Origin of the sequence: Mycobacterium sp. 852002-51613_SCH5001154 (genome assembly GCF_001667425.1) — a bacterium.
Lineage (GTDB): Bacteria > Actinomycetota > Actinomycetes > Mycobacteriales > Mycobacteriaceae > Mycobacterium.
In genome coordinates this window covers 1-171,468 of record NZ_LZII01000056.1, presented here as the reverse complement: position 1 = coordinate 171,468, position 171,468 = coordinate 1, and the positions used below count along the sequence as shown (strand labels likewise).

Here is a 171,468-nt window from a genome sequence, read left to right as displayed (position 1 = left end):
GCCACCTTTCGTCACGCCGGTCAGCTCGACTTAGTGTCTACCCGCCGGCCACCGTCCATCCACCGGGGTCCTGCGATCACAGGGTGTGGCGCCGGCCCGCCACCGATGCATTGTCGAGCAGCCGGCGCAATACCTTGACCGCGTCCGTCAGCACCTGGCGGTCCACCGGCTCGAGCAATGCCAGTTGCGGTTCGATCGCGGCGGCACGGTCGGCGCGAACGGCGTTGAGCGTGCGCTTCCCCTGGGGGGTGATGCGGATCCGGACCGCGCGGGCGTCGCCCGGGTCCACGGTTCGGGTGACCAGGCCGGCGTCCTCGAGCCTGCGCACCTGCGTGGTCATGGTCGGTTGCGAGCAGTGATCGACTGCGGCGAGGTCGCCGATCCGGGCCTCTCCATGCGCTTCGATCGTGGCAAGCAGCCTGGCCTGCGCCGCAGGCAGGGGCATCTGGATCCGCTGGGTGGCCAGCCGGTTGAGCCGCGCCACTACGGCGAGCAAATCCGCGCCCAGCTGTTGGGCCTCGATGTTTGCGGTCTCGACAACTCTGTCCATGTCTCCATAGTTCCATAGCTTTGCTAAGTGAGACGAATGGCGGCCGGCCGAACCGGGTCGGAAGTTACTCAGTGTGATGAAGCGACTTGGCGCCGCGCCCTGGCACAATCAGTGAAGTGAATGCCCGTCGCCCCGTCCGTTCGCGCCGTCGGGGTGGACCGTTACAACCGGCCGAATTGGCACAGGCATCGGTTATGGGGGCGCTCTGCGCGGTCATCGCGATCATCGCCGGAGTAATTCCGTTCGCCCAGGGACTGGCGCTGCTGGGCACGGTGCCGATGGGGCTGCTGGCCTACCGTTACCGGCTGCGAGTGCTGCTCGCCGCCACCTTTGCTGCCGGAATGATCGCCTTCCTCATCTCCGGGCTGGGCAGTTTCCTCACCGTCGTCAACTGCGCATACATCGGCGGGTTGACCGGATTCGTGAAACGCAGGGGCAGGGGCACCCCGACGGTGCTCGCCTCGTCCCTCGTCGTCGGGCTCGCCGTCGCCACCGCAACGGTCGGCATGTTGATGGTGCTGAATCGGCTGCGGCATCTGATTTTTCAGGTGATGACGGCCAACGTGGATGGTGTTGTCGCATTCCTCAAACGGGTGGACCTGCAATGGCTCGGCGCCGACGTGAAGCGGTGCTTCGAATTCGGGCTGCATTACTGGCCGTGGCTGATGCTCGGCTATGTCACCTACGGGGTGATGTTCTCGTCGTTGATCGGGTGGTGGGCGCTTTCGCGCCTGCTCGAACGGATGGGCAACGTTCCGGACGTGCACAAACTCGACGCCCCTGACGAGTCGCCCGGCGCCACGATCGGGCCGGTGCCGGTGCGGTTGGAGAAGGTGCGGTTCCGCTACCCGCACGCGAAGCAAGACGCCCTGCGCGAAATCAGCCTGGAACTCCAAGTCGGAGAACACGTTGCCGTCATCGGCGCCAACGGTTCCGGAAAGACGACGTTGACCCTGATTTTGGCCGGTCGGCAACCGACGTCGGGTACCGTGCAGCGCCCGGGCGCGGTGGGGTTGGGCATGTTGGGCGGCACGGCGCTTGTTCTGCAGCACCCGAAGAGCCAGGTCTTGGGAACCCGGGTCGCCGACGATGTGGTCTGGGGGTTGCCGCCGGGCACCGAGGTCGATGTCGACCACTTGCTCCGCGAAGTAGGTCTCGAGGGTTTTGCCGAGCGTGATACCGGCAGCCTGTCCGGTGGGGAACTGCAGCGCTTGGCCCTGGCCGCGGCGCTCGCCCGGGAGCCGGCGCTATTGATCGCTGACGAGTTCACCAGCATGGTCGATCAACAGGGCCGTAACGTCCTGTTGAACGTGCTGTCAGGCCTTCCCCAACGGCATCGGACTGCGCTGGTGCACATCACGCATTTCGACAACGAGGCCGCGTCGGCGGACCGGACCATCAACCTCAGCGATTCCCCCGGCAACGCCGGCATGGTCGAGACGGCTCCGCCCCCGGCGCCGGCCATCGCAGTCAAGCGGGGTTTCAGCAAGCCGGTACTCGAAATCGTCGACGTCCGACACGAATACAACAGTGGCACGCCCTGGCAGAAAACCGCGCTGCGCGGGATCAGCTTCGTAGTCGAACAGGGCGACGGGATTTTGATCCACGGCGGCAATGGGTCGGGCAAGTCGACGCTGGCGTGGATCATGGCCGGGCTGACCGTTCCCACCAGCGGTGCCTGTCTGCTTGACGGTCAACCCATCCGTGAGCACGTCGGCGCGGTGGGGTTGTCGTTTCAGACGTCGAGGCTGCAATTGATGCGCAGCCACGTTGGCCTGGAAATCGCTTCCGTGGCCGGGTTTTCGGAGCGTGACGTGAACCGCGTGGCCGCTGCTCTGCGCGCGGTCGGTCTGGAGCCCGCCATGGGCAATCGCCGCATCGACCAGCTCAGCGGTGGCGAGATGCGGCGGGTGGTGCTGGCCGGACTGCTGGCGTGCTCGCCACGCGTGTTGATCCTCGACGAGCCGTTAGCCGGGTTGGACATCGGTAGCCAGCGGGGCCTGCTGCGCCTGCTGGCCGATCTGCGCCGTCACCGAGGCCTCACCGTGGTGGTTATCTCGCACGACTTCGTGGGTTTGGAAGAGGTGTGCCCAAGGGTCCTGCATCTGCAGAATGGCGCGCTGCAGTCTCTGTCGGCCACCGCCGCGGCCGGGGGTGTGGCGTGACCACAACCTCATCCTCCGCATCGGGGAGAAAACAGCGCAGTTCTCGTCCGGTGGTGCTGCTGGTTCCGGTGCCCGGAAGGTCGGCCATTCACAACTTGTGGGCCGGCACCAAACTGCTGGTGGTATTCGGTGTTTCGGTGTTGCTGACCCTCTATCCGGGCTGGGTGACCATCGGGGCGGTGGCCGTGCTCGTGGTGGCGGCGATCTGGATCGCACATATCCCCCGGGGTGCGGTTCCGTCGATTCCGCGGTGGCTATGGGTCCTCCTGGCATTGGGTTTTGTGACCGCGGCGTTGGCCGGCGGTAGCCCCGTGATCTCGATTCACGGCGTCAACATCTGGCTCGGCGGAGCGTTGAACTTCCTGCGGATCACCGCGCTGTCGATCGTTCTGCTCGGGCTGGGGGCCATGGTGTCCTGGACCACCAACGTCGCCGAAATCGCCCCGGCGCTGGCCATTTTGGGCCGCCCGTTCAAATGGCTGCGGATTCCGGTCGACGAGTGGGCGGTGGCCCTGGCCCTGGCGCTACGCGCCTTCCCGTTGTTGATCGAGGAATTCCAGGTGCTCTACGCCGCTCGTCGATTGCGGCCCAACCACATGCCGCAGGGTCGCAAGGCTCGGGTTCGCCAGACGACGGGCAACTCGATCGACTTGGTTGCCGCCGCCATCGTGGTGACCCTGCGGCGTGCCGACGAGATGGGCGACGCGATCACCGCTCGCGGCGGCATCGGTCAACTCTCCGCCGATCCGGCGCGGCCGAGATTGGGTGATTGGGCGACGCTCGCGGTCACCCTGGCGATCAGCGGTGCCGCGGTGGCGATCGAGACGATATTCCATCTGACTCGATGATCATTCGCGTAGCGTGAGCGCGTGGCCGACATCCACCGGACTCGCACGATCGCGGCTCGCATCGGTGACGTCTGGGAGACGCTCGCGGACTTCGCGGCGATCAGTTCGTGGGCCGGCAATGTCGACCACTCGTGCATCTTGTTTTCCGGACCGGACGGAGCTCCCGTCGGGACCGCCCGGCGGGTGCAGGTCAACCGCGACGCACTCGTCGAGCGCATCACCGAGTTCGACCCGCCCCGCGCCCTCGGCTACGACATCGAAGGCCTGCCCAGGCGCCTGCGCAGGGTGTCCAACCGCTGGACGCTGGCACCCGCCACCGCCGATTCGGCCGCCGCGACGGCGGTGACCCTCACCAGCACCGTCGAAATCGGTCCGCACGCAATGCAAAAGCTGGCCGAACTGGCCCTGTGCCGCGTCCTCGCGCGACAGTCCGAATCAATGCTCGCCGGGCTTGCGAATCGATTGGAGCATGCTGGTGTCTGATCGCCCCGACGTCATCGTCATCATGGCGGACGAGGAACGCGCGGTGCCGCCGTACGAGGCTCCCGACGTGCTCGCCTGGCGCGACCGGAGGCTGACCGGGCGCAAGTGGTTCGACGACCACGGCGTCAGCTTCGCTCGGCACTACACCGGCTCGCTGGCCTGCGTGCCAAGCCGCCCAACCATTTTCACCGGACACTATCCCGACTTGCACGGCGTCACCCAGACCGACGGCATCGGAAAGACCGCCGGCGATTCGCGCATGCGCTGGCTACGCCAGGCTGAAGTGCCCACGCTGGGCAATTGGCTGCGGGCCGCCGGCTACGACACTCACTACGACGGCAAGTGGCACATCTCGCACGCCGACCTCACCGACCCGAGGACCGGTGGGCCGCTGGCGACCAACGATGAGAACGGTGTCGTCGACGCCGCCGCGGTGCGGCGCTACCTGGAGGCGGATCCGTTGGGGCCGTTCGGATTCTCGGGATGGGTCGGCCCGGAGCCGCACGGGGCGGCACTGGCCGATGCCGGTATCCGCCGCGACCCCCTGATCGCCGATCGGGTGGTCGCATGGCTCACCGACCGCTACGCCCGCCGCCGCGCCGGCGACCCCGCCGCGCTGCGCCCGTTCCTACTGGTCGCCAGCTTCGTCAATCCCCACGACATCGTGCTGTTCCCGACCTGGTCGCGGCGGAGCCCGGTCAAGCCGTCGCCACTCGACCCGCCCGCGGTGCCCGCCGCGCCCACCGCGGACGAAGACCTGTCCACGAAACCGGCGGCGCAGATCGCCTTTCGCGAGGCCTACTACTCCGGCTACGGCCCCGCGCCCGCGATCGAGCGCACCTATGGGCGCAACGCGCAGCGCTACCGCGACCTGTATTACCGGCTGCACGCCGAGGTGGACGGACCGATCGACCGCGTCAGGCGTGCCGTCACCGAATGCGGCTCGCGCAACGCCGTTTTGGTGCGCACGGCCGATCACGGCGACCTGCTGGGCGCCCACGGCGGTCTGCACCAGAAATGGTTCAACCTCTACGACGAGGCCACCCGCGTCCCATTCGTCGTCGCCCGCATCGGTGCGCACTCGACGCGGCCACGGCTGGTCACCGCACCCACCTCACACGTCGACCTGGTCCCCACGCTGCTGGCGGCGGCGGGCGTCGATGTCGCGGCGGCGACCGCCACACTGGCCCAGTCGTTCTCGGAAGTGCATCAGCTGCCCGGCCGGAACCTCATGCCCATCGTGGATGGTGCCCCGGCCGACGAGACCCGCGCCGTCTACCTGATAACCCGCGACAACATGCTCGAAGGGGACAGCGGCGCTTCGGGATTGGCTCGCCGCCTGAAACGGACCGTCGATCCGCCTGCGCCGCTGCGCATCCGGGTCCCCGCCTACACCGCCTCCAACTTCGAGGGGCTGGTGGTCCGCGTCGACGAGGCGACGGCCACCGGTGGCGCAGGCCATCTCTGGAAGCTGGTGCGCACTTTCGACGACCCGAGCACCTGGACGGAACCAGGAGTGCGGCACTTGGCGGCCAACGGGCTCGGGGGAGAGGCTTACCGGACGTCCCCGCTCGACGATCAGTGGGAGCTATACGACCTCACCGCGGACCCGATCGAAGCGATCAACCGTTGGCCCGATCCGGATCTGCACGGCGTGCGTCAACACCTGCGGACCGAGCTCAAGCAGGCCAGGGCCAGTTCCGTCCCGGAGCGAAACCGTCCGTGGCCCTATGCATCTCGCCGACCGCCGACGGCGGGGCCGTCGAGGCTGAGGCGCCTGGTGGCGGCCGTGTTCGATCGCTGAATCACGTGTGCCACAAGAGCCCCATCCTGGGGGCATTACATGGTCGGCGAATTCGATATCGCCTGTGATAGCACATATGAAAGTCGCCATATGGTCGGAAGCGCAATGCCGCTAAGTCCGCATCCGGTCGATGAGATTCGACAGCACGACGATGCTTTCGCTGCGTTCGATGTCCGCGCTCGAGCGGATGCGTTCGAGCGCCGCCTCCAGATGACGCATGTCGCGGGCCAGCACATGCAGGATCGCATCCGACGTGCCGGTGACCGTCGCCGCGCTGACCACCTCGGGCATGTCCACCCACGCCGCCCGCAGTCGCTCGGGCTCGATGGTGCCGTGGCAGAACACCTGCACGTAGGCCTCTGTCTTCCAGCCGAGCGAGCTAGGGTCGACAACCGTCGTGAAGCCCCTGATCACACCGTCATCGAGCATCCGATCGACGCGGCGCTTGACCGCCGGCGCCGAGAGGTTCACCGTCTGGCCGATTTCCGCAAAGGTGGCCCGGGCGTTTCTGGTCAGCTCGGCCAGGATGCGCTCGTCCGTCTCATCCAGGCGGTCCATCCGTGACTCCTTAATAAATCGCCGTTACACGCGCAATGGCGCAATAGATCGACTATAGACGCGCAAGAAACGTCGTTTGCTTGTTTTAGGAGGCGCAAATACCGTTGATCTATGACGGATTCGTACGTGGCGGCACCCGCGACTGCCAAGCTCGTGCGCACGCCGCGGGCCCGCCGGTACGCGATGACGCCGCCGGAGTTTTTCGCGGTGGAGTACGCGATCAACCCCTGGATGGACATCGCCACGCCCGTCGACGTCGGCGTCGCGAAGGCCCAATGGGACGCCCTGCGCACGAGCTACCTACGGCTGGGGCACCGGGTGGAAGTGATCGAGCCCGTGCCCGGGCTCCCGGACATGGTGTACGCCGCCAACGGCGGATTCATCGCGCGCGACGTCGCGATCGTCGCGCGGTTTCGATTCGCCGAGCGGACGGGCGAATCACGCGCCTATGCCGAATGGATGTCCTCACTCGGGTACCGGCCGGTGTCCACCCGTCATATCAACGAGGGGCAGGGCGACTTGCTGATGGTCGGGGAAACCGTGTTGGCGGGTTACGGCTTTCGCACCGACCGGCGCGCGCACCCAGAAATCTCCGCGGCGCTGCGGGTGCCGGTCGTCTCGCTCGAGCTGGTGGATCCGCGCTTCTATCACCTCGACACCGCGCTGGCGGTTCTCGACGACCGCACCATCGCGTTCTACCCGCCGGCGTTCAGCGCGGCCGCACAGGACCAGCTGCAGGCGCTGTTTCCCGACGCGATCGTGGTCGGAAGCGCCGACGCGTTCGTGCTCGGCCTCAATGTCGTCTCCGACGGCCTGCACGTCGTCCTCCCCGCCGCGGCAACGGGTTTCGCCGCGCAACTGCGTGCGGCCGGTTTCGAGCCGGTCGGCGTCGACCTGTCCGAGCTCCTCAAGGGCGGCGGTTCGGTCAAGTGCTGCACATTGGAGGTGTTTCCGTGACGATCCTCGACGCCCGGACTTCGACCCAAACCGAGGCGGCGATCGGCCTGGTCGAACGCTATGCGGCGCATAACTATTCGCCGCTGCCCGTGGTGGCGGCCAGCGCGGAGGGTGCGTGGATCACCGACGTCGAGGGCCGGCGTTATCTGGATTGCCTGGCCGCCTATTCGGCGGTCAACTTCGGCCACCGCAACCCCGAGATCACCGCGGCGGCCCATGCCCAGCTCGACGCCGTCACGTTGGTGAGCCGCGCGTTCCATTCCGATACGCTCGGCCCGTTCTGCGCCGCCCTTGCCCAGCTGTGCGGCAAAGACCTGGTGTTGCCGATGAACTCGGGCGCCGAAGCCGTGGAGAGCGGTCTCAAAGTCGCCCGCAAGTGGGGTGCCGAGGTCAAGGGTGTGCCCGACGGCCGCGCCAATATCATCGTGGCGGACAACAACTTCCACGGCCGCACGATCAGCATCGTCAGCTTCTCCTCGGATCCCGTGGCCCGGGACGGATTCGGACCGTTCACCCCGGGATTCCGCTCCGTGCCCTTCGGGGACGCCGCCGCTCTGGCCCGCGCGATCGACGACGACACCGTCGCGGTCCTGCTCGAGCCGATCCAGGGCGAGGCTGGCATCGTCGTTCCGCCCGACGACTACCTGCCTACCGTGCGCGCCTTGTGCAGCGAGCACGACGTGCTGATGATCGCCGACGAGATTCAGTCCGGCCTGGCGCGCACGGGGCACACCTTCGCGTGCGATCACTGGGGCGTGGCGCCGGATGTCTACCTGCTCGGCAAGGCGCTGGGCGGCGGCGTCGTTCCCCTGTCGGCGGTGGTCGCCGACGACGAGGTCCTGGGCGTGTTGCATCCCGGCGAACACGGGTCCACCTTCGGCGGCAACCCGCTGGCGGCCGCCGTCGGCACCACCGTGGTTTCCATGCTGGGTCGCGGAGAGTTCCAAGCCCGCGCGGCGCAGTTGGGCGCGCACCTGCACGCGCGCCTGCGCGAACTGGTGGGTCACGGCGTGCTGGCGGTGCGCGGCCTGGGACTGTGGGCCGGCGTCGACGTCGACCCCGCGCTCGGGACTGGCAAGCAGCTGAGTCTTCGGCTGGCCGACCGTGGTGTGTTGGTGAAGGACACCCACGGGTCGACGTTGCGATTCGCGCCACCGCTGGTGATCGGCGAGCAGGAGATCGACTGGGCGATTGAGCAGTTCGCTATGGCGTTGCGGGAGGCTGGCCCATAATCAGCTGATCGAGCAAGGAGGGGCCATTGCCACCCACGTCGATCAGCTTGAAAGAGCAGATGCTGCGGCGCCGCCCGGTTGTCGGCACGCCCGTCGCGTACGGGGCCGCGGACCACCTCAAGCGAACCATCGGCACCTTCCAGTTGACCATGTTCGGGGTCGGCTCGACGGTCGGGACGGGCATCTTCTTCGTCATGTCTCAAGCCGTGCCGGAAGCCGGCCCCGGAGTGATTCTCTCGTTCCTCATCGCCGGGCTCGCGGCCGGGCTGGCGGCCATCTGCTACGCCGAATTGGCCTCCGCCGTACCCGTTTCCGGATCTTCCTATTCGTATGCGTACACCACTCTGGGCGAGGTCGTCGCGATGGGGGTGGCGGCCTGCCTGCTGCTCGAATACGGGGTGTCGACCGCCGCGGTCGCGGTGAACTGGAGCGGTTACCTCAACAAGCTGCTCAGCAATGTCTTCGGTTTCCAATTGCCGCATGTCTTGTCGGCCGCGCCGTGGGATGCGCGGCCCGGCTGGCTGAATCTCCCGGCGATCATCTTGATCGGGATGTGCGCGCTGCTGCTCATCCGCGGCGCCAGCGAATCAGCCAGGGTCAACACGATCATGGTGCTGATCAAGCTGGGAGTTCTGGTCATCTTCGCGATCGTCGCGTTCACCGCCTTCGATGCGAGCCATCTCCGCAATTTCGCGCCATTCGGCGCTGCGGGCATCGGCTCGGCCGCCGGCACCATCTTCTTCTCTTATATCGGCCTCGACGCCGTGTCCACCGCCGGTGACGAGGTGAAGAACCCGCAGAAGACCATGCCGCGCGCGCTGATTGCGGCGCTGGTGACGGTCACGAGCGTCTACGTGTTCGTCGCGCTCGCCGCACTGGGCACCCAGCCGTGGCAGGACTTCGCCGGGCAGCAGGAGGCCGGCCTGGCCACCATCCTCGACAAGGTCACCCGCGGCAGTTGGGCCAGCACGATTCTGGCCGCGGGCGCCGTCATCTCGATCTTCTCCGTCACCCTGGTCAGCATGTACGGGCAGACCCGCATCCTGTTCGCGATGGGACGCGACGGGCTGCTGCCAACGCGCTTCGCGCGCGTGAACACGAACACCATGACGCCGGTGGGCAACACGGTGATCGTGGCCATCGCAGCCTCTGCGCTGGCCGCCTTCATACCGCTGGAAAAGTTGGCGGACATGGTGTCCATCGGGACGCTCACCGCGTTCGTCGTCGTATCCGCCGGAGTGATCATCTTGCGGGTGCGCGAGCCCGACTTGCCGCGCGGCTTCAAGGTTCCCGGTTATCCCGTCACGCCCGTCCTTTCGGTGCTGGCGTGCGGTTACATCCTCGCCAGTTTGCACTGGTACACCTGGATCGCGTTCAGCGGCTGGGTCGCGCTCGCATTAGCCTTCTACTTCGTGTGGGGCCGCCATCACAGCGCGCTCAACAGCGAAGCGCTCGAGCGGGACGCGCTGTGACCGTCGTCGTCGGTTACCGTGCCGGCAAGGTGGGACTCTCGGGTTTGCACCTGGGCGTGCGCATCGCGCGCACCCGCGGAACCTCGCTCACCGTGGTGACGATTGTGCCCAAACCGTGGCTGACGCCGTCGCTCGCCCGCGTCGACGCCGAATACGAGCTGTGGGCCGATGCCATGGCCGACGAGTCGGCGAAGGAGGCCGGCGGCGTCCTGAACACGGTGGCCGACGGAATCGAGGTCACGTACCTGCACCGCGCGCACGGCTCCGTGTCGGGGGGACTCCTCGAGGTCATCCACGAGATTGACGCCGACGTGCTGGTGCTGGGTTCGTTGCCCAGCGGCGGGCACGGCCAAGTGCTGATCGGCTCCACCGCCGACTGGCTGCTGCATGCGTCGCCCGTTCCGGTGGCCATCAGCCCCCGCAATTACCGTGCACACCAAGGCAAGTTGACCCGCCTCACCTGTGCCTACTCGGCCACCCCCGATGCGATCGACGTGGTGAGACGCTGCTTCGAGTTCGGTCAGCGATTCGGCGTGCCGATGCGGGTGATCACGTTTGCGGTCCGTGGCAAGACGATGTATCCGCCGGAGGTCGGGCTCGAGGTCGAGGATCAGGTATTGCAGGCCTGGGCGTCGCAAGCGCGTGGCATCCTCGAGGAGCTGAAGACGAGCGGGATCGTCAGCGAAGATGTTGCGCTGCAGGTGGTTACCGGCCGCAGTTGGAAAGATGCGCTGGCGGAGGCGGATTGGCAGGAGGGCGAGATCCTGGCATTGGGCACCCGGCCGCGCGGCGACATCCGGCGGGTCTTCCTCGGTTCCCGCAGCGCGAAGATCATCCGGGAAAGCCCCGTGCCGGTGCTGGTGCTGCCGGGCTAATGCTGCGCCGCGGCGTTCGCGGCCGCCTGCGCCCGCTTCAGGGTTGCCGCGACATCGCCGCGGCCCAAGAACATCTCGTCGAAATAGGGCCGCAGGGCATCGTTGCCGGCGGCGAAGCCGGCGCCGCCGGGAGCCGCGATGCGCGGGCCGTTGAGCACGGCGAAGAAGGGTGTGACGTCGACGCCCCTGGTGGACCAGTAATGGAAGTAGACCGGCTGAGCCGACAGGACCGCCGGGATGGCCGCGCCCTCGCGACCCAGGAACTCGTTGCCCTCCTTGCTGCCCATCCAGGCCAGGACCTGACGCACCGCGTCGGGATGTTTCGTCGCGGCATTGCCCGCCGCCGCAATGCCGTTCGTGACGCTCACCCGTCCGACCGGGCCCACCGGCATCATCGCCACCCCCCAGCGGAAGCGGGCATCGCGGGCCACCGGCGCCAAGTTGTAGGTGCCGGACTGGAACAGCGCCATCCTGCCGGCCAGGAACTGGTTGCGGGAGAAGTCGCCGTTGTCGTTGGTGTCGGACGCCGGCGGCGCGACGTGGTCGTCATTGATCAGGCCGACCAGATAGCGGAAGGCTTGCACGGCACCGGGATTGTCGAACGCGAACGTGTCGCCGCGCTGGAAAACACCGCCGGCCGAGCCGATGTAGTTGAGGTAGATACCCTGCGGGTCGTTGGCGGCGTTGTAGCCCCACTGCCGGACCCGTCCGGCGTCGAAACCCGCCGTGTTTCCGGGACGTCCGTCGGCGTCCACGGTGAGCCGGGTGAGCATAGGCCGCAGCGTGTCCTCGTCAGCGGCGCCCCACCGCAACCCGTTCAGCTGGGCGGGGTCGACGCCGGCCGCGGCGAGCAGGTCTGCGTTGTAATACAGCGCGATCCCGGCATCGGTCAGCTGCGGCACCCCCCACAGCGTGTCTCCACGGGTGAACTGGCCGACGACCGCCGAATCCCACGCCGGGGCGGCCCTGTCGATCTTCATCAGCCGACCACTGTCGGCGTAGGCGGCCAGATAGGCGTTGGACAGCCAGAAGATATCGTCGGCACTGCCGCCGGCGATATCGGTGCGAAGCGTGTCGAAGTACGTCGAATACGCGACCACGCTGGTGTGCACCGCGATATCGGGATGCGCGCGATTGAACGCCTCGAACGACTGCCGATAGGCCGCGGCGATCTGCTCGGCCCAGACCCGCACCGTCACGACGATTTTGCCGCCGGGGGGCTGGCCGGAGTAGTCCAGCAGTACCGCGGTCGCACCCAACAGCACTGCGACCAGCGCGAGCGCCCCGGCCATCAGCGTCGAAAAGCGGGGCCGGCTCATGTCGCGCACCGAGATTGCCGTGGTGGTCGTGGATCGCCCGGAATCGCAGCCGTTACGGCAATCTCGGCGCGCGAACGGCTCACTTGAGCCCCGAGACGACGATCGATGCGACGATGTGACGCTGGAAGACGACGAACAGCGCGATCAGCGGGACGATCGCGACCGTCGTCGCCGCCATGACCAACGTCCACTGCGAGTTGAACCGCGACTGCAGATCGGCCGTCGCCACCGTAAGCACCCGCCACTTGTGGCCACTGGTGATCACCAAGGGCCACATGAAGTTATTCCACTGCGAGACAACCGTGATCAGCGTCAAGGCGGCCAACACCGGTCGGCTGGACGGAATCACCACGTGCACGATCACGTCCAAGGTGTTGGCTCCGTCCAGGTGGGCGGCGTTGACCAAGTCGTTCGGGATGATCCGAAAGTGCTCCCGCAACAGGAAGATCGTGTACGGCGAGCCGAACATGAAGGGCAGCACCAGCGCCCAGAACGTGTTACGCAGGCCGAGCTGGGCCATCATCAGATACAGCGGCACCACCGTGACCGTCCCCGGCACCATCAACGTCGCGATGTAGACCCAGAACAGAGCGTCGCGCCCCGGAAACTGCAAGCGGGCGAACGCGTATGCGGCCAATACCGAAAAGGTCAACTGGCCCACCAGGATCACCGCGGTCATCAACGCGGTCACCGCCGCCGCGCGGCCGAATCCGGCTCCACCGAGGTCGGCGTAGTTGGACAGAGTGAATGGTCGTGGCAGCTGCAGCGGCGTACCGGTGGCGAACTGGTGCGCCGAGGTGAACGAGGTCAACAAACCAAGGAGAAAGGGGACCAACGTGATCAGCGCACCGAGGATGAGCCCGCCGTAAATGGCGAGCCGGCTAAGTGAGGTCATAGCTGATCCGCCGCCGGAAGTAGAGGTGCTGCACCATCGTGGCGCCGATCAAGATGACGAACAGCACCACCGCCATCACCGACGCCCGCCCGATGGCCGCCGCGCCAAAAGCCTCGGCGTAGATGCGGTGGGCTACCAGATCGGTGCTGCCCCCCGGTCCGCCGCCGGTCAACGCGTAGACCATGTCGAAAACCTGTGCCGTGCTGACAATTCCGGTCACCAACACGAAGAACGTGGTCGGCCGCAGCATGGGCAGGGTGATGCGCCAGAACCGTTGCCAAGCGGTGGCGCCGTCGGTGCGCGCGGCGGCGTGAATGTCGTCGGGGATCGCCAGCAGGCCCGCCAGGAACGACAGGGAGACGTAGCCGACGTTGGTCCACACGACGACGGCCGACACGAGCGGCAGGGCAAAGCTGGGGTCCGAAAGCCATTCGATGCTGTGTCCCAGCAGGGTGCTCACGGCCCCGTCGGTCGGGGCCAAAATCCAGCGCCACAGCACGGCGATCGCCAGCGGCGCGCAGATCCAGGGCAGCACGTAGAGGGTGCGGAACAGGCCGGTGCCGGGAAGCTGGCGGGCCAGCATGGACGCGGCCAGCAGGCCCAGCACCGTCTGCGCCGGCACCACGATCGCCACGAAGAGAGCCGTGACGATCAGCGAGTTGGCGAAGTTGCGATCCGTCAACACCGACCGCCAGTTGGCCACGCCCACATAGTGCAGCGGGCCCAGCAGGTCCCAGCGGTAGAGGCTCAGCCAAATCACCACGAGGATGGGCAACAGCAAGAAGGCCACGACGCCGAACAAGCTGGGCGCCAGCAGGGCATAGCCCAGCGCGGTGGAACGAGGCTGTGTCCTCAGGGCGCCGCTGGCCATGGAGGTAATTAAAGCGGGCGGGGCCGGGGTTTGGGGTGAACGGCCGTTACGGTGGATCCGTGACACCGAACCGGGGGATCGATGCCGACTTCCTGAACCTGCCCCGCCACCAGTTGGCCGAGGCTGCGCTTTCGGCGGCCGGCGCGGCCGGCGCCAGCTATGCCGACCTGCGGGTTCACCGCATCGTCACCGAGATCATCCAGCTGCGTGACGGCGAGCTCGAGACGGCGGTCGTCAACCGCGAGGTCGGTCTGGCGGTGCGGGTGATCGTCGATGGCACGTGGGGATTCGCCTCGCACGCCGAGCTCGCGCCCTCGGTCGCGGCCGAGACGGCGCGTCGCGCCGTGCAGGTGGCCACCACCCTGGCGACGCTGAACAGCGAGCACGTCGAGTTGGCGCCCGAGCCGGTGTACGCCGACGCCACCTGGGTTTCCGATTACCGGATCGACCCGTTCAGCGTCCCGGCGAGCGACAAGATCGGTGTGCTGGAGGAATACTCCGGCCGGCTGCTCAGTGCCGACGGCGTCGATCACGTGTCGGCCGTTCTCACCGCCGTCAAGGAGCAGACGTTCTACGCCGATACCTTCGGATCGTCGATCACCCAACAGCGGGTGCGGGTGCAGCCGTCGCTGGAGGCGGTGACCGTCGACGCGGAGGCGGGCAGCTTCGACTCGATGCGCACGCTGGCCCCGCCGACGGGGCGCGGCTGGGAAGTGCTCGCCGGCGACGAGGTGTGGAACTGGACCGACGAGCTGGCGCAGTTGCCGTCGCTGCTCGCCGAAAAGGTCAAGGCGCCCAGCGTGACGGCGGGGCGCAAGGACCTGGTGATCGATCCCACCAACCTGTGGTTGACCATTCACGAATCCATCGGGCACGCAACAGAATACGACCGGGCCATCGGCTATGAGGCCGCTTACGCGGGAACGTCTTTCGCCACGCCGGACAAGCTCGGCACCATGCGGTACGGCTCCCCGGTGATGAACGTGACCGCCGACCGCACCGTCCAGCACGGGTTGGCCACCATCGGTTACGACGACGAGGGGGTGGCGGCGCAAAGCTGGGATCTGGTGCGCGACGGGGTGTTCGTCGGCTATCAGCTCGACCGGGTGTTCGCTCCGCGTCTCGGGCAGCCGCGGTCCAACGGGTGCTCGTATGCCGACTCGCCGCATCACGTGCCGATTCAGCGGATGGCCAACGTGTCGCTGCAGCCGGCGCGCGAGGACGTCAGCACCGCCGACCTGATCGGCCGCGTCGAGGACGGCATCTACATCATCGGCGACAAGTCATGGTCAATCGACATGCAGCGCTACAACTTTCAGTTCACCGGCCAGCGGTTCTTCCGCATCCGCGACGGTCGGCTGGATGGTCAATTGCGAGACGTCGCCTACCAGGCCACCACGACCGATTTCTGGAATTCCATGGAGGCCGTGGGCGGCCCGTCGACCTGGCGGTTGGGCGGCGCGTTCAACTGCGGCAAGGCGCAGCCCGGCCAGATCGCCCCGGTCAGCCACGGCTGCCCGTCGGCCTTGTTCCGCGGCGTCAACGTGCTCAACACCCGGACCGAGGGCGGCCGATGATCACCCCGCAGCATGTCGTCAACCTTGTGTTGGAGGAGGCCGCCAAGCTCGGCGGTGCCAGCGAGACCATGGTGCTCGTCACCGACAAAGTCGAGGCAACGTTGCGCTGGGCGGGCAATTCGATGACCACCAACGGTGTTTCGGTCAACCGCAGCATCACGGTGATCTCCGTCGTCCGCGCAGGGTCCAGCGCACGGGTCGGCACGATGGTTTCCGCCGAGGTGGATCCGCGGGTGATCCCCGAACTGGTGGCGGCGTCCCAGGAGGCGGCCCGCTCGGCGCCCGAGGCCGGTGACGCCGCGCCGCTGTTGACCGATACCGGGGCGCCGGTCGATTGGGACGCGCCGGTGCCCGGAACCGGGCCGTTGGTGTTCGCCGATGTCGCCGACTCCTTGAGTCGTGGGTTCCGTGGCGCCGATCGGTTGTATGGCTTTGCGCACCACAGCGTTTCGACGACGTTCCTGGCATCGTCGACCGGAGTGCGCCGCCGCTACACCCAACCCGCCGGGGCGGTGGAGATCAACGGCAAGCGCGGCGACGCAAGCGCATGGGCCGGTATCGGCACGCCCGACTTCGTCGACGTGCCAATGGATTCGCTGCTCGAGGAGCTGTCGATGCGGCTCGGCTGGGCCGAGCGCCGCGTGGAACTTCCCGCGGGGCGCTACGAGACGATCATGCCGCCGTCCACGGTGGCCGACATGATGCTTTACCTGGCCTGGTCGATGGCCGGCCGGGGCGCACAGGAAGGCCGCACTGCCTTCTCGGCGCCGGGCGGTGGGACGCGGGTGGGGGAGCGGCTCACCGAACTGCCTCTGACGCTGTTCTCCGATCCGATGGCGCCGGGGCTGGCGTGCACGCCGTTCGTCGCGGTGAGCAGCTCGTCGGAGACGGCGTCGGTCTTCGACAACGGCATGGAGATCGGTCAAGTGGACTGGATCCGCAACGGGGTGATCAACGCGCTGGCGTACCCGCGCGCGACCGCGGCCAAATACGATGCCCACGTCGCGGTGGCCGCCGACAACCTGGTGATGACCGGCGGATCGGCCGAGCTTGCCGACATGATCGCGGCCACCGAACGCGGCCTGCTGCTGACCACGCTGTGGTACATCCGCGAGGTCGACCCCACCACGCTGTTGCTCACCGGGCTGACTCGCGACGGCGTCTACCTCATTGAAGATGGCGAGGTGACCGCCGCCGTCAACAACTTCCGGTTCAACGAAAGTCCGCTGGACCTGCTGCGGCGGGTCACCGAGGCCGGGGCGAGCGAGAAGACCCTGCCCCGGGAGTGGGCGGACTGGGCCACCCGCGCTGCCATGCCGTCCCTGCGGATACCGGACTTCTATATGTCTTCGGTGAGCCAGGCGCAATAGGCGATTGCCGCCGGGCCGGCCGCGTTCTAGCGTGTGACGAATGGTGGCTCCGGTTTCGGTCCAAGAAGATCAGCTCTCCCGGTTGGTGGCCCTGGCTCCGGGCTCGCCGGCGGACGCGCGCATTGCGGCCCTAATTCGGCGGACGTGCGCCCAGACGCTGTCGCTACCGCCACTGCCCAGTCCCGTCGATGTCGTCGCGCCCGAGTCGGAGGCCGAAGCCGTCGCCACCGAGTTCGCCGAGCAGTTCAGCGCCGACGTCTCCGCGATCACCGAAGGGCAGCGGTCCCGGTTGATCAAGCACCTGGGCGATAAAGCATTTGGCGTAGTGGTCCTGATGTATATCGCCGACTTCGTGCCGCGGGTGCGGGCCGGGCTGGAAGCGCTCGGAGTCGGATCGGGGTACTTGGGCTGGGTCGACGGCACCATCGAGTGGGACAGCACCACCGACCCGCAGGGGCCGGTGTTCAACGACTTCTTGCCCGCGGTGGCCCGGATGCGTGCGCTGGACCCGGTCACCTCCGAGCTGGTCCGGCTGCGCGGGGCGGCTCAGCACAATTGCCGGTTGTGCAAGTCGCTGCGCGAGGGCACGGCACTCGATGCCGGCGGTTCGGAGACGCTCTACGACGAGATCGATCGCTTCGAGTCGTCGGCGCTGCTCGATGACCGCGCGAAAGCGGCCCTGCGCTACGCCGATGCGTTAATTTGGGCCCCTGCGCACCTCGCCGCCGACGATGTCGCCGAGGTGCGCCCCCGGTTCTCCGACGCCGAGGCCGTCGAGCTCACCTTTGACATCATGCGGAATGCAAGCAACAAAGTTGCCGTCGCTTTGGGCGCCGACGCCCCCAGGGTGGAGCAGGGTACCGAGCGATACCTGCTCGGAGCCGACGGCAAGACCGTCTTCAACTGAGCCGTTCGGCGGCCGAAGCGGCCCCGGTGCGGGGCGATTAGCCAATGGTCAAGAGGCTTTCGACCCTGCCTAGGAGGCCTCAGCGGGCGTGGATCGGACGACGGCCCGAGGCCCGGGGCGAAGTAGCGAATGTTAACCATCCGTACACGGTCACGCAAACTAAAGTTCGCCGCTCAGGCCGCAGGTACTGGCTAAATTTATGTCGCGACACCAAAACTCATATGTGAACTCATATGTGCCGGTGATCTCAGATGGCAGCGCCGCCTGAGTTTACGACCATAGACCGCGTGACTGTTAGCCGTTGCCCGGATCGCTGTCGGTTAGCAGTTATCACACAAGGCTTGGCTTGCGTCGGAGAGCAACTTCGCTTCCCACGCAGAGGGAGGACCGGAGATGACAACCACCCGTTCGCGCCCGCGCATGCGCGGGTCATCGGTCTGGGTTGCAGGCGTCGCGCTGGGGGCCTCGATGCTCGGTGGCGCGGTGCTGTCGGCGCCGCAAGCCTCGGCGTCTTGCCAATTGAGTCCGAAAGACGACCAGTACATCCAGCTGCTCGCGCAGAACAAGATGGTCCACAACGCCGACTTCAGCGATTGCACCGAGGCCGCCGAGGGACGGTGGTTCGCCGACCAGGTCCGCAACCATCCGAATCCGTTCGGAGAGGCCCAGGAGCTGGTCAACATGATCACGAACACGACGTCGATGAACCAGGCCCAGGCCGAGTGGGAGGTCGAGTCGGCGATCTACGTCTACGCGCCGGACGTGATCCCCAAGATCAAGGATCAGGCCGCGCACGCAGACTGGCCGACGGCGTAACGACTCGGCTCGCCAGCTAACTCAAGTAAGGCACCGGCACCGCCGGCATCGGCGATCAAAGCGAAGCGCGTGATTGCCCGTCGGCGGCGGCCGTCGATCGCCTGCGGGTCACTTGGCGGTCGGAAGCTTCTGAATCGCAACGATTTTGGCTAACCACTGTTCATTCATTGTTTGACGAACCGGTCGTTTGCGACGCTCGTCGACGGTGGTACTAGAGCGTTAGCGCGAAAGGAAAATCAGCAAATTTCCACGATGAGGGGGTCTGGAGAAGTGACGACTACACGATCGCGCGCGCAGATGCTGGCGGTGGGGGCCGCCGGCGTTGTGGGAGCCGCAATGTTCGGTGGTGCCGTGCTCACAGCGCCGCATGCCTCGGCGTCGTGCAACATGAGCCCCGCCGACGATCAGTACATCAAGCTGCTGGCGCAGAACAAGATGGTTCACAACGCGGATTTCAATGATTGCAGCGAGGCCGCCGAGGGACGGTGGTTCGCGTCTCAGATCCGGTCCAACCCAAACCCGTTCGGAGAGGGTCAGGAGCTGATCAACATGATCACCAGGACCACGCCGATGAGCCAAGCCCAGGCCGAGTGGGAAGTTGAGTCGGCGGTCTATGTCTATGCACCGGACGTGATTCCCAAGATGAAGGACGAGGCCGCGCGGCAAGTGCCCGGGCAGCCCGCGCCCGTGTGACGCCCCGATGCCGCCCCCGGCGGCGTACTTCGCGGGCGTGAGCTGGCCTGTGCGTAAGGAATGTTGAAGCGCCGAAAGGGCTTTGGCTCTTTGCGTTCGCTATGCAGTGAAACTGCACGAAGGTCAGGGATGCGCCTCAACCCGTACTGCGCGTGATTTCGAGGACGCTGGTCGGCGATGCGCCCGCCGGTACTTGTCCAGCGCGTCGACGCCAAACAGGAGCGGCACCGCGGCCAGGGCGACGGCCCAGCCCCACAGGGGTGGATTCCATTGACCGAGCAACCGTGCGATGGGTGGCACCCACAGTTCGACAAGGGAAAAGGCCAGCCCGATGAACGCCGCGGGCACCAGGAGCCGGTTGGTGACCCAACCCAACGCTCCCGGCCAGCGCGAGGAGGACCTGCACGCGAAGACGTTGGCGGTCTGGGCGAATACGACGGTGATGAATGCCGCGCCGGATGCCGCTGCCAGGTTGTGCCCGGTCGGGAACGGGTTTGCGGGACGCCAGCCGAGCGCTATCAGGGACACCACGAAGGCGGTGAGCGAGACGACGGCCTCGAGCGGCCCCAGCACCCCGAAGGCCCGGCGTAGCACCGTGCGGTTCATGAGCCGGCCGTGAACCGGGGGGCCCTCGAGCAGGTGCTTCGCGGGCGGCTCGGCGCCGAGTGCGACCGCCGACAGGGTGTCGGTGCCGATGTCGAGCGCAATGATCTGCAGAACACCGAGCGCGAGAGGGAACAGGCCGCCCGAAAGCGCCCAGACGAGGAAAGGTGCCAGCTCGGCAACGTTGTCGGTCAGGTGGTACGTCAGGAACCGGCGGATGTTGACGAAGGTGGCGCGCCCTTGCTCGATGCCGGCCACAATGCCGGCGAAGGAGTCGTCGAGCAGAACCAGGTCGGCAGCCTCGCGTGCGACGTCGGTGCCGGAGCGGCCCATCGCCACACCGATGTCCGACTCGTGCAGTGCCGGAGCGTCGTTGACTCCGTCGCCGGTCATCGCGACCACGTGGCCCCGGGAGCGAAGGGCACGGGCGATGCGGAGTTTGTCCTCGGGAGACACCCGAGCGATTACCACCCCGTCGTGGTCGAGGACAGCGGCGAGATGCTGGTCGTCCTCCGGTAAATCCGCTCCTAACAGCACCGCAGAGTCGGCGGATCGTAGCCGCACCTCGTTGCCGATGGCCGTGGCGGTGGCGGGATGATCACCGGTCACCATCGCCACCTTGACCCCCGCCTTGCGGCACGCGTCGAGGGATGTGGAGATGTCTTCACGCGGCGGATCCTCGAGCGCCACCAAGCCGAGCATGCGCAACCCCTGTTCGCATTCCTGCTGGTCCCGGGGTGTACGGCCGTTCCTCGGGCCCGCGGCGACGGCGAGTACTCGGAGCCCCCGGGCGGTAAGGGTGTCCACGGCTTGGTGCGCCGCCGGGTCGTCACCGCAGAGCGGGAGCACGGCGTCCGGCGCCCCCTTTACGACGATCTCGTCGGCCAGCGCGACAGCCATGCGGCGCAGCCGGGGGTCGAAGGGGAACCGCAGCTCAGCGTGGGCGGTGCGACGGTCCTCGACGGTGTCGATGCCCAGTCGTCGGGCGAAGGTATCGAGGGCAGCCTCCATCGGGTCGCCGTGGGCCCGCCACTGCCCGTCGACTTCTTCGGCGTATCCAGTGGAGCAGCGTTCCCCGGCCAGGGCGAGCCGGCGAATGGACTCCTCTGCGATTGGTGAGGACCACGTGAGTCGCGCTGTGGGCCCGTAGCCGGCGCCGTCGATGGCCAACGAGCCGGCCGGCGACCAGGCTTCGACCACCGTCATCTGGTTGCGAGTGAGCGTTCCCGTCTTGTCGGTGCAGATGAACGTCGTGGACCCGAGCGTCTCGACGGCCTCGAGGTTGCGGACCAGGATCTGCCGCTTCGCCATCTGCTCCGAGCCCCAGGCGAGAGACAACGTCACGGTGGGCAGCAGCGCCTCCGGGACCAGGGCGACCGTGACCCCGATCGCGAACACGAAGGCCTGCTGGATCGGGTTGCCCACGAGCACAGAGACGAGCAGGAACAGCACACCCACACCGATTGCGATCGCTGCGATGAGGCGGACGACACCACGCAAACCGCGGGTCAGTGGCGTGTCCGGTTTCCTGGTCGAGGTTGTCAGCCGGGTGATGCCGGCCAGGCGGGTCTGTTGGCCGATCGCAGTGACCAGGGCGCGCGAATCTCCTTCCACCACAAAAGTGCCCGCGAACAGGGGCTCGCTTGCTGCGACTGCGCCGGCCTCGCTCTCGCCGGTGAGCATGGAGGAGTCGACGAGCAACCGGTTCTGGCTGAGCACCACGGCGTCGGCGGGAACGCGGTCGCCGCTTTCGAGTAGCAGCACATCGCCTACGACTACGTCCTCGGCCTCGATCACCCGCCGAGCACCGTCACGCAAGACTGTGACGCGCGTCGGCAACATCTCTTGGAGCCGGTCGGCGGCCCGGTCTGCCCGCGCTTGTTGGATCAAGGAGAAGACCCCGTTCAGCACGATTACCGCGATGATGGCGACGCTGAGTTGGGGCAGCTTGGCCAGGAAGGCGAGCACTGCGGCCGCCCAGAGCAGCAGGGCGAAAAAGTGCGTCAGCTCCGCGAGCAGCCGGCGAGCGATCGACGGCCGCCTCGCCGCGGGGAGCTTGTTGGCACCGCCCTGCGCGCGCCGCTCGGTCGCCTCGGCGGTCGTCAGGCCGAGCGTCCTGACGTCGGCCATGACTCTCCTCTCCGCTGAGCGCGACGGTGATCTCTCGGCGGCGATGGCAAGCGCTCTTGCGGGGGCCCTCACGATTCGTCGCCAGCAACCGACGAAATGCTATAACCGGCGCGGCCGAATGGCCGAAGACCTGATCTGCCCGGGATCCCGCCCGACGGACATTGATGTTGGCGTTCGGCTACCGTTTCCTACGGAACATCGCTAGGGGCGGTAGCTCAGTTGGTTAGAGCCGCGGACTCATAATCCGTTGGTCGCGGGTTCGAGCCCCGCCCGCCCCACCTTGAACAGCCCCACCGCAAACAGCCCCACCGGGTGTTTACCCGCCACAGTTCGGCGGTGGGGCGACGGTCCTGCGGCCGCCGCAACTGAACGCGGCTGAAAAGACGGCACCGACCAGGCGTCAGCTGCTTCTCATGAGTTTTCCGCGTCCCGCAGCGCGGGTACTCGTCTGAGCACCATGACAGCAATGTCCGACCGGCGCACGGACGACATCGACTCTTGTGTGCGCGTTTACGGGACGCGGGTCCACAATCTGCGGGGTGTCGACGTCGCAGCGCCCCGCGACGCGCTGGTCGCGTTCACCGGGATCTCCGGATCCGGCAAATCGTCGTTGGCCTTCGGGACCATCTATGCCGAGGCCCAGCGCCGCTACTTCGAGTCGGTCGCCCCATACGCGCGTCGCCTGCTCCTGCCAGCCGGCGCGCCAAAGGTAGATGACATCACCGGTCTGCCGCCCGCTGTCGCATTGCAGCAGCGGCGCGGTTCTTCGACGTCGCGGTCGACGGTCGGCACGGTCACCACTCTGTCGAACCTGCTCCGGATGCTGTTCTCGCGCGCCGGAACCTATCCGTCTGGGGCCACGGAACGACTCGACTCCGACGCATTCTCCCCGAACACCGCGGTTGGGGCATGCCCCGAATGCCACGGGCTGGGACGAATCCATCGGGTGACCGAGGAGACACTGGTGCCGGACCCTTCGCTGAGCATCCGCGAGGGTGCCGTCGCCGCGTGGCCGGGCGCGTGGCAGGGCCAAAACCTACGCGACATCCTGGTCACGCTGGGGTACGACATCGACAAGCCATGGCGGAAACTTCCCAAACGCCAACGCGATTGGATCCTGTTCACCGATGAGCAGCCAACAGTCGAAATCGATCCGCGTCAGCACCCCGTGCAGGCCGATTACTACTACAACGGGACGTTCTCCAGTGCCGAACGACACGTCCGCCACACGCTGGCCAACTCGCACAGCGCGATGATGCGCCGCCGCGTGCTGCAATTCGTCGACACCGTCGAATGCCCGGTATGCGGCGGTTCCGGGCTACGACCGGAAGCGCTGAAGGTGACATTCGCGGGGCGCACCATCGCCGACTACGCGGGGATGCCGTTGGCCGACCTTGCCAACACGTTGCGCCCAACGGCTTCTCGGACCGATGCCGCGGCGGCGTACGAGTCCACGGAATCCGGGGAGTTGACGGAAGTGGCGACGATGATCGCCGCCGACCTGGTCGCGCGCCTGCAGGTACTCATCGACCTCGGCCTCGGGTATCTGACGCTTAGTCGCCGCACTCCGACTGTGTCACCCGGCGAATTGCAGCGGTTGCGGTTGGCCACCCAATTGCGCGCCGGCTTGTTCGGCGTGCTTTACGTGCTCGACGAGCCGTCGGCCGGACTGCACCCTGCGGACGCCGAACCGCTACTCGACGTGCTCGATCGCCTACGGCGCGCGGGCAATTCGTTATTCGTGGTCGAGCACGACATGGATGTGGTACGCCGTGCAGATTGGATCGTCGACGTCGGACCCGGGGCGGGGGAGCTTGGCGGGGATGTGCTCTACAGCGGGCCGGTGCCCGGTCTGGCCGACATCGAGGAATCAGTGACTCGCAAGTACCTCTTCGAAAGGGCCAGCACGACGCCTCGTCAACCTCGCACGCAGTCCGGGCAGCTGCGGCTGCGCGGGATCTGCTTCCACAATCTGCGAGACCTCGACGTTGACCTGCCACTTGGCGTGTACACCGCGGTCACCGGAGTGTCCGGCTCAGGCAAGTCGACGCTCGTCGTCAAGGTCCTCGGCGACGTCGTGAACAGCCACCTCGGCACCGGACGCGCAGCCGAGCCGGCCGCATCCGATGACGACGAAACCGACACCGAAGTCGTCGATCTCGATCGCGATGCGAGCGTCGGCGTGACGGTAGATGGTGTCGAGGAGATCAATCGGTTGGTATCCGTCGACCAGCGCCCGATCGGACGCACTCCGCGCTCCACACTGGCGACCTACACCGGCATGTTCGACGCCGTGCGCCACGAATTCGCCGCGACTCCGAAGGCCCGTCGCCGCGGTTGGACGGCGGGCAGGTTTTCGTTCAACGTGTCCGAAGGTCGTTGCCCCACCTGTCAGGGGGAGGGGTTCGTCTCGGTCGAATTGCTGTTTCTGCCAGGGACATACGCTACATGCCCCGCGTGTCAGGGAGCGCGTTACTCCGACGAGACACTCGAGGTGCGATATCGCGACCGCACGATCGCAGACGTGCTCGCGATGACCGTCGACGAGGCCTCACACTTTCTTGCCGACGTCACGAAGGCGGCGCGGAGTCTGAACACGTTGCGAGAGGTCGGACTGGGATATCTCCGCCTCGGACAGCCCGCGACCGAGCTGTCCGGCGGTGAGGCGCAGCGGATCAAGCTCGCCTCCGAACTGCAGCGGCCTCGGCGAGGACACACCCTCTACGTCCTCGACGAGCCGACGACCGGGCTGCATCCCGCCGACGTGGATGTGCTGGATGGTCAATTGCATCGCCTGGTCGACGCGGGCAATACCGTAGTGGTGGCCGAACACGACATGCGGATGGTTGCCGGCGCCGACTGGGTGATCGACCTGGGACCGGGAGCAGGCAGCGACGGCGGTCGGGTCGTTGCGGCCGGCCCGCCCAGGAAGGTGGCACATGCGAAACACAGCCGCACGGCGCCGTATCTCGCAAAGCGGTTGGCGCCGTCCGCTCCTCGATGAACAAGTTGTGTTGTTGATGAACCACTCGGCGCTCTTCGTCGGACGTGCGCCCAGCTGCGCCATCCACCAGACCTGCTCAGGTATCTGAGTTGCTTTGCGACTGTGCCAGTGGCGGCCGATCGAGCTCGTCGCCGAACTGGAGCTCCAGTTAAAGCGTTGCGCTCGCGCTGGGGCGAGGCCAGGCCCCGGCGTGTTCGTTACAAATCACAAGAAGCGACAGGGGAAGCTCATGGCAACGTTACGGAAGCGCTAGCTACTAAGACCCAAAAACGGTTCGCTCGGATGCGGGTGGCCGACGGACCGGCAACCGTCAGGCGGGGCATGAAGCCAACGGCAAACTTGAGTTGGAACCGACTCGCCACATGGGGACGTGTGTCAGTCCGATTTGCCGAATCGCTCGCGTTGCCGGACCCCGTATGCAGCGGCCTTAACGGCCTCGTCGTCCTCCATCCCGGATCCCAGGGCACCGCCCAATGTTGCTACCGCCGACACCAGCCAGGCCATCAGCAATAAGGATGAGAGGCCGACTGGGTGGCCGATGTTGTGGGCGACCAGTTGCGGCGGAAGCGTCCACCAGGCCGTGAGCAGTAGCAGGATGAACAGCCCGATGTGGAGAATGGCGACGCCAATTGTCAGGGTGACGACGGTCGCTGCGTTGTACAACACCGCGCGTTCACGTTCGCCGGCCGACGGCGGCCGTTCCCATAATTTGTGGTCGAGGATGAGCCACCCGATCATCGCAGCGCTCGCCAAGATCGTCGCAACGCTCAACCGCCACGGGCCCATCGTGTCGGACAACTGCCACATTGTCGGATATGCCAGGCTCACGGCCCCAGCGGCGAACGCCGCCATCAGCACCTTGGACAAACCAGCAGCCAATCGCCACGGACGGTTGGCGTAAACCATTCCCATCAGAAGGTGCAGACGTGACAGGGCGGTCGACGCGACATAGCGGACAACACCGTCGTCCTGTGTCCGCGTCAGCCGCTTCATGGATCCGTGTTGCCTCCCCGACTGGCACGTCAGCTCGGTCACGACTGTCTGTGCCAGGTTCCTCACCCGGCGATCGATGAACACACCGCCCACTCCAGGGATGGAAATCAGTCCGAACCGGTTATTCAAGCTGATATCAACAATCACCGGCGTCGTCCCGACGCGTCGCGGTAGATCGGTCAGGTAGATAACGATGTCCTCGGGCTTGCCAGCCGGGTCAATGATGCGTATCACCTCTAAGACCTCGGCATGCTCGTCGACCGGATAGGACTCGCGTCGCACGGACACGTCCCACTTGCCATCTGCGGCAGCACAGTCCATCAGCTGACTCGGGAGCGAATCCGAAAGGCGTTCGGCGATCGCCGCCGGAACACCGGGATCGGCGACTAGCAAGATCGATGACGGGGCGCCTGGCATTGGTCCCCCGCATACCCGTACCCCACACGGCCAAACGTCCCTGGTGACCGTACTGAGTCCGGCACGACATTGGCAGGCTGCACGTCTGACCCGATTCACTGTCCTCGGCCCGTCATCCCGGTTGGCTGGTGGCTGGTCACCCCGGGGCGACCGCCGCCGATCAGGTCCCGAAGTACTCGTGGATTTGGCGTATTGCCATGGCTCCTTCGCCGACCGCGGATGCCACTCGCTTCACCGACCCGCTGCGCACGTCTCCAGCGGCGAAGACACCGGGCACGCTGGTTTCCAAGAAGACCGGGCGGCGGACCGTGGTGAGACCGTCCGCGCCTGCAATGTGATTCGCTGCGGCCTGCCCGGTTTCGACGAAACCGTGGTGGTCGAGCGCGACTGTGCCGACCAACCACTCGGTGTTCGGGTCCGCCCCAATGAACACGAAAAGTGCGCGCGCCTTGATAGATTCCCGCTCAGCGGTTTGATTATTCTCGGCCACAACGCTTTTCAACGCTTCGTCGCCCTGGACTTCGCGGACTTCGGTGTTGAGACGGACCATTACCCGCGGCTGCTGAGCTATCTGGTCGACGAGGTAGCGCGACATGCTTTTGCCGAGGTCGTTTCCCCGTACCAGCAGATATACCCGCGACACGTGAGTTGCCAGGAACACGCTCGCCTGTCCGGCGGAGTTACCGGCCCCGACGATAACAACCGGGCCGTCACCGCACAGCAGCGCTTCCTGATAGGTAGCGGCGTAATACACGCCGTTGCCCTGGAATGCATCGATCCCCGGCACCGCCAGGCGGCGATAACGTGCTCCGGTGGCCAGCACCGCGGATCGGCTTACGGCCACGGTGTCGTCGGCAAACGTGATCTGGAGCTGCCCGCCGTCAGATTCCAGCCGGGTGGCCTCCGCGGATACCGAGACTCGCGCGCGGAACTTATCGGCCTGCAAGAACGCACGTTCGGCGAGGTCAGACCCAGAGATTCCGGCCGGGAAACCCAGATAATTCTCAATGCGGGACGACGTCCCGGCCTGGCCGCCGACGGCGATCCGCTCTATCGCCGAAGTCCGCAATCCGTCGGAAGCGCCGTACACCGCAGCCCCCAGACCGGCCGGACCGGCGCCGACCACTATCACGTCGCGTTCGTCGCTGATTACGTCTGGGACGGTGAGGCCCACCACCCGGGCAAGCTCGACATTGCTGGGATTGCGCAGCACCCGGGTTCCCCAGATCACCACCGGCGTGTCCTCGGGCGGAATACCGAAACGGTGCAGCAGCCGCTCGGCGTTGCGGTCACGTTCCAGATCCAGCCATCGGTGTGGTAATCGGTTGCGGGCGGCGAACTCTCGTAAACGCGCAGTGTCGGGCGAGAAGCACGACCCGATAATCCGGAACCCGACGCGCTGCCCGATCAATAGGGAACGACGCACCAGATACGCACGCAAAACCAGGTCGCTAAGAACTTGGTCATGGGCGACCAGAGCGCGCACGCGACTGGTGGGAACCGCCAACACCTCGCCCTCGACCACAACGATCGCCGTGTAGAACGCTGGCTGGCCTTCCAGATCGCCGAGCTCCCCCAGGAACCTACCGGCTCCGTGCACGCGCAGCACCCGCCTCTCACCCGACTCGTCATCGGTCACGATTGCGACTTTGCCCGACAAAATTACAAACAACTCGTCGGATCGCATGCCCTCGCGAATCAGGACTTCGTCAACCCCAACCCGCCGCCTGCTGCCGCCGGGGAGCAGTGTCGCGATCCGGTCCTCGGTCAACCGTGGGTATGCACCGAACAGGTCCGGGGTCTCCTCCCACTCCTGGGTTGCCGGGACTGACGATTCCACGGACGTTACGTCAGACATCAGCCACCTCAGACATAGATTTCGTGGACATAGCACCAACGCCACGATTCGCCGGGCTCGAACGATTGGACGATGGGATGGCCCACCGTGTGGGCGTGTTTACGGGCGTGGCGCATCGGAGACGAATCGCAACACCCGACGTGCCCGCAGCTCAGGCACAGCCGAAGATGCAGCCACGGGGTATGCAGACGCAAACATTCCTCGCAGCCATCGGGAGTTCTGGGCGTGACCCTGCGGATGGCCGCCAAGTCGGGGTCGACGAATATCGACGTCATGATTGCGCCTCCTTGGTTGTCGTTGACAGTGCTTGGTCCAGCCAATTGCGCAGCGCCGCAACAGGAGCGGCACCCGATTGCCGACCCAGTACTTGCCCGTGGTCAAGGAGCAACAGTGTCGGCACCGCCTGAACCGCGAACCGCTGCGAAATCGCCGGCGCTTTGTCCACATCGACCTTGACAAGCTTGAGTTGTCCGGCGCGTTCGCTGGCGAGCTGCTCCAGCGCTGGGCTCACCATGCGGCACGGTCCACACCAGGTCGCCCACAGGTCGACAAGTACTGGAACCGAGGATTTTTCGGCAACCTCGGCGAAGTCCAGGTCACCGGCCGCAGCGATCCACGGCAGCCACTGGTGGCAGTTGGCGCACCGGGGCTTCCCCGCGGCCACCGTGGGTACGCGGTTGCGTTTACCGCAGTGCGGGCATGTCACGATGTCTGTTTCCATGGTCCTCCGTTAGGCCGCAAGGGCCGGTTCCGAATAGCCCACGGCAAGTTCGCCATTGCTCACGGTGACGCGGATCTTGCCCCCGCCCGCGATGTCGCCGCGTAGCAGCGCCCGGCCGATCTTGGTCTCCACCTCGTGGGCGATGTAGCGGCGCAGCGGCCGCGCGCCGTACACAGGATCGTAGCCATGCCCGGCGATCATCCGGCGAGCGTCCGGGGTAATATCGAGCTCGATTTGCCTTTCCGCCAACCGATCCCGCAACTCGGCCAGCTGCAGCTCGACGATCCGTTCGAGCTGCGGCATCGACAGTGGGGTGAACAACACCGTGTCGTCGACGCGGTTGAGAAACTCGGGCCGGAAGTGTCCGCGCAGCTCGGCCATCACCCGGTCGCGGGCATCGGGCTTGATCTCGCCGTCTGCGGTGACACCGTCGAGCAAGTACTGCGATCCGATGTTGGAGGTCATGATGACCACCGTGTTGCGGAAATCGACCTGGCGTCCCTGTGCATCGGTGAGCCGGCCATCGTCGAGCACTTGCAGCAGGGTGTTGAACACATCGGCGTGCGCCTTCTCGATCTCGTCGAGCAGCACCACCGAGTAGGGCTTGCGACGCACGGCTTCGGTGAGCTGGCCACCCTCCTCGTAGCCGACGTATCCCGGTGGCGCACCGACCAACCGGCTCACGGTGTGCCGTTCCTGGTACTCGCTCATGTCCAGCCGGACCATGTTGTCCTCGCTGTCGAACAACGCGGCGGCCAGCGTCTTCGCGAGCTCAGTCTTACCGACCCCGGTGGGTCCCAGGAAGATGAACGAGCCGATCGGGCGGCGCGGATCCCGGATTCCGGAGCGGGCGCGAATCACCGCATCGGCTACCAGCTGGACCGCCTCGTCCTGACCGATCACCCGCTCGTGCAGTATTTCGTCGAGCCGCAGCAGCTTTTCCCGTTCGCCCTCCTGCAACCGCGCGACCGGTATTCCGGTCCATGCGGCCACGATTTCGGCGATCTCGTCCTCGGTGACGACCTCGCGCAGCAACCGCTTTTCGCCCTGCTTGGACTTCAGCTGCTCCTCGGCCGCTTGCAGTTTGCGTTCCACATCGGTGATCTGGCCGTAGCGCAACTCGGCCGCCCGGTTGAGGTCATAGTTGCGTTCGGCTTCCTCGGCCTCGTGCCGGAGCTGCTCGAGTTGCCCGCGCAGTTCCTGTACCCGCCGGATCGCCTGCCGCTCGGCATCCCATTGCGCGTGCCGGGCGTCGGCCTCCGCCCGCAGGTCGGCCAGTTCTTTGCGGAGTTCCTCCAGACGGGACTTGCTGGCCGGGTCGGTCTCCTTGGCCAGCGCCGCCTCCTCGATCTCGAGCCGGGTGACTCGACGGGTGATCTCGTCCAACTCCGCTGGCATCGAGTCGATTTCGGTACGCAGCCGCGCACACGCCTCGTCCACCAGGTCGATCGCCTTGTCCGGAAGGAACCGGTCGGTGATGTAGCGGTGCGACAGGGTTGCCGCCGCCACCAGGGCCCCATCCTGAATCCGCACGCCGTGGAACACCTCGAGGCGTTCGCGCAGGCCGCGCAGGATCGAAATGGTGTCCTCCACATCGGGTTCGTCGACCAGCACCGTCTGGAACCGGCGCTCCAACGCGGCATCCTTTTCAATGTGCTTACGGTATTCGTCCAGTGTGGTGGCGCCGATCATGTGCAGCTCACCGCGGGCCAGCATCGGCTTGAGCATGTTGCCGGCGTCCAGGGACCCCTCCGTCGCCCCCGCTCCGACCACGGTATGCAACTCGTCGACGAACAGCAGGATTCGACCCTCGCCCGCCTTCACCTCCGACAGCACCGCCTGCAGCCGTTCCTCGAATTCGCCCCGATACTTCGCACCTGCCACCAACGAACCCATGTCGAGCGAGAAAATTGTCTTGTCCCGCAGGCCTTCCGGGACGTCGCCGCGCACGATCCGCTGGGCCAGCCCCTCCACGATCGCCGTCTTGCCGACTCCGGGGTCGCCGATGAGCACCGGATTGTTCTTCGTCTTGCGGCTGAGGATCTGGATCACCCTGCGGATCTCAGCGTCTCGGCCGATCACCGGGTCCAGCTTGCCGGCGCGGCCTTCGGCAACCAGGTCGCGGCCGTACTTTTCCAGCGCCTCGTAGGCCCCCTCCGGCGACGCTGACGTGACCCGCTGGTTGCCGCGGACCTTGGCCAGCGCGGCGAGAAACGATTCGCGGGTGATGCCATGGGAGGCCAGCATCCGTCCGGCGGCACTCGCCGATCCCTCTTCGGCGAGGGCGATGACGAGGTGCTCCACCGACACGTATTCGTCCTTGAGCCGCTTGGCTTCCCGCTCGGCAGCCTCCAGCAGATTCGCCAGGCGCCTGGTGACAGAGACCTGGCCTGGCGCAGCGCCGGGGCCGGTCACCCGCGGGCGCCGATTCAGCTCGCGTTCCAGGTCCGCACGCAGTGCCGCGGTCTCGGCGCCCGCCTGATCAAGCAGCCGGGGGACGAGACCCTCGGGCTGGTCGATCAGCGCCAACAGCAGATGTTCGCCGTCGACCTCGTTCTGACCCATCCGGGTCGCGACGCTCTGTGCTTCGGCCAACGCCTCCTGTGACTTCTGCGTCAGCTTGTTGATGTCCACCGCGATGTCCTCCTTCGGTGAGAAGCGGATTCCAGCTCTTCGATGTGGTCCAGCAGGTCGAGCACCAGCCCGATCGCCGCGTAGTTCAGTCCCAGGCCGGCCCTCAACCGCTGGACGCGGGCGACTGTCACCAGCGCAGATGGCTCGAACCAGAGATCGCCGCGGGCATCCTGCTGGCAAGCCACGAGGCCGAGCGCCACCAGCCGGCGCACCATGTCGGGATGCAACGCGCAGCGTGTTGCGAAGACGTCGAGCTCCATTCGGGGCCGCCGCGCCAGGACATTGCGTGCTGCGGTCATCGTCCCCTCCTCGGGTCGAACGTGGACACCGTCGCCAATTGCTCGAACAGCTCGCGTTCCCGCGCAGTGGGTTTCGGTGGCACCATCACCTTGATTTCTGCGTAGAGGTCGCCTGCGGCGCCGCGCGGGTTGGGCATGCCTTCGCCGCGCAGCCGCAACCGACGACCGGTCGACGACCCTTGCGGCACCTTAACTTTCGCTTCGCCGCCGGGAGTTCGAATAGCGACAGTGGTCCCCAGCACCGCCTCCCACGGCGACACCGGCAGGTCGACGGTGACGTCGCGTCCGTCGAGCCGGAATCGGGGATGCGGCTTGATACGCACCCGCAGGTACAGATCTCCGGCCGGTCCATCGCCGCTACCTCGGCCGCCTTCTCCCGCCAGCCGTATCCGCTGACCGTCGATGACCCCGGCGGGGATGTTGACCCCGTAGTTGCGGCCATCGAGTGAGAGCTGCCGTTTGCCGCCCCGGTAGGCCTCCTCGACGGTCAGCTCCAGCACCGCTTCCTGGTCGGCGCCCGGAATCGGCCCGAATCCGCCACTGCCACCGAACATGTCGCCGAAAAGGTCTTCGATGTTGATGCCGCCGGCGCCGCCGAAGCCCTGGCCGTAGCGCACCCGAGCGCCGGAGGGTCCGCTTCCGCGGAAGCCACCCGCGCCGGCGCCCACCCGCTCCTCCCAGTCCTCGGGAACCTTGCGAAAGTCTTCGCCGAATCGGTCGTAGCGCTTGCGGGTTTCGGGGTCCGACAGCACGTGATAGGCCTCGTTGACCTCCTTGAACCGATCTTCGGCCGCTGGATCTTTATTAACGTCGGGGTGATACTTGCGGGCCAGAGTGCGGAACGCCCGCTGGATCTGATCGGCGGTCGCGTCCCGCGACACCCCGAGCACGTCGTAGTAGTCGCCGGCCACGAAGCGTCACTCCCCGCGTCGGCTGACCACCACGGCCGCCGGCCGCAGTTGCCTCGAACCTTCGCCGTAGCCCGGTCGTAACACTTCGAGAACCGTCCCGGCCGCGCTGTCCGGCTGGTCCACCACACCGACCACCTCGTGACGCTCCGGGTCGAAAGGAATTCCTGCCTCCGTATCGCGTGGATAGCCGAGCTGCTCGAGAACTTGTAGCGCTTGTTCGAGAACGCTCCGCACGCCGTCGAGGACCGCGTCGGACCGGTCACCGGCATGACTGATCGCCCGCTCCAAATTGTCCACGACGGGCAGCCACGCGCCGGCCACCCTGGATCGTTCCTTTGCTCGTTCGCGGTCCAGTTCGCGGACATGCCGCTTGCGCGCATTGTCGAGATCGGCGACGGCGCGCCGCCAGCGGTCTTCGAGTTGGGCGCGGTCCTTGCCTGAATCGGATTGCGAGGCAACCGTTTCTGGCGGGTGATCGTCGACCCGTCCACCGTCCTCTTCGGTCTTGGAATGTTCTGCGGGGCTGACCATTGCGGCTCAGCCCCGGTCGAACTCGGCGTCGACCACGTCGTCGTCACGCACTCGAGAGCCCTCGCGCTGGCCGGTCGGATGCCCGTTGCCGCCACCGGACGGCATCGGCTGCAGCCCGTAAAGCACTTGCTGCAGTTCGGACGTCAGGGACTGCACCCGGTCCATCGGTGCGTCTTCCTTCACGGCTTGGCGCGCGTCGGCGACCAGCATCTCGGCGCGTGCGCGATCGTGCGGCGCCGCCGAGTCGCCCAGTTCGGCAAGTCGGCGCTCCACCTGGTATGCCGCCGAGTCGAGCGCGTTGCGCGCCTCGACGGCGGCACGCAGTTGCTCGTCCTCGCGGCGGTTGGCCTCCGCCTCGGCGAGCATCCGCTCCACCTCGGACTTATCGAGGTTCGACTGCTCGCTGATGGTGATGCCCTGCTCGGCACCGGTGTCCTTGTCGCGCGCTGTGACGTGCAGGATGCCGTTCGCGTCGATGTCGAAGATGACCTCGATCTGTGGCTCACCCCTGGGTGCCGGGCGGATGTTCTCCAGCTTGAACCGACCGAGTACCCGGTTGTCCCCGGCCATCTCCCGTTCACCCTGCAGCACAACGATATCCACGGCCGGCTGGTTGTCCGCCGCGGTGGTGAACACCTCGCTGCGCCGTGCCGGGATGGTGGTGTTGCGCTCGATGATTTTGGTCATCAGCCCCCCGGCGGTCTCCACGCCCAGCGACAATGGGGTGACGTCGAGCAGCAATACGTCGGAGACCTCGCCCTTGAGCACACCGGCCTGGATCGCTGCGCCGAGCGCGACGACCTCGTCGGGGTTAACGCTCATGTTGGGGTCGTTGCCGCCGGTGAGACGGCGGACCAAAGCCTGGACTGCGGGGATCCGGGTGGAACCGCCCACCAGGATCACCTCGTCGATGTCGTTCGCGCTCACCTTGGCGTCGCTCATCGCCTGCTTGACCGGGCCCATCGTTCGCTCGATCAAGTCCGCGGTGAGGTCCTCGAACTTCGATCGCATGATCGTGGTGGTCAGATGCTTCGGCCCACTGGCGTCGGCGGTGATGAACGGCAGATTGACCTGGGTCTGCGCCACCGACGACAATTCGACCTTCGCCTTTTCGCCCGCCTCGAACAGTCGCTGTAACGCCTGGGGGTCTTTCCGCAAGTCGATGTTGTTCTCGCGCTCGAACTCATCGGCGAGGTAGTCGACCAGCCGGCGGTCGAAGTCGTCGCCACCCAGGTGCGAATCACCGGCCGTGGCGCGGACCTCGACCACCCCATCACCCACGTCGAGGAGGCTGACATCGAACGTACCGCCGCCGAGGTCGAAGACGAGCACCGTCTCGTGCCCCTTCTTGTCCAGCCCGTAGGCCAAAGCCGCGGCCGTGGGCTCGTTGATGATGCGCAGCACGTCAAGGCCGGCGATCCGGCCGGCATCCTTGGTGGCGTTGCGTTGGGCGTCGTTGAAATAGGCCGGAACGGTGATCACCGCTTCCTTGACCCGCTCACCGAGGAACTTGCTGGCGTCGTCGACGAGTTTGCGCAGCACCTGGGCGCTGATCTCCTCGGGCGAATACTTCTTGCCGCGTACTTCGAATCGGGCGGCACCGCCGTCGCCCTCGACAACGTCGAAGCTGACTGCCTTGGCCTCTTCGGATATCTCGTCGAATCGGCGGCCGATGAATCGCTTCGCCGAATAGATGGTGCCCTTCGGATTCATGATCGACTGGCGCCTGGCTAGTTGCCCGACCAGGCGCTCACCGCTTTCTGTGAACGCCACCACCGAGGGCGTGGTCCGCGCCCCTTCGGCATTTGGGATCACGATCGGTTCCCCGCCCTGCCAGGCGGCGATCACCGAGTTAGTTGTCCCGAGATCGATGCCTACCGCTGTTGCCATTGTCTATTCCCTTCGGTTGGCGCTGGTCAGGATTTGCAGCGCACAGTCGGCCACCTCAACGTCGGCCACGACACACGTCAAAGCCACGGATTCTCCTAGGCTGGAACGCGTTTCACCGCGGCGCCGACATCGGCTGGCCGTAATTCACGCACCGAGACGCCTGTCGTAATTCGCTCCCAAACAAGGAGTGTGGCAACCCGCAGCGACGGTCGCGTGCGCCTGCAAAGCCCAAATTTTCGGCTCTGATTCGTCCTGGCAGCACTGCAATGGGAGTAGGCTGTCGGTACCAGGCGCGGGGCGGACACTTCCGGACGGGTAACACGGGTTCGGATCGCTAACGGTGGGTACGCGATCGCTAGTAGTGCATCAGCAGACACTCCGCCTTGGCCCGAGAGCGGAGTAGGAGTAGTAGCTCAGCACGGCCATTTCCAAACATGAACGGCGAATCACTGAGCCCACGAGATCGCCGCTGGCAGGCCGGACAGGTTTCGCCAGGGAGTTTGGCTGTGCTCTCGCGCGCCGCCTTCAGTGACTGCGACGCCGGAGAGATCTTCCGGGTCGTCACAGCCACGGTCGGCGAACTCGCGCCGTGGCAAGTCGAGGCCAGTTACCGGTCCGTGGACGGTGGGTTCGTTCGCTTTCCACCCTCGCAACCTGCAAATCCCGAAATCGAACGGCAACTTCGGGAGTCGGGCTGCGACGGACATATCGATGTGGAAGGCGGACGGTGGGGGTGGGCGGTTCCGCTTAGTCACCGCAGCACCGTTCAGGGTTGCCTGGTGCTTAGTGCCACCAGTGCACCGCCGAAAAATCAAACCCTGCTGCTGACAATCCTTGCTCAGCAAGCCGGCGCCGCCTTGGCGTACGTGGCAATGCACGAGCGCGACGTCGGCTACGCCGGCCAGCTGACACAGGCGAACAGCGATCTGGAGGAAACGAATCGCGAACTCGCCCTCACGGTTTCGCGGTTGCAATCGCAAACGAAGACGCATGAGATTCTGAGCGCGGCGGTGGCGGCGGGACTGGGCGAGCAGGGCATCGTTGACGCGCTTTATGACCTGACGGCATTGCCGGTGGGGCTCGAAGACAGGTTTGGCAACCTGCGCTGCTGGGCCGGCCCCGGACAACTCCACCCCTACCCCAAACAGACAACCCAAGACCGCGGGCTATTGCTGCACGAGCTCGCGGCACAGAACGGTCCTGCGCGGATCGGGGGCCGGGTGCTGTCGCTCGTCCAGCCCCGGGCTGAGATCCTTGGGATCCTGGCGTTGCAGGACCCGGATAACACGGTGACTGAGGACAGCCTGTTCGCCCTGCGCTACGGCACCACGGCACTAGCGTTGGAGCTTTCCCACCAGCGAAGTCTCGCCGAGATCGAGCTCAATCTGCGCCGCGAGTTGGTCGACGATCTGTTGGCCGGCACCGACCGGGACGGGGCCTACGCTCGTGCCGATGCCCTGGGCCATGACCTGCGGCGCCCGCACTATGCGGTGGTGGTGCAAGCCGGCGGTGGCGCAGAGAACGGACTGGCAACCGCCGCCGGGCGCGCTATGACCGCGTTGCACCTGAACTACCTGCAAGGGCGCCACGGGGGCCTGATTGTTCTGCTCACCGACGGACGCCCGGACCCCCGGGCGTTGCACAACGCAATCAGCGAGCGTCTCGACCGGACGGCCAACGTGATCGGCATCGGCACTCGCTGCGAACTGCCCGATGACTTGCCGCAGTCCTTCACCGAGGCGCGTCGCGCCCTGAACATCCGGCTGCGCTCGGCCAATCCGGAAGGCGCAGCGGCGTTCGACGAACTTGGCTTCTACCGCCTGATCGACGCCGCCCACGACGGCGGCACCGTCGAGGAATTCGTGCGCGAATGGCTGGGCGCACTCCTCGACTACGACGAGAGCAAGAACTCCGAACTGGTCCTGACCCTGAGCGATTATCTGGAATGCGGCGGAAACTATGATGAGTCGGCGGCCGCATTACACATTCATCGCAGCACGCTGCGCTACCGGCTAGCGCGCGTCGCTGAACTCACCGGCCACGACCTCCGCAAAGTCGATACCCGGTTCAACCTCCATGCCGCGACACGGGCGTGGCGATTCCTCAACCCGATGGCCGACCGGCGGCCGGGCGCAGCGGGCGTCTAGGGTGAGCCGTCGCTCGACTCGTTCAATGTGATCTTCCCGGGAGCTCGATAGAGATTCCCGAATTCGCGTTAGGGCAAAATCTTTCGGACCGGCTGACGGGACGTTGCAGTGGCAATCCCCTCGAGGTCCATCAGCGGCTGTCGCCACAGAATGCCTCATTGCTGTGGCCGAAGGCCTCGGACTGTCGAGACGGTTTCAGCCCGCGATTTCACTCGCCTTGGTCAGTCACGACGGGTGAGTGACCTCGGATATCAGAACACCAGCTTGAATAACGTGAACACCCGATTCCAATGCTCAGTCGACGGGTTGGACATCGTCGCGTCCACCACGCGGAACGAGCGGGCAAGCGCGATACTCAACCCGCCGAACAACTCTGGAAGCAGCCGCTCAGCGTCCTCAGCGAACGCAACCTCCCCGGAAGGTTGTCGAACCACCTGGCGCAGGAGCTCACGGATCTCCTCGGCCTCCTCCAGCTTGTCGAATTCACGCATTCGCTCCTGGACGCCCTTGGTGATCGGAAGGTCCTGCGCCACAATCACGTCACGCCCGTTCCACTTGGCCGAGTTGCGCCCTGCGATAGCAATGTCTTCGATCTGTTCGTCGACAAATTCTCGGAAGCGGCGTACGTCGTTCCTGTCGATCTTGATGCTTGCGACCGACCGGAAGAACCGTTCGAACACCGGAATACCCAACGGATGGGTCACTCGATACCTCCGCTCCAAGATTCCAGACCGGCCCGAGCGGGCCAACGCTCAACGTTGGCACTGTCGTCGGTGACACCGAATCGGACCCGCAGGCGCAATTTCGCCGGGCCTGTTCGGCCTAGGAGGTCAAGAGGTACCAGGGAACGCACGTCGGACGATGGAGCGGCGGACAGCCGCTTGCGGCGCATGCCGTCCAGGCGTGCCTAGCCCCAGGCGTGTGTTTCGATCCGCCGGGGCCGGTCTGGCCCCGAGCCCGCATTTCCCAACAGAAGCGTGTGCCTATCGGGCCTTGGTGGCTGATCCATTGCCATCATGGCTTCTTCTGACGCCGCAAGAACACCCACCCGGAGGGTGAATTGAACAATCAAGCGGAAGGACGGCAAACACAAACCTGCTCCGTCAACGTCGACGTCAATTGGTCCCCAACGGACACCTGGCGGGGGAGACGGTAGTGTTGCCGCCTGGCCGACAGCTCGTCTTCCGTTGGCCGCGGGGGACCCCACTGGCGCAACTTTTTGCCCAAAGTCACTGCGTGGAATTGACTTTGGTCAACACCAACGCCGCCTCGTTGTACGGAAATACTCGGTAGAACACACCAGATGGCCCTCGAACGAGCGTTGCGGCCTCAGCCTTACTCAGGAGGCGGGGATTGGCTAGCGCGATACTCTTGCCGCGCTTGTGCAGCACCGCCTGTCCACCGGCGAATACATTCTTCAACCAGTCCGATTTCAGTCCATACCCGACAAGAACGACGAAGCCGTCGCGGATGCGAAAAACCAACAGCGGCGTTCGATAATGCTTGCCTGATTTGCGTCCGACATGCTCGAGCGTCCCTAGGCCCGGAAGCCATGGTGTGATCAACCGCGCCGCTGGATTGGTGACTCGACGATTGAAGTTTGCGACGGCCCTTGGCACCCGCATGGGCCCCCTCGTTCACAACCAAGCTCGAAAATGACCAGTATCCGTTGGAACGCTACGGCCCGTCGCGGATCGCTGTTACCAGGGAGCTAGCTGGCGCGATGTCGCGGAGGTCCGGTGGGATTGGCCTGCCGAGGCGCGACATCTTTTCGCGGCTGTCGAGGGAATCCACCCTCCATCCGTGCTGGGACAGCCATGATGCCGTATCGCTCGCATCGTGGTTTTTGATGAAGGCCGTGACATCCACGTCTACGCCCAGCGCGTCGTCTATCTCGGCTGCTCCGTCGCGCCAAGTGCTCAGCCGTTTGTCACCGAAATGCAGTGTCGAGTGGTGATAGACCTCGGCGGCCAGCCGGCTACCCGGTGCGCTTAGCGCAGTGAGCGTGTCGAAGAGTGCGTTGTGCTCGGTTGACGATAGGTAGGGCAGTAGTCCCTCGACGAGCCAGGCGGTCGGCAGCGACCTGTCCCATCCCGCCTCCATCAGCATCAGTGGCCAACGCTCATCGTGCAGATCAGCAGGAATCGCGTAAAGGTCGGCTAGCGGAGTAGCGCCATGCGCTGTGAGGGCGGTGTCTTTGAACGCCTGCACTGCGGGCTGGTCGATTTCGTACAAACGCTTGCCGGTGAGAGGGAGTAAGCGATAGGCACGGGCGTCGAGGCCGGCAGCGAGGATGACGAATTGGCCGACTCCTAAACTCGCTGCGTCAGCACAGAACTCGTCGAAGAAGACCGTCCGGGTGGCGACGTACTCCCGGCCCGTTCGCGCAACTCGCCGCCCCACATCATCCTCTGCACCCATCCACGAAAGGTCCCCGCACGCAATCCGTTGCCAACCCGGTTCATTGGCCGCCGCCACCAACACCGCCGCAAACTCGTCGTGGATCAACGGGTCATCTTGTGCTGTTTCTGCTGCCCGTTGAGCAGCGACAGCAAGCGCCGTTGATCCCAGATCGGTGGTGATGTCCCAACTCATGCGGTGGCTGGCACCAGGGCGCTAATGTCCTCGCCTTGAAGGAGCTTCATCGTCAGATTCAGGTCGAAATAGTCGGTCCAGCGAGTGATTTTTCCATCGTCATCGACGACGAAGGTCCCCATTACCGGGATGGCCGGCGTGCTTCCGTCCGGAGCCTGGATGTAGTCCAGGCGTTCGGTGAGCACCACGGAGCCCTCGCTGGCGAGGTTGACGATTTCGAAGGCGTAGGCGTCCGGGAACATCGCGAACTGGGCGGCCATGTTCTCCACGATGGCGTCTGGCCCAGTGAAGGCGGGCATTCCCACGTTCTGATAAACGGCCCCTTCGGCGAGCAGGGGACGCAACGCTTCGGCGTCCCGCTGCTCCATCAAGGCGCAGAAGTTGCGGACTACATCGGCTGGCGAAGACATGAGTGAAATCCGTTCATGGCGAGTAGGTGAATTAACTTGAGCATCAGCTACAGCTGGTATGTGACATTCAGCGCCTTCTCTCCCGGTTGCGCGGGCTGCATACGATACGGATCCGCCTTTCCCCAAAGACTCAGTGCTCGTGGACAATTACCCCGCGGATGTTGCGGCCGGCGAGCATGTCGTCGTAGGCCTCATTGATGTCGTTGAGCTTGTATTCGGTGGTGACGGTTTCGTCGAGCAACAGCTTGCCGCTTCGATAGAGGCTGATGAGTCGAGGGATGTCGGCCCGCGGGTTGGCTTCGCCGTACAGGCTGCCCAGGAGGCGCTTTTGGAACAGCGTGAACAACGTCAGCGGCAGCGTCGGCGTCACGTCGGACATCGATGCCAGGGCGGTGGCCACCACGGCACCGCCCTTCCGCACCGTATTGAGCGCGTCGTTGATCATCGCGCCTTCGAGCACGCCTGGCGTGAGGATGGCCGAGTCGGCCATGACTCCACGCGTAATCTCGCCGACTAACTGGTTTGCTTCCTCTATCGAGGTGGCGAAGTGAGTGGCTCCGAACTGAAACGCTTTGTCGCGCTTGCTAGGCTCTATATCGACGACGACGATCTGCTCCGCTCCCGCCAGCCGAGCGCCCTGAATGGCACCGCTGCCGATCCCCCCGCAGCCGACCACGAGCACCACGTCGCCGGGACTGACGTTCGCGGTATTGACGGCCGAGCCCCAGCCGGTGGTGACGCCGCAGCCGAGAAGGCATGCGCGCGATAGCGACACATCGTCGTCGATCTTGACGACGGAGGCTTCCGACAACACGCCCCATTGAGCGAAACTGCCGACGCCTGAGAGGGCTCCGATGCCCCGTCCTCTGGCGCGGCGCCGGAAGGTGCCGTCGGCCTGGACTCCCGCGAGGATGGTCGCCCCGAAGTCACAAAGGTTTTGACGCCCCGTAGCGCACCAGCGGCAGCGACCGCAGGCCGGCAGAAATGATGTCACTACGTGGTCTCCCACCGCCACATCGCGCACTCCCGGACCGACCTCTTGAACGATGCCCGCCCCTTCGTGTCCACCTATTAAGGGAAAGCTCACCCCGAACATGTCGCCGGTGCGGATGTGGTGGTCGGAATGGCACAATCCGGTGGCTTCGAATTCGACCAGAAGTTCACCGGATTGCGGCGGATCGAGTTCGATCTCTTCCACCGACCACTTCTCGTTCAGCCCCCACAGAACTGCTCCGTTGGTCTTCATGGCGACTCCTTAACGATATTTATGGCACGTTCAGGACAGTTCGCGATCGCATGGTGCGCCCGACCCTCCCATTCCGGCGGTATATCTCTGACGGTGACGAAGGCGATCCCGGCGTCGTCGATATCGAACATCTCCGGATATGTTGCGTAACAACGGCTGTGGCCCTGGCACATTTCTGCGTCGACACGAAGCTTCACCGTTCAGTCCAATCCGCCCGGTCGGGTCCCGATGACGCCCTGCTCTGTCAGTGCCGCTATCAAAGAGGCGTCGAGCCCGAGCAGCTCACCGAGGATGCTCGCATTGTGCTGCCCCAACGTCGGCGCCGGTGACCGATACCACTTGTCAACGCTGCGGTACTTGAAGGGAAGTGCCGCCACGTGATGCTGTGCCACAACGGGATGGTCGAGACTTTCGAAGAAGCCGCGGGCAGCCAGTTGTGGGTGCATCGAACCGACCCTGGCATCTGCCAAATCCGCTGCGGGGACGCCGTATTCGATAAGCAATTCGGCAGCGGCCGAGGACTCTCGCCGGCCAGCCCATTGCTCGAGATGCTTGTCGATCACATCATGTGCCTCGACACGCCCTTCATGGGTATCCAACGCGGGGTCGTCTGCCCAATCCGGGTTGCCCAGAGCCGACTTGAGTTGGTGCCATTGCTCCTCGTTCGCGACCGAAATGGCCAGCCATCGCTCAGTTCCCGCGCACTCATAGAGCCCTTGTGGTGCGGCGTCACGGCTGCGGTTCCCCCGGCGCGATATCAGATTTCCGTAGGCGGTGAACTCGACGACCTGCTCGGCGGCTGCGTTGAGTGCGGCCTCCACCATCGAGACTTCGATGAATGACCCGCGCTCGGTCTGATCCCGTTGCCGGAGGCCGACGAGCATGGCGAATGCGGAGTGCATTCCCGCCAGTGGATCACACGGGCCGCGGGGGATTCGCGGCTGGTCGTGTTCATGGCCGGTCACCCACGCCATCCCGGTCATCTGTTCCATCGTCTGCGCAAAGCCCACGTTGTTGCGCCATGGTCCGTCGAGCCCGAATGCGGGCATTCGAACCATAAGTATTCGAGGGTTGACCGCACTGATGGTCTCCCACGGGATGCCGAAATTGTCGAAGACGCGTGGCGAGAAGTTTTCAACCAAGATGTCGCAGCGCTCGACGAGTCGGAAGAAAAGCTCCCGCCCTTTCTCAGAGGACAGGTCGAGGGTGAGCCCGCCCTTGTTGGCGTTGGTCGCCAGGTACATCCCCGACCGCTCCCACCACTGAGACTGATTGGCGAACGCCGCGGCCGCCATCCGCGCGCCGTCAGGGTGGTCCGTCGACTCCAGGTGAATGACCTCAGCGCCCAGTGCAGCAAGAATGTGGGTCGAGGAGGGGCCCGCCCACCACGCCGTCGCGTCGAGGATTCGTACTCCGTCCAGCGGAAGTCCCGGTGCACGGTCGGCGGGACTCGCAATCCTGCTGTGGGCGGGGACTTTTGCCATTTCGCCGAGCCGAGGAGCACCGGCTGTTGGGGCCGGTCGTCGGCCATTGATCTGGTAGGGCGCCAACGGGTGGGTGAAGCTGCCGTCGGCATACGTGCCCCACACACCGCGCGCCGCGAACTGAGGGTGGTCCAACACAGTCTGGCCATTGTTGACTGGTGAGACGGGGATGCGCAGATCGGAGGCCAACGCGACGATCTCGTCTGTGGAACGTCTCGTCGTCCATTCCCGCACAATCTGATTCCACTCCTCCCGCCGTTCCCACCGCGTCGTGGCGAGTGCCCACGCCGGGTCATCGTCGAGCAGGTCCAGTCGGCCGATCATCGCCAGGAACGACTCGAATTGTTGGCGGGTATTGGTGTTGAAGCCCACCCATCCGTCGGCGGTCGGTTCGATGGAAGGGATTTCAACCTGTCGCGCCGGCACGGTCAAAGGGGGACGACCGGCCAACTCATGGTAGAGGTCGGCGAATCCGCTGGCGCTGAGGTGACAAGTTTCCAGCAACGAGCAGTCAATGATTTCACCTGCGCCGCCGAGTTGAGCCCGACGCAATGCGCCAAGCGCCCCGACGGCGGCATAACTGGCCATGACCCATTCGAAGATTCGACCGCCCGCTTGAATGGGCGGTTGGTCCGGACGACCTCGCAACGCCAGGGTTCCGCTCTCTGCCTGGATCGTGAACTCCGTCGAGGGTCGGTCCCGGTACGGTCCGGTCAATCCGTACGGAGACAACGCCACGATCACCAGGTGTGGTGCACGCCGTAGTAGGGCCTCGCGGTCGAGTGCCCCAGGGCCGAGAGAATCGACGAACACATCGGCGGAAACGATCAGCGCCTCCAGGTCGGCCAACGAAGTGCCAACGACTGAGCGCTTGCCGGCGTTCAAGAATTTGAACAGCGCGTCGGCGTCGCTTCGATCGCCAAACGTTCTGCGGCGGAACGGATCCCCGTTTGGGTCTTCTATCTTTATGACCTCTGCTCCGAGGTCGGCGAACAACTTGGTGCAGTACGGGCCGGAGATCTCCGTCGCCCACTCGACAACACGAACCCCACGCAGAGCGTTCATCGCCTTGCGACTTCCCGCGTCAATGTCTTCGGAAGTGAGTTACTCGCGCCGATGGGTGCACACACGCCACTTCCTGTCCTCACGCTCGTGCCGGTCGACCAGGGTGTTCTGCATCCGCATTGGCTGCGGCTTGGCTGGCAACGACGCTAGCGATGGGAAACCTGAAGTGTCAAGTGCGACTCGATAACCACGGCCGCGGTGGGGCTCGTCAGGGAGCTCTTAGTCGGCCGCACGCACCTTGGGGGCCCGCTGGACCCGCCCGCCTCGCTTGGCGGGCGGCTTCATAGTTGACGTGCTTACGCCTTTGGCGAGGACCTGCGTACCCAGTTCGATCTGCGCGCGGATGTCTGACTCGCCCGTACCAAACCAGCGTGGTCCGAGGCTCGTTGTGAAGATGATGAAGTTAGCCAGCAGCTCCGCGAATAGGTCGGCGTCGACGTCGGCCCTGATCTGCCCCGCGGCTTGGTAGTGGCGAACGCCTTCGGCGATAACGGCCGTACGGCGCGCGTGATTGGGTTGCAGCACCCGCAGCGAGAAGTCCGGGTCTGACAGTGCCCGACCGGAAATGTCCCAGCCGGGAACACCGCTGTCCCGGTCATCGATCCTCAGTCTCGCAAGAAAAAGCTGCTCGATGTAGTCCTCGAAGCGGGCAGGCAGGGCCGCCACGACTTGCTCTTCGGCCTCGCTGACGAGGTCCGCGATCTGTCGAGAAACAACTTGCTCGAAGATGCCTCGCTTGTCCCCGAAGTAGTGGAACAGCATCGCCTCCGAGCAGTCGGCGCGACGGGCGATCTCCTTCGTCGCCGCGGCCGCGTATCCCGCCTCGGCAAAGACCTCAGCAGCCGCTTCAAGGAGGGCTCGTTGTTTGCCGTCCTTGTCGCGAACTCGCCGCCGCGCGCCTGTAGTCATCACACACACTTTAGCGAGCACCCTTCGACTGAGGGGAAGCTCGCATGCAAGTGGTCTCAGATAGTTATCGAGTGTGACTTGACTCTGCTCGGTCGACGATTTACTGTGCTGCCAAAGCAAATTTCGGCGTGTGCGAGAAATCCGAGGGCCGGCGCAGATGGCACATGGACGGTGGCGTGACCACGGTGTCGGCATGCGCAGTTCCGGTGTCGACGAGGACGGCACATGTTGAGCAAATCACCGGAGGAACACGCCCGGAACCTCGATCTTCGTCATGAGGATTTCAACGACCAAGACTTCCTCTACGAGGTCTACGCAGTTATGCGAGAGGCGGGACCGTTCAGTCACCAGGATGTCCCATTCCTGGGCCCGACGCCGAGGGGTGCGTGGGTCGCCACCCGCTATGACGAGTGCTACGAGATCTTGCGGGATTGGCGCACTTTTTCCAGCAAGCCCGTTGGGATGGAAGGCTCCCCGATGTCGTTCGGTGACATCGTTATCACCTTGGATCCGCCACGGCAGCAGCAGCTTCGCAAAGTTCTCAACCCGTATTTCTCTCCTGGCCGCATGAAGGACTTGGAGCCGCAGGTGCGGGCGGTCACCGACGCGCTGATCGACAACTTCATCGAATTGGGCCGCGGCGATCTCGCCGACGTCGCATGGCAGCAGCCGGGGATCGTGTTCTTCCGGTATGTACTCGGCATGCCCGTTGAGGACGTGCCGCTCTACATCGAGACAGCTGACCTAGCGATCAACGGTGAGAGCGAAGAGGTCCGAAACGGTTCGATGACGAATCTCTACCTCCGCGTACGCGAGGAGATCGACAAACGCCGTGGTCAACCGCCGCGCGACGACCTGATCGATGTCTTGCTCGCCGCCGAAATCGACGGCGAAAAACTGAGCTTCGACGACGTTGTGGCGAATGTGATGCTGCTGGTGCAGGCGGGGCTCGAAACAACATCTAGTGCAATGTCGTTCGCCTTCTTCTATCTGGGCTCTCACGCTTCGGAGCGCGACCGGCTCGTACGAGAAGCCGAGTTGTTGCCCACGGCGATAGAGGAATTCATCCGGTTCGCCGGTTCGGTCCACGGGCTGCATCGCTCAGTGGCGGAAGAGGTTGAACTAAGCGGCCAGAAGTTCTGTCCCGGCGAGACGGTCGTCGTGAACTATGCGGCGGCCAACCGCGACTCGCGCGAGTTCGACGAGCCGAACAAGTGCATTCTCGACCGACAGACCAACCGCCACCTCGGGTTCGGGGCCGGCGTCCATCGCTGCTTAGGCTCCAATCTCGCCCGGCTCGAGTTTCGGGTGGGCGTCGAGCAGACCCTGAATCGGATACCGGACTACGCCATCCCCCCTGGGGCAAAAGTCGACTTCCACGGGAACTCGGTCACTCGGGGCTACCGCGCCTTGCCGGTCGTCTTCAGCCCGGGCGCCCGCGTCGCCCAGTGAGAGGCGGCTGGCGACCGCCGATATCGTCTCGCAACCAACGTAATAGCGACATCAGGGAGGAACCCGTGGACAAGCAAGATCTTCAATGGATGATCTCTGTCGATGACCACATCATCGAGCCACCGAACCTATGGGTCGACCGCGCGTCGGCCGCCGACCGCGATCGAGTGCCACGCGTCGAGCGCATCGGCAGCGTCGATACGTGGATCTATGATCAAGCGCGCGCGTCGGTGATGGGCATCTTGGTCGCGGCTCACCAAAGGCCGCCCGAGTACTCCCCGCTACCAGTGAATTACGACGAGATGCCTCGCGCATACTTCGACCCGGTGGCCCGCATCCCCGACATGGACGAGGATCATGTGATCGCGGGACTGAACTTTCCGTTCTTCCCCCGGTTCTGTGGCCAGATGTTCGCCCACCTCGGTGACCGCGACCTCGGTCTCAAGTGCGTGCAGGCCTACAACGACTTCGTCATCGACGAGTGGTGCGCGGCGGCACCCGGTCGCTACATCCCGATGGTCATCATTCCGTTGTGGGATACCAGACTGGCCGTCGAGGAGACTTTACGATGCGCCGGCAAGGGCGCCAAAGCCATTGCCTTCTCGGAGAATCTGCACCCGTTGGGATTTCCGTCCATCCACTCGGGGGAGTGGGACGATTTCTTCGCGGTGGCGAACGAGACGAAGATGCCGCTGTGCACGCACATCGGCTCGTCGTCGGTCAGTCCCACCACGTCGCCTGACGCGCCTTTCGGGGTTCAAGCCGTCAACATCAACCTCAACCTGGCGAACTCAACCACGGATTGGCTGTTCTCGGGCAAGCTGCAGAAGTACCCCGACCTGAAGATCGTCCTGGCGGAGGGCGGCATCGGCTGGATCCCCTACCTCATCGAGCGCGCCGAACATGTCGCCGCCGACTACCAATACCTGCGCGCCAACAACTGGGCGGTTGACCCGGCCACGATGCGCCTGACGCCCGTACCCACCGACCCCGACATCTTCCCGGAGTCACCGCGTCAGCTCTTCCGCGACCACATGTACGGCTGCTTCATCGAGGACGACTTCGGCGCGGCGAATCTCGACTCCATCGGCGTCGACAATGTGATGATCGAAACGGATTATCCGCACACCGACAGCCTCTGGCCCAACTCCCTTCAGGCCGCTCACAAGGCACTCGACGGCCGGTCCGACCTCGACAAGTACAAAGTGCTGCAGGGTAATGCTCGGCGGGTCTTCGACTTCGAGCCCGCCCCGTATCCGACGCTGACCTAGTCAACGGCGATTTGTTTGATGCGGGAGTACCAGAGCTTCATCGACGGCAAGTGGTTGAGCGACAACGCCCTCGGGACCATCGACGTCATCGATCCGGCCACCGAGGAATTGATCGGCCGAGTCGTCGACGGTGGACCAAAGCAGGCGACCATGGCGATCGAGGCCGCCCGACGGGCTTTCGACGAAGGTCCGTGGCCGTGGATGTCGGTGCGGGAGCGCGCAAAGGTCATCAAGCGGTTCGCTGACATCCTCGACGAGCGCAAAGCCGAACTTCGAGAGCTGGTCGTCGCCGAGACCGGCTCGACCGGCTTCATCACCGACCTGATCCAGGTTGCCGGTGCCATCGAGGCCGCCCACTACTACGGCGAGTTCGTCGAACACGATGTGACTTGGGTGGAGACACCGGGCGGCCCCGTGGTGTCGCCGACTGGCCTGGGCGGCGTCACCGTCGTCCGCGAACCGGTCGGGGTGGTCGGAGTCATCACCCCGTTCAACTTTCCTTTCTCGATCAACATCCAAAAGTGCCTGGCCGCCTTGGCCGTCGGCTGCACAGTGGTACTCAAGCCCCACCCGTGGACCCCGATGAACGCCCTGGAGCTGGCCAAGGTCGGTGAGGAAGCGGGCCTCCCGCCCGCAGTGTTCAACGTCGTCGTGGGAGGTGCCGACGTGGGGGAGGAGTTGTGTACCCACCGGGGCGTCGACATGATCGGATTCACCGGTTCGACAGCGACCGGTCGACGCATTCGTGAACTATCGGCGGCAACCATGAAACGCGCACAGCTGGAACTGGGCGGCAAGAGCGCGCACATCGTTCTCGACGATGTCACCGAAAGTGACGTTGCAGGAATAGGTTTCGGGCAGGTGCTGATGCATGCCGGGCAAGCGTGCACCGTCACGTCGCGGCTTCTCTTGCCCGAGCGGCTGCTCGACGCGTACGTCGATGGCTTGAAAGCGATGGCGCCGATGATCACCGTCGGGGATCCGCGTGATCCCGCGACCGTCGTCGGGCCGCTTATCAGGGATCAGCAGCGTCAGCGGGTTGAGTCCTTCGTTATGGCCGGGGTGGAGGAGGGCGCGACGCTGGTGGCTGGCGGCAAACGTCCCGAACACCTCAAACGCGGCTTTTACTACGAGCCGACGGCATTCGTCGACTGCCGCAACGACATCCGCTTGTGCCAGGAAGAGGTATTCGGGCCCGTGCTGGCGGTGATGACCTATCGCTCCGAAGACGAAGCCATCCGCATCGCGAACGACTCCATTTACGGTCTGGCGGGTCTGGTGACGACCCGCAATGCCGCAAGGGGATTCAACGTCGCCAGGCAGATTCGAACCGGCACCATCATGGTGCAGACTCTCGCACCAGGTGCCGACCTTGGCGACAATCCAGGTGATGGGCAGGGTCCGGGTTGGTCACTACCGGGGCGTGGCATGTTCAACGGCGGCGGCCCCTTCGGCGGATTCAAACAAAGTGGGCTCGGCCGCGAGCAGGGTCGCTGGGGCTTCGAGGAGTACACCGAGCTGAAATCAATCACCATGATGTAGCGGGGAAAGGTCGCGTGATGGAACTTCTCAGGGACGTCCGAGTCCTCGAGGTGTCACTCTTCTCCGCGGATGCACTCGGCGGGCATCTGGCTGATCTCGGCGCAGAAGTGATCAAGGTGGAGCCGCCTGGCGGCGGTGGCTTCCGCGGTTCGGCGGTTTCCGGCGGCGAGCTGCAGGACTCTCACTGGAATCGCGGCAAGAAGAGTGTGGCGATAAACCTGAAAACGACTGAGGGTCAAGATGCGTTTCGCCGCCTGGCCGCGACATCCGCGGTGGTGATCGACGGTCTGCGTTACGGCACGGCGGAGCGGCTCGGTTTCAGCTACGACGACGTCGTTTCAGTCAACCCGACAGTTGTCTACTGCGTGCTCAATGGCATGGGCAGCTATGGGCCCTACACCCGATTGGCCACACACGGGCTGTCGTTCGACTGTTTCGCCGGCTTGAGTCCGCCGATCATCGATGCGGATGGAACGCCACGCCTTTCGGGGGCGGCCACAGGGACGACAGGTGTTCTCGCGGGACCGCTGTACGCAGCGATGGGCGTACTCGCCGCGCTGCACGCCGCCGGGCGCGACGGCAAGCCGCAGTACGTCGAAGTAGCGCAGGTCGATGCGGCAATTAACTGGAACTTCCAGCACCTCACCGCGTTGGCGAACGGTCAACCGGCCTACGGCGAGGGAATCCGCGCTTCGCTTCGCTACCAGTACTACGAAACCAGCGACGGCAACTACGTGGTGTTCAACGCCCTGGAGGACAAGTTCTGGCTGAGATTCTGCGAATCACTCGACAGGATGGATCTCCACGAACCGGGGCGCCAGAAGCCGGGGCAGGATCTCGAGGCAGAGGCCCGGCTGCGCGAGGTGCTAACAGCAATATTCAAGGAACGCACACGCAAGGAATGGATTGACTTCTTCATTGCGACCGATATCGCAGGAGCCCCGGCATTCTTGGGCGCAGACCTGTTCGACGACGACCACTCTAAAGCTCGTCGACTCGTCTACGAGCAGGCTCAGGCGGACGGGACTTCGCAGCGATTGATGGGAACATGCATCAAGACCAAACCCGACGAGGGATTTGCACCGCCGGCAGCGCCGCACGTTGGGCAGCATACGGAAGAGTTACTCCGCGCCCTGGCAGGCTACGACGAGGCCGGAATGGAGCGCCTCCGTTCGACCGGCGCAATCTGAACACCGGCGCATGCCCCACTCAAGGGGCAAATATGAGGAGCGCGCCGTCTCATCGGCCGATCGCTAGCTAACAGACCTGCGCGCATCTTCACCCCGGCGTCACCCCGGCGACCGGGGGCGTTTTGCAGCCGTACTGGACCCGTACCGCGCCCGTACCGGCAACGGCAGATATTACTGTCTAGCAGGGGATATGGCGCGAATCAGGCAATCGTTCGGCCTGGTCGCAAGAGGGCTGTCTAGGGACTCATAATCCGTTGGTCGCGGGTTCGAGCCCCGCCCGCCCCACAAAGTAAGGCATGGTCAGAGGTGTACAGCCACGCGGGGCCGCCGGCTAGCGGTGTTCACCCCGGCGCCTAGCGGCCTAGCGGCCTGGCGGTCGCGGCGATGATGCGCTAGCTAACTTGGGCGAAATTGTGGGTCTGCCACGCCGAGGCGGGTAGGTCGGCGGGCTCGTAGCGGCGGCCTCGTTCGAGGACACCGACGCGAAACCCCTTCTCCGACAGCCGCTGCGCGGAGACGGCCTTCATGATCGGGCTCGGTGACACAAGGCCGCAGGCCACCTGCCGTGGTTCATTCAGAGGAGCCATGGGTCTTCCTCGGTGTAGGCCGATTGGCTGACGATCATAATATTATGACTGTAAGGTAATCGGCTATGATGCGCAAGGGCGACTTGGAGGCGAACGGAGGACGCGACTGTGGCGAGGTACGACGCGGAGCACAAAGGCGAAACGCGGCGAAGGATTATCGATTCCGCAGGCCGGCGTTTCAAAGAGGACGGCATCGACGGTTCAGGTGTCGGTGCCCTCATGTCTGACGCGGGGCTGACAAACGGCGCGTTCTACGCGCACTTCGAATCCAAGGATGACCTCGTGGCCAACGTGGTCGCCGACCAACTGCGCGCCCAGCATGCCAACCTCGGCTCGCTACCCGAGGGCCGCGCGGCACTGGAGGAATATGTGCGCGACTACCTCTCGCCACGTCATCGGGACGATCCGAGCACGGGCTGTCCCTCTGCGGCCCTGCTCGATGAAATCGGCCGCTGCGATGACGCCATCCGCGATTCCTACACCGAGGGAATGCAATCCATCATCGACACGGTTGCGACGCACTTGTCCCCACACGACCCTTCCGCCGCCCGCACCAAGGCGCTCGGGTTGTTCACGCTTCTCGTTGCCACCCTGCAACTCGCACGCGCCGTCTCCGATCGGCAACTCTCCGACGAGATACTCGAATCAGGCATTCGCAATGCACAGATCCTGCTTGATTGTGGAGAGTTCGATGGCCGTTGTTGAGGCCATCAACACCTTTCGTGTAATCCCAGGTGTTTTCGCGTGCTTTTCGCGTGCTGAACCAGTGTTTCCGCAGGTGACCTGCGGTTTCGGAACGGGTTCGAGCCCCGCCCCCGCCCTACTCAGGCATGTATGCCTTCGGCTGATGCTTGTCAGTCACTTCGGCTAATCCTTGAGGCTCCCTGGATGGGATGCATCTGCTCGCGCTGCCAGTTCCGTGAGAAAGGAATAGACCCCCTGCAAGGGAAAGTGGAACGGTTCATCCGTCGTCTTGCGTAGGACGGCGCAGGCGAGGCTGTCCCGGATGCCTGGATTGGCGGCGACGATCTCGGAGGTGATCTGGCCGGGGACCATCGGGACCATCATGCTCTCGCTCGACAGCACGGCGAGCAGGACTTCATAGCTGTTCGCGGTAGCCAGGTCGTGGAAGAAACCCGGCTGGACGTTGTAGAAACCGTGGTCGACCCATCCCAGACACGGCGTCCAATGGATCATCACTCCCCCTGGGGCGGTGTGATCGTGAATCGCCTTGTAGCAATTGGCTTGATTGAAGACGTGCTCGGTCGTGCCGTTGTTGATGCAGACGTCGAACCTTGTCCCAAGATCGAAGGGCAGGTTGAGATCCTGCTGCAGGCGATAATCATTGGGCGGGAGCAGATCGATGGCGTTGTAGCTGCGGAAGTCGAACAGGGCTTTGTAGATTCGCTTGGCGTCGGCATAGGCCTGAGACATGCCGTCCGGCGCCGTCTCGGCCAGCAACGCGTCCCGCCGTGGTCCTTCGGCGAGAAGAAGCGGGATTGCCTGCGCCGCATCGATCACGGACTCGGCTTCGCCGAATTCCAGGAGGCGGCCTTTCTGAGGAAGCAGGCCGCGGCGCGACGCCTCCAGGAGGAAACTCAACTCGATATTTGTAATTGCCATCACGAAGCCGGGCTAGGGAGGTGGCAGCGCATCGTCGTTGATCCTATGGCTCGTCGCCGTTTAGCCTGTGCCGGCTAATCATTACACCTGTTCGTCAGAGGCGCTTGCTACAGGACTCACAATCCGTTGGTCGCGGGTTCGAGCCCCGCCCGCCCTACTTTCCATCCGAATGACGTGGGCCAATTGCAGTGGTGCGCGCTATCGTCTGCGGGTGGCCATATCAACTCCGGTGAGCGCAGCGGTCGCGGCGTTGCTCGCGATGACGGCTGGCCTAACGGCGCCGCTCGGTGCCGCCGATCCAACACCCCAACAGCAGCCGTTTCCGATAGGCAAAGCCGGCACCACCATCCATGTCACGGAATACAGCGCCGCGACCGCCGACGTCACGCTCAACAACGCGAGCTGGGTGTCGTCGAGCTGCACCGGGAGCGGCGGGGGCTGCGACGTCATCGAGCTCACCATCGTCGGCAAGTCCGACACACCTTTCAGCTACGGCGAGGCCTACGTGACTGCCGCGTCGTCGCCGTGGAGGCAAGACCCTTACCGGGACGTCGAACGCGGCTCACTGACAGTTGATTACCAGAAGATCAACAAGATGCCGCCGCTGCGCTCGGGCAGTGTGACCAACGGCCAGACCGCCCACGGATACATCGCCTACGACGGCTCCGTCAACCAAGGCGACATCTACATCGAGTTCAATGACCCCAACGCTCCGGCGGCCCCCACCCCACTAGCGGGTTGGAAAGTCCACACCTAGCCGCCGCAGGCCAGGCGGCTGTTGCGGCGACGCCTCGCCGTCTCGGCGATAGACTTTCGGCGTCGGAGTTCCAGGCGGCGCCGGTCATGCTTGGTTCGCAGCGACCGCCGATTGTGAAGGTCAGTGGTGCGCGATGATCGAGTCGGGTAGCGACGCCGCGCTGGAAGTCATGCGTTCCGACGAGGAAGCAGCCAACGGTTATCGGGAGTGGCTGGCCGCCGCGGAGCGCTCCGGTCAACGAGTGCTGCGGCAGCCGGACGGCACGTACGTGCTGTGGCGGCGCGACGACGTTCTTGCTGCCATGCGCGATGGCGAGGTTTTCGCCAGCCGCCAAGGCGAGCTGATGCCCGGTAATCCGCCGTTCGGTCCGTACCGGAAAATCATGGTCGAACAGTTGTTCACTCCCGGCAACTCGCGGGACATGCTCAAGCCCGTGCGCGCGATCATCGAACAATGCGTCGGCGCCGTAGCGGCGCAACTGGACCGCTGCGACGGTGTGGGTGTCGCCGAGGTCGTCTGGCGCGCGGCCTTCGTCACGGTCTGCGGGCTGCCGACGGATACCGCTCCCGACGCGGTCAACACGCAAATGGTGGCGGCAATCCGCCGAGCCCCACAGAGCGGCCCCGATTTGATCAGTATCCTCGCCACCGAACCCCTGACCGACGAAGAAGTACTGGGACTGATGGCCTCGGTGGGCCGAGGCTTCATCTTCGCGTCGTTTGCTATCAGGGCCGGACTGGCTGTGCTGGCCCGACAGCCGATATTGCAGCGTGAACTACGCGAAAACCCTGACCGGCAACGCCGGTTCATCGAGGAGCTACTGCGGTTGGATGGCGGGGCGAAGACCGTGTCCCGAATCACCAGCCGCAACGTGACAATCGGCGAAACGACGATCCCAGCCGGGTCGCCTGTCGAGTTGTGCGTCGGATTCGTGCATCGCGACGAGTTTGATGACATGTCAGGTCACGTCATCAAACTCGATGGCCCGCAGCGCAATTGGAGTTTCGGGGGAGGCCCGCACCGGTGTCCGGCCTCGCACCTGGCCCGGGACCTGTTGGGCGTGTTCTTTGAAGTGTGGCTCGCCAAGATTCCGTACTTTTGGTTCGACTGGAGCGGTGGCGAGGTGCCCAAAGCGTGGCATCCCAAACCCTACAGCCCTTCGCCCAGCGAGATTTTCGACGGTTGGTTCCCCGTTCACGTGCCGCTCAGGTGGCGTCCGGAGCCGTGATCGGGGGCGAGGCCTTGTGCCATCTCGCCCTGAAGCCAAGGATGTGCCAACGCCCGCCGGCCATCTCCGCGGCTTCGGGGCGAAGATCGTCGGGCAGCGCGACCTGCGCGAGCCTGCGCGTGGCACCCCCGGCGTGACGAACTTCATCGTGATTTCGCCAATGGACACCGGTGTGTTGCGGGCGTTGAACGCGGGCATATGCAACATTGGAGCCATCTCCAAGACGCCGCTCGATCCGCTCACGTTGGGGTTTGCAGCCCATCGGCGATGGTTGCTACTCCGGTTGAGATATCGGCAGCACATTCAGGCTGCCGTGACACGTCGCAGACGACGATTTCCGTAGCGGCTCGGGAATTCGCACGTAACGTTGCAGCGATGGACGGCGTGGCAGAACTGGTGCCGGTGCTAGCCGCGCACCGGTTCGATGAAGCCGGCCTCGCGCGGCACCTGCGCGGAAAGCTTCCCGGCTTCGACGGTGAACTGAAGGTTCGCCAGTTCCAAGGCGGACAAAGCAACCCGACGTTTCACCTGCAAACCACCGCTGGCGAGTACGTCCTTCGCAAGAAGCCGCCGGGCCGGTTACTCCCCCGGGCACATGAAGTGGAGCGCGAACACCGCGTCATGTCGGCGTTGCGAGACACCGGTGTGCCGGTCCCGCGTATGCGGCTGTTGTGTAATGACGAATCTATCATCGGCACAACATTTTTCATCATGGACTACGTCCCCGGACGTATCTTTCACGACCCGGCCATGCCCGAGAGCGCTTCGGCACATCGTGCGGCGGTCTACGAGGACCTCGCACGGGTCCTCGCGGCGCTGCACCGGGTGGACTGGCGCGCGGTGGGCCTCGAGGGTTTCGGCAAGCCAGAGGGTTACCTGCAACGCCAGGTGGCGCTGTGGACGAGGCAGTGGCAGGCCGCGCGCGTGGAGGACATGCCGGCGATGGATCTGTTGGCGCAGTGGTTGCCAGAACACCTGCCAACGGACGACGAACCGGCTTGCATCGCGCACGGCGACTACCGCTTGGGCAACGTCCTGATCCATCCAACCGGGCCCCGGATCGTTGCAGTACTCGACTGGGAGCTGGCGACCATCGGCCATCCGTTGGCCGATCTTGCCTACACCTGTTTGACCTACCATCTGCCGCCGGACTTCAGCGGCACGAAGGGTGTAGCGGGCGAGGACCTGACCGGCACCGGGATACCCGACGAGCAGGCATTCGTTGCGAGTTACTGTCGGCACGCCGACCGAGAGCCACCTCGCTCGCTCGACGCCTTCATCGTGTTCTCTATGTTCCGCCTCGCCTCCATCACCGCCGGCGTGTGGCGGCGCGGGCTCGACGGCAATGCTGCCGACTCCCGCGCCGGCACATCAGAAATCCGGGACCGCTACCGCGCACTGGCGCAGATGGCGTGGGCTTTGGCGCAACAACTGCCGGGCGGGTAAAGCCACCCGACCGAAGGTATACGTCTTCAGCGACTTGCCTTGAGTCGCTTTGGCATTCAAGGGAGCGCAGTTCTTCCAGCGCTCACGTCTTGGCGCGTTGGGGGATGCACCCGCCCGACGTTGGCGTCACCTTCGCGGGCGGGCCCCGGCCGAAGATGGGGACTCCCCGGCGGGCTAGGGGCCGAGGTGGTTACCCACAAACCTGACCGATCTGTCCGTGATTTGGGCTCGCCTCGCACTGGCCAAGTTCGCGTCTGTAGATCTCACGCATGTAATTGTCGAGGCAGGCTTGGTGGGCGGCGGGATCGGTGACGTCGACGCAGGGGTCGCCGGCGTCTGCTGGTGCCAAGGGAACACAGAGGGGTACTAGTGCTAGGGCTGCTGCCGCCGACACGCCGAATATTGCTCTTTTCATCGAATCCCCAAGCGCAGCGTGGTGGAGTACGTCGTCCCAGTTAACCGCAGGCGGGTGCTATCGGGCTAGCGGCGAAAGTCCCACAAACAAGGGTCATTGGTTTCGACATCCGCAGCCGCCCACGTCCAAGCCCTGCCAGCTGGCCCGCGCCAATTAGCAGTTATCTCGGCGCTGGGTATAGCGACATCGAGGGTGGGTATGGGTTCCGGATCGTCAAAGAAGGAGATGCCGATGACCCGACGCCGTGCGGATGAAGCGTCTAACAACACCGCCGACGACCCGAAGTCCGAGCCCAAGCGGGATGCCGAGCAGGTAGTGCCGGAGGAGGGCGAGGGACCGTTCCCTCCCGTGGCCGGTGTACCCCGGCCACCCATCGGCAATTGACCATCTGAGCTGTCCATTTCCGTTTTGTCGGCGGCGCGCGTCGGCATCGCCAGGCGCAGAGTGCAGAGGTTTCGCGCGGTATCAACGCGAATTCGGCACTCCAGGGTGGGGAGGACGAGGCCGACCACGTGTGGAGATTCGGGTCCGGGGTATCCCCCCGGGCGTATGACTACAGCCAGGACACAACCGGATCAACGCGAAATCGACGAAGTCCGGGGAATCGTTGACGCCATTTCCGGGGCCTTCGCGGCCAAGATCGTCGGGCAGCGCGACCTGCGAGAGTCGCTGCTCATCGGCCTGCTCGCGGGCGGACACATCTTGCTGGAAAGCTTGCCGGGCCTGGCAAAGACCACCGCAGCCAAGGTGCTCGCCGAGTCGATTCACGGCCGCTTTCAACGCATCCAGTGCACGCCCGACCTGCTGCCCAGCGACATCGTCGGCACGCAGATCTATGACTCGGCGACCAACTCGTTCGTCACCCAATTAGGGCCGGTGCACGCGAACATCGTGCTGCTCGACGAGATCAACCGGTCCAGCGCGAAGACGCAAAGCGCGATGCTCGAGGCGATGGAGGAGCGGCAGACCACGATCGCCGGGCAGGTGCACCCCCTCGCGGACCCGTTTCTGGTCATCGCCACCCAGAACCCCGTCGACCAGGAAGGCACCTATCCGCTCTCCGAAGCGCAGACCGACCGCTTCCTGCTCAAAGAGATCGTGCGCTACCCCTCCCCGCAGGAGGAGGTGGAAGTGATGTCGCGGATCGACGCCGGCATCTACGACAAGGGGCGGCCCGCACCGCCGGTGGTCGGCCTCGAGGACGTGCTGCGCGTCCAGGACGTGGTGCGCCATGTCCACATGGATCGCGCGCTGATGCTCTATGCCAGCCAGCTGGTCGATGTGACCCGTCACCCCGCGGGGGCGCTGCCCAAGCAGATCGCGCGACTGGTCGAATACGGCGCCAGCCCCCGCGCAACGATCGCGTTCTGTAAGGCGGCCCGGGCGCAGGCCCTGCTGTCCGGGCGTGCGCACGTACTGCCCGAGGACATCGCGAGGCTCGCGCACCGAGTGCTGCGGCACCGGCTCATCCTCGGATTCGAAGCGGCCAGCGCCGATATCACCCCCGAGCTCGTCATCGACGCCGCGCTGCGGGTCGTCAGGGTCCCCTGAGGCGCCGGAAGGCCACCTTGGGTAAGCACCTCAACCGGGCCAAGGCGCACTTCGGCACCGACACCCGCGGCCTGCTCGAAGGTGGCCGCTATGCGCTATTGCACACGCGTAGCATGGAATTCGACGATCTACGCCCGTACGTGCCCGGCGACGACGTCCGGGACATCGACTGGAAGGCCTCGGCGCGATCGGGCAGCGTACTCATCAAGCGGTTCGTCTCCGACAAGCACCACAAGATTTTGCTCGTCGCCGATGCAGGTCGCAACATGTCGGCGCTCGCCCCGAGCGGGGAGGGCAAACGCGACGTCGCCGCGCACATCATGGGCGCGGTGGGGTTGATCGGTCTGCGGCGATCGGATCAGATCGGCATGGTCTACGGCGACCGTCGCGGCAGTGTGAACATTCCGCAGCGGCGCGGCGAGTCGCACATCGAGGGACTACTGCACCGCTGGTACCAGCACACCAGCACCAACCCCGGCCGCAGTGACATCACCACCCAACTTGACTACGTGGCAACGCATTACCGACACACCATGTTGATCATCGTGGTATCCGATGAACCCGAGGCCGATGACAAACTCGGCGCAGTGCTCGCCCGACTGAGCGGGCGCCACGACATCATGTGGGCGATGGTGTCGGACATGCCCGCGGTGGGTCCCGACAACACCGACGGATACGACGTCGCCACCGGTCGTTTCGTCCTGAATGGAGCCGACCTCGGCCCGCGGGTCGTCACCGCTTACCGTCGCGCCGAGCAGTCCCGTCGCAACCGCCTCGACGCGCTCCTCACCGGTCACGCGATTCCCCACGCGACTATCGCCGGCAGCGATCACATCCGGCGCGAACTCGTTCGCCTGACCGAGGTGGCCGCCCGTGCCGGATGATCTGCTGCGCCACATATTCGGTCCGCAGCCGTACTCGTCGTGGTGGTTGTTGTTGGCCGTGGCGTTGGTGATTGCCGTAATTATCTGGTACGTAATCGTTTTCGTATGGACGCTGCCCTCGCACCGACTGCGGCGCATCCCCGTCGTGCGGCGAGTGCACGCCTGGCTGATTCGTGACCGCTTCGCCCGCCGCGTGCAAGGCATCGCCGACGAGCACGACGCCGGGCAGATGTCGGCTCCGGCGGCGTGCGCGGCAATCAGCCGGACGGTGCGCAGCTTTCTGCATCAAGCGACCGGAGCGCGGGCGCAGTACCTACACGTCGGGGCCATGGCCGACGCGAACCTGGCCGCGGCCGCGCCGCTGCTGACCCGGCTCGGGGACGCGCAGTTCAACGCCGCCGCGCACGTCGATATCGCCGACGTGAGCACCCGGGCGCAGGAGTTGATCCGCTCGTGGATCTGAAATGGTGGCCCATACTGGCCATCGGGTTGGCCTGCTTAGTCGCGGTTGTGGCGCTGGCGGCATTGCTGCCCATGACCGCTGCCCGCCGGCAGCTGCGCCCGTTAGCCAACATCGCACGTCTGACCCGGTTACCCGAGTACGCGAAAGTAGCCCGGCTGCGATCACTGTTAACGGTGGTCACCCTGGTGGTCCTGACGGTCATGTTCGGCGCCGCCTCGTGGGCGGCGGCCCGTCCGACCGTCGCCGGCAACGACTTCGACGCCGCCTACCCCGAAGACATCATGCTGTGTGTCGGGCAGCCGGTGACCGACGCGGCGACGACCGAACTGCTCGACTACTTCGCGCGGCAGGCCGGCACGTCGCCTCAGCGTCAACGGATCGGCTTGACATCGGTCAACCGCCGCCTGGTGCCGCTGACGCGCGACCACCAGTACGCCGCGGCACGATTCGGCGAATACACCGGGGCTCATGCGGCACAGTCGGCGTCGTTCGCCCCCGCGGTACCCTACACGGACTATGCGACCAGCGTGAACGCCGTTCTGGCGCTCTGTATGTCAGGATTTCCGACGATCGAGAAGGGCGACACGCATCGACGGTCGGTGATCTATCTTGGGCCCTCAGATCTCCGTGCCGCAGGAGACTCGCGCCCCGCACTGTTCACCGACACCAGTGTGTGGGACGTGGCCGAGCGCGCCGGAACGCAGCTCAATGTCATCGACACCGCGCCGTCAGCGGCAAGTGGCCCGCTCGTCGCCCTCGCCAAGCGGAGCGGGGGCCGGTACCTCGCGCCGGGACGAGGATCGGTGATCAAGGCAATCAACGAAATTCGCGCACACACCCCACCCGCGCGCCTGGCCGACGGCACCATCGTGACCGCGGACTTCCGCGACGACGCGGTGGTACCGCTAGTAATCGCGCTGCTGTCAGCGGCCGTGCTGTCGGTGGCCCTGTTGGTGCTGCGCCGATGACATTCCATCCTCTGCTGCCTTGGCCGATCTTCGCGGTCGTCGCAGGTGCGCTACTCCTGGCGCGACTGGTGGCGCTGCGCCAGGCGCTCCTATCGGCGGGGCGCCGGCGTGGCCGCGCGGCGCTACGTTGGACCGGTGTGACTTTCACGGTGCTGCTGCTCCTTGCCGCGACCACCCGCCCCGGACTTCGTGACGACGAAAACGGCCGTGGCGCAACCCGAGCGGCTGGCGAGAACCTCAACGTGTTCCTCGTCGTCGATCGATCGGCCGACTCCGGCGTCGACGACTACGGCGCCGGCGAACCGCGGATCGCGGGGATGCGTGACGACGTCGCCGCCGTGATCAAGCAGTACCCGGCGGCACGGTACGCGCTCGTCGGCTTCGCCTCGCGGGCCTCGCTGGACTGGCCGCTGGCCGAGGATGTCTGGAGCCTGCGCCCGACCGTCGCCGCGATCGGCCCCGAAAACGCGGGTTCCGATGTGAACGGGGGAGCGGCGGACAACGTGCTGCGATATCAGTTGATCCAGGCGGCGCAGCAGTATCCGGGTTCGCGAAACGTGGTGCTCTACTTCGGCTCCGGTGCGCCAGGTTCGCGCGCCCCCCAGGGCGACTTCAACCTCACGCAGAGCGCGGTGGCCGGCGGAGCGGTGCTGGGCTACGGCCGCAGCGACGCGATCAACGAAGCCGAATTGCGACAAATTGCAGCACAACTCAACGTGCCGTATGTACATCGGGATCCGGGACAGGCTTTCCGGCGCGACCTGCCCGACACGGCGGATTTCCGGGCGGAGGCCGACGGACAGACCGAGCTGTACTGGCTGCCTGCGCTGCTCGCCGCGGGGCTGCTGCTCGCCGAGATCTACCTTTCGGTCCGCGAATTCCGGCGCGGCCGCATCGCCCGGCGGGACCTGACGTCGTGACTCCCCAACCGGCACGGCTGCGGCTGCGACGGCGGCTGCTGGTCTACTCGGCACCGGTCACCGCCGCCGCGCTGCTGGTTGCGGTCAAGCTTTTTTCGGTTGTGGTGGCTGGCAATTCGGCGGCTCACGCCTTCGCGAGCGGCGATGGGAACACCTTGCGGTCCGATGCGGCAATCCTTGGCGTGGCCAACGTAATGGAACCCGCGAAGGCGCCGTTCGCTGCGGGCGCCGCCGCCGTGCTTGACGGCCGACTCGACGATGCCGACAGTCACTTCTCCGCCGCGCTTGCCCGCAGCAGCGCCGACCGCTCCTGCCCGGTGCGGGTCAACCTCGAACTGGTCCGAGAGACCGAGGGCGACCGTGCCGCGGCGGCCGGGGATCGGGCGCGCGCCGAGGAACATTATGCGAGCGCGCTATCCGTCGTAGACCAGGCGCCACAAAGCTGTTTTCTCGGTAACGGTGACACGGACCCGCAACGGCGGGCCATCCGGGATGACGCCGCGAACCGGTTGGCGGCCAAACGAACTGCGCTCAACGTTCCGCCGCCGGCAACACCGCCACCGCCACCGCCCCCGCCGCCAGCGGCACCACCTCCACCGCCGCCGGTCGCCACCGTCGCACCCCACGGCCGGGAGATCCCACCACGGCGGCTTGATCCCGCGGGAGGCGATCCGCTCGACAAATTGCAGCAGATACTGCAGGACGCGGCGGGTGTTGCGCCGATGGGGGAGGCACCGTAACGGTCTGTCAGGCTCTTGGCATGAACGAACCGTGTCCGTGCGGCAGTGCCGAAAGCTATTCGGCCTGTTGCGGGCCGTTTCACCACGGCGAGTCGCAGGCCCGGTCGGCCGAGGAATTGATGAGATCGCGGTATTCGGCATTCGCCCACGGAGACGCCGACTACCTGTACCGCACTTGGCACCCCCGCACGCGCCCGGCCGACGTGACGATTGACCCGGGCACCACCTGGATCGGCCTGAACGTGATCGACACGGTCGCGGGTGGTCCGGACGACGATCACGGGGAAGTGGAATTCACGGCCCAGTTCGAGTCCGCGGGCCGCGTCGGCCGCCTGCACGAGCGCAGTCGGTTCGAGCGCCGCGCCGGCCGATGGTTCTACCTCGACGCCATGGCGCAGAGCGAGTGACGGGACTCGAACCCGTGTATACGGCTTTGCAGGCCGCTGCCTAGCCACTCAGCCACACCCGCACGAAACGCCACCATGCCAGCGCAAGCCCCTGCGGCCTAGTGTTTTCCTCGGCCCGATCATTTCCTGAGCTGCAGTTGTCCGCCTTTCCGCGAAGGACGGCTAAATTACCCGTATGCGGGTTGTTCGCCTGGCGGGTGTGATTCTGACAATCCTCACAGCGGGGCTGCTGTTGGCAAGCCCCGCCGGCGCACAACCGCCGTCCAAACTCACGGATCACATCACTGACAGCACCGGGGTGCTGACGGATTCCGGTCGGGCAGCGGTCAGCTCGGCAATCGACCGGCTTTACCGCCATCAGCACATCCAATTGTGGGTGGTCTACGTCGACAACTTTTCCAGGTTCAAACCAGAAAACTGGGCTGACCGCACCCGCGACGCCAGCGCGATGGAAGACCACGACGCACTGCTTGCCGTGGCCACGAACACCAAGCTGTACGCGTTCACGGTGCCGCCGCAGGTGCAGGGCCTCACAGCAGCCGAGTTGATCGGTTTGCGCAGCAAACAAATTGAACCGGCGATTGCCGCCAAAGACTGGAGTGGCGCTGCGGTCGCCGCGGCTGACGGGTTGGACAGATCGGCAAGTTCATCAAAGCCTGCAAAGCCGATCTGGGTGCCGATCGCGATCGGCGTCGTCGTCCTCGTGGTCGTCGTCGTGGTGGTTTTCATGCTCTACCGCGCGCGACGCCGCCGGCGGGTCACCCCTACCGATGGGCACGTTGGAGGGCACGACTATTCATTGGAGCAGGCGTTATCCATGGCGGACGGCAGATTGCGCCAGATCTCCGACTACGTCGCCAGACATCGCGAGAGCGTCGGCACCGGGGCCCAAACCAGGGTCGAAGAGGCGAAACGGCATTTGGCGGCGGCGCAAGGCAAGCAGGCAACCAGCGACACCGAGGCCATCGCCCACGCCAACAGGGCGTCCACCCTGGCCGCTGAGGCCCAATCGTTGGCAAATGCTGACGTGTTAGCGGCGCACCGCACGCGGCGAGGTCGAGGCACAGCGTCTAAGCGGTGAACGGTATAGCAGCCGCCGTTTCAGAAGCATCCGCTTACATGAACTCGCCGGCCGGCTCCGACGCAAACATTCACCGGGGGCGGTGGGGGGGGTGGGGGCGGAAAGTCTTGCGGCAGCGGTGCATACGCGTCCGGTGGCGGGACATTGGCGTTGATAGTATCGGCAACGTTGGTGCACCCGCTCACGGAGACACGCCTGCCGACGCTTGCGCAGACGTCGGCGTTGGCCACACCGGAAGGCTCTACGACGGCATACATCTCAGGAATCGCGGTAAGGGTCAATACTGCTATCGCCCCTGCAGTCCAAGGCCGCACCCACCCGTTCATCGGGATCTCCTCACTCTGACCGGTGGCAAGTTTTGGGCGTGCTTGTTTCGATCGCTCAAGGGGTCGCGCCGCCCTGCCCCAGCAGCGGTGTCCACTGACAACGCTGCCTGATGTCAGCCAGGGGCTGACGGATGTTTTCGAGATCGGCTTGCTCTTCCGGGTTGGCGTTGAAGTACTGCTGGACGTCGTCGCGGATCTGGTCTTTGGGACGATCCTGGAGTCCGGTGTAGAACTCGTTCAGGTCCGGATGAGTGAACAGGTAGCCCGAGAGCGCTGCCGCGACACCTGACGCGACGCCGGCTACATCCGCTGCCGTGCAGCCGGGGGGCCGAGGCGGGGAGTCAGCCGCGGCGGTCGCCGCGGTGCTACATAGCAGCGTGCCGGTAATTGCGCCGGCACCGATTGCCCCGACTAGTAGCCGACGCGGGGTCAGATGTGCGAAGAACATAGCTGGCTCCTTTATGCGGCAATTACCTGCGGTTGGCATGGTGTTAACTCTGGACACCGACCGGGTTGGTTACTCGGGCCGAAAGTCACTATTACAACGGCCAACCGTCACAACGCGATGGCGATGTTCACGCACCGAACTTCGTTGCGGTGCGAGAAAATCAGCCGTCATCTTCGGCGCGCAACAGCGAGTGCGTGACGCGACCGCCCTCGAAACGGAACTCATGCGCGGGATGACGGAGAGCCTCGATAGTGCCGTCTGCGTGCACCATGACTCCGGCGCCTGATGGGATTCCGAGGCCGCCGGCCGATCCCTCGAGCTCTTCGACGGTTCGCGATAGCCGCGCCCACCCGCCTCGCTCGTCATGCGCGTCAACCACCAAGGGTACGAGGTTGAACACATCGACTAGTTCAAGCGGGGGCGATTCGGGCGTCTCGACGATTCCATAGCGTCCGAGCTGGACGGCGCCGGCCGAGATGCCCACCAGGACGGCCCCTTGGGCGTGCCTGCGCAGGATCACGTCCTTCATGCCGGCTTTCTCGAACGTGTCCCAGCCGAGTCGTACATCGCCACCCGCGAGGACGATCAACCGGGCACGCTCGAGGAAGGCGCGATCGTCGGAGCCGAAGGACGAAAGAATCATGCGACGGTCGGTGATTCCAATCGCATCCATAGCCGTCTCGAAGATCCCGTAGTACTCGGGGCGGTCCCCGTTGGAGGCACCGATGTAGGCCGCGCTAAGCGGTGTGTCCCGCGCCAATCCATCGAGGGCTCCCTCGAGGAGCAGCCGGTCCCGTCGCTTCCAGAACAGCAGCTGACTGTCCGCTAGCAGATAAAGCGGTTGTCGTCGTGGCACCGTCTCAGTCACCGCAGACGAGCTCGTCGAATTTAGCGAGCGCAGCATCGAGCTCCGTCTCGTCAAAGGTTTCGTAGCGGCTGAGCAGGTCACCTTCGAAGGTGAAGATAGCGATCGTTTGCCATTCGGCGTCGAAGCCCTCTTGTGAGGTCCCTTTCACCACTTGGGTGGCGACGGCTCCAAGTTCGGTCAGCCGATGCACGGTCTCGACGTAGACGTGCACCTGCGGAAGAAGATCCAAATTGGCGCGAACAGTTATGGCCAGATCGGCGCCCTCGATTGTGACGCCCCGTCGATGGTCGATGTAAACCACGTCCGGCATCATCGTTGGAAGTTCGTGCCGATTGAACTGAGCGTGGCCTTGCGCGACCAACGACCATATCCGCGCACGGGTGGCCGCTTCGCCGGCGATGTACCGAGCTTCGAGTTCGGCGAAAGCGACGTCGAAGTCGTCGGCGTCGAATATGGAGTGAACAATCATCCGGTTGTCCCCGTCGATCTCCACGATGCCGATCATGTCCGCGCTAATCTCACCGGGCTCAAGTCCGGGGGCGGAGGACCGAATGCGGGAGAGGGCAAGGCGTTGTCCACGAAGCGCGAGGACCGTCCAGACAACGCCCTCGAAACCGACGTCAGCGACTGCCCGCAGGTTTGCGAGGTTCACATCGCGCCCGCGCAGTTCACCGGAGTTGACAACCCGACGGTTGTCATGCGACACAACGTTCTCGGCGAGTATCTCGGCCATCGTCGCCCAATCGCGCGTCGCCAGGCAGGTCCAAAATCGTTCATTCACTTGGCTTGCCGCATTGTCCAAGCGGTGCGGCTGCGCTTGCAATTCGTCGAAGCGGGCAAGCGCGGAGTCGAGTTCTGTTTCGTCGAAGATCTCGGAGCGGTTGATCAGAGCGCCTTTGACGGTCGAGATGCCTATCTCTCGCCATTCGGCCTGGAAGCCGTCGCTCGACGTCCCCTCCACAACTCGGGTGACTACCGCGCCCAGCTCGTTCAACCGATGCACGGTTTCGATGTAGGCGTGGAGCCCCGGCGCGAGCAGGTCCCAAGAGGCTTCGAGGTATCCCTTCAGATTTCCCGGTGCGAACGCTATTGCTCGTCGGTGGTCGATGTTGGTCCAGTCCGGCGTCGTCGCCGGTAGCTCGTGACGATTAACCGCGGCATAGGCCTGTGCGATGGCTGACCACGTGCGGGAATGCTCGGTTGCCTCTCCGGCGAGGTACCGGGCTTCAAGTCCTTCGAAGGCGGCGTCAAAGTCGTCGGCATCGAAAAAGACGTGGGCCGCAATCCGCCCGTCTGTGTCGATCTCGGTGATTCCCAGCATCTCGATGACGAATTCGCCGCGCTGCAACTCGCGGTCGAAGGAGGCGATTCGAATGAGGGCCAGGCGCTCCCCGCGGGTCGCGATGACCGTCAGCGTTACCTGCGCGAGGCCCTCGGCCAGGGCGCGCATGTTTGCCATCACGGCATCGCGACCGTCCCAGACGCCGACATTCACCACCCGACGGTGATCGTCGACAAAACTGTTGCCGGCCAGGATTTCGGCGACCGCCGCCCAATCGCCGGCCGCCGAGCGCGCAAAGAGGCGGTCCTCCGCTCGGCTTGCTGCGTTCTCGAGTTGCCGCGTCGGGCGGCTCAGCTCGTCGAATCGGGCAAGGGCGGCATCCAGATCCGCCTCGTCGAATATCTCGCAGCGATTGAGCATGCCGCCATCAACTGCCAAGATGATGACCTCACGCCACTCGGCTTCAAACCCCTCCGGGGAGGTCCCAGCCGCAGTGTGGGCGACGACCGCGCCGTATCGACTGAGACGATGTACAGCTGCAATGCGGATCGTCAGATTAGGCGTCTGGTCCAACGCGCTACGGAGGAATGCGAGAAGTTCACCCGGTGTCGCCGCTGCTCCTCGGCGATGGTCGGTGTCGGCGAAGTCTGTTGTCGTCGACGGAAGGTGGCCCCTATTGACCGTGGCGTAGCTCTGTGCGATGGCTGCCCAGGTGTGCGAGTGGGGGGCCGCTTCGCCTGCGAGGTAACGATTGTCGATTTCTTCAAATGCGGCGTCGATATCGTCAGGGTCGAACACCACGGTCGACCCGAATCGGTTGTCGTCGTTGACCTCGATGACGGCAAGCGCCGCAGCCTGGAAAGCCTCGGGAAGCGATTCTTGGCTTGCGAAGGTGAAACGAGAGAGCATGAGGCGCTCTCCGCGGGTCGCGATAACGGTCGCCCGAACATCAGTCGTCCAGACCTCGCCAGTGGCACGCCAATTCGCCATCTCGGCGTCTCGACCGCGTCGGATTCCGGCGTTGATGACGGACCGGCGGTCGTCTGAGCGAAAGTCGTCGGCGAGCAGTTCTGCCATGGCATCCCAGTCGCGACCCCCAAAGTGGGCGAGGAACTCCTCGAGCACGAGGCTTGCCGCGTTTTTGAGCTGGGGTGTCGGACGACTGAGCTGATCGAATAGTGCGATCGCTGTGTCCAACTCACTCTCGTCGAACAGGTCGCAGCGGGTGAGTCGGTCGCCTTCAACGATGAGGACTTGGATCATGCGCCATTCGACGTCCAAGCCGTCAGCCGAGAACCCATGGGAGTCATGTGTGATGACAGCCCCGAAATCGTTGAGCCGGTGCACCGTTTCGATGCGGACCTCAAACTCCGGCGTCAGATCGAAGAAGTTCTGGAGAGCTGGAGGAAGGTCGCCGGACGCGAACGGCGTGCCACGCCGGTGGTCGAACATGACCCAGTCCACTTTGAAATGCTCATTCCGGTTGAACAAAGCGTAGATGTCGGCGATGACCGTCCACGTACGCGCATGGCCGGCCGCCTCGCCGGCGAGGTACCGAGCCTCAAGTTCCCCGAACGCCGCGTCCGGGTCTTCCACGTCGAACACGATGCGCGCCACGACGCGGCCCACGGCGTCGATCTCGATGACGTCGAGAGCGAATGCGTGGAAGCCATCAACTCCTTGGCCGCGGAGGGTGGTTCGGATGCGGTTCAGGACAAGGCGGTCGCCACGGGTGGCGACGACCTCTGAGGTGATGTCGAATCCGGCCTCGCACAGCCCGGAGACCTCGGCGATCACCGCGTCGGTCCCCTGTCGGAGGCCTGAATTGACTACATGGCGACGGTCCTCGCTCCGAATGTCGTCATCTAGCATCGTGGCTACCGCGCGCCAGTCACGAACCGCATAAGCCGCCTTGAACCGTTCGTATAGACGGCTCGCCGCGTTTTCCTGTCGTTGCGTCAGTTGGCTGAGTTGTTCGAAGCGCGCAAGCGCGGCATCAATGTCTGCTTCGTCGAAAACTTCGGAGCGGCTGACCAGGTCACCGTCGACCGTCACGAGGCTGATCCCTCGCCACTCAGCGTCGAAGCCCTCGCGCGATATCCCATGCGCGACATGGGTATAGACGGCTCCTACGTCGGTCAGTCGATGCACTACCTCTGGGTAGGTGCAAACTCGCTGATCGAGGTCCCATCCCGCGCGGACGTATTCAATCAGCTCACCGGGGGCGTATGCCGTCCCTCGGCGGTGGTCGATGCTTGCGAAATTCGGCGTAGTCGGCGGCAATTCGTGCCGGTTCAGTGCGGCATAACCATTCATGATGACTGACCAAGCCCGCGAGTGAGTAGCCGCTTCGCCTTTCAGGTAACGGGAATCAAGTTCTTCGTAGGCGGCGTCGCCCTCGTCGCTATCGAAGAAGACGACCGCGGTAATCCGCCCGGCGGCGTTGATTTCGAGCACGCCGAACACGTCTGTGAGAAAGGCATCGGGCCCTTGATCATGGTCAGCGAAGCGCAGGCGCATGAGGGCAAGTCCGTCGCCGCGAATCGCCACGACGTTTGTCACCACGCTTGCCGTCCACAGGTCGGCGACGGTCTGCATGTCGGCGATCTGGGCGTCTCGGCCATGTTGCGGTCCGGCACCCACCACGCGGCGGCGATCGTCATTCACGAAGTTGTGGTCCAGCATCTCGGTCATGGCGTCCCAGTCGCTGGCCGCAAAACGCGCTAGATACCGCCTTCCCACTTGGCTTGCCGCGTTCTCCAGCCGTGGCGCCGTGCGGCCTAGCTCTTCAAACCGCGCCAGCGCGGCCTCGAGCTCTGCCTCGTCGAATACCTCAGTGCGGCTGATGAGGTCGCCTTTGACCGTGATGACGCTGATGACTCGCCATTCGGCATGGAATCCGTCTGCTGAGGTCTCATTCGCCACGTGGGTGATGACCGCACCGCGATCGTTCAGACGGTGCACCGACTCGATGAAGCATTTCAGATCAGACGTAGAACTCCATGCGGCGCCCATCAAGGCAGCCATTTCACCGGGTGCAATCGAGGTCCCTCGGCGGTGGTCGATGTTTACCCAATCCGGCGTTGTCGGAGGCATTTCGCGCCGATTGATCGACGCAAAGCTTCGCGCGATGGCCGACCACGTGCGCGCATGCGTTGCCGCTTCGCCAGCGATGTATCTCGCCTCGAGCTCATCGATGCCGGCCTCGAAGTCGTTCAGATCAAAGATGATCCGGGCGGTGAGCCGGCCTTCGGCGTTGATTTCAACGACGTCGAAAACATCGGTGTGGAATGCCTCCGGGCGCTTGTCGCGGCCCCAGGTTTGGGTGCGGCATAACGCGAGGCGGTCGCCGCGGGTGGCGATGATATCCGACGTCAAGCTCTCAACGCCGATTCCGATGGTTGCCGACATCTCTTGGAGTACGGCGCTGCGGCCCTCTCGCGTGCCGGCATTCACCGGCCGACGGCGATCGTCGGTTGAAACGTCCTTCGCGAGTATCTCGGATATCGCGTCCCAGTCGCGGGCCTCGAAGCACGCCTGCAGGCGCTGGTGCGTTTTGGTTGCCGTGGTCTCGAGGCGCGGTTCTACCCGGGTGAGCTGATCGAATCTCGCGAGGGCGGCGGCGAGGTCTGTCTCGTCGAAAAGCTCACTGTGGCTGATCCGGTCGCCGTCGAATATCACTATGTCGGTCACCCGCCACTCGGCGTCGAAACCGTCTGGCGAGGTCCCGATTGCCACGTGGGTGATCACCGCGCCGCGATTGCCTAGCCGGTGCACAGCCTCAATGTAGATGCGGGACTGCGGCGAGAGTTCCCAGGCAACACGGAGATACGCGCCCAGGTCACCGGCACCGATTGGTGCAAGCCGTCGATGGTCGATGGTCGCCCAGTCAGAGGTCGTTGGTGGGATTCTCCGCTGGTTCAGCGCTGCGAAGCCCTCCGAAAGGAGCGACCAGGTGCGGGCATAGGCAGCCGCTTCCCCGGCGAGGTAGCGACGATCAAGCTCTCCAAAGGCAGTGTCGATGTCGTCGAGATCGAAGACGACGATCGCCGTGATCCGCCCGTCGGCGTCGACCTCGACGACGTTAAGTGCATCGTTTTGGATCGTGTCGGGATCGGTGCCGGAGGTGCGTACCCGTGCCAAAGCGAGGTGCGTGCCGCGGGTGGCGACGACATCCAACGTCGATATCGTGAAGCCGATGTTGGCGGACACCTTCAGATTGTCGATGACGGCATCTCGACCGCGCCGGCTTCCCTCATTCACCACCCTTCGGTGGTCGGCACCGGAGAAGCCATCGGCGACGGTTTCGCGCAGCGCATCCCAGTCGCGGGCGGCGAAGTGCGACCAGAAATGGTCGAATGCCAGCGTTGCCGCGTTTTCCAAATGCGATGCCGGGCGGGTCAGCTCGTCGAATTTCGCGATCGCGAGGTCTAGGTCTTCCTCGTCGAATAACTCGCAGCAGCTGATCACTTCCCCTTCGACAGCCAGTAAGAAGAGTTCCCGCCACTCGGCTTCGAAGCCCTCTTGCGACGTTCCACGCGTTACATGGGTGACGATCGCTCCGACGTTGGTCAGCCGATGGACAGACTCGATGTGGGTCGTGCCGTCCTGTGCGAGATTCCAAGCGGCACGGACATAAGCGATCAGGTCACCGGGTGCGAACGCGGCCCCTCGCCGATGGTCGATGCTCACAAAGTCCCTCGCGGTCGCCGGCAGCTCGAATCTGTTGAGCGCAGCGTATGCCTGCGTAATCACCGACCACGTGGACGCATAAGGCGCAGCTTCGCCAGCAACGTAACGGCCATCGAGCTGGGCGATGGCGGCGCCGATGTCTTCGACGTCGTACGTGAAGACGTTCGCGATCCGGTCGTCGGCGTCGATCTCGACGACGTTGAGGGCATCGTTTTGAATCGACTCGGGGTCGCGGCCGGCGGCGCGAACACGTGCGAGGACGAGACGCTCCCCGCGAATCGCCATGGCGCTCACCATCGAGATCGCGAAGCCGACTTCGGCGGCCGCTTGCAAATCCCGCACCACGGCATTTCGACTGTGTTGGGTCTCGGCATTCACGACCCGACGGTGATCGATGCCCACATAGTTGTCGGCGACGGTATTCGCCAGGGCGTCCCAGTCGTGCGCCGCGAAATGCGACCAGACGTGCTCGAATACGCGCGCCGCCGTGTTTTCGAGCCGCCGCGTGACCGGGTGCTCCGCCTCGAATCGGGCTTCGAGCTCGGCCATAGCGGCATCGATGTCGTCGATGTCGAACCACACCTGTGAGGCGATTCGGCCGTCCTCATCGATGCCGTAAATACTGAAGAATTCGTCCGCCGGCGCCCCAGGACTCGTGTCCGCAGTGCCCACCGCCAATCGAGCGAGGGCTAGGCGCTCGCCTCGCACAGCGATGACGACTGAAGTGATCCGCACGCCGCCCGCCTCAAGGACCCGCCTATTCTCGAGTGCCCAATCGTCCGACGGCAGGTCAGCCCTGGTGAAGCCAACGATCTTCCGGTGGCTCTCGACGGTGACCGCGCGTGCATAGAGCTGCTCGAACTCATCCCAATTCCCGGTATTGATAGCGGCGGCCACGCGTTGTCCCGCTCGCACGCAAGCGTTTTCGGGTTCGACGACGGCCGGTTCGGATGGAGGCGCGGTGGGTGGTTGTTCGGCACCGAGAACGTCGAGCGCCTTTTCGGCAAGCGCCGCAGCGCCTTTGCGCTCGTACAACTCGGCTGCCCGCTCGGCGGCGGCCCGCGCACCGGCAAGGTCGCCGGCGGCGGCCGAAACCGTTGCCAGCGTCAGGCACGCGTCGCCGTGATCCACCAGCGCGTCGGTGCGCTCGGCCAGCGCGACGGCCTCCTGGGCAAGCCGCCGCGCCGCGCCGTGGTCACCGCGCCGCGATAGTAACCGCGCCCGAAGGGTGCGCCAGGCGATCGACGCCTTCAGCGCATGACCGGCGAGACGCTCACTCTCGGCGCACAATTCGTCGGCCTCAGCGTCTCGGTCGAGCGCGAGACAAGCGCGGCCCAGCAGCGCCGCGGTTTCGGCGGTATCGGCGTCGAGGCCCATGCGACGAAAGCCGTTGTAGGCCTTGCGCAAGGGTGGCTCGGCTGCCGTGGGCTCGTCGACCACCAGCTCCACGATCCCGGCGAACTGCTCAACCTCCATGAGAGAATGGCGCAGTCCAATCTCGGTGGCCGTACGCCGGGCCGAGTCGATCATCCGCCGCGCCGCCGCCGCCCGACCGCGGAAAGCCTCCAACACCGCTTGGCACCGCGTCGATGTCGCTTCGACCGCCGGTGAGTCGGTAGTGATTCGGAGCAGCCGCACCACATCCAGGCATCGTCCACCCGCGCGCGGAACGGGATTGGGGCCCCACAGCGCGGCAAGCGGCGCGTTCGCCAGAACCGCATTCACCCGGCGGTGTTCACGCGCGCGTCGCGCCGCTGAAAGAGCGTCGTCCAGGGCGATTTCGCAGTCGCCGATCCTGCCCAGCCGGGCGAGACAGCCGGCACGAACGGTGTGTGCCATGGCTTCTCCAGCGGCGTCGCCGAGTTGGGCGAGCTCTTCGGCGGCCGCGCCGACCGCGGCAGCGACGTCGTCCAGTCGTTCCGGGTGGGTCAGCATCGAGAGTTGACCGTCGAAGCAGGTGGCCCATGCCGCGAGTTGGGCGGAATCGACCGTGGCCGTTTGCAATTGAGCGACGGCATCGGACGCCGAAGCCACGTCGCCCGCGGCCAGCAGTGCCTCGCAGCGCGCGATCAGCAGCGCCGCAGCTTGGTCGTCGCGGTCGGGCAACTCCTCGTCGATCTCTTCGAGTGCGTGCAGGGCCCGGTCGTAGAGGTCGGCGGCGCCTTCATAGGCGAGCCGTGCCATCGCCTGGTCCGCCGCCCGCCGGCAGTATTCGACCGCCTTCGCCGCGTTCCCCGCCCACGCGCATTCGAAGTAGTGGTACGCCAGTTCGGCGAGCAGTTCGTCGTCGGGGCCTGCCTCGCTTTCCAACGTTGTGGCGATGCGCTGGTGCAGCCGCATGCGCCGCACCGACGGCAACTCGGCCAGCAGCGATTGTCGGACGATCGCATGGTTGAACCGGTAGCGACCGCCGGGCTCTTCGATGACGATGCCGGCCTTGCACGCCTCGTCGAACGCGTCGACCAGGTCCTCCTCCACCACGCGTTCCACCAGATCCAAGGCGAACCGGCTGCCGACGACCGCGGCTGCGGCAAGCGCCTTGTTCGCCTGCGCCGGAAGTCGCGAAAGGCGGCGACTCACTGCCTCCCGCACCCCTTGTGGCAGGGTGCTCTGATCCCAGCGTCCACCGCTTTCATCCACGTGGCGCAGGGCCTCGATGAGGAAGAACGGATTGCCTCCCGTGACGGACGCCAATGCCCGGGCGAGCTCTTCGTCGTTGTAACCCGCCTCGGCGACGTAGGCGGTCACGTCGTCCTCGTCGAGGCCGCTCAGGCTGAGCCGGTTGGCCGTGCCGTCGCGGTGGAGGTCGGCGAGCATCGCCGCCAGGGGGTGGGAGCGGTCGAGGTCCGTGCTGCGGTAGGTGCCGATGATCTGCATGCGGGCGTGTTCGCCGAAACGCAAGAGATGCCGTAACAACAGCAGCGTGGGCTTGGCCGCCCAGTGCAGGTCGTCGAGGATCAGAACCACCGGCGCGCTTGCCGAGGCCATAGCCAACAGCGCGACGACGGCGTCGAAAAGTGCGTAGCGTTCGGTGTCCGGGTCGGCGCGGGTCGGCGCGGCCAGGTCGGGAAGCAGGTCGGCCAGCCCGGGCACGAGTGTGAGGAGTGCTTCGACGCCGCGCAGCCCACGGAGCCCACCCGCAGCGAGGCATGGCACCAGCGAACGCAGGGCTTCGGCGAACGGCTGGTATGGCGCGCCGAGGTCCTCGTCGCATCGGCCGTAAATGACCAGAGCGCCTAATTCATAAGCCTGTCGCGACCACTCGCCGGCCAGACGCGTCTTACCGACGCCTGGTTCGCCCGCGATCAGCATCGCGTTGGTGCCGCCGGCGAGTGCGGTCTGCCACGCCGAAGACAGCCGCTCGAGCTCGTGCCCGCGCCCGACGAACGGCCCTGGCCCGGCGAGCACGGGGGGCAGGCTCGGGCGCTCCAGAGGCACCTCGATCGAATCCGCCGGATCGTCGAGCAGGGTGCTCTGCAGTTGAAGTTCGAAAACGTGTTCCGGGCGCGCGAGATTGCGCAGCTGGCGCGTCCCCAGGTCGGCGAGCACGACATCATCGGGGAGCGAGTCGATGACGAGCTCCGCCGTCGCACCCGAGCACAGGATCTGGCCACCGGTAGCCAGCGACCGGAGGCGGGCGGCGCGGTTGACCGCGCGGCCGAAGTAGTCGCCGTCGCGAAATTCGACCTCCCCGGTGTGCAAAGCCACGCGAATGCGCATGGGCTCCCGTAGCGCCCAGGGCTCGTGGACGATCGCATCTTGAAGCTCGATGGCCGCGGCGGCGGCCGCCGATGGCCGCTCGAAAACCGAGAACGTGGCGTCGCCCTCGCCGCGCGTCTTGATCAGCCGACCTCCGCGGGACGTCACGACCTGCTCGACGACCTCGTCGTGTCGCGCCAGCGCCACCGCCATGGCGCCGGCGTCTGCCTCCCATGCGGCCGTCGACCCTTCGATGTCGGTCAGCAGGAACGTCACGGCCCGGGTCACGGACGGGAGCTGTTGTGCGGCAGGCGTTTCCAGCGCAGAGTCCTGCGCGACGATCGCGGCCTCCAGCCGGCGAAGGTCCGGTCCCGGGTCTACTCCCAATTCATCGGCGAGCAGCGCACGCGCACGTTGGTACGCGCCAAGTGCCTCGCCCTGCCTGCCGGCGCGATACAGCGCGAGCATCAGCTGGCCCCAACGCCGCTCGCGCAGCGGCGCGTCGGCCACTGCGGCCTCGAGCTCGCCGATGATCTCCGCGGCCCGGCCCGTCGCGAGAAGCGCATCGGCCCGATCCTCCACCAGCGCGGCGTGGCCCTCGATCCATCGCGTTTTCTCAGAGGTTCCCCGCCGGCCGTCGGGCAGCTCGGGCATTCCGCGCCAGAGGGCGAGCGCCTCCTCGAAGCGGGCCACCGCCTGGCTGGTGTCGCCGGCCGCCGCGGCGTCGCGTCCCAGTCGGGCTGCCGATTTGTAGCGCGCCGCGTCAACCTGGGTCTCGGCCAAAGTCCAGCCCGCGCCCGCCGTCAGAACGAAGCCGTCACCCAGGGTGCGACGTAACGAGGAGATGTGGGTTTGCAGGGCCTTGGCTGCGGTGCGTGGCGGATTCTCGCCCCAGAGGAGCTCGACGAGCGTGTCGGCCGCCACGACCGAGCCGCCGTGCAGCCCGAGCATGGAAAGGATCGCGCGCGGTTTGGCGCCCGGGATAGTGACGGGCGCCCCGTCTAGCCGGACCTGGAGAGGTCCCAAAACCCCCAGTTCCACCGATGGAAGCGTACTCACATCAGCCATCGTCGGTGGGGGGATTCAATGCACGGTCAAGGTCGAGTAAAGGCGTCGCATCCAGGCCCGAAGTCACCGCCACTGGAATGCTCACGAGCGTGAGCAGTTAGGTTTGTATCCATGGGCAACGAAGGGGGTGGATCGGCGTTTACCTGGGAGGGCCGGCGTGAGCTGGTGAGCCAGATTCATGAGCAGCTCGACGAGCTGGTCGAAGCCCGCGACCAGATGGAACAACTGGTGCGGGTCATCAGCGAAATCGGTTCTGATCTGGACCTGGACGTGACGTTGCACCGGATCGTCAAGGGGGCGATGGAGCTGACCGGCTGCCGCTACGCCGCCCTGGGTATCCGCGCTGCCGACGGCGCCCTGGCCACTTTCGTCCGCGCGGGAATCGATGACGACACCGCCCGGCGGCTCGGCGATCTGCCGGTCGGGGAGGGTCTCCGTCTCGAAGATGTGAGTGCTCATCCGCAGGCCGCCAACCTGCAGGCCCAAGATCCGCCCTTGCAGGCCCTCCTCGGATTACCGATCACCGTGCGGGGCGCGGACTTTGGGAGCCTCTACCTCGCCGACGACCGGACCGGCCGAGTCTTCTCCGACTCCCAGGCGGCCGCGGTGCGGGCCTTGGCGACGGCCGCGGCGGCCGCCATCGACAACGCGCGCCTGTTCGAGCGAGAACGTGAGACGGCCAGATGGACGAAGGCCAGCCGGGAGATCACCACCGCGCTGCTGTCGGGCGACCCCCAGACCGGGCCGTTGCAGCTCATCGTGAACAGAGCGCTGGAGTTGGCCGGCGCCGAACAGGCGATTTTGCTGATTCCGAAGGAGCCCGATCTGCCTGCCGACGAGGTCGACACCCTGGTGGTGGCCGCGACGGCGGGGCGGTACTCCTCGGAGGTGATCGGTCGCCAGGTGCCGATGGACGGCTCCACTACGGGTGGTGTCGCGCGGCGCGGCCAACCGCTGATCACCGAGTCCTTTCAATATCCGATCGAGGGGTTCACCGACGTCGGTGAACGCTCGGCGATCGTCATGCCGCTGATCGCGGACGGCGCGGTGCTCGGCGTCATCGCGGTCGCTCGCGACCCCCAGCAGTCACCATTCGGCGACGATTACCTCGAGCTCGTCAGCGACTTCGCCCGGCACGCGGCTATCGCCCTGGCGTTGGCGGCGGGTCGTGAACACGCGCTCAACCAGGAACTCGCCCAGGCGGACACCGTCGACGACGCGGTGAACGCCGCCGCCGAGGAATTGCGCCGACTGTGGCGGGCGCGCCGAGTCCTGGCTGTCACCTTCCCGACGCACACTTCCTCCACCGGAACCGCCTTTGGCGCGCCGCTCGTCGTGTCGGTCGGCGAGCCCGCGCAGTGGGGCGACCTGCCGTCCCACACCCAAAAGGTGCTCAGCGCATTGCGCGACGGTGACTTGCTCACCACGAGAACGGGCGAGGCCGGGGCCGCAGGCATCGCGCTGCAGCACCCCGAGGGCGTGCTCGTTGTCTGGATCGATCTGGCCGAGCGTCGCGCGTTCACCCTCGAGGACCAGACCTTGCTCACGGTGCTCGCAGGCCGGCTCGGCCAGGGGCTGCAGCGGGTCCATCAGGTCGACCAGCAGCGCGAGACCGCCCTGGCGCTGCAACACGCGATCCTCGGCCCGGCCGATCTGCCGCACGGTTTCGCGGTCCGCTATCAGGCCGCCAGCCGGCCCCTGCAGGTGGGCGGTGACTGGTACGACATCGTCGACCTGGAGGACGGGCGCATCGCAATGGTCGTCGGCGACTGCGTGGGGCACGGCCTCGCCGCCGCCACCGTCATGGGTCAGGTGCGCAGCGCCTGCCGCGCGTTGCTGTTCGAGAATCCCAGCCCCGGCGCCGCTCTTGCCGGGATGGATCGCTTCGCCGCGCGGCTGCCCGGCGCCCAGTGCACTACGGCCGTCTGCGCGGTGCTCAACCCCGAGACCGGTGAGCTGGTCTATTCGAGCGCCGGGCACCCGCCGCCCATCCTGGTCCACTCGGACGGCACCACCCAGATCCTCGATGACGGCCACACCATCGCGCTGGGAGTACGAGCCGGCTGGTCGCGCCCCGAGGCCCGGGTGACCATGCCGGCGCGCGCGACCCTGCTGCTCTACACGGACGGGCTGGTCGAACGCCGCCGCACCGCACTGGGACAGGGGATCTCCCGCGCGGCAGGGCTGGTGCAGGACGGCCGCGCGTCCATGCTCGACGACTTGGCGAACGACATCATGTCCGGCCTGGCCCCTGACGGCGGCTACCAGGATGATGTCGTCCTGATGCTTTATCGCCATCCCGCGCCGCTGGAGCTGACGTTCCCTGCCGACGTCAGCCACCTCGCCCCGGCGCGAACCGCGTTGCGCACCTGGTTGATGCGGACCCGTCTGGACCCGGAACAGGCGATGAACGTGCTCGTCGCCGCCGGGGAGGCCGTCGCCAACGCCATCGAGCACGGTCACCGCGACAAGCCGGAAGGCACGATCAGCCTGGGCGCGACCGCACTGGTCGACCAGGTGCAGCTGACTATCACCGACACCGGCTCGTGGAAGGTTCCGCAACCGGCCAGCTATCCCCATCGGGGCCGGGGTATCGCCCTCATGCGAGGGCTCATGCACGACGTGACCATCAGCCCCGACGCCGCCGGGACCACGGTTCACCTATCCGCGAGGATCACATGATGCCCACGTCGCTCACCCTCGACACCGCGCGCCGAGACGACGGGAAACTGATGTTGGTCGCCGCGGGGGAGATCGATCTGAGCAACATCGACACGTTCGTCCAGGCCCTGACCAGCGCGAGCGGCGAGTCCCCCGGCGGCGGCCCGCTCACGGTCGACCTCAGTGGCGTCGAATACCTCGACAGCGCCGCCATCAACGCGCTGTTCACCCACGCCGACCACATCCACCTGATCGCCCACCCGATCTTGATGCCGATCCTCACCATCAGCGGCCTCACCGAACTGGTTGCCGTCGATCCCGCGTCGCCGTCATCGGAGAACTGACGAGCTTCCGGCGCGAAGTCAGGGGTTTTCGGCGATCCAAGTGCTGGTGAAGTGCTGTAGCGCGGGGATGCTCTTAGTCAGGTCGGCTTCCATCGACTTCTCGAATTTGCGGCCCACCAACGGGATTTTGACCGCGACCTCCACGGCGAAGCGCAGCCGCGCGCCGTTGCCCGCGGGCGCCATCCACGCTTCCGCACGGCCCGATCCAATGCCGCCGGAGCTGACGACGCTGATTTGGCCGCGGACCTCGCCGTCGCCGGCTGGTCGCCATGTCTCGCTGTGGACGATCTTCAGCTCGCCGGGGACGGCTCTGGCAATGAGCGTGGGCATTACCTGGCGGGCCACGTGCTGGGTGGCGCGAACTGTCACGGTGCCGTCGGCGTCAACTACCAGCGAATCGAGCGTCGTGGGGGCGTTGCTGGCTTTCAGGCGGGCCAGCCAGTAGTCCTCGCGGCCGAACGTCGTATGGATCTGCTCAACGCTGGCGGGCGATTCGATCAGGATGTCGAAGGAACGCGACATGGCAACGATTCTTCCAAAGCACCATGTTTCGAACGTACGTGCGATGGCTATCCCTCGTCGCGGAGGTGAAGGACATGACAGACAACCGACAGGCACCAAGCGAGAATCCCGAGAAGGAAACGTCTGAGTGGGTGACCGGCGACGAGCCGATGACCGGTCCGCAGCGCAGCTACGTGCACACCTTGGCGCAGGAGGCAGGGCGCGAGGTTCCCGACGATTTGACGAAGGCGCAAGCGTCGGAGCTCATCGACGAACTGCAGCAACAAACCGGACGTGGTAACTGACTAGCCGGCGGGCCGGCTGTGGACGGTCGGCGTCGTCGGCGTCGGGGGGTCGGCCGCCTTGCGGCGGAGGTCGCCGAACCTGACGCTGACGCGCTGAAAGCCCTTGACGCGCTCGGCTTTTGCCTTCTTGGTGTAGGTCTTGCGGTCAGCCGGTGTGAGTTCCGCGTCGTCGGTGAACGGAGTGAGCAAGGCCCGCGGGTAAAGCCCTTCCACCAGGACGACATTGATCTCGGCGCACAGCACCAGCGCGGACGAGATCAGGAAAAGGAAGGCAAGCAATCCCAGCACCAATGCGAAGACGCTGTTGGTAGCGCTGGCCGTCTTCACAGTGTGGCGGATGTATCCGGCACCGCCCCACTGCAATATCTGCCAGATCACGGCTGCCGCAAGCGCTCCCGGTAAGACTTGACGGTAGGTGAGTTCTCGCGCGGTCGTCACGCGAAATGCCACCAGGCAGATCAACGCATTGATCACCACGGCCACCAGTGCCACGCCGATTTTTCCGAATACGCCTAGCGCCCCGGTGGCCTGGCCGGCCGCGGACAGGGCGGTAGCGGCTAGGGCCGCCGAGCCGAGGACCAACAACAACATCAAGCTGCGCAGGCGTGAGCGAATCGGATCAGGACGCTTGTTTCTCGGGACGGCCCACACCGAGTCCATCGCGTTCTGCACCGCCTGGCCGACGCCCAGACCCCCGTAAAGCGCGCCGAGGACGCCGACGACTATGGCTACGGTTCCTCCGCTGAGCCCGGCGGGCTCATGCAGCTGATTGCCGATGACGGGGAATTGGCTCAAGGTGCTGTGCAGCACTTGTTCCTGCAGGTCGGGGCGTCCGGCCAGGATGACCCCGAGGCCGGTCGTCAACAGCAGCAACAGCGGGAACAGCGACACGAACCCGTAGTAGGTGATCAGGGCGGACAGGTAACCGCCTTGATCGTCGAGGTATTTGTAAACGACGCCGATCACCACACCCGCCGCGCGGTTTCGGCGCTGCAGCCTGTCCAGCCAGCCGACCATCTCTTGCTCACTTCGTTTCTACGGAAGCGGATACCCCCCCGATGGGATGTCCCAGGTGGTACCCGGATTCGGCGGCGATCAATCGCGGGTCGCTCGGTGGCCGGATGCCCATGCCAGGATGGGGTGATGGTCGATGAGGCAATGCAATCGGAGCGCGATTTCAACGAGCGCAATATCGAGGAATTCCGCCGCAACGGGGGCAAGGTGGGTGGACAGTTCGAGGGCTTTCCGTTGCTGCTGTTGACGTCGACCGGTGCGCGCAGCGGTGCGCACCGGGTGAACCCCGTCGCCTATTTCGACGTCGACGGCAAAATCTATATCGTCGGATCCGCCGCGGGCCGGAACAGCAACCCGGCCTGGGTGCACAACATCCGCGCCAACCCGCGGGTGACTGTGGAGATCGGCTCACAGGCCCCCAAACCGGCGACGGTGCGCGAATTACCCCGCGGCGAGCGCGATTCCGTTTATCGGATCGTCGTCGAGCGGGCGCCCGGGTTTGGCGAGTATCAGGAGCGCACCGACCGGGTCATCCCGGTCTTCGAACTGGTTACCGAATAACAGCACCGCCAATGGGTACGTGTCGCAAAATGAATATCGGGCCCGGGAGGAGACCGACATGACAATCAAGCAGTTGGTACGTGTCTGGGCATTCGGCGCGTTCGCCCTCGCGTTGGCGATGTTGCCGGCAGTTGCGGCACCGGCGATCGGCCGGGCCGACCCCAATTGCGCTGCGGGGTTTGTGTGGAGCGTGGACTTGCATCAATGCGTGCCCTGGGTCCCCGCCGTGAACGGGCCGGGTGGCCCCGGTGGCCCCGGTGGCCCCGGTGGCCCCGGTGGACCGGGTGGTCCTGGCGGCCCGGGTGGTCCCGGTCCGGGGTAGGGGTCGGTAGCCGGACGTCTGAGCCGCGCGGCGACCTGCCGCGAAATGCTCGGGAACTTATCGCCCCTGGCGGTCGTTATACTGGCTAAGTATCGCTTAGACCGAGGGGACCAAACGTATGCCACGCACGGACAACGACACCTGGGATTTGGCCACCAGTGTGGGCGCGACGGCCACGATGGTGGCCGCGGCCCGAGCGATCGCTACCAAGGCCGACAACCCGCTGATCGAGGACCGTTTCGCCGAACCACTGGTTCGCGCCGTGGGCGTGGACTTCTTCACGCGATGGGTCGACGGCGACCTCGTCGCGGCCGACGTCGACGACCACGAATCCGGTTGGAAACTCGAGCACATGCCCGTGGCGATGGCCGCCCGGACCCGGTTCTTCGACACCTTCTTTCACAACGCGGCGCGAGCCGGGATCCGTCAGGCGGTGATCCTGGCGTCCGGCCTCGACGCACGCGCCTACCGGCTGGAATGGCCCGCCGACATGACCGTGTTCGAAATCGACCAGCCGGAGGTGATCGAGTTCAAGACCACCACCCTGGCGAAGCTGGGTGCCGCCCCCCGGGCGGACCTGCGCACGGTCGCAATTGACTTGCGACTTGACTGGTCGAAAGCGTTGGTGGATGCCGGTTTTGACAAGGGCCGCCCGACCGCATGGATCGCGGAAGGTCTCTTCGGGTACCTGCCGCCAGAGGCTCAGGACCGCTTGCTGGACAACATCTCCGCGCTGAGTGCCCAGGGCAGCAGGCTGGCTGTTGAAGCCATCCCGGACCGGCCGCAGCAGGACGTCGAAAAAGCGCGGGAAATGATGCGCAGGGCCACCGCCAAATGGCGCGACCACGGCTTCGAGCTGGATTGGGAAGAGCTGGGTTTCGGGGGTGAGCGCAACGAGGTCGCCGACTACCTGAAAAACCTGGGATGGCAGACGGTCGGCACTCAGATGAGTGAGCTGCTGGCTGACAGTGGGCTGGCGGCGATTCCGCAGGCGAACGACTCGGTGTCCGTCGCCGACACCGTCTACTACAGCTCGGTGCTGAGCGAATGACGGCACCGAGTCGACGAGGACTCAACGACGCGGTCACGCGGCTCTGGAGCTTTTTGGCTCCGGCGTACGATCTGCCGTTCCTGCAGCAGTGGGTTTACCGCCCGCCGCACGATGAGGTGATTGCGCAGTTGCGCGCCCACCACGCCCGCAAGATCGCCGATATCGCCTGCGGCACGGGCATTCTCAGTGATCGGATTGCCCGCGAGCTGGAGCCGGACGAGATCTACGGTGTAGACATGTCCGACGGTATGCTCGCCCAGGCGCGCGCCAGAACCGACCGAGTGCAGTGGTTGCGCGGCCCGGCTGAGCAGCTGCCCTTCGACGACGGCGCGCTCGACGCCGTGGTGACCACCTCGGCGTTCCACTTCTTTGACCAGCCCGCGGCGTTGTGCGAATTCCACCGCGTGCTGGCGCCGGGCGGGTTGGTGGCCGTCGCGGCCCTGAGTACGCGGCAACCGCGGCTGCAGGCATCGTCGGCGAATAGGTGGAAACCGCAACACAATGCGTCGCCGGCGGAGATGAAGTCTTTGTTCGAAGGCGCCGGGTTCGTCATCAGCGATCAGCACCGCATCCCACGGCCGGCCTGGACGCGGATCATCTCCGACCTGATCACCGTCGGCACCAAGGGCTGAGCGGTCGTCAGGCGGCTAGCTTGCTCACGACGCGTGGGGCCGGTCGCGAGAAATGCTCGTAGTCACCGGTGTACACGACGCGCGAGGGTCGGTAGCCGGGGACGGACCGCCCCACGGTGATTTCACAGCGCCGAGCGAAACGCTCCCGCCCGCGCGCAACCGTCCGTTCGATGAAGTCGGTGGCGATCCAGCTGGCGCCGAATACCGCCGCCGAGATACCGAATTGAAGCGGCGAGCCGGCCGCAAGAGCGACCAGTGCGCAGATTCCCGACACCACGGCGACGACCAGTGTGCCTGCGTACAGGAGGGTCACACGCGGGTCTGGCGCCTGCCGCGAGATAGCGGGCTTGAAGTCAGGCGTGGTCATCGCGCCTCCCCTTCAGTCGATTACACAGGCCAGGCAGGTGCGGAAACGCAACTGTGACCTCGATGTTTCGCTATCGAGACCCGTCAAACGAGGGCCATACGGCACCTATGGCATGGCGGACGGCCCGCACCGAAAGGCCAAAAGTCCCGGAGCTATCGACTGACAGCACAACGCCCGCCTCGCCGAGTGGCGAAGCGGGCGTTGCTTTTACCGCTGTTTACAGCGGAATCCAAACCCCGAAGAACCAGAAGCCCCACTGATTGAATCCGGGGTCCCACACGGGAGTTTCCTGGTAGCCCCAGTAGTTGATCGGGCCATATCCCCACTGCCCGCCGGGCGGGGGGAGCGGCCGGTCCCACGCGGGCCGGGGCGGCTCACCGGGTCCCCAAGGTGCCGGCCCGTCACCCCACGGGGCACCCCGGAAGTAGCCGCGGTGGGCGTCTCCGTGCCAGGGTCCGCCCGGATGATCGGGCGCGCCAGGTCCGCCGGGGCCGCCGGGTCCACCCGGATGATCGGGTCCGCCGGGGCCACCGGGAGGTCCGCCCGGATGATCGGGTCCGCCGGGTCCACCCGGAGGTCCGCCGGGATGATCGGGTCCGCCTGGTCCACCCGGCCCACCCGGGCCGCCGGGTCCGCCCGGGTCACCGGGTGCGTTCGGCGGATGGACACCTCCGGGAGCCGGACCACCGTGGTTACCGGCAGGACCGGGCGGCGGCGCTCCCGGAGCGGCGTTGGCGACGCCGCCCCCCATGCCCAACACTGCGGCGCTCAGGGCACCGGCGACGGTTATCCCCCCAAGTATTTGCTTAAATTTCATAGTCCTTCACCTGTCTAACTATTAGTGAATGCCTCGGAATCCCCCCTTACACAAACCGACCATAGATAGCTTGCCTATGCATCGGCTGTGCGTGGCCCAAGCAGAACTTCTGGGGCGCGCCGACCTGGGTGTCGGCGTAACGGAAGATGGACGGCCCCCGGGGGAACCGCGAGATATAAACCACTGCGACCCGCGACGGCGTGTCGCCGCAGACGTTTACGTGTCGCGGATCGACGCCGGCTTGACACGGCCGCCTTCAGGAGACCCGGCGAGGCCGAGAGGCTGGTAGCCGCTTTGGAAAGGCTACGTTTCCTAGTCGAGCGGGTCTTTGATGTATATCGTTGCGGCCGTGTCGAGTCCGTCGCATCCGCATCCGTCCGAACCGCATTCGGGTTCGGTGTCATCGAAATTGAATTGGTTGCGCGCCGGAGTCCTGGGCGCCAACGACGGAATCGTCTCGACGGCGGGCATCGTGGTGGGAGTCGCGGCCGCGACGGTGGAACGCGCTCCGGTATTGACCGCCGGCACCGCCGGACTGGTCGCCGGGGCCGTGTCGATGGCGCTGGGCGAATACGTGTCGGTGAGCACCCAGCGTGACACCGAGAAGGCGCTGTTGCACAAGGAGCGCCAGGAGCTGCGTGACGATCCGGCCGCCGAGTTGGACGAGCTTGCCGCCCTGTACGAAGCCAAAGGCCTGAACGCCGCGACCGCGCGCACCGTGGCCGAGGAACTCACTGACCACAATCCGCTCCTCGCCCATGCCGAAGTCGAACTCGGTATCAATCCCGAGGAGCTGACCAACCCGTGGCAGGCCGCGTCTTCCTCGGCGCTGTCGTTCGCAGTCGGCGCCCTCCTGCCGTTGATCGCGATCTTGGCGCCGCCCGCGACGTGGAGAATCCCGGTCACCGTGGCCGCGGTACTCGCCGCGCTGGTGCTCACCGGGGCGGTATCGGCCGGTTTGGGTGGGGCGCCGAGGGGCCGGGCGGTCCTGCGCAATGTCATCGGAGGTGGTCTCGCGTTGTCGATCACATACGTGATCGGCCACTTGGTCGGTGCGGCGATCGCCTAAGGGTGCCAACACCCTTGCTCGGCTAGGGGATTGACCTGAGAGAGGTCGGCCCGGGGGACTGGAATTCAAACAGTAATATCAACTGTTGCCATCCCCACACGGGGGACCCAACTCTGGGCGGAGCGTCGCGCATTGACCGAAACGAATTTCGTGCCGGATGACGTTGATTCAGCGGCGCAGACGCCGTACTTCCAGCGCGACGAAACCCGTTTCGTGCCAAATCCGATCGGGCGCGGTGGGTGGGGCCCCTCGCTCAGCGGGCACGTGGTTGGCGGACTGCTGGGTTGGGCCGTTGAACGCGCGGTCGACGACCCACAACTGCAACCCGCGCGGCTGACCGTCGACCTTCCCGCACCGGCCGCGCTGGAACCCATCGAGGTGCACACCACCGTGCACCACGATCGTCGGCGGCTACGCCTCGTCGAGGCGGTCCTCACCCAGCGTGGTGTCCCCGTGGCGCGGGGGAGCGCCTTGTTCCTACGGCGCGGCCCTCAGCCGGAGGGGCAGGTGTGGTCGCCGAATCTGCAGATGCCGCCGCTACCCATCGAGGACGGCGCGCAACCCACGCTGTTCATGCGCACCTATGGCTGGGGCACCGAACTGCAGAATCGCGATCCCGAATGGGTTGACACCTCCGGTCCGAAATACACCTGGCTCTATGAGACACGCTGCCTCATCGACGGCGAACCGCTCAGTGCCTTCACCCGCGCGGCCATGGCGGCCGATATCACGGCGTCCCTTGCCAACTGGGGCACGAACGGTCTGCAATTCATCAACGCCGACTACACGCTCACGTTGAGCCGGCTGCCCGAAGGGCCCCATATCGGCATGGCGTCGTTGACGCATTACAGCCATGAGGGCGTGGCCACGGGGTCGGCCGTGCTCGTCGACCGCAAGGGGCCCATCGGCAGTGCTGTGTCGGTCGCGATAGCCCACTCGGGATTCCGCCCGACGCAGGTCAATCCGACGAACGAATGAGCATCGGGAGCGACGCCACCTACTGGACGCTGATTGCCGACGCGGCGCAGGCCTCGCCGCGGCCGCTGCTCGCCGATGACATGGGGCGCAGCCTGACCACCCGTGAGTTCCACGATGCCGCCTGCGCGACCGCCGCCGCGTTCACCGAACGCGGGATTCGCGCGGGAACCGTCGTGTCCTGGCAGCTGCCGACCACGCTCGAGACCATGGTCGTCATGGCGGCGCTGGCCCGGATCGGCGCGGTGCAAAATCCCATCATCCCGATACTGCGAGAGCACGAGGTCGGCTTCATCACCGAGCAGCTGTCCTCGGAATACCTTGTGGTGCCCAAACTTTGGCGCGGATTCGAGTACGGCGCGCTGGCGCGGAACCTGGCCGCGACGCGGGGCTTCGAAGTCATCACCGTTGACTTGGCGACGCCGCCGGACGACGGCAAGCTGCGGCTGCCCCGCGCTGCCACGGACGCGCTCGGGCCGCCGCCGGCGTCCGCCCGCGACGCGCGCTGGGTCTATTACTCGTCGGGAACCACCGCGGCGCCCAAAGGAATCCGCCATACCGACGCATCGGTGATCGCCGGCGCATCAGGACTGGTCAGCGCGATCGGCATCACCGGCAGCGACGTCGATCCCATCGCCTTTCCGGTCGCGCACATCGGCGGGGCGGTCATGCTGGCCGCCGCGCTGCGAACCGGCATGCGGCTGGCGCTCTTTGAGGTATTCGACCCGGCGACGACACCGTTTTCCATCGCGGAGCACAAACCGACTTTCCTCGGCACGGCAACCCCGTTCTTCGTCGGATTCCTCGAGGCCCAACGAGCCCATGGCGACCAGCCGCTGTTTCCCTTCCTCCGCGGCTGCCTGGCCGGCGGCGCGCCGATCACGGCCGAACTGGGCCGCCAAATCCGCGAGGCCTTCGGCCTGCCCGGCATCGCCAACGCGTGGGGGCTCACCGAATTCCCGGTGGCGGCTTCACCATCGCTGAGCGCCGCGCCCGAGTCGCTCGACCACACTGTCGGCGCGCCGACGGCGGGAGTCAGTGTCCGGGTGGTCGGCGGCGACGAAGCCGAACTGCCCGTCGGGCAGGAAGGTGAGCTGCGCCTCAAGGGACCGCAGTGCTTTCTCGGGTACGCGGACGCCACGCTCGACGCCGACGCGTTCGACCAGGACGGCTGGCTCCGCACAGGCGATCTCGGGCTGGTCGACGAGGACGGCAACGTCCGCGTGACCGGGCGCATCAAGGATGCGATCATCCGCAACGCGGAGAACGTGTCGGCCCTCGAAGTCGAGAATGTGCTGGCCACCCATCCCGCGGTCGCCGACGTCGCGGTCATCGGGGTCCCCGACCCACGCACCGGTGAGCGCGTATGCGCGGTGGTGGTGCCGGCGTCGGCTGAGGGCCTGTCGTTGGAATCGCTGGTGCGGCACTGCCATTCACGCGGACTGAGCCGCTACAAACATCCCGAGCGCCTCGTGATCGTCGATGCGCTGCCGCGCAATCAATTCGGCAAGGTGGTCAAGAAAGAGCTTCGCGAGGCCTTCGGCTGATCATCGAGACAGTCACGAGAAAAGTTGAGGGTGCGGTCGTCGAGCGACTAAAGCCCTTTGGGCGCATCCCGGACGGCCTGTACCGCGGATGCGTCGCCGTCGAACTCCACTCGAGCGGAGCGCCCGACCGCGAACAGCAGCAGCTCCTCAGGTGCACCGGTCACCGTGACCGCCGGGCCTCGGCCCGCAGTCAGCAGCGTCTTGCCCTCCGGGGTGCGCAACGCCACCCGGCCCGGCACCTTGGCGAGCGTGACCCGGGCCATCAGCGGCAGGGTGCGGCGCAGCCTGGCGGCCAGGGCGGGCTCCAGCTCGCGCGGGTTCCAGCCCGGCTGGGCGCGGCGCACGTCCTCGTGATGGATGAACATCTCGGCGACGTTGGCCACCGCGTCGAGCAGCTTGAGCGGTGAGTACACCGGCGGGCCGGACGCGACCTTGTCCACCAGCTCGCCCCACTCGGTCTCGGCCGTCTGGTCCTGGACCTTCTCGGTGTGCTGGGCGAAGAAGGGGATGACGATGCCCGGAGCGGCGTCGGGCCGGTACTCGCGGATGACGAGGTGGGCGGCGAGGTCCCGCGTCTTCCACCCTTCGCAGAGGGTGGGCGCATCGGGTCCCACGCCGCGCAGAGTGTCGACAAGGGCGGCTCGTTCGCGTTGAGCAACAGACATCTGTTCAGCGTAGGCCCGACGTGATCGCTACGGGCGAACCCCCGGACACGAGCGCTTCGCACCTCGGTAAATTTGAAACGTCATGTCCTGGGAGAAATGTAGGGAATGTCGATGAACGCGCGTGTCGAGCAGTTGGAGTTTCAGGCAGAGGCCCGACAGTTGCTGGACCTGATGGTCCACTCCGTCTATTCCAATAAGGATTCGTTTCTGCGGGAGTTGATCTCGAACGCCTCCGACGCATTGGACAAGCTCCGGCTGGAAGCCTTCCGGAACAAGGACCTCGACGTGGACACCTCCGACCTGCACATCGAGGTCGAGGTGGACAAGGACGCACGCACGCTGACCATCCGTGACAACGGCATCGGTATGACGCGGGACGAGGTCGTCGGTCTGATCGGCACCCTGGCCAAGTCGGGCACCGCGGAACTGCGCCAGCAGTTGAGGGAGGCAAAGGACGCCAAGAACGAGGCCGCCTCGGAGGAACTGATCGGTCAGTTCGGCATCGGTTTCTACTCGAGCTTCATGGTCGCCGACAAGGTCGAGCTGCTCACCCGCAAGGCCGGCGAGAGCGAAGCGACCCGATGGGAGTCGAGCGGCGAGGGCACCTACACCATCGAAGCCGTCGAGAGCGCTCCGCAGGGAACGTCGGTCACGCTGCACCTCAAGCCCGAGGACGCCGAGGACGAGCTGCACGACTACACCTCGGAGTGGAAGATCCGGGGCCTGGTGAAGAAGTACTCCGACTTCATCGCCTGGCCGATCCGGATGGAGGTCGAACGGCGGATCCAGGTTCCTGTCGAGGAAGGCTCGGAAGAGACCCGCGAAGAGGTCGTCATCGATACCGAGACCCTCAACTCGATGAAGGCGCTTTGGGCGCGGCCCAAGGAAGAGGTCTCCGAGGAGGAATACCAGGAGTTCTACAAGCACATCGCGCACGCCTGGGATGACCCGCTCGAAATCATCGCGATGAAGGCCGAGGGCACCTTCGAATACCAGGCCTTGCTCTTCATCCCGTCCCACGCGCCGTTCGACCTGTTCAACCGCGACGCTCAGACCGGGATTCAGCTGTACGTCAAGCGGGTGTTCATCATGGGCGATTGCGACCAGCTCATGCCCGAATACCTGCGCTTCGTCAAGGGCGTCGTCGACGCCCAGGACATGTCGCTCAACGTGTCGCGCGAAATCCTGCAGCAGGACCGGCAGATCAAGGCGATTCGCCGGCGCCTCACCAAGAAGGTCCTCTCCACCATCAAGGAACTGCAGTCCGACCGGCCGGACGACTACCGCAACTTCTGGACCCAGTTCGGCAGAGTCGTCAAAGAGGGGCTGCTGTCGGACTTCGACAACCGGGACACCCTGTTGCAAATATCCTCGTTCGCCTCGACGCACAGCGAGGAGGAGGCCACCACCCTCGCCGAGTACGTGGAGCGCATGAAGGACGGCCAAGAGCAGATCTTCTTCGCCACGGGGGAGACGCGGCAACAGATCCTGAAATCGCCGCACCTCGAGGCGTTCAAAGCCAAGGGTTACGAGGTCCTACTGCTCACCGACCCGGTCGACGAAGTCTGGGTGGGAACCGTGACCGAGTTCGACGGCAAGCCGCTGCAGTCGGTCGCCAAGGGCGAGGTGGACCTCAGCTCCGAAGGCGACGAGAGCGAGGCGGAGCGCGAGGAGCAGCAGAAGGAATTCGCCGACTTGCTGACCTGGATGAAGGAGACGTTGAGCGAGCACGTCAGGGAGGTACGGCTTTCCAGCCGCCTGACGGACTCGCCGGCCTGCCTGATCACCGACGCGTTCGGAATCACCCCCGCCCTCGCCCGGCTCTACCGTGCGTCCGGGCAGGACATCCCGGTCGGCAAGCGGATCCTCGAACTCAACCCCAACCATCCCCTGGTGACCGGGCTGCGCGAGGCGCAAAAGAAGGCTGACGGCGACGTCGCACTTGCTGAGGTCGCCGAGACCGCCGAATTGCTTTACGGCACAGCACTTCTCGCCGAAGGCGGCGCGCTCGACGATCCGGCGAGGTTCGCCGAGCTGCTGGCTGACCGCTTGACCCGCACCGTGTAGTCCGGGATTTGCCAGATCCGCGAGAACACCGTTCGCTGTCGGCTTTGTCGGCAAATGGGCGATTAGCTCGATTGAAAAGCCGCTGGCAGGGATAATCACATCCCATGGCTGAGTTTCGCGTCATCGACCCACGTGGGCGGGTCATCGCGACGAAGGATTTTGCCAGCGCGGAGTCCGCGCACGCCTGGTTCACCCACTCGATTGGCGGCAGTACCGAGCTGGGTTGGCGCATGGAGGTCAACGACGACGGGCAGTGGGCCCACTTCGACGACACCCAAGGCTTTACCGCTCCAGTGAGCCACCGTCCCCCGAGACGCTGAGCACGCGGGCGTCAGCCGCCGATGACAAAGCAGCGGCCGCTGACGCTGCTGAGCAACACCTCTTGCACCGCCGCCGGCGCGACGCTGGGGAACCCGAACCGATGCACTTGTTGGTCGGCGGCGATGTCGGCGTCCTGGGATTCGTTGGTCCCATCCTTCTTGCGCACCAGCGCCGTGATCTTGGCCTGCTGGGACGGGTCTTTCGGGTCACGGAAGTACCACACCTCGATCCCGGCACCTGAGGAGTCGGCGCGCCACCCGTCGGCGTAGTAGCACGCCGGATTTCCCTCGGCATCCGGCGGCGGTGGCGGACATATCGATAACCCGACGCACGCCGGCGTGCTGGTGGTCGCGGGCGGGGCGACCGCTCTAGATGCGCTCGAGCTCGGAGTCGTCGACGACGTTGTCGCGCCCGAACCCGAGGCGTTGGGCGGTGCGGCGTGCTGCGACCCGCACGCCAGGAGACCGGCCCAGGCGATCGAGATGATGGCGAGCCTTCGCGCCGTGGGCACGGACGTCGAGCGCCGCAGCGTCAGTGGCAGACTTCGCACGCGATGCCGTCGCCGTCACGATCGAGCGGCGCCCGGTATCCCGGCTGCCCCGCGTAGATCGGGGCGGCGCCGGCGGCGCACGCCGCTTTGCAGTTCGGGTAGTAAACGCTGCCACCCGTCGTCGGTGAGGTCGTCGTCGTGGTTGTCGTCGTCGACGGGGCGGCCAGGGCCGGGGGAGCCAGGGCAATTCCCACTGCGATTGCTCCGGCCATGACCCATCCACGAAGCATGTTCGAAATCCTCCTATTAGCGATACCGATGTGGTTGCTGTTGTCTACAGAGCTAACACTGTGAACCGGCCGCCCAGCAAGAGGTGGATATCGGCGGCGCGGTTGTCCCGCGGCCCGCACAGCGCTCGGCCCCACGTAGGCTCCGAGGAATGCACGTCGACGCGATGACGGTCCCTCAGCCGCTACACCAGATCGGCGACTTGGCCCGGCGCACGCAATCGGCCGGATTCTCCGGTTTGCTGTTCACCGAGACGGGGCGCACGGCCTACCTCAACGCCGCCGTGGCGTCGCAGGCCGCTCCGGGCCTCGCGTTGTCCACGGGCGTGGCGGTGGCGTTCCCGCGCAGCCCCTTCGTCACGGCAGCCACGGCGTGGGAGCTTCAGGAAGCGACCGGCGGAAACTTCCGGCTGGGCCTGGGCACCCAGGTGCGCACCCACGTCGTCCGGCGCTACGGCGTGGCGTTCGAGCGGCCCGGCCCCCGGCTGCGCGACTACTTGTTCGCCGTCAAGGCGTGCTTCGCGGCGTTTAGATCCGGGACGCTCGAGCACCACGGCGATTTCTATGACCTCGACTTCATCACCCCGCAATGGAGCCCGGGTCCGATCGAGGCGCCCGATCCGAAAGTCGATATCGCAGCGGTCAATCCGTGGATGCTGCGGATGGCGGGCGAAGTGGCCGATGGGGTGCACGTGCACCCGATCGGCGAGCCCGGCTACATCGCCCGTCACGTCCTGCCGAACGTCGCCGACGGAGCGGCGAAGGCGGGACGCTCGCCGTCGGACCTCGCCGTGATCGTCCCGGTGATGACCATCGTCGGCGACGGCGACGAAGAGCTCCACAAGCAACGCGAAGTGGTGCGAGCCAGCATGGCCTTCTACGGCAGCACACCGAATTACGCGTTCATCTGGGACCAGGCCGGGTTCGAGGGCACGACCGCCCGGATTCGCGAGAAGCAGAAGGCCGGGGACTTCGCGGGGATGGCGGCCCAGGTCAGCGACGAGCACATCGCGGTCTTTGCCACCGAGTCGTCGTGGGACGGGTTGGCGGACGCGCTGAAGGAGAAATATGCCGGAATGGCCACGCGGCTCGTGCTTTACAACGCCGTGGGTGATCCGGAGCGTTTCGAGCGGTACGGCGAGGTGGCCCGTCGGATACGACAAGCGGTCAGTGACTGAGCTGTATTGCCTTGACCACCAATAGCAATGCGCCGAGGATCAGGTAGCCCCGCAGTGCGATCATCCCGAGACGGGTGCCCGGTGACCAGGTGACCGGCTCCAGCAGGGTCAGTGGTGGCATGCGCCAGGTATTGCGGTCCACTCCGCGTGCCGGCAGTGGTGCCGGGGGCGCCGCGGGTTGCCGCCGGGCCATCCAGCGGAGCGCGGGTACAGCCCCAGCGGCGAGGACGATCAGGACCAGGGCCAGGTAGCCGGCCACCGCGAGGACATCGAGTTGGGGGAACAGGGTGGTGGCCATCAGGATTCCGGACAGCAGCAGCAGCGTGCCGACGATCAACCCGGCAACCCCGTTGAGCCACGGGCGATTGACCCACGGCCCCAACACTTCCCGATCGTTGCACAGCAGCAGCAGAAAGACGCTGGCACTGGGCAGGAGTAGGCCGGCAAGGGCCTGAACGGCGGTGGTGATCAGACCCAGCGGAGCACCCGGTATCAGAACGACGGCCGCGGCCACCGCCACCATGGCGGTGTAGGAGAGGTAAAACTGCTTGGCATCGGCGAATCCGCGGTGCAGCGAGTGCTTCAGGCCGAACACGTCACCGAAGGCGTAACTGGTGGCCAGCGTCACCGCGGCGGCGCCGATGATCGAGGCGTCCATCAGGACGATCGCAAAGATCCAGCCCAGCGTCCCCCGATGTTCCCCAAGGAGGTGGGCGGTGGCGCCGGCGTCGATGAAACCGCCGATGGTGTTGGTGGAACGTGCCGCCCATTCGCCGGTCATCACCAGCGCGGCCGCGCCGATGACGACGACGAAGGCGCCCAGCACGGTATCGGCGCGTTCGTAGCCGATGAAACGCGGGGTGATGCGCTTGTCGACAACGTTGGACTGCTGGAAAAACAGCTGCCAGGGCGCCACGGTGGTGCCCACGATGGCGATGATGAGCAGCACCGCGTCCGAGCTCACGCCGCCCGAAATACGCGGTATCACGAAGGATTTCGCCGCCTGGGCCCACTGCGGGTGAGACATCAGCAGCATCGGGATCTGTAGCAGGGTGACGGCGATGAAGACGAACATGGCGCGCTCCCAGCGCCGGAAGCTTCCGCTTGCCATGATCGCGACCAGTGCCACCGCCGACACCGGCACCACCACGTATTTGGAGACGCCGATGTACTCGGCGGCCAGGCTGATACCGATGAACTCGGTGACGATCGTCAAGAAGTTCAGCAAGAACAGGTCGCCCACCGAGAACCAGCCCCAGCCGCGGCCGAAGCGCTCGTTGATCAACCGCGCGTGTCCGACGCCCGTGACCGCCCCGAGCCGAACCACCATTTCCTGGTTGACGATCAGCACGGGTATCAACAGCAGTAGCACCCACAGCAGGGAGTAGCCGTAGTTCTGCCCGGCCTGGGCGTAGGTGGCCACGCCGCCGGCGTCGTTGTCGCCGACCATCACGATGATTCCCGGACCGACGATCGCCAGCAGGGTCAGCAACCGTGTCTTCCACGTGCGTGCGTGCTCGGTTTCGCCGACGCTGATCCGTCCGAACGCGCCCTCGATATCGCCCAGGTGCGCGGTGTCGAGCACCGCGCTGTGGGCCGTCTCTTCGCGACCTGACGTCACGGCCCGTTACCTCCCGGCACGCGCGCATTGGGGTCACCGGGTTGGGCGAGCTCGCGGACGGGGCGCGGAGCGGGCTCACGCCGGCGCCAGTCTTCAGGGATCGTCGCCTCGAGTACGTCGTCGACGGTGACCACCCCGAGCACGCGGTCCTGTTCGTCTACCACCGGGATGGAGTAGAGGTTGAAGTCGGCCATCAATAGCGCGACGTCCGTCAGGTCGGCATCGGCGGTGACCCGCACCGGGTCCGAATCCATTAGCCGCTCAAGGGTTTCACCGGACGGGGCCTGCAACAGCGTGATCACCGAGACCACGCCGTCGAGCCGTCCCTCCCCGTCGAGCACATGCAGTTTGATAAGCGCCTCCGGCTGTATGGCGCTGGCGGTGGTGATCACGCCCAACGCCTCGGCCGCCGTCGTGGTGGCGGCGGCCGATACGAAGTCGACGTTCATCAGCCCGCCGGCGCTTTCGGGATTGAAGCCCATCAAGGTGATGACCTTGGTGCGTTGCGGGCCCGGCATCATGTCCAGCACCCGCCGGCGCCGCGACTGGCGCAGGTCGGCGATCGCGTCCGCGGCATCGTCGGCGCGCATCCGGCCCAGCAGCGCGGCGACCTCGTTGTCGGGCATGCCGTCGAGGAGTCGGCTGGCCTTTTCCGGCTCCAGTTCTTCGAACACGTCGGCTTCCAGTTCGGGATCGCTGCGCACCCGGTCGAGGATCTCGCCGCCCTCGGCCTTGTCCGCCTCCTCGAGAAGGTCGGCGATCTCGGCGGCTTTGAACTCGCCGAACCGGTCCGACAGGCGCCGCACCGCGTCGGAACGTGCGTCGCCGATCAGCGGTTCGAACGCCTTCCAATCCCGAGCAGCGTGCCCACCGGACTGCTTGATCAGCCCGAACAATCGTGGTGGCCGTCGGGTGTCCACGCGCGTCAGCATCCATCCGCCGCCGATGTCTTCCAGCTCCACGTCGTAGGCGCGTATCAGCTCCACGTTGGCCACGTCGATCAACCGGTGGCCCAACACATCGGCGCGCAACAGCACCTCGCCGTCGCGGCGCTCGAAGCCGCGAAGGTCAACCTTGTTCTTGGTCAACAGAACTCGGTCCGCGGTGTACTCGTCGATGGACTTGTCGCCGATGAACACACGCCGACCGCCGACCCCGGCAACGATCCCGGTCACCAGTGGATACTCGTCGGCGCCCCGCAGCCGGACGATCACGTCTTCGACCCGGCCGACGGTTTCCCCGGCGCGGGCCAGCACCGGCGCGCGCAGCAATTGCGAAAGGTGAATCACCGGCCGCTCCTCGCTGCGTTGGGCCGCCCCCGTCTCCGATGCGCTCATTCGCTCCTCCTCGACACCCCGCGACCGACCCTTCGAGCAGACTGCACGAAACCGGCCCGCGACATTGTGTGCAGCTACGGCTTACCGCCAGGATCGGTGGTGGCGCAAGTGGCGTCGCTTGACCGGCCGCAAGATCGTACGCCGCGGTCCCGGCGAGTAGCTACCGCCGGGAGGTAAACGGCGGGCGGCCAGTGAGGTCCTATTGCTTGCCGACTTTCCCGGCGATCTGATTGGCGAGGCTGACGCCAAGGTCGCCCGCGTCCTTGCGGCACGCGTCGACGTCGATGACGACGTTGTTGCGGACGGTCAGCGCCCGCTGGCAGGGCACGGTGACATTCACGCCGTTTCGGTTGACGGTCAGGGTCACGGTTTCGCTCAGAACCCCGTTGGCGTTGGCGACCGGTCCCACCTTCCACTGAAGTTCGGGATGGGTGTCATCGGCGGGTACGGTGTCCGACCGGTTGGCGCACGCGGGCCATTGCTGCGACGAGGTGGTGAAAAACGCGTTCGCTTGGTCGGGCGACGGGAACAACACGACAAACTGATACACGTCAGGGCTTTCCAGGTCATTCGCACCCGGGGGAGCGGGTGCAAGGTCGTGGTAGCCGTAAACCGCCGTGTAACCGCTGTCCGCATAAACGGGTTCCAGAGCCGCGTGGATGGCGTACTTGCATTCGGCGGGAAGGGTGTAATTGGTGCGCTTTACGGTGTCTTCTTCCAGCGCGGTTTTCGGTGGGTCACTCGATGTTCCGGTGACGCCCAGCGCGGTGTCGATTTCGCTCGGGCTGAGCATCAGGTCGGGCAGCTGGGCCTTCGTCAGGGGAGCATTGGACGACAACGCCCTGGTGCTGGTGATGGCGGATGACGAGGCAGCGCCGCCGCCGTCATTGTTGCCGCAGCCGGCGACCAGCATTCCAATGGCCGCACTAGCAAGCGCCTTGGTCAGCTGGCGCATATCGAGTGCCTTCCTACTTGATTCGGCTATCAAGCATTCGCGCACCCCCCGCGCGTCGTCCTATTCAGCACTTATTCGCGAACGAAGCGTACGACAGCTGCCGGTTGTCTTGGGCAAGTTCAGTGCCGAACGCTATCTTCGCGGTATGACCGCAGTCGACTTCACATCGGTAGCGCCGATCGTCCCGGTCCTAAATTTGGACGCCGCCCTGGATCGCTATCGACGACTCGGCTTCGATGCGCGCCGATACGACGGACCGGATCGTTACGGCTTCGTCGAACGTGGATCAGTGTCGATCCACCTCACCGAATGGGATGAGCACGACCCGCTGCGCACCGCCGCCAGCGTGTACCTCTACGTCAGCGATGCCGATGCCATCTATGCGGAGTGGGCGGCACTGGAAGGCCTCGATGGCCGCCTGATCCCACCGCAGGACACGCCCTATGGCTTGCGCGAATTCGCCTATGTCGATCCGGACGGCACGGCGCACCGAGTCGGCTCGCGCGGCCGATCAGGCTGATACCGCAGGCTTTTCGTCGGCTGGCGGGGCGCCGGTGGCCTGGCTGTGCGCCAGCGCGATCACCGCCGCGGCCATGACGGTGACCGATACCCCGAGCGCGACTAGGCCGACGTCGTTGGTTCGCAGCGTCTCGCCCAGCACGGTGACACCGAGCACCGATCCGACGACCGGCTCGGCGACGGTGACCGCAGGAAGCGATGCGGTGAGCGGGCCGGCCCGAAACGCCGATTGTTCCCAGGCCGTGGCCGCGATCGCCACCACCACCCACACGTACAGCTCGGGTATGCGCAGCAACGCCGGGATGCCGTGGTCGAGTTGGTCGACCACGCCCTTGGTCAACACCGAAAACAATCCCCACAGCGAGCCGGACATCAGGCCCAGCAACAGCGCGCCGACCCCGCCCGGGAACATGCGCGCGCCCGCGACGCACAGGATCAGCGCGGGGCCCATGACCAACGCCACGATGGTCCACGTATGCACCGACCCTCGCGGCGTTCCCTCCTGCGGGTCGCCGACCGTCACCACCACCGCAACCGCGGCTGCCAGCAATACGGCCCAAATCCCTTGCCGCACAGTGATTCTCCGGTGGTTCGCTCGCGCGCTGATGAGCAGCGCGAACAGCAGCGACGTCACCAACAGGGCCTGTACGAGCACCACCGAACCCAGGCCCAGCGCGGCGGCCTGAAACCCGAATCCCGCGCCGGCCACCAGACTGCCCGTCCACCATTGGCGATCGCGAAGCAACCGGCGAAATAGCGCGAGGGTGCCAACCGGTTTGTCGGTGACCTGCTGGGCGGATCGCTGCTGGATGACGTCTCCGATGCCAACCATCAGGGCGGCGGCGACCGCGAGAACCGCTGCGATATCTGTCTTGCCCAAGCGGCCCTCCCGTGTGACTTGCGACCCTAGACTTCTGGACGGTACGCGGCCGACGGTAGCGGAAGTTTTCCCGTTGAACTTTAGGAGGCTGAATGGACAACACGACCTCCGGGCTCGGCGTGATGGCTACCGAGGCGCTCGACCTACTCATCGATGCCGTCGACCACATTTCACCGGACAGCTGGGACCAGCCATCCAATCTCGAGGGGTGGAGCCTGCGCGAGCTGGTGGGTCACGTCACCGGCAGCGCAGCGAAAGTCGTGACCCTCGTGGAGGACGGCGAGATCTGGGGAGGTCCCTCGCAGCCTTCCGACTGGATGTGCGACGACCCGGCGGCGCGCCTTCGTGAGCTGGCGACGCGGCTACGAGACGCCCTGCCGGAAGCCGACTTCGACGGGATGCGGACATCGCCGGAAGGTGAGGTTCCGTTGCATCGGGCGCTGACCTATCCCGTCTCGGACTTGGCCATGCACGCCTGGGACATCCATCGCTCACAAGGGCGGCTGATCGAGCTGCCCGAGGACCTGCTCGCGCTGGGCCGTGGGCTGGTGGAATCGGCCCCGGAACAGATGTTGCGGCGACCAGGTGGCTTCGGTCCGGCCCAAGCCGCGCCGGCGGATGCGACGCCGACGGCCCGGCTCATGGCGTTCCTCGGGCGTTCGGTCGACCGCAGCGGATGACGGGTGCGGCTACTGCTTCGTCAGTGGCCTGAATTGTCTTGCTGCTCATGCACACCCAGCTGACGCGACGCGCTGGCGGCGTCCCAGTATTCCCGTGCGCGGTGAATTCTGCCGTCCTTGATTTCGCATACGAAGCAAACCGGCAGTTCGAACACGTCGCTTGTCGGTTCAGCACGCGAAATATCGATTCCGTGCAGACCCCATTCCTTCTCGAACGGGCTCACCTCGCCCGCCATCGACACCACGGTGACGTATTCCATGCACGCAGCCGTCTCGGTGGCAAAGATGTGAGTCAGTCTCTTGTGACTCTTGCGGGAATAGGCCAATCGGGCGAGGTTCTCCATGTCCTGCCGGCCGCGCCAGACGACCCCGGTTGGCATTTCCACGATCTCGACATCGTTGGACATGTACTCGAGTGCGGTGATGTCACCGCGGTTGTGGGCGTCCAACCAGGCTTTGAGAAGTTCGATATTTGCTCGGGCTGAATCCATGGTTGTCTTTCTGCGAGCGACTCATTGTTTCCGCTGCGCCGGTGGAACCGATGTGGATCTTCCGGCTCAGGCGCCGGTGCCAAGCTATCAGCGCGCATTGGAAGAACTGTATTCTTTTTGCCCCACAATTGATTCGAGTGCGGCGACCGGCGAGTGCCGCGCCTAGGGATCGGGTGTGCCGACCTCTCACCGTTCACACCGGCCACACCAGTCCCCGCGCCGGGAGCCGCACAAATTGCCCGCCTCCGAGCGACAACACCGGGCGATGGAACGTGGAGCCGCCCCGCGCGCATAGTCGCTGCGAGGCGGGCACTCCGAGCATCCCCTCCGGCAGGCACGGCTGCGGCAGATGTGCCCGCCGTGGGAGTCAGCTGTTGCGGCTGATCTTGAGCGCGGTGGTGATCATGGGGATCTGCAGGGGCAGCCGAGCCAGAGCGGCGATCCGCATCGGCCAGGGCTTGTTCCACCACAACCGGCACATGTTGACGTTTGCCGGGAACACCCCGATGAACAACACGGCCGCCGCTAGCGCGGCCAATCGCCGGGTGCGTCGCGGCAGTAACGCCGCCCCGACCCCCACCTCGGCCACACCCGACGCATAGGTGTAGAACCGTGCGCTTCCGGGCAGCTCGGCGGGAACGATGGTGTCGAACGGTTTGGGCGCCACGAAGTGAAGCGTCCCCACGCCGATGAGCATCGCCGCGACCCGGTACGCGGCCAGTTGGGTGGTGTCACGGCCGGCGGCTGATCTGGTTGTCATGGGCCCATTGTGTCCTGTTCGTGAAGATCGACCGGTCAACTCTCTTCGTCCACCCGGTCCAGGTGAACTTAGGCCGTTTACTATTGGCCATACGGTATTTGTTACGATTTGCGTTATCTGCTGACATCCGCGCTGCCCATCGCAGCCAGACCCTTCGAGGTTGAGAACATGGCTACACCCGTCATTGTCGGAGCGGTTCGGACGGCGATCGGCCGCTCCTTCAAGGGCACGCTCGTCAACACCCCGCCCGAGACGCTGATCACCGCGGTGCTTCCCGAGGTGGTGCGCCGGTCCGGCGTCGACCCCTCCGCGATCGACGACATCATCTTCGCCGAATCGCACTATGGCGGTGGAGATCTGGCACGGTATGCGGCCACCGCGACCGGCATGGAGGACATTCCCGGCCAGTCGGTGAACCGGCACTGCGCGGGCAGCCTGACCGCCATCGGCAACGCCGCGGCCCAGATCGGCTCCGGGATGGAACGTGTGCTCATCGCCGGCGGGGTGCAGTCGTTGTCGATGACGCCGCTGACGAATTGGCGCATCCCCGGCCCCGAGCTGAAGTTCGAGGAGCGCTGGATGCCGCCGACCCACGTCGAGACCCCCGATGCGCCGGCCAAAGACATGTCGATCACGGTCGGCTGGAACACCGCACAGGCGGTAGGCATCACTCGCGAAGAGATGGACGCCTGGGCCGCGCGCTCCCATCAGCGCGCCATTGCCGCCATGGACGCCGGCAAGTTCCTCGACGAGATCCTCCCGCTGAAGATCACGCAGTTCGACGGTTCGGTCACGGAGTTCTCCGTCGACGAGCATCCCCGCCGGGACACCACCGTCGAAAAGCTCGCGACGCTCAAAGTGCTGCACCCCGAGATCGAGGGGTTCTCGATCACGGCGGGCAACAGCAGCGGCACCAACGACGCCGCCGCGGCGGTGGCGCTCGTCGACCGCGACTACGCCGCCGCCGAGAACCTGAACGTGATGGGCACGGTCCGGGCGTGGGCGGCCGCGGGTGTCGCCCCCAGGGACACCGGCCTGGGAGCGGTCAAGGTCATCGGCAAGGTGCTGCAGCGGGCCGGTCTGTCGGTCAACGACGTGGCGCTGTGGGAGATCAACGAGGCGTTCGCCTCGGTGCCGATCGCGGCGTGCCGGGAGTACGGCATCGACGAGGAGAAGGTCAACTTCTCCGGCAGCGGCTGCAGCCTGGGCCATCCCATCGCGGCCTCGGGTGCGCGCATGGTGACCACGCTGGCCTATGAGCTGGCCCGCCGGGGCGGCGGCATCGGCGTCGCGGCCATGTGCGCGGGCGGCGGCCAGGGCGGCGCCGTGGTGATCGAGGTCTAGCGGCTAGTTGCAGTACGTGTAGCCGATGAACTGGGTGCCGCGCGTGTCGCCGCTCGAGTAGTTGGCGAAGTGCACCGCCGGCTGCCCGTTGTACTGGGCGTTGATCTTCTGCACGTTCGGTGGCGGGACGCCTTTGGGGAAGGACAGGATCATGTCGGCGAAGATGTTCAAGCCGACCTGGCAGATGGCCTCGCGCCGCGGCGGTTGCGGATTCCACGCGTGCACGACGACCGGCTCGGTGAGCTGATACCCCGCTGCGCAATTCGGGTCGCAGACCTTGAAGACGGCCTTGCCTGTGCCGTCGGCGCCCTGCGGCCCCCACGAGCTCCACGACATGTCTTGCAGCGCAACGGCTACGCTGGCGCAGCCCAGCACGTTGAGCCGCTTGGGGCGCTCGAGCGGCGGGGCGGACAGGTTGTAGCAGCCCGGGATGGCGAAACTCTGCGGTGGCGGCGGCTGGGCCGTTGGTGGCCCGGCGTCGCGGTTGCCCTCGGCCAGCTTCGCCCCCACGAAGGCGAGGACGCCCCCCAGCGCAACCACCGAGACGATGCCGACCACGATCAGACGCCCCCGTGGAATGCGTCGCAACCTGCTCAATAAAGGAACGTTGCCCCCGCTCACATTCACCAGATTACGGCCGGAACTTCCCACCCGGGGTGGGGCCCGTCAGCGTCGTCCTCGCAGGGTAAAGTTGGTCAACGCTACCAAGTTAAGGATTGTGATGGCCCTGCAACTGACGGACGACCACGAACTGGCCGCACGGCTGGCCACCGAGGCCGGGCGGCTGTTGCTCACGGTCCGCGAAGAGTTCGCCGACGCCGAACCGAGCGAGCGGAAAGCCGCGGGAGACAAGCGATCCCACGACTTTCTGATGGCCGCCCTCGCCAACGAAAGGCCCGACGACGCGGTGCTGTCCGAGGAGGGCATCGACAATCCGGTCCGACTGCGCTCCCAGCGAGTGTGGATCGTGGATCCGCTGGACGGCACCCGGGAATTCTCCGAGCTCGGACGCGACGACTGGGCCGTGCACGTCGCGCTGTGGGAGGCCGGCGAGCTGGTTGCCGGTGCGGTGGCACTCCCGGCGCAGGGCATCACCCTGGCCACTCCCGAGGTCGATTCGCCTCCCGCGGCGCCGGGCAAGCCGCGCATCGTGGTGTCGCGCACCCGGCCGCCCGCGATCGCCCTCGCCGTGCGTGACGCACTGGACGGGGTGCTGGTGGAAATGGGTTCCGCCGGGGCCAAGGTGGCTTCACTCGTCCAGGGGCTGTCCGACGTGTACGTGCATGCCGGCGGTCAATTCGAATGGGACTCGGCCGCCCCGGTGGCGGTGGCCCGCGCCGCCGGTCTGCATACCTCGCGCATCGACGGGTCCGCCCTGGCCTACAACCGGTCAGACCCGAAGTTGCCGGATCTGGTGGTCTGCCGGCCCGAGCTGGCCGAAGCCGTGCTGGCCGTTACGCGCTGAGGCTCCTCACCGCGCGAAAGCAGGGATCTTGCGTTCAGTGAGCACCGGTGAGGTCGAGGGCGATGTCGACGAGCATGTCCTCCTGGCCGCCCACCATCCCGCGCCGGCCCGCCTCTTCGAGCAGGGTGCGGGCGTCGATGCTGAACCGGGCAGCGGCCGCCTCCGCGTGCCGTAGAAAGCTGGAATACACGCCCGCGTAGCCGAGAGTCAGGGTTTCGCGGTCGACCCGTACGGGCCGGTCTTGCAGGGGCCGGACGACGTCGTCGGCCGCGTCCTGCAACCGATGGAGATCGCAGCCATGGTGCCAGCCAAGGCGGGAGGCCGCGGCGATGAACACCTCGAGCGGCGCGTTTCCGGCACCCGCTCCCATGCCCGCCAGGGAGGCATCGACTCGGTAGGCGCCGTGCTCGACGGCGGTGATCGAGTTGGCGACGCCCAGCGACAGGTTGTGGTGGGCGTGGATGCCGATTTCCGTTGTGGTTAAAAGGGTTTGGCGCAGAGCGTGGACCCGGTCGCCGACATCGCGCATCGTCATCGCACCGCCCGAGTCGACGACGTAGACGCAGGTGGCTCCGTACCCCTCCATCAGCTTGGCTTGGGCGGCCAGACCGGCGGGACTGGTCATGTGGCTCATCATCAGGAAGCCGACGGCGTCCATGCCCAAGCCGCGGGCGGCGGACAGGTAAGGCGCGGCGATGTCGGCCTCGGTGCAGTGGGTGCCGACGCGCACGACCGTTGCGCCCGCGCGGTGCGCCTGCCTGAGGTCGCGCAGAGTTCCCACTCCCGGCAGAAGGAGCGTCGCGATCTTCGCGTGGTCGACGACGGCGGCGACGGCCTCGATCCATTCGGCGTCCGTGTGCGCCCCGAACCCGTACACGCAGCTCGAACCCGACAACCCGTCACCGTGAGCGACTTCTATCGAGTCGACCCCCGCTTCGTCGAGTGCCCGCGCGATGTTGGTGGCCTGTTCGACGCTGTACTGGTGGCGCACCGCGTGCATACCGTCGCGCAGGGTCACGTCGCTGACATAGATGTGTTGGGTCACGTTGTGGCCCTGACACTTTCGGCGCGGTGCATGGCATGCAGGGCCAAGCGCTCTGCGGTGGCCTTGGCGGCAGAGGTCATGATGTCGAGATTCCCGGCGTAGGCGGGCAGATAGTCGCCTGCGCCGGCCACCTCGAGCATCACCGTGACGCGGGTACCCGTGAACTTGCCGGTTTCAGGAATGTAGAGCGGATCGTCGTGGCCGAAGACCTCGAATTGCACGTCTTGCTTCAGCCGATAGCCGGGCACGTACGCGGCGACCTGGCCGACCACGTCGAGGATTTCGTTCTCGATCGAGCGGTGGTCGACATCCCCGTCGACGAGGCAATACACGGTGTTGCGCATAAGCACCGGGGGGTCGGCGGGGTTGACGATGATGACGGCCTTGCCGCGCTGCGCGCCGCCCACAACTTGCACTGCGGTTGAGGTGGTTTCGATGAATTCGTCAATGTTGGCCCGGGTGCCCGGGCCGGCGGACTTCGCCGAGATCGACGAGACGATCTCGGCGTAGGAGACGATTCCCGTCTTGGCGACGGCGGCAACGATCGGCACCGTTGCCTGCCCGCCGCAGGTCACCATGTTGAGGTTGGGTGCGTCGAGGTGGTCGTCGAGGTTGACCACGGGCACGCACATCGGGCCGACCGACGCGGGCGTGAGGTCGAGCATTCGTATCCCGCTGTCTCGCAAGGCCGCCCAGTTGGCGCGGTGCGCGTTGGCGGAAGTGGCGTCGAAGGCGAGCTTGATGCGGGCAAGGTCCGGCATGCTCAGCAACCCGTCGACCCCGTCGGCGGTGACGGGCACGTCCATACGCCGCGCCCGGGCCAGCCCGTCCGAGTCACGGTCGACGCCCACCATGGCGCCCACGGTGAGCGGACCGTCGCCGCCCACGATCTTGAGCATCAGGTCGGTGCCGATGTTGCCCGAACCGATGATGGCCACCGGCCACTGTTGTGCGGGGCTCATTTTGCGTTCTCGGCGCCCATGCGCAGCGCGGTGTCGTAGAGGGTGTTCGCGTGCAGCTCAAACAGCGTCAGCAGGTCGACCGAGTCACCGCCGAGCTCCTTGGCGACGAACAGGCCATCGCCACCGGCGAGGGCGTAGGTGGCCAACTGGTGGACCTGGGCGTCGGTCAGCCCCGGGACGACATCGCGGATGGCTAGCGTGAGCGTCTTGAACGCCTGGGCGCGCACGGCGAGGAACATGGCACGCGCCCGCGGCTCGACCGGCCGGCGCTCCAGCGCGAGCATCAGACCGAGGCGCAGGAAGTCGGGGGAGTCGAGCAGCGCCTTGGCGATCTGCATAACCATCGAGACGAGCCGCTCCCGCGCGGTCCCTTCGGCGGGCATCTGCCAGGCCGAAAGCCATTGCGCGAAGCTGTGTTCGATGACCGCCGCGATCAAATCATCTTTGTCTTTGAAGTGCCAGTAGATGGAACTGGCCGGCAGGCCGCACTTGGCGCTGACCAGGCCGATGCTGGTGCCCTCGTAGCCGCGCTCGCTGGCGATCTCGGTGGCCGCGTCCAGGATGCGGCTTCTGGACGCTTCGCCGTCGACGCGGCGGCGCCTGTTCGACTTTTGCGGCTTGTCGTTAGCGGCCACTGAATCTCCTCGCTGGAGGCCCTTGACTCTGTAGTGATCATTACATTAACGTAGCGATCACTACAGAACAAGCCCGACACGAAGGCGAGAGGGCAATGAACGAGCACCCGACCTATGACGTGGCGGTGATCGGCTATGGGCCCACGGGCGCCACCGCCGCGAATCTCCTTGGCCGCATGGGACTTAACGTCGTCGTCATCGAGCGCGATCCCGACGTGTACGGGCGCGCGCGGTCCATTTCGACCGATGAAGAGGTGATGCGGATCTGGCAGTCCCTCGGTTTGGCCGACCGGTTGCAGCGGGACATGCTGCCCGACCGGCCGTTGGCGTGGGTCGACGCCGACGGGGCGCCGTTCGTCGAAACCACCATGACGTCGCGGGGCTGCGGGCATCCACCGCAGCAGTTCCTGTACCAGCCCGCGGTCGACCACGTGCTCCGAGAGGGTGTGGCCAGGTACCCCAACGTCGAGGTGTTGCTCGAACACGAATGCCTGCGCTTGGTCAATGGCGACTCGGCGGTCGAACTGATGCTCGCCGACCTGCGCACCGACACCTTCAAACGCGTGAAAGCCTCCTACGTGATCGCCGCCGACGGCGGCGCGTCGCCGACCCGCGCTCAGCTCGGAGTCGGATACGAGGGACGCACGTACGCCGAACGCTGGGTTGTCATCGATACCAAGGTGATCCGCGAGTGGGAGGGTCACGACCGATTACGCTTTCACTGCAACCCCACCCGTCCGACGGTGGACTGCCCGACTCCGCTGGGGCATCACCGCTGGGAGTACCCGGCCCGGGCCGGAGAGGACGAGAAGCGACTCGTCACCCACGAGGCGGTGTGGGAGGTCCTGCGTGAGCAGGGCGTCACCGACGAGCAGGTGAAGATCCTGCGCGCCGTCATCTACAGCCACCACGTGCGCGTCGCGGATCGCTGGCGCGTCGGGCGGGTCTTCCTGGCCGGTGACGCGGCACACGCCATGCCGCCCTGGATCGGCCAGGGGATGTCGGCCGGGGTGCGCGACGTGGCCAACCTGTGCTGGAAGCTCGCGGCAGTGTCGCGCGGCCGGGCACCGGATGCACTGCTCGACAGCTACCAGGTCGAGCGCAAACCCCACGTCACCGAGGTCACCCGTCGCGCGGTGCGCAACGGACGCCTCATCACCGAGCGTCGAAAGTCGTTGGCATTCCTGAGAAATCACTTGCTACGCGCGCTGACGCGGCTGCCCGGCGTGCTCAAGGCGGGGCAGAGCCTGATTTGGATTCCGCCCGCGCACTACCCCGACGGATGTTTCACATCCGAGGCGCACGCAGCGGTCGGTTGGCAGCTGCCGCAACCCTGGGTAACCGACGCCACCGGTAAGAGGTTGCGGGCGGACGACGTCATCGGCGGGGGCTGGGCCGTCCTGCACCTCGGTGCGGCGCCACCGGGCACCGATCGGTGGGCGCGGCTGGGCGCTCGTGCCGTGGCCATCCAGGCCGGCGCGCCGCAGGCCGGTGCGATTCGCGACGACGACGGCACGCTGACCCGGTGGCTTCGGAGCAAGAAGGCGGCGGCGGTGGTGCTGCGCCCCGACGGATTCGTGTTCGCCGCCGTCGGCGAGGGCCGTTCGCTGCCGGCGCCGCCGAAGTACTTCATCGACCTGACGCCACCCCTGCCGGCCACCCCGATCGGAGTCACCGCATGATCACCACACAGTTGAACGAGCGGACCGTAAGCGTCGCCGGGAAACCGATCTTCGTCTCCGAGACGGGGAACGGACCGGCCGTTGTCCTGCTGCACGGTGGTGGCCCCGGTGCGTCGGGAGTGTCGAACTATTCGCGCAATATCGACGCTCTCGCAACGCATTTCCGGCTCATCGTTCCCGACATGCCCGGCTACGGCAGGTCGGTCAAGGGCGTCGACCAAGACGATCCGTTCGGTTACCTGGCCGACATGATGCGCGGCCTCCTCGACGAACTCGGCATCGATACCGCCCATCTCGTCGGCAACTCGTATGGCGGCGCGGCCGCCCTACGGCTGGCCCTGGACACCCCGCACCGCGTCGGCAAGCTGGTGCTGATGGGTCCGGGCGGGATTGGCACGACGAGGGGCCTGCCCACGCCCGGATTGCGGAGCCTGCTCTCCTACTACGGCGGCGACGGCCCGAGCCGCGACAAGCTTGCGCAGTTCATCCGAACCTATCTGGTCTACGACGGTGCCTCGGTGCCCGAGGACCTGATCGACCTGCGCTATCGCGCGTCGATCGACCCGGAGGTGGTCGCGGATCCGCCGCTGCGCCGCCCCTCCGGCCCCACGGCGCTGCGCACCCTGTGGCGGATGGACCTCACCCGAGACAGCCGGCTGCGGACCCTGATGGCACCGACGCTCGTCCTGTGGGGCCGCGACGACAAGGTGAACCGGCCATCGGGCGGCCCCCTGCTGCTCAACGCGCTGCCGGACGCGGATCTGGTGATGACCTCACACACCGGGCACTGGATGCAATGGGAACGCGCCGAACTGTTCAACCGTCTGGTCGTCGATTTCTTGGAGAACGAGCGATGAGCCCGTCGGTTTTCGGCCGGGTCCACCTCGGTTACGTGGTGATCGAGACGCAAAAGTTCGGCGACTGGCGGCGATTCGGCCGCGAGGCCATCGGCATGCACTGCGACGACGGGACAACCGACGCCATGCGGTTCCGCCTCGACGACAACGAGTGCCGGTTCTTGCTGCAACGCGGCCCCGCCGAAGACGTCGCCGCGGTCGGCTGGCAGCTCGACGACCACGACGCCTTCGACACCGTCCTCGCGCGCGTGACCCAGCATGGTGTGCCCGTGGCCGAGGGCACCGACGAGGAGGCGGCGCTGCGCGGCGTGGAGCGGCTCGTCCGGTTCCCCGGACCGAACGGCCTGACCCAGGAGGTCTTCACCCGCGCACGTCCCGGCATCGCGCCGTTGCGCATGGTGGCTTCGGGCGGGTTCGTCACGGGCGCAGCGGGTTTGGGGCACGTTGCCGTCGCCACCACAAAGCCTCATCAGCTGCGTGGCTACTACGACACGGTTTTGGACGCGCGGTTGTCCGACTACATCGACGAGACGATCAGCGGCCTCCGATTCAAGATCCGCTTCCTGCGGTTCAACGAGCGGCATCACACGGTGGCGATCGCTTCGGTCAACCGGCTGAGGCTGAACCCGATCCGCACCCGGGTCCAGCACGTCAATGTCCAGGTCGCAGAACTCGACGACATGGCCGCCGCCTACCAGCGCGTCAAGCAACTGGGTTTCCGGATGGCGCTCGGGGTGGGCCAGCACACCAACGACAAGGAGCTGTCCTTCTACGCCGTCACGCCGTCGGGGTTCGAATGGGAAGTCGGCTGGAATCCGATCGTCGTCGACGAGGCCACCTGGGAGCCCACCACCCACCAGGGCATCAGCATCTGGGGCCACACTCCAGAGGGGCAGACGATCATCGACAAACTCACCCAGTTCAAGACCGGTGCCGCGTCGCTGCTACGCGATGAGGACGCAGTTCCGGCTCTGGCCGGGGCGGGCATCCCAGACCACTGATCGACAGGGGAGCGTTGACGTCCGGCGCCCAGGCGCGGTCAGCGCAGCGCTTGCTGCCAGGACAGAATGCGTTCGGCCAGTTCAGGTCCGGAGTCTTCTTGGATGAAGTGACTGGCGCGGATGCGGGCGTGCGGCTGGCCCGCGGCCCCGGGGATGTGATTGATCAAGGGACGGTCCGCCTTGCCGAGGATGGGGTCGCGGGCGCCGAAGATGGCGAGGAAGGGCTTGTCCCATTGGCCCAGCGCTTTCCAGGCGGCCCTATTGGCGGGGATCGCCGGATCGTCCGGGGAGGTGGGCACCAGTTGCGGGAAGGCGCGGGCCCCGGCCTGATACGTCTTGTCGGGAAACGGCGCGTCGTACCCGGCCCGCACCCTGGCAGGAACGCGGCGGACGGTCCCCACGGAGACGATGCGGCCGGCGGGCAGCACGGGGGAGTAGCGCGCGAACGCCCGCCAGACGTGGAAGGCGGGTGGCGTCGGGCGGTCCGCGGTGGGCAGGAAACCGTTCGCCACCACGAGTCGAGCGATGCGGTCGCCCTGCTCGGCGGCGATGCGCAGCCCGATCAGCGATCCCCAATCCTGCACGAACAGCGTCACGTCCTTGAGATTCAGGCGCTCGAACCAGGCGGTCACCCATTCGACGTGCCGCTGATAGGTGTAATCCTCCATCCGGCTGGGCTTGTCCGACCGGCCAAAACCGATCAGGTCGGGCGCGAGTACCCGGTTTCCGGCGTCGGCCAGCGGCTGGATCATCGTCCGGTAGAGGTAGCTCCAGGTGGGTTCCCCATGCAGCAGCACGATCGGCGGCCCATCGGCCGGACCCTCGTCGAGGAAGTGCATGCTTAGCGGTTGGGTGTCGGTCGCTGCCACGTCGATGTAGTTCGCTACGAACGGATAGCCCTCCAGGTTTTCGAATCGGGAGTCCGGGGTTCGTAGCACATGCATATTCAGCTCCTCCGGTGGCGGGCGCCTTGAGTTAGCCTCTCGCGACAACGCGAGTTCGTCTAGTGGGAGATTTCATTGGGCTAGTCGTCGCGCGGACATTAAACTGGTTCGTTCATGGCGATTCGGCGCGCGGTCCTGATCATTGCCGACATCAGCGGCTACACCCACTACATGCAGTGGAACCGCACCCACCTGGCCCATGCGCAATTGACGGTGGCGGGTCTGCTGGAGTCGGTGATCGACGCCGGCAGAGGCCTGAAGCTGGCGAAGCTGGAGGGTGACGCCGCCTTCTTCTGGGCGCCCGACGGCGACGCCAAAGTGCTGGTGTGCGACCGGCTGTCCCGGATGCGGGAGGCGTTCATCGCCCGGCGTGAGCGCTTCCAAAAGGATCTCGCCTGCGAGTGTGCGAGTTGCGCGCAATTGGACAAACTCTCATTGAAGTTCGTCGTCCACCAGGGCGAGGTGGCCGAGCAACGGGTGAAGCGTTACACGGAGCTCGCGGGCTTCGACGTCATCCTCGTGCATCGCATGCTGAAAGATATGGTGCCCGTGATCGAATACGTGCTGATGACCGATCCCGTCGCGGCCTGTCTCGACGAACCGGTGCGCTCGCAGTGCAAACCGCTGATCCATATATTCGACGACATCGGGGAAACGTCGACGCACTACCTCGACCTCGCGACGTCGCAGGTCTCCCTTCCCGCACCCGACTCCAGCTTCCTGCGCCGGCTTGGGGCCACGGCCAAGCTGGAGTTGAATTCGCTGCCGTTCGTGCTCGGCTTCAAGCGGCCCGCCGAGGGCTTTCGCAACCTGGGCCGCGGCGCCGAAGAGATTCCGGCCTAGCCCGCATCGGCGAGGGCGCGGCCCATCCGCGACACGGCCTCGGAGAGGATGGCCCCCGAGGTCGCGAAGTTCAGCCGGACGTGCCCCGCGCCGCCGGTGCCGAAGACGTGGCCGGAGCTGAGCGCCACCCGCGCATGGTCGAGGAACCACTGGGCGGGCCCGGACATGTCGGCCACTACCGCAAGCCCATCGGCGGCGTCTTCGGTGAAGCCCAGCTCCCGGCAATCCAGCCACCCGAGGTAAGTCCCTTGCGGCCATTGGTATTTCACCTTCGGCAGGTGCTCGGCGACCAGGTCGCCGAGCAGCGACCGGTTTCGATCCAGGCCGCGCAGCAGGTCGTCGAGCCAGTCGCCACCGGTTCGGAAGGCCTCGGCGTGGGCGATGACGCCGAGGTGGCTCGGCCCGTGGCTGACCTCTTCCGGCATCCGGTGCAGGTCCGCGACCGCCTCCGGTCCGGCGATGGCCAGCGCCGCCTTGAGTCCGGACAGGCTCCAGGCCTTGGATGCGGACGTCAGAGCGAAGGCGTTCTCCGCGCCGGGCACCGTCAGGTACGGGGTGAACCGCAAGCCCGACAAGACGACGGGCGCGTGAATCTCGTCCGACACCACCCGGACGCCGAACCGGCGGGCGAGTTCGGCGATGGCCCCGAGTTCGTCGGCCGTATGCACCGTTCCGGTGGGATTGTGCGGGTTGCACAACAGGTACGCGGCGTTTCCACCGCGCCCTTGGGCGCGTGCGAAGGCGTCCGCCAACGCGTCCAGATCGACTCGGCCTTCGGCGTTGAGCGGCGCTTCCACGACGTGGCGGCCGTCGTGCGTGACGAAGGCATAGAACGGGGCGTACACCGGCGGGTTGACGATGACGGCGTCGCCGCGGTCGGTGACCAGACGTAACAGCTCGACGGCGCCGAGCATGACGTCCGGGACGATCGCGGTGCGACTGACCTCCAGGTCGTGCCACTGCCAACGCTCCGACGCGAATTGACCGACCGCTTCGGCCAGTGCGGTGCCGCACGGATATCCGGTGTCACCGTTGTCGATGGCCGCCCGCAGGGCGTCGGCCACGGTGGGTGCCAGCATGACGTCCATCTCGGCGACCCACAGCGGCAGGACATCGGCCGGATGCGCGCGCCATTTCATGCTCGTGCGGAGCTGCAGTTGCTGCAGCGTGAGCTCCTCGAGCGGGTTAAACGTCACGCCCGCAGAGTAACCGGCGAGCCCTACCCGCCGACAAACGCGTGTTGCGGGATCGTCAACGGCAGGTCCACCGAACTGAGCAATCCCGGTTCTGCCGCAACGACATACGGCACGGCGTTGACGACGCGCATCGCGGTGGCGACCATCGCGCCGGCCCCGGAAGTCATTCCGCCGACTCCGGCCTTGCGCAGGTCCTTGAGCGTCGCGGCCAGCGTGCAATCGATGTCGGGGTCGCCGCTGATCATCACGCGCCCCCGGGCCTGCTGAGCTCGCTGGACATTCCCACGACGCTGCCGCTTTACGCCTTCGGCTGAGCGTGTAACGTGCATCACCAAGATTAGGCCACCTAGGAGTTTGCCGTGTACACACTGCGCTTCGACATGCGCGATCCCGAATGGGCCGCGCCCCCAACCGATCTGTACGCCGCGGCACCCGAAATGTGCGCCTGGGCCGAGGAGCACGGCGGTCTAGCCGCCGTGCTGTGCGAGCATCACGGGTCGGAGGACGGCTATCTGCCGTCACCGCTACTGCTGGCCTCGGCGGTGGCCGGGCGAACGCAGCGCCTGGCGCTGAGCCTGATCCTGATTCTTCCGTTCTACGAAACCGTGCGTCTCGCCGAGGACATGGCGGTCCTCGACATCATCAGCAACGGGCGGACGTCCTACATCTTAGCTTTGGGCTATCGGCCCGAGGAGTTCGAGCAATTCGGCGTGCCGATCAAGACGCGTGGCCGCCTCTGCGACGAGAAACTCGCGCTGTTACGGCGACTGCTTGCCGGTGAAACCGTCATCGAGGACGGACGGCGGATCACCGTGACACCGCGCCCGCTGACTCCCGGCGGGCCGGGCCTGATGTGGGGCGGCGGAACGTTGGCGGCGGCCCGGCGGGCCGGCAGGTATGGCCTGGGCATGCTGGGCAACGCCAACGCGCCGGGCATGCAGGAAGCCTACGAAGAGGCCTGCCGCGAGCACGGCCATCAGCCCGGGCCTACCTTCTTTCCCGACCGCGACACGCCCTCGGTCGTCTTCGTCGCCGACGACGTGGATCAGGCGTGGAAAGAGATCGGCGAGCATCTGCTGCACGATGTCCGCACCTATGCCGCGTGGAACCCCGGCGACGAGACGACGGCGGGATTCAGCCACGTCAACACCGTGGACGAGCTGCGTGCGACCGGGACATCGCACGTGATTATCTCTGTCCCCGAAGCGGTTTCGCGGGTCCGCGCCGGCCAGGTCCTCAACCTGTCGCCGCTGTGCGGCGGGCTGCCGCCGGACATCGCGTGGCCGTATCTCAAGCGAGTGGGCGAGGCTGTGCTGCCGCAGGCTCTTGGGTGACCTACTTGGGTTGATTCGGCACGCCCGGAAACAACTGCTCCGTCGGGCCCGCGGTCACCCAGCCGCCCAGCTTCGTCACCAGGTGCGGCGCGAAAACCGCGCCATAGAGGACGTTTCCGACGACGATCACAGCGGCGACGGACAGCAGCGACGAGCACAGGCGGCTCTTCGACCTGTTTTCGGCCCACATCTCGATGACGTTTCGTCCTTGCGGGTCGGTGCGGCCCAGCAGATAGGTGAAGACCATCATCTGGATCGCCATCGCGAGGGAGTCGTACAGCGGGTACTGATGCACGGTGCCCTCGCGGATCGCCAGCCCGGGAATCACCCGGCCGTAGTAGAACACGCCGAGCTTCGCGCCCAGGAATCCGTTGAAGAACAGCGCCCAGCAGAAGCCGACGATAAGGCCTACCACCAACAACGTTGGGGGCCTGCGCCATCCGAACCGTCCGCTCAACCATCGCCCGAGCGCGGTGCCGGTCACGGCCGGCAGCACGAAGTAGGAGATGTAGCCGACGGGAACGAACAACGGCAGTCCACCCCACGTCACATTCAGCGGCCACCACGACGGCATGCGCGGGATGGCCGGCGGGAACTGTGCATACATCGCCCAGTCGTAGGGGGCCTCGATCCACGAAAACGACATCGCCGATATGCACAGCAGCAGGAGGGGGTGGAGACGGCGCCGCCGAACGCTGAGGTACACGCCGAGGGCGGTGAACCCGATGCCCCCGACGAGCGCGAAGTCACTCGCCGCCTGCATCACGGGCGTCATCTGGGAGCTCACTGGTCGTTCCCCGGGGTCCGGCGCGCCTGCGGGTCAAAGCGCAGCACCAGCCCGAAGATCACGACGATCAGCCCGAACAGCGTGCCCAGCATGATGACGGCGCCCACGGTCGCACCCCTTCGCTCGACTCATTAGATAGTGCACACTATCCTAAAGGCAGTCAACAATCGGCGAGGAGCGAAACTGTGCCCCAGCGGCCACCCAGCACGAAGCCCGGCGCGGCGGAAGCGCCGGCCCCGGCTAACCGCCGACCGCGTGGCGCTCCGCGCAAGCTGCTGCTCGACAGCGCTCGGGCGCGCTTCGCCCGCCAGGACTACCGCAGCACGACCACGCGTGAAATCGCCCAGGCCGCAGGCGTTACCGAGCATTTGTTGTTCCGCCACTTTGGTTCGAAGGCGGCGTTGTTCCGCGAAGCGCTCGTCCAGCCGTTTATCGACTTCGTCGCCGAGTTCGGCCGGACCTGGCAATCGGTGGTCCCCGAGGAGACCGACGAGCAAGACCTGGCCCGGCACTTCGTCGGACAGCTCTACGACGTCTTCGTCGAACACCAGGGTCTGCTGCTGACGCTGATGGCGTCGGAGGCGCTCAGCGAGGAGGAGAAGGCCGACGCCGGCATCGCCGATATCAGGCGGGCGATCACGGCGCTCGGGGAGATCAGCGCGGAGGGCATGCATCTGCGAGGGCTGCGGTCGGACCACCCCGACCTGCCCGCTCACTCGACGGTGGCAATGATCGCCGGGATGGCCGCGTTGCGCTCCACCTACTTCGGCGCCAAGCCGCCGTCTCGAGAGGTCATCGTCGAAGAACTCACCCAGGCGATCCTGCATGGCTTCCTACACCGAAACGACTGAGCGAAGGGACTGAAAATGGCGGGCACCAGCACGATCGACTTGTACTACGACCCGTTCGACTCCGACATCGACGACAACCCGTACCCGGTGTGGAAGCGCATGCGCGACGAGGCGCCGCTGTACTACAACGAGAAATACAATTTCTTCGCGCTGAGCCGCTACGACGACGTGGCGCGTGAACTGCCGAACTGGCAGACCTACCGATCCGGGCGCGGGACCACGGCCGACATCTTGTTCGCCAATATCGAAGTGCCACCGGGCATTCTGCTGTTCGAAGACCCGCCGTTGCACGACCTGCACCGCCGCTTGCTGTCCCGTGTCTTCACGCCGCGGCGCATGCTGGCCGTGGAGAGCCTGGTGCGCGGCTTCTGTGTCCGGGAGCTGGATCCGCTGGTCGGTGCCGGCGGCTTCGACTTCATCGCCGATCTCGGGGCGATGATGCCGATGCGGACCATCGGTTACCTGTTGGGCATTCCGGAGCAGGATCAGGCGAAGATCCGCGATCGAGGCGGGGCTTACATCGAGTTGTCCGAGGAGCGCGACCCGGCCGCGGTGAACGCGAAGCTGTTCGAGGAAAGCATCGTGGTGTTCGCCGAGTACATCGAATGGCGGGCCGATCACCCGTCCGACGACCTGATGACCGACCTGTTGCGGGCCGAGATCGAGGAACCCGACGGCACCCGGCGGCCCTTGTCGCGGACCGAGGTGCTGGCCTACACCGCCATGATCGCCGGCGCCGGGAACGAGACCACGGCCCGGCTGATCGGCTTCATGGGACAGCTGCTGTCCGATCACCCGGATCAGCGCCGCGAACTGGTCGCCGACCCGTCCGTGATCCCCGCCGCGGTCGAGGAGACGTTGCGCTACGAGCCACCCTCGCCGGTGCAGGCCCGCTACGTGGCCCAGGACGCCGAGCTCTACGGTCGCGTCGTGCCCGAGGGCTCATACATGTTGCTGCTCAACGGTTCTGCCAACCGCGATGATCGACACTTCACGGATCCGGACCGCTACGACATCCACCGCGGGGGCGGCCACCTGAGCTTCGGGCAGGGCCTGCACTTTTGCCTGGGCTCCGCGCTGGCGCGGATGGAAGGCCGCGTGGCCCTCGAAGAGGTCCTCAAGCGCTGGCCCGACTGGGAAGTCGACTACGCCAACGCCCAGCGCGCGCACACCGCGAGCGTACGGGGCTGGGCGCGCCTGCCCGTCGTCACCGGCTGACGCTTCCGGCTCGAGTGTGCGGCCAGCCGCACACTCGAGCTCGAACGTGCGGCCAGCCGCACACTCGGCCGGGCTAGGTGGCGCTTTGGTCTACGAGCACCGCGCCGTCGGGCTGGTTGCCGAGAGTCTGCAGCGGAATGTCGCCGCCCTGGGCCGTGAGCCGAACGATCTCGGCAAGTTGGCCGGGGGCGTCGCATTGCAGGTAGTGGTCGGCGCCGGGCACCACCCAGTAGCGGTTGCGGCCGGGCTTGTTCTTCAGATACGTCTGCCAGACATGATTGGGGACGCGTAGCGGCGCGACGTTGTCATGCAGCCCCCACACCACGGTGGTGTTGACCGGGCTCCTGGAAAGTGCCTCGAGCCAACCTGTTTCGTCCGCGGCACGCTCGTGCAGGTATTGGATGGTGTCGGGCAGCACGCGGATTCCGTCGTTGTGGGCGAAGCACTTCGCCAGCGTAGCGATCTCGGGGTCGTCCGTTGTCCGCCGCGGCATGAAGGTGCTGGCTCCCAGGCCGGCCGCCAGCAACTGCGGCGTCGTTGCCTTCGCGGTGGGCCGGCCGGTCGCGGGGTCGAGCAGCGCGGTCTGGAATGCGGTGAGGTTGGACAGCGGCAGGTAGATGTTGGCGTTCGTCACGATGAGGTCGACGGGCGCGGCCGGCGGATCCAGGGCGGCCAGCATTTCCAGTGCAATCATGCCGACGCTGCTGCCGCGGTCGTGGGTGAGCATGCGGTATTCGGTCAGATTCCACACCTGGGTGATCGCGTAGACGAGCAGACGCGCGTCGTCGTAGAGCGAATACACATACGGCTCGGCCGGCTTGTCGGACAGGCCGTAACCCGGGAAGTCCAGCAGGTAGATGTCGAACTCGGAACCCAATTCAGCGGCCAGGGCGAAAAAGTCGATGCTCGACGTCGGGAAGCCGTGCACGATGACCAGGGCGGGGGCGCCGGGTGTGCCGCAGCGGCGACTGAACACCGCGACTTCGTGCGCATCGTTGGCGGCGGTCGTTGACCGCCAACGCAGTTCAGTGCCGCCGGTTTGCCACTCCGCGAAGATGTCCAAGCTGCCAGCATCGCAGAGCCGACGACGGTAGACAACCATCTCCGCGGCCCGGCAGTTATGGACAGGTGACGTGCACCCCGAAAGTCACCGGGCGCGTGCCGCTTTGGCCGGGCGTTGTCGCCTCGCCCGTCCCGGTCACCGTGTAGCTCTTGCCCTCCTTGGTTGCCTGGACCTGGGTCGCCGACTTGGTCGACTGGTAGGGCAGTTGGTACTGACCGTTGGCCAGCGTGAGCGAAATCGCGAATCCGTCCACCATCGGCGGCTTCTCGTCGGACAGGGCCAGCGACACAGACGCCGTGTCGTCGTGGACGGTGATGCGAGTGGTCAGGTCCCCGGATTCCGGTGGCGACGCGTTCGGTTGCGCCGCCGAACTGGCGCAGTTGACCCCCGTGGTCATGGTGTGTTTGTTCCCGTCGATCATGACGGTCGTGGTCACGGCAACACGGCTCGAACTTGGGGCGGACGGCGGCTGGCCGCCCTTGCCGGAACAGCCCGACAAACCGGCCACCAGCACAAGTCCCGCGGCCGCGAGGACATACCGATTCGTCATCTCACCTCCCTTGTCAGCGAGGACGATAGGTTTCCTTCGTTTCGGGAAGGTCTCATTTCTCTGGCGACCAGTCAACCGGGGGGTTTACCGCCAGGCTTCCCAACTGACCATGCTGCGCAGCGGTCCGGCGAAGATGGGCCGTACCGCGTCCGATCGCCATCGCTCTTCGATGACGGGTGCCAGGGCACTGGTCGTGGTCAGCGGGTCGTCGTCGAGGTAGACGACGGTGATGTATTGGTGCTCGGTTCGCCAGCCCCGCGGCAGGTGGCTCCAGCCGGCGCTGGAACCGAATGTCCAGGCGCCGGCCGTGCCCGGCACGCCGAGCAGCGCCGGGTGGTGCTCGGCATGCAACCACTGCAGCCACCCGTCCGGTCGGCTGCCGTCAACGGGTTCTTCGACGATCAGCACGATGCCGCGGTGCGGCCGGAACGGAACCACCTCCGCGGAGACCAGCGCGTGCGGGGCGCTGTGCCATTGCAGCAAGCGCAGGCCGGCCACTTGCAGGGACGGCCGGACGACGGGAAAGCGGCCGTTCTCGCGCAGCGCGCGGCCGAGGGCGACGAAGTCGTCGAATGTCTCCTCGACGGGGTCGCCTACCAGGTAGTGCACCGCATTGCCGATCTCACCCAGCGGGCCGTTTGCCGCCAGTCGATGCTGGGGATAGTCGCCGTCGGCGATCCAGCGCAACCCGTGCACGATGCCTGGAAGTTGATACTGCTCCGGCATGTGATCCAGCAGGTGCCAGCGCAGGTAGCCGCCGTCGTCGTCGGCCGGCGCGGCGGCGGTGAGGCTGAATATGCCTGCCCTGATCCGGATCACGCGGCGCCGCCGGGGGAGTGCAGCTCGGCGAGCGCCTGCAGGTTGTCCAGGTAATGCTGCAGCGAGGTGTGGCGGAAGACGGCGGGCACGATGGTGGCGCCGTGCGCGGCGGCCTGGCCGACGGCGTCTCGGGTTTGTTCCGGCTCGTTGATCGGGTCCAGGGCCGTCGATGGCGGCAGGACGACCTCGAAATCGGATCGAAGATCGAAGCGGCTCAACCAATCTCGCGCCTGAGGCAGGGTCACGTTGAAGGGTGCCCAGCCGTCGGCCAGGTTCGCGGCGCGGCGCAACGACCGCAGCGTGCGGCCCCCGATCCAGATCGGGACACGGTCCTGCACCGCGCACGGATCCACGACCATGCCGCCGAAGGAGTAAAACTCGCCGTGGTAGGCGGGTTCGGGCACGGACAGCGAGGCGCGCAGCGCCTTGAGGGCGTCGTCGCCCCGCGGTCCACGGTCGTCGAAGGGTGCGCCGATGAGCTCGAATTCCTCTTTGAGGCTGCCGACTCCGACGCCGAGGATGAGCCGGCCGCCGCTCACCTTGTCCAGCGTGCCGTAGCGTTTGGCGATCTCGAGCGGATGGTGGTATCCGAGCACCAGCACGTTGGTGGCAAACCGGATTCGTGAGGTGCGCGCCGCCAGGTAGCCGAAGGTGGCCAGCGGATCCCAATAGCGGGTACCGCGGCGGTGCGTCTCGGCCGCGGGCAGCGCGATGTGTTCGCTGCAGGTTAGGTGGTGGTAGCCGAGCCGATCCGCCGCCTCGGCGATGCGCGCCAGGTCGTCGATGAAAGCGTGTTTCTCCCAGTCGCCGCTGGTCTTCGGAAACATTGTCACCACCGGGGTGGCCACCGAGAGTCGTGGGGCGCTCATCCCTGCATGTACCCTCCGGCGTCGACAGGGATGGATTGGCCGGTGATGGTGCGGCTTTCGTCGCTGGCCAGAAACAACGCCAAGTTGGCGACGTCTTCGGGCGTGGAGATATCTTGCAGGGCAACGCCTTTGACGGCTTTGGCGCGCTGGGTGGCGAAATCGACCCCTCGCTCGTCGGCCGTGCGTTGCACCCATTGCCGCCACAGCTCGGTATCGATGGCCCCGGGCACAATGCAGTTGCACCGGATGCCGTAGGGCCCGACTTCCAGCGCGACGGTCTTGGTGAACGCCCGCAGGGATGCCTTGGCGGTGACGTAGTGGGTCTTGCGGACGATGCCGGAATAGCCTGCCGTGGAAGAGAAGTTGAGGATGACGCCGCGACGGCGCGCCAGCATCGACTGGTTGAGCACTTCCCGGGTGCACAGCATCGCCGCGGTGACGTCGATGGCGAGAGTGGCGTTCCAGTTGTCCAGGGTCTGCTCCCAGATCCAGCGGTCCTGTCCGGGTGCGGCGGCGTTGTTGCACAGAATGTCCACGTGGCCGAATTCGGTCACGGCTCGCGCCACCATGGCCGCGACGTCATGCTCGTCGGTGACATCCGCGCGCACCGCGATGGCTCCGGGCCCGGCGGCGTGGGCGGCCTCGCGTACCAGCTCTTCGCGTCGCGCGGCCAGCAGCACCCTGGCGCCCTCCCGGACGAACAGCGCGCCCAGCACGGGCCCCAGGCCGGTGCTAGCCCCGGTGATGATCGCGACCCTACCGTCAAGCCGGCCGCTCATTGCGCAGTCAACCTGCGGGCACGCATGTTTCGAGCCAAGCGTGGATTCTCTCGGCGACGGCACGCCACCCAGGGTCAAGCATCATGTCGTGGCTCATCTTAGGGAAGATTTCCGCTTCGGTGTCGTAGGCGGCCGCGGTCGCCCGGACTTCTCGTGTCGTGAAGCACACGTCGTCTTCGGCCCCCAACACCAACAGCGGCGTGCTGACAAGGTGCGGCCTGGGTTTGTTGAGCCACAACATGTCGATCGCGATCTTGAGCGCATACTCCTCGCAGAGTTCGGCGGCATAGCGCGCCACATCGGCTTCGGAGTTCGACCGCGAGAAGAAGGTCTCGCGGGCCAATTCCGGTGTGCCGCCGACACCGCACAGCGACCTGGTCCGGACCAGCCCGCTGGCGGTGTACCACGGGTGCCGCTTGAACCTGCGCGCCAAGAATCCGCGGATGCCGTTCGGGGGTACCGACGCCAGCAGCACGGCCGCCGCAGCGTCGTGCGATTCCAAGTACTTCTGGACGACGAAGCCACCCATGGAGTGGCCGACTATCACCGGTCGTTCCGGCAACCGGTCCGCGACCGTGGCGACGTCGACAACGAAGTCCGCGATCGAACACAACCGCATCGACTTGAGAGCCGGGCTCTTTCCGTGACCGCGAAGGCTCAGCGCCAACGCTCGGTGGCCCTTGTCCGCGAAGAAGTCCAGGAAATGCTCGTCCCAGCACCAGGCGCCGTGCCATGCGCCGTGGACGAATAGCACCGGCGGCTTGTGGGACTCGCGGCGCGGCGTTCTGTCGATCACTTCGAGCATGAACGTGCTCCTCTGTGGCGCGCCAGGGTTGCCTGCAACGCCGCTGAGACTAACCGCTGGCCCCCCGCGAAGGGCCGAAATCAGCAAAGCCGCGACGGAGTCGGCCCCGCCCTCGGCTGTAGTGGCGTTTACTGGGTCGATGCGTGCTGGCGCGGATGGCGGTGAACGGCGCACGTTGCTGCTGTCCGCTTTTCCGGCCGAAGCCGACGCGGTGCTGTCTCACACCACGCTTGACTCCGACCCGGTGGTCGTGGTCGACCGGCGACATTTCTATCTCGGCGCGATCGCCGGCAAGAAGGTGATCGTGGCGATGACGGGCATCGGTTTGGTGAACGCCGTCGACACCACCGAGGCCGCGTTGGCACGCTTCGCTCGCGGATCGTCCAACGAGATTGGGGCGGTGGTGTTTTCGGGGGTCGCCGGCGGGGCGGCGCGCACCAGCATTGCGGACGTGACCGTACCGGCGCGCTGGACACTGGACAACGGCACGACGTTTCGCCCGGTTGATCCCGCCATGCTGGCCACGGCCAAGAAGCTCTCCGTCGCACTGGAAAGCGTCGCCGGCAGTATCGATCTGCGGCGCCGGCCGCGAATCGTCGTCGGTGGCGACGGTTGTAGTTGGGACAACAACAACGGCGTGGCGTTTCCCTGTATCCCGAACGGCGGCGACGTTTTCGGCTGCCAGCCCCGCCGCGCGCCCGATCGCTCGCTGCGGTACACGGGCAATTTCCGGCAGGCGGCGGGCCGCTGGCTCAGAAGCGCGCTCATCAGCAACCTGAACATCGTCTCGACGTCGGACCCGGCCTACGATGCGACGGACATGGAGACCGCGGCGGCGCAGGCCGTCGCCGATGCGCACGGTGTCCCCTTCCTGGGCATCCGGGGCATCACGGACGGGCCCGGCGATCCGCTCCACCTGCCGGGCTTTCCGTTCCAGTTCTTCTGCTACAAGCGGATCGCGGCGAATAACGCCGCCCGGGTGACCGCCGCGTTCCTGCAGAGCTGGGGCGGTGTGTGACCGTTACTCGGGACCGCGGGCGACGGCGCGGGCGGGGTCCGAACACCACTCGGACCACGACCCGGGAAACAGCGCCGCCTCCCGGCCCAGCGCGGCGAGCGCGGCTACCGTGACGCTGGCGGTCACGCCCGAGCCGCAGTAGGCGCCCAACGGGTCGCCGTGGTCGACGCCGTGTTCGGCCAGAATTCGACTGAACGCGTCGTCGCCGACGAACGTGCCGTCGGCCGCCAGGATCGCGGTGCTGGGCAGGTTCGTGGCGCCGGGGATGTGCCCGGCGGCGGGGTCGAGCGGTTCGATTTCGCCGCGGAAGCGTTCGGGCGCTCGCGCGTCGAGCAGCGTCACGGCGCCGTCGCCGGCTTGTTCGGCGGTCAGGGTCGGTCGGCCACCGGCGTACAGATCATCGTGCGGCACAGTCACATTCCCGGGCTGCGGTGTCACCTGCCCCGTTTCGAGGCTCCGTCCGGCCGCTCGCCAGGCGGCCAGGCCCCCGTCGAGGATGCGGACGTCGGACAGACCGGCCGCCGTCAACACCCACCAGGCGCGCGCCGAACCGGCGCGATTCCAATCGTCATAGACCACGACCGGCACGTCATCCCGGATTCCCCACCGGCGCGCGGCGGACTGCAGATCGCTGCCCGCCGGCAGCGGGTGGCGGCCACGTCCGGCGATCGTGTGATCGCTGAGTTCGTCTTCGAGCGACGCGTACACCGCGCCCGGCACGTGCCCGTCCAGGTAGGCCGGCCGCCCGTCGGGCTCGTCGAGGCGCCATCGCACGTCGAGGATGGTCACCGGATCGCCGGCCTCGAGGAGGCCAGCCAGCTCTGCGACGGTGATCAACACCTGGTCTCGGGTTCCCACCGATTCGCCTCCCTGATCGTCAGCAATGAGCCTAGCGGCCGCGAAAGCGGCGCCGTTCAGCAAAGGGTGGCGTAGCGTCCTGGTGAGCGGTAGACCAGATGGAGCAGATCGTGGCGCGCATCAGCTATGGAATCAGCGGTTGTCTTGCCGCCACGTTGGCACTGGTGACGGCGGTCCCCGCGGAAGCGTTGCCAAACACCCAGTGCGCGTTGACGACACCCGTGCGGGAAGTGCAGCACTTATCCCAATTGCCGCCGGAGCTGACCAAGCTGCTGCCGCCCATCGCCGACATCGGCGCGCCGTTCAACGCGACCGACGCGGTCAGCGATCCGACGTTGCCGTTCCGCCGGCTGATTCGTGCCGGCAATCGCGACACCGACTGGTTCGTCTGGTACGAACACGGCGGCGTCGGCTACTTCTGGCAGGCGGTGGTCGCGCGCGTCGCGCCGGGCAGCGAAGCGAAGGTATTGGCCAACGCCGGAACGATTTCCGACACCCTGTGCAGGCTCACCGATGGCGCCTTCGCCGGCGTGGTTCCGCCGTATCCGCCCGGATCGTGGGCAGCCTCCGACTTTTAGGGAGTTCCGCGGTCCGAGGTCAAGGCAAATCCCATGTGGCCCTGGATTTATGGGGCTAAGCCGTGTGCTCGGCGCCGGGGTGATCGTCTTGCGCCGGCGCCCCCAACGTGGCCAGCATGCCCGTTGCCGCCCGGTGCCAGGTGAAGTCCTCGGCACGGCGTCGCGCCGAGACGCGTCGGTGGTGCTCGGGGCGGCTGGTGACGGCGCTGACCGCCCGCGCGATGGCGGCCGGGTGGTTGTCCGCCGAAGCACCGCTGTCCGCGGTGATGATCTCGGTCAGCGCCGAGGTGCGCGAGACCACGGCCGGTGTCCCGCAGGCCAGCGACTCCAGGGCGGCGAGCCCGAAAGTCTCGTGCGGTCCGGGTGCCAGGGTCACGTCGGCCGAGGCCAGCAGCCCGGCCACCATGCGCCGATCGGAGACGAACCCGGTGAAGTCGACTGGTAGGCGGGCGGCCTGTCGCTCCAGCCTGGCCCGCAACGGACCCTCGCCCACTACGACGAGCCGGGCATCGACCCCGGCATGGCGCAACTCGCCGATCGCGTCGATGCTGCGGTCGACCCGTTTTTCCACCGACAGCCGGCCGCAATGAACCACCAGCAGCTGGGTCGGCGTCGCCCAGCGCCGCCGCACCAGGTACGAGTGCCGGCGCGGGTGGAAGGTCTGCAGATCCACGCCCAGCGGGACGGTCACGGTGTTCGTCGCGCCGATGCGGTCGAATTCCTCGCGCGCGAAACCGGTGGTGCATACCACCGTGTCGTAGTCGGCCGCGGTGCGCGCGTTGGCCAGATCGGCGAATTTCACCGCGGCGCGGCGCGGAAGGATCTGTCCCACAAGCCGATCCAGCCGCTCGTGGGAAATCATGACCGTTGTGGCGCCATGGTCGCGTCCCCACCGGCCCAGTGATCGCAGGGTCAGCCGGTCGGAGACCTCCAGGGCGTCGGGCCGCAACGCCTCCAACAGCGCCTTGACCGGCCCGGGCAGTACGGCGCGGTAGCCGCCGGTGAGGGGAATCAGCCGGGCGGGCAGGGTGATTCGCACCACGCCGGTGTGCAGCCGGCTGCGCTCGGCACGCTGCCCGGGAACGATCAGGAACACCTCGTGCCCGCCGGCGCAATATTCGGCGCCCAGCCGGTCCACCGCGGTGCGAAGGCCGCCGGAGCGAGGGCCATAGAAGTTGGCGACCTGTACAACGCGCATAACGTGAGGACACGCGGTGCGCGTGTGCATTCAACAATGTGGACTTGGCGCTGGCCTGAACAGTCCATGAATTCCGCCGACCGGCTAGCCCTTGGGGCCCTCGGCTTCGTTGATCCGTTCGCCGACGTCGGCGCCGGATACCCGCGCGCCGAGGAAGTCGCCCGAAATCGGGAGGCTCAATGCAGTTGCGAGGTCCCACTGACCGGGTGCGGAATCCGACCACCGTGCCCGACACGTCCGCGATACGACGAGGTCGCGGGGGCTTGACCATCCATAGGTGCTCCAGTGTATGGTCCGAGTCGTGACGATCGAGAGCGTGCGTCCGGTTGAACTTAACGACGATCTGACGCGGCGAGCGTTGCGGCTCGTGTTGAACAAGACGACCGACCTGGCCGCGGACGTGCTGCGAGTGCCGCTGCACTACTACCGGGACGCCAAAGTCGCCGACATCGAGGAGTCACAGATTCTGCGGCGGACCCCACTGGCGATCTTGCCGAGTGTGCAGCTGCCCAATCCAAACGACTTCGAAGTCCGCTCGGTGCTCGGCAATTCGCTGCTGGTGACCCGGGACCGCTCGGGAGCCAGTCATGTGTTTCTCAACTACTGCCGGCACCGCGGCGCTATGCCCGCATACGGTGCGGGCAACGCCTCTCGCTTCACCTGCCCGTATCACGCGTGGACGTACAAGAACACCGGGGAGTTGTTCAGCGTCCCAGGCAAATCCGGCTTCACGGGGGTCGATACCCACGATTACGGGCTCGTGGAGTTGCCCAGTCAGGAAGCGTACGGCTTCATCTGGGCGGTGCTGACCGCCGACGGTTCCCTCGACGTCGACGCGCATCTGGGTCCGCTGCGTTCACAGTTAGCCGAACTCGACTACGGATCGTTCGGGTATCACACGCACCGCGAGTTCACCTCCGAGGTGTCGTGGAAGGGGGCACTGGAAGCGTTCGCGGAGGGATACCACTTCCCATTTGTCCACGGCGAGAGCCTGATTGGCCAGAACGCCCTGCCCAACGTGGCGATCTACGACGAGTACGGCAAGCATCACCGGCTCGGCTTTCCGTTCAACTGGATCGCCAACCTCGACACCGATCCAACTGGATCGTGGGACGTGCGGGACAACATGGGCCTGATCTATTGGATCTACCCGAACCTGATTCTGGCCAACAGCAACGTGGGCGTGGAAGTCATCGACATCCTGCCCGCCGGCGCCCCCACCCGCTGCACCGTGCGGCACAGTTGGTTGGCGCGCATCCCGGCGACCACCGACGACCAGCGGCACGGCTACGACATGATCTACGACGCCGTGCACGCGGCGGTGCGCGACGAGGACTTCGCGATGCTGCCGCAGTGCGGCGAGGGTGTGCGCCAGGGCCAACACGACCATATGGTGATCGGCCGCAACGAGATCGGCGTGCAACACATGGTCAGAGTGTTTGCCGAGGAGATAGGCGTCGCGCTGAGTTAGGTTCTCATGCGACCATACTCACCGTGAGGGCACGGTAGATGCGCAGACACGGCTGGGCAGGCGCGTTGCCGTCGAGCGACGACGAAGCCATTGCGCGGATCATTTCCGCGGCGAGCCGCGCGATAGATCAGTCAGGCCCGGACATCAAAATCAGCGACATCGCGCGCGATCTGGGCGTCACTCGTCAGACCGTGTACCGGTATTTCCCGAGCGCCGACGCGCTGTTGGCCGCGACCGCGTTGTCGGAAGTGGGCCCCGCCCTCGACCGGTTGGCGGCCCACGTGGAGCCCATTCACGACCCGGCCGAGGCGGTGGTCGAGGGCATCGCCCACACTTTGGAATTGCTCCCTCAGGACAAATACCTCGGGTTGCTCCTGACCTCCGACAAGGCGGCGGCCTACTCGGCCAGCGTCACTTCCGATGTTGCGCTTGCGCTGGGGCGCTCCATCATCGATCGCTTCAACGTGGACTGGAACAGCGCCGGCATCACCGACGACAGGCGCGACGACCTGGTCGAATTCATGCTCAGGGTCTTGCAATCCTTCATCGTCGACCCCGGACGGCCGCCACGGACGGGCAGCGAGCTGCGGGACTACTTGCGCCAGTGGGTGGCGCCCGCCATCACCCATTTCGGGCCCGTCCCTGGAGCCGCGCGGCCCGCGCCCTAACCGCTGGACTCGGGCCCGAACCAGCGCCGCAGCGCCGCGTGCAGGCCGGCTTGCTGGGCCGGCCCGAATTCGTCAGCCGCCCAGGCGACGTATCCGTCGGGCCGGATCAGCAGAGCCGCGGCGGGCGGGTCGTCGAGCGTAGCGGTCACGATCTCCACCCGATCGGCCCAGGCCGACGCCGCGGTCCCGACGCCGCCGTCGAAGTCGAGGAGCACCGGTCTCGCGCCGTGGAGCAACTCGGTGATCCGTCGGCCGTCCGCGAGGGTCAGCTCGGGCAAGGGCCAACCCGCCAGTGGGTGGTCGTCACCCACGTCGTAGCGCACGTCGGTGCCGGCCAACAGCGCGGCCATGTGCTTGGCGACGTCGGGGAGGCTGAAAAGTTCGCCCAGCAGGGTGCGGAGCGCCGCGACTTCGGGACCGGGCAACATGAGCGCGGTCTGAGCCTGCGAGTGCATCATCACGCGCTCGCCGACGGGATGGCGTTCGGATTCGTAGGTGTCGAGCAGTCCGGTTGGGGCCCAGCCGTTGAGGTGGGCGGCCAGCTTCCAGCCGAGGTTCATGGCGTCTTGCAGGCCCAGGTTCAGTCCGGGGCCGCCCATGGCGCTGTGCACGTGGGCGGCGTCGCCGAGCAACAGGACCCGGCCGTCGCGATAGTGCTCGGCATGGCGGGTATTCTGTCCGTTGATCCGGCGAAGCGCGTGCGGCCCAGGGTCTTTCGGCTCCTCAAAGGGAACGTCGACGCCCAGTACGCGGCGGGCGCTTGCGAGCAGCTCGGCCACGCTCATCGGTTTGTCCTCGACCGGCGGCCCGAATTCGAAGGTCCCGAAGAGCGATCGACCGGGCTCGAACTCGGCGTAGATCAGTCCGCCCCGGTCCAATCGCGTGTGACCGAAGGCGACCCGGCCGAACCCGGGAATGTCGAGCCCGCCGTCGGCGCGGCGGTACTCGTCGGGGACGTGCACGTGGGCGAGCCGACCCACGATGTCCGTGGTGGTGCCGGGGAAGTCGATGCCCACCGTCTTGCGCACCAGGCTGCGACCGCCATCGGCGCCCACCAGGTAGTCAGCGTCGATGCGATAATCACGTTCGGCCGAAGACACCAGCGCTCCAACGGCTTCCGGCTCCTGATGCAAACCCGTCAGTTCGTGTCCCCAGCGCAGATCCACGCCAAGATCGCGGGCACGCTTCTCCAGTAGCCGCACCAGCCGGGGCTGTTGGATGGGCAGCGCGTACATCGGGTTTTCGGGCAGGCCGGAGAAGTTCAGGGTCATGGCTGCGAAGATCCACCCGTAGGTCGGCTGGGGCGGTTCGGGGTCGCCGGTGAACGCCTGATACAGGCCGCGCATGTCGAGCGTCCGAACCACCTGTCCCACAAGGCCGTTCGCCTTCGGCTCCGGGCTGGGTCCGGGCAGGGCGTCCAGCACGACGGGCCGGATGCCGGCCAGCGCGAGCTCGCAGGCCAGCAGGAGTCCATTGGGGCCGGCGCCGGAGATGACGATGTCGGCGTGTTCGTCAGTCATGTGTTTCCTTCGTGCGTTTGGTGGGTTGGGGTAGGCCGGCGCTGACGGCGGCAAAGCCGGAACGGATCAGGTCGGTGATCGGGACGGGCGGGTCGGCTCGTACGTAGGCCTCCGCTGCGGCGTCGCCGACGGCGCGCACGATCGCCACCACCAGGCGCGGGTAGAGGTCGTGCTCGGGATCGGTGCCGGTGCGTTCGGCGATCACCGCGAGCCACTCATCGAATAGGTCCTGCGGCAATGCGTTACGGATCTGGGGGTTCATCAGCATTTTGCGGACCTCGACGAGTTCGTGGCGGCTGGGCACCTGGTGTTCCTCGCCGTACACCTCACCGAAGTCGGCTTCCAGGGGCTCGAGCACCACGTGTGCGATCGATGTCCACAGTGGCTCGTCGGCCGGGCGTTGCCGTAACGCGGCAATGCTGCGGCGCATGCGCTCGGTCTGTCGGTAGGCGAGTGCCTCGTACTTGCCGCCGAAGTAGTTGTTGAACGTGCGCAACGAAACTCCCGCGAGGTTGGCGATGTCCTCGCGCGTCACGTTGTCCAGCCCGCGTTCGAAGGCGAGATTGAGCGCGGCGTCGCTGAGGGCACGGCGGGTGTCGGCCTTCTTGCGCTCCCGCAACCCGCGCGGCTGTTCGGTCATGGGCACCAACGTACGCAAAACTTGCCCGGCGGGCAATATTGCCTGTCAGGCAATATTTGAGGTATGCATCTCCAGCGGGGTGTGGGCACCGGATGCCACGATCGGATGGGTCAGCCGAATTCGCGTTGGAAGGTGAAGCCATGGAAGTGCAATTCGTCACGAGCGTTGCAGTGATCACCCCCGAGCCGGCGGTCAGTCGAAGGTTGTACGTGGACACACTTGGCCTGCCCCTGACCGCGGAAGCCGACGGCTATCTCCACAGTGAAGACATCGACGGCTGCAAGTCCTTCGGGGTTTGGCCGCTGGCTCAGGCTGCGCAAGCCTGCTTTGGCACGCCTGACTGGCCAGTCGAGCGGCCTGTGCCGCAGGCCAGCGTCGAATTCGAGGTCGCGGACGCCGACACCGTCCAGGCCGCGGCGAACGAGTTGACGCAGAAGGGTTTTACTCTGCTGCACGACGCACATACCGAGCCGTGGGGACAAACTGTCGCTCGACTGCAGTCCATCGAGGGCACGATCATCGGAATCTCTTACGCGCCCGCGATGCATTCGTAAACACGCGCTTGTTGGTCGTCAGCGTTTGCCCCAGTCCCACGGCGGCGTCGTCAGCAGGTCCTGCCCGACGACCCGCGTCTCGCCCCACTCCTTGTAGAGCTCGATCTCGACGGTGTCGTCGCCGGTGGCTTCCAGCAGCGCGCGGGAATGGGTCACCACCAGGACCTGCGTCCTCGTGGCGGCGGTGCGAATCAGGCCCGCGAGCGGACGCACCAGGTCGGGATGCAGTGAGGTCTCCGGCTCGTTGAGCACCATCAGCGACGGCGCCTGCGGGCTCAATAACGCGGCGGCCCACAGCAGGAATCGCAGTGTGCCGTCGGACAATTCGGCGGATCGCAGCGGGCGCAGCATGCCGCGCTGCCGCAGCTGCAGATCGAAAAGCCCGTCATGAACGGCTACCGACACCGTGGCGCCGTCGAAGGCGTCGGCGACGGCGCGGCTCAGGTCGTCGAAGCCCGCCTCGATGATCGTCTGGATCGCCGCGGCCAAATCACCGCCGTCGTCGGAGAGCACCGGGGTGCGCGTCCCTACCTGCGGGTGCCGGGCCGGCGCCCCGGCGTCGACGCGGAAGCCGTCGTAGAACCGCCACCCACGCAGCCGCTCACGCACGGCCGCAAGCTCGGGCAGCGCGTGCGGGTGGGCGTACTCGGCCAGCACGCTGCGGTACGTCGGCAACGAGCGGGACAACTCGTCGAACCCGCGGCCCGAATCCGCGCTCACCTCGGCGAAATCGCGGGTTCGGCGCACGAGCGTCGCGCTGGCCCGCAGCACCGGCCCGGCGAACAAGGCTTCCCGCTTGATCTCGGGATCGCGGCCGAAGGCCGACTTGGGCCCGGCCATCTGCGGCATGCCGAGGTCGACCAGATAGCCGAAATCGTCTGACGCGAAGCCTAATTCGAGCGATACCGGCCGGGTGCGCACGGTGCCCTCGACCTTGCCGGTCCGGCGGGCGCCCTTCAGCTCCTCGGGCCCGGCCCACAGCGCGGACTGCAGCCCACCCTCGCGGGCGAGCGAGGCGATCACCTCGCCGCGGCCGCAATCGGCCAGCAACCGCAACGCGCGGTACAGCGAGGACTTGCCGGCGCCGTTGGCGCCGGTGACCACCGACAGCCGACTCAGCGGCAGGATGACCTCACGCAGCGAGCGATAGCCGCGGATCGCGACCGTCTGCAACATGGAGCCGACTGTACGGTCGACGACCGACGGGCCCTACTCGTCGTCGGCGGCGTCGAGCAGCTGCACTTCCTCGAGGTCCATCTCGTTCTGCAGCTCGCGCAGGACGATGTCGTCGATGAGGTTCTCGTTGCGCAGCGCGGTGATCTCGCGGCGCTTGCGTTCGAGCATGCCCAGCCGAACCCGGCGGACGAGATCCTTCTTCTTGACGAGGTGGCTGTTCGTCGAGTCGTTTTCGGTGGCGAGGGCCAGCGCGGCCTTCTCTTCGTATTCCTTCTGCAGCCGCCGGCGGAGGTCGTCGCTGATGCCGACCTCGTCGGCAACCGTCGGCAAGGAGTCGAGGGCGGCTCGAGCGCCACGGGTGCGGGCCAGTTGCAATTCCTCGGCGTGGGCCACGTCTTCGGGCATCTTCGCCCAGCGCACCACCGCGGGCAGCGTGGTGCCCTGGACGAGGACCGTCACGAGGATGACGACGACCACGATGAAGATGAGCAGGCTGCGGTCGGGGAATGGCGCGCCACTGAGTGTGGTCGTCGGGACCGCCAGCGCCGCGGCGAGCGACACCGCCCCGCGGAACCCCGCCCAGGCGGTGACGAAACGCTGACGCCAGTCGACGCGCCGTTCCCGCTGGGCTTCCCGGCGGTCGATCAGCCGGATCAGCCACACGGTGATCTCGCCCCAGAAGATGCGCGACAGGATCACCACGGCGGTGACGGCGAGCGCGATGAACAAGGCGTGGCGAATCCCGCCGTCCACGCCGGCTATGCCGCGCAGCGCCCCCGGTATCTGGACGCCGACGAACACCCACAACGAGCCGTTGAGCAAGAAGGTCGCGCTGTCCCAGAACGCGTAGGCCTGCAGCCGGGATCGCGCGCGGATCACCACCGGCCCGGCGTAGGCGAGCATCAACGCCGCGACCATGACCGCGACCACCCCGCTGCAATCCATGCTCTGCGCCAGCAAGAACGCGGCAAACGGCGTCAGCAGGCTGAGCGCCCCTTCCTCCTGGGGCGCGTCAAGCCTCTTGCGCAGCAGCGTGACCGCTCCGCCGACCAGAAGTCCGGCGGCGATGCCGCCAAGGTAGGAGCCGACGAAACGACCAACCAGGTCGATCGGGGTGATCTGCGCTCCGCCGATCGCGACGTGGACCGTGACGGCAAACAGGACCAGGGCCGTGCCGTCGTTGATGAGACTCTCGGCCTTGAGCACGGTGACCGATCGGCGTGGCAACTTCTTGGCCAAGCCGGCCACGGCGGCGGCGTCGGTGGGGGACAGCACGGCGCCCAACACGGCCGCCGCGTGGGAGTCCATGCCCAGCGCCCGCGCCGTCCACGACACGGCCACCGCCGTCGCGATCACCAGGGCGACGCTGAGGAACACGATGATGCGCGCGTTCGCTCGGATCTCCCGGAAGCTGGTGTTCAGTCCCTCCCAGTAGAGGATCGCCGGGAGGAACAGCAACAGCACGATCTCCCCGTTGACGTGCACGTGAGCCAAGCTGGGGATCAGGCCCAGCAACGTGCCGAGCACGATGAGCAGTACCGGGGGACCAACGCGATAGCGCCGGCCGAGGACCGTCCCGACGATAACGGTGGAGACGAGCGCAACGATCAGGACGAGGCCAAACACCAGCCCATCCTGCCGGACATGCGCGCTTCGCGCCGATCGGGGCTCGGGCGGAAAGCGCCGTCACATCTGTCACTTCGGCCCCGATTCCGGGGCACTATGCGACTCTCGAACTCGATAGCGCCCGCGATATCAAAACCGAGAGTCGGGTGATGCTTGCGAACTCATGAGCAGTCGCAGCAGCAGTCGTCGCAGTCACAGCAGCAATCGCAGCCATCGCAGCAGCACCAGCATCCGGTGCCGTCGCCGCCGCGCTTCTTGCGTCCGGGTGTTTCACCTTCGGCAGCGGGCTGGGCCGGCTGGTCGCCAAAGTTGATGGGCTCCTGCTGGCCGTGTGGTGTTCCGCTTTCTGCGCTGAAACCAGCCTGGGCGAAGGTGCGCTTGATCGACCGGCGCACCTCGCCGGTCAACAGCCGATGGACCAGCCGCCCGTCGGCAAACGAGACGTCGGCAAGCGCCAGCTCGATGCCCAACACCGCGTCGTCGCACAGGGTGCGCGCCGCCCCCACGGGAGTAGCGGTGGCGGCCAACGGGTTCCATTTTCCTCGCGCGACGTCGTCGTGGTAGTCCTCGACCGCATCGAGCAGGTGCGCGACCCGGCCGAACAGCCGGCCGACCTCGCGCAGCGGCACCCCATTGTCGGGGCGGCCGGCCAGCACGGCGGTGTGCGCGAACGCTTCGGCCACGGCGGTCTCGGTGGGCTCGGTCACCAGCAACAGCGAGCTACCCGGGCGGGCCTGAGATTCGAGGGCGGCTTGCCGGTCCATGGCGGCGACGAGCACGCCGGTGTCGAAGCCAAGGGTGTGACCGGCGCCGATGCCCTGGCGCACCCAGCGTTCGGCGATGCGGCGCGCCGCCGGCCGCACACCGGCCACGCCGACCACGCCCTCGCGGTCGTCGACGTGGTCACGGACCCGCGCCGCGGCCAGCGCCAACGACACGACGGCCGCCAGCCGCACACAGTCACCGGTGGCGACGTCGGCGCGGCGCATCCCGCGCAACGGGCAGCGCCCGGCCGTGCGGCGGGCCGGCGGCCCCGCCGACTGCGCCTCGACCAGCAACGAAACCACCAACCCGTCGTAGTTGGTGGCGATGCGGGCGGTCTGGCCGTAATCGTCCCGAAGCGCCAGACACAATCCGCACAACTGGGCTGTCCAGGCCGCCGCCAGCTGGCCGCCGAGCTGATGACGACAGGGCCGGATGATGCCAAACATGCCCAGAAGCTACCGGACCCGCAGCAAACGCGCCCCCGAAACGTGGCAGTGTTGGTGGCGTGAGCGACGTCGCCGGGGCCTTCGAATCTCAGCGGCCGCGCCTGTTCTGGTTGGCGTATCGGCTGCTGGGTTCGGCGAGCGAGGCCGAAGATGCGGTCCAGGATGCTTACCTGCGACTGCACACCGCGGATGCGGAGGCGATCGAGTCGCTGCCGGCGTGGCTCACCAAGGCAGTCACGAACCTCTGTCTCAACCGGCTCACTTCGGCGCGCGCCCGTCGAGAGGTCTATCCGGGGCCGTGGCTTCCGGAGCCGGTCCTCACCGACGACCGCACACTCGGCCCGTTGGATACCGCCGAACAACGCGAGTCCGTTTCGATCGCGCTGCTGAGCCTGATGGAGCACCTCAGCCCTACCGAGCGCGCGGCGTTCGTACTCCGAGAAGCATTCGCCTACAGCCACTTCGAGATCGCCGAGATCTTGCAGACGTCCGAGGCCAACGCCCGCCAGCTGTACCGGCGAGCGCGGCAGCGCCTCGGCGAACCGCGGCCGCGTTTCCAACCCGATCGGGCGCAGTGGCGACGCCTGGTCGACCGCTTCTTCAGCGCCGCAAGTGCCGGCGACGTCGCCGGACTCGTCGAGATCCTCACCGACAACGTGACCTCGACGGCCGACGGGGGCGGCAAGGTGGCGGCCGCGCGGCGGGTGATCTCGGGCCGCGACCGCGTGGCGTCCTATGTGGCCCGCGGGTTCGGCAGGAACGTCCCGCGGCTGGGGCTGCGCCTCGACGTCGCCGACGTCAACGGCGAGCCGGCGATCCTGGCGTTCGACGGCGAAACGCTGACCGGGGTGCTGTCTTTCGAGATCATCGGCGACCAGATCGCAGCCCTGCGGGCGATGGCAAACCCCGACAAATTGCGGTTCCTCGCCGAGCAGTTGTCACATCCGGCGGGTCTGCCCGGTTCATAAAGGTATGACCAACCGAGTACTGATCACAGGCGGCACCGGCACCGTGGGTCGCATCGTCGTCGACCACCTGACGGCCGCCGGCAAGGACGTCCGCGTTCTGAGCCGCGGACGACGGCGGCACCAGCGCACCGACGTCGAGCATGTCGTGGGCGACGTGCGAACCGGCGACGGGCTCGACGCGGCCGTCGACGGCGTCGACACGATCGTGCACTGCGTCTATCCCACCGAGCACCTGGTCGCTGCAGCGAAACGGGCGGGCGCACCGCATCTGGTTTACGTCTCCATCGTCGGAATCGACCGCGTCCCATTCGCCCTGTACCGCATGATGCTCGCCAACGAACGCACGATCGCTGAGTCGGGCCTGCCGTGGACGGTGCAGCGGGCGACCCAGTTCCACGATCTGATCGCCGTCATACTGCGCATGCTCGCGAAACCGCCGGTCGTGCTCCTGCCGTCGGACTTGAAGTTCCAACCGGTCGACGTGCGCGACGTGGGCGAGCGGTTGGCCCGGTTGGCGCTCGGCGAGCCGATCGGACGTGCGCCGGATTTCGGCGGCCCGCAGGCGCGTGCACTCCAAGACCTTGCCCGCAGCTACCTGGCGATCGTGGGTAAACGTCGACGCATCGTCCCGATCCGGTTGCCCGGCAAGGTTTTTGGTGGGTTGCGCGCCGGCGCCCTGCTGACCCCGGAGCACGAAGCTGGCGCGATCACTTTCGAGCAGTACCTCCAAGAACAGGTCGACGCGGGCCAATTGCCCTACCACGACGCGATCCGCGCTTACCTGCCGCACCGTCCGCGCAAAGCGTCGCGATGACTGCCCGGCTGACCGGCTCCGCCCTTCGGGCCGGACTGTGGTTTCTTACGTTCGTGGAGGCAGTGGTCGGACTCGTCGCGAGTCGGCCGGCCTGGCTTCGCTTGGCACTCCGACCTGGGCATCAAGCTTCCGGCCGTACGGACCGATCTCGGCATCAGGCTTCCCGCCATAATGGAGGCGATGAATCTTGTGAGGATGAGGCTGCTGATAGCAGTCGCCGTGCTCGTTTCGTCAACGGTGGTGGGCTGCCACTTCGCATCCAGAAACCCGCCGTCGACCAAGACGCTCCAGGTGCCCATGACCGACGTGCTCACCCAGGACGTCATCAAGCAGAGCATGACCTTGACTGCCGGCAACACGCTGATCGTGAAGTTGGGCTCGAATTACACGACCCCGTACCGGTGGGCGCCGGAGATGAAGGTCGGCGATCCGGGAATCCTCAAGCAAACCAGCCACGAGTTCGTGCCGCCGAGTTCCGATGCGTTGGGGGCGCCCGGCACCGAGGTGTGGAAGTTCACCGCGTTGAAGCCGGGGACCACGACGATCGGCACGTCCTACACCAGCTTCGTCGAAAAGGATTCCAAACCGGCGTGCACCTATACGGCCGACGTCACGGTGCAGTAAAGCTCTCTGGCAAACGAGTGCGCACCGGTCAGACGTCGCGCTACGGTCTGGTGCGTGTTCGGCTTTCTCCGTAATTTGTCCGAAATCGGCAAACTGCCCGCGGCGCTGCGCGACGAGCTCGAAGCCGAGGGCATCATCTTCAGCGCCGGGAAGGTCGGGGTGAGCCGGCACTTCGGCGGCCACGTGCCGGGGGTCTATTCGGCTTCCGGCGTATCCCGCTACACGGGCGCCTTCGCGTTCACGTCCGCCCGGATCGTCGCCACTCTTCCCGCGCGCGGGGACGCCAACCTGCGATCGATCGACTGCACCTGGGACAGCGGCAAGGGGCCGGCCCGGGCCACCATCACCGGCAAAGGGCTGAAGCTGGAAATCGACCTGCACGGTGTCGACCCCGCCTTCAGCGGGTCGATGAGCCTCAACTACAAGAAGACCATCCCCGACGAGGTGCTGGAGACACTGCCAACGACGACGCTGCGTTATCCGGTCCAGCCGGTTTTCGTGTACCGCGCGGCCGGCGTGCGTCCCAAGACATAGCCTGCGGCACAAGGGTTTCCGTCACGCGGCCGGCCGCAGCATCCGTGCGCTGACAAGCGACGAGACCCACCCGGGCATCAATCGTGTGCTCGTCGTCATCAGCCGATAGCGCCACCCGGGCACGACGACGGCGCGGCCCCGGTCCAGGGCGCGCAGCCCGGCGGCCACGACGGGCTCGGGCGCCGCGAGTCGGCGATAGATCGCGGTGTGCGAGACGTCCGATCCCAGCGCATCGACGAACCCAGTCCGGGTGGGTCCGGGGCACAACGCCGTGACGGTGACCCCCGAACCGCGAGTCTCCGCCCACAGCGCTTGGCTCAGTGACAACACGAACGCCTTGGTCGCGCCATAGGTGGCCTGATACGGCCCGGGCTGAAACGCGATGGTGGACGCGACATTCAAGATGCCGCCCCGGCCGCGGGCCAGCATGCCGGGAAGCACCGCGTGGCTCAGCCGCACCAGCGCGTCGACGTTGACTGCGACCAGCTCGCGCTCACGCTCGGCGTCGAGCTCGGCGAACGGACCGTAGGTGCCGAAGCCGGCGTTGTTGACCAGCACGGCGACCTCCCGTCCGTCCAGGCGGGCGACGAGGGCATCGACGCCGGCCTGTGTGCCAAGATCGCCGACTGCCAGTTCGACTTGCTGGTCGACCCGCTGGGCCACCGCACTCAGCCGTGCTTCGTCACGCCCGGCGAGCAGTAACGACATGCCCCGCTGCGCCAGCTGGTCGGCGAAAATTGCGCCCAGCCCGGAGCTGGCGCCGGTGATGACTGCCCATGACATGGCTGACCCCTTACTTCGCAGGAGTTTTGACGGCGGGGTGAATGCCCAGGGCGTGGCTGACAAGGCCGATGCCGGCGCCGAGGATGGGCCAGATCGGCCAGAAGTAGGTGGCGCCGGTGGTCGCGGCGACGGCCGCCCACACGGCGAGCACGATGACGGTCATCGCCAGGTAGGCCGCGAGGTGAAGGCGCACGCCACGGCGGGCGGCCTTGACGCGGGCGGCGCGGCGGCGCGGGTCCGCGCGCCGGATCCGCTCGAGCGGCAGGTCGGCGAGGAGCTGGGTGAGTTTCTCGGTGGTGTGCGTGCCGAACACGGCCTGCAGCCGTTGCTCGTATTCATCCAGTTGCAGGTAGCCCTGCGCGAATGCCTGGCCGAGGCGTTCTGCCGCCCTCTCCCGGTCGCGGTCGCCGGCGCGGGGGGTCATGAGTTGCTGGTCCATTTCATCCCCTTCCAAAGATGTGAATGGCTTTAACATAGTCCCTAATGTTAATATCGTCAACATGGCACGGGAGCGGAAAGTTGTGGCGCGTCGGGACAGCTATCACCATGGCGACCTCAAACGCGCCCTGAGCAGCGCCGCTTTGTCGCTGGTGGCCGAGAAGGGGCCGAAGGGCTTCACGCTGACCGAGGCGGCACGACGCGCGGGCGTCAGCGCCGCCGCCCCGTACCGGCACTTCGCCGACAAGGCCGCGCTGCTAGCGACCGTGGCCGAACAGGGCTTTCGCGACCTCCACGCCGAACTGGCCGCGGCCGCCGACGTCGCGCCCGACCCGAAGGACCGGGTGGTCGAACTCGGCCGCGCGTATGTGCGCTGGGCCGTCGCCCACCCGGATCACTACCGGGTGATGTTCGGCGCCGAGCTCTCCAAGGCCGACCATCCCGACCTGGCCGTCGCCGGCGAGCAGGCGTTCGGCGACCTGCTCGACGCGATCGTGACGTGCCAACAGGCGGGCATCGCCGGCGGTCAAGACCCGCGTGAACTCGCCGCGCCGCTGTGGTCGCTGGTGCACGGCGTCGCGTCGCTCGCGATCGGTGGCGAGTTGCTCAGCGTGGGCATCGAGCAGGACCCGGAGGCCATCATCGCCGGCGTGGTGGCCCAAATGCTGGGCGGTTAGGCCACGTTGGCCTGGCGGCGCGTCGCATAGACCTCGGCCAGGAACTGTTCGACGGCGACCGCGCTGTGCACCGCGCGCGCCGAACCGAAGATGTCGAAAGCGTGCTGGGTGAACGGCAATTCGGCGTACACGACGGGCTGGTTGCTCGCCTGCCGCAGCCGCTCGACGAATCCACGCGCCTGCTCGACGGGAACCAGCGAGTCGTTGCGGCCGTGCAAGACGAAGAACGGGGGAGCGTCCGCCGAAACGTGGTTGACCGGCGACGCGGCGATGAAGGGCTGCATGTTCGTCGAAGGCCGTTGCTTGACAACCGATTTGACGAGCAGGGCGGGCATCATCGGGTGCATCGCGTCGTTGAATCGCGTGAAGTCGTAGACGCCGTAGAACGGCACGGCCGCCTGCACTCGGGTGTCGGCGTCTTCGAAGCCGGGCTGGAATTGCGGGTCATTGGGAGTGAGAGCGGCCAGCGAAGACAGGTGGCCGCCGGCCGAACCGCCGGTGATGGCGATGAATTCGGGGTCGCCGCCGTACTCGGCGATGTGCGCCTTGACCCACGCCAGGGCGCGCTTGACGTCGATGATGTGGTCGGGCCAGGTGTTGCGCGGGCTGTGCCGGTAGTTGATCGCCACACAGACCCAGCCCAACTCCGCGAGGTGGCTCATCAGCGGATGGGCTTGTCCGCGTTTGTTTCCCGTCGTCCAGGCGCCACCCGGGATCTGGAAGAGCACCGGCGCCTTGCCCATCGGGTCGAGATCCGGACGGCGCCAGATGTCCAGGTAATTGGCGCTGCCGAATTCGCCGTAGCTGATGTTGGAGTCATGGGCGTAGTCGCGATAAATCCGCATCATCCGCAGCAGCCCCGGCGTCTTGGCGGTCCCGCCGCCGGCCGGCCGGCGCCACAGGTCCCCCGACTCGGTGCGACGAGCGGCGCCCAGGCCCTCGTCCAACGCCTGGGTCAGCGGCACGTTGGCCTTATGCCCGGCGCGGCTGAAGTTCAGCAAGCCCATCGCGGACACGGTTGCCACCGCCCACGCCGCGATGCGCACCGGGGGCGTGAGTCGGCGAGCGGTCAACGCCAGACCGCCGAGCTGGCTGACCAGGGTCTGCAACGGCAACTCGGTGACGACCAGCCCGAACATAAACGAGAAGAGCGATAGGTAGCCGCTGCGCGCCAGCGGCCGGTAGGCGTTGAGCGTGGACACCGCGGTCACCGCCGTGACGATCAGCGACCCTATCTGCCGGATGACGTGGATGATTCGAGCTGTCCGCATCCGCTCACCTTACGAAATGCCCTACGTGGCTTCTGCCCGGCTCTCGAGGTTCTTGACCGCGGCGGGATCGTTCTCGGTCAGTCCGATCTTCGACGCGCCGCCGGGCGAGCCGAGCTCGGTGAAGAAGTCGGCGTTGATCTGGGTGTACTCGCCGTATTCGCCGGGCAGGTCGTCCTCGTAGTAGATGGACTCAACGGGCACACCGGCTCACACGCGCCGCAGTCGACGCACTCGTCGGGGTGGATGTAGAGCATCCGCGTGCCCTCGTAGATGCAGTCGACGGGACATTCCTCGATGCACGCCTTGTCTTTGATGTCGACGCAGGGCTCGGCGATCACGTAGGCCATAAGCCCATGGTTCTCGCCGCAACCCGGCGCGAGTAGAGGTCCCGGCGTTGTGGAGTCACAAGCTATCGTTGTGTCACACGAATTGATTGTGATGTGATCAGCCATGCCGCTCAGCCCGCGAATGCCCGAGCTCGCCTCGTTCGAGGTGTTCTTGGCGATCGCCGAGACCGGCAGCCTGGGCCGCGCCGCGCGCGAACTCGGGCTGACCCAGCAGGCCATCTCGCGACGGCTCGCGTCGATGGAGGCCCAGATCGGTGTGACGCTGGCGGTGCGAACGACGCGCGGCTCGCAGCTGACGCCGGCGGGCCTGATCGTCGCGGACTGGGCGAGGCGGTTGCTGGAGGTCGCCACCGAGCTTGACGCGGGCATGGGATCGCTGCGCAAGGAGGGCCGCGAGCGGATCCGGGTTGCGGCCAGCCAGACGATCTCCGAGCAGCTGATGCCGCATTGGCTGCTGTCCCTACAGACCGAGGCGACGCGGCGCGGCGTCGTTGCCCCGCAGGTGAGTTTGACCGCGACCAATAGCGAGCACGCGATCGCCGCGGTCCGCGACGGCAGCGCGGATCTCGGGTTTGTCGAAAACCCGGGCACACCAAAGAGGTTGGGCACTTGTGTGGTGGGTCAGGACGAACTGGTGATCGTGGTGCCGCCGGGCCATAAGTGGACGCGACGGGCGCGGGGGGTGACCGCTCGCGAACTCGCGGAGACGCCGCTGGTTGCCCGCGAACCCCATTCGGGCATCCGCGATTCGCTGACGGTGGCGTTGCGTCAGGTGCTGGGCGACGACATGGAGCAAGCGCCGCCGGTATTGGAGCTGACGTCGGCGGCGGCGATGCGCGCGGCCGTGCTCGCCGGTGCGGGACCGGCGGCCATGAGCAAGTTGGCGGTGGCCGACGACCTGGTGGTCGGGCGGCTGAGCGCGGTCACTATTCCGAAACTGGACTTAAGGCGCAAGTTTCGCGCGATCTGGGTGGGCGGGCGCACGCCGCCGGCCGGGGCGGTTCGAGATCTGTTGAGCCACATCAACAGCCGCTAGGCTGCCGCGTCGGCTTCCAACGCCTCGTCGTAGCGGTCGAGCAGGGTCTCGGCCACCAGCGGGTGGGCGCCCAGCGGCGCGCCCATCGGAATACCGTTGTCCCGCGCATAGGTTGAGACGCCGTCGGTGAGCAGCCCCGGCGCCAGGAACCAGGGCGCGATGACGAGTCGGCGCGCGCCGCGGCGGCGCAGGTGGCCGGCGGCGCGTTGCACCGAGGCCTCGGGCCGGGTGGCAAACGCCGTCGTCGCAGCGGCCCATCGGGTTCCGACGGCCAACCGGGACGCCACCTTCGATGTGCGCGCGTTCGCCGCGGCGTTGGACGAGCCGATCGCGACCACCATCACGCCGAGGTCGTCGTCGTCCGGGGAGACCCCGACCTCGGCCAGGCGTTCGCGCAGTACCGACACCAGCCGGTCGTCCTCGCCGAGCACGTCGGCCTGGCGGATGCCGTGGGCTCCGGCTTTCGCGATCTGCTTCGGGATGTCCAGGCGCGCGTGGTAGGCGCTGGCCAGCAGGAAGGGGGCCACCACCGCGCGGCGGCTGTCCGGCAGGCCGGCCAGCACGTCGGCGAAGTTCGGCTCGTTGAGCTCCAGGAACGCCAGCCGCACGTCGAGGTCGGGGCGCATGCCGGCCAGCCGGTTGGCGACGGCCTGCGCGTTGGCGCCCGACCGTGGGTCCCGGCTGCCGTGGGCGGTGAGTACGAGTGTGCTCATGATGCGTGCAACCCGCATTCGACCTTGTTTCGTCCCCGCCAGCGGCCGCTGCGAGGATCGTCACCCTCGGCCGGCTTGGCGGTGCAGGGGGCACAGCCGATGGACGGGTAGCCCTCCTCGACAAGCGGATTGACCAGGACGTTGTTCCGCTCGATGTAGTCCTGGACGTCGTCGTCGGTCCAGGCCGCGATGGGGTTGACCTTGATCAGTTCGAACGACTCGTCGAAGCTGATCAGCGGGGCGGTGGCGCGGGTGGCGGCCTCCACCCGGCGCAACCCGCTGACCCACGCCGCGTAACCGCGCAGCGCGCGGCGCAGGGGGATGACCTTGCGCAGCCGGCAGCATTCGTTGGGGTCGCGGGCGAACAGGTCCTTGCCCAGCAGCTCGTCCTGCTCGGCGACGGTGTGTTCGGGTTCGACGTTGAGCAGGTGGATGTCGTAGACGGACTCGACCGCGTCGCGGGTGCCGATGGTTTCGGCGAAGTGGTAGCCGGTGTCCAGGAACAGCACCGGCACGCCCGGTCGCACGTCCGAGGCGAGCGAAACCATCACCGCGTCTTGCATGTTGGCGGCCACCACGTACTTGCAGTTGGCCCAGCCGCGGGGACCGTCGACGCCGCCGAAATGCTCGTCGGTCCAGCGCAGGATGTCGACGGCGCCGGCGCCCTCCATCTCGGAAGCACCGCGCTCGGCCAGCTCACGCAGCTGCTCCTTGGTGAAGTTCATCGCCACCATGGCGGGGTCCTCAACTCCTATCGCAGGTCGGCCTCGTCGGCGCGCAGCGCCCAGGACGCGAAAGTTTCGCCGCCGTCGCGGCCTTCGAGGAATTTGCGGGTCACCCGGTCGATGTAGTCGCCGAGCTCGTCGCTGGTCACCTTGTGCTGGCGCAGCTTTCGGCCGAACCCGCTGGCCTCGCCCAGGCCGCCGCCCAGGTGGACCTGGAAGCCCTCGACGGAATTGCCTTCGCCGTCGTCGATCCACTGGCCCTTGAAGCCGATGTCGGCGACCTGAATTCGCGCGCACGAGTTCGGGCAGCCGTTGAGGTGGACGCTGATCGGCACGTCGAGCTCTGAGTTGACGTCGGCCAGCCGCTGCTCCAGTTCGGGCACCAAAGTCTGTGTGCGCACGCGGGTTTCGGCGAAGGACAGCTTGCAGAACTCGATGCCGGTGCAGGCCATGGTGTTCTTGCGCCACGACGACGGCCGCGACGGCAGGCCCAGGGCGTCGAGCGCGACGACGGTCTCGTCGACCAAGGCGTCGGGGACGTCGAGGATGACCAGTTTCTGGAACGGGGTCAGTCGGGCCCGGTCGGAGCCGACCTTTTCCATCAGGTCGGCGACGGCCGACAGGGTGGCGCCGGAGACGCGTCCGGCGATCGGGGCGACGCCAATCGCGTTGAGCCCGTTCTTGATCTTCTGCACGCCGACGTGGTCGATGGTCTGCTTGACCGGCGCGGGGGCCGGGCCGTCGATGAGCCGACGGTTCAGGTACTCGGTTTCGAGGACCTCGCGGAACTTTTCGACGCCCCAATCCTTGATCAGGAACTTCAGCCGCGCCTTGGCGCGCATCCGCCGGTAGCCGTAGTCGCGGAACACCTGGGTGACGGCCTCCCAGACGTCGGGCACCTCGTCGAGGGGAATCCACACTCCGACCCGCTGGGCCAGCATCGGGTTGGTCGACAATCCGCCGCCCACCCACAGATCCAGGCCGGGGCCGTGCTCGGGGTGGTTGACGCCGACGAACGCGACGTCGTGAGTTTCGTGGGAGACATCCTGCAGGCCCGAGACCGCGGTCTTGTACTTGCGCGGCAGGTTCGCGTACTCGGGATTGCCCATGGAGCGCCGGACGATCTCGTCGATCGCGGGGGAGGGATCGAGCACCTCGTCGAGCGAGTCGCCGGCCAGCGGCGAACCGTGGATGCCACGCGGGCAGTCGCCGCACGCCTCGGTGGTCTGCAGGCCGACCGAGTCGAGCCGCCGCCAGATTTCGGGAACGTCCTCGATGCGGATCCAGTGCAGTTGCACGTTTTCCCGGTCGCTGATGTCGGCGGTGTCGCGGGCGAATTCGGTCGAGATCTGACCCAGGGTGCGCATCGAGTGCGCCGTGAGCGGTTTGCCGTCGGTGCGGACCCGCATCATGAAGTACTTGGCTTCGATCTTGTCGGTGTTGTCGTCGCCGGTCCAGCTGCCGTCGTAGCCCTGTTCGCGTTGCGTGTACAGGCCCATCCAGCGGAAGCGCCCGCGCAGATCGGAGTGATCGATGCTGTCGAAGCCCTGGTTGGCGTAGACGTTGACGATGCGGTCGCGCACGTTCAGCGGCGCGTCGTCATTCTTGATCTTCTCGGTGTCGTTGAGCGGTTCGCGATCACCCAGCGCCCACTGGCCCTCGCTGCGGGTCTTGGCGGGACGTGCTGTGGTCATGTGGTGTGCTCCTTCGCGGTGCGTGGGCTGCAGGGCTGCTGGCCAGGGCATCGACGCGATGATGTTGTCAGTCAGAGGTGAGCGCAGGCGCTCCGTTGCGCCCACGTCTCATGGCTTCATAGTGCCGTGGCTAGGCGGCGGCTGGTAGAGGTCGCGCCGTTGTGAGGACACAACCGTTGGTTGTGTGTGCCCGTTCACGTTTATTGGTCTGGCGCGCAGCGGGATTGCAGTAGCCTGCGGTGGTGTCTGGGCCGACGCTGGACGCGCGGGAGCGGTCCGCGCTGTGTGACCTTTTCGCCGAGCTCGGGCCGTCCGCCCGCACGCTGATCGAGGGCTGGACGTGTCGCGATCTCGCCGCCCATCTGGTGCTGCGAGAGCGCGATGTCGTGGCGGGACCTTGCCTCGTCCTGTCGGGCCCCTTCCAACGGTTCGCCGAGCGGCGCCGGGTCGCGATGGCCCGCCACGATTTCGGGTGGCTCGTCGCGCGGATCCGGTCCGGCCCGCCCGTCGGGCTCTTCCGCATCGGATGGGTACGCGCGCTGGCCAATCTCAACGAGTTCTTCGTGCACCACGAGGACGTGCGCAGGGCTCAGGGATTGGGGCCGCGTTGTTTGGCGTCCGACATGGACGCGGCGTTGTGGCGCAACGTATGCCGCGGCGGGCGTTTTCTGAGTCGGCGGCTTTCTGGTAGCGGGCTCGCCGTGGAGTGGGCCGGCTCGCGAGTGACGGTGCGGCCTGGTTCGGCGGTGGCGCTGCTTCGCGGCGAACCGGGGGAGCTGCTGCTGTATCTCTTTGGCAGGCAAGGCGCGGCGGACGTCGAAGTGACCGGGCCGCCGGAAGCCGTTGCGGCGGTGCGGTGCGCGCACTTCGGGATGTGAGCCGTCGCCTAAGTCACAGGAGCCACAGGCGCCTCTGGAAAAAGCGGCACCCAAAGTGCCCGCCTCATAGCGACAACTCGCGGCGCTGGGCGCCGAGGCCGCCGTTGTCGCTTAGAGGCGGGCACATTGGCATATCCTTCTGAATCGCCGGCTTGTGGTCGACGAGGCTTGCGTCGCTTCCCAATCGCTCCTCTACGACGTCGTATTCACACTTGAACGCTGACAGGCGCTTTCCGTGGGCACCTAAGTCACAGGAGCCACAGGCGCCTCTGGAAAAAGCGGCACCCGAAGTGCCCGCCTCATAGCGACAACTCGCGGCGCTGGGCGCCGAGCCCCGCCGTTGTCGCTTAGAGGCGGGCACATCGGCATATCCCCGCAATTCGGCGGCGGAGAGCCGGGCGGCGAAACGATGTCGTCTCAGATCGGCGGGCGTAGCATCAGCTCATCTGAGGCCATAGACATGAGTCACAACCCCAACGCCTCGACCGACGTCGATAAATGGGACCCCGGTCTGACCGAGCACGTCGTCGCGCTGACCCGCCCGATCGTCAAACGGTATTTCCGTTCCGAAGTGCGCGGCCTGGACAACATCCCGTCGGGACCGGCGCTCGTGGTGGGTAACCATTCCGGCGGCCTCACGACGTTCGATCTGCCGGTGTTCGCCGTCGACTATTACGACAAGTACGGCTACGACCGCCCGCTCTACTCTCTTGGTTTCGACACCATCTTCGCCGGACCGGCCGGTGATTTCCTGCGGCGCACCGGGGTGATCCGGGCGACGCGCGAGAACGCCGCCGAGGCACTGGCCGCCGGTGCCATCGTGTTGGTCTATCCGGGCGGCGACTTCGATGTCTACCGGCCGACGCTGCGGGAGAACACCATCGACTTCGACGGACGAACCGGTTACGTCACCACGGCCATCGAGGCGAATGTCCCGATCGTTCCCGCCGTCTCCATCGGCGGACAGGAAAGCCAGTTCTTCTTGAGCCGTGGCAGATGGCTGATACGAGCGCTTCGGCTCACCAAGCTGGAGCGCAAGCTGTTCCGAACGGACATCTTGCCGATCACCATCGGTTTCCCGTTCGGGCTCAGCGTGGTCGCGCCGGTGAACTTGCCGCTGCCCACCAAGATCGTCACCGAGGTGTTGTCTCCCATCGACATTGCCAAATTCGCTGATGCGTCCGACATCAACAGGCTCGACGCGCATGTGCGCGGGGTGATGCAGAAGGGGCTCAAAGCTCTTGCCGCTCAACGCCACTTTCCGGTTGTCGGCTGAGCGCTTCGGTGGCAAAGACCACGTCCGGATTGAGGATGCCGGCCGGGTCGAAGCTGCGCTTGATGCGGCGCATCAGGTCGACCTTGACCGGGTCTTCCAACTCGAGAAAGTACGGGGTCTTGGCGCGGCCCAAGCCGTGTTCGCCCGAGATGGCGCCACCCAATTCCATTGCCAGCGCGAAGATGTCGGTCATGAGCTGCTTGCGCGTGTCCGGGTCCTTGCAGAAGATGGCCAGGTGTACGTTGCCGTCGCCGGCGTGACCACAGCCCGCCGCGGCACCCCCGGCGGCCGCCGCCATGCCGCGCGCGGCGGACAGGAACTTCGGCATCGCGCCGCGTGGCACCACGGTGTCGATCAGGTCGTCGGCCCCGACGGCCTTCAGCGTCCAGAACGCCTTCTCCCGCGCCTCGATCAGCTTGCGCGCCGCACCCCCTTCCAGCACATAGGCATCCACTGCGCCCAACTCGGAGAGCAGCTCGCCGACCGTCTCGACGTCCTCGTCCAGCCGCTCGGCGGTCCGGTTCTCAAGGGCCACAACCAGATAGGCGTCGCAGCTGTCGCGGACGTTGTCGGGGACACCAAGCTCCAGGTTCTGGGTGTAAACGAGCGCCGCCATCGTCACGTTGTCGATGTACTCCAGGATGTAGGGCGCGAGGCCGCTTCCCGCCACCTTGGGCACCGCGGCCATGATCTGGTCAAAGTCGGCGAACGGGGCGAGCACGGCGGCGTTGTGGTCGAGCCGCGGATGCAGCTTGACGGTCACCTCGGTGGCCAGGGCCAGGGTGCCCTCGGATCCGACGATGAGCTGGGTCAGGTCGTAGCCGGTGGAGATCTTGGCGATCTTGCCGCCGGTGCGGATGAGTTCGCCGGTCGGCAGCGCCGCCTGCAACCCGACCACGTTGTTCCGCGCGATCCCGTACTTCACCGCGTTCATGCCGCCGGCGTTGGTGCCGACGTTTCCGCCGACGCTGGACGACAGCTCGCCCGGGTGGACCATGTAGCGCAGGCCGCTGTCGGCGGTCGCGACGTCCAGTTCGGTCAGCGTGACGCCGGGTTGGACGACGGCGACCTGGTTGGTGGTGTCGACCTCGAGGACGGCGTTCATGCGCTCGAAGGAGATCACCAGTCCGTCGGCGCGGGGGATGGCCGCGCCCGACAGGCCGGTGCCGGATCCGCGGGCCGTCACCGGAACGCCGTTGTCCGAGGCGGCCTTCAACAATTGCGAAACTGCTTCCGCTGAAGCGGGTTTGGCCACATATGCCGGCCGTTGCGGCGGCTTGGTCAACACCTCGTCGTGCCAGTAGTCCTCGGGGATCGCGTCGCCGGTCAGCAGGTTGTGCTCGCCGACGATCTCGGAGAACCGCGCCGTCATGTCGCTCATTGGGCCTCCCTCCGGTTCACCTTATCGCCGCCGTGAGGTGATCGATGGGGGTTCGCATCCGGCCGCGCACGATCGGCACGCAGCCGTCGGGGAGGTCGGTGGTGACCTCTACGCCGGAATCGCCGAGCTCATCGAGGAATCTCGGTAGTCGCTCCATCGCGCCGGTGGGCAGGTCGTGCAGTACGACCGCGGTGTGCTCATGGTTACGGGTATCGGCGAGCGCCCGGTCGACCCATCCGCTGGGGTCGTCCCAGTCGCGCGGGACGCTGTTCCACAGGACGCAGGTGTACTTCTCCGCGATGAGGTAGTCGACCGCCGTCTGGTTCAGGCAGCGTCGTTCGAGCGCGCCCTCGGTTCCCCACGGCCTGAAGTAGCGATCGGCATCGTTGAACTCGTCCAAAATCTCTTGCGTGCTGCCGATTTCGTGAAGGGTCTCCGCCGCGGAGAGCTCGCCAAGGGGTCGGCCGTGGGTGAAGGAGTGATTGCCGATCCGGTGGCCCTCGCTCACCGCGCGCTCGATCAGCCGGCGTCCCGTCGGGGAGCAAACCCTCTCACCGACGACGAAGAAGATGGCGGACATCTGACGCTGAGCGAGGGCATCGAGGACCCGATCCGTGACACCGGGGGTCGGGCCGTTGTCGAAGGTCAACGTGATTTTTGGTCGCATCACTTCAAAGAGTATCGCGCTGGTCCTTGCCTGACTGATCGATCAGGCAGTAACTTTATTCGGAAGCGACGAGACGAGTCGAGGTTGACCGAAGCGATTTCGAAGACTGGGGAAACCGCCGGTGACACCCGGCAGCGCATCCTGCAGACGACGATGCGCTGCTTCTGTGCGTACGGCTACGAGAAGTCCTCGATGAAGCTGATCTCGGCGAAGGCCGGCGTTTCGCAGACCCTGCTGCACTACCACTTCGAGACCAAGGAAAAGCTCTTCCAGGCGGCCATCGACGACATGGCCAAGAATATGTTCGCCGCGGCGGCGGCCCGGTTGTCGCAGGGACCGCCCGTGCGGGATGGCCTCGGCGAGGCGGCCGGCCTGCTGTACACGCTGTTCATCGACGACATCGACGCGGTCACGTTCATGGTCGAGTTCGCCGCGGCGGCCAACCACAACGAGTTCCTGCGGACCGCGTATGTCGACTATCGCGATACCCAGCGGCGGCAGTTGGGTGAGCTGCTGCGCACCATCGCCGGTGACCAGGCGCCGCAGCGGTCGATCGACGAGGCGGTGCGTCTCTGCGAAATCGTGCTGCTCGGCATGTCGATGCAGCGCCCGTTCGTCGCCGACACTTCAGGCTTCCGCGCCGACTTCGACGCCTTCGCCGAGATGATCGCCGCCCGCTTCACCGAGAGATTGGATTCGACGAGCTGATGAACACCACCATTCAGGCAGTGCCGCCGATGGTCGAAGACGCGGTGACCGGCTCGGGAGGCAAACGAATCTTCGTGCGCCGCTACGACAACGAGAAGGCCGACTATGTGCTGGTGCTGGTGCACGGCACCGCCGGCAACAGCGAGAGTTACGACGCGTTCGCCGAGCACATGCGCCGCCACTACCGCGCGGCGGTCTATTCCTTCGATTTGACCGGGCACGGCCGCACCGAGGGCGAGCCGGGTGTGTTCAGTTTCGAAGCCTTCCTCGAAGACACCAGGGCGGTCACCGATTACGCCGCACGGCGCACGTCCCTGCCCGTCGTCGTGCACGGCGCCAGCCAGGGCGGGGAAGTCGCATTCCACGCTCTCGACGCGTGCCCGGCCGTGGCCGCTGGGGTGTGCATGAACATCCTGCTCAACCACGAGGCGCCAATGAGTCTGCCGATCCGGCTCTTCCGGTCACGGCTCGCGAAATTCGCGGCGGAGAAGGTCGGCGATCGGCTGCGGGTCCCGCTGCGGCGGGTCATCGACTTCAAGGCCGCCTACCAGGAAGACCCCGGACTGCTGGGCATCAAGAAGAAGGACCCGCTGTACGTCTGGTCGTACGGGTTCAAGAGCTATCACTCGGTGTTCAACTATGTGCCGCCAAAACCCGCCGCCGCCAACACCAAACCCGTCCTGATCGCCTGCGGCGAGCACGACGAAATCGTCGGTGTCGAGCACTGCCGATCCTGCTTCGAACGGATCGGCGGGACCAAGGATTTCTTCATGATGCCCGGTGGGGGCCATCAGCTCATGTTGTTCGACACCGGCGTCTACTGTCGCGTGATCGACTCGTGGATTCGGGAGCGGGTGCTCGGCAAGGCCCAATCATGGCAGGCGCCCATCGAATCCGAAGAGCGGAGCTACTTCGAGTTTCTCGATCGTGAACGGGTCAACGACGGGGCGGGCGAGCCCGAATACCACTATTCGATCATCGATCGCGTGCTGATGCGGATCAGTAACGGCACGATCGAGCGCGGGGTCCGTTACTTCTCCAACGCCGAGGTGAGCGATCAATGGCGCTTCACCGCCGAGCTCGTCGGCGAAATCGACTACGCCGCGTGGGACTTCCTGCGTGACTACCTTCCGGCGGCGAATGGTCAACGCCCGGCGATGGCCGTGGTCGGCTGCGGCGGCGGCGGGGCGATCGCGGGGTTGCTCGAACGATATCCGGAGTTGGGCGAATGGGACATCGTCGGCATCGACGTTGACTACAAGTCGATCGACGCGGCCCGCAACCGCTTTGGCGACAAGGCCGGTGTGACCTTCGTCGTCGGCGACGCCCGTAACCCGGAGGTGTTGGGCGCCAACCGGTTCGACCTTGTTTACCTGCACGGAGTGCTTGACCATTGCACCGAGCACCGCCGCCTGATGGACAGCGTCTTTCGCGCGCTGAAGCCCGGCGGCCGGATGTTCTATGTCGCACCGGATCGCAACCTGTGCACGTGGCTGTGTTTCGTCACGATCGGGCCGCTGTTCGTGTTTGGCCTGCATAAGCCGAACCACGACTTTCGGCGATTCCCCCGCCCGGCCGAGTTGAACGCGATGCTCCAGGACGCCGGCTTCGAGCTGCTGCCCCGGCGTGGCCGGCCGGCCGTCCCAGCCATGGTCGGGGTCGAATACAAGTCGGGGATGAATCCGTTTCCGGTCAAGCGGTCGGTGCGCACTCGCGCCCTGGGCGAGGAGATCTTCGAGCACACCGAGCCCAGGTGGTGGTTGGGGAACGGTTTCGTCGGCGAGTACGCCGGGGCCGCCCAAAAACCGGCGCAGGACGCCGCTGTTTAACGCCTGTCGAGTAGCGGGTTTCGATTTCGGATTGGGTGGTTATCCCGAACCAGCAGGGAGTCAGCTTTCCGACAGGAGATCGACACGGACCTCCAAGGAACCCAGTCTTACCGCGGCCAGGGCAGTAACGAAGTGCCTCTGGTGCCGGGCGGGCTTCTTGGCGACGGTCGGTATGAGCTGCGTGGCGTCCTGGGGCGGGGCGCGATGGCCGAGGTGCGTGAGGGGTGGGACCGGAGGCTGAACCGGCCCGTCGCCATCAAGCTGCTCTATCCCGGGGTGGCCGACCGGCCGGACAGCCGGTTGCGGTTCGAAACGGAGGCGCACGCGGCGGCGCGGCTGACCGGCCGGCACGTCGTGGTGGTCCATGACATCGGCGAGCACCACGGGTTGCCGTTCATCGTCATGGAGCGGCTACCGGGGGTGTCGCTGGCCGACCACATCGCTCGCGGGCCGCTGCCACCGGCGTTCGTGCACGTCGTGCTCGACGGTGTTCTCGACGCCCTTGCCGAGGCGCATAGCGCCGGCATCCTGCACCGCGACGTCAAGCCGGGCAACATCCTGTTCACCGCCGCCGGCGAACCCAAGCTCGCCGATTTCGGCATCGCCAAGACGTCCGGTGCCGCCTACACCAGGGCGGGTGAAGTCGTAGGCAGCATGGCGTATCTGAGTCCCGAGCGGCTGACGTCCAATCCGGCCACGGCGTTCGACGACCTGTATGCCGTAGGCGTGGTGGGTTACGAGGCGCTGACCGGGCGGCGCCCGTTCCCGCAGGAGGACCTGGGCGCGCTGGCACGCGCAATCCTGCACACGTCACCGCCGCCGCTGGTCGCGCTGCGCCCGGACGTTCCACCGCCCCTGGCCGCCGCGATCGAACGCGCGATGGCGCGCGACCCGGCATGGCGGTTCGACCAGGCGGGCGCGATGCGCGCCGCGCTGACCGGCACTGCCCCAGCAGCGATGCCCACTGGCACCCGGGTGATGGAGGCGCCGCCGGCCGCCGTGCTGACCTACACACCCGCCGGTGCGCCCCCGGAGCCGGACGCTCCGCGGCGCAAGTGGTGGATCGCGGCGATCGTTGCCGCGTTCTTGTTGGCGCTGCCCCTGTTGGCCATCGATCCGCCGTTCTCGGCGCCACCGCCGACGCCGACCACGACCACCACCACGCCGACGCCGCCGACGACCACCGCCACCACCACACCCAGCGGCACCGCGGAACCGGCGCCACCGCCCCCACCCGGTCACCCCGGCAAAAAGCCCAAAGGCGGGCACGGCGGCTGACTTGAAAACTCTTCACTCAACGGCGGGGTAACCCCGACGTTTGGGCGGCTTGATTTTGCCTGGCAACAGGGGCATCTGAGTGACTGGCAGGCGCGTGACGTGCAGCCTACGCTCGCGCTGTGCGGCAAACGATGCGTGTGGACAGCGCCGGTGTCGGGGCTATGGCGGCCCGCTGGGGTGCATTGGTGGATGGTCTGGACGGCACGGCCGCGCCAACGGGGCTGTTGTCCTATCAGCCCAGCGCGGCCGCCGTCAACGGTGCCCACGTTGATGTCGCGGTGTTCACCGCAGGGCTGGCCGGTCGGGTGCGTGCACGCGCCATCGGCGTCGGTCAAGCCGATGCGCGCTACATTGCCAATGAAGCTGAATCTGCCACCGACCTCGCTGCGGTAGCTCCGCCGGTGACCAGCGTGTAGCGATGGCGGCGGTTGGCGGGGCTCCTAATCTGTCGGCACTGTTAGCCTGGCCCACCGACCATCTCACCGAGGCGGCCGCTCACTGGGACGCCGTTGGTGAGCGTAGCTATGTTGTCGCCCATCAGGTTTGGCGAGACGCCGCCTCGGTCGATTGGCGCGGCGAAGCCGCCGACGCGTTGCGTCGTGCGATGCATGCCGACCTGCAAGCCACGAGCGCAGCAGTCGACCAGCTACAGGCGGCAACCCGGGTCGCTCGCAGCGGGGCGTCGGATTTGTATGCGGCCCGATCCCGAGTTCGCTACGCGGTAGATGATGCTCGTTCAGCGGGTTTCGAAGTGGGCGAGGACCTTTCGGTCACCGACCGCATGGGTGGCGGGTCAGCCGCGGAGCGGGCCGCGCGGCGCGCCGCAGCACAGGCGTTCGCCGGCGAAATCCGCCAAAGCGCCACGCAACTGGTTGGCCTGGATCAGCAAGTCGCCAGCAAAATCACCGCCGCGGTGGCCGGAATCCGCGACACGTTCCCGCAACCTCCCGCCTCTATCGCCCCTCCGCCAGCCCAAAATCGCCATGTCTACGCCGTCGACCGCGTCTGGAAACAAGACGGCAACGGCGGACCGAATCCCGGGCCTACCGGCGGCCCCAGCGGTGACGATATCCGTCGGGTGCTTGAGAAACTGCCTGTTGGCGATCGACCAGACGTCAGGGAAGTGCGTTCGCCGCAAGATCTCGAGAACTTGTGGAAATGGGCCAAACAGCACGGGGTCGAAATGCCGAACGGGTACGGCGACCCCGGCAAAGGGATTCGATACCGGCTACCTGACGGCACGACGATCGGGCAGCGCTGGACCGCCGAGTCCAACGGAAAACCAGTTGTTGACATCAACATTCCCGGTCACGGTGGCTATACAAAAGTTCACATCAATCCGAGAGGTGGGGTACCAGAAATAGCGCCCTCCCCGCCGCGTCCTGCTGGCCCGCCTGCGTCCGGAGAACCTGCTGTCACCCCGCAGGCACCGGTCCGTGCGCCCGTCGAAGCTCCGCCCGCTATTAAACCCGCCCCAGGCACCCCAGAGGGTGGGGGCGCAATGCCAGGTTTCGGCGGGCTGCCCCCAAACTCCCCTGCGACGGGCCCGCACCCCATCCATATTCCGCATACTTTGGACCACAAATGGCCGCTTCTCGGCGAGATTCCCGAAGAATTCGAAGGCCCACAAGAATGATGACCGAAGCTAACAACCTAAAGAACTGCTACGTCGGAGAAAATGATGATCCAGCCTGATGACCGGCATCTAGGGCACAACAAGCCGGGAATTAACGCCGAAGAGTTCCTGCGTAAGGAGCTGCTGCTCGACGGGCTGGCAATGTGTGTCCCGATGGCGCAGGTCACATCCGTCATGAGACGTCACCACCTCGCCGATACCGTCGAGGATGAGCAAAACTTGGTGCTGCGCACGATTCGATCCCTGCTCGACGACGGCCTCATGAAGATCGGAGACATACTCGGCGCTTCTGATGAACGAGTGGTGCCCTGGGATCTCTCGATCGATGCCGCCATGAAGCGCCTTCGCGATCTTTTCGTCGGCCACTACGACGAGCCCACGCTGTGGGATCTGGCGGTCTGGTTCCAATTGACACCCGACGGCGAAAAAGTGGCCGAGTCGCTGAAAGGCGGGCAGTAGTTCGACCGTTAGCGCGGTCAGCGCTGTCCCCGCCGTTCCCGGGCAACAAACACAAAGGCGGACACGGCGGCTGAGGTCGATATGGGATCGGTAGCCAGCCGGCCGTTGTGTGCTTACGGCATGAACAAGAAGTGGATGGCCGGCGCGTTGCTGACCGCCGGCATCGGCGCGGGGCTGGCGGCGGGCGTCGCGCAGGCCGACCCGTACGGCCACGTTGGCGGGAACTGCCCGGCCGGGCACACCTGCGGCAAGTGGTGCCCGGGCGAGCGCGTCCCGGACAACTTCATCAGCTGGGACATGGGCGTGTGCCACATCTACTACTACGACTACCGCGGCGTCGTCGACGCCGACACCGGCGCCGTCTACGGGCGGCCGAGCGGCCCGATCAACGCCACCCCGCGGGTGCCGCCGGCCGGCCCGCCCAACTTCAACTGCGGCCTATTCTGGTGCCCGGTGCCGCCGCACGCGTGAGCCGCCGCACGTTAGGTCGGCGCCCAATTCGGGAACCCGGACGGCTGGACCTCTACGACCTAGCGAAAGGACTGCCCATTGACTTCGCGGCTTGGCACCCGGTTCGGGCCCTACGAGCTGCGATCGCTGATCGGCGCGGGCGCGACGGGCGAGGTCTACCGGGCACACGACACGGTTAGGGACCGGATAGTCGCTGTCAAGCTGCTGCCTGCCGAGATGGCCGCGGAACCCGGCTTCCAGCAACGCTTTCGGCACGAGTGCGGGATCGCGTCGCGGTTGCAGGAGCCCCACGTCATCCCGGTGCACGACTTCGGTTCGATTAACGGGGTTTCCTACGTCGACATGCAGCTGGTCGAGGGCGGCAGCCTCAAGGACCTGCTGCGCGAGCGCGGTTCGCTGGAGCCGCCGCGGGCCGCGTCGATCGTCGCGCAGGTGGCGCGGGCGCTGGACGCCGCGCACGCTGCCGGGCTGGTGCACCTGGGTGTCCGGCCGGAACACGTGTTGCTGACCCCCGATCACTTCGCGAGTCTCGTCGACTTCGGCATCGGGCATGCCGACCCTTCGCGCGTGTACATGGCGCCTGAGCGGTTCACCACGGGCCGGGTGGGACCGGAGACCGACGTGTACTCACTGGCCTGCCTGCTCTACGAGTGCCTCACCGGGCATCCGCCGTTCGAAGCCACGGACCCGGACGAGCTGAAGAGTGTGCACATGTTGTCGCCGGCGCCTCGGCCCAGCATCATGCGCCGCGGCGTCGGCCGGGCCTTCGACGACGTCGTCGCCCGCGGCATGGCCAAACAACGTGCGGCGCGGTTCGCGTCCGCGGGTGAACTCGCCCGGGCGGCCAGCGAGGCCGTGAACGCGGCGTACGAGCCGGTCGCGGCCGGCGTTGGCGCTGGGCCCCTTGGCACCCGGCCGTTCGAGGCGGTCTATCCGAACCCGGACGACACCGGTTACAGCCCGTATCCGCCCGTTGAGCCTTCGCCGCCGGCGCCGCGCCGACCCGTGTTGGATGGCCGGGCGCCGCTGGTGGGGATCGGGGCGGCGGTCGTCCTGGTGATCGCCGGGCTGATCGTGGCGCTGGTATCTGCGTTGACGAGCGGCGGCTCGCCGCCGCCGGCCGCTTCGAAGCCTTCGCCCCCGCCGTCTAGCCCACCGCCGCCGAAGACGCCGACGCTGTCTGCTCCGGTGCGAGGTGCCGACGGGTTAGGGTTCGTCGGCGAGACGGCCCGCTGCGACCCGGGGAACCCGCCGGCGGCGGTGGTGCGGACCGCCAAGTCGCTGGCCGTGGTGTGCCAAAACCTCAGCGGCAGTTACTACTACCGCGGCGAACGCATCCGCGACGGCGCGCACATCGAGCTGTCCAACGCGGAGCGCGTGGGGGACGGGTTCGACGTCACCAACCCGGTCGACGGCGTCGTCTACGAGGTGCGCCCGAATCGGCTCCGGATCATCAGCGGCAGCCACGTCGATTCGTCGGAGCCGGTGCTGCAGTACGCGACGGCATCGTAATCACGCCGGCCGGCTGCCGATCTCCAGGCCGGCCAGCTCGCAGGTGCCGTCGAAGATTACGCGGCCGAACTCCCGCACCCTGCAATGCAATCGGCCCGCGAGGTGCTCGAAGTCGGTGTCGATGTTGCGCCGCTGCGCGGGCAGCGGCACCGGCAAGACGTGCGGTTCCGCGCGGGTGCCGTCTCCGTCCAGCTCTATGCGGTAGCGGGGTGTGCGAGCTGACACGGTCCAGCGTCCGTCGCCGACATCCGAGCGCACGGGCGCCGGCGGGGTGACCCGGATGACGCGGTCGCCGAGTCGCACGACGATTCCGGTGACGTCCCTGCGGATCGGGCCGAGCTGGAGCAGCCCTCCTGAGAACGCCACCGAGACGTCGGCGTCGCCGAAATCGTGTGCCTGACCCCACCACCAGCGCTCGGGGAAGCCCGCGCCCCAGTTGCGTTCGGTGTAGAGCCGGGCGTCAGTGAACGACCACGTGCGGTCACGGAATTTGACTGTGCCGGTGGCTTTTCCGCCGAGTCGGTAGGGATGCCAGTATTGGTTGAGAAAGGGGACCGAAGAGAAGACGCCGCCTCCGCCAAAGGCCTTGGGCCAGTTGAACGGATCGGTGAAATGCAAGTCGAGGTGGATGCTGTCGAGGTCGATCGTGAGCCGATCGGTGCTCGCCGCCAGTCGGCAGTCGGGAGCGGTCCCGGCGTGCACGGAGAAGGTGGACGATTCGGCGTGGGCGCCGTCCAGGGCCGCCGAGCGCACTACGTCGCTGGGATGCAGCGCGACCGCGACGGTCGCCCAGTCCCCGTCCGGATTCCGGTTCACGCTGCACAGCGCGACGACCACGCGACCCGAGGCGGCATCAGTCAGGCGCCAGAACCAGCCCTCCATTTCTGTCCCGTGTGAGGGCACCGGATCGCCGAAGGGCACGTCGGCACCGGTGCGCCGATAGGCATGGACCAGTGGGTTGGTCGCGCTCGCCGCTATCCATCGCAGGTAGGAGGTGGTCATGTCTTGTCGGCCAGCCCCGACTGCACGAGCGCGTCGTCGATGAAGCGCTGCACCGGCCGCGAACGGAAGAATCCGGTGTGACCGCCTGGGTACCACTGGATTTCGGGCTTGCCCCAGTGCTCCCAAAGCCGGGTGACCTGGTCGCGCGGGTGCACCAGGCGATCGGCGAGGCCGGCGTAGATGAAGCGGCCTTTTTTCGGCACGCGCGGGGTCAGTGACAGCGGAGAGATCATCCGGCCGAGGGGTTTGGCCGAGTTCATCGTGTGGCGCAGGGCGGCGTGGCCGCTGAGGCCGGCGTGGCGGCCGACCAGGTTCACCAGGTCGACGGCCGGCACGCCCAGGATCGCGCAGGTGAGGCCGTCGTCGAGGCTGGCGACCAGCGACGAGATCAGACCGCCGAGCGAGATGCCGTTGACCCCGATTGCCGCGTCGGGCTGTTGCGCGCGGATCCAGGCGGTGAGTCGCCTGATGTCCCAGACCGCCTGGGCGGCGCCGTGGACGTCGTCGAGCACGTCCTCGCTGGGGAATTTCGGGCCGCCGCTTGCTCGGGGGCCATGCATGGGAAGCACGGGAAGCGCGACGTTGAGGCCGAAATCCCGATACAGGTGCCAGGCGTGAAACAGCATGGGGTCGAGCGCGGCCCGTCCCATCTCGGCGCCGTGGATGCAGATCAGCCAGGGCCGCGGCCGGCGGTGCCGGAACATCAGGGCGTATTCGCGGTTGTTGCCGGTGTAGCTGCACCACCGTTCGCGGCCCGGTTCGCCTTCATGGGGCTCGTACTCGCTGTCGAAGGACAGCCGCTCGTAGTTGCGTCCCATGCTGCTGACGCGCTTGACCGTCACGTCGGTGGGGGGTGGGGGCGGGGCAAAGAACCCCTCGGCATTGTCGAGCCAGCCCTTGTCTCCGTAGAACTCTTGTGCGGCAAGCACTTCGCTGTCGATCCGTTCGAGGGTTTTCGCGTCGGGAGCTCGACGCAGCAGGCTGAAGCCGGCCAGCAGGATTTCGTCGCGGAATGCCTGTGCCGCGAGCGCAACGGTGGGGCGGGCCACCGGTAGCTCGTCGGGCTGGCGATCCAGGTAGGTGCCCCACGAGCGGGCGTAGAAGCCGCCGGTCCGGGTGAACGGACCGAGCATTTGCGTGATCGGGTTGGCGGGCATCTAGCCTCGCTTCGCTCCGGGAGTGAAGGTGACCGGCAGCGTGCCCAGGCCGGTCATGCTCGGGTTTCCCAGGTATTGCTGGACGTTTTGCACGTCGACTTGGTAGTCGGGGATGCGGTCGAGGACGGCCCTGACCATCACCTCGGACATGAGCCGCGCCAGGTGTGAGCCGATGCAGCGGTGCGGCCCGAGTCCGAAGGCGAGGTGGCGATTGGGCGTTCGGTCCAGGATGATCTCGTCGGGCTTGTGGAATTCTTTTTCGTCGTGGTTGGCGGAGAGCCAGCTGATGACGACTTTGTCGTTTTTGCGGAGGAGTTGGCCGTTGAGTTCGACGTCATGAGTGACTGTGCGGCTGAGGGTTTGGTTGACCGAGAAGTAGCGCAGGAATTCGTCGGTGGCGGTGCGGTAGAGCTCGGGGTGGTCGATGAGTTGTTGTCTGAGGGCCGGGTGAGTGCCCAGATATTGGAGCGTGAGCGCGGTCTGGGAGGTGGTGGTGTCGACGCCGCCGCCGATGAGGTTCCAGAGGATGTTGAGCAGCTGTTCGTCGGTGAGGCGCCGGCCGTCGAATTCGAACTGTATGAGGAAGCTGGTCAGGTCGTCTTCCGGTTTGGCTCGTCTACTCGCCGCGTACTCGAGGACTTCTTGCATCATGGCGGGGACTTTGGCGATGGCGTCGAGGTACTCGGGGCTGTCTTGCGGGACGGCCATGACGGAGTGGAACAGGTTGGCGTAGAGGTGCCAGTTGTCGTGCGGCAGGCCCATCAGCTTCATGGTGAGGATGGCGGGGACCGGGCTGGCGTAGTCGAGGACGAGGTCCATCTGTCCGTCCTCGATTTTTTGATCGAGGAACTCATGGGCTTTTTGTTCCATGAACGGCTTGAGTTTCTGGACGGCGCCGGGGGACAGGAACGGGGCTAGCGCGTGCCGGAGGGCTAGGTGGTAGGGGCCGTCGACCTCGCCGATGCCCAGCGCCGGCTGACCCTCAGGCCGCGGGACGCCCATCTCGCCCTGGTAGTCGACGCCGTCGTCGGCGTCGGGCTCGTATTTGTGGGCGAAGGTGTCGCCGTCGCGCGCCGCTTGGCTGACCGCGTCGTAGCTGCTGAGGAACCAGAAGCCGCCGTAGTTGGTGTTCCAAGCGACCGGGCAGCCTTGTCTCAGCTCGGCATTGATGGCCAGCTCGTTGAGGTTGAACGCGTCGGAGTGATGGTCGAAGTCGACTACGGCGTCGTCGGTGACGTCGGGGCGGGTTGTCATCGGGTCGGTCCTCCACCGTGCCGAGGTGCTTTTTACACTATCTTTGCATTATTACGCTCGTGGGTTCTGTCGAGAAAGGCCGCGATGAGTAGTCACCGGACGACCTTCAACCACGTCGGATTGTGCGTCTCCGATCGCGAGCGGTCGCGGCGGTTCTACGAGAATGTGCTGGGGTTTCAGTTCTGGTGGGAGCTCGATCCGCCAGACGGCCCCACCGCCAAGCTTGTGCAGCTCCCTGAGCCGCTCGGGGTGCATGCGACCTACTTGGTGCGCGACGACTTTGTGCTCGAACTGATGGACTACTCGAAGCGTCAAGTTCACGCCGGGTCGGAGCGCGTGATGGATCAGATTGGGCTGACACACATCTCGTTCTCGGTGTCCGATCTTGCCGGCGCGTTGGGAAAGGTCGAGGAGTTCGGGGGAGCCGTGGTCGACGGGACGGCGACCGAGGCGATGGCGATGATTCGCGATCCGGATGGGCAGCTGCTTGAGTTGCTATCGGATGCGTGGTTGTCGGCGTTGCCGCCACGGCCCTAAGACGCGTTCGTCGAGTTCCGGCGGCGGCTAATTGCTTGACCTGGCCCCATCCTCGCTGGCCAAGGACTCATAATCCGTACGTCGCGGATTCGAGCCGTCCTGCTCATGTCCGGCATCGCAACTTAATGACCGAATCAGTTGTAGGCCGTGCTTCCTGCGACGGGATGCGTCGTACTGATGATCTTGGCTGCGCAGTGGTCCCGATCAAATCCCTGGTTCCGACACCACGCCAGCGCACCGCCGGAGTCGCCAAAAGTAACGCCGGCCACGGTGACCCAGAAATCCGTCGCTGAGAATGTCGTCCAGTCGCCGGACCACAGCAGCCGCACGTTCGAGTACCGCTGCCTCAGCTGAAGGTGCTCTTGGAGGGTCATTGCGTTGTCCCACACATGGCCGTTGTCGAAGACCCCGGGACGCTTGGAACTGAGTTGCGGCACCCAGTGGTCCGCGAGTTGCGCGCTTACCCAGGGCCGGTCGTCATTCGCGATCTGGCGGAGCTCCTGAACAGGGTCTTGCGGCGCGGATGTCGCTGTATTGGGGGGACCCTGGGCAGGGTTCGTCGCCGAGGAAGATTCAGTAGGGTATGAGCTCGTCACGGGATTGGTGTAAGGCACCAGCGACGACGGCGGCGAGTCCGAGTTGTTGGAGTCCCGGTGCGCGAGAAGGCCGATGACAACACCGACGCCGCCCACCAAAGCCACCGCTACCCCGATAGAGACCCCCACGACGAACTGCCTTGAGCGTCCTTGGTCAACGTTGGCTGTCGGCGTCGGACCCGTTGCAGGATAGGCGTATTGGGCATTGAACGGCGGATAGCTACTAGGCGCACCGATTTGTCGGGGCGCAAGCAGCGTGTCCGCGAGTGGCGCGCCAGATGGTTCTGCGGACAGTGCGCGCTTGGCGGCGCGTCCCAGGGCGCCGGCGCTCCCGTAGCGGTCGTCGGGGTCCTTTGCCATTCCGCGCGCAATGACCTCGTCGAGGGCTGCGGGGACCCGTGGATTGACGGCACTCGGTCGTGGCGGTGGCGACGAGATATGCGCGCCAATGACCTGCTGGGCGCTGTGCGCCGGGAACGGCTTCGCGCCGGTCAGCGCCTCGTACAGGACGCAGGCCAGCGAGTAGATGTCCACCGACGCCGTCACTTCCCCGTCGCCGAATCGTTCCGGGGCCATGTAATCGAAGGTGCCGACCTGGTACCCGGCCATCGTCAGGTGCGTGTCGCCCTTGGCTTCGGCTATACCGAAGTCGACCAAGTATGCGAAATCGTCGCGCGTGACGATGATGTTCTGGGGCTTGACGTCGCGATGGATTAGTCCTTCAGCATGGGCAGCGTCCAACGCCGCCGCGATCTGAAGGATGATGTCGGTCGCTCGCTCCGGTTCGAGGGGGCCCTTCTCGAGCATGTCGTGCAATGTCTGTCCGCGTACCAACCGCATGTCGATGTACAGAACGCCGTTGATCTCTCCCCAGTCGTGGATGGGGATGACATGCGGTTCCTGCAGGACTGCTGCGGCATGGGACTCGCGCAGAAATCGCGCACGGTATGTCTCGTCGTCGGCATACCGGTCCGTGAGTAACTTGAGCGCGACTGTTCTGTCTTTCTTGGTGTCGTATGCCTCGTACACCTCACCCATTCCGCCCTGGCCGAGCAGCCGCCGGATCTCGTACCGCCCAAAAGTTCCGCCTAGGAGTGACGTCACAGCACACTTCCTTCTCTTCGCTGCGAACAGTGTCCGTCCAATTGACTCCCGTTACAGAGCAGTTTGCCCAGGATGAGTTGGATTTATGCGATAAAGGTTCGGACGGCAGCGCTGGAGTGGACAAAACGGCGTTTTCTCGTCTTATTCGACATCTGATCAATGAAAGGACGACCCGGGTCAATCGCATGAACGATGGTTTGCTGTCGCCCTTAGACCCGCTTGAACCACAATCCCCCATACGGCGGTCGAGAATTGGACTTGATACAGATTTGATGCGCTGTCATTAGAGCGGCCACGCTGATAGCCCGGGGAGCCTCATCGGAAGCGCCTGACCACTCATCGGGATGTAAGTCGTTCAGGTTGAACAACGGCCCCCCATCGCGAGGGGTGACCTCGCCCGTCGACCGATTCACGTCGACGTTGCCGTGGTCGAGATGGATGCACCAGAGGTTGTCGCTCTCGGCAAGACGCTGGAGAAATGTCCGGACGCCCTCGACATCATTGAACGTCGCCGAGTAGCCGGCGTACTCGTCGAGGCGAGTGACCTGGTAGGCGCCACCCTGAAGGGCAGACGTGTCGAGTTTGTAGCCGTAGCGGCCCAACTCTGTGTTGAGTTCGTCGTCGATGCTCATAGCACCGCGAGGTTAGCCCGATTCCGCCTCCTGATCGTGAAAATCACGGGAATCAGATCCGGCGAGCTGATCTCGTCTCTAGCGCGCGTCCTGACATATGGACCTCACCGGCATGGACCGCGGAGGGCGTCGCTTTTTAGCGAGCGGATACTGCCCAGCATGGATGAAACCCCCGCCGTCACCAGTCTGCGCGCCGTCGGGCGTGGCGTGGATCGCCCAGAGCACGTTGTGGTGGCCGCCGACGGCCGGGTGTTCGCCTCCGACAAGGGTTCTGCCGTCGCAGAACTCATCGATGAGCGCACCGTTCGGCACATCGGGCAGGCGGGCGGCGAGCCGAACGGTATTGCGCTCGACGGCAACGGCCACTTCCTGATCGCCAATTGGGGCCTGGGAGTGCTGCAGGATCTCGACCCGGTGACCGGCGCGATCACGACCATCCTCAGTGGACAACTCGACGGACGCCCGCTGCGGTGGTTGAACTTCGTCCTGGTGGATTCGACTGGCGCCCTGTGGTGTTCGGTGAGCACGGTGGCGGACGACCTCATGGATACCATCGCGCGCGGCACCGCTGATGGGTTCATCATTCGGGTCGCACCGGATCGCCAATCGGCGCAAGTGGTCGCCGACGCGGTGAACTTCCCGAATTGCATGGCGCTCGACCGCAACGAGGACTACCTCTACGTGGTCCGAACGGTGGCCGCCGACGTGGTGCGATTCCCGATCGAAGGCGAAACACTCGGACCGCCAGAGCGATTCGGCCCGTCGCTAGGGGACCGGCGTCCCGACGAGTTCGGCCCCGACCATGGCCGATTCCTGGCCGACCAGGAGGTCGGCCGCCGGTGGGGGATGGCCGACGGATGCGCGTTCGACGCCGAGGAAAACCTCTGGGTCACACTGGTTCTCGCCAATAGGATCGTGGCGATCCGCCCGGACGGCACGGCGACAACCGTGATGGAAGATCCCGACGGAGCGCTCTTAAACGGCCCGACCAGCATCGCCTGGGGCGGACAGGACATGCGCGACATCTACATCGGTTCGATCCAAACCCCCTACGTACTCAAGGGCAGAAGCTCGCTTCCCGGGCTGCCGCTGATTCACCAGCGCTAGCCGTCCGACGGCCCGGGCCTCATGAAGTCCGGCAGCGCATCGTCCGGGTTGGCCGGGATCATCGACTCGCCTAGCCCCCACAGCTGCCGAATCATGGCACCGCCGTCGACGACGAGGGTCTGGCCGGTGACGCGGGCGGCCAGCTCGGAGGACAGGAACAGCGCGGCGTTGGCGATGTCGTGCGCGCGGGGCGCCGCCAGCGGATTGATTCCGTTGACGGCGTACTCGTTCGGCGGCTGATCCTCGTTGCCGGAACCCACATTGCCCGGCGCGACCGCGTTGGCGCGAATCCCATAGCGGCCCAGTTCATCTGCGAACGTCTTGACCAGCGAGATGACGCCGGCCTTGGCGGCGCCGTAGGCGGCGTGGTAGGTCGCCGCCGCAATGCCGTCGACAGAGGCGACCGCGACCAATGATCCACCGCTGCCTTGGCCGATCATGTACCTGGCCGCGGCCTGAAAGAGGTAGAACACCTGGGTCAGGTTGTAGTGGATCGCCGCGCCCCACAGCTCGGTAGTGAAGTCCTCGACCTTCGACCAGGTCGCACCACCGATGATGTCGACGCACACGTCAACACCGCCTAGCGCCGCGACGGCGTCATCGATCGCCCGACCAACCTGCACGGGGTCGGTCATGTCGGCGACGATCGGGACGGCAGTGCCGCCCCGGCCGACGATCTCGCCGGCAATGTGCTCCGCGCGCTGCTCGTCGATATCGATGCAGGCCACCGAGGCGCCCGCTTCGGCCAGGGCCAACGACGTGAACCAGCCGTGGCCCGCACGCTCCGGGATGTAGCCCGCACCCGACACCACCGCGCGCTTGCCGGATAGCCCCAAATCGATCACGTCGACCTCCTCTGCGCGCCAAGCACTTTAGCCGCGAGCCGTTGATGGTCTACGGCGGTACTGGTGGAGTATCGAGGCAGCCCCGACCACAGTCAATGACGACGCACTGTGCCCAGTCAGGACGCGGACTGGTGTTCCTCGAGTTCAGGGCCGCTCGCCTGAGGGGGTTCATCGCTACCTTTGCCCCGGAACGGGCCCGCTACCTGCCCGCCCAGGTAGACGACCCCCCGGCCGGCAGCCACAAGCACACGGCCCGTCACGCTTCCGACGGCTTCGAGGGTGGCCAGGGCGGCGTCGAGCACGCTCGGGATGTGGAAGTCCTCCCAGGTATCCACCTGGTGCTGACGGGCCGCGGCGAAGCGGTCGAGCTCGTCGCGCAGGGCGCCGCGCTGCTTGGCCAGTTCGCGTACCGCCCAGAACCGGAAGCCGTCGATGGCCGCCGTCTTCCCGAATTGGTCGAGGATTTCCTTCGCGCTCCGGTAGATGTCGAGGTCTTCACGCAGATGATGGTCGACGAGCTCGCGAGCCTCGTCGATCGCGCGCAGCAGCTGCTCGGGCTCCTTCGCCTCGATGCGGGCGAGGTTCAACCGCTGCCACTTGTGCAGCGCCTCCTCGGCGATCACCAGCAGGCTCAGGGTGTCGCCAAGCCGGTTCTCGCTGATGGCATTTCGCAGCTTTCCGGCGCGCTGCTGCACGGGCAGCTCATGATCGAAAGACGTAAGGATGCGGCTCACGTGGTTGCGTAGTTGCTCGACGGTCACGTTGAGCGCCGGCCCCAGCATGGCCACCGAATCCCAGTAGGCATCGGGCAGCGACCCGTACTTGTCTAACGAGTCGACCATCCGCGAGATGGTCAGGCTGGTGCCCAGCACGTCGCCGGCGCGCTGCGCGCGGGCGACTTCGAGCACCGATTCGACCTTGTCCTCCACCCGCCGCACGGCGTCTTCGACCTCGGCGACCGCGGACTTCAACGCCACCTGCACCGCGATCATCTGCGCCGACAGCATCACCTCCGGGCCGAGCAGCTCCGGTCGCCATTGCAGCTGGGCCAGGAGCTCGCCGGCATCGGCGCCCGTGGTCAGCCGGAAGATGCCGTCGCTGAGGGGAACGAGGTTGCCTTCCCTCAACGCGTCCACGGTGTCGCGCTGCAACTGCACGTACTTGCCGGAGTCGGCCAGGAACGAAGCCAGCCCGGCGATCGCCGCGTTCGCGAGCGAGGCACTGTCGATGCCGGCGACGCGCATGGCGTGGCCGGCGGTCGCGCGCAGCCGCATCAGATAGGACTCCACCGCGGCAGGGTCGCCGCCCAACAGCAGGGATTCGTCCTGGAATGCCACCACGACATCGTCGTTATCGATCGTCGCCGACAGGTCGGACACCTCGGCTGTGCTCACGGCACCTCCTGATCCTTCGGCATCCCAGCAAGCGTGCCAAGAGTTAACAGGAATTTGTCGGCTAGCAAACCCGGACATTACACCCATGTGTTCGGCTGACCGCTCAGCTTTGCCAGGTGTTGGGTAGGAGTTCACCCGGACCCACGCAGGGCCCCTGATGACGGACGGATCCGCGCCCGAAAGCGTCCCCCGTAACCTTCATCTGTGACCGCGCGCAAGCCCCCGCGTCTGTCCGTGGAGGACTGGCTGCAGGCCGGCTACACGCTGCTCGCCGAGCAGGGGGTGCGCGCCCTGAAGATCGAGCGCCTGTGCCAGCAGGCGGGCGTCACCCGGGGCAGCTTCTACTGGCACTTCCGGGACATGGCCAGCTACCGGGCCGCGCTGGTCGAATCGTGGAACACCTTCCTCGAGAAGGACCGGCAGTCACTGGCCGAGCTCGACGCGCTGCCACCGCGAGAACGGCTGTCCGCCATGATGACCGCGCTGACCAGCCCGGGGCATTGGACGCTCGAACGCGCGATGCGCGAATGGGCCCGCACCGACCCGGCCGCGGCCGCCAATATCCGCGCGGCGGACCGGCGCCTGCTTCGCTCCGTCACCAAGGCCTACAGCGACTACGGCTTCACCCCGGACAACGCCAAGCTGCGCGCCGAGCTGACGTTCGCCGCCGGCATCGGGCTGCTGCACCTGGCCGGTTCGGCGCAGCAGGCGCAACAGATCGCGCAGGGGGAACGCTTCCTCGAGCTGATGCTCAAGGACTAGACCATCGCGATGGGGGAGATCTTGGCGCCAATTGCCAACGCGCCGGCCAACTCTCGGCTCACGTCGTAGTCGAACACCACGTGCCCGGCCGCGATGTCAACGTCGCGTTTGAAGCGCTGCAACGGATTCGACAGGAATTGCGCGCTGGCGCCGGAGGCGTCCAGCAAATCGGCAATCACTGCCTTGCTCTCGTGCACCGTGTGGGCGGCCGCCAGCCGCGCCTCCGCCCGCACCGATCGGTGCACCCGCTCGCCGGCGGCCACCATCCGGTCGATCCCGCCGGCCGTCTCGTCGACCAGCGCCCTGAGAGCCCGCAACCGCACCCGCGCACTCGCCAGCCGGATCTGGGCGGCGGGCTGATCCTTTTGCGCCGCACCGCTGTACGCCAGGACGCGCCCGCCCAGCCGTTCGGCGAACAGCTCGGTCACCCGCTCGGCGGCGCCGAGCACCGGCATCGACGCCACCAGCGCGAGCGCGGGGACCATCGGCCAGCGGTACGTCGGCACCCCATGCGCGTTCGCCCCCGGCGCCGTTCCGCCATAGATGTCGGCCACCGCGACCGTGCGATGTTCCGGAACGAAGATGTCGGTGACGACGACGTCGTGGGAGCCGGTGCCCCGCATCCCGGCGGTCTGCCAGGTGTCGACGACCTCGACCTGGTCGGCGGGCACCAGCACGAGTGCGGGATCGATGCGGTCCGGCCGCTCGATCAGCGCCCCGACCATCACCCAATCCGCGTCCATCGCGCCCGTGGCCCACGACCAGCGGCCCGTCAGGCGCACCCCGCCGTCGGCCGGGGTACCGCGCCCGGTCGGGGCCAGGGGAGCGGGCGCGAGCACCGGCCCGGAGGCGAAGACCTCCTCCTGGACTTGCATGTCGAATAGCGACAGCATCCAGTTGTGTAGGGCGTAGAAGCCGAGCGTCCAGGCGCTGGACGCGCACCCGTGCGCCATGCGCCGAATCGGTTCCAGCAGTTCGGGAAACGACGCCTGGATGCCCCCGAAGCGAGAGGGGAGCAACAGCCGGAACAGCTCGGTATCCCGGAACTCGGCGACCGTCGCCGCGGGCAGCCGGCGCAGCCGCTCGGCCTCGTCGGCGCGCTCGGCGAGCCGGGCGACGAAGTCGTCGGTGATCCCGTACGTCGGGCGAGTGTCGACCGCAGACATGGCGCCGACCGTACCATACTATTTTGTACGGTCACGTAAGAGGTTCGAGGAGAACGGCTCTCAGCCCAGATCGTAGGAATCCCGGGACACACGGAAGTAATGCCCGGTGCTGCTGTCGGTGCATGTCATGCCCGACGGCTCGCTGTCGCAACTGATCGTCCCGGCGGACTTGGTCTGGCCGTAGTCGAGTGTCGGCTCGCCGGCGACGCGCAGGGTGTCGCCGTGACAGTGGATGGCGGCCGGTTGACCCTGGGTAAGGACGAAGCGGTTACCCCAGGCGAGGTGTTTGCCGCACTCCGGGGGTGGCGGTGGCTGGTAGTCGAAGTCGCTGATGTCGCAGGCGACAAAGGCGCTGTCCAGCACGCAGTAGATGTTCCCGGACGGAGATTGAAAGTTCAGGGTGTCGGCGCGTGCGATCGCGGGCGCACCGGTGGCCGCCGCAACCATCGCGCCGATGACGAGCGCCTGCCGAATCATTTGCTGAGCCTAGGCGCTGATCCGCTCGCTCGGGGCGGAAAGCCGAGAATCTTGCCGGTAGGCGTTTCCTCAGTTGGACCGGATCCGCAGTTGCTCGCGCGTGTGTTTCTCGACGAACAGCGGAACGAAATCGCGGACGCGGCTGTGCGTGAAGCGGGCATGCTCTTCGCGGACGAGGGCGTCGACGACCTCCGATGGGACTTGCGGGAACTCGTCGACCAGTTGCCGCTCGATGTCCGCCAACAGCATCTCTTCGTTGACCTGCGTGACCTTACCCATGAGCGGGGGGTTCCCGATCGGCGTTCGCCGTCAAACGGATTTCGCGTTAAGGCGGTGCTGCGATCCCGTGAACTGGCCGCACGCCCGTAACAGAGCGGCCGCTCTGTTACTATGCCGGAATGCCCCGGCCACGTGTTCACGATCAGGACCAGATCCTGGATGCCGTCGAACGGTTGGCCGTGCGGTCCGGGCCGGCATCGGTCACGATCAGAGCCGTCGGCGACGCGATCGGGGTCTCCAATGGCGCGCTGTACCACACGTTCGGTTCGCGGGCGGGACTCGTCGGGCGCGCCTGGTTGCGGGCCGGGCACCGATTCCTCAGCGCGCAAAGCGAATTGATCGACGCGGCGCCCGAGGGGGATGGCGTCGCCGCCGTGGTGGCGGCGGCCGAGGCGCCCGCCGTCTTCGCCGAAAGCTACCCGGAGTCGTCGCAGCTGCTGCTCACCGTCCGCCGCGACGAGCTGCTGGGCCCGCAGACGCCGCCCGACATCGCGACGCAGCTGCGCGACCTCGACCGGCTGCTGGTGGAGACCATGATTCGGCTGGCCCGCCGCCTGTGGGACCGCAAGGACGCCGCGGCCGTCGACGTCATCACCACCTGCATCGTCGATCTGCCGACCGCGATCCTATTGCGCCGCAACAGGATCAAAGATCCCGACGCGCGGGAGCGGCTGCGCGCCGCGGTCCGTGCCGTGCTCGACGTCGGGGAGCCCCGGCGCACAACCAAAGAGAAGGACACGCCATGACCCCGACATTCAGCTGGGACGACAAGATCGCGGTGCTGCACCTCGGCGAGGACGAGAATCGGTTCTCCCCAAAGTTTCTCGACTCGATCAACGAGCAGCTCGACGAAATCCAGCAGGCCGGCGCCCAGGGCCTGGTCACCACCGCGGGCGGCAAGTTCTACACCAACGGGCTGGACCTGGACTGGCTGGGCGCCCACTCCGACCAGACCCAGAGCTACGTCGCCCGGGTGCAGGCCCTGCTCGCCCGCGTCCTCACCTTCCCGATGCCGACCGCAGCCGCGGTGACCGGGCACGCCTTCGGCGCCGGCGCCATGCTCGCCATGGCCCACGACGTGCGGGTGATGCGCGGCGACCGCGGATTCTTCTGCTTCCCCGAGGTCGACATCCGGATTCCGTTCACCGACGGCATGGCCGCGCTGATTCAGGCCAAGCTCACGCCGCGCGCCGCGGTGGCCTCAATGACGACGGGGCGACGGTTCGGCGGGGAAGAGGCAGCCGAATTCGGCATCGTCGATGCGACCGCCGCCGAGGGCGAGGTGACCGCGGCGGCGACCGACCTGCTGCGCCCGCTGGGCGGCAAGGACCCCGGCACCCTCGGTGCGATCAAGCAGACCATGTTCCGCGAAGCGGCCCGGGCGTTGACCGACGTCTGATTGCTACCATCGCGCGATGCGTGACCACCCCGGGCGGCTGGGACCCGTTTCCCGTCGCGACGCGCTGAGACTGGCGCCGGCGCTGCTCGGCGCCGGGCTCATGACCGCTCCCCGCGCCGCCGCCGGCGTCGCCGGGTCGGCCGTCTTCCTCGACCCGGGCCACAACGCCGTGAACGACGCGTCCATCAGCCAGCAGGTGCCCAACGGCCGGGGCGGAACCAAGGCGTGCCAGACGTCGGGCGCCGCCACCAACGACGGCTATCCCGAGCACGCGTTCACCTGGGCGGTCGTGGCGCTGATCAACGAGTCGCTCAACGGAATGGGCGTCCGCACCCAACTGTCGCGGGGCGACGACAGTTCGGTCGGCCCCTGCGTGGACCAGCGCGCCGCGGCGGCCAACGCGATGCGCCCCGACGCGATCGTGAGCATCCACGCCGACGGCGGACCCGCGTCCGGCAGTGGATTCCACGTCAACTATTCGAGCCCGCCCTTGAACGAGGTGCAATCCGGCCCGGCCGTCCAGCTGGCCAACACCATGCGGGACGCCTTGGTGCAGGCCGGTTTCCAGCCGGCCAACTACATCGGCTCGGGCGGACTGTACGGCCGGGATGACCTCGCGGGCCTGAACCTCGCCCAGTACCCGGCTGTGCTCGTCGAACTCGGCAACATGAAGAACCCCGACGACGCCGCGCGGATGCAAAGCCCCGACGGCCGGGCGAGGTACGCCGCCGCGGTCACCCAGGGAATCGTCGGCTACCTGAACGCCAAAGCCGGCCAACAGTAGCCGAGCGGTCGCTCAGCCGCCAGAGAAGCCCCGGACCACAGGCGCCCCAGCGGTTCCCGCGTCGAGGTGGCTGGAGGCGAAGGCGACGCCTTTGTCGATCATGGCGCCGTCGTCGGCGTAGGT

At 66.2% G+C, this 171,468-nt stretch carries 163 protein-coding genes, 2 tRNA genes and 2 pseudogenes; 83 read left to right on the top strand and 84 right to left on the bottom strand.

What is annotated here, in order from left to right:
* Positions 1-76 precede the first annotated feature (76 nt).
* A complete protein-coding gene (locus A5750_RS16170; RefSeq protein WP_066949219.1) occupies positions 77-550 on the bottom strand; it encodes a MarR family winged helix-turn-helix transcriptional regulator in 474 nt (157 codons plus the stop codon).
* 194 nt (positions 551-744) lie between these two features.
* On the opposite strand from A5750_RS16170, the gene A5750_RS16165 reads away from it, so the two are divergent.
* From A5750_RS16165 to A5750_RS16150, 4 genes are read left to right on the top strand one after another with little or no spacing between them, the layout of a single operon-like run.
* Positions 745-2,715 carry an ABC transporter ATP-binding protein gene (locus tag A5750_RS16165; protein ID WP_156659290.1) on the top strand — a complete coding sequence of 657 codons (1,971 nt, stop codon included), beginning with the start codon at positions 745-747 and terminating at the stop codon, positions 2,713-2,715.
* A complete protein-coding gene (locus tag A5750_RS16160; protein WP_067264140.1) occupies positions 2,712-3,563 on the top strand; it encodes a CbiQ family ECF transporter T component in 852 nt (283 codons plus the stop codon). Before A5750_RS16165 ends, A5750_RS16160 begins: the two co-directional genes overlap by 4 nt.
* Before the next feature lie 21 nt (positions 3,564-3,584).
* A complete protein-coding gene (locus A5750_RS16155) occupies positions 3,585-4,046 on the top strand; it encodes an SRPBCC family protein (RefSeq protein WP_066949209.1) in 462 nt (153 codons plus the stop codon).
* Complete coding sequence (locus A5750_RS16150) at positions 4,039-5,850, top strand: sulfatase-like hydrolase/transferase (protein WP_156664344.1); 1,812 nt, start codon at positions 4,039-4,041, stop codon at positions 5,848-5,850. Before A5750_RS16155 ends, A5750_RS16150 begins: the two co-directional genes overlap by 8 nt.
* A 111-nt stretch (positions 5,851-5,961) precedes the next feature.
* Here A5750_RS16150 and A5750_RS16145 read toward each other — a convergent pair whose 3' ends face one another.
* Complete coding sequence (locus tag A5750_RS16145; RefSeq protein ID WP_066949203.1) at positions 5,962-6,408, bottom strand: Lrp/AsnC family transcriptional regulator; 447 nt, start codon at positions 6,406-6,408, stop codon at positions 5,962-5,964.
* Positions 6,409-6,519: 111 nt separating this feature from the next.
* Here A5750_RS16145 and ddaH point away from each other — a divergent pair, with 111 nt between their 5' ends.
* From ddaH to A5750_RS16125, 4 genes are read left to right on the top strand one after another with little or no spacing between them, the layout of a single operon-like run.
* Positions 6,520-7,365 (top strand): dimethylargininase, encoded by an 846-nt coding sequence (gene ddaH / locus A5750_RS16140; RefSeq protein WP_066949200.1) that lies wholly within the window; start codon positions 6,520-6,522, stop codon positions 7,363-7,365.
* Positions 7,362-8,597: an ornithine--oxo-acid transaminase gene (gene rocD, locus A5750_RS16135; RefSeq protein WP_067264134.1), complete on the top strand. Its 1,236-nt coding sequence runs from the start codon at positions 7,362-7,364 to the stop codon at positions 8,595-8,597. Before ddaH ends, rocD begins: the two co-directional genes overlap by 4 nt.
* Before the next feature lie 26 nt (positions 8,598-8,623).
* Complete coding sequence (locus A5750_RS16130) at positions 8,624-10,069, top strand: amino acid permease (RefSeq protein WP_156659286.1); 1,446 nt, start codon at positions 8,624-8,626, stop codon at positions 10,067-10,069.
* Positions 10,066-10,944, top strand: coding sequence for a universal stress protein (locus tag A5750_RS16125; protein ID WP_067264131.1), 879 nt, complete (start codon positions 10,066-10,068; stop codon positions 10,942-10,944). The genes A5750_RS16130 and A5750_RS16125 overlap by 4 nt, the downstream gene beginning before the upstream one ends.
* On the opposite strand, the gene A5750_RS16120 is transcribed toward A5750_RS16125, so the two are convergent.
* The 3 genes from A5750_RS16120 to A5750_RS16110 form a co-directional block, all read right to left on the bottom strand.
* Positions 10,941-12,263, bottom strand: coding sequence for a sugar ABC transporter substrate-binding protein (locus A5750_RS16120; protein ID WP_067264128.1), 1,323 nt, complete (start codon positions 12,261-12,263; stop codon positions 10,941-10,943). The two genes, A5750_RS16125 and A5750_RS16120, sit on opposite strands and share 4 nt — an antisense overlap.
* Positions 12,264-12,342: 79 nt before the next feature.
* A complete protein-coding gene (locus tag A5750_RS16115) occupies positions 12,343-13,158 on the bottom strand; it encodes a carbohydrate ABC transporter permease (protein ID WP_067264125.1) in 816 nt (271 codons plus the stop codon).
* Positions 13,145-14,014: a carbohydrate ABC transporter permease gene (locus A5750_RS16110; RefSeq protein WP_156659292.1), complete on the bottom strand. Its 870-nt coding sequence runs from the start codon at positions 14,012-14,014 to the stop codon at positions 13,145-13,147. The genes A5750_RS16115 and A5750_RS16110 overlap by 14 nt, the downstream gene beginning before the upstream one ends.
* A 74-nt stretch (positions 14,015-14,088) precedes the next feature.
* Between A5750_RS16110 and A5750_RS16105 the strand changes: the two genes are divergently transcribed.
* The 5 genes from A5750_RS16105 (at position 14,089) to A5750_RS16085 (ending at position 19,392) form a co-directional block, all read left to right on the top strand.
* Entirely contained in the window at positions 14,089-15,606 is a 1,518-nt protein-coding gene (locus A5750_RS16105; protein WP_067264172.1) for a TldD/PmbA family protein, read from the top strand.
* Positions 15,603-16,976 carry a TldD/PmbA family protein gene (locus A5750_RS16100; RefSeq protein WP_066949178.1) on the top strand — a complete coding sequence of 458 codons (1,374 nt, stop codon included), beginning with the start codon at positions 15,603-15,605 and terminating at the stop codon, positions 16,974-16,976. Before A5750_RS16105 ends, A5750_RS16100 begins: the two co-directional genes overlap by 4 nt.
* A gap of 40 nt (positions 16,977-17,016) precedes the next feature.
* A complete protein-coding gene (locus A5750_RS16095) occupies positions 17,017-17,883 on the top strand; it encodes a carboxymuconolactone decarboxylase family protein (protein ID WP_067264122.1) in 867 nt (288 codons plus the stop codon).
* A gap of 393 nt (positions 17,884-18,276) precedes the next feature.
* On the top strand, positions 18,277-18,699 hold the full coding sequence (locus A5750_RS16090) for a hypothetical protein (RefSeq protein ID WP_066949172.1): 423 nt from the start codon (positions 18,277-18,279) through the stop codon (positions 18,697-18,699).
* A gap of 297 nt (positions 18,700-18,996) precedes the next feature.
* Positions 18,997-19,392 carry a DUF732 domain-containing protein gene (locus tag A5750_RS16085; RefSeq protein WP_197505438.1) on the top strand — a complete coding sequence of 132 codons (396 nt, stop codon included), beginning with the start codon at positions 18,997-18,999 and terminating at the stop codon, positions 19,390-19,392.
* Positions 19,393-19,515: 123 nt separating this feature from the next.
* Here the strand turns inward: A5750_RS16085 and A5750_RS16080 are convergent, their stop codons facing one another.
* Complete coding sequence (locus A5750_RS16080) at positions 19,516-22,125, bottom strand: cation-transporting P-type ATPase (RefSeq protein WP_067264120.1); 2,610 nt, start codon at positions 22,123-22,125, stop codon at positions 19,516-19,518.
* 204 nt (positions 22,126-22,329) lie between these two features.
* Here A5750_RS16080 and A5750_RS16075 point away from each other — a divergent pair.
* Together A5750_RS16075 and A5750_RS16070 are read left to right on the top strand one after the other, a co-directional pair.
* Positions 22,330-22,403 (top strand) — tRNA-Ile (locus A5750_RS16075).
* A 179-nt stretch (positions 22,404-22,582) separates the two neighbouring features.
* On the top strand, positions 22,583-25,129 hold the full coding sequence (locus A5750_RS16070; RefSeq protein WP_067264118.1) for an excinuclease ABC subunit UvrA: 2,547 nt from the start codon (positions 22,583-22,585) through the stop codon (positions 25,127-25,129).
* A gap of 375 nt (positions 25,130-25,504) precedes the next feature.
* On the opposite strand, the gene A5750_RS16065 is transcribed toward A5750_RS16070, so the two are convergent.
* The 9 genes from A5750_RS16065 to dnaK form a co-directional block, all read right to left on the bottom strand.
* Positions 25,505-26,539, bottom strand: a complete 1,035-nt coding sequence (locus tag A5750_RS16065) for a hypothetical protein (protein ID WP_067264115.1) — start codon at positions 26,537-26,539, stop codon at positions 25,505-25,507.
* Between the two features lie 160 nt (positions 26,540-26,699).
* Positions 26,700-28,310, bottom strand: coding sequence for an FAD-dependent oxidoreductase (locus A5750_RS16060; protein WP_231989228.1), 1,611 nt, complete (start codon positions 28,308-28,310; stop codon positions 26,700-26,702).
* Between the two features lie 95 nt (positions 28,311-28,405).
* The gene (locus A5750_RS25435; protein WP_082959130.1) at positions 28,406-28,672 is read right to left on the bottom strand and encodes a UBP-type zinc finger domain-containing protein; all 267 of its coding nucleotides are present in this window, start codon (positions 28,670-28,672) and stop codon (positions 28,406-28,408) included.
* The gene (gene trxA, locus A5750_RS16055; protein WP_067264111.1) at positions 28,669-29,118 is read right to left on the bottom strand and encodes a thioredoxin; all 450 of its coding nucleotides are present in this window, start codon (positions 29,116-29,118) and stop codon (positions 28,669-28,671) included. The genes A5750_RS25435 and trxA overlap by 4 nt, the downstream gene beginning before the upstream one ends.
* Positions 29,119-29,127: 9 nt before the next feature.
* Positions 29,128-31,752: an ATP-dependent chaperone ClpB gene (gene clpB / locus A5750_RS16050; RefSeq protein WP_067264109.1), complete on the bottom strand. Its 2,625-nt coding sequence runs from the start codon at positions 31,750-31,752 to the stop codon at positions 29,128-29,130.
* The gene (locus A5750_RS16045; RefSeq protein ID WP_067264107.1) at positions 31,734-32,051 is read right to left on the bottom strand and encodes a chaperone modulator CbpM; all 318 of its coding nucleotides are present in this window, start codon (positions 32,049-32,051) and stop codon (positions 31,734-31,736) included. Before A5750_RS16045 ends, clpB begins: the two co-directional genes overlap by 19 nt.
* The gene (locus A5750_RS16040) at positions 32,048-32,962 is read right to left on the bottom strand and encodes a DnaJ C-terminal domain-containing protein (RefSeq protein ID WP_067264105.1); all 915 of its coding nucleotides are present in this window, start codon (positions 32,960-32,962) and stop codon (positions 32,048-32,050) included. The genes A5750_RS16045 and A5750_RS16040 overlap by 4 nt, the downstream gene beginning before the upstream one ends.
* A 6-nt stretch (positions 32,963-32,968) precedes the next feature.
* A complete protein-coding gene (locus A5750_RS16035; RefSeq protein ID WP_067264104.1) occupies positions 32,969-33,493 on the bottom strand; it encodes a nucleotide exchange factor GrpE in 525 nt (174 codons plus the stop codon).
* A 6-nt stretch (positions 33,494-33,499) separates the two neighbouring features.
* Positions 33,500-35,383 carry a molecular chaperone DnaK gene (dnaK, locus tag A5750_RS16030; protein WP_067264102.1) on the bottom strand — a complete coding sequence of 628 codons (1,884 nt, stop codon included), beginning with the start codon at positions 35,381-35,383 and terminating at the stop codon, positions 33,500-33,502.
* 434 nt (positions 35,384-35,817) lie between these two features.
* On the opposite strand from dnaK, the gene A5750_RS16025 reads away from it, so the two are divergent.
* The gene (locus A5750_RS16025) at positions 35,818-37,530 is read left to right on the top strand and encodes a CdaR family transcriptional regulator (RefSeq protein ID WP_067264100.1); all 1,713 of its coding nucleotides are present in this window, start codon (positions 35,818-35,820) and stop codon (positions 37,528-37,530) included.
* Positions 37,531-37,781: 251 nt separating this feature from the next.
* Here A5750_RS16025 and A5750_RS16020 read toward each other — a convergent pair whose 3' ends face one another.
* From A5750_RS16020 to A5750_RS15990, 8 genes are all read right to left on the bottom strand, one after another.
* Complete coding sequence (locus tag A5750_RS16020; protein WP_082959129.1) at positions 37,782-38,234, bottom strand: DUF1931 family protein; 453 nt, start codon at positions 38,232-38,234, stop codon at positions 37,782-37,784.
* A gap of 525 nt (positions 38,235-38,759) precedes the next feature.
* Complete coding sequence (locus A5750_RS16015; protein WP_067264093.1) at positions 38,760-39,155, bottom strand: nitroreductase family deazaflavin-dependent oxidoreductase; 396 nt, start codon at positions 39,153-39,155, stop codon at positions 38,760-38,762.
* A 52-nt stretch (positions 39,156-39,207) separates the two neighbouring features.
* Complete coding sequence (locus tag A5750_RS16010) at positions 39,208-40,125, bottom strand: SAM-dependent methyltransferase (RefSeq protein ID WP_067264090.1); 918 nt, start codon at positions 40,123-40,125, stop codon at positions 39,208-39,210.
* Positions 40,122-40,535 (bottom strand): limonene-1,2-epoxide hydrolase family protein, encoded by a 414-nt coding sequence (locus A5750_RS16005; protein WP_067264086.1) that lies wholly within the window; start codon positions 40,533-40,535, stop codon positions 40,122-40,124. Before A5750_RS16005 ends, A5750_RS16010 begins: the two co-directional genes overlap by 4 nt.
* 130 nt (positions 40,536-40,665) lie before the next feature.
* Positions 40,666-41,781 carry an NDMA-dependent alcohol dehydrogenase gene (locus A5750_RS16000; protein ID WP_067264082.1) on the bottom strand — a complete coding sequence of 372 codons (1,116 nt, stop codon included), beginning with the start codon at positions 41,779-41,781 and terminating at the stop codon, positions 40,666-40,668.
* Complete coding sequence (locus A5750_RS25430; protein WP_082959128.1) at positions 41,778-41,978, bottom strand: ferredoxin; 201 nt, start codon at positions 41,976-41,978, stop codon at positions 41,778-41,780. Before A5750_RS25430 ends, A5750_RS16000 begins: the two co-directional genes overlap by 4 nt.
* A 3-nt stretch (positions 41,979-41,981) precedes the next feature.
* Entirely contained in the window at positions 41,982-44,330 is a 2,349-nt protein-coding gene (locus A5750_RS15995) for a CaiB/BaiF CoA-transferase family protein (RefSeq protein ID WP_067264080.1), read from the bottom strand.
* 219 nt (positions 44,331-44,549) lie between these two features.
* Complete coding sequence (locus A5750_RS15990; protein WP_066946009.1) at positions 44,550-45,239, bottom strand: TetR/AcrR family transcriptional regulator; 690 nt, start codon at positions 45,237-45,239, stop codon at positions 44,550-44,552.
* A gap of 225 nt (positions 45,240-45,464) precedes the next feature.
* Here A5750_RS15990 and A5750_RS15985 point away from each other — a divergent pair, with 225 nt between their 5' ends.
* The 4 genes from A5750_RS15985 (at position 45,465) to A5750_RS15970 (ending at position 50,694) form a co-directional block, all read left to right on the top strand.
* On the top strand, positions 45,465-46,691 hold the full coding sequence (locus A5750_RS15985) for a cytochrome P450 (protein WP_197505435.1): 1,227 nt from the start codon (positions 45,465-45,467) through the stop codon (positions 46,689-46,691).
* Positions 46,692-46,756: 65 nt separating this feature from the next.
* Positions 46,757-47,962 carry an amidohydrolase family protein gene (locus A5750_RS15980; RefSeq protein WP_082959127.1) on the top strand — a complete coding sequence of 402 codons (1,206 nt, stop codon included), beginning with the start codon at positions 46,757-46,759 and terminating at the stop codon, positions 47,960-47,962.
* An 18-nt stretch (positions 47,963-47,980) separates the two neighbouring features.
* A complete protein-coding gene (locus tag A5750_RS15975; RefSeq protein WP_067264073.1) occupies positions 47,981-49,504 on the top strand; it encodes an aldehyde dehydrogenase family protein in 1,524 nt (507 codons plus the stop codon).
* A 17-nt stretch (positions 49,505-49,521) separates the two neighbouring features.
* Entirely contained in the window at positions 49,522-50,694 is a 1,173-nt protein-coding gene (locus A5750_RS15970; protein ID WP_067264070.1) for a CaiB/BaiF CoA-transferase family protein, read from the top strand.
* 392 nt (positions 50,695-51,086) lie between these two features.
* Here the strand turns inward: A5750_RS15970 and A5750_RS25425 are convergent, their stop codons facing one another.
* Entirely contained in the window at positions 51,087-51,281 is a 195-nt protein-coding gene (locus A5750_RS25425) for a hypothetical protein (RefSeq protein ID WP_082959126.1), read from the bottom strand.
* A 108-nt stretch (positions 51,282-51,389) separates the two neighbouring features.
* Between A5750_RS25425 and A5750_RS15965 the strand changes: the two genes are divergently transcribed.
* Entirely contained in the window at positions 51,390-51,986 is a 597-nt protein-coding gene (locus A5750_RS15965; protein ID WP_067264067.1) for a TetR/AcrR family transcriptional regulator, read from the top strand.
* A gap of 162 nt (positions 51,987-52,148) precedes the next feature.
* Here the strand turns inward: A5750_RS15965 and A5750_RS15960 are convergent, their stop codons facing one another.
* Entirely contained in the window at positions 52,149-52,883 is a 735-nt protein-coding gene (locus A5750_RS15960; protein ID WP_067264065.1) for a hypothetical protein, read from the bottom strand.
* Positions 52,884-53,163: 280 nt separating this feature from the next.
* Here A5750_RS15960 and A5750_RS15955 point away from each other — a divergent pair, with 280 nt between their 5' ends.
* The 11 genes from A5750_RS15955 to A5750_RS15910 all read left to right on the top strand — a co-directional run bounded on the left by A5750_RS15955 (position 53,164) and on the right by A5750_RS15910 (position 62,683).
* On the top strand, positions 53,164-53,661 hold the full coding sequence (locus A5750_RS15955; RefSeq protein ID WP_067264166.1) for a hypothetical protein: 498 nt from the start codon (positions 53,164-53,166) through the stop codon (positions 53,659-53,661).
* Positions 53,662-53,794: 133 nt separating this feature from the next.
* Positions 53,795-54,889 carry a cytochrome P450 gene (locus A5750_RS15950; RefSeq protein ID WP_067264062.1) on the top strand — a complete coding sequence of 365 codons (1,095 nt, stop codon included), beginning with the start codon at positions 53,795-53,797 and terminating at the stop codon, positions 54,887-54,889.
* Between the two features lie 375 nt (positions 54,890-55,264).
* Entirely contained in the window at positions 55,265-56,335 is a 1,071-nt protein-coding gene (locus A5750_RS15945; RefSeq protein WP_066958320.1) for a phosphotransferase family protein, read from the top strand.
* 646 nt (positions 56,336-56,981) lie between these two features.
* Entirely contained in the window at positions 56,982-57,134 is a 153-nt protein-coding gene (locus A5750_RS25885; RefSeq protein ID WP_156664343.1) for a hypothetical protein, read from the top strand.
* A gap of 165 nt (positions 57,135-57,299) precedes the next feature.
* Entirely contained in the window at positions 57,300-58,301 is a 1,002-nt protein-coding gene (locus A5750_RS15940; protein ID WP_066958317.1) for a MoxR family ATPase, read from the top strand.
* Between the two features lie 17 nt (positions 58,302-58,318).
* On the top strand, positions 58,319-59,185 hold the full coding sequence (locus tag A5750_RS15935) for a DUF58 domain-containing protein (RefSeq protein ID WP_067264059.1): 867 nt from the start codon (positions 58,319-58,321) through the stop codon (positions 59,183-59,185).
* Positions 59,175-59,648: a hypothetical protein gene (locus A5750_RS15930; RefSeq protein WP_066958313.1), complete on the top strand. Its 474-nt coding sequence runs from the start codon at positions 59,175-59,177 to the stop codon at positions 59,646-59,648. Before A5750_RS15935 ends, A5750_RS15930 begins: the two co-directional genes overlap by 11 nt.
* Positions 59,639-60,616, top strand: coding sequence for a hypothetical protein (locus tag A5750_RS15925; RefSeq protein ID WP_067264057.1), 978 nt, complete (start codon positions 59,639-59,641; stop codon positions 60,614-60,616). The genes A5750_RS15930 and A5750_RS15925 overlap by 10 nt, the downstream gene beginning before the upstream one ends.
* The gene (locus A5750_RS15920; protein ID WP_067264055.1) at positions 60,613-61,536 is read left to right on the top strand and encodes a VWA domain-containing protein; all 924 of its coding nucleotides are present in this window, start codon (positions 60,613-60,615) and stop codon (positions 61,534-61,536) included. The genes A5750_RS15925 and A5750_RS15920 overlap by 4 nt, the downstream gene beginning before the upstream one ends.
* Positions 61,533-62,276, top strand: coding sequence for a hypothetical protein (locus tag A5750_RS25880; protein ID WP_067264052.1), 744 nt, complete (start codon positions 61,533-61,535; stop codon positions 62,274-62,276). The genes A5750_RS15920 and A5750_RS25880 overlap by 4 nt, the downstream gene beginning before the upstream one ends.
* A 20-nt stretch (positions 62,277-62,296) precedes the next feature.
* Positions 62,297-62,683 carry a YchJ family protein gene (locus A5750_RS15910; protein WP_066958303.1) on the top strand — a complete coding sequence of 129 codons (387 nt, stop codon included), beginning with the start codon at positions 62,297-62,299 and terminating at the stop codon, positions 62,681-62,683.
* Here the strand turns inward: A5750_RS15910 and A5750_RS15905 are convergent.
* Positions 62,675-62,745, bottom strand: a tRNA-Cys gene (locus tag A5750_RS15905). The genes A5750_RS15910 and A5750_RS15905 overlap by 9 nt on opposite strands.
* A gap of 113 nt (positions 62,746-62,858) precedes the next feature.
* Between A5750_RS15905 and A5750_RS15900 the strand changes: the two genes are divergently transcribed.
* Positions 62,859-63,764, top strand: a complete 906-nt coding sequence (locus A5750_RS15900; protein WP_067264050.1) for a YgcG family protein — start codon at positions 62,859-62,861, stop codon at positions 63,762-63,764.
* A gap of 20 nt (positions 63,765-63,784) precedes the next feature.
* On the opposite strand, the gene A5750_RS26390 is transcribed toward A5750_RS15900, so the two are convergent.
* From A5750_RS26390 to A5750_RS15885, 4 genes are all read right to left on the bottom strand, one after another.
* Positions 63,785-64,078 carry a hypothetical protein gene (locus A5750_RS26390; RefSeq protein WP_369828741.1) on the bottom strand — a complete coding sequence of 98 codons (294 nt, stop codon included), beginning with the start codon at positions 64,076-64,078 and terminating at the stop codon, positions 63,785-63,787.
* Positions 64,079-64,145: 67 nt separating this feature from the next.
* Complete coding sequence (locus A5750_RS15895; protein ID WP_066958298.1) at positions 64,146-64,538, bottom strand: heme-binding protein; 393 nt, start codon at positions 64,536-64,538, stop codon at positions 64,146-64,148.
* A gap of 160 nt (positions 64,539-64,698) precedes the next feature.
* Positions 64,699-65,406 (bottom strand): Type 1 glutamine amidotransferase-like domain-containing protein, encoded by a 708-nt coding sequence (locus A5750_RS15890; RefSeq protein WP_369817376.1) that lies wholly within the window; start codon positions 65,404-65,406, stop codon positions 64,699-64,701.
* Positions 65,399-76,030 carry a BTAD domain-containing putative transcriptional regulator gene (locus A5750_RS15885; protein WP_231989229.1) on the bottom strand — a complete coding sequence of 3,544 codons (10,632 nt, stop codon included), beginning with the start codon at positions 76,028-76,030 and terminating at the stop codon, positions 65,399-65,401. Before A5750_RS15885 ends, A5750_RS15890 begins: the two co-directional genes overlap by 8 nt.
* A 228-nt stretch (positions 76,031-76,258) precedes the next feature.
* Here A5750_RS15885 and A5750_RS15880 point away from each other — a divergent pair, with 228 nt between their 5' ends.
* Both A5750_RS15880 and A5750_RS15875 read left to right on the top strand, forming a co-directional pair.
* Positions 76,259-78,829 carry a SpoIIE family protein phosphatase gene (locus A5750_RS15880; protein WP_067264038.1) on the top strand — a complete coding sequence of 857 codons (2,571 nt, stop codon included), beginning with the start codon at positions 76,259-76,261 and terminating at the stop codon, positions 78,827-78,829.
* Positions 78,829-79,152: an STAS domain-containing protein gene (locus A5750_RS15875; RefSeq protein WP_066958348.1), complete on the top strand. Its 324-nt coding sequence runs from the start codon at positions 78,829-78,831 to the stop codon at positions 79,150-79,152. Before A5750_RS15880 ends, A5750_RS15875 begins: the two co-directional genes overlap by 1 nt.
* 18 nt (positions 79,153-79,170) lie before the next feature.
* On the opposite strand, the gene A5750_RS15870 is transcribed toward A5750_RS15875, so the two are convergent.
* Complete coding sequence (locus tag A5750_RS15870) at positions 79,171-79,674, bottom strand: DUF2505 domain-containing protein (protein ID WP_066958292.1); 504 nt, start codon at positions 79,672-79,674, stop codon at positions 79,171-79,173.
* A 74-nt stretch (positions 79,675-79,748) separates the two neighbouring features.
* Here A5750_RS15870 and A5750_RS15865 point away from each other — a divergent pair, with 74 nt between their 5' ends.
* Positions 79,749-79,958, top strand: a complete 210-nt coding sequence (locus tag A5750_RS15865; RefSeq protein WP_066958346.1) for a DUF3072 domain-containing protein — start codon at positions 79,749-79,751, stop codon at positions 79,956-79,958.
* On the opposite strand, the gene A5750_RS15860 is transcribed toward A5750_RS15865, so the two are convergent.
* Entirely contained in the window at positions 79,959-80,975 is a 1,017-nt protein-coding gene (locus A5750_RS15860; RefSeq protein WP_066958290.1) for a YihY/virulence factor BrkB family protein, read from the bottom strand.
* 126 nt (positions 80,976-81,101) lie between these two features.
* Between A5750_RS15860 and A5750_RS15855 the strand changes: the two genes are divergently transcribed.
* From A5750_RS15855 to A5750_RS15845, 3 genes are all read left to right on the top strand, one after another.
* Positions 81,102-81,533 (top strand): nitroreductase family deazaflavin-dependent oxidoreductase, encoded by a 432-nt coding sequence (locus tag A5750_RS15855; RefSeq protein ID WP_067264034.1) that lies wholly within the window; start codon positions 81,102-81,104, stop codon positions 81,531-81,533.
* A 440-nt stretch (positions 81,534-81,973) separates the two neighbouring features.
* Complete coding sequence (locus A5750_RS15850; protein WP_067264030.1) at positions 81,974-82,906, top strand: SAM-dependent methyltransferase; 933 nt, start codon at positions 81,974-81,976, stop codon at positions 82,904-82,906.
* Positions 82,903-83,538, top strand: a complete 636-nt coding sequence (locus A5750_RS15845) for a class I SAM-dependent methyltransferase (RefSeq protein ID WP_067264026.1) — start codon at positions 82,903-82,905, stop codon at positions 83,536-83,538. Before A5750_RS15850 ends, A5750_RS15845 begins: the two co-directional genes overlap by 4 nt.
* 7 nt (positions 83,539-83,545) lie before the next feature.
* Here the strand turns inward: A5750_RS15845 and A5750_RS15840 are convergent, their stop codons facing one another.
* Positions 83,546-83,905 (bottom strand): hypothetical protein, encoded by a 360-nt coding sequence (locus A5750_RS15840; RefSeq protein WP_067264022.1) that lies wholly within the window; start codon positions 83,903-83,905, stop codon positions 83,546-83,548.
* Between the two features lie 217 nt (positions 83,906-84,122).
* Entirely contained in the window at positions 84,123-84,722 is a 600-nt protein-coding gene (locus A5750_RS26130) for a chitin-binding protein (protein ID WP_082959123.1), read from the bottom strand.
* A 331-nt stretch (positions 84,723-85,053) separates the two neighbouring features.
* Here A5750_RS26130 and A5750_RS15830 point away from each other — a divergent pair, with 331 nt between their 5' ends.
* The 3 genes from A5750_RS15830 to A5750_RS15820 all read left to right on the top strand — a co-directional run bounded on the left by A5750_RS15830 (position 85,054) and on the right by A5750_RS15820 (position 88,313).
* Positions 85,054-85,791 carry a VIT family protein gene (locus A5750_RS15830; RefSeq protein WP_197505434.1) on the top strand — a complete coding sequence of 246 codons (738 nt, stop codon included), beginning with the start codon at positions 85,054-85,056 and terminating at the stop codon, positions 85,789-85,791.
* A 132-nt stretch (positions 85,792-85,923) separates the two neighbouring features.
* A complete protein-coding gene (locus A5750_RS15825; protein ID WP_066956965.1) occupies positions 85,924-86,769 on the top strand; it encodes an acyl-CoA thioesterase domain-containing protein in 846 nt (281 codons plus the stop codon).
* A complete protein-coding gene (locus tag A5750_RS15820; protein WP_066956962.1) occupies positions 86,766-88,313 on the top strand; it encodes a class I adenylate-forming enzyme family protein in 1,548 nt (515 codons plus the stop codon). The genes A5750_RS15825 and A5750_RS15820 overlap by 4 nt, the downstream gene beginning before the upstream one ends.
* A gap of 47 nt (positions 88,314-88,360) precedes the next feature.
* On the opposite strand, the gene A5750_RS15815 is transcribed toward A5750_RS15820, so the two are convergent.
* Complete coding sequence (locus A5750_RS15815) at positions 88,361-88,978, bottom strand: TIGR03085 family metal-binding protein (RefSeq protein WP_066956959.1); 618 nt, start codon at positions 88,976-88,978, stop codon at positions 88,361-88,363.
* A gap of 111 nt (positions 88,979-89,089) precedes the next feature.
* Here A5750_RS15815 and htpG point away from each other — a divergent pair, with 111 nt between their 5' ends.
* Both htpG and A5750_RS15805 read left to right on the top strand, forming a co-directional pair.
* The gene (gene htpG, locus A5750_RS15810; RefSeq protein WP_067264162.1) at positions 89,090-91,045 is read left to right on the top strand and encodes a molecular chaperone HtpG; all 1,956 of its coding nucleotides are present in this window, start codon (positions 89,090-89,092) and stop codon (positions 91,043-91,045) included.
* Positions 91,046-91,149: 104 nt separating this feature from the next.
* Positions 91,150-91,365 (top strand): hypothetical protein, encoded by a 216-nt coding sequence (locus A5750_RS15805; protein WP_066956957.1) that lies wholly within the window; start codon positions 91,150-91,152, stop codon positions 91,363-91,365.
* 11 nt (positions 91,366-91,376) lie between these two features.
* Here A5750_RS15805 and A5750_RS15800 read toward each other — a convergent pair whose 3' ends face one another.
* Together A5750_RS15800 and A5750_RS26640 are read right to left on the bottom strand one after the other, a co-directional pair.
* Positions 91,377-91,916, bottom strand: a complete 540-nt coding sequence (locus A5750_RS15800) for a hypothetical protein (RefSeq protein WP_231989225.1) — start codon at positions 91,914-91,916, stop codon at positions 91,377-91,379.
* Positions 91,898-92,128 carry an excalibur calcium-binding domain-containing protein gene (locus A5750_RS26640; RefSeq protein ID WP_066956952.1) on the bottom strand — a complete coding sequence of 77 codons (231 nt, stop codon included), beginning with the start codon at positions 92,126-92,128 and terminating at the stop codon, positions 91,898-91,900. The genes A5750_RS15800 and A5750_RS26640 overlap by 19 nt, the downstream gene beginning before the upstream one ends.
* Before the next feature lie 167 nt (positions 92,129-92,295).
* Between A5750_RS26640 and A5750_RS15790 the strand changes: the two genes are divergently transcribed.
* Positions 92,296-93,321 carry a TIGR03617 family F420-dependent LLM class oxidoreductase gene (locus A5750_RS15790; RefSeq protein WP_067264011.1) on the top strand — a complete coding sequence of 342 codons (1,026 nt, stop codon included), beginning with the start codon at positions 92,296-92,298 and terminating at the stop codon, positions 93,319-93,321.
* On the opposite strand, the gene A5750_RS15785 is transcribed toward A5750_RS15790, so the two are convergent.
* The 3 genes from A5750_RS15785 to A5750_RS15775 form a co-directional block, all read right to left on the bottom strand.
* Positions 93,311-94,942, bottom strand: a complete 1,632-nt coding sequence (locus A5750_RS15785) for an Nramp family divalent metal transporter (protein ID WP_066956947.1) — start codon at positions 94,940-94,942, stop codon at positions 93,311-93,313. The genes A5750_RS15790 and A5750_RS15785 overlap by 11 nt on opposite strands.
* Positions 94,939-96,279: a magnesium transporter MgtE N-terminal domain-containing protein gene (locus A5750_RS15780; RefSeq protein ID WP_066956944.1), complete on the bottom strand. Its 1,341-nt coding sequence runs from the start codon at positions 96,277-96,279 to the stop codon at positions 94,939-94,941. The genes A5750_RS15785 and A5750_RS15780 overlap by 4 nt, the downstream gene beginning before the upstream one ends.
* A 199-nt stretch (positions 96,280-96,478) precedes the next feature.
* Positions 96,479-97,234 (bottom strand): sensor domain-containing protein, encoded by a 756-nt coding sequence (locus A5750_RS15775; protein ID WP_066956940.1) that lies wholly within the window; start codon positions 97,232-97,234, stop codon positions 96,479-96,481.
* A gap of 145 nt (positions 97,235-97,379) precedes the next feature.
* Here A5750_RS15775 and A5750_RS15770 point away from each other — a divergent pair, with 145 nt between their 5' ends.
* Positions 97,380-97,754 carry a VOC family protein gene (locus A5750_RS15770; RefSeq protein WP_066957013.1) on the top strand — a complete coding sequence of 125 codons (375 nt, stop codon included), beginning with the start codon at positions 97,380-97,382 and terminating at the stop codon, positions 97,752-97,754.
* Here the strand turns inward: A5750_RS15770 and A5750_RS15765 are convergent.
* Positions 97,746-98,633, bottom strand: a complete 888-nt coding sequence (locus A5750_RS15765; protein WP_066956937.1) for a DMT family transporter — start codon at positions 98,631-98,633, stop codon at positions 97,746-97,748. The genes A5750_RS15770 and A5750_RS15765 overlap by 9 nt on opposite strands.
* A 92-nt stretch (positions 98,634-98,725) precedes the next feature.
* Between A5750_RS15765 and A5750_RS15760 the strand changes: the two genes are divergently transcribed.
* The gene (locus A5750_RS15760) at positions 98,726-99,313 is read left to right on the top strand and encodes a TIGR03086 family metal-binding protein (protein ID WP_067264008.1); all 588 of its coding nucleotides are present in this window, start codon (positions 98,726-98,728) and stop codon (positions 99,311-99,313) included.
* Positions 99,314-99,333: 20 nt separating this feature from the next.
* On the opposite strand, the gene A5750_RS15755 is transcribed toward A5750_RS15760, so the two are convergent.
* Both A5750_RS15755 and A5750_RS15750 read right to left on the bottom strand, forming a co-directional pair.
* Positions 99,334-99,804: a nuclear transport factor 2 family protein gene (locus A5750_RS15755; RefSeq protein WP_156664341.1), complete on the bottom strand. Its 471-nt coding sequence runs from the start codon at positions 99,802-99,804 to the stop codon at positions 99,334-99,336.
* 367 nt (positions 99,805-100,171) lie between these two features.
* Positions 100,172-100,564 carry a hypothetical protein gene (locus A5750_RS15750; RefSeq protein ID WP_067264002.1) on the bottom strand — a complete coding sequence of 131 codons (393 nt, stop codon included), beginning with the start codon at positions 100,562-100,564 and terminating at the stop codon, positions 100,172-100,174.
* A 168-nt stretch (positions 100,565-100,732) separates the two neighbouring features.
* Between A5750_RS15750 and A5750_RS15745 the strand changes: the two genes are divergently transcribed.
* Positions 100,733-101,908: a thiolase family protein gene (locus A5750_RS15745; RefSeq protein WP_067264159.1), complete on the top strand. Its 1,176-nt coding sequence runs from the start codon at positions 100,733-100,735 to the stop codon at positions 101,906-101,908.
* Positions 101,909-101,911: 3 nt separating this feature from the next.
* Here A5750_RS15745 and A5750_RS15740 read toward each other — a convergent pair whose 3' ends face one another.
* Positions 101,912-102,466 carry a hypothetical protein gene (locus A5750_RS15740; RefSeq protein ID WP_197505436.1) on the bottom strand — a complete coding sequence of 185 codons (555 nt, stop codon included), beginning with the start codon at positions 102,464-102,466 and terminating at the stop codon, positions 101,912-101,914.
* A gap of 163 nt (positions 102,467-102,629) precedes the next feature.
* On the opposite strand from A5750_RS15740, the gene A5750_RS15735 reads away from it, so the two are divergent.
* Positions 102,630-103,373: a 3'(2'),5'-bisphosphate nucleotidase CysQ gene (locus tag A5750_RS15735; RefSeq protein ID WP_066956926.1), complete on the top strand. Its 744-nt coding sequence runs from the start codon at positions 102,630-102,632 to the stop codon at positions 103,371-103,373.
* Positions 103,374-103,407: 34 nt separating this feature from the next.
* Here A5750_RS15735 and dmpG read toward each other — a convergent pair whose 3' ends face one another.
* The 3 genes from dmpG to A5750_RS15720 are packed head-to-tail and all read right to left on the bottom strand — an operon-like array spanning position 103,408 to position 106,015.
* Complete coding sequence (gene dmpG / locus A5750_RS15730) at positions 103,408-104,418, bottom strand: 4-hydroxy-2-oxovalerate aldolase (protein ID WP_066956923.1); 1,011 nt, start codon at positions 104,416-104,418, stop codon at positions 103,408-103,410.
* The gene (locus A5750_RS15725; protein WP_197505433.1) at positions 104,415-105,380 is read right to left on the bottom strand and encodes an acetaldehyde dehydrogenase (acetylating); all 966 of its coding nucleotides are present in this window, start codon (positions 105,378-105,380) and stop codon (positions 104,415-104,417) included. The genes dmpG and A5750_RS15725 overlap by 4 nt, the downstream gene beginning before the upstream one ends.
* The gene (locus tag A5750_RS15720; protein WP_066956920.1) at positions 105,377-106,015 is read right to left on the bottom strand and encodes a TetR/AcrR family transcriptional regulator; all 639 of its coding nucleotides are present in this window, start codon (positions 106,013-106,015) and stop codon (positions 105,377-105,379) included. The genes A5750_RS15725 and A5750_RS15720 overlap by 4 nt, the downstream gene beginning before the upstream one ends.
* Before the next feature lie 95 nt (positions 106,016-106,110).
* Here A5750_RS15720 and A5750_RS15715 point away from each other — a divergent pair, with 95 nt between their 5' ends.
* The 3 genes from A5750_RS15715 to A5750_RS15705 are packed head-to-tail and all read left to right on the top strand — an operon-like array spanning position 106,111 to position 109,555.
* Positions 106,111-107,697, top strand: a complete 1,587-nt coding sequence (locus tag A5750_RS15715) for a bifunctional 3-(3-hydroxy-phenyl)propionate/3-hydroxycinnamic acid hydroxylase (RefSeq protein ID WP_066956917.1) — start codon at positions 106,111-106,113, stop codon at positions 107,695-107,697.
* Positions 107,694-108,554, top strand: coding sequence for an alpha/beta fold hydrolase (locus tag A5750_RS15710; protein WP_066956914.1), 861 nt, complete (start codon positions 107,694-107,696; stop codon positions 108,552-108,554). Before A5750_RS15715 ends, A5750_RS15710 begins: the two co-directional genes overlap by 4 nt.
* A complete protein-coding gene (locus A5750_RS15705; protein WP_066956911.1) occupies positions 108,551-109,555 on the top strand; it encodes a VOC family protein in 1,005 nt (334 codons plus the stop codon). Before A5750_RS15710 ends, A5750_RS15705 begins: the two co-directional genes overlap by 4 nt.
* A 38-nt stretch (positions 109,556-109,593) precedes the next feature.
* On the opposite strand, the gene A5750_RS15700 is transcribed toward A5750_RS15705, so the two are convergent.
* A complete protein-coding gene (locus tag A5750_RS15700; RefSeq protein WP_066956908.1) occupies positions 109,594-110,499 on the bottom strand; it encodes a haloalkane dehalogenase in 906 nt (301 codons plus the stop codon).
* 114 nt (positions 110,500-110,613) lie between these two features.
* Between A5750_RS15700 and A5750_RS15695 the strand changes: the two genes are divergently transcribed.
* Positions 110,614-111,342: a DUF2652 domain-containing protein gene (locus tag A5750_RS15695; RefSeq protein WP_067263999.1), complete on the top strand. Its 729-nt coding sequence runs from the start codon at positions 110,614-110,616 to the stop codon at positions 111,340-111,342.
* Here the strand turns inward: A5750_RS15695 and A5750_RS15690 are convergent.
* Together A5750_RS15690 and A5750_RS15685 are read right to left on the bottom strand one after the other, a co-directional pair.
* Positions 111,339-112,481: a MalY/PatB family protein gene (locus A5750_RS15690; RefSeq protein WP_369828715.1), complete on the bottom strand. Its 1,143-nt coding sequence runs from the start codon at positions 112,479-112,481 to the stop codon at positions 111,339-111,341. The genes A5750_RS15695 and A5750_RS15690 overlap by 4 nt on opposite strands.
* 80 nt (positions 112,482-112,561) lie before the next feature.
* On the bottom strand, positions 112,562-112,783 hold the full coding sequence (locus tag A5750_RS15685; RefSeq protein ID WP_066956899.1) for a hypothetical protein: 222 nt from the start codon (positions 112,781-112,783) through the stop codon (positions 112,562-112,564).
* Positions 112,784-112,897: 114 nt separating this feature from the next.
* Here A5750_RS15685 and A5750_RS15680 point away from each other — a divergent pair, with 114 nt between their 5' ends.
* On the top strand, positions 112,898-113,872 hold the full coding sequence (locus tag A5750_RS15680) for an LLM class flavin-dependent oxidoreductase (protein ID WP_067263996.1): 975 nt from the start codon (positions 112,898-112,900) through the stop codon (positions 113,870-113,872).
* A gap of 1 nt (position 113,873) precedes the next feature.
* Here the strand turns inward: A5750_RS15680 and A5750_RS15675 are convergent, their stop codons facing one another.
* Positions 113,874-114,659, bottom strand: a complete 786-nt coding sequence (locus A5750_RS15675) for a spirocyclase AveC family protein (protein ID WP_067263993.1) — start codon at positions 114,657-114,659, stop codon at positions 113,874-113,876.
* A gap of 185 nt (positions 114,660-114,844) precedes the next feature.
* Here A5750_RS15675 and A5750_RS15670 point away from each other — a divergent pair, with 185 nt between their 5' ends.
* Together A5750_RS15670 and A5750_RS15665 are read left to right on the top strand one after the other, a co-directional pair.
* The gene (locus tag A5750_RS15670; protein WP_067263989.1) at positions 114,845-115,510 is read left to right on the top strand and encodes a TetR/AcrR family transcriptional regulator; all 666 of its coding nucleotides are present in this window, start codon (positions 114,845-114,847) and stop codon (positions 115,508-115,510) included.
* A gap of 15 nt (positions 115,511-115,525) precedes the next feature.
* A complete protein-coding gene (locus tag A5750_RS15665; protein ID WP_067263986.1) occupies positions 115,526-116,728 on the top strand; it encodes a cytochrome P450 in 1,203 nt (400 codons plus the stop codon).
* A gap of 73 nt (positions 116,729-116,801) precedes the next feature.
* On the opposite strand, the gene A5750_RS15660 is transcribed toward A5750_RS15665, so the two are convergent.
* From A5750_RS15660 to A5750_RS15635, 6 genes are all read right to left on the bottom strand, one after another.
* Positions 116,802-117,791: an alpha/beta fold hydrolase gene (locus A5750_RS15660; protein WP_066956884.1), complete on the bottom strand. Its 990-nt coding sequence runs from the start codon at positions 117,789-117,791 to the stop codon at positions 116,802-116,804.
* A 55-nt stretch (positions 117,792-117,846) separates the two neighbouring features.
* The gene (locus tag A5750_RS15655; protein ID WP_066956881.1) at positions 117,847-118,341 is read right to left on the bottom strand and encodes a lipoprotein LpqH; all 495 of its coding nucleotides are present in this window, start codon (positions 118,339-118,341) and stop codon (positions 117,847-117,849) included.
* Positions 118,342-118,425: 84 nt separating this feature from the next.
* Positions 118,426-119,157, bottom strand: a complete 732-nt coding sequence (locus tag A5750_RS15650; protein ID WP_066957001.1) for a hypothetical protein — start codon at positions 119,155-119,157, stop codon at positions 118,426-118,428.
* Positions 119,157-120,029 (bottom strand): LLM class F420-dependent oxidoreductase, encoded by an 873-nt coding sequence (locus A5750_RS15645; protein ID WP_067263983.1) that lies wholly within the window; start codon positions 120,027-120,029, stop codon positions 119,157-119,159. The genes A5750_RS15650 and A5750_RS15645 overlap by 1 nt, the downstream gene beginning before the upstream one ends.
* Entirely contained in the window at positions 120,026-120,808 is a 783-nt protein-coding gene (locus tag A5750_RS15640; protein WP_066956875.1) for an SDR family NAD(P)-dependent oxidoreductase, read from the bottom strand. Before A5750_RS15640 ends, A5750_RS15645 begins: the two co-directional genes overlap by 4 nt.
* Positions 120,809-120,815: 7 nt before the next feature.
* Positions 120,816-121,613 carry an alpha/beta hydrolase gene (locus A5750_RS15635; protein ID WP_067263979.1) on the bottom strand — a complete coding sequence of 266 codons (798 nt, stop codon included), beginning with the start codon at positions 121,611-121,613 and terminating at the stop codon, positions 120,816-120,818.
* Positions 121,614-121,752: 139 nt separating this feature from the next.
* On the opposite strand from A5750_RS15635, the gene A5750_RS25390 reads away from it, so the two are divergent.
* The gene (locus tag A5750_RS25390; protein ID WP_082948346.1) at positions 121,753-122,631 is read left to right on the top strand and encodes a hypothetical protein; all 879 of its coding nucleotides are present in this window, start codon (positions 121,753-121,755) and stop codon (positions 122,629-122,631) included.
* Between the two features lie 3 nt (positions 122,632-122,634).
* Here A5750_RS25390 and A5750_RS15625 read toward each other — a convergent pair whose 3' ends face one another.
* Positions 122,635-123,489, bottom strand: a complete 855-nt coding sequence (locus A5750_RS15625) for a sulfurtransferase (RefSeq protein WP_067263976.1) — start codon at positions 123,487-123,489, stop codon at positions 122,635-122,637.
* 98 nt (positions 123,490-123,587) lie between these two features.
* On the opposite strand from A5750_RS15625, the gene A5750_RS15620 reads away from it, so the two are divergent.
* The gene (locus tag A5750_RS15620) at positions 123,588-124,067 is read left to right on the top strand and encodes a hypothetical protein (protein ID WP_231989222.1); all 480 of its coding nucleotides are present in this window, start codon (positions 123,588-123,590) and stop codon (positions 124,065-124,067) included.
* Positions 124,068-124,122: 55 nt separating this feature from the next.
* Here the strand turns inward: A5750_RS15620 and A5750_RS15615 are convergent, their stop codons facing one another.
* Complete coding sequence (locus A5750_RS15615) at positions 124,123-125,265, bottom strand: glycosyltransferase (protein WP_066956865.1); 1,143 nt, start codon at positions 125,263-125,265, stop codon at positions 124,123-124,125.
* 289 nt (positions 125,266-125,554) lie between these two features.
* On the opposite strand from A5750_RS15615, the gene A5750_RS15610 reads away from it, so the two are divergent.
* Entirely contained in the window at positions 125,555-126,736 is a 1,182-nt protein-coding gene (locus tag A5750_RS15610; RefSeq protein ID WP_067263971.1) for an SRPBCC family protein, read from the top strand.
* Positions 126,737-126,774: 38 nt separating this feature from the next.
* Complete coding sequence (locus A5750_RS15605) at positions 126,775-127,404, top strand: TetR/AcrR family transcriptional regulator (RefSeq protein ID WP_066956859.1); 630 nt, start codon at positions 126,775-126,777, stop codon at positions 127,402-127,404.
* Here the strand turns inward: A5750_RS15605 and A5750_RS15600 are convergent.
* Together A5750_RS15600 and A5750_RS15595 are read right to left on the bottom strand one after the other, a co-directional pair.
* The gene (locus tag A5750_RS15600; RefSeq protein ID WP_067263968.1) at positions 127,401-128,924 is read right to left on the bottom strand and encodes an FAD-dependent monooxygenase; all 1,524 of its coding nucleotides are present in this window, start codon (positions 128,922-128,924) and stop codon (positions 127,401-127,403) included. The genes A5750_RS15605 and A5750_RS15600 overlap by 4 nt on opposite strands.
* Complete coding sequence (locus A5750_RS15595) at positions 128,917-129,564, bottom strand: TetR/AcrR family transcriptional regulator (RefSeq protein WP_066956851.1); 648 nt, start codon at positions 129,562-129,564, stop codon at positions 128,917-128,919. The genes A5750_RS15600 and A5750_RS15595 overlap by 8 nt, the downstream gene beginning before the upstream one ends.
* 140 nt (positions 129,565-129,704) lie before the next feature.
* Between A5750_RS15595 and A5750_RS15590 the strand changes: the two genes are divergently transcribed.
* Positions 129,705-130,118 carry a VOC family protein gene (locus tag A5750_RS15590; RefSeq protein ID WP_066956993.1) on the top strand — a complete coding sequence of 138 codons (414 nt, stop codon included), beginning with the start codon at positions 129,705-129,707 and terminating at the stop codon, positions 130,116-130,118.
* Between the two features lie 18 nt (positions 130,119-130,136).
* On the opposite strand, the gene A5750_RS15585 is transcribed toward A5750_RS15590, so the two are convergent.
* From A5750_RS15585 to A5750_RS15575, 3 genes are all read right to left on the bottom strand, one after another.
* On the bottom strand, positions 130,137-131,294 hold the full coding sequence (locus A5750_RS15585; protein ID WP_066956845.1) for an AAA family ATPase: 1,158 nt from the start codon (positions 131,292-131,294) through the stop codon (positions 130,137-130,139).
* A 33-nt stretch (positions 131,295-131,327) separates the two neighbouring features.
* Entirely contained in the window at positions 131,328-132,920 is a 1,593-nt protein-coding gene (locus A5750_RS15580; protein ID WP_066956842.1) for a Na+/H+ antiporter, read from the bottom strand.
* A gap of 161 nt (positions 132,921-133,081) precedes the next feature.
* Positions 133,082-134,131, bottom strand: coding sequence for a DUF5685 family protein (locus tag A5750_RS15575; protein WP_067263964.1), 1,050 nt, complete (start codon positions 134,129-134,131; stop codon positions 133,082-133,084).
* 59 nt (positions 134,132-134,190) lie between these two features.
* Between A5750_RS15575 and A5750_RS15570 the strand changes: the two genes are divergently transcribed.
* The 4 genes from A5750_RS15570 (at position 134,191) to A5750_RS15555 (ending at position 137,071) form a co-directional block, all read left to right on the top strand.
* On the top strand, positions 134,191-135,099 hold the full coding sequence (locus tag A5750_RS15570) for an RNA polymerase sigma-70 factor (RefSeq protein ID WP_067263961.1): 909 nt from the start codon (positions 134,191-134,193) through the stop codon (positions 135,097-135,099).
* A gap of 4 nt (positions 135,100-135,103) precedes the next feature.
* Positions 135,104-135,913 carry an SDR family oxidoreductase gene (locus A5750_RS15565; protein WP_066956833.1) on the top strand — a complete coding sequence of 270 codons (810 nt, stop codon included), beginning with the start codon at positions 135,104-135,106 and terminating at the stop codon, positions 135,911-135,913.
* A gap of 189 nt (positions 135,914-136,102) precedes the next feature.
* Positions 136,103-136,537, top strand: coding sequence for a protease inhibitor I42 family protein (locus A5750_RS15560; protein ID WP_066956990.1), 435 nt, complete (start codon positions 136,103-136,105; stop codon positions 136,535-136,537).
* Between the two features lie 54 nt (positions 136,538-136,591).
* On the top strand, positions 136,592-137,071 hold the full coding sequence (locus tag A5750_RS15555) for a hypothetical protein (protein WP_066956830.1): 480 nt from the start codon (positions 136,592-136,594) through the stop codon (positions 137,069-137,071).
* Positions 137,072-137,092: 21 nt separating this feature from the next.
* Here A5750_RS15555 and A5750_RS15550 read toward each other — a convergent pair whose 3' ends face one another.
* Both A5750_RS15550 and A5750_RS15545 read right to left on the bottom strand, forming a co-directional pair.
* Positions 137,093-137,854 carry an SDR family oxidoreductase gene (locus tag A5750_RS15550; protein ID WP_066956826.1) on the bottom strand — a complete coding sequence of 254 codons (762 nt, stop codon included), beginning with the start codon at positions 137,852-137,854 and terminating at the stop codon, positions 137,093-137,095.
* Positions 137,855-137,864: 10 nt separating this feature from the next.
* The gene (locus tag A5750_RS15545; RefSeq protein WP_066956823.1) at positions 137,865-138,293 is read right to left on the bottom strand and encodes a DUF1707 domain-containing protein; all 429 of its coding nucleotides are present in this window, start codon (positions 138,291-138,293) and stop codon (positions 137,865-137,867) included.
* Positions 138,294-138,354: 61 nt separating this feature from the next.
* Here A5750_RS15545 and A5750_RS15540 point away from each other — a divergent pair, with 61 nt between their 5' ends.
* Complete coding sequence (locus tag A5750_RS15540; protein ID WP_066956820.1) at positions 138,355-138,969, top strand: TetR/AcrR family transcriptional regulator; 615 nt, start codon at positions 138,355-138,357, stop codon at positions 138,967-138,969.
* Here A5750_RS15540 and A5750_RS15535 read toward each other — a convergent pair.
* Both A5750_RS15535 and fdxA read right to left on the bottom strand, forming a co-directional pair.
* The gene (locus A5750_RS15535; protein WP_066956817.1) at positions 138,966-140,240 is read right to left on the bottom strand and encodes an alpha/beta hydrolase; all 1,275 of its coding nucleotides are present in this window, start codon (positions 140,238-140,240) and stop codon (positions 138,966-138,968) included. The two genes, A5750_RS15540 and A5750_RS15535, sit on opposite strands and share 4 nt — an antisense overlap.
* Positions 140,241-140,261: 21 nt before the next feature.
* Positions 140,262-140,587 (bottom strand): annotated as a pseudogene (gene fdxA / locus A5750_RS15530) (ferredoxin).
* Between the two features lie 103 nt (positions 140,588-140,690).
* On the opposite strand from fdxA, the gene A5750_RS15525 reads away from it, so the two are divergent.
* Complete coding sequence (locus A5750_RS15525; RefSeq protein WP_066956813.1) at positions 140,691-141,623, top strand: LysR family transcriptional regulator; 933 nt, start codon at positions 140,691-140,693, stop codon at positions 141,621-141,623.
* Here the strand turns inward: A5750_RS15525 and A5750_RS15520 are convergent.
* Genes A5750_RS15520 through A5750_RS15510 form a run of 3 tightly spaced genes read right to left on the bottom strand, consistent with a single transcriptional unit; the run spans position 141,620 to position 144,755 of the window.
* Positions 141,620-142,336 (bottom strand): sirohydrochlorin chelatase, encoded by a 717-nt coding sequence (locus tag A5750_RS15520; RefSeq protein ID WP_066956810.1) that lies wholly within the window; start codon positions 142,334-142,336, stop codon positions 141,620-141,622. The two genes, A5750_RS15525 and A5750_RS15520, sit on opposite strands and share 4 nt — an antisense overlap.
* The gene (locus A5750_RS15515) at positions 142,333-143,070 is read right to left on the bottom strand and encodes a phosphoadenylyl-sulfate reductase (protein ID WP_066956808.1); all 738 of its coding nucleotides are present in this window, start codon (positions 143,068-143,070) and stop codon (positions 142,333-142,335) included. The genes A5750_RS15520 and A5750_RS15515 overlap by 4 nt, the downstream gene beginning before the upstream one ends.
* Before the next feature lie 17 nt (positions 143,071-143,087).
* On the bottom strand, positions 143,088-144,755 hold the full coding sequence (locus tag A5750_RS15510) for a nitrite/sulfite reductase (RefSeq protein WP_066956804.1): 1,668 nt from the start codon (positions 144,753-144,755) through the stop codon (positions 143,088-143,090).
* Between the two features lie 242 nt (positions 144,756-144,997).
* On the opposite strand from A5750_RS15510, the gene A5750_RS15505 reads away from it, so the two are divergent.
* Both A5750_RS15505 and A5750_RS15500 read left to right on the top strand, forming a co-directional pair.
* Positions 144,998-145,633: a TIGR03085 family metal-binding protein gene (locus A5750_RS15505; RefSeq protein ID WP_066956987.1), complete on the top strand. Its 636-nt coding sequence runs from the start codon at positions 144,998-145,000 to the stop codon at positions 145,631-145,633.
* Positions 145,634-146,093: 460 nt separating this feature from the next.
* On the top strand, positions 146,094-146,909 hold the full coding sequence (locus A5750_RS15500) for a 1-acyl-sn-glycerol-3-phosphate acyltransferase (protein ID WP_067263957.1): 816 nt from the start codon (positions 146,094-146,096) through the stop codon (positions 146,907-146,909).
* On the opposite strand, the gene A5750_RS15495 is transcribed toward A5750_RS15500, so the two are convergent.
* Complete coding sequence (locus A5750_RS15495; protein WP_067263953.1) at positions 146,866-148,290, bottom strand: FAD-binding oxidoreductase; 1,425 nt, start codon at positions 148,288-148,290, stop codon at positions 146,866-146,868. The genes A5750_RS15500 and A5750_RS15495 overlap by 44 nt on opposite strands.
* Positions 148,291-148,306: 16 nt before the next feature.
* Complete coding sequence (locus A5750_RS15490) at positions 148,307-148,957, bottom strand: polysaccharide deacetylase family protein (RefSeq protein WP_066956984.1); 651 nt, start codon at positions 148,955-148,957, stop codon at positions 148,307-148,309.
* Between the two features lie 84 nt (positions 148,958-149,041).
* On the opposite strand from A5750_RS15490, the gene A5750_RS15485 reads away from it, so the two are divergent.
* The 8 genes from A5750_RS15485 to A5750_RS15450 all read left to right on the top strand — a co-directional run bounded on the left by A5750_RS15485 (position 149,042) and on the right by A5750_RS15450 (position 156,850).
* The gene (locus A5750_RS15485; RefSeq protein WP_066956797.1) at positions 149,042-149,665 is read left to right on the top strand and encodes a TetR/AcrR family transcriptional regulator; all 624 of its coding nucleotides are present in this window, start codon (positions 149,042-149,044) and stop codon (positions 149,663-149,665) included.
* On the top strand, positions 149,665-151,494 hold the full coding sequence (locus A5750_RS15480; protein WP_231989221.1) for an alpha/beta fold hydrolase: 1,830 nt from the start codon (positions 149,665-149,667) through the stop codon (positions 151,492-151,494). The genes A5750_RS15485 and A5750_RS15480 overlap by 1 nt, the downstream gene beginning before the upstream one ends.
* A gap of 141 nt (positions 151,495-151,635) precedes the next feature.
* The gene (locus tag A5750_RS15475; RefSeq protein ID WP_067263949.1) at positions 151,636-152,772 is read left to right on the top strand and encodes a serine/threonine-protein kinase; all 1,137 of its coding nucleotides are present in this window, start codon (positions 151,636-151,638) and stop codon (positions 152,770-152,772) included.
* A 119-nt stretch (positions 152,773-152,891) separates the two neighbouring features.
* Entirely contained in the window at positions 152,892-153,188 is a 297-nt protein-coding gene (locus A5750_RS15470) for a hypothetical protein (protein ID WP_231989219.1), read from the top strand.
* A 2-nt stretch (positions 153,189-153,190) separates the two neighbouring features.
* On the top strand, positions 153,191-154,408 hold the full coding sequence (locus A5750_RS26380; protein ID WP_231989218.1) for a hypothetical protein: 1,218 nt from the start codon (positions 153,191-153,193) through the stop codon (positions 154,406-154,408).
* A 45-nt stretch (positions 154,409-154,453) separates the two neighbouring features.
* Positions 154,454-154,867: a hypothetical protein gene (locus A5750_RS15460; RefSeq protein WP_156659729.1), complete on the top strand. Its 414-nt coding sequence runs from the start codon at positions 154,454-154,456 to the stop codon at positions 154,865-154,867.
* Positions 154,868-154,987: 120 nt separating this feature from the next.
* On the top strand, positions 154,988-155,338 hold the full coding sequence (locus A5750_RS15455; RefSeq protein WP_067263945.1) for a hypothetical protein: 351 nt from the start codon (positions 154,988-154,990) through the stop codon (positions 155,336-155,338).
* 78 nt (positions 155,339-155,416) lie between these two features.
* Positions 155,417-156,850, top strand: coding sequence for a serine/threonine-protein kinase (locus A5750_RS15450; protein ID WP_067263941.1), 1,434 nt, complete (start codon positions 155,417-155,419; stop codon positions 156,848-156,850).
* Here A5750_RS15450 and A5750_RS15445 read toward each other — a convergent pair whose 3' ends face one another.
* Genes A5750_RS15445 through A5750_RS15435 form a run of 3 tightly spaced genes read right to left on the bottom strand, consistent with a single transcriptional unit; the run spans position 156,851 to position 160,263 of the window.
* Positions 156,851-157,852: a tocopherol cyclase family protein gene (locus A5750_RS15445; protein WP_067263938.1), complete on the bottom strand. Its 1,002-nt coding sequence runs from the start codon at positions 157,850-157,852 to the stop codon at positions 156,851-156,853.
* Positions 157,849-159,009 carry a S9 family peptidase gene (locus A5750_RS15440; protein ID WP_067263934.1) on the bottom strand — a complete coding sequence of 387 codons (1,161 nt, stop codon included), beginning with the start codon at positions 159,007-159,009 and terminating at the stop codon, positions 157,849-157,851. Before A5750_RS15440 ends, A5750_RS15445 begins: the two co-directional genes overlap by 4 nt.
* Positions 159,010-160,263, bottom strand: a complete 1,254-nt coding sequence (locus A5750_RS15435; protein ID WP_067263931.1) for a cytochrome P450 — start codon at positions 160,261-160,263, stop codon at positions 159,010-159,012. It lies immediately after the preceding gene.
* Between the two features lie 84 nt (positions 160,264-160,347).
* Here A5750_RS15435 and A5750_RS15430 point away from each other — a divergent pair, with 84 nt between their 5' ends.
* A complete protein-coding gene (locus A5750_RS15430) occupies positions 160,348-160,800 on the top strand; it encodes a VOC family protein (protein ID WP_067263927.1) in 453 nt (150 codons plus the stop codon).
* 134 nt (positions 160,801-160,934) lie between these two features.
* Here A5750_RS15430 and A5750_RS15425 read toward each other — a convergent pair whose 3' ends face one another.
* Both A5750_RS15425 and A5750_RS26125 read right to left on the bottom strand, forming a co-directional pair.
* Positions 160,935-162,500, bottom strand: a complete 1,566-nt coding sequence (locus A5750_RS15425; protein WP_067263924.1) for a serine/threonine-protein kinase — start codon at positions 162,498-162,500, stop codon at positions 160,935-160,937.
* Between the two features lie 209 nt (positions 162,501-162,709).
* Entirely contained in the window at positions 162,710-163,132 is a 423-nt protein-coding gene (locus A5750_RS26125; RefSeq protein ID WP_067263922.1) for a hypothetical protein, read from the bottom strand.
* A gap of 159 nt (positions 163,133-163,291) precedes the next feature.
* Here A5750_RS26125 and A5750_RS15415 point away from each other — a divergent pair, with 159 nt between their 5' ends.
* Entirely contained in the window at positions 163,292-164,239 is a 948-nt protein-coding gene (locus A5750_RS15415) for an SMP-30/gluconolactonase/LRE family protein (RefSeq protein WP_067263920.1), read from the top strand.
* Here the strand turns inward: A5750_RS15415 and A5750_RS15410 are convergent.
* Both A5750_RS15410 and A5750_RS15405 read right to left on the bottom strand, forming a co-directional pair.
* On the bottom strand, positions 164,236-165,084 hold the full coding sequence (locus A5750_RS15410) for an SDR family NAD(P)-dependent oxidoreductase (RefSeq protein ID WP_067263918.1): 849 nt from the start codon (positions 165,082-165,084) through the stop codon (positions 164,236-164,238). The genes A5750_RS15415 and A5750_RS15410 overlap by 4 nt on opposite strands.
* Positions 165,085-165,200: 116 nt before the next feature.
* The gene (locus tag A5750_RS15405; RefSeq protein ID WP_369829489.1) at positions 165,201-166,454 is read right to left on the bottom strand and encodes a hypothetical protein; all 1,254 of its coding nucleotides are present in this window, start codon (positions 166,452-166,454) and stop codon (positions 165,201-165,203) included.
* Positions 166,455-166,682: 228 nt separating this feature from the next.
* Here A5750_RS15405 and A5750_RS15400 point away from each other — a divergent pair, with 228 nt between their 5' ends.
* Positions 166,683-167,240, top strand: coding sequence for a TetR/AcrR family transcriptional regulator (locus A5750_RS15400; RefSeq protein ID WP_067263915.1), 558 nt, complete (start codon positions 166,683-166,685; stop codon positions 167,238-167,240).
* Here A5750_RS15400 and A5750_RS15395 read toward each other — a convergent pair.
* The 3 genes from A5750_RS15395 to A5750_RS15385 form a co-directional block, all read right to left on the bottom strand.
* Complete coding sequence (locus tag A5750_RS15395; RefSeq protein ID WP_067263913.1) at positions 167,237-168,406, bottom strand: acyl-CoA dehydrogenase; 1,170 nt, start codon at positions 168,404-168,406, stop codon at positions 167,237-167,239. The two genes, A5750_RS15400 and A5750_RS15395, sit on opposite strands and share 4 nt — an antisense overlap.
* Positions 168,407-168,466: 60 nt before the next feature.
* The gene (locus tag A5750_RS15390) at positions 168,467-168,883 is read right to left on the bottom strand and encodes a DUF6636 domain-containing protein (RefSeq protein ID WP_066956751.1); all 417 of its coding nucleotides are present in this window, start codon (positions 168,881-168,883) and stop codon (positions 168,467-168,469) included.
* Positions 168,884-168,952: 69 nt separating this feature from the next.
* Positions 168,953-169,162 (bottom strand): three-helix bundle dimerization domain-containing protein, encoded by a 210-nt coding sequence (locus A5750_RS15385; RefSeq protein WP_231989216.1) that lies wholly within the window; start codon positions 169,160-169,162, stop codon positions 168,953-168,955.
* A 119-nt stretch (positions 169,163-169,281) separates the two neighbouring features.
* On the opposite strand from A5750_RS15385, the gene A5750_RS15380 reads away from it, so the two are divergent.
* The 3 genes from A5750_RS15380 to A5750_RS15370 are packed head-to-tail and all read left to right on the top strand — an operon-like array spanning position 169,282 to position 171,345.
* Positions 169,282-169,908, top strand: coding sequence for a TetR/AcrR family transcriptional regulator (locus tag A5750_RS15380; protein ID WP_067263910.1), 627 nt, complete (start codon positions 169,282-169,284; stop codon positions 169,906-169,908).
* Positions 169,905-170,561, top strand: coding sequence for an enoyl-CoA hydratase-related protein (locus tag A5750_RS15375; protein WP_067263907.1), 657 nt, complete (start codon positions 169,905-169,907; stop codon positions 170,559-170,561). The genes A5750_RS15380 and A5750_RS15375 overlap by 4 nt, the downstream gene beginning before the upstream one ends.
* Positions 170,562-170,577: 16 nt before the next feature.
* Entirely contained in the window at positions 170,578-171,345 is a 768-nt protein-coding gene (locus A5750_RS15370; protein ID WP_067263904.1) for an Rv3717 family N-acetylmuramoyl-L-alanine amidase, read from the top strand.
* A 12-nt stretch (positions 171,346-171,357) separates the two neighbouring features.
* On the opposite strand, the pseudogene A5750_RS26635 reads toward A5750_RS15370, so the two are convergent.
* Positions 171,358-171,468: pseudogene (locus A5750_RS26635) on the bottom strand (cutinase family protein); the annotation flags it as partial.

Excerpts from the sequence above, each read along its gene's own strand:
- A5750_RS16025 (WP_067264100.1), top strand. The coding sequence starts at position 35,818 with ATGAACGGCGAATCACTGAGCCCACGAGATCGCCGCTGGCAGGCCGGA.
- A5750_RS15585 (WP_066956845.1), bottom strand. The coding sequence starts at position 131,294 with ATGTTGCAGACGGTCGCGATCCGCGGCTATCGCTCGCTGCGTGAGGTC.
- A5750_RS15550 (WP_066956826.1), bottom strand. The coding sequence starts at position 137,854 with ATGTCATGGGCAGTCATCACCGGCGCCAGCTCCGGGCTGGGCGCAATT.
- A5750_RS16005 (WP_067264086.1), bottom strand. The coding sequence starts at position 40,535 with ATGTCTTCGCCAGCCGATGTAGTCCGCAACTTCTGCGCCTTGATGGAG.
- A5750_RS15895 (WP_066958298.1), bottom strand. The coding sequence starts at position 64,538 with ATGTTCTTCGCACATCTGACCCCGCGTCGGCTACTAGTCGGGGCAATC.
- A5750_RS15750 (WP_067264002.1), bottom strand. The coding sequence starts at position 100,564 with ATGACAACCAGATCAGCCGCCGGCCGTGACACCACCCAACTGGCCGCG.
- A5750_RS15775 (WP_066956940.1), bottom strand. The coding sequence starts at position 97,234 with ATGCGCCAGCTGACCAAGGCGCTTGCTAGTGCGGCCATTGGAATGCTG.
- A5750_RS15440 (WP_067263934.1), bottom strand. The coding sequence starts at position 159,009 with ATGCCCGCCAACCCGATCACGCAAATGCTCGGTCCGTTCACCCGGACC.
- A5750_RS15860 (WP_066958290.1), bottom strand. The coding sequence starts at position 80,975 with ATGGTCGGCTGGCTGGACAGGCTGCAGCGCCGAAACCGCGCGGCGGGT.
- A5750_RS15700 (WP_066956908.1), bottom strand. The coding sequence starts at position 110,499 with ATGCATGTGCTACGAACCCCGGACTCCCGATTCGAAAACCTGGAGGGC.
- A5750_RS15885 (WP_231989229.1), bottom strand. The coding sequence starts at position 76,030 with ATGCTCGGGCTGCACGGCGGCTCGGTCGTGGCGGCCGACACGCTCGTC.
- A5750_RS15855 (WP_067264034.1), top strand. The coding sequence starts at position 81,102 with ATGGTCGATGAGGCAATGCAATCGGAGCGCGATTTCAACGAGCGCAAT.
- A5750_RS15840 (WP_067264022.1), bottom strand. The coding sequence starts at position 83,905 with ATGACCACGCCTGACTTCAAGCCCGCTATCTCGCGGCAGGCGCCAGAC.
- A5750_RS16095 (WP_067264122.1), top strand. The coding sequence starts at position 17,017 with ATGGTGGCTCCGGTTTCGGTCCAAGAAGATCAGCTCTCCCGGTTGGTG.
- A5750_RS15430 (WP_067263927.1), top strand. The coding sequence starts at position 160,348 with ATGAGTAGTCACCGGACGACCTTCAACCACGTCGGATTGTGCGTCTCC.
- A5750_RS15870 (WP_066958292.1), bottom strand. The coding sequence starts at position 79,674 with ATGTCGCGTTCCTTCGACATCCTGATCGAATCGCCCGCCAGCGTTGAG.
- A5750_RS15995 (WP_067264080.1), bottom strand. The coding sequence starts at position 44,330 with ATGAACGCTCTGCGTGGGGTTCGTGTTGTCGAGTGGGCGACGGAGATC.
- A5750_RS15900 (WP_067264050.1), top strand. The coding sequence starts at position 62,859 with ATGCGGGTTGTTCGCCTGGCGGGTGTGATTCTGACAATCCTCACAGCG.
- A5750_RS15690 (WP_369828715.1), bottom strand. The coding sequence starts at position 112,481 with ATGAAATGGCGCGCGCATCCGGCCGATGTCCTGCCGCTGTGGGTCGCC.
- A5750_RS15770 (WP_066957013.1), top strand. The coding sequence starts at position 97,380 with ATGACCGCAGTCGACTTCACATCGGTAGCGCCGATCGTCCCGGTCCTA.
- A5750_RS15375 (WP_067263907.1), top strand. The coding sequence starts at position 169,905 with ATGACCCCGACATTCAGCTGGGACGACAAGATCGCGGTGCTGCACCTC.
- A5750_RS15735 (WP_066956926.1), top strand. The coding sequence starts at position 102,630 with ATGGCCCTGCAACTGACGGACGACCACGAACTGGCCGCACGGCTGGCC.
- A5750_RS15615 (WP_066956865.1), bottom strand. The coding sequence starts at position 125,265 with ATGCGCGTTGTACAGGTCGCCAACTTCTATGGCCCTCGCTCCGGCGGC.
- A5750_RS15605 (WP_066956859.1), top strand. The coding sequence starts at position 126,775 with ATGCGCAGACACGGCTGGGCAGGCGCGTTGCCGTCGAGCGACGACGAA.
- A5750_RS15540 (WP_066956820.1), top strand. The coding sequence starts at position 138,355 with ATGGCACGGGAGCGGAAAGTTGTGGCGCGTCGGGACAGCTATCACCAT.
- A5750_RS15990 (WP_066946009.1), bottom strand. The coding sequence starts at position 45,239 with ATGACTACAGGCGCGCGGCGGCGAGTTCGCGACAAGGACGGCAAACAA.
- A5750_RS16080 (WP_067264120.1), bottom strand. The coding sequence starts at position 22,125 with ATGGCCGACGTCAGGACGCTCGGCCTGACGACCGCCGAGGCGACCGAG.
- A5750_RS16085 (WP_197505438.1), top strand. The coding sequence starts at position 18,997 with ATGCTGGCGGTGGGGGCCGCCGGCGTTGTGGGAGCCGCAATGTTCGGT.
- A5750_RS15635 (WP_067263979.1), bottom strand. The coding sequence starts at position 121,613 with ATGCTCGAAGTGATCGACAGAACGCCGCGCCGCGAGTCCCACAAGCCG.
- A5750_RS15395 (WP_067263913.1), bottom strand. The coding sequence starts at position 168,406 with ATGTCTGCGGTCGACACTCGCCCGACGTACGGGATCACCGACGACTTC.
- A5750_RS15610 (WP_067263971.1), top strand. The coding sequence starts at position 125,555 with ATGGTCCGAGTCGTGACGATCGAGAGCGTGCGTCCGGTTGAACTTAAC.
- A5750_RS15830 (WP_197505434.1), top strand. The coding sequence starts at position 85,054 with ATGTATATCGTTGCGGCCGTGTCGAGTCCGTCGCATCCGCATCCGTCC.
- A5750_RS15490 (WP_066956984.1), bottom strand. The coding sequence starts at position 148,957 with ATGCGACCAAAAATCACGTTGACCTTCGACAACGGCCCGACCCCCGGT.
- A5750_RS15445 (WP_067263938.1), bottom strand. The coding sequence starts at position 157,852 with ATGACCACCTCCTACCTGCGATGGATAGCGGCGAGCGCGACCAACCCA.
- A5750_RS15880 (WP_067264038.1), top strand. The coding sequence starts at position 76,259 with ATGGGCAACGAAGGGGGTGGATCGGCGTTTACCTGGGAGGGCCGGCGT.
- A5750_RS15495 (WP_067263953.1), bottom strand. The coding sequence starts at position 148,290 with ATGAGCGACATGACGGCGCGGTTCTCCGAGATCGTCGGCGAGCACAAC.
- A5750_RS15480 (WP_231989221.1), top strand. The coding sequence starts at position 149,665 with ATGAACACCACCATTCAGGCAGTGCCGCCGATGGTCGAAGACGCGGTG.
- A5750_RS15945 (WP_066958320.1), top strand. The coding sequence starts at position 55,265 with ATGGACGGCGTGGCAGAACTGGTGCCGGTGCTAGCCGCGCACCGGTTC.
- A5750_RS16170 (WP_066949219.1), bottom strand. The coding sequence starts at position 550 with ATGGACAGAGTTGTCGAGACCGCAAACATCGAGGCCCAACAGCTGGGC.
- A5750_RS16070 (WP_067264118.1), top strand. The coding sequence starts at position 22,583 with ATGACAGCAATGTCCGACCGGCGCACGGACGACATCGACTCTTGTGTG.
- A5750_RS15950 (WP_067264062.1), top strand. The coding sequence starts at position 53,795 with ATGATCGAGTCGGGTAGCGACGCCGCGCTGGAAGTCATGCGTTCCGAC.
- A5750_RS16100 (WP_066949178.1), top strand. The coding sequence starts at position 15,603 with ATGATCACCCCGCAGCATGTCGTCAACCTTGTGTTGGAGGAGGCCGCC.
- A5750_RS16015 (WP_067264093.1), bottom strand. The coding sequence starts at position 39,155 with ATGCGGGTGCCAAGGGCCGTCGCAAACTTCAATCGTCGAGTCACCAAT.
- A5750_RS15415 (WP_067263920.1), top strand. The coding sequence starts at position 163,292 with ATGGATGAAACCCCCGCCGTCACCAGTCTGCGCGCCGTCGGGCGTGGC.
- A5750_RS15460 (WP_156659729.1), top strand. The coding sequence starts at position 154,454 with ATGATCCAGCCTGATGACCGGCATCTAGGGCACAACAAGCCGGGAATT.
- A5750_RS16115 (WP_067264125.1), bottom strand. The coding sequence starts at position 13,158 with ATGACCTCACTTAGCCGGCTCGCCATTTACGGCGGGCTCATCCTCGGT.
- A5750_RS15685 (WP_066956899.1), bottom strand. The coding sequence starts at position 112,783 with ATGATCAGCGGCGACCCCGACATCGATTGCACGCTGGCCGCGACGCTC.
- A5750_RS15590 (WP_066956993.1), top strand. The coding sequence starts at position 129,705 with ATGGAAGTGCAATTCGTCACGAGCGTTGCAGTGATCACCCCCGAGCCG.
- A5750_RS15955 (WP_067264166.1), top strand. The coding sequence starts at position 53,164 with ATGACGGCTGGCCTAACGGCGCCGCTCGGTGCCGCCGATCCAACACCC.
- A5750_RS16120 (WP_067264128.1), bottom strand. The coding sequence starts at position 12,263 with ATGAGCCGGCCCCGCTTTTCGACGCTGATGGCCGGGGCGCTCGCGCTG.
- A5750_RS16145 (WP_066949203.1), bottom strand. The coding sequence starts at position 6,408 with ATGGACCGCCTGGATGAGACGGACGAGCGCATCCTGGCCGAGCTGACC.
- A5750_RS25390 (WP_082948346.1), top strand. The coding sequence starts at position 121,753 with ATGCGTGCTGGCGCGGATGGCGGTGAACGGCGCACGTTGCTGCTGTCC.
- A5750_RS15695 (WP_067263999.1), top strand. The coding sequence starts at position 110,614 with ATGGCGATTCGGCGCGCGGTCCTGATCATTGCCGACATCAGCGGCTAC.
- A5750_RS15715 (WP_066956917.1), top strand. The coding sequence starts at position 106,111 with ATGAACGAGCACCCGACCTATGACGTGGCGGTGATCGGCTATGGGCCC.
- A5750_RS15725 (WP_197505433.1), bottom strand. The coding sequence starts at position 105,380 with ATGAGCCCCGCACAACAGTGGCCGGTGGCCATCATCGGTTCGGGCAAC.
- A5750_RS15380 (WP_067263910.1), top strand. The coding sequence starts at position 169,282 with ATGCCCCGGCCACGTGTTCACGATCAGGACCAGATCCTGGATGCCGTC.
- A5750_RS15640 (WP_066956875.1), bottom strand. The coding sequence starts at position 120,808 with ATGAGCGGCCGGCTTGACGGTAGGGTCGCGATCATCACCGGGGCTAGC.
- A5750_RS15385 (WP_231989216.1), bottom strand. The coding sequence starts at position 169,162 with ATGGGTAAGGTCACGCAGGTCAACGAAGAGATGCTGTTGGCGGACATC.
- A5750_RS15755 (WP_156664341.1), bottom strand. The coding sequence starts at position 99,804 with ATGGATTCAGCCCGAGCAAATATCGAACTTCTCAAAGCCTGGTTGGAC.
- A5750_RS16035 (WP_067264104.1), bottom strand. The coding sequence starts at position 33,493 with ATGGTCAGCCCCGCAGAACATTCCAAGACCGAAGAGGACGGTGGACGG.
- A5750_RS15815 (WP_066956959.1), bottom strand. The coding sequence starts at position 88,978 with ATGTCTGTTGCTCAACGCGAACGAGCCGCCCTTGTCGACACTCTGCGC.
- trxA (WP_067264111.1), bottom strand. The coding sequence starts at position 29,118 with ATGGAAACAGACATCGTGACATGCCCGCACTGCGGTAAACGCAACCGC.
- A5750_RS15805 (WP_066956957.1), top strand. The coding sequence starts at position 91,150 with ATGGCTGAGTTTCGCGTCATCGACCCACGTGGGCGGGTCATCGCGACG.
- A5750_RS15390 (WP_066956751.1), bottom strand. The coding sequence starts at position 168,883 with ATGATTCGGCAGGCGCTCGTCATCGGCGCGATGGTTGCGGCGGCCACC.
- A5750_RS26130 (WP_082959123.1), bottom strand. The coding sequence starts at position 84,722 with ATGAAATTTAAGCAAATACTTGGGGGGATAACCGTCGCCGGTGCCCTG.
- A5750_RS15875 (WP_066958348.1), top strand. The coding sequence starts at position 78,829 with ATGCCCACGTCGCTCACCCTCGACACCGCGCGCCGAGACGACGGGAAA.
- A5750_RS15575 (WP_067263964.1), bottom strand. The coding sequence starts at position 134,131 with ATGTTTGGCATCATCCGGCCCTGTCGTCATCAGCTCGGCGGCCAGCTG.
- A5750_RS15850 (WP_067264030.1), top strand. The coding sequence starts at position 81,974 with ATGCCACGCACGGACAACGACACCTGGGATTTGGCCACCAGTGTGGGC.
- A5750_RS16065 (WP_067264115.1), bottom strand. The coding sequence starts at position 26,539 with ATGCCAGGCGCCCCGTCATCGATCTTGCTAGTCGCCGATCCCGGTGTT.
- A5750_RS15645 (WP_067263983.1), bottom strand. The coding sequence starts at position 120,029 with ATGAGCGCCCCACGACTCTCGGTGGCCACCCCGGTGGTGACAATGTTT.
- A5750_RS16090 (WP_066949172.1), top strand. The coding sequence starts at position 18,277 with ATGACAACCACCCGTTCGCGCCCGCGCATGCGCGGGTCATCGGTCTGG.
- A5750_RS25435 (WP_082959130.1), bottom strand. The coding sequence starts at position 28,672 with ATGACGTCGATATTCGTCGACCCCGACTTGGCGGCCATCCGCAGGGTC.
- A5750_RS15525 (WP_066956813.1), top strand. The coding sequence starts at position 140,691 with ATGCCGCTCAGCCCGCGAATGCCCGAGCTCGCCTCGTTCGAGGTGTTC.
- A5750_RS15655 (WP_066956881.1), bottom strand. The coding sequence starts at position 118,341 with ATGACGAATCGGTATGTCCTCGCGGCCGCGGGACTTGTGCTGGTGGCC.
- A5750_RS26125 (WP_067263922.1), bottom strand. The coding sequence starts at position 163,132 with ATGAGCATCGACGACGAACTCAACACAGAGTTGGGCCGCTACGGCTAC.
- A5750_RS15455 (WP_067263945.1), top strand. The coding sequence starts at position 154,988 with ATGAACAAGAAGTGGATGGCCGGCGCGTTGCTGACCGCCGGCATCGGC.
- A5750_RS15515 (WP_066956808.1), bottom strand. The coding sequence starts at position 143,070 with ATGGTGGCGATGAACTTCACCAAGGAGCAGCTGCGTGAGCTGGCCGAG.
- A5750_RS15745 (WP_067264159.1), top strand. The coding sequence starts at position 100,733 with ATGGCTACACCCGTCATTGTCGGAGCGGTTCGGACGGCGATCGGCCGC.
- A5750_RS15845 (WP_067264026.1), top strand. The coding sequence starts at position 82,903 with ATGACGGCACCGAGTCGACGAGGACTCAACGACGCGGTCACGCGGCTC.
- A5750_RS15790 (WP_067264011.1), top strand. The coding sequence starts at position 92,296 with ATGCACGTCGACGCGATGACGGTCCCTCAGCCGCTACACCAGATCGGC.
- A5750_RS15595 (WP_066956851.1), bottom strand. The coding sequence starts at position 129,564 with ATGACCGAACAGCCGCGCGGGTTGCGGGAGCGCAAGAAGGCCGACACC.
- dnaK (WP_067264102.1), bottom strand. The coding sequence starts at position 35,383 with ATGGCAACAGCGGTAGGCATCGATCTCGGGACAACTAACTCGGTGATC.
- A5750_RS16000 (WP_067264082.1), bottom strand. The coding sequence starts at position 41,781 with ATGAAGACCAACGGAGCAGTTCTGTGGGGGCTGAACGAGAAGTGGTCG.
- A5750_RS15710 (WP_066956914.1), top strand. The coding sequence starts at position 107,694 with ATGATCACCACACAGTTGAACGAGCGGACCGTAAGCGTCGCCGGGAAA.
- htpG (WP_067264162.1), top strand. The coding sequence starts at position 89,090 with ATGAACGCGCGTGTCGAGCAGTTGGAGTTTCAGGCAGAGGCCCGACAG.
- A5750_RS15865 (WP_066958346.1), top strand. The coding sequence starts at position 79,749 with ATGACAGACAACCGACAGGCACCAAGCGAGAATCCCGAGAAGGAAACG.
- A5750_RS15705 (WP_066956911.1), top strand. The coding sequence starts at position 108,551 with ATGAGCCCGTCGGTTTTCGGCCGGGTCCACCTCGGTTACGTGGTGATC.
- A5750_RS15370 (WP_067263904.1), top strand. The coding sequence starts at position 170,578 with ATGCGTGACCACCCCGGGCGGCTGGGACCCGTTTCCCGTCGCGACGCG.
- ddaH (WP_066949200.1), top strand. The coding sequence starts at position 6,520 with ATGACGGATTCGTACGTGGCGGCACCCGCGACTGCCAAGCTCGTGCGC.
- A5750_RS15975 (WP_067264073.1), top strand. The coding sequence starts at position 47,981 with ATGCGGGAGTACCAGAGCTTCATCGACGGCAAGTGGTTGAGCGACAAC.
- A5750_RS15940 (WP_066958317.1), top strand. The coding sequence starts at position 57,300 with ATGACTACAGCCAGGACACAACCGGATCAACGCGAAATCGACGAAGTC.
- A5750_RS15820 (WP_066956962.1), top strand. The coding sequence starts at position 86,766 with ATGAGCATCGGGAGCGACGCCACCTACTGGACGCTGATTGCCGACGCG.
- A5750_RS15920 (WP_067264055.1), top strand. The coding sequence starts at position 60,613 with ATGACATTCCATCCTCTGCTGCCTTGGCCGATCTTCGCGGTCGTCGCA.
- A5750_RS25885 (WP_156664343.1), top strand. The coding sequence starts at position 56,982 with ATGACCCGACGCCGTGCGGATGAAGCGTCTAACAACACCGCCGACGAC.
- A5750_RS15435 (WP_067263931.1), bottom strand. The coding sequence starts at position 160,263 with ATGACAACCCGCCCCGACGTCACCGACGACGCCGTAGTCGACTTCGAC.
- A5750_RS26640 (WP_066956952.1), bottom strand. The coding sequence starts at position 92,128 with ATGGCCGGAGCAATCGCAGTGGGAATTGCCCTGGCTCCCCCGGCCCTG.
- A5750_RS15910 (WP_066958303.1), top strand. The coding sequence starts at position 62,297 with ATGAACGAACCGTGTCCGTGCGGCAGTGCCGAAAGCTATTCGGCCTGT.
- A5750_RS15535 (WP_066956817.1), bottom strand. The coding sequence starts at position 140,240 with ATGCGGACAGCTCGAATCATCCACGTCATCCGGCAGATAGGGTCGCTG.
- A5750_RS16045 (WP_067264107.1), bottom strand. The coding sequence starts at position 32,051 with ATGACCGCAGCACGCAATGTCCTGGCGCGGCGGCCCCGAATGGAGCTC.
- A5750_RS16165 (WP_156659290.1), top strand. The coding sequence starts at position 745 with ATGGGGGCGCTCTGCGCGGTCATCGCGATCATCGCCGGAGTAATTCCG.
- A5750_RS15620 (WP_231989222.1), top strand. The coding sequence starts at position 123,588 with ATGGAGCAGATCGTGGCGCGCATCAGCTATGGAATCAGCGGTTGTCTT.
- A5750_RS15545 (WP_066956823.1), bottom strand. The coding sequence starts at position 138,293 with ATGGACCAGCAACTCATGACCCCCCGCGCCGGCGACCGCGACCGGGAG.
- A5750_RS15510 (WP_066956804.1), bottom strand. The coding sequence starts at position 144,755 with ATGACCACAGCACGTCCCGCCAAGACCCGCAGCGAGGGCCAGTGGGCG.
- A5750_RS15565 (WP_066956833.1), top strand. The coding sequence starts at position 135,104 with ATGACCAACCGAGTACTGATCACAGGCGGCACCGGCACCGTGGGTCGC.
- A5750_RS15985 (WP_197505435.1), top strand. The coding sequence starts at position 45,465 with ATGTTGAGCAAATCACCGGAGGAACACGCCCGGAACCTCGATCTTCGT.
- A5750_RS15600 (WP_067263968.1), bottom strand. The coding sequence starts at position 128,924 with ATGACTGACGAACACGCCGACATCGTCATCTCCGGCGCCGGCCCCAAT.
- A5750_RS15665 (WP_067263986.1), top strand. The coding sequence starts at position 115,526 with ATGGCGGGCACCAGCACGATCGACTTGTACTACGACCCGTTCGACTCC.
- A5750_RS15760 (WP_067264008.1), top strand. The coding sequence starts at position 98,726 with ATGGACAACACGACCTCCGGGCTCGGCGTGATGGCTACCGAGGCGCTC.
- A5750_RS25425 (WP_082959126.1), bottom strand. The coding sequence starts at position 51,281 with ATGGCTCCTCTGAATGAACCACGGCAGGTGGCCTGCGGCCTTGTGTCA.
- A5750_RS16010 (WP_067264090.1), bottom strand. The coding sequence starts at position 40,125 with ATGAGTTGGGACATCACCACCGATCTGGGATCAACGGCGCTTGCTGTC.
- A5750_RS15780 (WP_066956944.1), bottom strand. The coding sequence starts at position 96,279 with ATGAGCGCATCGGAGACGGGGGCGGCCCAACGCAGCGAGGAGCGGCCG.
- A5750_RS15500 (WP_067263957.1), top strand. The coding sequence starts at position 146,094 with ATGAGTCACAACCCCAACGCCTCGACCGACGTCGATAAATGGGACCCC.
- A5750_RS26380 (WP_231989218.1), top strand. The coding sequence starts at position 153,191 with ATGGCGGCGGTTGGCGGGGCTCCTAATCTGTCGGCACTGTTAGCCTGG.
- A5750_RS15520 (WP_066956810.1), bottom strand. The coding sequence starts at position 142,336 with ATGAGCACACTCGTACTCACCGCCCACGGCAGCCGGGACCCACGGTCG.
- A5750_RS15970 (WP_067264070.1), top strand. The coding sequence starts at position 49,522 with ATGGAACTTCTCAGGGACGTCCGAGTCCTCGAGGTGTCACTCTTCTCC.